This is a genomic window from Peribacillus sp. FSL K6-5616 (assembly GCF_038008245.1).
GTDB classification, from domain to species: Bacteria; Bacillota; Bacilli; order Bacillales; family DSM-1321; genus Peribacillus; species Peribacillus frigoritolerans.
In genome coordinates this window covers 2641528-2872213 of sequence record NZ_JBBOYT010000001.1, presented here as the reverse complement: position 1 = coordinate 2872213, position 230686 = coordinate 2641528, and the positions used below count along the sequence as shown (strand labels likewise).

At 39.8% G+C, this 230686-nt stretch carries 211 protein-coding genes, 1 other RNA gene, 11 pseudogenes, 1 riboswitch and 1 other annotated feature (2 of these 225 running past the window's edge); of the genes and pseudogenes, 175 read left to right on the top strand and 48 right to left on the bottom strand.

The genetic code is table 11. The annotated features are described in order from the left end of the window. The 9 genes from MHB45_RS13680 to MHB45_RS13640 form a co-directional block, all read left to right on the top strand. On the top strand, positions 1-1093 hold the 3' portion of the coding sequence (locus tag MHB45_RS13680) for a tetratricopeptide repeat protein (protein WP_072273185.1). Its footprint begins 179 nt before the window's first position; 1093 of the gene's 1272 nt are visible here — the last part of the coding sequence; the start codon falls outside the window, past its left edge; the stop codon is at positions 1091-1093. A 41-nt stretch (positions 1094-1134) separates the two neighbouring features. Beyond that, entirely contained in the window at positions 1135-1686 is a 552-nt protein-coding gene (locus MHB45_RS13675; RefSeq protein WP_034307987.1) for a ReoY family proteolytic degradation factor, read from the top strand. Between the two features lie 162 nt (positions 1687-1848). Then, positions 1849-2310 carry a YpiF family protein gene (locus MHB45_RS13670; RefSeq protein WP_048681663.1) on the top strand — a complete coding sequence of 154 codons (462 nt, stop codon included), beginning with the start codon at positions 1849-1851 and terminating at the stop codon, positions 2308-2310. A gap of 160 nt (positions 2311-2470) precedes the next feature. Next, on the top strand, positions 2471-2977 hold the full coding sequence (locus MHB45_RS13665) for a ubiquinol-cytochrome c reductase iron-sulfur subunit (protein ID WP_048681654.1): 507 nt from the start codon (positions 2471-2473) through the stop codon (positions 2975-2977). A gap of 3 nt (positions 2978-2980) precedes the next feature. Beyond that, positions 2981-3655: a menaquinol-cytochrome c reductase cytochrome b subunit gene (qcrB, locus tag MHB45_RS13660; RefSeq protein WP_034307974.1), complete on the top strand. Its 675-nt coding sequence runs from the start codon at positions 2981-2983 to the stop codon at positions 3653-3655. A 56-nt stretch (positions 3656-3711) separates the two neighbouring features. Continuing rightward, positions 3712-4479, top strand: coding sequence for a menaquinol-cytochrome c reductase cytochrome b/c subunit (locus tag MHB45_RS13655; RefSeq protein WP_048681651.1), 768 nt, complete (start codon positions 3712-3714; stop codon positions 4477-4479). Between the two features lie 177 nt (positions 4480-4656). Continuing rightward, positions 4657-5253, top strand: coding sequence for a DUF1405 domain-containing protein (locus MHB45_RS13650; protein WP_048681648.1), 597 nt, complete (start codon positions 4657-4659; stop codon positions 5251-5253). 119 nt (positions 5254-5372) lie between these two features. Next, positions 5373-6158 carry a sporulation protein YpjB gene (ypjB, locus tag MHB45_RS13645; protein WP_034307968.1) on the top strand — a complete coding sequence of 262 codons (786 nt, stop codon included), beginning with the start codon at positions 5373-5375 and terminating at the stop codon, positions 6156-6158. A gap of 85 nt (positions 6159-6243) precedes the next feature. Beyond that, positions 6244-6918: a zinc metallopeptidase gene (locus tag MHB45_RS13640; protein WP_048681645.1), complete on the top strand. Its 675-nt coding sequence runs from the start codon at positions 6244-6246 to the stop codon at positions 6916-6918. Positions 6919-7055: 137 nt separating this feature from the next. Here MHB45_RS13640 and MHB45_RS13635 read toward each other — a convergent pair whose 3' ends face one another. Continuing rightward, a complete protein-coding gene (locus MHB45_RS13635; protein WP_048681643.1) occupies positions 7056-7928 on the bottom strand; it encodes a YitT family protein in 873 nt (290 codons plus the stop codon). A gap of 132 nt (positions 7929-8060) precedes the next feature. Here MHB45_RS13635 and MHB45_RS13630 point away from each other — a divergent pair, with 132 nt between their 5' ends. From MHB45_RS13630 to MHB45_RS13530, 21 genes are all read left to right on the top strand, one after another. Beyond that, positions 8061-8456, top strand: a complete 396-nt coding sequence (locus MHB45_RS13630) for a nucleotide pyrophosphohydrolase (RefSeq protein WP_226990433.1) — start codon at positions 8061-8063, stop codon at positions 8454-8456. Then, complete coding sequence (dapB, locus tag MHB45_RS13625) at positions 8449-9249, top strand: 4-hydroxy-tetrahydrodipicolinate reductase (RefSeq protein WP_048681640.1); 801 nt, start codon at positions 8449-8451, stop codon at positions 9247-9249. The genes MHB45_RS13630 and dapB overlap by 8 nt, the downstream gene beginning before the upstream one ends. Before the next feature lie 18 nt (positions 9250-9267). Continuing rightward, the gene (locus MHB45_RS13620; RefSeq protein WP_048681639.1) at positions 9268-9693 is read left to right on the top strand and encodes a methylglyoxal synthase; all 426 of its coding nucleotides are present in this window, start codon (positions 9268-9270) and stop codon (positions 9691-9693) included. Next, a complete protein-coding gene (gene bshB1 / locus MHB45_RS13615; RefSeq protein ID WP_048681636.1) occupies positions 9677-10387 on the top strand; it encodes a bacillithiol biosynthesis deacetylase BshB1 in 711 nt (236 codons plus the stop codon). Before MHB45_RS13620 ends, bshB1 begins: the two co-directional genes overlap by 17 nt. Positions 10388-10394: 7 nt before the next feature. Then, the gene (gene bshA / locus MHB45_RS13610) at positions 10395-11534 is read left to right on the top strand and encodes an N-acetyl-alpha-D-glucosaminyl L-malate synthase BshA (protein ID WP_048681633.1); all 1140 of its coding nucleotides are present in this window, start codon (positions 10395-10397) and stop codon (positions 11532-11534) included. A 13-nt stretch (positions 11535-11547) separates the two neighbouring features. Next, the gene (locus MHB45_RS13605) at positions 11548-12732 is read left to right on the top strand and encodes a CCA tRNA nucleotidyltransferase (RefSeq protein WP_048681631.1); all 1185 of its coding nucleotides are present in this window, start codon (positions 11548-11550) and stop codon (positions 12730-12732) included. Further along, entirely contained in the window at positions 12717-13697 is a 981-nt protein-coding gene (locus MHB45_RS13600; protein ID WP_048681627.1) for a biotin--[acetyl-CoA-carboxylase] ligase, read from the top strand. The genes MHB45_RS13605 and MHB45_RS13600 overlap by 16 nt, the downstream gene beginning before the upstream one ends. Before the next feature lie 342 nt (positions 13698-14039). Continuing rightward, complete coding sequence (gene panB, locus MHB45_RS13595) at positions 14040-14876, top strand: 3-methyl-2-oxobutanoate hydroxymethyltransferase (RefSeq protein WP_053535578.1); 837 nt, start codon at positions 14040-14042, stop codon at positions 14874-14876. Further along, positions 14873-15721, top strand: coding sequence for a pantoate--beta-alanine ligase (gene panC, locus MHB45_RS13590; protein ID WP_048681622.1), 849 nt, complete (start codon positions 14873-14875; stop codon positions 15719-15721). The genes panB and panC overlap by 4 nt, the downstream gene beginning before the upstream one ends. A gap of 24 nt (positions 15722-15745) precedes the next feature. Further along, positions 15746-16129: an aspartate 1-decarboxylase gene (panD, locus tag MHB45_RS13585; protein ID WP_048681619.1), complete on the top strand. Its 384-nt coding sequence runs from the start codon at positions 15746-15748 to the stop codon at positions 16127-16129. 160 nt (positions 16130-16289) lie between these two features. Continuing rightward, complete coding sequence (gene dinG / locus MHB45_RS13580; RefSeq protein WP_048681615.1) at positions 16290-19070, top strand: ATP-dependent DNA helicase DinG; 2781 nt, start codon at positions 16290-16292, stop codon at positions 19068-19070. A gap of 150 nt (positions 19071-19220) precedes the next feature. Beyond that, a complete protein-coding gene (locus MHB45_RS13575; RefSeq protein WP_065310840.1) occupies positions 19221-19391 on the top strand; it encodes a YpmA family protein in 171 nt (56 codons plus the stop codon). An 18-nt stretch (positions 19392-19409) separates the two neighbouring features. Next, positions 19410-19886, top strand: coding sequence for a cell wall elongation regulator TseB-like domain-containing protein (locus tag MHB45_RS13570; RefSeq protein WP_048681612.1), 477 nt, complete (start codon positions 19410-19412; stop codon positions 19884-19886). A 19-nt stretch (positions 19887-19905) separates the two neighbouring features. Next, positions 19906-21090 carry a pyridoxal phosphate-dependent aminotransferase gene (locus MHB45_RS13565; RefSeq protein ID WP_048681610.1) on the top strand — a complete coding sequence of 395 codons (1185 nt, stop codon included), beginning with the start codon at positions 19906-19908 and terminating at the stop codon, positions 21088-21090. Positions 21091-21350: 260 nt separating this feature from the next. After that, complete coding sequence (locus tag MHB45_RS13560) at positions 21351-22028, top strand: GntR family transcriptional regulator (RefSeq protein WP_072273184.1); 678 nt, start codon at positions 21351-21353, stop codon at positions 22026-22028. Positions 22029-22137: 109 nt separating this feature from the next. Continuing rightward, positions 22138-23055 (top strand): 2,4-dihydroxyhept-2-ene-1,7-dioic acid aldolase, encoded by a 918-nt coding sequence (gene hpaI / locus MHB45_RS13555; protein WP_048681605.1) that lies wholly within the window; start codon positions 22138-22140, stop codon positions 23053-23055. 77 nt (positions 23056-23132) lie between these two features. Then, positions 23133-24644 carry a 5-carboxymethyl-2-hydroxymuconate semialdehyde dehydrogenase gene (gene hpaE, locus MHB45_RS13550; protein ID WP_072273183.1) on the top strand — a complete coding sequence of 504 codons (1512 nt, stop codon included), beginning with the start codon at positions 23133-23135 and terminating at the stop codon, positions 24642-24644. Between the two features lie 31 nt (positions 24645-24675). Beyond that, complete coding sequence (gene hpaD, locus MHB45_RS13545; protein WP_072273815.1) at positions 24676-25659, top strand: 3,4-dihydroxyphenylacetate 2,3-dioxygenase; 984 nt, start codon at positions 24676-24678, stop codon at positions 25657-25659. Between the two features lie 181 nt (positions 25660-25840). Then, positions 25841-26719, top strand: a complete 879-nt coding sequence (locus MHB45_RS13540) for an FAD synthetase family protein (protein WP_161798617.1) — start codon at positions 25841-25843, stop codon at positions 26717-26719. A 162-nt stretch (positions 26720-26881) separates the two neighbouring features. Further along, the gene (locus MHB45_RS13535) at positions 26882-27301 is read left to right on the top strand and encodes a DUF485 domain-containing protein (RefSeq protein ID WP_161922399.1); all 420 of its coding nucleotides are present in this window, start codon (positions 26882-26884) and stop codon (positions 27299-27301) included. Between the two features lie 3 nt (positions 27302-27304). Continuing rightward, positions 27305-28870, top strand: coding sequence for a solute symporter family protein (locus MHB45_RS13530; RefSeq protein ID WP_072273182.1), 1566 nt, complete (start codon positions 27305-27307; stop codon positions 28868-28870). Positions 28871-29043: 173 nt separating this feature from the next. On the opposite strand, the gene MHB45_RS13525 is transcribed toward MHB45_RS13530, so the two are convergent. Further along, on the bottom strand, positions 29044-29913 hold the full coding sequence (locus MHB45_RS13525; RefSeq protein WP_202186206.1) for a LysR family transcriptional regulator: 870 nt from the start codon (positions 29911-29913) through the stop codon (positions 29044-29046). Positions 29914-30076: 163 nt separating this feature from the next. On the opposite strand from MHB45_RS13525, the gene hpaB reads away from it, so the two are divergent. Further along, positions 30077-31549, top strand: a complete 1473-nt coding sequence (gene hpaB, locus MHB45_RS13520; RefSeq protein WP_048681584.1) for a 4-hydroxyphenylacetate 3-monooxygenase, oxygenase component — start codon at positions 30077-30079, stop codon at positions 31547-31549. A 186-nt stretch (positions 31550-31735) separates the two neighbouring features. Here the strand turns inward: hpaB and MHB45_RS28330 are convergent, their stop codons facing one another. The 6 genes from MHB45_RS28330 to MHB45_RS13500 form a co-directional block, all read right to left on the bottom strand. Further along, entirely contained in the window at positions 31736-31975 is a 240-nt protein-coding gene (locus tag MHB45_RS28330; protein WP_373689753.1) for a transposase, read from the bottom strand. Then, positions 31969-32232: a hypothetical protein gene (locus MHB45_RS28325; protein ID WP_432443740.1), complete on the bottom strand. Its 264-nt coding sequence runs from the start codon at positions 32230-32232 to the stop codon at positions 31969-31971. Before MHB45_RS28325 ends, MHB45_RS28330 begins: the two co-directional genes overlap by 7 nt. 68 nt (positions 32233-32300) lie before the next feature. Continuing rightward, the gene (locus MHB45_RS28320; protein ID WP_373689751.1) at positions 32301-32555 is read right to left on the bottom strand and encodes a transposase; all 255 of its coding nucleotides are present in this window, start codon (positions 32553-32555) and stop codon (positions 32301-32303) included. Between the two features lie 461 nt (positions 32556-33016). After that, on the bottom strand, positions 33017-33403 hold the full coding sequence (locus MHB45_RS13510; RefSeq protein WP_034307909.1) for a 5-carboxymethyl-2-hydroxymuconate Delta-isomerase: 387 nt from the start codon (positions 33401-33403) through the stop codon (positions 33017-33019). A 17-nt stretch (positions 33404-33420) separates the two neighbouring features. Next, complete coding sequence (locus MHB45_RS13505) at positions 33421-34209, bottom strand: fumarylacetoacetate hydrolase family protein (protein WP_072273943.1); 789 nt, start codon at positions 34207-34209, stop codon at positions 33421-33423. Next, the gene (locus MHB45_RS13500; protein WP_048688344.1) at positions 34206-34994 is read right to left on the bottom strand and encodes a fumarylacetoacetate hydrolase family protein; all 789 of its coding nucleotides are present in this window, start codon (positions 34992-34994) and stop codon (positions 34206-34208) included. Before MHB45_RS13500 ends, MHB45_RS13505 begins: the two co-directional genes overlap by 4 nt. A gap of 204 nt (positions 34995-35198) precedes the next feature. Here MHB45_RS13500 and MHB45_RS13495 point away from each other — a divergent pair, with 204 nt between their 5' ends. The 6 genes from MHB45_RS13495 (at position 35199) to MHB45_RS13470 (ending at position 42290) form a co-directional block, all read left to right on the top strand. Further along, a complete protein-coding gene (locus tag MHB45_RS13495) occupies positions 35199-36728 on the top strand; it encodes a 4-hydroxyphenylacetate 3-hydroxylase family protein (protein ID WP_048688347.1) in 1530 nt (509 codons plus the stop codon). Between the two features lie 147 nt (positions 36729-36875). Further along, positions 36876-38735, top strand: a complete 1860-nt coding sequence (locus MHB45_RS13490; protein ID WP_202315751.1) for a XylR N-terminal domain-containing protein — start codon at positions 36876-36878, stop codon at positions 38733-38735. 237 nt (positions 38736-38972) lie between these two features. Beyond that, positions 38973-40265, top strand: coding sequence for an asparagine--tRNA ligase (asnS, locus tag MHB45_RS13485; RefSeq protein WP_249594732.1), 1293 nt, complete (start codon positions 38973-38975; stop codon positions 40263-40265). 114 nt (positions 40266-40379) lie between these two features. After that, positions 40380-41075 carry a DnaD domain-containing protein gene (locus MHB45_RS13480; protein WP_048688355.1) on the top strand — a complete coding sequence of 232 codons (696 nt, stop codon included), beginning with the start codon at positions 40380-40382 and terminating at the stop codon, positions 41073-41075. Positions 41076-41097: 22 nt separating this feature from the next. Next, complete coding sequence (gene nth / locus MHB45_RS13475) at positions 41098-41754, top strand: endonuclease III (RefSeq protein WP_063593994.1); 657 nt, start codon at positions 41098-41100, stop codon at positions 41752-41754. Then, positions 41751-42290 carry a YpoC family protein gene (locus MHB45_RS13470; protein ID WP_249594731.1) on the top strand — a complete coding sequence of 180 codons (540 nt, stop codon included), beginning with the start codon at positions 41751-41753 and terminating at the stop codon, positions 42288-42290. Before nth ends, MHB45_RS13470 begins: the two co-directional genes overlap by 4 nt. Before the next feature lie 43 nt (positions 42291-42333). Here the strand turns inward: MHB45_RS13470 and MHB45_RS13465 are convergent, their stop codons facing one another. Together MHB45_RS13465 and recU are read right to left on the bottom strand one after the other, a co-directional pair. Then, entirely contained in the window at positions 42334-45093 is a 2760-nt protein-coding gene (locus MHB45_RS13465; protein WP_340907928.1) for a PBP1A family penicillin-binding protein, read from the bottom strand. 26 nt (positions 45094-45119) lie between these two features. Further along, on the bottom strand, positions 45120-45731 hold the full coding sequence (gene recU, locus MHB45_RS13460; protein ID WP_072273947.1) for a Holliday junction resolvase RecU: 612 nt from the start codon (positions 45729-45731) through the stop codon (positions 45120-45122). Between the two features lie 143 nt (positions 45732-45874). Here recU and MHB45_RS13455 point away from each other — a divergent pair, with 143 nt between their 5' ends. The 4 genes from MHB45_RS13455 to MHB45_RS13440 all read left to right on the top strand — a co-directional run bounded on the left by MHB45_RS13455 (position 45875) and on the right by MHB45_RS13440 (position 48588). After that, positions 45875-46822: a DUF2515 family protein gene (locus tag MHB45_RS13455; RefSeq protein ID WP_048688366.1), complete on the top strand. Its 948-nt coding sequence runs from the start codon at positions 45875-45877 to the stop codon at positions 46820-46822. A gap of 355 nt (positions 46823-47177) precedes the next feature. Then, positions 47178-47453, top strand: a complete 276-nt coding sequence (locus MHB45_RS13450; RefSeq protein WP_048688368.1) for a hypothetical protein — start codon at positions 47178-47180, stop codon at positions 47451-47453. A 69-nt stretch (positions 47454-47522) separates the two neighbouring features. Continuing rightward, complete coding sequence (locus tag MHB45_RS13445; protein ID WP_048688372.1) at positions 47523-47891, top strand: YppE family protein; 369 nt, start codon at positions 47523-47525, stop codon at positions 47889-47891. A 76-nt stretch (positions 47892-47967) separates the two neighbouring features. After that, positions 47968-48588, top strand: a complete 621-nt coding sequence (locus tag MHB45_RS13440; protein ID WP_072273948.1) for a YppG family protein — start codon at positions 47968-47970, stop codon at positions 48586-48588. Positions 48589-48658: 70 nt separating this feature from the next. On the opposite strand, the gene MHB45_RS13435 is transcribed toward MHB45_RS13440, so the two are convergent. Beyond that, positions 48659-49111: an Hsp20/alpha crystallin family protein gene (locus MHB45_RS13435; protein ID WP_202315744.1), complete on the bottom strand. Its 453-nt coding sequence runs from the start codon at positions 49109-49111 to the stop codon at positions 48659-48661. 141 nt (positions 49112-49252) lie between these two features. On the opposite strand from MHB45_RS13435, the gene MHB45_RS13430 reads away from it, so the two are divergent. The 11 genes from MHB45_RS13430 to MHB45_RS13380 all read left to right on the top strand — a co-directional run bounded on the left by MHB45_RS13430 (position 49253) and on the right by MHB45_RS13380 (position 62231). Then, the gene (locus MHB45_RS13430) at positions 49253-50014 is read left to right on the top strand and encodes an alpha/beta fold hydrolase (protein WP_340907927.1); all 762 of its coding nucleotides are present in this window, start codon (positions 49253-49255) and stop codon (positions 50012-50014) included. A gap of 122 nt (positions 50015-50136) precedes the next feature. Next, positions 50137-52413, top strand: a complete 2277-nt coding sequence (locus MHB45_RS13425; RefSeq protein ID WP_340907926.1) for a DEAD/DEAH box helicase — start codon at positions 50137-50139, stop codon at positions 52411-52413. 36 nt (positions 52414-52449) lie between these two features. After that, the gene (locus tag MHB45_RS13420; protein ID WP_340907925.1) at positions 52450-53706 is read left to right on the top strand and encodes a ribonuclease H-like domain-containing protein; all 1257 of its coding nucleotides are present in this window, start codon (positions 52450-52452) and stop codon (positions 53704-53706) included. Positions 53707-54236: 530 nt separating this feature from the next. Next, positions 54237-54680 carry a CotD family spore coat protein gene (locus MHB45_RS13415; protein WP_340907924.1) on the top strand — a complete coding sequence of 148 codons (444 nt, stop codon included), beginning with the start codon at positions 54237-54239 and terminating at the stop codon, positions 54678-54680. Between the two features lie 66 nt (positions 54681-54746). Then, complete coding sequence (locus MHB45_RS13410) at positions 54747-55298, top strand: DUF1273 domain-containing protein (protein ID WP_053535550.1); 552 nt, start codon at positions 54747-54749, stop codon at positions 55296-55298. A 198-nt stretch (positions 55299-55496) separates the two neighbouring features. Then, positions 55497-55808 (top strand): cell division regulator GpsB, encoded by a 312-nt coding sequence (gene gpsB / locus MHB45_RS13405; RefSeq protein ID WP_034307876.1) that lies wholly within the window; start codon positions 55497-55499, stop codon positions 55806-55808. An 80-nt stretch (positions 55809-55888) separates the two neighbouring features. Then, positions 55889-56278, top strand: an RNA gene (gene rnpB, locus MHB45_RS13400) — RNase P RNA component class B. Between the two features lie 623 nt (positions 56279-56901). Continuing rightward, positions 56902-58050: a THUMP domain-containing class I SAM-dependent RNA methyltransferase gene (locus tag MHB45_RS13395; RefSeq protein ID WP_053535549.1), complete on the top strand. Its 1149-nt coding sequence runs from the start codon at positions 56902-56904 to the stop codon at positions 58048-58050. A gap of 193 nt (positions 58051-58243) precedes the next feature. After that, positions 58244-58444 carry a cold-shock protein gene (locus tag MHB45_RS13390; protein WP_034307871.1) on the top strand — a complete coding sequence of 67 codons (201 nt, stop codon included), beginning with the start codon at positions 58244-58246 and terminating at the stop codon, positions 58442-58444. A gap of 229 nt (positions 58445-58673) precedes the next feature. After that, a complete protein-coding gene (locus MHB45_RS13385) occupies positions 58674-60587 on the top strand; it encodes an ATP-dependent DNA helicase (protein ID WP_048688392.1) in 1914 nt (637 codons plus the stop codon). Between the two features lie 132 nt (positions 60588-60719). Then, positions 60720-62231 carry a carboxypeptidase M32 gene (locus tag MHB45_RS13380; protein WP_340907923.1) on the top strand — a complete coding sequence of 504 codons (1512 nt, stop codon included), beginning with the start codon at positions 60720-60722 and terminating at the stop codon, positions 62229-62231. A 166-nt stretch (positions 62232-62397) separates the two neighbouring features. Here MHB45_RS13380 and MHB45_RS13375 read toward each other — a convergent pair. Next, positions 62398-62681 (bottom strand): annotated as a pseudogene (locus MHB45_RS13375) (IS5/IS1182 family transposase); the annotation flags it as partial. A 423-nt stretch (positions 62682-63104) separates the two neighbouring features. Next, positions 63105-63206, top strand: a riboswitch (purine riboswitch). Positions 63207-63365: 159 nt separating this feature from the next. On the opposite strand from MHB45_RS13375, the gene MHB45_RS13370 reads away from it, so the two are divergent. Then, entirely contained in the window at positions 63366-63965 is a 600-nt protein-coding gene (locus MHB45_RS13370; protein WP_340907922.1) for a xanthine phosphoribosyltransferase, read from the top strand. Beyond that, positions 63958-65271, top strand: coding sequence for a nucleobase:cation symporter-2 family protein (locus MHB45_RS13365; protein WP_034307865.1), 1314 nt, complete (start codon positions 63958-63960; stop codon positions 65269-65271). Before MHB45_RS13370 ends, MHB45_RS13365 begins: the two co-directional genes overlap by 8 nt. A 375-nt stretch (positions 65272-65646) precedes the next feature. Here the strand turns inward: MHB45_RS13365 and MHB45_RS13360 are convergent, their stop codons facing one another. Then, entirely contained in the window at positions 65647-65817 is a 171-nt protein-coding gene (locus tag MHB45_RS13360; RefSeq protein WP_161922408.1) for a hypothetical protein, read from the bottom strand. Positions 65818-66167: 350 nt separating this feature from the next. Here MHB45_RS13360 and MHB45_RS13355 point away from each other — a divergent pair, with 350 nt between their 5' ends. From MHB45_RS13355 to MHB45_RS13320, 8 genes are all read left to right on the top strand, one after another. Next, positions 66168-67256, top strand: coding sequence for a type III polyketide synthase (locus MHB45_RS13355; RefSeq protein WP_048688404.1), 1089 nt, complete (start codon positions 66168-66170; stop codon positions 67254-67256). Further along, positions 67256-67786 (top strand): isoprenylcysteine carboxyl methyltransferase family protein, encoded by a 531-nt coding sequence (locus tag MHB45_RS13350; protein ID WP_048688407.1) that lies wholly within the window; start codon positions 67256-67258, stop codon positions 67784-67786. Before MHB45_RS13355 ends, MHB45_RS13350 begins: the two co-directional genes overlap by 1 nt. Before the next feature lie 140 nt (positions 67787-67926). After that, positions 67927-68091: a hypothetical protein gene (locus MHB45_RS13345; protein WP_162489975.1), complete on the top strand. Its 165-nt coding sequence runs from the start codon at positions 67927-67929 to the stop codon at positions 68089-68091. A gap of 189 nt (positions 68092-68280) precedes the next feature. Beyond that, positions 68281-71994 (top strand): dynamin family protein, encoded by a 3714-nt coding sequence (locus tag MHB45_RS13340; RefSeq protein WP_048688410.1) that lies wholly within the window; start codon positions 68281-68283, stop codon positions 71992-71994. A gap of 15 nt (positions 71995-72009) precedes the next feature. Further along, the gene (locus MHB45_RS13335) at positions 72010-72771 is read left to right on the top strand and encodes a nucleotidyltransferase domain-containing protein (protein ID WP_072273950.1); all 762 of its coding nucleotides are present in this window, start codon (positions 72010-72012) and stop codon (positions 72769-72771) included. Between the two features lie 11 nt (positions 72772-72782). Further along, positions 72783-73610, top strand: coding sequence for a sulfurtransferase (locus MHB45_RS13330; RefSeq protein WP_072273951.1), 828 nt, complete (start codon positions 72783-72785; stop codon positions 73608-73610). An 85-nt stretch (positions 73611-73695) separates the two neighbouring features. Beyond that, positions 73696-74571, top strand: a complete 876-nt coding sequence (locus MHB45_RS13325) for a 5'-3' exonuclease (RefSeq protein ID WP_048688418.1) — start codon at positions 73696-73698, stop codon at positions 74569-74571. Between the two features lie 290 nt (positions 74572-74861). Then, positions 74862-75143, top strand: coding sequence for a DUF6123 family protein (locus MHB45_RS13320; protein ID WP_228467451.1), 282 nt, complete (start codon positions 74862-74864; stop codon positions 75141-75143). Between the two features lie 77 nt (positions 75144-75220). Here the strand turns inward: MHB45_RS13320 and MHB45_RS13315 are convergent, their stop codons facing one another. Together MHB45_RS13315 and MHB45_RS13310 are read right to left on the bottom strand one after the other, a co-directional pair. Beyond that, positions 75221-76129, bottom strand: a complete 909-nt coding sequence (locus MHB45_RS13315; RefSeq protein ID WP_048688425.1) for a DMT family transporter — start codon at positions 76127-76129, stop codon at positions 75221-75223. Then, the gene (locus MHB45_RS13310) at positions 76113-76526 is read right to left on the bottom strand and encodes a reverse transcriptase-like protein (RefSeq protein WP_048688428.1); all 414 of its coding nucleotides are present in this window, start codon (positions 76524-76526) and stop codon (positions 76113-76115) included. The genes MHB45_RS13315 and MHB45_RS13310 overlap by 17 nt, the downstream gene beginning before the upstream one ends. Before the next feature lie 210 nt (positions 76527-76736). Between MHB45_RS13310 and MHB45_RS13305 the strand changes: the two genes are divergently transcribed. The 3 genes from MHB45_RS13305 to MHB45_RS13295 all read left to right on the top strand — a co-directional run bounded on the left by MHB45_RS13305 (position 76737) and on the right by MHB45_RS13295 (position 78658). Further along, positions 76737-77408 (top strand): ribonuclease H family protein, encoded by a 672-nt coding sequence (locus tag MHB45_RS13305; RefSeq protein ID WP_048688434.1) that lies wholly within the window; start codon positions 76737-76739, stop codon positions 77406-77408. A 5-nt stretch (positions 77409-77413) separates the two neighbouring features. Then, positions 77414-77599, top strand: a complete 186-nt coding sequence (locus tag MHB45_RS13300) for a zinc-finger domain-containing protein (RefSeq protein ID WP_034307842.1) — start codon at positions 77414-77416, stop codon at positions 77597-77599. Positions 77600-77683: 84 nt separating this feature from the next. Continuing rightward, positions 77684-78658, top strand: a complete 975-nt coding sequence (locus MHB45_RS13295) for an HD-GYP domain-containing protein (RefSeq protein ID WP_048688440.1) — start codon at positions 77684-77686, stop codon at positions 78656-78658. Positions 78659-78673: 15 nt separating this feature from the next. On the opposite strand, the gene MHB45_RS13290 is transcribed toward MHB45_RS13295, so the two are convergent. Beyond that, positions 78674-79138 carry an RrF2 family transcriptional regulator gene (locus tag MHB45_RS13290; RefSeq protein WP_048688442.1) on the bottom strand — a complete coding sequence of 155 codons (465 nt, stop codon included), beginning with the start codon at positions 79136-79138 and terminating at the stop codon, positions 78674-78676. 170 nt (positions 79139-79308) lie between these two features. Here MHB45_RS13290 and hmpA point away from each other — a divergent pair, with 170 nt between their 5' ends. The 13 genes from hmpA (at position 79309) to MHB45_RS13225 (ending at position 96383) form a co-directional block, all read left to right on the top strand. Continuing rightward, the gene (hmpA, locus tag MHB45_RS13285) at positions 79309-80517 is read left to right on the top strand and encodes an NO-inducible flavohemoprotein (protein WP_072273954.1); all 1209 of its coding nucleotides are present in this window, start codon (positions 79309-79311) and stop codon (positions 80515-80517) included. 62 nt (positions 80518-80579) lie between these two features. Next, positions 80580-80794, top strand: a binding site (T-box leader). A 57-nt stretch (positions 80795-80851) separates the two neighbouring features. Continuing rightward, positions 80852-81940, top strand: coding sequence for a glutamate 5-kinase (proB, locus tag MHB45_RS13280; protein ID WP_048688451.1), 1089 nt, complete (start codon positions 80852-80854; stop codon positions 81938-81940). Between the two features lie 35 nt (positions 81941-81975). Continuing rightward, on the top strand, positions 81976-83223 hold the full coding sequence (locus tag MHB45_RS13275) for a glutamate-5-semialdehyde dehydrogenase (protein WP_072273955.1): 1248 nt from the start codon (positions 81976-81978) through the stop codon (positions 83221-83223). Positions 83224-83303: 80 nt separating this feature from the next. Beyond that, positions 83304-83738, top strand: coding sequence for a general stress protein (locus tag MHB45_RS13270; RefSeq protein WP_081088807.1), 435 nt, complete (start codon positions 83304-83306; stop codon positions 83736-83738). 658 nt (positions 83739-84396) lie between these two features. Further along, the gene (locus tag MHB45_RS13265) at positions 84397-86331 is read left to right on the top strand and encodes a sigma 54-interacting transcriptional regulator (protein WP_340907920.1); all 1935 of its coding nucleotides are present in this window, start codon (positions 84397-84399) and stop codon (positions 86329-86331) included. 186 nt (positions 86332-86517) lie between these two features. Then, the gene (locus tag MHB45_RS13260; protein WP_249594710.1) at positions 86518-87492 is read left to right on the top strand and encodes a hydroxyacid dehydrogenase; all 975 of its coding nucleotides are present in this window, start codon (positions 86518-86520) and stop codon (positions 87490-87492) included. Between the two features lie 54 nt (positions 87493-87546). Further along, positions 87547-87768 (top strand): DUF3311 domain-containing protein, encoded by a 222-nt coding sequence (locus tag MHB45_RS13255; RefSeq protein ID WP_340907919.1) that lies wholly within the window; start codon positions 87547-87549, stop codon positions 87766-87768. Then, on the top strand, positions 87768-89264 hold the full coding sequence (locus MHB45_RS13250; RefSeq protein ID WP_340907918.1) for a sodium:solute symporter family protein: 1497 nt from the start codon (positions 87768-87770) through the stop codon (positions 89262-89264). The genes MHB45_RS13255 and MHB45_RS13250 overlap by 1 nt, the downstream gene beginning before the upstream one ends. Before the next feature lie 79 nt (positions 89265-89343). Next, positions 89344-91008, top strand: coding sequence for a thiamine pyrophosphate-dependent enzyme (locus tag MHB45_RS13245; protein ID WP_340907917.1), 1665 nt, complete (start codon positions 89344-89346; stop codon positions 91006-91008). 57 nt (positions 91009-91065) lie between these two features. Continuing rightward, positions 91066-92235, top strand: coding sequence for a Glu/Leu/Phe/Val family dehydrogenase (locus MHB45_RS13240; protein WP_340907916.1), 1170 nt, complete (start codon positions 91066-91068; stop codon positions 92233-92235). A gap of 70 nt (positions 92236-92305) precedes the next feature. Then, positions 92306-93736: an amino acid permease gene (locus MHB45_RS13235; RefSeq protein ID WP_072273960.1), complete on the top strand. Its 1431-nt coding sequence runs from the start codon at positions 92306-92308 to the stop codon at positions 93734-93736. Positions 93737-93845: 109 nt separating this feature from the next. Next, on the top strand, positions 93846-95288 hold the full coding sequence (locus MHB45_RS13230; protein WP_048688480.1) for an aldehyde dehydrogenase family protein: 1443 nt from the start codon (positions 93846-93848) through the stop codon (positions 95286-95288). Between the two features lie 63 nt (positions 95289-95351). Continuing rightward, complete coding sequence (locus MHB45_RS13225; RefSeq protein WP_048688483.1) at positions 95352-96383, top strand: aromatic ring-hydroxylating oxygenase subunit alpha; 1032 nt, start codon at positions 95352-95354, stop codon at positions 96381-96383. A gap of 192 nt (positions 96384-96575) precedes the next feature. Here the strand turns inward: MHB45_RS13225 and MHB45_RS13220 are convergent. After that, a pseudogene (locus MHB45_RS13220) lies at positions 96576-96988 on the bottom strand (DUF5392 family protein). 496 nt (positions 96989-97484) lie between these two features. Between MHB45_RS13220 and MHB45_RS13215 the strand changes: the two are divergent. Together MHB45_RS13215 and MHB45_RS13210 are read left to right on the top strand one after the other, a co-directional pair. Further along, positions 97485-97865 (top strand): hypothetical protein, encoded by a 381-nt coding sequence (locus tag MHB45_RS13215; RefSeq protein ID WP_222619893.1) that lies wholly within the window; start codon positions 97485-97487, stop codon positions 97863-97865. Then, positions 97855-98325 (top strand): endolytic transglycosylase MltG, encoded by a 471-nt coding sequence (locus MHB45_RS13210; protein WP_048688488.1) that lies wholly within the window; start codon positions 97855-97857, stop codon positions 98323-98325. The genes MHB45_RS13215 and MHB45_RS13210 overlap by 11 nt, the downstream gene beginning before the upstream one ends. A 908-nt stretch (positions 98326-99233) precedes the next feature. Here MHB45_RS13210 and MHB45_RS13205 read toward each other — a convergent pair. The 3 genes from MHB45_RS13205 to MHB45_RS13195 form a co-directional block, all read right to left on the bottom strand. Then, a complete protein-coding gene (locus MHB45_RS13205; RefSeq protein ID WP_048680232.1) occupies positions 99234-99809 on the bottom strand; it encodes a hypothetical protein in 576 nt (191 codons plus the stop codon). A gap of 20 nt (positions 99810-99829) precedes the next feature. Next, positions 99830-100405, bottom strand: coding sequence for a membrane-spanning protein (locus MHB45_RS13200; RefSeq protein ID WP_252295998.1), 576 nt, complete (start codon positions 100403-100405; stop codon positions 99830-99832). A 120-nt stretch (positions 100406-100525) separates the two neighbouring features. Then, positions 100526-101638 carry a GerAB/ArcD/ProY family transporter gene (locus MHB45_RS13195; RefSeq protein ID WP_048680237.1) on the bottom strand — a complete coding sequence of 371 codons (1113 nt, stop codon included), beginning with the start codon at positions 101636-101638 and terminating at the stop codon, positions 100526-100528. A 570-nt stretch (positions 101639-102208) separates the two neighbouring features. Between MHB45_RS13195 and MHB45_RS13190 the strand changes: the two genes are divergently transcribed. The 10 genes from MHB45_RS13190 (at position 102209) to MHB45_RS13145 (ending at position 112709) form a co-directional block, all read left to right on the top strand. Beyond that, positions 102209-102562 (top strand): GNAT family N-acetyltransferase, encoded by a 354-nt coding sequence (locus MHB45_RS13190; protein WP_048680278.1) that lies wholly within the window; start codon positions 102209-102211, stop codon positions 102560-102562. Positions 102563-103191: 629 nt separating this feature from the next. Continuing rightward, positions 103192-104871, top strand: coding sequence for a spore germination protein (locus MHB45_RS13185; protein ID WP_250697522.1), 1680 nt, complete (start codon positions 103192-103194; stop codon positions 104869-104871). A gap of 26 nt (positions 104872-104897) precedes the next feature. Continuing rightward, positions 104898-106085, top strand: coding sequence for a Ger(x)C family spore germination protein (locus MHB45_RS13180; RefSeq protein WP_048680240.1), 1188 nt, complete (start codon positions 104898-104900; stop codon positions 106083-106085). Between the two features lie 6 nt (positions 106086-106091). Beyond that, the gene (locus tag MHB45_RS13175; RefSeq protein ID WP_048680243.1) at positions 106092-106325 is read left to right on the top strand and encodes a hypothetical protein; all 234 of its coding nucleotides are present in this window, start codon (positions 106092-106094) and stop codon (positions 106323-106325) included. A 13-nt stretch (positions 106326-106338) separates the two neighbouring features. After that, positions 106339-107424, top strand: a complete 1086-nt coding sequence (locus MHB45_RS13170; RefSeq protein ID WP_048680250.1) for a GerAB/ArcD/ProY family transporter — start codon at positions 106339-106341, stop codon at positions 107422-107424. Positions 107425-107652: 228 nt separating this feature from the next. After that, the gene (locus tag MHB45_RS13165) at positions 107653-108639 is read left to right on the top strand and encodes an SIS domain-containing protein (RefSeq protein ID WP_072273962.1); all 987 of its coding nucleotides are present in this window, start codon (positions 107653-107655) and stop codon (positions 108637-108639) included. 116 nt (positions 108640-108755) lie between these two features. After that, positions 108756-110042, top strand: coding sequence for an ABC transporter substrate-binding protein (locus MHB45_RS13160; RefSeq protein ID WP_048680256.1), 1287 nt, complete (start codon positions 108756-108758; stop codon positions 110040-110042). A gap of 41 nt (positions 110043-110083) precedes the next feature. Further along, positions 110084-110962 carry a carbohydrate ABC transporter permease gene (locus MHB45_RS13155; protein WP_048680259.1) on the top strand — a complete coding sequence of 293 codons (879 nt, stop codon included), beginning with the start codon at positions 110084-110086 and terminating at the stop codon, positions 110960-110962. 86 nt (positions 110963-111048) lie between these two features. Next, on the top strand, positions 111049-111855 hold the full coding sequence (locus tag MHB45_RS13150; RefSeq protein WP_226990416.1) for a carbohydrate ABC transporter permease: 807 nt from the start codon (positions 111049-111051) through the stop codon (positions 111853-111855). Between the two features lie 17 nt (positions 111856-111872). Next, positions 111873-112709: a PfkB family carbohydrate kinase gene (locus MHB45_RS13145; RefSeq protein WP_048680265.1), complete on the top strand. Its 837-nt coding sequence runs from the start codon at positions 111873-111875 to the stop codon at positions 112707-112709. Positions 112710-112745: 36 nt separating this feature from the next. On the opposite strand, the gene MHB45_RS13140 is transcribed toward MHB45_RS13145, so the two are convergent. Continuing rightward, on the bottom strand, positions 112746-113504 hold the full coding sequence (locus MHB45_RS13140) for a GntR family transcriptional regulator (protein ID WP_048680268.1): 759 nt from the start codon (positions 113502-113504) through the stop codon (positions 112746-112748). 344 nt (positions 113505-113848) lie between these two features. Between MHB45_RS13140 and MHB45_RS13135 the strand changes: the two genes are divergently transcribed. Then, a complete protein-coding gene (locus tag MHB45_RS13135; RefSeq protein WP_048680271.1) occupies positions 113849-115042 on the top strand; it encodes a M14 family zinc carboxypeptidase in 1194 nt (397 codons plus the stop codon). Positions 115043-115498: 456 nt separating this feature from the next. Next, positions 115499-116563: a M14 family zinc carboxypeptidase gene (locus MHB45_RS13130; protein ID WP_048687569.1), complete on the top strand. Its 1065-nt coding sequence runs from the start codon at positions 115499-115501 to the stop codon at positions 116561-116563. Between the two features lie 223 nt (positions 116564-116786). Here MHB45_RS13130 and speB read toward each other — a convergent pair whose 3' ends face one another. Next, positions 116787-117755 (bottom strand): agmatinase, encoded by a 969-nt coding sequence (speB, locus tag MHB45_RS13125; RefSeq protein WP_048687570.1) that lies wholly within the window; start codon positions 117753-117755, stop codon positions 116787-116789. A gap of 409 nt (positions 117756-118164) precedes the next feature. On the opposite strand from speB, the gene MHB45_RS13120 reads away from it, so the two are divergent. After that, entirely contained in the window at positions 118165-119511 is a 1347-nt protein-coding gene (locus tag MHB45_RS13120; RefSeq protein ID WP_048687571.1) for an APC family permease, read from the top strand. Positions 119512-119798: 287 nt separating this feature from the next. On the opposite strand, the pseudogene MHB45_RS13115 reads toward MHB45_RS13120, so the two are convergent. Beyond that, positions 119799-120008, bottom strand: a pseudogene (locus MHB45_RS13115) (transposase); the annotation flags it as partial. Positions 120009-120523: 515 nt separating this feature from the next. Between MHB45_RS13115 and MHB45_RS13110 the strand changes: the two are divergent. From MHB45_RS13110 to MHB45_RS13100, 3 genes are read left to right on the top strand one after another with little or no spacing between them, the layout of a single operon-like run. Next, on the top strand, positions 120524-121801 hold the full coding sequence (locus tag MHB45_RS13110; protein WP_048687572.1) for a Glu/Leu/Phe/Val family dehydrogenase: 1278 nt from the start codon (positions 120524-120526) through the stop codon (positions 121799-121801). A 34-nt stretch (positions 121802-121835) separates the two neighbouring features. After that, positions 121836-122126 carry an SAV0927 family protein gene (locus MHB45_RS13105; RefSeq protein ID WP_034307765.1) on the top strand — a complete coding sequence of 97 codons (291 nt, stop codon included), beginning with the start codon at positions 121836-121838 and terminating at the stop codon, positions 122124-122126. A 17-nt stretch (positions 122127-122143) separates the two neighbouring features. After that, positions 122144-122392 (top strand): hypothetical protein, encoded by a 249-nt coding sequence (locus tag MHB45_RS13100; RefSeq protein WP_048687574.1) that lies wholly within the window; start codon positions 122144-122146, stop codon positions 122390-122392. Positions 122393-122468: 76 nt separating this feature from the next. On the opposite strand, the gene MHB45_RS13095 is transcribed toward MHB45_RS13100, so the two are convergent. Then, positions 122469-123209 (bottom strand): IclR family transcriptional regulator, encoded by a 741-nt coding sequence (locus MHB45_RS13095; RefSeq protein ID WP_048687575.1) that lies wholly within the window; start codon positions 123207-123209, stop codon positions 122469-122471. A gap of 175 nt (positions 123210-123384) precedes the next feature. Between MHB45_RS13095 and MHB45_RS13090 the strand changes: the two genes are divergently transcribed. From MHB45_RS13090 to MHB45_RS13065, 6 genes and pseudogenes are all read left to right on the top strand, one after another. After that, complete coding sequence (locus MHB45_RS13090) at positions 123385-124263, top strand: dimethylarginine dimethylaminohydrolase family protein (RefSeq protein ID WP_340908157.1); 879 nt, start codon at positions 123385-123387, stop codon at positions 124261-124263. Then, positions 124260-125876: a M20/M25/M40 family metallo-hydrolase gene (locus tag MHB45_RS13085; protein WP_340907914.1), complete on the top strand. Its 1617-nt coding sequence runs from the start codon at positions 124260-124262 to the stop codon at positions 125874-125876. The genes MHB45_RS13090 and MHB45_RS13085 overlap by 4 nt, the downstream gene beginning before the upstream one ends. Positions 125877-126042: 166 nt before the next feature. Then, positions 126043-127386, top strand: a pseudogene (locus MHB45_RS13080) (YfcC family protein). A gap of 51 nt (positions 127387-127437) precedes the next feature. Further along, complete coding sequence (locus tag MHB45_RS13075; RefSeq protein WP_336864376.1) at positions 127438-128625, top strand: amidohydrolase; 1188 nt, start codon at positions 127438-127440, stop codon at positions 128623-128625. 189 nt (positions 128626-128814) lie between these two features. Further along, positions 128815-129576: a dimethylarginine dimethylaminohydrolase family protein gene (locus MHB45_RS13070; RefSeq protein ID WP_057277875.1), complete on the top strand. Its 762-nt coding sequence runs from the start codon at positions 128815-128817 to the stop codon at positions 129574-129576. Between the two features lie 51 nt (positions 129577-129627). Further along, entirely contained in the window at positions 129628-131043 is a 1416-nt protein-coding gene (locus tag MHB45_RS13065; protein ID WP_048687580.1) for an amino acid permease, read from the top strand. 87 nt (positions 131044-131130) lie between these two features. Here MHB45_RS13065 and MHB45_RS13060 read toward each other — a convergent pair. Further along, positions 131131-132467, bottom strand: a protein-coding gene (locus MHB45_RS13060) for an IS3 family transposase (RefSeq protein ID WP_445670623.1) whose coding sequence is annotated in 2 segments (ribosomal slippage) — positions 131131-132083 and positions 132083-132467 — 1338 coding nt in all. Because the reading frame shifts where the segments join, the coding sequence is not laid out codon by codon here. Positions 132468-132725: 258 nt separating this feature from the next. Here MHB45_RS13060 and MHB45_RS13055 point away from each other — a divergent pair. The 4 genes and pseudogenes from MHB45_RS13055 to MHB45_RS13040 all read left to right on the top strand — a co-directional run. Continuing rightward, positions 132726-133004: pseudogene (locus MHB45_RS13055) on the top strand (SRPBCC domain-containing protein); the annotation flags it as partial. Between the two features lie 155 nt (positions 133005-133159). After that, entirely contained in the window at positions 133160-133498 is a 339-nt protein-coding gene (locus MHB45_RS13050; protein WP_072273965.1) for a VOC family protein, read from the top strand. Between the two features lie 614 nt (positions 133499-134112). Then, on the top strand, positions 134113-135249 hold the full coding sequence (locus MHB45_RS13045; RefSeq protein ID WP_373689747.1) for a YibE/F family protein: 1137 nt from the start codon (positions 134113-134115) through the stop codon (positions 135247-135249). Beyond that, positions 135249-136025: a YibE/F family protein gene (locus MHB45_RS13040; RefSeq protein WP_048687582.1), complete on the top strand. Its 777-nt coding sequence runs from the start codon at positions 135249-135251 to the stop codon at positions 136023-136025. Before MHB45_RS13045 ends, MHB45_RS13040 begins: the two co-directional genes overlap by 1 nt. 315 nt (positions 136026-136340) lie before the next feature. Here MHB45_RS13040 and MHB45_RS13035 read toward each other — a convergent pair whose 3' ends face one another. Beyond that, positions 136341-138173: a sigma 54-interacting transcriptional regulator gene (locus MHB45_RS13035; RefSeq protein ID WP_048882894.1), complete on the bottom strand. Its 1833-nt coding sequence runs from the start codon at positions 138171-138173 to the stop codon at positions 136341-136343. Between the two features lie 167 nt (positions 138174-138340). Here MHB45_RS13035 and MHB45_RS13030 point away from each other — a divergent pair, with 167 nt between their 5' ends. From MHB45_RS13030 to MHB45_RS12985, 10 genes are all read left to right on the top strand, one after another. Further along, positions 138341-138571: a hypothetical protein gene (locus MHB45_RS13030; protein ID WP_048683687.1), complete on the top strand. Its 231-nt coding sequence runs from the start codon at positions 138341-138343 to the stop codon at positions 138569-138571. Between the two features lie 82 nt (positions 138572-138653). Next, complete coding sequence (locus MHB45_RS13025) at positions 138654-140066, top strand: purine-cytosine permease family protein (RefSeq protein WP_048683686.1); 1413 nt, start codon at positions 138654-138656, stop codon at positions 140064-140066. A 45-nt stretch (positions 140067-140111) separates the two neighbouring features. Beyond that, positions 140112-141101, top strand: coding sequence for a heme-dependent oxidative N-demethylase family protein (locus MHB45_RS13020; RefSeq protein WP_072273966.1), 990 nt, complete (start codon positions 140112-140114; stop codon positions 141099-141101). A gap of 12 nt (positions 141102-141113) precedes the next feature. Next, positions 141114-141632, top strand: coding sequence for a hypothetical protein (locus MHB45_RS13015; RefSeq protein ID WP_202186396.1), 519 nt, complete (start codon positions 141114-141116; stop codon positions 141630-141632). 29 nt (positions 141633-141661) lie between these two features. Further along, positions 141662-142603: a PDR/VanB family oxidoreductase gene (locus tag MHB45_RS13010; RefSeq protein WP_081088818.1), complete on the top strand. Its 942-nt coding sequence runs from the start codon at positions 141662-141664 to the stop codon at positions 142601-142603. Between the two features lie 55 nt (positions 142604-142658). Next, positions 142659-144152 (top strand): aldehyde dehydrogenase family protein, encoded by a 1494-nt coding sequence (locus tag MHB45_RS13005; protein WP_072273969.1) that lies wholly within the window; start codon positions 142659-142661, stop codon positions 144150-144152. Positions 144153-145374: 1222 nt separating this feature from the next. Continuing rightward, the gene (locus MHB45_RS13000) at positions 145375-146979 is read left to right on the top strand and encodes a sigma-54 interaction domain-containing protein (RefSeq protein WP_072273971.1); all 1605 of its coding nucleotides are present in this window, start codon (positions 145375-145377) and stop codon (positions 146977-146979) included. 133 nt (positions 146980-147112) lie between these two features. After that, positions 147113-148264, top strand: a complete 1152-nt coding sequence (locus MHB45_RS12995; RefSeq protein ID WP_202186395.1) for an iron-containing alcohol dehydrogenase — start codon at positions 147113-147115, stop codon at positions 148262-148264. Positions 148265-148278: 14 nt separating this feature from the next. After that, a complete protein-coding gene (locus MHB45_RS12990; protein ID WP_072273973.1) occupies positions 148279-149667 on the top strand; it encodes a solute carrier family 23 protein in 1389 nt (462 codons plus the stop codon). Further along, positions 149664-151103, top strand: coding sequence for an NAD-dependent succinate-semialdehyde dehydrogenase (locus MHB45_RS12985; RefSeq protein ID WP_072273974.1), 1440 nt, complete (start codon positions 149664-149666; stop codon positions 151101-151103). The genes MHB45_RS12990 and MHB45_RS12985 overlap by 4 nt, the downstream gene beginning before the upstream one ends. Positions 151104-151193: 90 nt before the next feature. Here MHB45_RS12985 and anmK read toward each other — a convergent pair whose 3' ends face one another. Continuing rightward, positions 151194-152366: an anhydro-N-acetylmuramic acid kinase AnmK gene (gene anmK / locus MHB45_RS12980; RefSeq protein WP_072273975.1), complete on the bottom strand. Its 1173-nt coding sequence runs from the start codon at positions 152364-152366 to the stop codon at positions 151194-151196. Between the two features lie 163 nt (positions 152367-152529). Next, positions 152530-154140 (bottom strand): glycoside hydrolase family 10 protein, encoded by a 1611-nt coding sequence (locus tag MHB45_RS12975; protein WP_072273976.1) that lies wholly within the window; start codon positions 154138-154140, stop codon positions 152530-152532. Positions 154141-154469: 329 nt separating this feature from the next. On the opposite strand from MHB45_RS12975, the gene murQ reads away from it, so the two are divergent. From murQ to MHB45_RS12930, 9 genes are all read left to right on the top strand, one after another. Beyond that, positions 154470-155354 carry an N-acetylmuramic acid 6-phosphate etherase gene (murQ, locus tag MHB45_RS12970; RefSeq protein ID WP_072273977.1) on the top strand — a complete coding sequence of 295 codons (885 nt, stop codon included), beginning with the start codon at positions 154470-154472 and terminating at the stop codon, positions 155352-155354. Between the two features lie 39 nt (positions 155355-155393). Beyond that, complete coding sequence (locus tag MHB45_RS12965) at positions 155394-155699, top strand: PTS sugar transporter subunit IIB (protein WP_034307721.1); 306 nt, start codon at positions 155394-155396, stop codon at positions 155697-155699. A 48-nt stretch (positions 155700-155747) separates the two neighbouring features. Further along, entirely contained in the window at positions 155748-157037 is a 1290-nt protein-coding gene (locus tag MHB45_RS12960; protein ID WP_048683650.1) for a PTS sugar transporter subunit IIC, read from the top strand. A gap of 230 nt (positions 157038-157267) precedes the next feature. Further along, the gene (locus MHB45_RS12955) at positions 157268-158614 is read left to right on the top strand and encodes a 6-phospho-beta-glucosidase (protein WP_081088812.1); all 1347 of its coding nucleotides are present in this window, start codon (positions 157268-157270) and stop codon (positions 158612-158614) included. A gap of 80 nt (positions 158615-158694) precedes the next feature. Next, positions 158695-159024 (top strand): PTS lactose/cellobiose transporter subunit IIA, encoded by a 330-nt coding sequence (locus MHB45_RS12950; protein WP_034307713.1) that lies wholly within the window; start codon positions 158695-158697, stop codon positions 159022-159024. A gap of 14 nt (positions 159025-159038) precedes the next feature. Beyond that, a complete protein-coding gene (locus tag MHB45_RS12945; protein ID WP_048683647.1) occupies positions 159039-160142 on the top strand; it encodes a DUF871 domain-containing protein in 1104 nt (367 codons plus the stop codon). A gap of 34 nt (positions 160143-160176) precedes the next feature. Next, positions 160177-161073 (top strand): N-acetylglucosamine kinase, encoded by an 897-nt coding sequence (locus MHB45_RS12940; protein ID WP_072273978.1) that lies wholly within the window; start codon positions 160177-160179, stop codon positions 161071-161073. A gap of 25 nt (positions 161074-161098) precedes the next feature. After that, positions 161099-161965 (top strand): MurR/RpiR family transcriptional regulator, encoded by an 867-nt coding sequence (locus MHB45_RS12935; protein ID WP_048683641.1) that lies wholly within the window; start codon positions 161099-161101, stop codon positions 161963-161965. Between the two features lie 112 nt (positions 161966-162077). After that, positions 162078-162806, top strand: coding sequence for a GntR family transcriptional regulator (locus tag MHB45_RS12930; RefSeq protein ID WP_048683639.1), 729 nt, complete (start codon positions 162078-162080; stop codon positions 162804-162806). 98 nt (positions 162807-162904) lie between these two features. On the opposite strand, the gene MHB45_RS12925 is transcribed toward MHB45_RS12930, so the two are convergent. From MHB45_RS12925 to MHB45_RS12915, 3 genes are all read right to left on the bottom strand, one after another. After that, a protein-coding gene (locus MHB45_RS12925; RefSeq protein WP_226990452.1) for an IS3 family transposase occupies positions 162905-164235 on the bottom strand; the annotation gives its coding sequence in 2 pieces (ribosomal slippage) (positions 162905-163863 and positions 163863-164235; 1332 coding nt in all). Between the two features lie 204 nt (positions 164236-164439). Then, positions 164440-165642 carry an MFS transporter gene (locus MHB45_RS12920; protein WP_063593921.1) on the bottom strand — a complete coding sequence of 401 codons (1203 nt, stop codon included), beginning with the start codon at positions 165640-165642 and terminating at the stop codon, positions 164440-164442. A gap of 25 nt (positions 165643-165667) precedes the next feature. Next, entirely contained in the window at positions 165668-166258 is a 591-nt protein-coding gene (locus MHB45_RS12915; RefSeq protein ID WP_422395101.1) for a TetR/AcrR family transcriptional regulator, read from the bottom strand. A 398-nt stretch (positions 166259-166656) separates the two neighbouring features. Here MHB45_RS12915 and MHB45_RS12910 point away from each other — a divergent pair, with 398 nt between their 5' ends. Continuing rightward, positions 166657-167397, top strand: coding sequence for a hypothetical protein (locus tag MHB45_RS12910; RefSeq protein ID WP_048686844.1), 741 nt, complete (start codon positions 166657-166659; stop codon positions 167395-167397). Between the two features lie 166 nt (positions 167398-167563). Here MHB45_RS12910 and MHB45_RS12905 read toward each other — a convergent pair whose 3' ends face one another. Then, positions 167564-168184, bottom strand: coding sequence for an NAD(P)-dependent oxidoreductase (locus tag MHB45_RS12905; RefSeq protein ID WP_048686837.1), 621 nt, complete (start codon positions 168182-168184; stop codon positions 167564-167566). Positions 168185-168613: 429 nt separating this feature from the next. Here MHB45_RS12905 and MHB45_RS12900 point away from each other — a divergent pair, with 429 nt between their 5' ends. Beyond that, complete coding sequence (locus MHB45_RS12900; protein WP_034311227.1) at positions 168614-169240, top strand: hypothetical protein; 627 nt, start codon at positions 168614-168616, stop codon at positions 169238-169240. Positions 169241-169432: 192 nt separating this feature from the next. After that, positions 169433-169728 (top strand): annotated as a pseudogene (locus MHB45_RS12895) (transposase); the annotation flags it as partial. 220 nt (positions 169729-169948) lie between these two features. Here the strand turns inward: MHB45_RS12895 and MHB45_RS12890 are convergent. Further along, on the bottom strand, positions 169949-170113 hold the full coding sequence (locus tag MHB45_RS12890; RefSeq protein ID WP_153246145.1) for a hypothetical protein: 165 nt from the start codon (positions 170111-170113) through the stop codon (positions 169949-169951). Positions 170114-170564: 451 nt separating this feature from the next. Here MHB45_RS12890 and MHB45_RS12885 point away from each other — a divergent pair. Beyond that, a pseudogene (locus tag MHB45_RS12885) lies at positions 170565-171419 on the top strand (MBL fold metallo-hydrolase); the annotation flags it as partial. Between the two features lie 350 nt (positions 171420-171769). Here the strand turns inward: MHB45_RS12885 and MHB45_RS12880 are convergent. From MHB45_RS12880 to MHB45_RS12870, 3 genes are all read right to left on the bottom strand, one after another. Continuing rightward, positions 171770-171937: a hypothetical protein gene (locus tag MHB45_RS12880; protein WP_153246146.1), complete on the bottom strand. Its 168-nt coding sequence runs from the start codon at positions 171935-171937 to the stop codon at positions 171770-171772. A gap of 963 nt (positions 171938-172900) precedes the next feature. Continuing rightward, positions 172901-173062 carry a hypothetical protein gene (locus MHB45_RS12875; protein WP_153246147.1) on the bottom strand — a complete coding sequence of 54 codons (162 nt, stop codon included), beginning with the start codon at positions 173060-173062 and terminating at the stop codon, positions 172901-172903. A gap of 340 nt (positions 173063-173402) precedes the next feature. Continuing rightward, complete coding sequence (locus MHB45_RS12870) at positions 173403-174221, bottom strand: histidinol-phosphatase (protein WP_176702907.1); 819 nt, start codon at positions 174219-174221, stop codon at positions 173403-173405. 244 nt (positions 174222-174465) lie between these two features. On the opposite strand from MHB45_RS12870, the gene MHB45_RS12865 reads away from it, so the two are divergent. Beyond that, positions 174466-175101, top strand: a complete 636-nt coding sequence (locus MHB45_RS12865) for an FMN-dependent NADH-azoreductase (RefSeq protein ID WP_048686842.1) — start codon at positions 174466-174468, stop codon at positions 175099-175101. A 239-nt stretch (positions 175102-175340) separates the two neighbouring features. Here the strand turns inward: MHB45_RS12865 and MHB45_RS12860 are convergent. Further along, positions 175341-175544 (bottom strand): annotated as a pseudogene (locus tag MHB45_RS12860) (IS5/IS1182 family transposase); the annotation flags it as partial. A 566-nt stretch (positions 175545-176110) separates the two neighbouring features. On the opposite strand from MHB45_RS12860, the gene MHB45_RS12855 reads away from it, so the two are divergent. The 4 genes from MHB45_RS12855 (at position 176111) to MHB45_RS12840 (ending at position 179796) form a co-directional block, all read left to right on the top strand. After that, positions 176111-176737 (top strand): fumarylacetoacetate hydrolase family protein, encoded by a 627-nt coding sequence (locus tag MHB45_RS12855; RefSeq protein ID WP_048682126.1) that lies wholly within the window; start codon positions 176111-176113, stop codon positions 176735-176737. Between the two features lie 268 nt (positions 176738-177005). Beyond that, positions 177006-177434, top strand: coding sequence for a MarR family winged helix-turn-helix transcriptional regulator (locus tag MHB45_RS12850; protein WP_048682085.1), 429 nt, complete (start codon positions 177006-177008; stop codon positions 177432-177434). 550 nt (positions 177435-177984) lie between these two features. Then, positions 177985-178929, top strand: a complete 945-nt coding sequence (locus MHB45_RS12845) for a sporulation protein (protein WP_072273981.1) — start codon at positions 177985-177987, stop codon at positions 178927-178929. Between the two features lie 639 nt (positions 178930-179568). Then, positions 179569-179796 carry a hypothetical protein gene (locus tag MHB45_RS12840; RefSeq protein ID WP_048682109.1) on the top strand — a complete coding sequence of 76 codons (228 nt, stop codon included), beginning with the start codon at positions 179569-179571 and terminating at the stop codon, positions 179794-179796. 332 nt (positions 179797-180128) lie between these two features. Here MHB45_RS12840 and fabF read toward each other — a convergent pair whose 3' ends face one another. Beyond that, positions 180129-181364 (bottom strand): beta-ketoacyl-ACP synthase II, encoded by a 1236-nt coding sequence (gene fabF, locus MHB45_RS12835; protein WP_072273982.1) that lies wholly within the window; start codon positions 181362-181364, stop codon positions 180129-180131. Positions 181365-181485: 121 nt separating this feature from the next. Here fabF and MHB45_RS12830 point away from each other — a divergent pair. Beyond that, positions 181486-182341: pseudogene (locus MHB45_RS12830) on the top strand (helix-turn-helix transcriptional regulator). Between the two features lie 282 nt (positions 182342-182623). Here the strand turns inward: MHB45_RS12830 and MHB45_RS12825 are convergent. Both MHB45_RS12825 and MHB45_RS12820 read right to left on the bottom strand, forming a co-directional pair. Next, a pseudogene (locus tag MHB45_RS12825) lies at positions 182624-183326 on the bottom strand (SDR family oxidoreductase). A 160-nt stretch (positions 183327-183486) separates the two neighbouring features. Then, on the bottom strand, positions 183487-184233 hold the full coding sequence (locus tag MHB45_RS12820) for an SDR family oxidoreductase (protein ID WP_048682121.1): 747 nt from the start codon (positions 184231-184233) through the stop codon (positions 183487-183489). Positions 184234-184414: 181 nt separating this feature from the next. Between MHB45_RS12820 and MHB45_RS12815 the strand changes: the two genes are divergently transcribed. Further along, positions 184415-184960 (top strand): TetR-like C-terminal domain-containing protein, encoded by a 546-nt coding sequence (locus tag MHB45_RS12815; protein ID WP_161922427.1) that lies wholly within the window; start codon positions 184415-184417, stop codon positions 184958-184960. 687 nt (positions 184961-185647) lie between these two features. Beyond that, positions 185648-186133 (top strand): hypothetical protein, encoded by a 486-nt coding sequence (locus MHB45_RS12810; RefSeq protein WP_226990398.1) that lies wholly within the window; start codon positions 185648-185650, stop codon positions 186131-186133. Between the two features lie 177 nt (positions 186134-186310). On the opposite strand, the gene MHB45_RS12805 is transcribed toward MHB45_RS12810, so the two are convergent. After that, complete coding sequence (locus tag MHB45_RS12805; protein ID WP_072272405.1) at positions 186311-187669, bottom strand: IS1182 family transposase; 1359 nt, start codon at positions 187667-187669, stop codon at positions 186311-186313. Between the two features lie 1143 nt (positions 187670-188812). Between MHB45_RS12805 and MHB45_RS12800 the strand changes: the two genes are divergently transcribed. Continuing rightward, a complete protein-coding gene (locus tag MHB45_RS12800; RefSeq protein WP_048679280.1) occupies positions 188813-191557 on the top strand; it encodes a DUF3289 family protein in 2745 nt (914 codons plus the stop codon). Further along, positions 191550-192071, top strand: a complete 522-nt coding sequence (locus tag MHB45_RS12795; protein WP_048679278.1) for a hypothetical protein — start codon at positions 191550-191552, stop codon at positions 192069-192071. The genes MHB45_RS12800 and MHB45_RS12795 overlap by 8 nt, the downstream gene beginning before the upstream one ends. A 379-nt stretch (positions 192072-192450) precedes the next feature. On the opposite strand, the gene MHB45_RS12790 is transcribed toward MHB45_RS12795, so the two are convergent. Next, a complete protein-coding gene (locus tag MHB45_RS12790; RefSeq protein WP_275452465.1) occupies positions 192451-192858 on the bottom strand; it encodes a winged helix-turn-helix transcriptional regulator in 408 nt (135 codons plus the stop codon). Here MHB45_RS12790 and MHB45_RS12785 point away from each other — a divergent pair. The 5 genes from MHB45_RS12785 to mntR all read left to right on the top strand — a co-directional run bounded on the left by MHB45_RS12785 (position 192779) and on the right by mntR (position 197436). Continuing rightward, on the top strand, positions 192779-193027 hold the full coding sequence (locus MHB45_RS12785; protein WP_275452464.1) for a metal ABC transporter permease: 249 nt from the start codon (positions 192779-192781) through the stop codon (positions 193025-193027). The two genes, MHB45_RS12790 and MHB45_RS12785, sit on opposite strands and share 80 nt — an antisense overlap. 29 nt (positions 193028-193056) lie before the next feature. Next, the gene (locus MHB45_RS28315; protein WP_373689745.1) at positions 193057-193257 is read left to right on the top strand and encodes a 2'-deoxycytidine 5'-triphosphate deaminase domain-containing protein; all 201 of its coding nucleotides are present in this window, start codon (positions 193057-193059) and stop codon (positions 193255-193257) included. Beyond that, the gene (gene dcd, locus MHB45_RS12780) at positions 193208-193654 is read left to right on the top strand and encodes a dCTP deaminase (RefSeq protein ID WP_309247774.1); all 447 of its coding nucleotides are present in this window, start codon (positions 193208-193210) and stop codon (positions 193652-193654) included. Before MHB45_RS28315 ends, dcd begins: the two co-directional genes overlap by 50 nt. 1076 nt (positions 193655-194730) lie before the next feature. Next, positions 194731-196905 carry a DNA topoisomerase III gene (locus MHB45_RS12775; protein ID WP_072273986.1) on the top strand — a complete coding sequence of 725 codons (2175 nt, stop codon included), beginning with the start codon at positions 194731-194733 and terminating at the stop codon, positions 196903-196905. 102 nt (positions 196906-197007) lie between these two features. Continuing rightward, the gene (gene mntR / locus MHB45_RS12770; RefSeq protein ID WP_048687667.1) at positions 197008-197436 is read left to right on the top strand and encodes a transcriptional regulator MntR; all 429 of its coding nucleotides are present in this window, start codon (positions 197008-197010) and stop codon (positions 197434-197436) included. Positions 197437-197549: 113 nt separating this feature from the next. Here mntR and MHB45_RS12765 read toward each other — a convergent pair. After that, positions 197550-198096, bottom strand: a pseudogene (locus MHB45_RS12765) (transposase); the annotation flags it as partial. A 495-nt stretch (positions 198097-198591) separates the two neighbouring features. On the opposite strand from MHB45_RS12765, the gene MHB45_RS12760 reads away from it, so the two are divergent. Together MHB45_RS12760 and MHB45_RS12755 are read left to right on the top strand one after the other, a co-directional pair. Then, entirely contained in the window at positions 198592-199287 is a 696-nt protein-coding gene (locus MHB45_RS12760) for a class I SAM-dependent methyltransferase (RefSeq protein WP_072273181.1), read from the top strand. Continuing rightward, on the top strand, positions 199287-199982 hold the full coding sequence (locus MHB45_RS12755; protein ID WP_072273180.1) for an AIM24 family protein: 696 nt from the start codon (positions 199287-199289) through the stop codon (positions 199980-199982). The genes MHB45_RS12760 and MHB45_RS12755 overlap by 1 nt, the downstream gene beginning before the upstream one ends. 108 nt (positions 199983-200090) lie before the next feature. Here the strand turns inward: MHB45_RS12755 and metA are convergent, their stop codons facing one another. After that, complete coding sequence (metA, locus tag MHB45_RS12750; RefSeq protein ID WP_034307589.1) at positions 200091-200999, bottom strand: homoserine O-acetyltransferase MetA; 909 nt, start codon at positions 200997-200999, stop codon at positions 200091-200093. Between the two features lie 169 nt (positions 201000-201168). Here metA and MHB45_RS12745 point away from each other — a divergent pair, with 169 nt between their 5' ends. The 9 genes from MHB45_RS12745 to MHB45_RS12705 all read left to right on the top strand — a co-directional run bounded on the left by MHB45_RS12745 (position 201169) and on the right by MHB45_RS12705 (position 210497). After that, positions 201169-201699: a hypothetical protein gene (locus tag MHB45_RS12745; protein ID WP_072273179.1), complete on the top strand. Its 531-nt coding sequence runs from the start codon at positions 201169-201171 to the stop codon at positions 201697-201699. Positions 201700-201780: 81 nt separating this feature from the next. Continuing rightward, positions 201781-202257 (top strand): glutathione peroxidase, encoded by a 477-nt coding sequence (locus tag MHB45_RS12740; protein ID WP_072273178.1) that lies wholly within the window; start codon positions 201781-201783, stop codon positions 202255-202257. 141 nt (positions 202258-202398) lie between these two features. Next, positions 202399-203244, top strand: a complete 846-nt coding sequence (locus MHB45_RS12735; protein ID WP_072273177.1) for a DegV family protein — start codon at positions 202399-202401, stop codon at positions 203242-203244. Between the two features lie 53 nt (positions 203245-203297). After that, positions 203298-203942 (top strand): HD domain-containing protein, encoded by a 645-nt coding sequence (locus MHB45_RS12730; RefSeq protein WP_340907906.1) that lies wholly within the window; start codon positions 203298-203300, stop codon positions 203940-203942. Beyond that, positions 203939-205816 carry an ABC-F family ATP-binding cassette domain-containing protein gene (locus MHB45_RS12725; protein ID WP_072273176.1) on the top strand — a complete coding sequence of 626 codons (1878 nt, stop codon included), beginning with the start codon at positions 203939-203941 and terminating at the stop codon, positions 205814-205816. Before MHB45_RS12730 ends, MHB45_RS12725 begins: the two co-directional genes overlap by 4 nt. Before the next feature lie 134 nt (positions 205817-205950). Then, the gene (locus MHB45_RS12720; protein ID WP_340907904.1) at positions 205951-207087 is read left to right on the top strand and encodes a conserved virulence factor C family protein; all 1137 of its coding nucleotides are present in this window, start codon (positions 205951-205953) and stop codon (positions 207085-207087) included. 282 nt (positions 207088-207369) lie between these two features. Further along, entirely contained in the window at positions 207370-209040 is a 1671-nt protein-coding gene (ilvD, locus tag MHB45_RS12715; protein ID WP_034311212.1) for a dihydroxy-acid dehydratase, read from the top strand. A gap of 172 nt (positions 209041-209212) precedes the next feature. Next, positions 209213-209641, top strand: coding sequence for a BrxA/BrxB family bacilliredoxin (locus tag MHB45_RS12710; protein ID WP_048681014.1), 429 nt, complete (start codon positions 209213-209215; stop codon positions 209639-209641). Positions 209642-209717: 76 nt separating this feature from the next. Beyond that, the gene (locus MHB45_RS12705; protein ID WP_048681009.1) at positions 209718-210497 is read left to right on the top strand and encodes a class I SAM-dependent methyltransferase; all 780 of its coding nucleotides are present in this window, start codon (positions 209718-209720) and stop codon (positions 210495-210497) included. On the opposite strand, the gene ggt is transcribed toward MHB45_RS12705, so the two are convergent. Continuing rightward, positions 210498-212186 (bottom strand): gamma-glutamyltransferase, encoded by a 1689-nt coding sequence (ggt, locus tag MHB45_RS12700; protein ID WP_226990428.1) that lies wholly within the window; start codon positions 212184-212186, stop codon positions 210498-210500. Between the two features lie 435 nt (positions 212187-212621). On the opposite strand from ggt, the gene MHB45_RS12695 reads away from it, so the two are divergent. The 3 genes from MHB45_RS12695 (at position 212622) to MHB45_RS12685 (ending at position 214939) form a co-directional block, all read left to right on the top strand. Further along, on the top strand, positions 212622-213239 hold the full coding sequence (locus MHB45_RS12695; protein ID WP_072273175.1) for a YpjP family protein: 618 nt from the start codon (positions 212622-212624) through the stop codon (positions 213237-213239). Between the two features lie 196 nt (positions 213240-213435). Then, positions 213436-214206 (top strand): TerC family protein, encoded by a 771-nt coding sequence (locus MHB45_RS12690; protein ID WP_048681001.1) that lies wholly within the window; start codon positions 213436-213438, stop codon positions 214204-214206. Positions 214207-214333: 127 nt separating this feature from the next. Continuing rightward, the gene (locus tag MHB45_RS12685) at positions 214334-214939 is read left to right on the top strand and encodes a hypothetical protein (RefSeq protein WP_338565747.1); all 606 of its coding nucleotides are present in this window, start codon (positions 214334-214336) and stop codon (positions 214937-214939) included. Positions 214940-215262: 323 nt separating this feature from the next. On the opposite strand, the gene MHB45_RS12680 is transcribed toward MHB45_RS12685, so the two are convergent. Continuing rightward, on the bottom strand, positions 215263-215505 hold the full coding sequence (locus MHB45_RS12680) for a hypothetical protein (RefSeq protein ID WP_048686776.1): 243 nt from the start codon (positions 215503-215505) through the stop codon (positions 215263-215265). A 224-nt stretch (positions 215506-215729) separates the two neighbouring features. Between MHB45_RS12680 and MHB45_RS12675 the strand changes: the two genes are divergently transcribed. From MHB45_RS12675 to MHB45_RS12625, 11 genes are all read left to right on the top strand, one after another. Then, entirely contained in the window at positions 215730-216443 is a 714-nt protein-coding gene (locus tag MHB45_RS12675) for an anthrax toxin lethal factor-related metalloendopeptidase (protein ID WP_105718819.1), read from the top strand. A 57-nt stretch (positions 216444-216500) separates the two neighbouring features. Then, entirely contained in the window at positions 216501-217295 is a 795-nt protein-coding gene (locus MHB45_RS12670; protein WP_048686772.1) for a thymidylate synthase, read from the top strand. Further along, entirely contained in the window at positions 217292-217777 is a 486-nt protein-coding gene (locus MHB45_RS12665) for a dihydrofolate reductase (protein ID WP_048686770.1), read from the top strand. Before MHB45_RS12670 ends, MHB45_RS12665 begins: the two co-directional genes overlap by 4 nt. A 149-nt stretch (positions 217778-217926) precedes the next feature. Then, positions 217927-219195, top strand: coding sequence for a threonine ammonia-lyase IlvA (ilvA, locus tag MHB45_RS12660; protein ID WP_202186864.1), 1269 nt, complete (start codon positions 217927-217929; stop codon positions 219193-219195). 194 nt (positions 219196-219389) lie between these two features. After that, positions 219390-219581, top strand: coding sequence for a twin-arginine translocase TatA/TatE family subunit (gene tatA / locus MHB45_RS12655; RefSeq protein ID WP_034307557.1), 192 nt, complete (start codon positions 219390-219392; stop codon positions 219579-219581). Positions 219582-219666: 85 nt separating this feature from the next. After that, positions 219667-220413, top strand: coding sequence for a twin-arginine translocase subunit TatC (gene tatC, locus MHB45_RS12650; protein ID WP_034307555.1), 747 nt, complete (start codon positions 219667-219669; stop codon positions 220411-220413). 135 nt (positions 220414-220548) lie between these two features. After that, the gene (locus MHB45_RS12645; RefSeq protein ID WP_306804680.1) at positions 220549-220812 is read left to right on the top strand and encodes a DUF2535 family protein; all 264 of its coding nucleotides are present in this window, start codon (positions 220549-220551) and stop codon (positions 220810-220812) included. Positions 220813-221038: 226 nt separating this feature from the next. Continuing rightward, positions 221039-221881: a DegV family protein gene (locus MHB45_RS12640; RefSeq protein WP_048686764.1), complete on the top strand. Its 843-nt coding sequence runs from the start codon at positions 221039-221041 to the stop codon at positions 221879-221881. A 153-nt stretch (positions 221882-222034) separates the two neighbouring features. Next, complete coding sequence (locus MHB45_RS12635) at positions 222035-222625, top strand: SCO family protein (RefSeq protein WP_048686762.1); 591 nt, start codon at positions 222035-222037, stop codon at positions 222623-222625. Between the two features lie 278 nt (positions 222626-222903). Next, entirely contained in the window at positions 222904-223746 is an 843-nt protein-coding gene (locus MHB45_RS12630; protein WP_065421191.1) for an SGNH/GDSL hydrolase family protein, read from the top strand. Next, a complete protein-coding gene (locus MHB45_RS12625) occupies positions 223743-224327 on the top strand; it encodes a YpmS family protein (RefSeq protein WP_048686760.1) in 585 nt (194 codons plus the stop codon). Before MHB45_RS12630 ends, MHB45_RS12625 begins: the two co-directional genes overlap by 4 nt. A gap of 54 nt (positions 224328-224381) precedes the next feature. On the opposite strand, the gene MHB45_RS12620 is transcribed toward MHB45_RS12625, so the two are convergent. After that, positions 224382-225122 carry a DUF4397 domain-containing protein gene (locus MHB45_RS12620; protein WP_048686758.1) on the bottom strand — a complete coding sequence of 247 codons (741 nt, stop codon included), beginning with the start codon at positions 225120-225122 and terminating at the stop codon, positions 224382-224384. 183 nt (positions 225123-225305) lie between these two features. Between MHB45_RS12620 and msrA the strand changes: the two genes are divergently transcribed. Together msrA and msrB are read left to right on the top strand one after the other, a co-directional pair. Next, the gene (gene msrA, locus MHB45_RS12615) at positions 225306-225848 is read left to right on the top strand and encodes a peptide-methionine (S)-S-oxide reductase MsrA (protein WP_053535379.1); all 543 of its coding nucleotides are present in this window, start codon (positions 225306-225308) and stop codon (positions 225846-225848) included. Further along, entirely contained in the window at positions 225838-226266 is a 429-nt protein-coding gene (msrB, locus tag MHB45_RS12610) for a peptide-methionine (R)-S-oxide reductase MsrB (protein WP_048686754.1), read from the top strand. The genes msrA and msrB overlap by 11 nt, the downstream gene beginning before the upstream one ends. A gap of 51 nt (positions 226267-226317) precedes the next feature. Here msrB and MHB45_RS12605 read toward each other — a convergent pair whose 3' ends face one another. Next, positions 226318-227406, bottom strand: coding sequence for a GDSL-type esterase/lipase family protein (locus MHB45_RS12605; protein WP_340907898.1), 1089 nt, complete (start codon positions 227404-227406; stop codon positions 226318-226320). Positions 227407-227700: 294 nt separating this feature from the next. On the opposite strand from MHB45_RS12605, the gene MHB45_RS12600 reads away from it, so the two are divergent. The 4 genes from MHB45_RS12600 to MHB45_RS12585 form a co-directional block, all read left to right on the top strand. Next, entirely contained in the window at positions 227701-227853 is a 153-nt protein-coding gene (locus MHB45_RS12600; protein WP_072273171.1) for a YjcZ family sporulation protein, read from the top strand. 307 nt (positions 227854-228160) lie between these two features. Then, positions 228161-229135, top strand: coding sequence for a S66 peptidase family protein (locus MHB45_RS12595; RefSeq protein WP_072273170.1), 975 nt, complete (start codon positions 228161-228163; stop codon positions 229133-229135). A gap of 220 nt (positions 229136-229355) precedes the next feature. Then, positions 229356-229685 (top strand): hypothetical protein, encoded by a 330-nt coding sequence (locus MHB45_RS12590; RefSeq protein ID WP_034307530.1) that lies wholly within the window; start codon positions 229356-229358, stop codon positions 229683-229685. A gap of 180 nt (positions 229686-229865) precedes the next feature. Further along, positions 229866-230686 carry the 5' portion of an aspartate aminotransferase family protein gene (locus MHB45_RS12585; RefSeq protein ID WP_340907897.1) on the top strand. It continues 544 nt past the right edge of the window, so the window shows 821 of its 1365 coding nt (coding positions 1-821); the start codon lies at positions 229866-229868; the stop codon falls past the right edge of the window.

Below are 230686 nucleotides of genomic sequence, written 5' to 3'. Positions count from 1 at the left end.
ACTCTATCCCGATGAAGGAGAATTGATTGTTTCGTTGGCGGAAATCCTGATTGATATGGACCAGGAAGATGAAGCGATGCTGATGCTTGAAAAAGTAAGTGCAGATGATGAAGTATATCCAAGTGCTTTGCTTTTGGAAGCGGACCTTTATCAATTACAGGGGATGGATGAGGTCAGCGAACGGAAATTACTGCAGGCTAAGGAAATGCTTCCAGATGAGATCATCATTGATTTTGCGCTAGCTGAACTGTTCTTTCATCAAGGCAGGGATCAGGAAGCCATTGCAAATTACATAAAGGTTTTGGAACAGGAACAAGAAATCGCTGGTGTTAATGTCAATCAGAGGCTTGCTGAAGCATTAAGCAGCTCGGGCAAGTTCGAGGAGGCCCTTCCGCACTTTGAGAAGGCCTTGAAGGATGGACTTGAAATCAATACTTTATTTGAATATGCATTTACAGCTTTTCAGGCAGGTCTTTATGAGACAGCCGTACGAAAGTTTATTGAACTGAAAGAATTAGATCATGAATATCATTCACTATATTTGTACCTGGCAAAGAGTTATGAACATCTTGAAGATCTCGAAAATGCCTTGAAAACGGTCAAAGAAGGAATCAAGGCTGATGAATTCAATAAGGAACTTTACTTCTTCGGTGGTAAAATAGCCTTGAAAAGCGGTCTTGACGAAGAGGCTGAAAATCTATTTAAAGAAGCACTTGCCATTGATCCGGGATATCTGGAAGCTGCACTCACCCTTTTGAAATTGTATATGCACCAAGAAAGGTATGAAGATGTATTGGAGTGTATAGGTGAAGTAAGGCGATATGGAGAGGATGATCCTCAGTTTGACTGGATAGCTGCTGTATCTTATCAACATACCGAACAATTTAAAGAGTCATTAACCAGCTATCATAAAGCATATAATTCATTCAAGAGCAATCAAGATTTCCTTGAAGATTATGGTTTCTTTTTAATTGAAGAAGGAGACAGAGCCACATCTAGAGAAGTATTTAATAAGCTGCTTGAGATGAATCCGGCGAATGATGAGTATGCAATGATTTTGGAGCGGCTAGGTGAAAACACAGAGGAAATGTAGATAAGTGAAACAAAACTAAATCAAGACAGAGGAGGGAATTCATGGTGGCTGCCCCTGTTTCTGTGAATGAGAAGAAGGATTTTATTCGGTGGTTCTTAAATCATTATCAACTGAAACGAAGAGAATGTGTGTGGATATTGAATTACTTAATGAGTCATGATCAACTGATGAAAAAGGTTCATTTTGTAGAAAATGCACAATATTGCCCACGTGGACTGATTATGTCGACACATTGTGTGGATGAGGTCCCTTTCAGGTTCTATAAGTCCAATATCATGACGACCGATGCAGAGAAATCTTTTCATGATATCCGTTTAAATCGGGATGAAGACATTTATATTCAGCTTAATTTTAAATCGTCTTACTCTTCCTATCAATATGCAGCGGTACTCGAGCACAATCCCTTCATGCCGAAATCGACGGCATCGAATGAAAAAGATCAGCTGCTAGCTGAACAATTTTTAGAAAGAAGCATGTTGTATTTTCAAAGGGACCGTCTGCTTAAGGAAATCGATGAAGCGCTTGATAAGCATGATGAACAAGCATTTAAGGATTTAACCGAACAATTGAATCAATTGAAAGTACTTGGATGAAATAAATTGACCTTTCCGTAATCAGGAAAGGTTTTTATTTTTTATAAAACATTGATAAAATCCACATTTTTGTAAAGACTATGGGTATATGGTAAAGATGTTATAAAAATAATGGTAAAATGATAAGGAGTTGATTCAAAAAATCGGGAGTGAAGAAAAAACATGAAGTGGACAGCAAAAGATCTTGACATGTATATGCAGTCAAAAGAGTATGTGGATACCGTTTTGATTCCTTTGGTTCCCCTATCTTTTAAAGGGCAAATGAAGCAAACGGGCTCAATGAATGAATTTCTTACCATTTTAAGCTTGGAAATTGAAAAGCAGATGAAAGGTAGAATTCTTTTATTGCCGACATTTCATTATTTAAGTGATGAAATGGATAAGGTTGAACGGTTAAAGCGTTGGGCCAATGAAGTGAAAGAAAATAATTTCGAGCATGTTTTCTTTCTTACATCGGACTTCGAGTGGAAAAAAGAAGAACGGGAATTAGAGAATAATTTAGTATGGATTCCTGCCATTCCCTTGGAAGGGCTTGAAATTGACCAAGCAAGGGAAATGATTAACCAGCAAGTTCTCCAAATCCTTGATATTTTCTCTTATAATTGGAAAAATGAAAAAAAGTAGGATTTTTCGCATTATTTGACACATAGTTGCCACCTTTTGGGTTTTACAAATATTGACCTTGGTAAATTATTGAGATATCATGGAAATGTCCTAGTTTTATAGTGTCGCTATTTATTGGTCCTTTGGGCTCTCAGTATAGTAATAGAGGGGGGGAAAACGCATGAGCAAGCATAATGTTTCACGACGTCAATTCCTTAATTACACACTTACTGGCGTTGGTGGATTTATGGCGGCCGGTATGTTGATGCCTATGGTTAGGTTTGCAATTGATCCTGTATTATCAGCTGATAAAGGCGGGGATTACGTTGCAACTAAGCAGAAGGTAGGTGATCTGACTACCGAACCGACCCGTGTCGACTTTAGTTTTAAACAGGTCGATGGGTGGTATGAGTCTGAAGAAACAAATACAGCTTGGGTTTACAAAACGGATGATGGTAAGATCGTTGCTTTATCTCCAATCTGTAAACATTTAGGCTGTACGGTAGGGTGGAATACGGATAAGACTAATCCGAATCAATTTTTCTGTCCTTGCCATTATGGCAGGTATACGAAAGATGGGATTAATGTGAAAGGGACACCGCCGGTTTCACCATTGGATGTCTTTGACACGAAAGAAAAAGATGGAATACTTTATTTGGGTCAACTAAAACCGCACGGGGAGGCGTAAACATTGCTAACAAAGTTATATGACTGGGTGGACGAGCGTTTAGATATTACGCCGTTATGGCGGGATATTGCTGACCATGAGGTTCCTGAACATGTTAACCCCGCACATCATTTTTCCGCATTCGTATATTGTTTTGGTGGGTTAACTTTCTTTATTACGGTCATCCAAATCTTGTCAGGCATGTTCTTGACGATGTACTATGTCCCGGACATTAAAAACGCTTGGGAATCTGTTTATTATTTGCAAAATGAAGTTGCCTTCGGTCAAATTGTCCGTGGTATGCATCACTGGGGAGCAAGTCTAGTTATCGTTATGATGTTCTTACATACTCTTCGTGTCTTCTTCCAGGGAGCTTACAAAAAACCGCGTGAATTGAACTGGATGGTCGGCGTATTGATTTTCTTCATCATGCTGGCATTAGGCTTGACTGGTTATTTATTGCCATGGGATATGAAAGCGCTATTCGCAACGAAAGTTACGTTGACAATTGTCGAATCGGTACCGTTGATGGGACCGGCACTCAAGACATTGATAGCAGGAGATCCAACCATCGTTGGAGCACAGACATTGACACGATTCTTTGCAATTCATGTATTCTTCCTGCCTGCAGCATTATTTGCATTACTAGCGGCTCATTTCCTGATGATCCGAAAACAAGGTATTTCAGGTCCACTATAAAAGAATGGTGAACCAAGAACCAAAAAAACCTTTTCATAAAGGAGGGGAATTGTTCTATGCATCGTGGGAAAGGTATGAAATTCGTAGGTGACTCGCGTATCTCCGCGAACCGTAAACCGAATATTCCGAAAGATTATTCAGAATATCCTGGGAAAACTGAAGCATTTTGGCCTAATTTCCTTTTAAAAGAATGGATGGTAGGAGCTGTATTTCTTGTAGGGTATCTTTGCCTGACAATCGCACATCCGTCACCATTGGAAAGGATAGCAGATCCTACAGATACAGCGTACATTCCGCTGCCAGACTGGTATTTCCTATTCCTTTACCAATTACTTAAGTATACTTATGCTTCAGGTCCTTATAATGCAATCGGGGCCCTGGTAATACCTGGTTTGGCTTTCGGAGCATTGCTCCTGGCACCTTTTTTAGATCGTGGTCCAGAGCGGAGCCCGGCAAAACGTCCTTTTGCTGTAGGCTTCATGCTATTGGCAATTGCCGGCGTATTCTATTTGACATGGGAGTCTGCAGCCCACCATGATTGGGAAGCTTCCAAGAAACAAGGAGCGATCGTGGAAGGTGCAGACATTGATAAAGAGAGCGATGGGTATAAACTGATGGATTCCAGTGGCTGTATTAGCTGTCACGGAGCAGAGTTAACTGGTGGAGCAGGAGCGCCAAGCTTAATTGACACAGGCTTAAGTCCAGAAGAAATCTCTAAAATCGCAGTCAAAGGCCAGGGTGCCATGCCAGCTGGCATGTTCAAGGGTACAGATGAAGAATTGGCAACATTAGCTGAATTTGTATCTGGCTTATCGACAAAGTAATATAGCCATCAACATCAATTTCTTTCATAGGCTGTAAATGAAGCTGACGACTACGGTTGTCGGCTTTTTTATTGGTAAATTGAAGCGTATATGAGAAGAAATTGAAATGAATACTTGGTTTTCTGGTTGATGGCCTGTAAAATGAATATACTTGAGAATGTAAGTGAGGGTAAAAGAATGAATGTTATTTACAGTTTGCTTGCAAGCCGGCAAATGCTCGCTTTGTTATTATTAATAAATATATTCGGTACTGCCTATGGATATTATTGGTACGGTAGTCAATTGGAAAACACTCCGGCGATTTTTTTGGCATTTGTACCGGACAGCCCGACAGCTAGCCTGTTCTTTGTATTTGTTTTATTGGGGTTCCTGTTAAGAAGGAATTTCGGACTTATGGAAGCGTTGGCAATCATGACACTATTCAAATATGGAATATGGGCGGTTGCAATGAATTTGATGACCTTCTTGACAACCGGTTCATTGCCATGGGAAGGTTATATGTTAATGGCTTCTCATTTGGGGATGGCGATACAAGGGGTATTATATGCACCATTTTATCGAATAAAACCTTGGCATTTGATAGTGGCTGCGATTTGGACCATACATAATGACATAATCGATTATGTTTTTGAAATGATGCCAATTTATCGTGATTTATTGGTATATATGAATTCGATAGGTTATTTCACTTTTTGGCTCAGTATACTATCCATTTTTGTCGGCTGGTACTTTGGATATAGAAAAAAGCGGACCACCCTATCCATCATCCATTAAAAAGTTAACTCTAAATACAGCTTTGTAAAAGCAGGGTTAACTTTTTTATGTTGAACGAGGTCTACTCATGTTTTTTCTTTCATATCGTTTTAGTAGAGATATGAGGAGGGACGAGTAGCATGTTGAAAAAATTCATATTAACCATTGCTGTTTTATTTGTCGTCTTACATTTCCCTGTCTATGCAGAATCCTCTTCAAGTTTGGAGCAATTAGATAACATTTCCGATAGAGCCTTGGAAATGACCAAGTTGAAGCGATATGGAGATTCGGAAAAGATGCTGACGTTTTTTTCTGACCGGTTTTTAAAAGAGACAGCGAAAGAGCAGATCCTTGACATGGACGAACTTCGAATTATCACTGTAGCTCATAATGAGGCGTTGATGACAATAAAGGATATGAACAAGGGAGATTCCGAAAAGGTTAATTCTGTTACAAAGTTCCGGCTTGTTGTTGATGCGGTCAAGTCTACCCATCAGCCCCTTTGGACAGAGATGGAGGATCAAATGATGAATTCCTTCCAGCAGACAAAGAATGCCGCGATCAACCAAGACACAATTACCTTCAATAGCCAATTGAACTTATTCCTATCACAATATGAAATGATATATCCAAGCTTGAAAGTCGACCTTTCTAAAGAAACGATGCAGCAACTGGACACGAGGATTCAATACATCAACCAATACCGTCCGGAGGTAATCAGTGATGGAGAAAGTCAAAAGGAACTGGATGCGTTGCAAAACGAACTAACCTCCATTTTTGATGATATGGGGGAAGATGATGCAGATCCTTCCCTTTGGTGGGTCATCATATCGACAGGCTCAATCATCATCATGACGCTTTCTTATGTAGGCTGGAGGAAGTATAAAGGTGATAGGGAAAAACCAAGGAAAGAACATAATGATTAAAAAGACAGGGGAAGAGAACACTATATTTGACACGGTTGCCTTCAATCCATAGAATTAAGAGTAATAATAGTTATAGGAGGATACCATGTATTTCATTTATTTGGCGATTATCATTTTAATCCCGATTTATGCACAAATGAAAGTGAAAAGCACATATAAAAAATATTCAAAGGTATCGGCCTCTTCCGGTATGAGCGGTGCTGAGACGGCGCGGGCCATTTTAGATCAAAATGGTCTGTTCAATGTCAGGGTCGAAGAGACACCTGGTATGCTTTCTGACCATTATGACCCAAGGGATAAAACAGTGCGTTTATCATCGGATAACTATCACGGCCATTCAGTTGCCGGTGTAGCGGTCGCAGCCCATGAAGTTGGACATGCGATTCAAGATAAAGAAGCCTATGCATTCTTGCGTTTCCGTCATGCATTAGTACCGGTAGCTAATTTTGGCTCTAACATATCTTGGATTTTGATTTTAATCGGGATGTTAGCTTCAATTCCTGGGTTACTATTGGCGGGTATCGTATTTATGGCCGCCGCTGTATTGTTCCAAGTGATAACCCTGCCGGTTGAATTCAATGCCTCTTCTAGGGCGATGGATCAACTCGTTTCCGCCGGGGTCATCCGGAATGATGAAGAACGGGAAACGAAAAAAGTATTAAGTGCCGCTGCGATGACTTATGTTGCTGCCGCTCTTGTAGCCGTACTGGAATTAGTTCGCCTTCTGCTTATGTATACAGGAATGAGGGAAGAAGATTAATGAGAAAAGGACACCATCTTGGGATGGGGTCCTTTTTTCATTTTTAAGAGTATTTGCTGCACATTGCTAATAAAATTCAGTTGGACAGGGCAACATTCATAAGGGTTGCATTCAATCGGTATGCCACAGTCAATGGATCACCTTTCAATGGGATTCTTGTTCTCATCAAGGGTGAAGCCCTCACCCAATACGTCATGAACTTCACTGACTGATACAAATGCATGAGGGTCCACAGAAGTTATGGCATTTTTTAAGCGGACTAACTCATTTTTCGCAACAACACAATAGAGGACTTCCCGGTCATTGCGTGTAAAGGACCCATAGCCCCTTAATACAGTTACGCCCCGCTCCATATCATTCATGATTTTTTCTGCAATTTCCTTGTTTTTATCACTAATGATCATTGCACCTCTAGCAGCATAGGCTCCTTCTTGCATAAAGTCGATTACTCGGGCACCTATAAAAACGGCAACGAGGGTATACATCGCTTGCCGGTAATCCAGGTAGGTAAGGATGGACAGGCCAATGACGACGGCATCAAAGATGAACATGGTCCGACCCATGCCCATCCCTAAGTAACGATGGGCAAAACGGGCAATGATATCCACTCCGCCTGTTGTACCGCCGTAACGGAAAATGATGCCCAGGCCGACACCAACCGAGACCCCGGCAAACAATGCCACAAGCATCAAATCATTACCAAGATTAATTTCAAATTCGTATCTCTCGAAAACCCATAGCCAAACGGAGAGTCCAACCGTTCCGATAATCGTATAAAAAAAAGATGTGCGCCCTAAATATTTCCACCCGATTAAAAATAAAGGAATATTCAAAATCAAATTAGAATAAGAAGGATTTATCCCGATAAGTTGATATATAATCAAGGTGAGACCGGTGAATCCGCCCTCGGCCAAGTTATTCTGCATGTTAAAATGCACGAGGCCAAATGCGAATATTCCAGCCCCAAAAAGGATGAATATGATATTTTTCAATTTTAAGCCCAAAAGCATGTCCCATACCTCCAAAGGTTTGCATAGCATTAATTTACTTATTATAACTAATTAACCAACTATGGGCAATTTTGATTCGCAAACGTATCTGTTGTCATCTGTTTCACTTTTAGCTAACATGGAGAAGGTATGATGTTTGAAAACGAAAATCAAGAATGGGTGACTCATATGGAAAAGCAAAAGACGATCCAACAAATGCAAGCGGAAGTCGACCAATACATAGGACAATTTAAAGAAGGATATTTCAGCCCTCTCGCCATGCTCGCCCGCATGTCTGAAGAACTTGGGGAATTGGCTAGGGAAGTCAATCATTACCATGGTGAAAAACCAAAGAAAGCGACAGAGGAAGAGAATACCATTGAAGCGGAATTGGGGGACATGCTTTTTGTGTTGATTTGTTTTGCCAATTCTTTAGGGATTGATCTTCAAAACTCGCATGATTTGGTCATGGAAAAATTTACAACCCGCGATAAAGATAGATGGACAAGAAAAGAAGAGGAAATGAAGGAGGAAGGTAAAGATGAGTAAAGTGAAAGTGATTGTAGCAGGTCCACGAGGCAGAATGGGAAATGAAGCGGTGAAGCTTGTACATAGGACAGAAGGGTTTGAATTGGCAGCTGTCATAGATCGCAAGCATAACGGGGAAAGCCTTTCCGCAATAGAAGGTTTTCACGGGATCGAAGCGCCGGTTTTTTCTGATATAAATGAATGCTTTTCTTCTGTAGAGGCAGACGTATTGATCGATTTGACCACACCGGAAGTGGGCATGTTCCATACCGAAACGGCACTTAATCATGGCATCCGCCCCGTAGTGGGAACGACTGGTTTTACAAAAGATGATTTAGCAAAGCTGGATTCATTGACAAAAGAAAAAGGCATTGGTTGCATCATCGCGCCAAACTTTGCAATTGGCGCCATTTTGATGATGAAGTTTTCCCAAATGGCCGCAAAGTATTTCCCGGATGTGGAAATCATAGAAATGCACCATGATCAAAAACTGGATGCACCTTCTGGAACTGCTTCCAAAACGGCAGACATGATTGCAGCGGTACGTGAAACAAAACAACAGGGGCACCCTAATGAAAAAGAAACCATCCAGGGGGCAAGAGGTGCAAATGTAGATGGCATGCATATCCACAGTGTCCGTCTACCGGGACTCGTTGCCCATCAACAGGTGCTTTTCGGAAGTGAAGGAGAGCTATTGACGGTTAGGCATGATTCCTTTAATCGAGCTTCGTTCATGTCAGGAGTCAAACTTGCTGTCGATACCGTCATGAAATTGGATGTTCTTGTATACGGCTTGGAAAATATTATTGAATAGGGATCAGGAGGATTTACGATGAAAATTGCCTTAATTGCCCATGATATGAAAAAAGAAGATATCATTCAATTTGTTACAGCCTATAAAGATGTATTTGAGCAGCATGAATTATTTGCAACAGGTACGACTGGGAAACGAATCATGGAAGAAGTATCACTGCCTGTCCATCGTTTTCATTCAGGACCTCTTGGCGGGGATCAGGAAATAGGTGCAATGATTGCACGCGGAGAAATGGACATGGTCCTATTTTTCCGCGATCCTTTGACATCACAGCCGCATGAACCTGATGTATCGGCGCTTATCCGCCTATCAGATGTATATGAAATTCCCTTGGCAACGAATATGGGCACTGCAGAAGTGCTCATACAAGGTTTGAAACATGGATATATGGACTGGCTAAAACTAAGGCAAAAACAAGGTGAGATAAATGATAAACAAAAGTAACATAGATATCCTGGCTTTCGGGGCACATGCGGATGATGTTGAAATCGGAATGGGTGGCACGATCGCTAAATATGTGCAACAAGGCAGGAAAATTGTCATTTGTGATTTGACAAAAGCTGAAATGTCGTCCAATGGAACCGTTCCATTGCGGCAAGAGGAAGCCGATAAGGCTGCTGAAATCCTTGGGGTGAAGAGGATTTCCCTTGATCTACCCGACAGGGGCCTTTACATGAAGGCGGAATACATAAATCAAATCATCAAGGTCATTCGCCAATATAAACCTGCCCTTGTATTTGCCCCATTTTTGGAAGACCGCCATCCCGATCATGGTAACTGTGCCAAATTAGTGGAGGAAGCAGTTTTTTCGGCAGGAGTAAGAAAGTATATGGAAGAAGAAGGCATGGATTCCCATCGTGTCCAAAATATGCACTATTATATGATCAATGGGTTTCACAAACCGGACTTTGTCGTGGATATCACTTCTACAATGTCGAAAAAGCTGGATAGCCTTAGGGCATATGGGAGCCAATTCGAAAAAAGTCAAGTATCTGTAGAAACACCGTTAGTTAATGGCTATATCGAGACTGTAGAGGCACGGGAGCGGATGTTTGGCAAAGAAGTGGGTGTCGCCTTTGCGGAGGGATTCATGACAAAAAAACCGTTACTTATCGATGCCGACTTGTTAGGAGAATAATAATCTTATGAAATTAAAAATTGGAATTACCTGTTACCCGACAGTTGGGGGTTCTGGTGTCGTAGCAACTGAATTAGGTAAGATGCTTGCAGAAAAAGGACATGAAATACATTTCATTTCTTCAAGCATCCCTTTTCGCTTAAATAAGATGTACTGTAATATTTTTTATCACCAGGTTGAAGTGAACTCATATTCAGTCTTTCAATATCCACCATATGACCTGGCGCTTGCGAGCAAGATGGCGGATGTCGTAAAACGGGAGAAATTAGATATCTTACACGTTCACTATGCAATTCCACATGCTGTTTGTGCGATCCTTGCAAAGCAGATGTCAGGTAATGAAGTAAAGATCGTAACTACACTGCATGGTACGGATATCACTGTTTTGGGCCAGGATCCCTCATTGACCAATTTGATTAAATTCGGCATAGAGCAATCAGATGTCGTTACAGGAGTATCTAATTCCCTTGTTCAGCAAACGCACGAATTAATCGCACCGGATAAGGAAATCAAAACCGTTTATAATTTTATTGATGAAAGAGAGTACCGTAAAACCGATTCCGATTACCTTAAGGATGAATACGGAATCAGGGAAGATGAAAAAGTGATCATACATGTTTCGAATTTCCGTTCGGTCAAGCGAGTGAAAGATGTCATCCAGGCGTTTTATTTAACTCAAAAGAAAATGCCTGCAAAGCTACTGCTCGTAGGAGACGGGCCGGAAGTGACAACCGTATTGAAATTGGCTAAAGATCTTGGAATCGATGATGCGGTCTTGTTCCTTGGTAAGCAGGATAACCTTGCGGAATTATATTCAATCAGTGATTTGATATTCCTGTTATCGGAAAAAGAGAGTTTCGGACTTGTGCTGCTCGAGGCGATGGCATGTGGAGTTCCTTGTATCGGGACGAATATCGGGGGAATACCCGAAGTCATCGTTGATGGGGAGACTGGTTATATTTGTGAACTGGGAGATGTCAAAATGGTTGCTGAAAAAGCGATTGGACTTTTAAGCGACCCGAGTTTACATAAACGCTTTTCTGAAGCTGCGCTTGAAAGGGCCAATACCGATTTTCATAGTGATACGATTATGTCAGAGTATGAAGCCATCTACATTCAAGCACTTGAAGGTAAATCCATGGAATAGGGAGGAGACGCTGATGGATCGATTATTCTTGAAATCAGTACCCATTCTGGAATTGATTGAAGAAGCAGGATATGAGGCTTATTTCGTTGGCGGCTCTGTAAGGGATTATATCCTTGGCAGGCCCATAAACGATGTGGACATCGCTTCTTCCGCCACACCCCAGGAAATCAAAAGGATTTTTCCTAATACGGCTGATATCGGAATCGACCACGGTACAGTGCTTGTCATTACGGATACGGGTACATACGAAATTACGACGTTTAGAACGGAAAGCGGGTATTCGGACTTTCGCAGGCCCGATGCCGTAGAGTTTGTCCGTTCTTTGACCGAAGATTTGCAAAGAAGAGATTTTACCATGAATGCAATAGCAATGGATAAGACCGGAAAGATCATCGATCCATTTAATGGTAAGCGCGATTTGGCACAAAAAAGGATTATCACGGTTGGTAACCCGCATGAAAGGTTTCATGAGGATGCATTGAGAATGATGCGTGCTTTAAGGTTCGTCAGTCAACTTGATTTTGAACTGGATCATGAAACCTTTGATTCCCTTAAAGAGAACGCCCGGAACATCAGTGAAATCGCTGTCGAAAGAATCCTGGTTGAATTTGAGAAACTAGCGGCCGGCTCCAATAAGATAAAGGCTTTCTCACTCTTGCTTGAAAGCGGATTATATCAATACCTGCCTCTATTCTCAAGTAAAAAAGAACATCTAATGGACTTACTGAACCTGCCGCTTCATCAACTGAATGCGGCAGAAATATGGTCTATCATCATGATTCACACAAAGGATCAAGAAATCGAAGAGGCTTTGAGGGCATGGAAGCTGCCATTGAAAACCATAAGAAACGTTCAACGTACGATAAAGCTGGTGAAGAGTAAGGAACCAGCAGCCATCGATGTATTTCAGGCAGGTCATGGCATAACGGTACAAGCTGCTAAAGTCAGAGCTGCACTGAATGGCGGGAATGTATCGGATGCTGAAGAGAATGCACACCACCGCTATAATGGACTTATTATAAAACAAATGTCGGATCTTGCCGTCACGGGGACGGATTTACTGATTTGGCATCAAGAAAAGCCAGGTCCATGGGTCAAGGAATACTTGGAAAAAATATTGAAAGCTGTCTTGAATGAAGAATTAAGAAATGATAAAGAAGAAATTAAGAGGTGGCTGGTGAAATGCAATCTGAGTTAAGAACAAAGCTGATGGAAGCCCTCTCAAAAGCGGATGGTGCGTTTATATCCGGTCAGGAAATTGCTGAATACATTGGCTGTTCACGCACAGCGGTCTGGAAGCATATAGAAGACCTGCGCAGTGAAGGGTATAATGTCGAAGCTGTTAGGAAAAAAGGCTACCGGATCATATCGGCGCCGGAAAAAGTGTCCGAGAGCGAAATACAACTTGGCTTGGAAACAAAAACGATCGGCAAAATGATCCATTATCAGGAAACTGTGGAATCCACTCAAAAAATTGCGCATCAACTAGCAAATGAAGGTGTTCAGGAGGGAACCCTCGTCGTTGCCGAGGAGCAGTTATCCGGAAAAGGAAGGCTAATGAGATCTTGGCATTCCCCAAAATTCAGCGGGATATGGATGAGTCTGATCCTAAGACCGAAAATTCCGATTCATGAGGCGCCACAACTTACATTATTGGCCGCGGTCGCTGTAGCTCAGGCCATAGAGGATACCACTGATTTGAAGCCGCAGATAAAGTGGCCGAATGATATTTTGGTGAATCGCAAGAAAGTGGTGGGCATCCTGACGGAGATGCAGGCGGAGTCAGATAGAATCCATTCTGTCATTATCGGAATTGGAATGAATATCAATCAGCAATTGGAGGATTTTCCTGAAGAACTGCAGGAAAAAGCGTCTTCCCTTCTCATAGAAAGTGGAGGGACGGTTTCAAGGTCCAAGGTCATTCAACGAGCATTATTTCGTCTTGAAAATTTGTACGAACTCTATTTGGATCAAGGGTTCATGCCTATAAAGGATTTATGGGAGAGTTATGCAATCAGTCTTGGACAGGTAATCAAAGCCAGTACCGTTAATGACACGATTGTCGGAAAGGCATTGGGCATAACGGATTCAGGCGTTTTACTTCTCGAAGACGGAAAAGGTACCGTACATTCGATATATTCTGCAGATATTGAAATTCAGTAGATTTTTGTCAAATTCGTGAAAATTAAATAGAAAATTTCAATTTTGCTTGATATAATGCAAGTGGGCAGTATCTTATTTGAACTGCACCCCCATAAATACCAAATTATTTGAAAATCTGCCTTGATCCAGAGAACTGGACTGGGACGGAGGGATGAAACTTCTGATGAAACAAAGGGATTGACTAAAAAGCTAAGTGCTGTTTATTGATCGAATTGTGGCTTTTCATGCCATTTTTCGTAGCGAAACAGATACTTTTTTAGTCAGTCCTTTTTTTGCGCATGAATGTATAGACACCAGTTTTAGCTGATGTTTTCATCTCCTCCATTAAAAGGAGGAAACGTAATGAAATTGTCCGGAGATTTTTTGAAGATGAAACAAAATCAAGAGAAGATTGTGATGCTCACGGCTTATGATTACCCGTCAGCAAAGTTAGCCGAACAATCAGGTGTAGACATGATTTTAGTCGGTGATTCTTTAGGAATGGTCGTATTAGGGTATGACTCAACGATTCCAGTTACGGTGAATGACATGATCCATCATACAAAGGCAGTAAAACGCGGGGCGCCAAATACATTTGTCGTGACGGATATGCCCTTTATGAGCTATCACCTATCTATGGATGAAACACTGAAGAATGCAGCCCGGATCATGCAGGAAGGTCATGCGGATGCCGTGAAGCTCGAGGGAGCGGATGATGTTGTTGAAAAAATATCAGCATTGACAAAGGCAGGCATCCCGGTTGTAGCCCATCTTGGATTGACTCCTCAATCCGTCGGCGTTCTGGGCGGATATAAAGTGCAAGGAAAAGATGCAGAAAGTGCAGCACAGCTCTTGGAAGATGCGAGAAAGTGTGAAGCGGCAGGGGCGATGCTAGTAGTTTTTGAATGTGTTCCATATCAAGTGGGGGAACTCGTCACACGGAACCTCGAAATTCCAACCATTGGAATTGGAGCAGGCGCAGAAACGGATGGTCAAGTCCTCGTTTACCATGATGTCATCAAGTATGGGGTAGACCGGCTAGCGAAATTCGTAAAAGTTTATGGAGATGCAAATGAACTGATTGGCCAATCGATTACAAGCTTTGTGAATGAAGTGAAATCTAAAGATTTTCCGTCGGAAGAACATACATTCACGATGAAGGAAGAGCAACTTTCTGAACTTTACGGAGGAAAAAGATGAAAACTTTTACATCAGCAGCTGATTTGCAATTGGCACTTAGAGAGGATAAAAACAATCACAAAAGCATTGGCTATGTAGCGACAATGGGGTTTTTGCATGAAGGGCATGCAACCCTCCTGGAAAAGGCCCGCAAAGAAAATGATATTGTGGTATTGAGTATTTTTGTAAATCCGATGCAGTTTGGACCGAATGAGGATTTTGAAACATATCCACGGGATTTGGAACGGGATGAAAATGTCGCTGCCAATGGCGGAGTGGATTACCTCTTCTATCCAACAGTCCATGAAATGTACGGTGAAGAACCATCTGTGAAAGTTGTTGTCCAAAGCAGGACGGATGTTTTATGCGGGAGACAAAGGCCTGGACACTTTGATGGTGTAGCGACAGTCTTAACGAAATTCTTCAATATCATCCTTCCCGATAGAGCTTACTTTGGTAAGAAGGATGCCCAGCAAGTCGCCGTGATAGATGGCCTGATCAAAGACTTCAATTTCCCTATCCAGCTTGTTGCTGTAGATACCGTACGCGAGGAAGATGGGTTAGCGAAGAGCTCGCGAAATGTGAACCTGTCAGATCAAGAACGCATGGAGGCTAAAGAGCTGTACCAAAGTTTATTGAAGGCCAAAGAGGCGGTTGAATCAGGTGAAAGAAATGCAGCTACCGTCACGGCTCTAATCAGTGAACATATTGCTGCCCAAACAAGTGGCGTGATCGACTATATTGAAGTCTATCAATACCCGGAACTTAAACCACTTGAATCACTGGCAGGAAACATCATCATTGCAATGGCTGTAAAGTTCAAGCATGCAAGACTAATTGATAATATCACCTTATATATAGAATAAATCATAAGATCAGGGGGAATTGAGATGTTTCGAACGATGATGAATGGAAAAATCCACCGTGCACGGGTAACTGAAGCTAATTTGAATTATGTAGGCAGCATTACGATTGATGAAGATATAATAGATGCGGTGGGCATTCTGCCTAATGAAAAAGTCGCCATCGTGAATAATAATAATGGTGCAAGGCTTGAAACGTATGTCATTGCGGGTGAACGGGGTAGCGGTGTCGTGTGTTTGAATGGAGCGGCAGCAAGACTGGTGCAGCCGGATGATATCGTGATAATCATTTCTTATGTGATGGTTTCTGAGGAAAAACTGGGAGATCACAAACCAAAAGTTGCGATCATGGATGAAAACAATAAAATCATTGATTTAATTTCAAACGAACCTGCAGCTACAATCATGTAAGCGGAGGGCCGGCACATGTGCATGAAACATGCATACAGGTGCCGGCCCTTTTCGTCTGTTGATGAACGGCTTGTTTCCTTTATTACGATTATTATGGTATAAAAAAGATAAGAGAATTCCATCAGGAAGTGGAGAAAGTGAAGTTTGAGGTGTACAATTCATGATGCAACGATATGTAGTGGTCGATTTGGAAACAACAGGGAATTCTCCGAAAAAAGGAGATAGAATCATTCAATTTGCTGGAGTGGTCATCGAAAATGACCAAATTGTGGATGAATACTCGACATTCATCCACCCTGGACAGGAAATTTCCTTGTTTATTGAAGAATTGACCGGAATAAGCAACGAGACGGTAAAAAATGCACCTGACTTTGAAGATGTTGCAGCAAATATTGCCCGGCTTATAGAAGGGGCTTGTTTTGTTGCCCATAATGTTTTATTTGATTTATCCTTTTTACAGGAAGAACTAGTGCGATGCGGGTTTGAGCCGTTTTATGGTTCCACCCTTGATACAGTGGAGTTAGCGAAAATATTAAAACCAACATCCGATGGATATAAGCTTCACCAGCTGGCTAAAGAAGAAAACCTAGATCATTCCAGGCCCCATCAAGCGGATAGTGATGCATATGCCACCGCTTTATTGTTGTTGGAATTGAAAAAAAAGCTGATGAATCTTCCAGTCATGACACTAAAACAGTTGTATCGGTTATCTTATTCTTTACAAAGTGAGGTTTCCGAATTAATAGATGCTTGCATTGCAAGCAAACTTGCTAAAGCAGAAGTCCATTCACCTGATCTAATTACTTATAGGGGCCTTGCCTTTAAAAAGGCCGAACATGAAGGTGATCATAAAGACACGGGGGCGAAATTCCCGCTCGACAATGAGGAAAAAATAGCCATGCTTCAAAATGCATTCCCAGCATTCGAAGCAAGAAGCGGACAACTTGATATGATGAACCTGATCCACAATTCTTTCGAAACCAGCCAGGATGCAATCATTGAAGCTGGAACAGGTATTGGAAAATCCATAGGTTATCTGCTTCCGGCTGTTTATTTTGCAAAAAAACATCAAAAACCTGTCGTCGTTTCGACGTATACGCTTCAGCTGCAGGACCAACTTCTTCAAAACGAGGTTCCTAAGCTTAAAAAAATCCTTCCTTTTACCTTTCAAGCTGTTTTACTGAAGGGGAGAAGCAATTATTTGAGCTTGGCAAAGTTCGAAAGGGCTTTGCGTGAAAAGGAAGATAATTATGAAACGGCCTTAACGAAAATGCAGATATTGGTTTGGCTTACTGAAACCGTAACAGGTGATAAAGATGAATTGAACCTTACAAGCGGCGGTCAGCTATTTTGGAATAGGCTTCAAAGTGATGGTCTTACATACGCCGGTTTAAAACAGCCCTGGCTTGAACTGGATTTTTTTGAACGGGCAAAAAAAATAGCTGCCAAGGCGGATATCATCATTACTAACCATTCATTTTTAATGACGGATCTGCTTACAGAAGACGCATTGATCCCCAAAAAAGGGTATTTGGTTCTCGATGAAGCACACCATTTGGAACAGGCTGCATCCAAACAGCTTGGGAGCAGGCTTAATTACATTTCGGTGAAGACGATTTTGAACAGACTGGGGACATCTGATCAAAAGCAATTATTATATAAATTGGACAGGATGCTCTTAAATAACGGACTGACGGATGGAAAGTCTTCACATGAATTAGATCAAAAGCTTAGTGATTTTTCGTATGAATTCGAACAGCTTTTTTATTACCTTTCCAATCAGGCGGAAAAACTTTCACGTTCTGTGAGCCCAAAACGGCTTTCATTCAAAATAAATGATGGAAGATGGGGTAAAGCGATTCTTGTCGCTGAGCGGTTGGTGGATTTATTAGGATACATCATCAAGGAGTTAGAGAAAAGATTGGCCCTTTTATTGAACAATGAGTCCCCATTAGGAAAAAATTCATTATTTCACTTGAATGATATCGAGGTGCTGCTTGGACATTTACAGGATACCAGGGACTCCTTGCATGAGTTTTTCATCAAGCCCCACGAAGAAAATATTTATTGGCTTGATTATACGAATGCAGCACCTCAGCATGGGGTGACTTTGACGGTTCAGCCGATTGCAGGCAGTAAACGGCTATGGGATTCCTATTTCGGGCGCCAGAAAAGTGTGGTCATGACATCGGCAACCCTTGTGGTGAAGGATTCTTTTAAGTATTTTAAGGAACAACTCGGATTAGAGAATGAGCCGATCCAGACAGCAAGTTTTCCATCACCCTTCCCTTATAAGGAACTCGTAAAGGTACTGGTTCCAAATGATCTGCCAGATATCAATTGTTTATCGGTGGAGGAATTCTCCGAAACCGCGGCAAACCATATTATTGCTGCCGCTCAGGCAGCGAAAGGGAGAATGATGGTATTATTCACCTCGCATGAAATGCTGCGGGCGACCTATCATTCGGTCAAAGATTGTGGTGTTCTGGATGAGTTCACCCTGTTTGCACAAGGGATTTCTGGCGGAAGCCGGATGAGGCTGCTCAGGAATTTCCAAAACTTCGAGAAAGCGGTCCTGTTTGGGACAACCAGCCTATGGGAGGGCGTCGATATCCCAGGCGAGGATTTATCTTGTTTAATCATAGTCAGGCTGCCTTTTTCGCCACCGGATGAACCTGTGACAGCTGCAAAATGCCAACTTCTCGAGAAGCAGGGGCGCAATCCATTCTCTGAGTATTCATTACCCGAAGCCCTATTAAGGTTCCGACAAGGTTTCGGCAGGCTTATACGCACTCCAGAAGATAAAGGGATTTTGGTTATACTTGATCGCCGCATCATCACTGCCAAATACGGAACTGAATTTCAAAAGGCCATTCCGAAAGTGGACTGGCACCAAGGCTCTATATCAGAAATGGCTGAAATGATAGAAGAGTGGATTTAAAGAATCTTGATTATCATTAATCCAGGAATTTTTATGAATTTATAAAGAAATATAACCTTTGAACTGGTATAATGTGATAGGTGGTAAAGCCTTCAAATCCTATTCATACCAGTGGTTGTTGACAATTTATTAAAATGGAGGGGCGTTTTCATGGAAAGTAAAATCGAAGTAATTTCAACAGTCAGGTTGCAACATTCTCCTGATCTGTATAAAATTGTGGATTCCTTGAACCGAACATTGAAAAAAGATGACTTGATGTTCGGTCTGGCATTGGATTCCCAAGATCAAGAAAAAGCGATATTTACAATTTATCGTACATAGAAAGAAGGAAAAGCAGCTTTGAAAAAATGGTTGATTATTGCTTCCATCCTAGTCCTTTGTTTTATCGGATTTGTCAGCGGGGCATATATTAAAGCGTTGCAGCCTAAAAAAGAGGCTGGTAATGAGGCTTTTAAAAAGGCAAAGGAAGAGGGCGGCCTTGTGACCATGGAAGAGTTCTACCTTTATAATGGGCAGGATTCATACTCCGTCATCATTGGTGAAGGTGAAAAGGGGACTAAGAAAATAGTCTGGCTTCCTGAAGACAAGAAGAAAGAAATAGTAGTGGAAAACTATAAAGATGGTAAATCAAAAAAAGAGATCATGAACATTGTCAAAGAAAAGCTTAATCCCCAAAAAATCATTTCGGTTAAGCTAGGCATGGAAAAGAACGTCCCGCTTTGGGAAGTAACGTATCTTGATGAGTCCGAGCGCTTTAACTATGACTATTATGATTTTAAAACTGGGGAATGGCTAAAGTATTATCGAAGCATTTAGAATGGAGGATTAATTTAAAATGAAATTAGCGAACCGTGTTCAGTCATTAACGCCATCAACAACATTGGCCATTACGGCAAAAGCAAAGGAACTTAAGGCCCAAGGTTTAGATATAATTGGTTTGGGTGCTGGTGAACCAGACTATAATACGCCCAAACATATCATAGATGCAGCACTTCTTTCCATGAATGAAGGTCAAACTAAATACACGCCATCCGCTGGTCTGCCGAAGCTAAAAGAAGCAATTGCGGCTAAATTGAAGCGTGATCAGGGCTTGGATTACAAACCGTCTGAAATTGCAGTTGGCTCAGGTGCCAAGCACTCGCTGTACACATTGTTTCAAGCGATCCTGGATGAAGAAGATGAAGTCATTGTTCCGATACCATATTGGGTGAGCTATCCTGAGCAAATCAAGCTTGCAGACGGTAAGCCGGTTTATATAGTCGGTACGGAAGAAAATCAATATAAAATCACGAAAGAACAATTAGAACAAGCAATTACCGAAAAAACGAAAGCGGTTATCATCAACTCTCCAAGCAATCCAACTGGCATGCTTTATTCCAGGGAAGAATTGGCGGCTATCGGGGAAGTTTGCCTGGCTCATGATATCTTGATCGTTTCCGACGAAATTTACGAAAAATTGGTTTATGGAAATGCTAAACATACATCCATTGCAGAGATTTCACCTGAACTGAAAAAGCAAACGATCATCATCAATGGTGTTTCTAAATCACATTCGATGACTGGCTGGAGAATAGGTTATGCAGTCGGTGATGAGTCCATCATTAAAGCAATGGCGAACCTTGCTAGCCATAGCACATCCAACCCAACCACAACCGCTCAATATGGTGCGATTGCGGCTTATGAAGGTACACAGGAGCCTGTTGAGGAAATGCGTCAAGCATTTGAAGGCCGTTTGAATAAAATCTATGATAAATTGGTTGAAATTCCAGGCGTAAGCTGCATTAAACCACAAGGGGCATTTTATTTATTCCCGAACGTTAAACGTGCAGTTGAATTAACAGGGTACAGCAATGTCGAAGATTTTACGACTGCGTTGCTTGAAGAAGCTCAAGTGGCTGTTATCCCAGGTTCAGGGTTTGGTGCACCTGATAACATCAGACTCTCTTATGCAACTTCACTGGAGCTGCTGGAAGCAGCCGTTGAAAGAATACATTCATTCGTTAATTCAAAAATGGCCTAATTTATTAAAAACCTGCAGACTGGGTCTGCAGGTTTTTTTTAGTTGGATTATATTTCGAAACGGGAAGAAGGGCGGCACAATGCATTTTAGCTCACTTCACTATTGTAAAAGAAAAGGTGGGCTGCCGGATTTCATAGTTACATTCAGTCTATTCATAGGCACAGTCATTCATATATGCAAAACGAGCATGTGAAAATATCATATATGATTTTTAATGAAAATCGATTGCAATCATATATGATTTCATATATGATGAAAATATGGAAGAGAAAAACAAAAACCCCAGCAAAAAGCAAATAGCTTATGAGCACCTTCGTAAATTAATTTTGAATGGAACATATGGTTCTGGACAGCGGATCATTATCGATCAAACGGCAAAAGAACTTAGTTTAAGTCCGATTCCTGTCAGGGAAGCGATCAGGCAACTGGAATCTGACGGCCTTATTCAATATAAGCCTTATAGTGGAGCGGTGGTTACAAGCATAAATGAGAGCGAATACATTGAAACTCTTTCTGTCTTATCTTTGCTTGAAGGATATGCAGCTGCCCTCAGTTCTTTGACCATGAATGATCATGATTTTGAAACTCTAATTAATTTAAACAAAGAAATGGAAAAAGCCCTCCATAACTTTGAATTAGAGCTGTTTGGTAAATTAAACGAATGTTTCCATGCGGAAATTTATGAAAAGTGCGGAAATTCCTTTTTATTGGAGGAAATTAAACAGGCACAACAAAGAATGAATAGAGTCAGAAAGTCCATGTTCACCATGGTGCCGCAACGCGCAGTCCAATCGATTCGCGAACATGAAAGCATCATAAAGCTCCTAAAGGAAAAAGCATCTTTTGAAGAAATTGAATCATTGGTGAGAAAGCATAAACTGAATGCGATAAGCACTTTCAAGCAGAGGGCGGAAACGAATCAAGATCAGGCACTTTGATGACCCAGGCTTTGTTTTATTATAGTCGATTGATTATTGATAAAAGCAAAGCCGATTTTTTCACTTAGATTATTCGGAATATTCAAATAATGAAAAGGTGGTAGAAAAAATGTACGAGGAAATCAAAAGTCGTTTAAGAGGATCCATCGCACCCGTTATCACTCCCTTTGATGACAAGATGGAAGTTGATGTAAAGGCCATTGAAAATCTAGTAAACTGGCATATTGAAAGCGGTTCCCATGGAATATCGGTATGCGGGACTACAGGAGAGCCGAGTTCACTAACGATTGAGGAACGGGAATTAGTGATGGAAACGGCAATTAAAGCAGCAAAAGCCCGTGTTCCAGTTGCACCAGGTACCGGATCTGCCAATCAGAAAGAAACGTTGCATTTGACAAAAAGGGCACAGGAAATGGGCGCGGATGCTGCTTTAGTCATCGTTCCTTATTACAATAAACCGAATCAACAGGCACTTTATAATCATTTTAAAACGGTAGCCGATGCTGTTGATATCCCGCTGATCGTTTATAACATTCCCGGAAGAACGGCGACGAATTTAGAAGTGAAGACATTGGCACGTCTAGCTGAAGATTGTGAAAATATTATTGGTGTAAAAGAATCTAATAAAGATTTCGAACATGTGAACCGTGTCTTGTTGAATTGCGGAAGGGATTTTCTCTTATATTCTGGCATTGAATTATTATGCTATCCAATGTTGGCTATTGGAGGGGCAGGACATATAAGTGCTACTGCTAATATCACTCCTAAAGAAGTGGCGGACATTTATAACCTTTGGGTGGAGGGTGATGTAAATAAGGCGCTTGACCTCCATTACAAATTAATGCCATTGAATGATGTTTTGTTTAAAGAAACCAATCCAGGACCATTAAAAGCTGCGATGGGGATGATGGGGAAAATCAATCCCGCATTAAGGCCGCCTATGGGACCGCCTTCGGAACCATTGGAAAAAGAACTGCGTGAAACCCTTCAATCATACGGGTTGATTGACCAAAAAATCCAGTCATAATGGCTAGTTGGGAAGATTGCACAAATCCACACGGTTATTGTCATCTTCCCGAATTAATTTTTAAAGGAGGACTTATCATGCAAACTTTTCCCGTGCAGGATGTGAAGCATTACATCAATGGTCAATTTGTCGAGGGTATCTCAGGAAAAACATTTGAAAATCTAAGCCCTTTTAATCAAGCAATCAATAATGTGGCAGAAGGCTATAAAGAGGATATTGATCAAGCGGTCGCCGCCGCAAGAGCTGCATTCGATAATGGTCCATGGAAAACGATGAAAGTGGAAGAAAGATTGAAGTACATGAATAGGATTGCTGATCTAATTGAAGAAAATGCCGAAGAAATCTCCTTTTTGGAATCACTGGATACAGGGTTGCCGATTAGCCAGACAAAAAAACAAGCGGCAAGGGGAGCGGAGAATTTCCGTTTTTATTCTGAAATGGTGAAAAGCAGGCTAATAGGAGAGTCATATCAAGTGGATGACACTTTCATCAATTATACGATTCATAAACCGATAGGAGTGGCAGGATTAATCACTCCTTGGAATGCCCCTTTCATGTTAGAAACCTGGAAGATCGCCCCGGCCCTGGCTACAGGAAATACATGTGTCCTTAAACCGGCGGAGTGGTCTCCATTGACTGCCAATAAATTAGCTCAAATCATTGATCAATCCGGTCTGCCAAAAGGCGTATTCAATATCGTTCACGGTTTTGGGGAGACAGCAGGGGCGTCCTTGGTTGCCCATCCTGAAGTCCAATTGATATCCTTTACCGGAGAAACGACAACCGGCGCTGAAATCATTAAAAATGGTGCAGATACGATGAAACGTTTTTCCATGGAACTCGGCGGTAAATCACCAGCAGTCATTTTTGAAGATGCCGATTTAGAAAAGGCCCTGGATTCAGTGGTATGGGGAATCTATTCATTCAATGGGGAGCGCTGTACAGCCAATTCAAGATTATTTGTCCATGAATCGATAATAGACCAGTTCGTGGCAGAATTGAAGGAACGTGTTCATAATATCAAAATTGGAAACCCAATGGATCCAGTCACGGAAATCGGACCGCTGATCCATCGTAACCATTTTAATAATGTCTCCCGATATCTGGATATAGCAAAAGATGAAGGGGCGGAAATTGTAAGCGGTGCCATCCCAAGTGCATTCAAGGAAGGGAATTATATTGCCCCGACGCTTCTTTTGAACTGTACAAATGATATGACGGTCGCCCAAGAAGAGATTTTTGGACCAGTCATGGCAGTCATTCCTTTCAAGACTGAAGAGGAAGTACTGAGAATGGCTAATGATGTAAAGTATGGGCTGGCTGCTTATGTATGGACCAATGATATGAAACGTGGACATAGATTTGCTCAAGCTGTCGATAGTGGGATGGTCTGGGTGAATTCCCAAAACGTTAGGGATTTGCGGATTCCATTTGGAGGATCGAAATATAGTGGGGTAGGACGTGAAGGCGGCCATTATAGCTTTGAATTCTATACGGAAACACAAGTTATCCACGTGGCAATTGGAGAACATCACATTCCAAAATTTGGCGACGTAAAACAAAATGCCGTTTCTTCTGCTGAAAAATAAACCGGGTTTCAAAAATGAAGGGGAGAATACTATGAATTTTTCTATTATTCGTGTTGCGAGAACGATACTTAATGTAACAGATTTAGATAAATCAAGAGCCTTTTATGTGGATGCTTTAGGTTTTATTGAAACGGAAAGAACGAATGACCACATATATTTACGTGGTTTAGAGGAAGCGCATCATCATTCGCTTATCTTGCAAAAGGCAGAAAAGCCAAGCGTTGAAGCAATAGGATACAAGGTTGAAAAAGAGGAAGACCTTGAAGGGTTGGAATCTTTCTTCCTGTCCAAGGGAATGAAAATGAAGTGGATGCAGGAAGGAACACAGCATGCACTAGGCAAGTCACTGCGAGTTCAGGATATTTCAGGATTGCCAGTGGAGTTTTTTTACAAAATGGATAAAGCCGAGAGATTGCTGCAACGATATGATATGCATAGGGGTTCGAGGGTCCAAAGAATCGATCATGTGAATTGTTGTGTGCCAAATGTGCAAAAAGCCTCTGACTTTTATATGAATGAATTAGGTTTTGCCTGCTCGGAAGATACAGTTGATGAGTCGGGCAAATTATGGGCAACGTGGCTACATAGAAAGCAAACGGTCCATGACCAGGCATTCATGAACGGTATCGGTCCAAGACTTCATCATGTAGGCTTCTTTCTGCCTGACCCCCTTGCACTTATCCATGCCTGTGATGTACTGGCATCTCTTGGATATGCAAAGTCGATCGAACGCGGCCCAGGGAGGCATGGCCTATCCAATGCATTCTTCCTATATTTAAGAGATCCGGACGGTCACAGGATCGAATTATACAATGGGGATTACTTAACATCTGACCCGGATACCGAACCGATTCATTGGGATTTGAATGATCCAAGACGCCAGACATTCTGGGGAGCCCAAGCTCCGGATTCATGGTTTGATGAGGCATCTTCTGTACTTGATATAATATCAGGTGAAGAAGTTCCTCTTAAAGAACCGATCCTGGCAAAAAGTAAGCCTGAATTCATCATCTAAAAAGAAGCAAAATTTAGGATGAACTATGGAAAATTCAGGCAAAATATGCATGAACTCTCATAGTCTTTTCAATAGGGTGCTAGTGTAAATGGTGAAAATTGATGGAAGACTGCTGAATTATGGGGGTTCCTTTTACTAAGTCTAAAATGGAACCTTTCAAGGCATAGGAAGGAAGATGGATTTGGATATCATTCATGTTCAGCACCCACTTTCCAGTATATATACAGCAGAAGCAGAACCGTGTGTGCTGGCTCTAGGATTTTTCGACGGAGTTCATCTAGGCCATCAAGAATTGATAAATCTAGCCAAAAGGATTGCCAAACAGCAAGATTTGAAATTGGCAGTCATGACTTTTTTTCCACATCCAAAGCAAATCATTGGTAACGATCAAACGCCTCAAACATACATTACTCCCTTAGAGCAAAAAGCAAAATTAATGCAGGATTTAGGTGTAGATACCTTGATAGTCGTGAACTTCGATTCCGCATTTGCCAATCTTTCACCTTCTGATTTTATCGAGGATTATCTATGTGGATTTAAATGCAAACATGCCGTGGCTGGATTCGATTTCCGCTATGGGCATAAAGGGGAAGGGAATATGGAAACGCTGAAAATCGAAGGTAAGCGATTTTTTGAAGTGACGGAAATGAAGAAATTTGAAATTGATCATGAAAAAGTAAGTTCTACTAAGCTTAGAGTCTTGATTGCGAAAGGTCGGTTCGCAGATATCCCGTCGTATCTTGGCTCATATTTTGAAAGTCAAGGGACAATCGATTCCGAGGATAATCAACACGTCATCGTTACATTATCGGAAGCATTCCTGACACCCCCGCCCGGCGTGTATTTAATCGAAATCAATACCGAAGGAAATGTTCATGAAGGAATAGCCCATCAAATAATGGACGGATCAGTTCAAGGGAGTTGGCACTTACATTTCAATGATTCTCTTCACTTGAAAGGAAAGAAGATTCATATCAAATGGAAAAGTGAATGTATCAAGAAGTCGAAACAGATGAAGGATAGGCGAGCCAAGACTATTGTGAAAGTGCAAGCCTTTTAAAAGATACGGTCTGGGACAGGGCAGCAGTGGGAGCTTACTGCTGCCCTATTTGTAAGTTTCATCGGTTTCACAAAAGGAGTACGGAAAGCTTAGGGAATTGGCTTCAGACCCTCTTTGGGAAGATGAGGCTGTAGGTGTTCTGGGATGGAGGGGGATGTGCCGTTGAAGAATGCGGCTGACATCGGAGGAATACTACCAGGACCGTCCTTGGAAAAAAATAAATATCAGAAGAGGTGTGAAGAGATGGTTCGGCTGGAAAAAAAACTTGAAGAATCGGAACAAACTGATCTAGTGGATTATGAAAAAATTGTTGCCTCGAAAGAGTTTCAGAATATGCTTTCCGACAAAAAGAAGTTCGTCATCCCTTTTACGATTTTCTTTATGGGATATTCCTTGCTTTTGCCCTTCTTAGTTTTTTACACAGATATCCTGGATCACCCTTTTATTGGGGACATAACATGGGCGTGGGTGTACGGTGTCTCCATTACGGTTATGTCTGTATGGGTTTGCAGCATATATGTAAGGAAATCTGAAAGAATCGATGAACAAATAAAAGAAATCATCGAGAAAGAAGGGCTTTGATTTATGAATTGGACAGTTATCATTCTCTTTGCACTAATGTCGATAGGTACGCTTTTCATCACGTATTTCGCTTCCAAAAAAACTAAAACGGCAGGCTCCTTTTATACGGCTGGGGGCGGGTTGACCGCTAGGCAAAATGGACTTGCATTGGCCGGGGATTTTATGTCGGCTTCCACGTTTTTAGGGTTGATAGGGGCATTTTCCTTAACGGGATATGATGGATTTTTCCTGATGTATGGAGCACTTGTTTCATTTCTTGTCGTATTATTCCTAGTGGCTGAGCCATTAAGGAACTTAGGGAAATACACATTGGCTGATATGGTTACTACAAGGTTTAAATATAAACAGGTCCGGGGAGTGACCGCTTTTAATACCCTGGTGATATCAGTCATGTACATGCTGGGGCAACTTGTTGCTGCAGGTGCTTTATTTAAATTGCTTTTGGACATCCCGTATAATATCTCTGTCATCATCGTAGGTATTGTAATGTTGGTATTTGTTCTATTTGGGGGGATGACGGCGACGAGCTGGGTGCAGATCATTAAAGCCATCCTGCTGATAGGCGGAGTGTTTATATTATTCATGATCGTCATGTGGAAGTTGAATTTTAGTTTCATCGGAATATTCACGGATATGAAAACAGCGACACCCATGGGTGCAGATTACCTGAAGGCAGGAATTAAGTATGCCAGTGGGTGGGATGCAGCATCCTTGTCACTGGGCCTGATTCTGGGAACGGCAGGTCTGCCTCACATTTTAATACGTTTTTTGACTGTCCCGAATGCACGAGTGGCAAGAAAGTCGGTTGTTTGGGTGATGTGGATTATGGGTGCATTTCATATCATGGTCATTTTTCTCGGATTCGGTGCCGCGAAGTTGGTCGGAACATCGAATATCATGGCCGCTAATCCAGCAGGTAACATGGCTGCACCTTTATTGGCCCAACTTGTGGGCGGGGACATCTTATTCGCATTTATTGCGGCCGTTTCCTTCGCAACGATACTCGCAGTAGTTGCGGGAATCGTTTTAACAGGTGCTACGGCATTTTCACATGATTTTTATAATGAAATATTAAAAGATGGAAAAGCGACGGAAAAACAGCAAATGACGATGGCTAGATGGGCTTCCATTGGTGTGACTGCACTTGCGATTGTTTTATCATTAGGTCTGCAGGAATTCAATGTAGCGTTTCTGGCATCTATCGCCTTTACATTGGCCGCCAGTTCGAATTTGCCAGTAATCCTTCTAACGATCTATTGGAAAAAATTCAATAAAACTGGAGCGATAGTCGGTATGATGACAGGTCTTTTTGGTACACTTTTGCTCGTGGCCCTCAGTCCAAATGTCTGGAACCCGGTCCCCGGAGCAACCATAATGACAGGTGAACCAATTTTCCCTTTGAATTCACCAGGAATCGTTTCCATTCCGCTTGGATTCATCGCCTGCTATTTAGGTGCCTTGATCGGTAATCGCAGGACCGGTCCGAAAACGGTTGCAAAAGACAATTATAATGAAATCCTGGTAAAGTCCAATACCGGTCATGATGTTAAGGGTGTTTTGCGACATTGAATGATATAAAGGCATGCCTATAAATAAAGCGCAGGTCAACGCACTTGTGAATGGATTTGAAAAAGCAGCCATCTCCTGATGGGTTGCTTTTTTCTTTTCAATGGATAAAGAAATCCGAACAAATACCAAAGAATGAGGTACAGGTGCACTAATATTCAAGGGTAACTGGGCATTCATTCAGAAAATGTTTCTAGGAATTTGACGGCGCCTTTGGAAAGATAGCGTTCTTCAAGCCAAATAAGGGCGGCTTCCGATTGTACTTCACAATCTATCAATTCGACTATTTTTATCCCCTGGGTTGAAAACGATTTGGACGTGGTACGTGGCATGATGGTAGCGCCTACTCCTTCCTTCACTAAAGATAAGATCATTGCAGCATCAGGACATTCACATACAATCGTAGGGTCAAATCCATGTCTTAAGCATTCATCCACTATAAGTTCGTAAGTGCCTTGACCGCTAATCCTATGTAGCAATAAGAGGGGATAATCCTTAATTTGTTTGAATTCGATCGAGTCTGGGATATCCCAATCTTTTGGGGTGACAAGCACAAAATCTTCCGGCGGAAGGTTAATCGATGAGAATTGCTTACCGTTAATAGGAAGCCTTACAATGGCCAACTCGATTTCCCTGTTTATTAAACCTTCTGTCAAACGGAACGTATCACCTTCCATTAATTTGAAACGTATGTCAGGGTATTTAACTCTAAAGGTTCTCATCCTTTGCGGAATGTAAGAAAAGCAAGTTTTTACTGACCCTATGGAAAGAGTGCCCTTTACCCCTTTACTGACTTCCTTCACTTCCAGTAGTGATTCTTCGAACTGGTTTAATAGAGCTTCAGCTTTTTTATAAAGGACCTTGCCAGTTTCAGTGAGTTCAAGTTTCTTTCCATTCCGATCGAAAAGTTTTTCACCGATTTCCATTTCCATTAATTTAAGTTGCTGGCTAAGAGGCGGTTGAGCCATATGTAATTTTTTTGCGGCTTTGGTTACTTGCTCTTCCTGAACGATCGTCACAAAATATTTTAACTGCCGGATGTCCATTATATACACCTCATACATATGATTAACATATACATATTGAATTTTTTAAGTATTATATATATATCATAACACATGGTATATTTTGTTATAGGAATTAATTCAATATTTGGAATTTATTTAATTGTAAGCGCTTCATCACTTTGATGCTAAGGGGGATGTAATTATGCCGGCTAAAACAGGTAAAGAATATATCGATAGGGTAGACAAAGCAAAGGCGAATGTATGGATCAATGGAGAGCAAGTAAAAGATAAGATCAGTCAACACCCAGCTTTTAAAGGGGTCATGAAAACACAGGCCGAATTATATGATTTGCAGCATGATTCCGCGAAACATGACATCATGACTTATATTTCACCAACTTCAAACGAAAGAGTAGGAACCTCATTCATGCAGCCGCGGACTAAGGAAGACCTTGAAAAAAGGCGGAAAATGATTCAAGAATGGGCAAGACATAATAATGGAATGATGGGACGTTCCCCTGACTATATCAACAGTGGGATGATGGCGTACGGTACTGCAGCTGATATGTTCGGCACTCAGGATTCGGCATTTGCAAAAAATATGAAGGATTATTATGAGCTCTGCCGGGAAAAGGATTTGTCGTTGACACATACCTTGATTCAACCTCAGGTTAATAGGGGAGTAAGTGCCGCAAAGCTTCCGGACCCTTACATCGCTGCACGGATTGCCGGCAAGAATTCAGAAGGGCTTATTATAAAGGGTGCCAGATTATTAGCTACACAAGGAGGAATAACGGATGAAATCATGGTTTTCCCTTCCACATTGCTTAAACAATCAGAAGAAGAAAACCCTTATGCATTCGCATTCTCCATCCCAAATAATACACCGGGGTTGAAATTCATCTGTCGTGAATCATTCGACTATGGCAAATCACATTTTGACCATCCACTTGGTTCACGATTTGAGGAAATGGATACGATTATCGTTTTTGATGATGTAGTCGTACCTTGGAATCGGGTATTTGCATATGGGGATGTCGGCATTTGCAACCAGGCTTATAATGAAAGCAATGCCGTTGTTCATATGACTCATCAGGTGGTATCGAAGAATATCGCCAAAACCGAGTTCATTCTGGGGATTTTGCAGCTAATGGTGGAAACCATCAATATCGGGCAATACCAGCATGTTCAGGAGAAAATCTCGGAAGTCATCATAGCGCTTGAAACGGTAAAGGCTTTCATTACAGCTTCTGAGGCAAATGCGAAAGTGGATAAGTGGGGAATGATGACACCCGATTTCACACCTTTAAACATAGCCCGTAATTATTATCCGAAGATTTACCCTAGATTCAGTGAAATAATGCAGCTTCTTGGAGCTAGTGGCTTAATGGCGATACCAAATGAAGCTGATTTCAATTCGGAGCTTCGACCGGATTTGGATAAATATCTTCAAGCCGCGAATGGTGGAGCGTATGACAGGGTTAAATTGTATCGTCTTGCATGGGATGTATGCATGAGTTCATTTGGATCCAGGCAAACGCTGTACGAAAGGTTCTTTTTTGGGGATCCGGTCCGTATGGCAAGCGCTTTATATAACGGCTATGATAAACAGGAATATGTGGACCGTGTCAAAGAGTTCCTGAACCGCACTGAAAACCTTGCAGAAATCAACTGAGCCAGGTAGCGGTGGCAAAACATGTTAATTTAAAGGCCTTCCCGATGATGCGGAAGGCCTTTAAATATGAAATATTGCAGTTTGTAGACAAAAGGGGTTCGGAATTAAAAAATTCTGAACCCCTTTTGAAATTCCCTTTGAATTTTCGCCTAAAGTTAAGAGATTGCGGCTCTACGAGCCCACATGTTAGGCCATTTTATTGGCCATCTTCTTTAAATTAATGGCAGCCAAAGTAAGCATCGCCTGCATCGACAATTTATTAAGTCCCCTTAAAGAAGTCCAACGGATACCATGCTTTTCTTTTGCATCTGCGAATACACGCTCAATCGTTTCTTTACGTTTCGCATATATAGGTTTTACATCTTGATGATGACGCAGATGATCTGCTTCTTCCACATATGTATGCCAGATATGCCGAGTCACCACTTTTTGACCGTCTTTGCTTTCTGTTCACCGAGATAAAAATGAGCATGTTGCACAGATGTGTTTGGGGATTTATGCTCGCGATAGCCCTCTTTATTTGTTGTTGAGTACTTTAATAGTTCTCCCAAAGGGCAAAGGTAACAATCAATATATTCATCGACATAGTCCTGTTTGCGGAAGTTTGTGCGAGGATGTGTATAATGTAAAGCGGGTATGATTTCTTTCTTAAATAGGTAGCTTGTAATTTCCATGGCTTTCACGATCTGGAATGATTTCTTCTTGAAGACGTCCTTGATACACTCGTGTATCTTTACGAACGATTTTCTTTTCAAAATTTCCGTTTATTCGCACTGGCTTTCACATGTGTGGAATCCACGAAAACGTGTTCAGCACTTATTAACTTTTTATTAGTAGCTGTCCTTAAAATGCGATTGAAAATCTGTTCAAACAGGTTCTTTATCTTTAAAGCGTCGCTTATAATTTTTCCCGAACGTGGAGTAGGAGGTACTTTATCATGGAAACCATAACCTAAGAACCAACGGTAAGCCATATTTGTTTCAACTTCTTCAATCATTTTACGCATGGAACGGATACCGAAGGAATATTGAATGAAAGTCAGTTTAATTAAAATAACTGGATCAATAACTTGGGCGTCCTACTGATTACATATCTTTCACCAAGTCATAAATGAAAGTGAAGTCAATGGCAGCCTCCATTCAAGTTGATCTCGCTGAATAGAATCATGTTTAGAAAGCATCCATTACCTCAGGTTCTAATACTTCTATTTTAAAACAAAAATGACTCTAGGCAAAAGTGTTCTATCTAAAAGTTAAAACAAAGTTGATTGGAACGGAAGGTACGAGACTCCTGCGGGAAAAGCGTGTCCAGGGGAGACCCCGCAGGCGAAAGCCGAGGAGGCTCCCGGACCGCCCGCGGAAAGCGAGTGCCTGGAGTGGAAAGCAACGTCCAAATTGTACAAGCCATAAAAATAGACAAACTCGATTTTCATCGAGTTTGTCTACAGTCTGAAATATGAAATATTGTTCATTTATTATATCGATTATGGATATTATTCTTTTTATATGTGCCAAAATCACTGAATTCCGTAAGTTCCATGGAGAGGGCAAGATATCTTTTTGAAAAGAGGGATGCCAAATGGGACTCCATCGTTTCGAAAAGGTGGTCACATACTTTTGTTTTATCACTGTCCTGGCGTCCAGCGCCAATTTTTAGTATGGCATGAACAAATGCATCATCCTCTGTACCATCGGCAACACGATAATGCTTCAATTCAATGGCCCGGGATCGAATCCCGCCAATTGGAAAGATGGAGGGATAGGATATCAGTACATCATTCACCTTTCTTAATAACCCGTCAATCTGGATTTCATCTTTGATATTATCCGTATATTCAATAATTATATGAGGCATATGATTAGTCCCTTCCATTATTTGTGGATTTTTAGATGAGGCCGATCCCCGTTTTCAGTAAATACATCGTCCCCGACTATTGTGCTAACGAGTTTTCCGATACCTTCAATTTCAGTGATGATTTCATCGCCTACAGCAGTATCCGCCAAGCCTTCAGGTGTGCCTGTCAATATGATATCGTTTGGACTCAATGTCATGAAGCTGCTGAAATATTCAATTAAATCAGCAATGCCGAAAATCATGTCTTTCGTGTTGCCTTGCTGAGTCAATTTTCCGTTGACGTAAGTTTTGATGGCAAGATTCGAAGGATCTGGAATATCTTCGGCATCGACGAGCCAGGGACCAATGGGGGTGCAGGTATCGCGATTTTTGACCTTTAGATTTGGCCGGTAGTAGTTCTCCAGATAATCCCGTATTGCATAATCATTTGCAATCGTATATCCACTTACATATTTAAAGGCTTCTTCCTTTTTTATGTTCTTCGCCTTTTTACCGATGACCACTGCCAGTTCACATTCATAATGCATATAAGCTGCATCAGCAGGCCGCCTTGTCTGTCCCCGGTGGCCGATGAATGTATTGGGACCTTTTAAGAACGCAAGGGGTTCGTCCGGGGATTTAAAAGCTAGTTCCTTCGCATGGTCTGCATAATTCAAACCAAGCGCGAAGACAGTTCGTGGTTCCACCGGGGGAAGCCAGACAACGTCCTGCTCATTGACAATCCGGCCATCCGCCAATTGGAGCTGGCCATGATATTCACTTGCTGGATGTATGGCACCTGCATAGGCTACACGTGCTCTCTTCATAAAATCCCCTCCAGTGATAATTTTTCCTCGGAAATGATCGTATTTTCCAAATAACCGATTTCGTCTATTTCTATCCTGACTTGATCATTGGCTTTGGCCAGCGGTGCATTCTCAGGAACACCAACTAGAAGGACGTCACCCGTACTCAAGGTCATGAAGTCCGTTACATCCTCAATAAGCCGGGGGATGGAGCGAATTAGATTTGAAGTTGAATTTTCTTGCCTTAGCTCTCCATTAATATATACACGAAGTCCTAAAGAATCGGGGTTGGAGATGGATTCCTTGGATACGACCCATGGACCGATCGGGCAAAATCCATCACGGGCTTTATGGCGGATAGCAGGACGGAAAACGCTTTCGTGAGGAATGCTAATATCATTGGCGATCGTAAAACCTTCTATATAATCCGATGCATGTTCTTTCTTGACTCTTGTGGCCGTTTTACTGATCACTACTCCAAGTGCTGCTCCGATTTCCAATTCAGGTATGCCGGTTGGAAGGGGAACTGGATTGGAATAAGAAGAAAACGTGTTTCTAGGTTTAATATAAAGGATCGGCCCTTTAGGAGGTTCATTATAAGGCGGATGGTCGATCTTCCCCTTCAATGCTTCCAATGACCCTTTATAGTTTAATAATGTTCCATATACCGTTCCTGAAATAGGGTTATCCAACTTGATTCGTGATACCTCATACTTAAAACCGTTCAATAATATATAGCGGTTCGACAGTATTTCCACTTCTTCTGAATAATCTGACTTTTGAAGTTTCACTCTTGCTTTTGCCATGGACACTCACCCCTTGATTTTATGATTAATCATATATGATATCGTATATGATTTTTTGTTTAAGTTCAACATATTTAGATTATTCAGTATAATTAGACAAAAAATGTTAGAAAAAAGATGGGTTTCAACAGAAAAATGCCTGGAACATTTAGTTAGTATAAAGCTAGGAATTCAATTGAAAGATTGTGAATGGGGGATGTTCCGATGATGAATGGCAAAGAGTATTTAGAAAGTTTACGAGATGGACGAACGGTATTCTTGAACGGTGATAAGGTAGATGATGTGACGACACACCCAGCATATCGCAATTCTGCCAGGTCAATTGCGCAGCTATATGATGCTCTACATGATCCGGATACTGCACGGATTTTAACGGCTAAGACAGATGAAGGCCATACTACCCATAAGTTCTTCAAAGCCTCAAAGAACGCAACAGAGCTACTTGAAGCAAGGGATGCCATAGCACAATGGTCAAAGTTGAGCTATGGTTTCATGGGTCGTACCCCTGATTACAAAGCTGCATTTACAGGATCATTGGGACCTTATAGCGATTTTTATAAGGGATTTGAAGATAATGCGAAAAGATGGTATGAAAAAACCACAAGGGACGTTCCCTTCTGTAACCATACAATTATAAATCCGGCAATGGACAGGAATAAACCGCTACATGAAAATAAAGAGGTATTTGTACGTACCGTGGAAGAGCGGGATGATGGAATAATCGTAAGCGGAGCCAAAATGGTTGGAACTTCTGCAGCACTTACGAATTATAATTTTGTCGCGAATTATTCTCCTGTCGATCTTGGGGAAGGAGATAGGAGCCATGCATTGATTTTCTTTGTGCCGATGAATGCGCCGGGATTAAAAATGATCAGCAGACAGTCTTTTGAAGAAACGGCTGCCAAGACAGGCACTCCTTTCGATTACCCGCTTTCTAGTCGGTTCGACGAAAATGACGCAGTCATCGTCCTTGATCATGTATTCGTGCCATGGGAGAATGTATTCGCCTATAATAATGTGGAAATTGCAAATGGATTTAGATCCAAGACTGGGTGGATGAATCGATATACATTTCATGGCTGCACACGCTATGCGGTGAAATTGGACTTTATGGCTGGGCTTCTGATGAAGGCTACGGAAATGGCAGGAACGAATCAATTCAGGGGAGTTCAAGCCAATATCGGGGAAGTGCTTGCTTACAGGAATATGTTTTGGGCAATCTCGACAGCGATGGCTACAGATCCGATGGAAGGGCCGAATGGCACTGTTCTCCCCAATAGCACATATGCAACTGCTTATAGGGTGTTCGCACCTATGGTTTGGCCGAAGGTGAAACAGATATTTGAACAGGTTGTAGCAGGTAATCTCATTCAACTCCCATCAAGCTCCAAGGATTTTTTAAACCCTGAGGTCCGTCCGTATCTCGATAAATATTATAAGGGTTCAGGTGCGGTTTCGGCAGTGGAAAGGGTAAAACTGATGAAACTTATCTGGGATTCCATCGGAACGGAATTTGGCGGCAGAAATGAGTTATATGAAATCAATTATGCGGGTAACCATGAAAATATTAGGCTTGAAACCATGAAAATGGCTGATTTAAATGGACAATCGGATAAATTCAAAGCTTTTGTGGACTTGGCAATGGACGATTATGACCTTCATGGCTGGACAAATGATAAGTGGATAAATGAAGATGAAGACATTAATGATTTGATTCAGCTCCGAATGAATTAAACTGTTTAAGAAAACGTGTAAAGAATGGTATGTATCGACTCCCACCGGTTTTTCCACCACGGCATGATATGAATGCGTTTACATTTATCTTGATAGGTAAGGTGTGGAAAAAGTATAATATTATGTAAAAGGAAAGCCGGGGGAATCATGACGAATCTTTTGAATCTTAAGAATGATGATGGCGAAATTCATTTAAATGATGAGAGGATGATCCTGACCTCCTCTTCAATTTTCGGTACCTTAAGGAAGGACCTGATCGAGAATATTGGATTTGAAAGAATGAAGTCTTTTTTAATACGATATGGCTGGAATATCGGCGTCAATGATGCAAAAAAGGCACTAAAAGGGAATTTGTCAACGGTTAAGGAGATACTGGGGCAAGGCCCCATATTACATATGCTGCAAGGTTATACAAAAGTCAATACGACGAAACTGGAATTATCGATGGATGGTCAAGAGGATGTACACTCTGTAAAGGTGGAAGGGGTTTGGGTCAATTCCTATGAGGCAGAGGAACATATCACCCAGACTGGAATCGCGGAAAAGCCAGTCTGTTATACATTGACGGGGTATGCAAGTGGATTTTATTCAACGGTCTGCGGTCATGAAGTGATTTTTAAGGAAAGCGCCTGTAAGGGAGCAGGGCATTCAGCGTGTAGATACGAAGGTAAATCGATACATTTATGGGGCATGGAGATTCAGGATGAATTGAAATATTATAAAACCAAACCGATTGTCCAAGAGCTTGCCGTCACATATGAAAAGCTGCTGGAGGAGCGCAATAGTTTGTCAAAAGTGATGGATATTCATGATTCGCTGACAGAAGAGCTAATTAACGGAAGAAGCCTTCAATCGATAGTGAGGATGGTTTATCAGAAAACAAAAATACCTTTGTTGATGGAGAATTTCAATAATAATCAAGTTTATCATGCTGGTTTTCACAAAGGGAAGGCAGAGGATGTCAGGAATAAGCTTAAACTAATGAGTGGAAATGGTCTTGTCACTATGGAGACCGGAAGAATCGTAAAAGATGGGATGGAACTGCTTTATACGCCCATTACATTACAAAATAAAACTTACGGCTATTGTGCCTTTGTGCAATCTGATCGAGCTGAAGGTAAAACGAACCGGGAAATCAATCGAATGATTCTTGAGAGGGTGTCCATGACTGGTTCCTTATTCCTCTTAAATGAGAAAAGCAGTTTTGAAGCGCTTGAAAGAGTAAAAGGTTTATTCCTTGAACAAATATTAAATGGAGAGTTTGCTTCTAAGGAAGAAATAATCAAAAAAAGCATGTATCTAGACGCTTCATTGGATCATCCTTTCACAATTGCGGTGCTGGGCTATCGTTTTTCCTCCGATCAGGGGACAGAGAATGACTATTTCATTCAGCAGAAAATCATCGAAGAGATTTATAGTTTCTTTAAAAAGCGGAATCAAGTCGTCTTAACAGCATTAAGGGATGGCCATATCGTATTGCTTATACCGTTGAGTCCAGGAAATGAATTCCCATTACGAATCAAGGAATGCATCGATCAGTTATATACTGTTTTCAGCGGATATAACTTTAAAGTGGGACTTGGTACAATAAGTGATGAATTGGAACGGGCACACGAGGTTTTTCAGGAAGCTTTAACCGCTTTGAATATGAATGAAGGAACTCGGGATATTATCAAATTTGAAGAAGTCGATCTGCTATCCATTTTAATGCATACTGGGAGTACTCCGGCGGTACTGAAAAAAGCTGAGAAAATGCTGGGTCCTTTATTGATGGAAGATGACCCCAAAATGAATGAATTATTGAAAACGCTTTATGTCTTTCTCCAATGCGGTGGAAATCTTGAATGCAGTATGAAAGAATTGAACATTTCAATGAGTGGTTTACGCTATCGGATCAAAAGACTTGAAGAGCTGCTTTCCTGCCAAATAAGAAATCCTAAAAGTGCTTTCCAATTATTTGCATCATTTGAAACACTGTTAAAGGCGAAAATGATTACCATTCGTTAATTTGTTTAGGAAATGGAAAAGTCGATCGATAACATATACCGAGATGATTTTACTGTAATAAGAGCATGGGCTTTCGTGAATGGTAAACTACCATGCAATCTACAAAACATAATAAGAATGATATAAAAGGCATGGAACCTCCGCTTCAATTGATTTATTTGCTTGTAAGCAGGGCTATGGGTATAATAAGTAGAGTAAATTCATTAGTAAGTTAAGTTATTTTTGGAGGTAAATTCCGTGAAAATTACAATAAAAGATGCTAGCAAATTCGTCGATCAAGAAGTAACCATTGGAGGCTGGCTTGCCAGCAAACGTTCCAGTGGGAAAATTGCTTTCCTTCAAATACGTGATGGCTCTGGTTTCATTCAAGGGGTGGTCGTGAAAGCTGAAGTGGGTGAAGAGATTTTCGCTCGTGCGAAATCGGTTTCGCAAGAGTCATCCTTGTATGTAACAGGTGTCATTCAAAAGGATGAACGCTCGCCGTTCGGTTTTGAATTACAGGTGAAAGATATTGAAATCATTCATGAATCATTGGATTATCCCATTACACCTAAAGCGCATGGTCCTGAATTTTTAATGGATAACCGCCATTTGTGGCTGCGTTCGAAACGGCAGCATGCAGTCATGAAAATCCGGAATGAAATAATCCGTGCTACATATGAATTCTTTAATGAAGAAGGCTTCGTTAAAGTGGATCCCCCAATTTTAACGGGAAGCGCACCAGAGGGAACGAGTGAATTGTTCGCGACTAAATACTTTGATGAGGATGCTTACCTTTCACAAAGTGGTCAACTCTATATGGAAGCGGCTGCCATGGCTCTTGGGAAGGTATTTTCCTTCGGTCCAACCTTCAGGGCAGAAAAATCCAAAACAAGACGACACTTAATCGAGTTCTGGATGATTGAACCAGAAATGGCTTTCATCGAATTTAAAGAAAACCTGGAGGTCCAGGAGAAATTCGTTTCTTCCATCATCCAATCCGTATTGAAAAACTGTCAGCTTGAGTTGAATACACTGGGCCGTGATACATCGAAGCTTGAACAAATCCAAGCTCCTTTCCCGCGCATTACATATGATGAAGCCATTAAGTTCCTTCATGAACAAGGATTTGATGATATTCAATGGGGTGATGATTTTGGAGCTCCGCATGAAACTGCGATAGCGGAAAGTTATGATAAGCCCGTTTTCATAACTCATTACCCAACCAAAATCAAACCTTTCTATATGCAGCCAGATCCTGACAGGGAAGAAGTCGTTCTTTGTGCCGATTTGATCGCTCCGGAAGGATATGGAGAAATAATTGGCGGTTCAGAACGGATTCATGATCAGGAATTGCTTGAACAGAGAATCAATGAGCATGGCTTGAGCGAAGATGCTTACAAATGGTATATGGAATTAAGAAAATATGGCTCTGTGCCGCATTCAGGCTTCGGTTTGGGATTGGAACGCACAGTAGCATGGATCAGTGGAGTCGAGCATGTACGTGAAACCATCCCGTTCCCACGTCTATTAAATCGATTATATCCTTGATTCCGTAATGAAGCGGTTATCTTGCCTATTGGCAGATAACCGTTTTTTGTTAAAATTATAAACTTATTCGATGAGCCGTATTCATGTTATACTAAACCAGAGGTGTCCAAAAACATGAATAAAGAACATTTATATGCGTGGTTTAAGGAAGGAACGATAACGATTCCATCCTTTTTGTTGACTAACTATAGTACAATGGGACTGAATGAACAAGAAATGGTCCTATTATTACAATTGCAAAGCTTCATCGATAAAGGTAATCATTTCCCTGCACCCTCCCAACTTTCTGACCGAATGACATTGCAGGAAACGGAATGTCTATTCATGATCCAGCGTTTGGTCCAAAGGGGATTTGTTGAAATGGTGGTTGAGGGGAGCCAAGAAATCGGACAGGAAAAATATTCGTTGTCTCCACTGTATGAAAAAATGATGGACTGTTTCTTGAAAACTTTGAAACAGGCAGAGTCTGCAGAAATCCAAAAAGCGGGGGAGAGCCTTTATACGATTTTTGAACAGGAGTTCGGCCGCCCTTTATCTCCCTTTGAATGTGAGACATTGGCAATGTGGATGGAGGATGACCATCAACCTGAAATCATTAAGTCAGCTCTGAGGGAGTCTGTCATTTCCGGAAAATTGAATTTCCGATACATTGATCGCATTTTATTCGAGTGGAAAAAGAATGGAATTAAAACCTTGGAACAGGCAAGGGAGCAAGGACAAAAATTTAGAGTTCATCAAAAGAGGGACCGAAAGACGGAAACTGCACAACCATTGAAAGATGTGCCTTTCTATAACTGGCTCGAGCAGTAATGTAAATTGAAGGAGAACCAATATGTTGAATAAAGCTCAAATTCGATATTGTCTGGATACGATGGGTGAAATGTTTCCCGATGCCCATTGTGAGCTGAATCACTCCAATCCATTTGAATTGGTGGTTGCTGTTGCCCTGTCAGCTCAGTGTACGGATGTATTAGTCAATAAAGTGACGAAGGATTTATTTCAGAAATATAAAACGCCTGAGGATTACATAAGCGTTCCGATTGAAGAGTTGGAAAATGACATTCGCTCAATCGGTTTGTTTCGTAACAAGGCCAAGAATATACAAAAGCTGTCGCGCATGCTGATCGAAGAATACGGTAAGGAAGTTCCGAGAGATCGTGATGAGCTTGTTAAATTACCTGGCGTTGGCAGAAAGACGGCGAATGTTGTCGTTTCCGTTGCTTTTGATGTGCCGGCGATCGCTGTGGATACCCATGTAGAGCGTGTTTCCAAGCGCCTGGGATTATGCCGTTGGAAGGATAGTGTCCTCGACGTTGAGAAAACGCTGATGGCTAAGATACCAAAGGATGAGTGGTCCGTTACACATCACCGCCTGATATTCTTTGGACGCTATCATTGCAAGGCCCAGTCACCAAGATGTGAAACCTGCCCGCTTCTCGAATTATGCCGTGAAGGAAAGAAAAGAATGAAAAGGAAAGAAGCCAATTGACGCAGTCCATATCATTAAAAGTCCCAGAAGAATTGGTCCATCATTTGTTTTTTCCTGAAAAGGAAACCATCTTGGAAAAAGAACGATATGCAGGTTGGAGTGAAACGATTCCAGTCGAGGCTTTCCCGTATGAGTTACTTTATTATAATCATGTAGAAGCGTATGCTCCTTGGACGAAAGGGGCAATGCATGTAAAGGAACTGCTGGAGAGATGGAAGGGAATTGATTCGGAATGCAGTTTGCTATTTTCGGAGCGAAAAGCGGGACAGACCTTGGGACTCATGAAGCAGGGGATCGTTTTATTTTTAACCGCAGTCTTTTGGATGCATGGGCAGCCAGTGGCATTGAATGATATCCGGTTCCAAATACAATCCTTTAACAATATTCCGGTGAACATGGATGAAAGGCTTTCTTTCATCCTTGCTAAACCCGCTTTTTTTCATTCTTATAGACAGCTCAGTGAGTTGTTCCGAGAATTTGAAAAACAATATGTAAAGTTCATGATCAAAAATAAGAACAGCCAAAAAAACGTCTAAGCCAAAAGCTTAGACGTTTTTTTAGGTCAATCTTCATATATACTTATTCGGTATCTTGGTTTGGATCTGGGTCCGGATTAGGATCGGGATCAGGGGTCTCGACTGGTTTTTCCTCTTCTACCGTTCCAGGGTCAGTGGTATCATCCCCGCCTTCGACGTCCTCACCATTATTGCCATTTCCGTCATCCGTGTTATTGCCATTTCCATTACCATTATTATCATTGTTGCCATTGCCATTATTGTCGTTATTGCCATTATTACCATTATTGCCGTTATTACCATTATTGTCGTTATTATCGTTATTGCCGTTTTCGCCATTGTTATTTTTGTCTTCGTCTTGTTTATCTTCTTCGCCTTCAGCAGGAGTTTCTTGTTCCGTATCCTCACCTTCGGCCGGATCTTCAATTTCCTCGTCCTCAGTATCCTCAGGGACTTCCGCTTCAGCAGGTATTTTGACAGATGTACTCGCAGGATCACTTTGTTGGTTATCCACGAGAGCTACCACTGAGAAAGTATATTTACTTCCAGGGGTTGGATTAGGAATCGTTAAACTAGTATCCTTCGATTTTTTCAATACGCTCTGTGCACCGCCGTCAACGGACATCTTAACCTCGAATTGGGCATTACCTTTAGGATATGACCATGATAAATTGATTTCATTGCTTTCCTGGTTGTAAGAAGCGTTAATGCCAGGAGAGTCGATTTTTTCATATTCTGTCGTCACTTGTGTAGGCTCGTGACCTTTAACATAATATTCATAAGTGATTTTACTGCTTGGTGTATATTCATTGGCTTTAACAGCTGGATTCGAACCTTTGATGACTCCAACCTTCACAACACTGTCAGGTTGATCAAAGTCTTTCGTTTCTTTTGATTGGGCCATATGTTCCATTAAATTCTTAAAGATGTATTTAGGGATTCTTTGAGATGATTCACCCAGATATTCCATTTTCTCACCAGAAGCATTATCATAACCAGCCCAAACTGCGACTGTATAATTGGTTGTATAACCTGCCATCCAGCTATCTTTTACACCCGAAGATGGGATGTTGCTCTTTGCACGCTGTTCAGGCGTGAAATTGGTTGATCCGGTTTTACCGGCTACCGGGAGGCTAGGAATATTGGCTAACCTTCCTGTTCCATAAGCTTCTTTCATGACGCTTTTCAACATGTCCGTCACGATGAAAGCTGTCGAATCTTTCATGACCGGTTTTGATTCCGTCTTGTTTTTGATGGTTGTTTTATCACGTAAAACAATCTTTTTCACACTATGCGGTTCATTATAAATACCATTGTTTCCGAATGAACTGTATGCACCGGCAAGTTCAAGCGTAGAAACATCCTTACCGCCGCCCAATGCTGCAGCTTCGGTAATTTCCTTGTCGAAAGGAATCCCAAGATCAGTGGCAAAATCACGTGCCCGGTCCAAGCCGACAGCTTGAAGCGTTTTTAAGGCAGGAATATTTAATGACCGTGCCAGTGCCTCCCGAGTCGTTACAGTGCCATAATGTCTCCCGGAAGCATTTTTAAGCGGTGTTCCGTTACTGTATGTGTATTCCTCATCCTTGATTTGGTGGTAGGTGGACCAATTTAAATATTCCACGGCAGGACCGTAATCCAGAATCGGCTTAATCGTCGAACCAGGTGATCGCTTGGCATCCGTTGCATAATTCCAGCCGCGTTTAACCGTCGTGTTCCTGCCGCCGCCCACTGCTTTAATTTCACCAGTTTCTGTATCAAGTAACGTGACTCCGGCTTGGAGATCTTTACTTGGATAATTGATGATTTCATCACTGTTCAACATGTTATAAACATATTCTTGGGCATCTTTATCAATGGTCGTCTGGATTTCCAAACCATCGGTAAATACGTTATAGTCACCCATATCTCCGACTTCCTCAATTACCAAATCGATGAATGCATCGTATGCGGTCGTATCGATTTGGCTCTTATCGATTTCTTGAAGACCTTCTGTTATATCGATGCTTTGTGCATTTTTCATTTCCGTTTCAGTGATATATCCATGTTTGTTCATTAAGTGCAGGACAATATCACGGCGTTCTTTCGCACGTTCAGGGTATTTATACGGGTCATACCTGCTCGGGCTTTGCGGTAATCCTACAAGCATGGCCGCTTCGTTCAATTTCAATTCGTTAAGATCTTTTCCATAATAAGTTTGCGATGCAGTTAAGATACCGTTGGCACGGTTTGCAAAGAAAATCTTATTCACATACATTTCGAAAATTTCTTCTTTTGTATATTTTCTTTCAAGCTGTATGGATAGCCACATTTCCTGGACTTTCCTTTTAATGGTCTTATCAGGCGTTAAATAAGAACGCTTGATGACCTGCTGGGTCAATGTACTTGCACCCTCTGAGCCGAATCCGTTTTTGACGTTGGCTATGACGGCACTGCCCAGACGTAAGAAATCAACCCCGTGATGCTCATAAAAGCGGGAATCTTCCGTTGCCAGGAAAGCTTCTTCGACAAGATCGGGTATGTCTTCATAATTTACATAATCCCGGTTTTCCTTTCCGATTTCAGCAAGTAATTTACCATTTTCATCGAGAATCTTGGATGTGACAGGATCTTTCAAAAGCTTTTCGTCAAGTTCTGGAGCGTCGCTTATAAAGTAAGCCATTGCAGCTCCTCCGGCAACCAGGCCTATTATTCCGATTGTAACAAGTATAAGGAAAATCCGCTTAAGCATATTGGTTGGCTTTTGAGGACTTTTATTCTGTCCCTTTTTTTGTGTCTGCCCCTGCTTTCGGCGTTCTTCTCTAGTATTATATTTTTCAGCCATTACAGCTAACCTGCCTTTCTAAAAAACTAAAAATTTTCTGAGATGAGCGAATCTACTACTTTAATATAGTCAATTCTCGGTTGAAAGCCAAGAGTAATCTTTCGTGAACTGCTTTCAACCTCTTGAAGAGTTATAGATTTGCGTCCGCCGTCTTTCATTCTCTTCCAATAAAAACTCAGTTGTTCGGAACTCATTAAATATATATCATCCATTGCGGAAAACCGGATGATGACAAACGCAATTCCGTCATGCTGAACGATATGCTTCATATGTTCAATTTGATGGTCATGAAAATTCTTCAGAGGGAACGAACTGCTGTTTTTCGTTTCCTTTGCCTCAAAATCAATGTACTTTCCTTTATAAACACCATTATAATCGGTGGTCGATGCTTGTTTGAAATAAGCTTCTTTAATGACTGCAGCACTTCTTTTCGGATAGTGGACATCGACAATTTGAATGGGTGTCGGTTTTTTATGGATGACGGCAATGCCGTGTGCTAAATAATACTGATTGGTTTCGTTCAAATCGTCTTCCAATGTTTTTCCCCGGTTGCTGTAACTGTTTTTTTTTAGTGGGCTTTTCTTTTCTTCCATAGCCTGCGGTACAAATCTTCGTCCGTTGGGATAATGAAATGCCACTTTTACCCCTCCTTTTTTTCACTTATCTATATTAGCAAAAAAAGAATCCAATATGTGAATAAAAAGAATTGTTTCTTAGAACGATAGGATTTATGTACAACTATATGTCACAATTCATCGCTATAGAAAGGCTGGACACATAGATGCGAATGTTAAAGACGGAAAAGCAATTGCTCCATTCCATAAAAGCCCAAACCGCTAAAGGGAATAGGGATAATATATCAAGAACGAAAGCATATGAACAATTTTTCAGAATCCATCCAGAAATACAATGGTCATTTTTAGCCGGGATGGTTTCCAGGAATGCAGGCTGGAATATGTGTGATCTTGAAGGGATTTGGTTTTCCAATTTACTTGGCCTTAAATACAGGCGTCAATTATTCCTAACGTATGAAGAAGCCAACTGGAGAATATTCCAAGATGCATATCCGCAATTACTTCTCTATCATTATTCGACGAAATATGGACGTCCATTGTTTCACTTATGTCAGTATTTTTTTATTACCAAATTCATGAAGAACGAATGGTATTCCTTTTGGAAACATGGAAATCGTGAAAAATTAGTCAATGCGCTTATCATAAATGAACAAAACATCATTGAAGAACCGGTTATTAAAAAGCAATCCTTCGTTTTTCATTCTCTGCTATTTTTCCTGCAGGACTGGATGCATTTTAGCACCGTTCTATTTCCTACTTGCAATGGAGAACTGTATGGCTCGTCCGTTTCGCATTTTAGAAATATCGATAAAAGGATTGAATTGGGGAAAAGGTTGGCTGGGCTTTTATTTTCTGAAGATTTATTTCCACTATTTTATGAATTCTCCTGCAGGACTGAACCAACGGGTGCCAGATATGATTATGAACAATATCGAAAAAAGCCTAGGTACCATGAAACCCCGATGCTGAGAGGAGTATATCCATTGATTCATCATCAAGCAGGGGAGACAGAGCAATGGGATATGAAAAAAAAGGTTAAAAAAAAATGGTTCATTGAACCCAAATGGGAAGAAGACCCGCATTTGACGGAATGGTATGATCATAAACAAAAACAGCTGCACACGGCAGCAATAATCAAAAATTGGATTTTATAATAGGAAACAGGGAAGGCGTCGATAAAGCCTTCCCTGTTTATCGTTCAGTATTTATTACTTACGTAGAGGGGCGGTTTTCTCCACTAAGTTTCGGGTTTCCCGTTCCTGCCTTTTTAGTGGGCGGCTTTTGTCGTTTTTCGTTTTTCTGCTGTCTGCTTTCATTCGACTGCATAAAATCACCTCCTGTCTGTATTCTTGTTTAAAACTTCATTCTTCATTCTGCCATTGTTGTCGAAGGGCATAATAAATTAAGTGAATTGCACTTTCTTTGCCGATTCGCTTCTAGTTTTGTCAGTCATGAAGGGCTTTCAGATAAAAAAAAGAATAGTACAGGTAAAGAATGGGAGGGATCAGCATGGTCAATAAAAGTGTCGCAACAGAAGAGATATTAAGGATGATAGCTGAGATCAGTACCAGCCTGGATCGTTTGGAAATTTCATATGGGGAAACTGTAAATACAGTGCGGTGTAAACTATGGGCGGAACAATATACATTAGTTAATGAAGCCCAGGAAGCCATTGAGAAAGCCGAGGATTATTGGGTGAATGCTGAAGGTGTGAACCACTCCTTTTCCATTGTTCCGGAAAAAACAATTATAAAACACAAGGTTTTCACTGAATTGCACGTATAATCCGCAGGAATTTCATTTTATGAAGAACTGGATTATACTAAGGGAAACAAACGTACGGAGGAATATATTGTGCAAAAAGAAAAACTGCAGCTATTAACAGAACAATTGATTAAATATACGGACCAGGCAGATGATATTTATGAGGGTGTACGCCTGGAAGGAAAGGAAAAGGATTTCTTTTCGGAAGTAAAGCCGTTTGCAGATCAGGTCATGACCGTATGCATCGAATGGGAAACCGGAATGAAGGAGTGGATGAAAGAAACCGAATTTAGGCATCTTTTCCCCGAGCAAATCGAACAAACCGCCCATAACCTTTCTGATGTGGCCGTTCAGGCATTTTTTCCTAAAACAAGTTATAAGCGATTTAAAAGCCATGTCCAGTCGATCGAATTCATCCTTAATAATGTAAAAACGGAAATCGATCGGATTTTATCATAAAAACACCTACACTTTATTCCTTCTTTTTTCATATATTATCAGAACCATGTAATGAAAAAGAGGAGGGCTCATTGACATGATGAGATCCGGTTATAACCAAATCTCCCCAAATCAAGGACAGTTTCCTCAATCAATGCCGGAAAATTGGGGAGGATACCAACAGCCAATGCCGTATCCTCCGCCAAATGATCATAATCTTGAACAACCATTTATGTATCCATATCATCACCAGGATACAGGGGGCTATGTGACGCCATATCATGATCCTTATCAGCAGGCAGCATATCACCCATTTCAACCAATCCCGCAGCAGGCGATGCCTGTGGGAGCTTATCCGGGCAACAGTGTTATGCAGCCAATGGTACAAATGCAGCCAATGGCACAAATGCAGCCAATGACACAAATGCAGCCAATCCAGTCCAATCTTCACCCGCAAGCTTTTAGTCCGTTCGCAAATCCGTTACAGCCAGCTAAAAGACCTCCGCAAAGTCAGCAGCAGGCTCATAATCCATATCCAAAGCAGCAGTTCATGCAAAAACCCCAGCCATCGGGTTTCAAATCGGTCATGAATCAATTTAAAACACAAGATGGCTCCATGGATATAACGAAGATGATGAATACAGCTGGACAAATGATGAATACAGTTTCCCAAGTATCTTCAATGGTCAAAGGAGTAGGGGGCTTCTTCAAAGCATAGATGGTGAATAAAAGAAAAAAGCAGACTTACAAGTGACCAGCCACTTTTTTAAGTCTGCTTTTATTCATGCCTAATGGATTTCAATCCGATTCCCCCTGATTTTGGGTAGGTGAAGCGTGAGGATTCCATCGCGATGTCGAGCGGTCACATTTGCTTCATCAATCGGTTTTGGAAAGGAAATGGTTCTTGAAAAAGTACCGGCTGAAACTTCCTTTTGGAACAAGCCTTGATTTTTATGCTTACTATCCACATGCTTTGCAGATATGGTTACAGCATGGGCCAGTACATCAATCGATATTTGGCTGCGTGGAATTCCGGGCAAGGTGGCAGTAAGGGTATATTCTGAATGCGTTTCGTGAATATCAACCGGAAAGCTCCGTTCTTTCGCAGAACCGAAGAAATCGTCAAGAGATTTCAGCATGCCTTTAGGGGGCCTTTCGGAAAACAGCCGATCCATTTTGTTAATGAAATGGGAAAAGGGTTCTATTCGATTCCGATTATTATTTTTTTCAGAAGAGGTCATCACGGTGCTCCTTTCTAAAAAATTCCTTTGCCTATAAGCTATGTGAGGAATGAAGAAATGTGAATGGACTGTTGGGTTTCAGATTCAGGTACATAGGGAATAACGGTACTGAATGATTAATAAAGGAAATGAGGGATTAATATGAGAGATAGCAAGCTTTCCTACATAGATACCGGGAAAGGAAAGGAAACTTTGTTGTTTATCCATGGATTTTGCGGAAGCCATGAATATTGGAGTGACATCATTGCTGGATTAAAGGAAGAATACCGGGTTATTGCCGTTGATTTACGGGGACATGGTGCAAGTGAGGAAATAGGAGAATCTTTCTCGATTGAAGATATGGCTGCTGATATTGCGTCATTATTGGAAGAACTGGAAATCGGACAGGTATATATGTTCGGTCATTCGCTTGGGGGATATATCACCTTGGCATTCGCAGAAAGGTTTCCTGGGAAATTGTCTGGTTTTTCATTGGTACATTCCACCGCTTTCCCGGATGATGAGACTGGAAAGGCGGGGCGCTTAAAATCAGTCGAGAAAATCGAAAGTGAGGGAATCCCTGCTTTCATTGACGGACTTATACCAAAGCTTTTCGCTAATTCCGATGATCCCAATATTGACCATACAAAGGAAATCGGATATAAAACAAGTGAAGTTGGTGCGATAGGGTCATTACATGCCATGAGGAACAGAATAGACAGAAATCATGTTCTCAAAGACACGAAGTTGCCTGTCCTTTTGGTTGCAGGTGAACAGGATAAGGTGATTCCCGTTGAAAAAACCTTTTCTGTAAAAGGGAGCCATATCAATGAAGTAATACTTAAGGGTAGCGGCCATATGGGAATGTTGGAAGCTCCAGGCAGACTGATCGAAGAAATCATTCGCTTTGTCGCGAAGAATTAAATGAAAAAAATGACCGGGCTGGAAACGAGATGTGACGTTTCCAGCTTTTTTTTTTGAATAGGAAATAGTTTCCCTTTTGCATAGAACGTTCATTCGGTAGAATAGGAGTATGAGGTGGTTAAATGAAACTGCGAAAAAATTTACTGGAAGTCATCAAGGATCTAAAAACAAATGAAGATTTTAAAGATAATATAGTACATTGGCAAGTCATTGAAGCAAAAGAGGCAAAACATGTTCCTTTTCCCGAAGCAATGAATGAAAAGATCAAGCATGCTCTTGAAATACGGGGGATAAATGGGTTGTATACCCATCAGGCTACTGCATTTGATACTGCTGTCAGCGGCAATAGCCTTGTAGCGGTCACACCTACAGCTTCTGGTAAAACATTATGCTATAATTTGCCGGTCCTTCAAAAAATACTGGAAGATGAAAAAACCAGGGCGCTTTATATTTTTCCGACAAAAGCACTGAGCTATGATCAAAAAAGCGAATTGAATGAAATGATCCATGAAATGGATGCTGAAATAAATAGTTATACATACGACGGGGACACACCTTCAAATATCAGGCAAAAAATCCGCCAGGCCGGACATATCGTGATCACCAATCCTGATATGCTCCATTCAGGAATCCTGCCCCATCATACGAAATGGGTCTCTTTGTTTGAAAACTTGAAGTATGTGGTCATCGATGAACTTCATATTTACCGCGGCGTTTTCGGAAGTCATACAGCCAACGTCATTAGAAGGTTAAAAAGGATTTGCAATTTTTATGGAAGCGATCCTGTATTCATCTGTACTTCCGCTACGATCAATAACCCAAAAGAGTTGGCAGAAGAGCTTACGGAAAAACAAATGGTCCTTATCGATAATAACGGAGCCCCGAGTGGGAAAAAGCATTTTGTGTTTTACAATCCCCCAATAGTCAATAAACCGCTGAACATACGCAGGAGTGCGGTTTTGGAAGTCAGGAAGCTGGCAAATGAATTTTTGAAAAATAAAATTCAAACCATCGTCTTTGCTCGAAGCAGGGTTCGTGTGGAAATTCTATTGACATATTTACAGGAGCTTGTGTCAAAGCAATTGGGGCCAAAATCTATCAGGGGCTATCGCGGAGGATATCTGCCAACACAGCGTAGGGAAATTGAACAAGGCCTCAGGGATGGTTCGATTTATGGAGTGGTATCCACAAATGCACTTGAGTTGGGTGTCGATATCGGCCAGCTTCAGGTTTGCATAATGACTGGTTACCCGGGATCCATATCGAGTGCCTGGCAACAGGCGGGACGGGCAGGAAGAAGACATGGGGAAGCATTGATCATCATGGTTGGAAGTTCCAGTGCCCTTGATCAATATATCGTACAGCATCCTGATTATTTCTTTACCAGAAATCCAGAAACGGCAAGAATCAATCCGGATAATCTTTTGATCCTGGTTGATCATGTTAAATGTGCAGCATATGAGCTGCCATTTAAAAAAGGCGATACCTTTGGGAAAACAGAGATTATGGACGTTCTTGAATTCCTGACAGAAGAAAGGGTCTTACATTTGAATGGGGACAAATGGCATTGGATGAATGATGCCTTTCCCGCAAGCAATATCAGCCTGCGTTCAGCGGCACAGGAAAATGTCGTGATCATCGACCAAACGAATGCACCGGTTAATCGGGTCATCGGGGAAATGGATACGTTCAGTGCAATGACCCTTCTCCACGATGAAGCCATTTATTTGCACCAGGGAATTCAATTTCAGGTGGAAGAACTTGATTGGGATGAAAAGAAAGCTTATGTACGGGAAGTCAATGTGGACTATTATACGGATGCTAACCTTGCTGTCCAGTTGTCTGTATTGGAAGTCGATAAACAGCGAACTTTCGCTTCCACAGCAGCTGCTTTCGGTGATGTCGCAATCCGGGCAATGCCTACGATCTTCAAGAAAATCAAATTCGAAACTCATGAAAATATTGGTTCAGGACCAATCAGTCTTCCGGAGATGGAGCTGCATACGAGTTCGGCCATGCTTTCCATGGATTCTGATATATTCAATTGGGACGAAAATCGAATAGAACAAGGAATGATTGGAGCCTCCCATGCTCTAAATTACATGATTCCGCTATATGTTATGTGCGATCCGCATGATATTCATGTGTATCCGCAGGTTAAGGCAGCGCATAATGAAAAACCGACCATATTCATCTATGATAGTTATCCGGGTGGCATAGGGTTAAGTGATAAAGTATATGAAAACTCTGAAGTCATCCTGATGGAAACAATTTCAATGATCGAGAATTGCACTTGTGAAAGCGGCTGTCCTTCCTGTATCGGAACGGAATCCGCAACGAAAACAGCCAAGAGTGATGCCAAACAATTATTAGGTCAATTTTGTAAGCAAAAACATTAATAGATTAAAGGGATCCGTGAAAAGAGGTGTAATTTCATGTCTTTAAAAAATAAACTGAACCGTATGAAAACCCATATGAACCTAGAGAAACATGCTTCTCCCATAGAAGTAATTGACCAGAAAGAGAATGAAGAAATTCCTTACTTTGAAAAGTGGCTGGAGAACGATACCGTTTCCTTTCATTTCGATGGTGACTATTGTTTCATTAGGGAAGTCCGTTACCCTATAAACCACAAACACGGCTTATATGCATTTTCCGAGCTGAAAAAGGTAGTGAAAGAGTGGAATCAAGCTTCATTGGAGCATCCACTCTCCGCCAAGGGCGTTAAAAGTGAAGATCTGTTTTTCTTCGATACGGAAACGACAGGGCTTGGAGGCGGAGCGGGCAATACCATTTTTTTACTTGGCTATGCGTATTTAGAAGGTGAAGAAGTTGTCGTGAAGCAACATATCCTTCCGCAGCCTGGAAGTGAAATCCCGCTTTATCAAAGCTTTCTGGAAAACATCAATTACGAAACCCTTGTCACATATAATGGTAAATCCTTTGATTGGCCACAGCTAAAAACAAGGCATACTTTGATAAAAGAACATGTACCAAAACTGCCGGAGTTCGGACATTTCGATTTATATCATGCTTCAAGACGCCTTTGGAGAAACAAACTAGAGCGAGTGAAATTATCTGCGGTCGAAACAGATATTCTAGGTGTACAAAGAGAGGATGATATTCCTGGATATTTGGCGCCGATGATTTATTTTGATTTTGTTGAGAGGAAGAATCCGGAAATTCTGTTTGGGATCATGAAGCATAATGAATGGGATATCTTATCACTGATCACATTGTATATTCATTTGTCCCGAAAAATCCTCCAAATCGATGGATATACGGAAGAGTCCATGGAGATTGCACGATGGCTCGATTATTTGGGGAAAAAAGAGGAGTCAGTCGAGACATATCAAAAAATATTGGAAGCGGGAAGTGAGGAAGATCGGATAATGGCTGGTCATGCCTTAGCTTTCCAGAAAAAGAAGCTAAAACAATTTAATGAAGCTTTGGAGATTTGGAAGGAAGTTGCTTTAAAAGGGAATGTGCAAATAAGGATACAGGCACAGATTGAATGTGCAAAATTATACGAACATCAATTTAAGGAAGTCGGTCATGCTCTAAAATGTTCAATAATCGCCCATCAAGAGATGGTAAGAGAAGGGATCACTCTGGGAAAAAAACAATTGGAATTGGAAAAGAGGATTCGGCGGCTCGAGAAGAAAGAAGATTCAAAGGATATTTCTATATAAATAAAGGAATGAGAATGGTCTTTTAGTGCAAAAGGATGAAAATAAAAAATATGTAAACAATTATTGTAGCCCTCAACTATTGTGTGTAAAATGGAAAGAGTTGAGGGTGAAATTCCAAGCGTTCATTTCATACCTTTACATCAAAAAATTAAGGTGAAAGCGGAGCGGAGAAATGTATAAAACGACTTTATTTCTATTTTTTGTTGTCCTTTGTTTAACGATTGTTTTATTTACTTCATTAAAAGACAGTCTCTATTCCTTTTTGTAGGAAATTTCCCTCTAGTTTTGAAGAGATTGCATTCATATAATAGTGTACTTATCGACAGCCATACATCGTTTTATACTTATTCTGTATAATTAGGTCATTTCATCAGTACACGTATCCCCTTTTTTTCATAGTCTGTAATGGTAAGACTAAACTTATCATGATGAAAGGGGACGTATTATAAATGTATTTTCGTAATTGTGGAGGAAATAAACCCCATGTTATGGGAGCATCCAACAATGTAATGGGCGCACACAGCAATGTAATGGGCGCACACAGCAATGTAATGGGCGCACACAGCAATGTAATGGGCGCACACAACAACAATGTAATGGGTGCACACAACAACAATGTAATGGGCGCATCAACAGGTAAAAAACCCAACGTAATGGGAGCGTCTGACGTAATGGGAGCCTATAGTCCAACGGCTGTGTCTCCAGCGCAATATGGTCCAACACAAACATCTCCATCTCAAGTTGCCCCAGCGCAAGTCTCTCCAACACAGCAATATGTCAATACGAATGTATCGAACACAGTGATTCCTGTCGTTCATCCATCACATACTACAAATGTCAATAAACATGTGAACACGTATAAGCATTATTTCCCGCATACTCAATCAGTTGTGAACGAGTGCTATAATCAACATTTGATCTGTGGAAGGCCGCCGCAAAACCCATGCTGTCCGCCTAGGCATTTTGGATACTAAAAAATAAGGGCTTATTAAGCCCTTGTTTTCTTACATAATCATGTTAAAAGGGAGATTGACTATGCAATGAAGGTTTTGTATATGACCGGCTACAAAGCTTTTGAATTCGGGATATTTAAAAATGACCATGAAGCCGTAAAATATATAAAGAAAGCGATGAAACAGCGTCTCCTGCCATTGGTGGAAGATGGGCTGGAATGGGTGATCATCTCAGGTCAGTTGGGTACGGAACTATGGGGTGCCGAAGTGGTTTTCGAATTACAGGAAGAATTTCATCAGCTTAAATTAGGGGTGCTTACTCCTTTCCTGAAACAGGAAGAGTCATGGAATGAAACGAATCAAGAGTTTTACCGATCCATATTGGCCCGTGCCGATTTTGTTGAATCCATTTTCAACAAACCATATGAAGGGCCCGAACAGCTTAAAATCAAAAATAGGTATATGGTCCATAAAAGCGATGCCATGCTCATCATTTTCGAAGCCGAAAAAGAAGGATCAGCCCGATATCCTTATTTCGAAGCGATGAAAAAAGCTGAAACACAGCCATACCCCATCTTTCAGATAAACTTTGATGATTTGCAATCGGCTGCTGAAGAAGCGAGCTGGTCCGAAGAATGAGAGAAAATAATTATGGATTAAAAGTTGTTTCTAAAGCATAATCATATTATTATGAAATTTAGATACAGTTTTAATGGGAATACATACCGTTCACTGAAACAGTAAGATACAAAAAGGTGTTTCGTTGACAAACCCAAGCAGATTTGAAAAAATAATAAAAAGTCGATTGTATTGGCGAAAGTATTGAGGTGAAGTCTTATGCTATCCGATAAGATAAAATTAACGGCTAAAGATATTCTTGAAAAAGATTTTAAAACAGCCATGCGCGGGTATAAACCTGAAGATGTGGATCAATTCCTGGATCTGATCATCAAAGATTATGAAGTGTTCCATCAGGAAATTGAAGATCTTAAACAAGAAAATCTTAAATTGAAAAAACAAGCCGACGAGAGTACAAAACGTCCAAATCAACCTGCTCCAAGTGCCACCCCGGGAACCACTAACTTTGACATCCTTAAACGGTTATCCAACTTGGAAAAGCACGTTTTTGGTAACAAGCTTTTTGATTGAGGTTTTGCATTGTAAAAGTAAATATTATTTTGGTATTGTGTTTTCATGAATAATGGAGTATAATCAATTATGTTATGTTAACGTTTGGGTAATTGCTGCTGCATTTATGCAGTAGAGGAAAGTCCATGCTCGCACGGACTGCGATGTCCGTAGTGTTCGTGCCTGGCGAAAAAATAAGCTTGGGCAGCAATCTTGGATTGCTGACGGCTGGGAAAATGCCTAAGTCCTTTTGGATATGGCATGAATACCTATAAAAGTGCCACAGTGACGTAGCCTTTACAGAAATGTAAAGGGTGGAACGAGGTAAACCCCACGAGCGAGAAACCCAAATTAATGGTAGGGGCGCTTTCTTCCTTGGAAATGAACGAGGAGAAGGACAGGAGCACATGCTTCTGTAGATAGATGATTACCGCCGAAGTACGAGACGCGAGTCGCTTGCAGTACTGAGGAACAAAACATGGCTTACAAAACGTTATCATATTACACCAAAAGCACAACTCTCCTTTTAAAAGGAGAGTTTTTGTTTATGGAGATTGCCCTAATATAAAAAGATTGGGCATTTCCATTTATTTTTCGTTTTCTGAAACTCCGCTGTGTTAAACTTAGAACTTGGCAAGTTTTTCATTCCATTCGAATACTGTCCAGCGGAAAGAAAATAGCTTGAATGAAGTCTTCGGAAACGTTTTTAAAAATAGTGTTGGAATGTTAAGCATTTCCTTGATTCTGGGTATCCTATTATAAAGGTTCCTTAACTCTCATCTGTTAGCCCTAAAAATGAAGGTGGATAATGGATGGGAACCATACATAATTGGTTTGGATGATTTCAATCATATAATTGCAGCGAGTATCTTAAAGTGCCCGTGATAATAGAGTAAAGCTTATATTTCACGGTAATCCATAGATGTTCCCGCTATATGATCATGATGGAAGCTAGGCCAACAATGAAGAATTCTAACGACAAGATAAAAGGCGGTGGACCTTTTAAATAAGGTTTACATGTAAAAAATCAATGCCTGCTTCTAAAATACATAGATGAAGAAATTCGTGAAAAGGTGCCATTGATTTGGATTAATGGAAAGAAGGTGCAGAATTAATGAAACAATTCGATATTATCGCAACATCAGCAATGGGATTGGAATCAATAGTTGCCAAGGAGGTTCGGGATCTTGGTTACGATTGTCAAGTCGAAAATGGTAAAATCACGTATAAAGGGGACCAATCCGCCATTGCCCGCTCTAATTTATGGCTGCGCAGTGCAGATAGGGTGAAAATTAAAGTCGCGGAATTTAAAGCATATTCATTTGATGAGTTGTTTGAAAAAACAAAGGCATTGAATTGGGAAGATTACTTATCGGCCGATGTCGAGTTCCCCGTGAGTGGAAAATCGGTTAAGTCAAAGCTATACAGTGTCCCTGATTGTCAGGCAATTGTCAAAAAGGCAATTGTTGATAGATTGAAAAGTAAATACAAGCAAGTGTCTTGGTTTGCCGAGACTGGTCCTTTGTTTAAAATTGAAGTATCTATTTTAAAAGATGTTGTGACACTTACCATAGACACTTCAGGTGCAGGTTTGCATAAAAGGGGATATCGAACCGGGCAGGGGGAGGCACCTCTTAAAGAAACATTGGCTGCTGCGTTAATCATGCTGACCAATTGGAAAGCGGATAAACCCTTCATAGACCCATTTTGTGGATCTGGAACGATTCCCATCGAGGCGGCCTTAATTGGTCAGAACATAGCACCTGGGTTTAATAGGGAATTCGTATCTGAAACTTGGTCATGGATGGACAGCAAGGTTTGGGATGAAGCACGGATTGAGGCTGAAGATTTAGCCGATTATGATCAGTACTTGGACATAACCGGTTGTGATATTGACCATCGAATGGTCGATATAGCTAAAGCTAATAGTTTTGAAGCCGGTCTTGGTGATCTGATTGAATTCAAACAAATGCAGGTGAGGGATATATCGACCAGGAAAGAGTATGGTGTCATTGTCGGGAACCCGCCTTATGGGGAACGTCTTGGTGAGAAAAAAGCGGTTGAGCAGATGTATAGGGAAATGGGCCAAGCCTTCAAGAAGCTTGATACATGGTCAGTATACATGATTACCTCCAACCCTGACTTCGAACAGCATTACGGTAAGCCTGCAACGAAAAAAAGGAAATTGTTCAACGGTTTCATCCGTGCTGACCTTTATCAATATTGGGGGAAAAGGCCGCCAAGACAGCCTCAAGGTGAATAAGTAGGTAAAATATAACGGAGGATTTTGCTAGTCAGGACGATTTATTCATAATAGGTTCCAGTCTTGCTTATCATTTCCTTTTCTGTTATTCTAATAATGAATTATTTTTGTTCAGATATAAGGAATACCTTAATATTCTTTTGAGCAAGGATAGTAATATAATGTGTGGAGAACACACTAGGAGGCAACAAAAATGGAACAAGGTAAAGTAAAATGGTTTAACGCAGAAAAAGGTTTTGGATTCATCGAACGTGAAGGTGGAGACGATGTATTCGTACATTTCTCAGCTATCCAAGGCGAAGGTTTCAAAACTCTTGAAGAAGGCCAAGACGTTACATTTGATGTAGAACAAGGTCAACGTGGACCACAAGCATCAAACGTAAACAAAGCTTAATTCAACCCTATATTATTTACAGACAGGCTCTCTTTTGGAGCCTGTCTTTTATTTTACGAATGGGGCAACCAGGCAGCATGCATAGAAAAAACATACCTAATACGTTTCATTTTCTAATGGTTGGTAAATATCTTGACTATTAATGTGAAATAAAGGATAATATACTTTTGCCTAAGATTATAATGATTCGAATTCTATACACTGATGATAGATAAAAGGGGAGACCAGGATGCTTAAAACACTGCCTTTTTCGGTAACAAAGGAAGATTCTTTTTACGATAAGCTTTCAGAATGGATCGGTGATGTTTTTTACGATATTCTTCCCGAAAAAGGATTTGAGCTGCGTGACGAACAAATCTTCATGGCATTTCAGTTAGAAAAAGCCTTTAAGGAAAAGAATGTAAGTTTTGCTGAAGCAGGGGTAGGGACCGGTAAGACATTGGTCTATTTACTATATGCGATTTGTTATGCGAGATATACGAATAAACCGGCCATTATTTCGTGTGCAGATGAAACGTTGATTGAACAGCTTGTCAAAGAGGAAGGCGACATCCAAAAAATCAAGAATGCTTTAGGTATTGAAGTGGATGTTCGGCTTGCCAAATACCACGATCAATATGTATGTCTAAAGAAGTTGGATTACGCAGTGAATCATGAAGATTCAGAAGGAATAGATCAACTATATGATGAACTTCCCAAGTTTGTCCATGATAACTCATCCATGAACGCCTATACAGCATATGGGGACCGTAAACAGTACCCATATTTAAATGATGAAGACTGGTCTAAAGTTGGCTGGGATCAACTCCAAAACTGTTTCACTTGTGATAAACGCCATCGATGCGGGCAAACCCTATCACGGGACCACTATCGAAAATCAAGTGATTTGATCATTTGTTCACATGACTTCTTCATGGAGCATGTATGGACCAAGGAAAAGCGTAAGCGTGAAGGACAGTTACCATTGCTGCCAGATCATAGCTGCGTTGTCTTTGATGAAGGTCACTTATTGGAATTTGCTGCTCAAAAGGCTTTAACCTATAAAGTTGGGGAACAAACCCTTGCCTCGGTTTTAGAATTGCTTACAGCCAATCAGGTTCGTGAAGAAACCTTATATATCATTGAGGATTTAATTGATATCAATGAAGAATTTTTTGATTTGTTGGATGAAAAAGCGATACATGTCAGCGGATCTAATCGTTATGAAATCCCAATGTCCAAAGAAATTACAAGCTTTGCCCATAAGCTTCACAAAAAGGTTGAGGAATTAGAGGAGAACCTAGTTTTTGAAGCGGAAATGTACACGATCAATGATTATGATTTAAAAGTGACGGAAGAATATTTAGAGCAGCTGGGCTACTCCCTTTCTCTATTTGTAAAGGATGAACAGGCCGTTTCCTGGTTTGAAGAAAATGAAATGACCAAAACATTGGTCATCATGCCAAGGCTCGTACAGGATATTTTGTCTGAACAGGTATTCTCTAAAAAAATCCCTTACATTTTTTCATCGGCAACATTATCGGATAATAAATCCTTCCAATACATTGCAGATAGTTTAGGGATAGAAAAGTATGACAGCTTCTCCGTTGAATCACCGTTTGATTACGATGAAGTCATGAAAATGAACATGCCTGCCTTCGAAAATGGAAATCAATTGGCTAAACTTCAATATACGATGAAGACAATTGAGGAAAATGAAGGTCGAACACTCGTGTTGTTCCAGTCAAAAGAAGAATTGCAATGGTTCAAGGAAAACTGCCCAATGTCTTCTTATCCATTTTATTTTGAAGGGGAAGCGGAAATCAGCGAGCTGGTTAAGAAGTTCCAAGAGGAAGAGCAATCTGTCCTTTTCTCCTATCATTTATGGGAAGGGCTTGATGTTCCAGGGCCTTCATTACAAAATGTTGTGATACACTCCCTGCCATTCCCGCCGCGCGATCCAGTTTTCGAGGCCAAACGCAACTCGGTTACCGACGCATTTGAAGAAGTGGACCTTCCATACATGCTCCTTCGCTTGCGCCAGGGAATAGGGCGTTTGATCAGGACGAGCAATGATTCGGGGACAGTCCAGATTTTGATTGATAAGGATCTTTCGGAGCAGGTTAAAGAGAAGATTGTATCCATTCTTCCTGTAACGCTTTAACTCCATTCTATCCAAAAAAAGAGCCAAGGTGCCCCTTGGTTCTTTTTTTATTTTAATTTGTTAATCGGAGTGGTTCTGATAGGAATGATTTTTGTATAATATGGTAAAGTGTAGTTGGAAGGAGCAGTGAATATGACAAAAAAGGGTATCGATCTGATAGAAAAAGAGTTTAAAGAATATGTAAAGAAAATCTCGGCGTATAATGAAGCACTCGCGTTAATTTTTTGGGATTTGCGTACAGGTGCACCGAAAAAGGGTGTTGAGCAGCGTTCCGAAGTTATCGGGGTGCTTTCCTCCGAGGTGTTTAATATGAGCACAAGTAAAGAAATGGAATCCTTCATTGCAGAACTTTCGATGGAGCCTCTTAGTGAAACGACTAATAAAATGGTGCAAGTGTGTAAGAAAGATTTTGAAAGGAATAAGAAAATTCCTGCTAACGAATATAAGGAATTCGTCATTTTACAATCGCGTTCTGAAAGTGCATGGGAAGAGGCAAGGGAAAAAGCTGATTTTTCTTTATTTCAACCTTATCTGGAGCAAATTGTAGCGTATACCCGCAGGTTTGTAGAATACTGGGGATATGAAGGGACGAAATATAATACCCTTTTGGATATGTATGAACCAGGCATGACTGTAGATGTACTTGACAGCGTATTCAGTGAGCTTCGGTCGAGAATCGTTCCTTTGGTAAAACAGATTGCAACAAGCGAACATAGACCTGAAACAGGGTTCCTTTATAAAGAATTTCCTAAAGAAAAACAGCATCAACTCAACTTGGAAATTCTAAAACAGCTAGGATACGATTTCAAGGCTGGCAGGCTGGATGAAACGGTTCACCCTTTCGAAATTAGAATAAATAGGGGCGATGTCCGGGTGACGACCCGATACGATGAAAATGATTTTAGGGGGGCAATCTTTGGTACCATTCATGAATGTGGACATGCCATTTATGAACAGAATATCGCCAATGAGTTAACCGGAACACTTCTTGATTCCGGGACATCCATGGGGATCCATGAATCACAATCTTTATTTTTCGAAAACTTCATTGGACGGAACCATAGCTTCTGGAAAAATAAATTCTCCTTATTAAATGAATATGCCTCCGAACAATTCAATGACGTGACGCTGGATGAATTTTACCGGGGCATTAACGAATCGAAACCATCGTTCATCCGTATTGAAGCAGATGAACTGACGTATCCTCTGCATATAATGATTCGGTATGAACTGGAAAAGGCTCTCTTTAATGGAGAACTTGAAGTGAAGGATTTACCGGGAGTCTGGAATGAAAAATACAAGGATTATTTGGGAATTGTTCCTGAAAATGATGCCATGGGCGTGTTGCAAGATGTACACTGGGCAGATGGCAGCTTTGGTTATTTCCCTTCTTATGCATTGGGCTATATGTATGCAGCCCAAATCAAGCAAGCGATGCTTAAAGATTTGCCTGATTTTGATGGACTGTTGGAAGCGGGGGATATTGCGCCAATCAGGGAATGGCTTAATGAAAAGATACATAAATATGGAAAAACAAAAAAACCTTTGGAGATTTTGAAAGAAACGACAGGGGAAGGCCTGAATGTTCAGTATTTAATAAAGTATCTTGAAGATAAATATAAAGAAGTTTATAAAATCAAATGAATCAAAGGAAGAAGGACTTGCATTAAATGTAAAGGCCTTCTCAGTTTGAAGACAAAAGGGGTTCGGAATTAAAAAATTCCGAACCCTTTTTAAATTCCCTTTAAATTTCCGCCTAAAGAGATTGGGGCTCTAGAAGCCCACTAGGTTAGGCTATTTTTGGACCTTACTATGTCCAATTGGCCATCTTTTTAAAATAATCGCAGCGAAAGTAAGCATCGCCTGCATCGTCAATTTTTGCATACCATTCTTTTGCATATGCGAATACACGATCAATCGTTTCTTTACGTTTCGCATATATAGTTTTTACATCTTAATGATGAAGCAGATGATGTGCTTCTTCCACATATGTTTGCCAGATATTCTTTTTGTACACTGTGATAAAGATGAGGATGTTGCACAGATGTGTTTTGGAGATTTGTACTCACGATAGCCGTGGAGTACATTAATAGCTCACCCAAAGGGCGGTTTAACTGATATAACTGGATCAATACTTTGGCGTCTTTACCTCTGAATAGTTGATTTAAAGTAATCATTTCCAGTTGATTTCGCTGAATAGAATCATGATAGAAAGCTTCATTCCTTCAAGTTTTATAAATTTATAAACAACCAAGACTTTAGGCGAAAGGGTTCTATCTAAAAGTTAAAACAAAGTTGATTGGAGCGGGTGTGCGAGACTCCTGCGGGAAAACTAGTCCCGGGGAGAACCCGCATGCGCGATGTTTTTTCTTTATAGGTAAATCCATTCCTATTTAGGGTTAGTGATTTCACAATTTTCTAATAATACGAATGATGACTTATTTTTTTTATTGAAAGTTCGGTTTTTATCAAAAATAACTTTTCAAATAGAGTCAGCGTTGTTATAATTCATATATTAATAAAATATTAAGTTTCACTCGTATAATAGCAGGGATATGGCCTGCAAGTTTCTACCGGATTACCGTAAATAATTCGACTATGGGTGAGTAATAGATCTTGTTGCATAATGAAGGCTTTTGCTGATTCATTTTTCATTCATGCCCAAGAAGTATTGCTTCACTCCAAAAAAGTGCTGCAATGTTTCTTGGGCTTTTTTATATGCCTGGAAACAATTGCATGGTTTATGGTCAATAAACATCCAGATTGGGAGGAACCTTCATGCAACTTTTAAAGGATAAAATTTTGTCCGAGGGTCAAGCTTTATCAGAAGATATTTTAAAAGTGGATTCATTTTTAAATCATCAAATGGATCCTATGTTAATGAAAGAAATTGGTAAAGAATTCGTAAAACGTTTCGAACAAAAGGAAATTACGAAAGTGCTGACAATTGAATCTTCTGGCATTGGACCTGGTTTGATGGCTGCGCTGGAATTGGAAGTTCCGCTCATTTTTGCCCGTAAACGTAAATCACTTACTTTAACAAATGATTTAGTAACGGCGTCCGTTCATTCCTTTACAAAAAAAGAAACCAGTACCATTACGGTTTCCAATAAATATATTGAAGCTGGAGATAAGGTTTTGATCATCGATGACTTCCTTGCTGTCGGACAGGCAGCCCGGGGTTTGGTGGAAATCTGTAAGCAGGTTGGAGCAGAAGTGGCCGGAATCGGCATCGTGATTGAAAAAGCATTCCAAAGCGGTGGTAAGGATCTTAGGGAACAAGGTTTTCAAGTGGAATCACTTGCACGGATTGCTGAGTTGAAATTCGGTGAGATAACGTTCGCTGAGGAAAAGGAAGGAGAAGCCGTCAATGTCTAATCAATCACCATTAAAAGTTGCTTCATTAGGATTACAACATGTTCTTGCCATGTATGCCGGTGCAGTCGTCATTCCATTGATAGTCGGTGGGGCGCTGGGATTGACTGCAGCGCAGTTAACTTATTTAGTTTCGATAGACATTTTGATGTGCGGGATAGCAACTTTATTGCAAGTATGGAAAAATAAATTCTTTGGAATTGGGCTTCCTGTCGTCCTGGGCTGCACATTTACAGCGGTTAGCCCGATGATTGCAATTGGTACGCAATATGGAATCAACTCCATTTATGGATCTATTTTGGCGTCGGGATTGATCGTCATTATCATTAGTAAGTTTTTCGGAAAACTGGCAAGGTTCTTCCCGCCCATTGTCACTGGATCGGTCGTTTTGATTATTGGCATTACGCTCATTCCTGTTGCCATCAACAACCTTGGTGGTGGCCAAGGAGCTGCTGATTTCGGAGACTTGAATAATGTAGCTCTTGGTTTCGGAACTTTGTTATTCATTATATTCATGTATAAATTCTCATCAGGATTCGTACGCTCCATCTCTATTTTATTGGGGCTGTTAGTAGGAACATTTGCAGCTTTCTTCCTTGGGAAAGTGGACTTTAGCTCGGTTGTCAGTGCCACTTGGCTGCATATGCCTCATTTTTTCTACTTTGGAACCCCGACATTCAACGTCACGGCAATCATTACAATGACATTGGTGGCGATCGTCAGCTTGGTGGAATCGACTGGTGTTTATTATGCTCTTGGTGAAATCACGGACAAAGAGATTTCAGAAGACGATCTGGCTCGCGGATATCGTTCTGAAGGACTTGCCATCATGATTGGCGGTTTGTTCAATGCGTTTCCGTATACAGCTTTTTCACAAAATGTGGGCTTGATTCAATTGTCAGGCATTAAAACAAGAAATGTCATATACACAACGGCTGGCATTCTTATTTTCATAGGTTTTGTTCCAAAAATCGGTGCATTCACGACAATTATCCCTTCATCCGTGCTTGGCGGTGCAATGGTGGCGATGTTCGGGATGGTAATTGCCGCTGGAATTAAGATGTTGAGCAAAGTGGATTTTGCTTCTCAAGAAAATTTATTGATCATCGCTTGTTCAGTAGGGATGGGACTAGGGGTGACCGTCGTTCCTGAGCTATTTGCGCAAATTCCGGAAAGTTTTCAAATCCTAACGGAAAACGGTATTGTTGCCGGAAGTTTGACAGCCATATTCTTGAATATCGTCTTTAACATCATCCCTACAAAAGGGAAGGTGAAGGAAGCCCGTATTGAAGGGCAAAATGTAGCCTGATTAAAAATAGATTCGGGTAATCTTGATAGATTCACCCATTTACATGCCCAAAATTCTCAGTTAAAGAGGATTTTGGGCATTTTTTTCATTTAGGGCCGAAGCATATCATTGATAATGTATTTGGAGTTTTGTCAGATAAAAGGAAACTCTCTTCACTTTTTGAATATATTGATAGTATATGTTCAGGAAAGTAGTGATAGGGATGGAGAAAAAATATTGTATTCATTGCCGTACCATACTAAGCCAGGAGTATAGGTGCAGTGTGTGTGGAAAAGAGGAGTTTCAAAACATCATTATACAAGTGCAAAATCAATCTTCAGTAAAGAAAGAAGACTGAAAGCGCCCCCTTACCAAATTATAGGTAAGGGGGTTTTATTATATCGTGAATACTTTTCGATTATTAAGATGATATGAAGGGTACCTCGCCCTTTTATCGATATTGCCCATATGGGTATGATACCAATCAATGCTTTGTCTCCTGCTAAAGAGGCGGTAATAGTTACCGGCAAGCATGCTGCCGAATTCTGCTGCAAAGGATTTAAGCATTCCCCCTTCTAACGGCATGCCAAACATGATTTTACCGTTTTACTCAGCCCATCCGTTTGTTCCCTCGATCATTAAATCCGTTATTCATTGGACATTCAAAAGCCGTATCTCAAAAGACAGCCTTTCGTACAGGAAATCCATTAGCGTCCTTTTCGGCATGAAAGGTGATATTCGTGGAAGTATTCCTCCGCTTGTATGGTTATATTCTTTCTTTTTTAGTTACCTAGTTATGTAGAAGAAAATTGAAAAAATATTATTAAATGCCTATACATATAACCATTTAGCTATAAAGCATAATTGATGTCCTGGTGGGTATATTAACCATATCATGAATAATTAGGGGTGGAATCATGCCATATTTATTATCTGCATCTCATGTAAAGCTGCCACATTTGCTTTCACAAGAAAAAATTATGGAATTTTCGAGAGAAATATTTGGGGCATCATTTAAGAATATAGAACGGTTACTAAAGGCCTTTAAGAATGGACAAGTGGAAAATCGATATTTTTCAAATGATCTCGATTGGTTTAAAGAGGATCATTCTTTTGCCGATCGGAATGATTTATATATACAGCAGGCAATCAAATTTGGGAAAGAAGCTATAGAAAAATGCTTAGCCAACACAGAATTTTTAAAAGAAGGACTGCAGGCAAACGAACTAGATGCTTTCTTCTTTATCTCAAGCACGGGGATTGCCACCCCGACCATTGATGCCAGGATAATGAATGAACTTACATTTAATCCGCATGCTAAAAGGATTCCGATTTGGGGGCTTGGCTGTGCAGGGGGAGCGAGTGGCCTATCACGTGCTTTTGAATATTGCCAAGCATACCCGACGGCGAAAGTCATTGTTTTAAGCGTGGAGTTATGCAGTCTGACATTTCAAAGGAATGATATCTCCAAAAGCAATTTAATTGGGACTTCCTTATTTTCCGACGGAGTAAGCTGTGTTTTGGTTTGCGGTGATGAAGTGCCGAGTGAACAGTTTTCAAAAAAAGTAAGGCATTTGCAATTTTTGGATTCGCAATCGACGCTTATGCCGGATTCATTGGATGTTATGGGGTGGGATGTTAAAGATCAAGGGTTATACGTTATTTTTTCGAAAGATATCCCTACAATCATCAAGGATTGGCTTAAACCGAATGTTCAAGAGTTCTTAATGGAGAATGGATTCGATCTAAACGATGTAAAAGATTTCATCGCTCATCCTGGAGGCAAGAAAGTAATTGATGCTTATCACGAAGCCCTCGGGTTCGATGAAAGCATGACGGCAGAGTCAATGAGCATATTGCGTGAATTCGGCAATATGTCCTCAGCAACTATTTTGTACGTTCTGGAGAGGTTCATGCAGCGGGGCGGGGATAAAGGTGAGGTGGGACTGGCTGCTGCATTGGGGCCTGGGTTTTCATCTGAACTTGTGTTAATGAGGTGGAAGTGATGATCTTCGCCATTTTCATTATCTTGATCGCTATACAGCGCCTTGTTGAATTATATATCGCCAAACAAAATGAAAAACAGTTGAAAGCTGGAGGAGCAATAGAATACGGTGAGTCCCATTACAAATGGATGGTTCTAATGCATCTTAGTTTTTTTATTGTTCTCATTATTGAAGTGATCGCCCTTGAAAGGGATATATCTGGACTTTGGCCGATTTGGCTGACCCTTTTTCTAATTGCGCAGTCAGGAAGGGTTTGGGTAATCCGTTCATTGGGAAAACATTGGAATACAAAAATCATAGTGGTTCCTGATGCCGATGTAGTCATTAAAGGTCCTTATAAATTTTTCAAACATCCGAACTATATCATAGTGGCAACTGAGATTTTAGTTATTTCCTTATTATTCAATGCATATTATACTGCTATCATCTTTAGTTTATTGAATGTTTGGATGATGATGGTAAGAATCCCACTGGAAGAGAAGGCATTAAAGGAACACACGGAATATTCTACGGTTTTTAAGGGAGAATAATAAAAAAATTTAATTACTTATTGAAAATGATTATCGTTCGTGATAAGATTCTAAATGAAGATGAAAATTATTCTCATTCGGATTTCAATCATTTATTTTAACTAAAAACTAAAAGCTAATCAATATAAAAGAGGATGGTGTTGGTAATGGTTTGGGTATTCATTTTATTGACAATCGCTACATATGGTTTTGTGATGAAACATGTATTGAATAATATTCAAAAAACGGCAAAGGCAGTAAAACCTTATACCGAATCACCAATGGAAAACCGAGCTGCTTTTAACCCCACCCCAACAACCAGGTAAACATCCTGGTTTTTTTTTGCATTCCAACAATATGATCAAATTGCGCGAATCCACCAATTGGTGGTTTTTTTTTTGAACATGGCCTGTAATGAATCATATAGTAAAAATAAAGCGGGACGGTATGAATAACAAACGAAATCGTTTACAATAAGAATATCAAAATGACGATAGATTAAGGGGTATGGATTCATGATTCAAGAAACATTAAAGCAACAGTCCAAATTGGGAATTTTGACTGCCATGTATGAGAAATTTCAATCGGCAGGTGATACAGGCAATGCAGATAAAATGAAACAGTTAATCATGAAAGTGAATAATGAGGAGTTCATCATTGCTTTTTGCGGGCATTTTTCAGCGGGGAAATCTAGTATGATCAACTTTCTCCTTGGTGATCAAGTATTGCCTTCAAGTCCGATTCCTACGAGTGCAAATACGGTAAAGGTACAAAAAGGGGAAGACTATGCCAAAGTCTTTTACCATCATCAGCCACCAGTCTTATTTCCTGCACCTTATGATTTTAAAGAGGTCAAGAAATTTGCCAAGGATGGAGATTCAGTATCGGCAATAACGATAAGTTCCAATGATTTTTCACTGCCGGATTCATGTGCGATCATGGATACGCCAGGAATCGATTCGACAGACGATGCACATAGAGTTTCTACGGAATCTGCCCTGCATCTAGCTGATGTCGTCTTTTATGTCATGGACTACAATCACGTCCAATCAGAAGTCAACTTCCTATTCACGAAAGAATTGTTGGAGGCTGAAAAACCGACATACTTAATTATCAATATGATCGATAAGCATGATGAGAACGAGCTTGGATTTCAAGACTTCAAGCTTTCCGTTTCTGAAGCTTTTGCGAACTGGAATGTATATCCTGATGGTATTTTTTATACATCCGTAAGAGACTTGAACAATACCGAAAATGAAATAGAAGTGGTCAAGCAATTCATATATGACATGGCGGGCAAAGGTTTAAATGATGGGAAAGATGCCATCATGCAATCGGCTAATGCCCTTGTCGAAAGACATCTTAATTGGCTGAAGGAGCAGTATGAAGAGGAACATGCCGGTGATTTTGAAGTACTATCAGAACTGCCTCATGAAGAGCGGAAACACCTGACGAATCAGGTGGACAGCCTATTGAAAGAAAAAAAATCATTGACTGGACGCATAGAGGAAATCAAGGGCCAATATGCCGATGCATTGGAAACCATTTTAAAAGGCGCATACATCATGCCTGCGGCAACACGGGACCTAGGTAAATCATTCTTGGAATCGGCTCAGCCGGACTTTAAAATGGGTCTATTATTTGCCAAGAAAAAAACGGATGCCGAACGTGAGGCACGTATTAAGGCGTTCTTGAGCGATCTACAAGAAAAGGTGAAAACCCAGCTTGAATGGCATCTTAAAGAACTGGCGGTAAAAACGCTTAATCAAGCGGAAATCCACGATTCAACACTTGAAAGTAAGGCTCAGGCACTTCAAATCGAGGTAACGGAATCTTACATAAAAAACTCTTTGAAGCCTCAAGTCGATATTACGGGTGAATACGTTTTAAACTATACGAATGATTTGGCATCAGCGATAAAAAAGAAAGCACGTGATGTATCAGAAGGATTTTTGAATGATATGGTTACCGTTATGGAAGGAATAGTGGAACAGCAGTCTATGTCCATCGATAAGGAACTTGAAGGTTTTTCTGAATTTGCGGAAGCTCTTAAAGTTACTGCTGCGATGAACGCGGAAATCGAGTACCAAACGGAACGTTTAGAGGCCATTGCCCATCAAACTGAATCATTAGTCGATGAGCGTGAAATCGATATGCTGTTAACTCAATGGAATGAAGAGGAAAAAAATATTACAGTCAAAATCATGACAACCGATAAAGTAAGTAATTCAAGGTCCGTCAACGAACAATCTGTAAGTGATCATGTTAAAGAAATCACGGAAGCTGTACCTTCCGTGACTGTTTCTTCATCTGATGCTACTGATTTACGCGGAAAAGAAAAGCTGATGGAAACTGCAGCGAGTTTAAAACAGGCGGCCGAGCTGATCCAACCTCTGAGAGGGTTTCAATCGCTTTATAAAGAATTGAAAGAGAAGGCAAATCGCTTGGAACAACAGACGTTCACGGTTGCCCTCTTCGGTGCATTCAGTGCGGGTAAATCTTCCTTTGCCAATGCTTTGATGGGAGAAAGCGTCCTTCCTGTCTCACCAAATCCGACAACTGCCGCAATCAACAAAATCATGTCTTCGGACGCTGAGCATCCACATGGAACGGCAACCGTCAAATTAAAGACCGAAGCGATGCTGTTGGAAGATGTAAGCCTGGCATTGGCAGCTTTTGATAAATCGGCAAAGACTCTGGATGAAGCACTTCAACTAGCAGGGCAAATCATTGCGAAGGCAGGGGAAGTTGATAAGGGTAAAACGCATTTATCGTTTCTTAGGGCGTTTCATCAAGGGCTTCCCGAGTACCAAAATGATTTAGGAAATGTGGTTACGGTAGACCTTGAAGGATTTAAACGGTTTGCTGCGGAAGAATCCAAGTCATGTCTTGTTGATCTGATCGAATTGCGTTATGACTGTGAAATGACAAAGCAGGGGATGGTCCTTGTTGACACACCTGGGGCCGATTCGATAAATGCACGCCATACAGGAGCAGCTTTCGAATATATTAAGAATTCGGACGCCATCCTATTTGTGACCTATTATAATCATCCATTTTCCCGCGCAGACAGGGAGTTCCTGATACAGCTTGGACGTGTGAAAGATTCTTTCGCTATGGATAAGATGTTTTTCATCGTCAATGCCGTCGACCTGGCACAAACGACTGACGAATTGGACGAAGTGATGGATTATGTCACAGATCAATTGAATGGATTCGGTATCCGTTTTCCAAAACTGTTCCCGCTTACGAGTAAGGGGGCGTTGATGGAAAAACAAACGCCTGGTTCGTTTAAGCATTCATTCCTTCCTAATAGCGGAATCATGGAATTCCAAGGCCAATTCGATTCTTTCATAGAAAACGATTTAACTGGACTTGCGATTGAATCGGCTCAAGCGGCTGTAAAAAGAACCGAAGAATTGCTACGAGATGTAATTACAGCTTCCAGACAGGATGAGAAAGCGAAACGAAAAGCCCTGGAGACCCTTTCTCATGAGTCACAGGCCATTTCGGAACTCCTTTCAGTCATTAAAGGGGATGCCGAAAAGCAACGGTTGAAAAAAGAGATAGACGAATTGACTTTCTATAGTAAACAACGGGTCTTCTTCCGGTTTAATGATTTCTTCAAAGAATCGTTCAATCCAGCTGTTTTAAAAGATGATGGAGGCGATCTGAAAATTGTCCTCAAGCAATCGATGAAGAACTTATTGGATGCCTTAGGCTTTGACCTTGCCCAGGAAATGCGGGCTACGGCTTTAAGGACGGAAATGTTCGTAAATAAATTACTGAATGAGAAACAGGGCAGTTTGCTTCAGCAAATGCAAAAAATAAGAAGAACCCTTTCATTACAGCCATATGAACCCAATGAGAGGGAATCCCTTGAATTCACTGGAGCTTTTGCCCAATTGGATACAGGGGAATTCAAAAAGGAATTGGCATTATTCAAGAATCCAAAATCTTTCTTTGAAAAGAATGAAAAAGCGAAAATGAGCGAAGGTCTTCAGAAGCGTTTGGATGAACCTGCCCTTATATATGCAAAAGAACAGGGTGAGCGGATTTACGAAATGTATAATGAAGTCCTCGATCAAGAGTTACTCGCGATTCAAAAAGAGTTTAAGACGGAAGTATCGGATATCTTTGCAGGGTTACGTGCAGCATTGGAGGAAACGGTTGATTTACCGTATTATGAAAATGCTGTAGCGGAATTGGCTAAAATGCATTCGAAATAGAAACGAGGTTCATTCATGAAAGAAAACCTTATTTCACGCTTGAGATACCTGGAAAAGAATGAGGATATAACCATATTGATGGCTGCTGTTACTGGCAGCCATTCTTTTGGTTTATCATCGGTCCAATCGGATTACGATGTTCGGTTTATATATGTTCATAATGATAAGCGATCATACTTGAGCTTGAGGCAGGCAGTTGAAGTCATTCAAGTGAAAGAAGGCCTATTTGACATGGAAGGCTGGGATCTCTTTAAATCATCCCGACTTACCTTAAAGAGTAACCCTGCTCTATTTGAATTGTTTCAGTCACCTATCAGGTTGATAACCCATCCGGATTATTATAGGAAGATGACTGGTTTGATAGCGGATTGCTATTCCAAAAAGGCACTGGGGCACCATTACTATCGGATGATGAGCGACAATCTTCAACAATTGACAAAAAAAAGGGGTTCCGAAAGAAAAGAGCTAAAAATATGGGTACAAGTATACCGTTCGTATTTAACCCTTGAATATATCATCCAACGGGGTTCGCTGCCACCATTATCGGTATGGGAATTACTTGATACGGTTTCAACGGATCAAGGAATGAAAAACAGGATGACCCGGATATTTAAAGCAAAACAAATGGAAGAATGTATAAGCAACAATGAAAGTGAAAATAATCTTTCGCTAATAGAAGGGAAATCACTTTCCATAAAGAATGAGATAACTAGGCTACATCAAGGGAAGAACATGGAAATGGAACTTAATGAATTAATTTGGGGCATTTTGGAATAGGGGGATATGAGATGAGTTTTATAATCGAAAAAGAAGAGCTGTTGCCGTTGTTGAATTCTAGAGATATCAGAATTTGTGACTGCCGCTTTCAATTAGGCTCTCCTGACGCAGGGTATAATGATTACAAAAAAGACCATATTTCAGGCGCTGTTTATTTCGATCTTGAAAAGGAATTATCGGGTCAGGTTCAAGAACATGGCGGAAGACATCCTCTTCCTGACCTGGAAACCATTAAAGATAAACTGGAATCAAATGGAATCACCAACGATACTGTACTTATCGCTTATGATGGCGGGGAAGGTTCTTTTGCTTCCAGGTTTGTCTGGTTGCTAAGCTACCTTGGGCATCAGAAAGTCTTTGTCCTGAACGGGGGATATCGCGCCTGGAGGGATGCGGGCTATCCGATTGACTCGATTCAAATGAATTATATGCCAACCGAATATCGTATCGATTTAAATGAGCACGTTTTTGCATCTTTTCGAAAAGTGAAGGATTACACTTTGAATAGACCTGACGATATCGTATTAATGGATTCACGGGAATCTAAGCGCTACGAGGGAATCGAGGAGCCAATTGATAAAAAAGCCGGCCATATACCTGGTGCAGTAAATAAGGTGTGGACGAACGTTCTGGAAAATGGCTATTTTAAAAAGAAGGAAGATCTTCAGTCGAATTTCACAAGCATCGGTAAAGATAAGGAAATCATTGTGTACTGCGGTTCAGGTGTAACGGCCTCACCCAATTATATCGCCCTGAAAGAAGCGGGCTTTAAAGATGTGAAGATTTATATTGGCAGTTTCAGTGACTGGATCTCGTATGATGATAATCCAATTGAATAATATTTTTTCCAATTAAACGATCCTTAAAAAAAGGGACAGTTATGTTAAAATGGAAGTACATCATGATAGAGGTGATAATGTGTTAATGAAAGAAAATGAGCAGCATCCATCCTTTATGCTTGTCGATGGAATGGCGCTTTTATTTAGAGCTTTTTATGCAACGGCCGTTACTGGTCAATTCATGGTTAACTCCAAAGGCATCCCGACCAATGCCGTTCAAGGTTTTTTGAAGCATATGCTGACGGCGGTGAATCACTTTTCACCCAGTCATGTAGCGGTATGCTGGGATATGGGCAGCAAGACTTTCAGAAATGAATTATTTGATGGATACAAGGCGAATCGATCAGAAGCTCCAGTCGAAATGATCCCTCAATTCGACTTAGCGAAAAAAGCGGTTGAAGCATTCGATATCCCTAACATAGGACTCTCTGGTTATGAGGCGGATGACTGTATCGGAACAATTGCCAAAGCATCTGCACAGCATAGCCGAGTGGGTATATTGACTGGCGATCAAGATATGCTTCAGTTAATAGATGAAAACATTTCCGTACTATTGTTAAAAAAAGGGTATGGTAACTATGAGGTGCATAATCCCGATAGCTTTTTTGAGTGGAAAGGGATTACACCAAGGCAAATGATCGATTTAAAAGCTTTAATGGGTGATACAGCTGATAACTATCCCGGGGTTAAAGGAATTGGGGAGAAGACAGCATTGAAATTATTGATACAGTATCAAAGTATCGAAGGCATTCTTGAAAATGTTGCTTCATTGACGAATGGGCAACGGGCTAAAATTGAATCCGCTGTCGATATGCTTCATTTATCCAGAAAGCTAGCAGAAATAAAATGTGATGTACCAATTTCATGTCCTTTGGACGATGCGGTCTATCAGTATGATCGCGAAAAGGTCAAAAATCTGGCTAGGGATCATGAATTCAGGACTTTACTGCGAATGATCTAATCAAAAAAGGGGAGCTCCCCTTTTGAAATTCCCTTTAAATTTTCGCCTGAATTTAAGAGATTGGGGCTCTACTAGCCCGCGTGTTGAAGGGAGACCCTGCAGGCGCTTGCGCCGAGGGCGGACCGCCCGCGAAAAACGAGTGTCCTACGTTCCAATCAACGTTCAAATTGTACAGTCTGGGACCTCCGTAATGGGAGGTCCTTTATTTTGTACGATGATTTTTTTGTCGAAAAATGGATAGTCAAATTCTTTTATATACGGTAAGATGAAAATAAGGCATGAAGTATGGAGTGGATGCAGAAGTGGCGAAATCAACTGAAGAGTATGTTAGTTTTTTAGAGGGTAAGGGATTCACTTTTGGTAATGACGCGATTGGTTTTATTTATTTTGGTAAGCGCTACACGGATGCAAGTGATATTTTAGTCAATGCAGCAATAGAGTTGACATTGAAGGTACAAAAGAATTTTGATGGCAGCTTTTATATCTCCTTTTTGGAAAACTTAAAACAAAATGGCATTGAAACGCGTAGTGCAGCGGTATCGTTTGCAAAAGAACAGGGGCTACTTAAATAAATCGGACTTCGTAACTGGAGTCCGATTTATTTTATTGGACTTCGTAACTGGAAGTCCGATTTATTTTATTGGGCTTTTCAAGAAAACCCCTGTGTCACCGGTTTCTTTTTCTTAGCAGGCAGTTCTGCAAAAATCATTCCCAAGAATATGAATGCGCAGCCGATGATGGAAGCGGAAGTCAATTTTTCCCCTATCAATATGTATGAGGATAACGCTGCAAAAACCGGTTCCATTGAAAAGATCAGCGCCACTCTTGTAGGTGTCGTATAGGCTTGGAAGAAGGTTTGTGCGAAAAAGGCGAACGCCGTGGCAAGGGCTGCCGTAACCAATAAAGCAGTCCAAACATCCTTCTGTAACATGACCTCTGAGCTGAAGATGACGGAATGATTCTCTTTGAAAATGAAAGCTGAAACAAATGATAATAAAGATACGGTGGAAACCTGAACCAACGTCAGCGGTAAAGCGGGAAGGGTCTTGGCATATTTAGCGGTAGTGATGATTTGCATGGCAAAACTGATTGCACATAAAAATACCAGTAAATCACCGATATTCAAATTGGAGCGGTCAGCGAAAGTCATTAAATAAAGTCCGATGGTTGCGGCTGCGACACCTATTATTGTATTGCGGGAAAGCCTATGCTTTAATAGCAGCAGGGAAAAAACAGGTACCATGACAACACTTAATCCTGTTATAAAGCCAGTCTTTGCAGGCGTTGTATAATTCAATCCGATCGTTTGAAGCCCATAACCGAGAAAAAGCCATACACCAATATGAAACCCAGCTTTAAAAAGGCCCTTGCTCCCGTTTTTCCCCTTTTTGTGTAGAGTCAATAAATAAGGGATGAGCAAGAATACGAACGCCATGAAAAAACGGACGCCATTAAACGTGAAGGGGTCAAGAAAAGACAGCGCATTTTGGACCATGACAAAAGTGACGCCCCAGATGAATACAACGAATAATAACGAAAAATCAGCTGTCTTGTTCATGAATTTCCTCAGCCTTATTCAATCGAATGGCCCGTCTCGCCAACTCATCCGCGGACTTATTTTCGATATTTGGAATCCATTTCATGAAAAATAAATCAAGCTCGTCGGAAAGCTTTAAAGCCCGTTCCAGCAGAAGGGCATACTTATTTTTTGCAAATCTTTTTTCAATGGCCTGGTTGATGGCTTGGGAGTCCGTACGAAAAGAAACGACTTGATACTTATTGGCCACACAAATCTCCAATGCTTTGATTAAGGCATGGTACTCCGCTTCATGGTTTTCCATATTCCCAAGAGGAAAGGAATGCCTCTCGACCACACCGTTATTATTTATGAAAACACCTGCACCGCTAGGCCCTGGGCTGCCCGCACTGGCACCATCAATATACACTTCGATCAAGATATGCTCCTCCTCGAGTTAAATGTTAAAATGTTACGTTTCATTTAAAATTAAGATTGAAACATGAGAATTTCAGGCTGATATGGGAACTATAATTAAAAAGAGTGATTAAAATGCTTACAATATATTATAAAGGGTATGACGAAAAAAAGGTATGAAATTTGTAAGCTGTTCTGCATGAATCGTGAATGGATAAGGAGCTGGAAATCTTTGAAGGTAATTATGCAATGGACATATCAAGCTTCAAAAAAACCATCTGCCGATTTCGTTTCGGATTGGCTCGATGCCGGGACTGCACTGGTCATTACGGAAGATCTTGAAAAGGCAGGAAGGCTGAAAGAAGTGGAATTCAAGGATGAATTCGATACAACATGGACCAAGAAGGAGTTAAAGAAACTCCTGACGGAAATTGAGGAAGAACCGCAGGATGTGACGGTTTTCTTTGATGGAGGTTTTCAAAAAGATGAAAAGGTGGCAGGAATTGGTGTTGCCATTTATTATCGTCAAGGAAAAAAGTTCTGGCGGTTACGCACCAATGTGAAATTGGAGCAATTCGAATCCAATAATGAAGCTGAATATGCGGCTTTTCATGAAGCGGTCAGGCAGATGGACGAACTTGGAATCCACCATCAAAGCTGTGTCTTTAAAGGGGATTCTCTCGTCGTCTTAAATCAACTTTCCGGTGAATGGCCCTGTATGGAAGAAAACTTAAATAAATGGCTGGACCGCATTGAAGCGAAACTGGATAAATTAAAGATCAATCCTGTCTGCAAGCCGATTTCTCGAAAGGAAAACCAGGAAGCCGATCGCCTGGCCACACTTGCACTGCAAGGAAAAGCCATTTTCAGTAAAATAGAAATTGCTGGGTCAAAGGAGCCATAACAACAATGAACAGGAAAAAAATATATGAAGAAGTGGAAGATGTTCTCGCTTCATTTTGCCAAGATTGTTTTTTAAGAAAGCATTTTCGAAAAGAGAAGGGGCGTACGTATGCCCATCAGTTCTGTATTTCAGAATGCACGGTTGGTGAAAAATTAAAACAGCTTGGCAATGAACTTAGTGACCGAACTTAAGTGCCCAAAAATTGCTTTCATAAAGACACAAGGCAATGAAGGATATGGTATTATAGGTGAAAAATAGAGAAAAGTGTGAGAGCAATGAAAAATAGAAGAGGGAAACTATATAATGCGAAAACGCCTCTTACCATACCCAGAATTGATTTCATAAGGGAAGAATTGAAAAAAGATGCAACTTCTTTAACGGTAGATCATGCACGACCTAACGTAAATATTCAGGAAAGAATCAACGAAGCTTCGCTTCAATTGAAAAACATCTTTCAAGATATACGAAATGAAGGAAAAATACAGCTTGATAAGATTGTATTGATTAAAGCAAAAGTTGCACCTGTCATTGCAGAAGCTGCAAAGAATCCTGATGTTTATTACCTTTTCGAAGAGCTGCAAGCAAATAACGAGTACACCTATAAGCATAATATCGGTGTCGGGATCATTGCCACTTATCTAGGGATGAAGCTTGGATTATCGAAAGAAAACCTTTCAGCACTGACACTGGCAGCCACACTGCATGACGTGGGTAAAACAAGGATTCCGGATAGTATATTGGAAAAGCCGGGTAAACTGACTGCGGCAGAATATGAAGAAATGAAACGCCATGCCATTTATGGTTATGAATTACTTAAAAGTATCCCAGGAATCCCACCATCGATTGCATTAACAGCCCTTCAGCACCATGAACGGGAAGATGGGAAAGGCTATCCACATGGTCTGATGGGGAATGATATCCATCATCATGCGAAAATCGTCGCAATAGCCGATGTATTCCATGCGATGTCTTCAAATCGTGTATATCATCGGGCCATGCCGTTTTATAAGGTGATTGAGCAAATGAACAGCGATAAGTTCGGTAAATTCAATCCTGAGATCCTAATGGAGTTTGTAAACCGATTAATGTCCACTTTAGTCGGAAAAGAAGTCACCCTTACCAATGGACGAAACGGGACGATCATCATGATCGATCCATACGATCCCCTTAAAGCTTTGTTGAAAACCGGTACAGAGATCATAGATTTACGAATGGAAAAAGAATGGCAAATCGAACGAATCATCGGTTAATGAAAAAGAGCCCGATTATAAAAAATCGGGCTTTTCGTCATTCTGCTTTACCGAATCAAAATAGGTTTTGAGCATTACTTTATTTTCGCTGAAGTCTGCAATCGTATATTGATCAAGGACCTTTAAAAAAGCATCCAAGGCATTGTTAAGGACAAATTTCAATGAACAAACGGGAGAAATCACACAGTTATCGTGATCTTTAAAACATTCCACTAAATAAAAATCTTCTTCGGTTCTCCGCACAAGTTCCCCTACATTTATTTCGGCGGGTGATTTTGCAAGCCGGAAACCGCCATTTCTTCCACGTATCGTCTCAATATAGCCTAATTTACCTAGATTATGAACAATTTTCATCAAATGATTTTTAGACAGTTGATATACTTCAGAAATCTCTTTGATATTTGATAATTTGCTTTGGTCGTGGGTAGCCAGGTAAATCAACACTCTAAGTGAGTAATCGGAATAACTCGTCAACCTCATGTTTATCGCCTCACATTCTATCCCCATTTGACTATATCATAAATGTGAACATTTTATAAACATGAAAACTTATTATCTGAAAAGATGTATAAAAAATATTGCTTTTAATGCATTTAAGTTCTAATATAAACCTGTATTCAAAATACTTGTTTATGAAAAGGGGTTTACCTATGCTATCCCAGAAAACCATCGATATTATCAAATCAACCGTACCTGTATTAGAAGTGCATGGTACAACTATCACAACTGTATTCTATAAAAATCTTTTCGAAGCACATCCTGAATTATTAAATGTTTTCAATCATGCCAATCAAAAAAAGGGGCGCCAGCAAACTGCACTTGCCAACACGGTATTGGCTGCAGCTAAATATATAGATCAACTAGAAACGATTTTACCTGCCGTGAAGCAAATAGCACAAAAACATAGAAGCCTTGCAGTCAAAGCCGAACATTATCCGATTGTTGGAGAACACCTATTAGGTGCAATCAAAGAAGTGTTACAAGATTCGGCTACAGAAGAAATCCTTCAAGCTTGGGGAGAGGCGTATGGAGTCATTGCGAATGTTTTCATTAGCATCGAAAAGGAAATGTACGACGAAGCTTCCAATCAGGTCGGCGGATGGTCTGATTTCAAACGATTCACAGTGGTGGAAAAAGTACGGGAAAGTGAAGTAATCACATCCTTTTATCTAAAGCCATCAGATGGAGATAAGGTTCCGGCATTTCTTCCAGGACAATATATTACCGTTCGGATTGAAATACCGGGTGAACGCTATTTATTCAACCGTCAGTATAGTTTATCTGATGTTCCGGGAAAAGATTATTTCCGTATTTCCGTTAAAAAAGAAAAGCCGGGAACCTCTCCTGATGGTAGGGTCTCTAACTACTTGCATGAATCCATTCAGATGGGTGACAGTATTGACGTAACGGCTCCTGCAGGTGATTTCACCATCGACTTGGATAAACGAACACCAGCAGTATTCTTGAGCGGAGGCGTTGGCATAACGCCTTTCATGAGCATGGTCCATGCGGTAGCTGAACAAACACCTGAGCGTGATGTACAATTCATTCATGCAACAGATAATGGCCATTTACAGCCGTTCAGAATGGAACTGACAGAACTAGGACACAAGCTTACAAACTATCAATTATCCTTTGTCTTTAAAAATCCGAGTGAGGATGATAAGAACCTCCCGAATTTTGAAAAGGAAGGGTATATTGATAAGGAATTATTGAGCAGTATTGTTAAACCTGAGGCTGATTATTATGTGTGCGGCCCTGTGCCTTTCATGAAGGCCATCATCACTTACCTGAAAGAGCTTGGGGTAGATACGGATAAAATTCACTATGAGTTCTTCGGCCCAGCAATCGCTTTATAAGGATCATTCATCGCAGGAATGTTATTGACATCAAGAAGATAATTTTGCATACTATATTAAAACAATGAACGTTGAGAGAAGATTAGTATGCGAGAATCACTGTGACAGAGAGCGGCGTCGATTGCTGGAAGACCCGCGACAGGAAAGCGCAGAACCTGCTTCTTGAGTCCTATGCAAAACATAGGCGCAAATCCTGGCGTTATCAGGCAAAGTGGAATGCATGAACTTGCATTCAATGAAGGTGGTACCACGGAGAGCAGCCCTTTTCGTCCTTATTTCGAGGATGAAAAGGGCTTTTTTTCATGTCTTAGATATTTATTGGAGGAAGTAATCGATGGAAAAGAAACGCATCGTTGTAAAGATAGGAAGTAGTTCTTTGACCAATACACAAGGTGAAATCGACCAAAACAAATTTTCCGATCATATCCAGGCAGTGGCAGCGTTAAGGAAAGCGGGGCATGAAGTTGTCCTTGTTTCATCTGGTGCTGTAGCGACAGGTTTTCGCAAGCTCGGCTATCCTACGCGACCTGTCACTCTCAAAGGAAAACAAGCTGCTGCAGCGGTGGGGCAAAGCCTATTGATTCAATCATATATGGAACAATTAGGGAACTTTGGAATCATTCCGGCGCAGATTTTATTAACAAGGAAAGATTTCTCGAAAAAGGATAGATATAAAAATGCCTATGCGACATTGATGGAATTGCTTGAACGCGGCATCCTTCCGATCATAAATGAAAATGATACAGTATCGGTCGAGGAGTTGACTTTTGGTGATAATGATATGCTATCCGCCTTGGTAAGCGGATTAGTCCACGCGTCCAACTTGATCATATTAACGGATATTAATGGGCTCTATGATTCCAATCCACAGACAAATCCAGGGGCTAAACGATTTGATAAGCTATCCGAAATAACGGATGATTTATTGCAAATGGCAGAAGGTGCAGGTTCCAATGTCGGAACCGGTGGGATGAAATCGAAGCTGATTGCAGCGCAAACGGCATTGTCTCTAGGGGTGAAAGTATTCATCGGTTCTGGTTTGGGGAGTGATAAACTTCTAACAATCCTTGAAGGCAATGGTGATGGCACGTATATTGGGAATGATCTCTTGACGACGGTAACGAAAAACAAACAATGGATATCCCTTCATTCAAAAGTATCCGGGAAAATTTTCGTTGATGAAGGTGCCGAAAGGGCCTTAGTTTCAAATGGCAGCAGTCTGCTGCCAGCTGGAATTTATGAAATTAAAGGAGTCTTCAATAAGGGCGATGTTGTCGAAGTCTTTGGTGCAAATGGGTTATTAGGGCGGGGTGAGGTCCTTTATTCCGACGAAGAATTAAAACAGGCGATGGGAAAGAGGACATCCGAGCTTATAATCACTTCCATAGAAGTTATTCATCGCGATAAATGGGTGAAAGCATAAAAAATCAATTTCAAGAAAAAAGGGGGCATTTGGAAATGAGTGAAGTGACGGCGAAAGGAAAGGCAGCCAAAAAAGCCAGTTATCAGCTAATCGGATTGAGTACGGAAAAGAAGAATGAGGCTCTTGGGAAAATTGCGAAACAACTTATTATCGATAAAGATTTTTTGATAAAGGAAAACCAAAAGGATCTGGAAGATGGCAGGAAAAAAGGTCTCAGCGAGTCTATATTAGATCGAATTATGTTGAATGGTAACCGTATTGATGACATGGCAGCGGCCATTGAGCTTCTAATCGATTTAAATGATCCGATTGGGGAACAATTGGAGACGATTGAAAAAGAGAATGGTTTATTGATTAAAAAGCAACGGGTGCCGATCGGGGTAATCGGAATGATTTATGAAGCAAGGCCTAACGTGACCATCGATGCTGCTACATTATCCTTGAAAACGGGAAATGCTGTCATCTTAAGAGGCAGCTCGTCAGCCAAACACTCCAATATGGCACTAGTCTCTTCCATTCATAAAGCATTGGAGAATACGGAAATCCCTGTAGAAGCTGTTCAGTTGATCGAGGATACAAGTCGTGAAACCGCTAAGGAACTTTTTCATCTTAATGAGTATTTAGATGTTTTGATTCCCCGCGGCGGAAAGAATTTAATTGAAACGGTCATTAAGGAGTCCACTGTTCCCGTCCTTGAAACAGGTGCAGGCAATTGCCATATCTTCATCGATCAGACCGCAGATATTACGATGGTCGAGAAAATTGTCTTAAACGGTAAAACTCAGCGCCCATCCGTATGCAATGCTATTGAGGGGCTTCTGATCCATGAAAAATGGTTTGAAGAAAATGGAGTGCGTATTCTGGAACTCCTGGACGAAAAGGGTATTGAATTATATGGAGATGAAGCGGTTTGCAGCTCCTTTCCGAGAGCGAAAACGGCTACGGAGGAAGATTGGTCAACTGAGTACCTGGCTTTAAAACTCAGCGTGAAAACTGTAAAAGGTGTATCCGATGCCATTGATCACATAAACCGATACGGTTCCAAGCATTCTGAAGCAATCTTAACGGGGGTTGAACAAAATGCTTCTGCATTTTTGAATAAAGTGGATGCCGCAGCCGTTTATCACAATGCTTCAACCCGTTTTACCGACGGCTTTGAATTCGGTTATGGCGCAGAAATCGGCATTTCCACACAAAAGCTGCATGCGCGCGGACCAATGGGTTTACCTGCCTTAACATCAAGCAAGTACTTCATTTATGGCCAGGGGCAAATCCGGGAATAGGATTCATTTCTTTCATGGAAGGTTATTAAAACTCAATTAAGGGTATTGTATAATACATTACTTTTAAAGGAGCAGATACCATGGACAAGAGGTTTATAGCAATATATGAAAATGAAAATGAAGCGATTTCAGCAGTCGAAAACTTAAAGGAACAAGGATATACATCCGATCAAATATCAGTATTGGCAAAAAACATCGATAAATTACCAAATGAAGCCGAGGAAGTCAGCCCGGCAAAAACTGATGGATTAGTAGCTGGGGCAGCAGCCGGCGGAGCTGTCGGATTGACAGGCCTGCTTATTGGAATGAGTGCATTGGCCGTACCAGGAATAGGTCCGATATTGGCAGCAGGACCGATTTTCGCCACTTTTGGGGGAGCGGCAGCCGGGGCAGCATCGGGAGCAGGCGGATTGAGAAAGCCATTATTGGACATTGGACTGGAGGAAGCCGAAGTCGATCAATATATGGAGGATATTAAAGCAGGGAAAATCCTTGTCATAGCCGACCCTTTTTAAGTTTGCAAGTAAAACCACCTTGAATGAACAGACTTATGATGTTTGAGAACTAAACTCCATAAAAACTCAAAATTAAACAGCTCTTATTTATTGAAAAACCCCGTTCAGGATTCTTGAACGGGGTTAATCTGTTTGTAGGCTAATTTTATTGTCACTAACGATAAAATCAAAAGGAATTCCACATTGGTATGAAGAATAAAGGAATATAGTCCTATTAGCGAGAAAGGGAGGGGGATTATGGTGAAAAAGCAGAAGCCGATGCCACTTTAAGAAATTATAGATATTTTATTCATGATGATTTTCCCTTTGAGAATCATTATACTGATTATAATGTTAAAAAGCGTTACCAGTGATGAAAAGCAAGTTTAATTGAGAAGAATTGAATGACCATTCTTTTTGTGATATTTAATACCAATCGAAATCCTTGTAATGAAAAAACCCACGATAACAGGGTTTTTTATTTTTAAAAGTGAAAGATGGAATATCTTGATAAAACGGGGAATTAATCTCATGCGTACTTAAGGCATTAACTTTTCATATTCTGGCTTTGAAAAACTCTAAGGCATTCTTAGCTAACTCGAACTATCAAGACCTTGTATGACCAGGGCTTTGAGCTTTATCCAATAAAGCAAAATGATTTAGGTTGGAGGTGGGTGTTTTGATAAAAATAAAACTCGTTGTTCCCCGAAAAGGGTATATTACGGATGCTTTTGAAAGATTTGAGGAGTTCAACAAGTTGGAAGAATCGGAAAACAATGATAACGGTTCAGTGAAGTTTGTTTTAGAGGAAGTAGTTGAGGATGCCGATAAGATAGGGAAGTTAAAGCTTGATGCCGATGTAATCATCTCAAGGGGATTAATCACGAAACTATTAAAAGAATGCAATGAATTCATTCCTATTGTTGATATACCTGTGCAGGGCATTGACCTCATTCGTTCCCTGTATGATTGCAAGGCACGTTTCGGCAGTAAAAAAGTGGCCGTTATAGGAGCTTTGAATATGATTTATGGAGTGGAAAACCTTTCGGATATCGTTGATTTGCCAATTCAGTCTTATATATTAAATGATATCGAGTCCTCAGTCAGTTTAGTGGATTTAGCCGCCAGAGATGGCTGTGAGGTTGTGTTAAGTGGGTTAAGTACTTGTAAATATGCTGAAGAGATAGGGTTGGGGGCCATCCTGGTTGATACTGGAAAGGAATCATTTAGGCAGGCGTTGATTGAGGCGAAAAGGGTAGCTCTTGTCAGCAGAAGGGAACAGGAGAAGACCAAACGTTACCAAACGATTCTTAATTATGCCTATGAAGGGGTTATTGCAATAGATTTAAAAGGACAAATATCCGTATTCAATACGGCCGCCCAGGAGATATTAGCCATTTCCAAGGGGAGCTTAATTGGAAATTCCGTATACGATATAATTAGGCCCGGAAAATTTCGTAATATGCTTTTAAGCGACGATGAATACGAAAAAGATACCGTTGCTTACCAATCCATTCAATTATCGGTAAAAAAAGTCGGGATATTTTTAAAGGGTAAAAAAGTGGGGGATATGGTCGCCTTTCAAGATGTTACACGCATTCAGGAGATGGAAGGGAAGTTCTTTAGAAAGCTTCATTCACGCGGACATGTGGCAAAGTACACATTTGATGATATATTGTACCGGAGCTCGGAAATCAAGAGGAGGATTGAAACAGCTCAACGTTATAGTGAAGTGGATTCAAACATTCTTATAATTGGAGAAACTGGTACGGGCAAGGAAATATTCGCCCAAAGCATACATAATCATAGCAACCGGAAAAACAACCCATTTGTTGCCATTAATTGCGCAGCGCTTCCCGAAAATTTATTGGAAAGTGAGCTTTTCGGATATGCAGAAGGAGCTTTCACGGGAGCCATGAAAGGCGGAAAGCGAGGATTTTTTGAACTGGCTCATAGAGGTACGATTTTTTTGGATGAAATAGGGGAAATCTCCCCAAAAATGCAAAGCCGGCTGCTGCGTGTCCTGCAGGAGCGTGAAATCATGCGCATTGGTGATGATAAAGTAATCCCGGTTGATGTGAGAATAGTGTCGGCAACGAACAAAGACCTCATGCAAATGGTAAAGAGTAATGACTTTCGGGAGGATCTTTATTATCGCTTGAGCGTGCTGGACCTTGTATTGCCTCCACTTCGGGAACGCAGAGAAGATATTCCGTTATTGGTGAATGCTTTTATTCGGAAAGGTCATTCGGATCAGAAACAAATCAAGATGACGGAAACTGCCATGAAAAAGCTGAGTGAAGGGAATTGGGAAGGGAATATTCGCCAATTGCAAAATTTTTGTGAGCGATTATGCGCTCTTTATAAGAACAAGATAATTGATGTGTATGATATTGAAATGTATTTTCCAAATAAAAGTAATAAGAAAATTCTGCTTTCGGAACAAAACGAAGAGATGGAGATATCACCTGGGATACATTTATCCGAGCGTGAAAGAATTGTTCAAACGTTAATAAAGGTGAATTTTAACAAAGGAAAAGCTGCTTTTGAGTTAGGGATGAGTCGAACGACTTTATGGAGAAAGATGAAAAATTTGAATATTGAAACAAATTGAAACGTAATGAAACAAATTAATTCATTTAGAAACAATTTGTTAACTTTATTTATGTCTTGGTTTGAGAACGAATTGGCTTCTTTCTTGAATAAACGGATCTTTTTTATGTTGGCACAAAAATTGTATATATACATTGGTGTAGGAAAGATTTTTCCTTCAAGGTTAACATGAAAGGTTGGTGGCAATGTGAGTCATTTAGTGTATATTCCTCAAGATATTGAGGAAGAGGGGAAACGTTTTTTAGTAGAAAAAGGCTATAAGATTAAAGTAGGATCTGATCTGTCGCAAAAAATTCTTATTGAAGAAATCAAAGGCTGTGATGCAGTACTGACGAGATCGACGGCTGTGATAAATAAAGAAGTTATTACAGCAGCTGAAAATCTTAAAGTAATTGCCAAGTATGGAGTGGGCTTGGACAATATTGATATCGAAGCTGCTACAGAGCGTGGCATCTATGTAACAAATACCCCAGAGGCAAATGCGAATTCTGTAGCTGAACATGTAATGGCATTAATTTTATCATTGTCCAAAAACTTAAGCTTAGCTGACAAAGAGCTGCGCAGCGGGAATTTTGCTATCCGTAGTCAACTTTTTGGAATAGACTTGGAAGGCAAGACTTTGGGGATTATTGGCCTGGGGAGAATCGGCAGAATACTGGCCAAAAAAGCTTCCAAAGGCTTTGATATGAAAGTAATTGGCTACGACCCCTATGTTACAGCCAGCACGAATTCGGAGTTGGAGATAGCAACAGATTTAGAATGGGTATTCAGGAACTCTGATGTAATTAGTCTGCATCTGCCGTTAACTAAAACAACAAAAGGTATAATAGGATGCCGTGAGTTTTCCTGGATGAAATCTTCCGCCTATTTTGTAAACGCTTCCAGAGGCGGTGTGGTGAAGGAAGCTGATTTAGTAAATGCTTTGCAAGCTGGCGAGATTGCCGGTGCCGGAATAGATGTATTTGAAGTTGAACCTCCTGATAAATGGAACCCCCTTTTTAACTTGGATAATGTGATTGTCAGTCCTCATAATGCGGCATTGACGAAGGAAGGTTCGATACGCATGTCTGTACATGCAGCCATGCAAGTGGAACAAGTCCTTTCTGGCGTGAAACCGAATTGGGCTGTAAATGAGCCCTTAACCAAAGGGCTGTCCATGTAATCATACAGAGAAAAATATCTGTTTTTTCAGAAAATTAGGTTGGGTGGTTCAAGTTTGGCATTTGTTGATAAGGATGGTGAACAAATGAAGAAAATAATCTATGTGATAAGTGCAATACCGGCACTTGGTTCGCTAGTGGTTATCAATCGAATTGAACCTTATGTTTTAGGGATGCCATTTGTTCTTTTTTGGGCTATATTATGGGTCTGTCTTACATCAGTTTTTTTGATAATCGCCAATAAACTTGATCCTGCAACCGAGGAGGAAGAAGGCTGATGAATGAAGCACTGCTCGTTATCCTTTTCTTTCTGGTTTTGTGTATTTGGTTAGGGCTTCAAGCTCGAAAGGGTAAAAATATGAGTTTGGAACAATGGGCCATTGGCGGAAGAGGCTTCGGCAGCTTTTTGCTCTTCTTCTTGATAGCAGGAGAAATGTTTACGACATATACGTTTTTGGGGGCAAGCGGCGGAGCTTATCGATCTGGTATGCCTCCTGCCTTATACGCTTTCAATTGCTTCTATTTTGTAATCGCCTATTGGCTGTTGCCGCCTATTTGGAGGTATGCAAAAAAAAATAATGTCATTTCTCAATCTGATTTTTATGACAAAAAGTACAACAGTCCTGCTCTGGGTGTTCTTGTGGCGGTAATTAGCGTCATTTCAATTATTCCATATCTGATCATGCAGTTGAAAGGATTGGGAATAATCGTATCGGAAGCCTCCTATGGGTCCATATCCCCGAATGTGGCTATAGTTGTTGGGGTAATTGCAATCACAATTTATGTAACGGCTTCAGGGATGCATGGTGTGGCGTGGACCGCGGTCATTAAAGATATCATGATTCTGACTGTTGTCGTCTTTATGGGGATTTATTTCCCACTTCATTATTACGGTGGTATACAGCCGATGTTTGAAGCAATCGATACTGCAAAACAAGGATTTTTGATTTTCCCGGAACAAGGTTTGAGTATCTCTTGGTTTATATCAGCTACGATCATGACAGCGCTGGCATTCTATATGTTCCCTCATATGTTAGCGGGAGTGTTCTCTGCAAAAAGTCCGAAATCACTTCGTTGGAATGCTGGGGTTATGCCAATTTATCAAGTAATCATCATTTTTTCGTTATTTATTGGTTTTTCTGCGATTCTCCAAGTCCCGAATTTACAGGGAGCAGAAGCAGATTTAGCTTTATTTAAAATGGCGAAGATGTCATTTGATCCCTGGTTTGTCGGAGTTATTGGAGCATCAGGGGCAATGGCCGCCCTTATTCCCAGTTCACTCGTGCTGACGGCTACGGCTACGATACTTTCAAAAAATGTATATAAGGTATGGAAGCCGAATACATCGGATGACCAGCTACAAAGATTGAGCAGGATGTTAGTACCTGTCATTTCTATAGTGACTCTATATTTTACGTTCAATGGCGGGGAGTCGATTTTTACGTTGTATCTTATGGCATATAGCTTCATGGCACAGTTGTTTCCAGCACTATTTTTCAGTCTATGGAAAAAGAATCCTGTCACGGTTCAAGGAGCATTTGCCGGCATGATCGTTGGAATTCTAATTGTTGTATATTCGACCACATCAGGTACGACACTTGCTACATTATTTCCTTCTCTGCCGCAAGCAATACAAGATCTTGATGTAGGGTTAGCTGTATTATTCATCAACATCGCAGTAACTTTAGGTGTGAGTGCAGTTACAAGAAAAACTTCAATTGGGATGAAAGAAAATAATAAACAGGCTTCAGGTTTGGAAAAGCTTGTTAAATGACAGTGGGAATCAGTCCAATATTCATATAATCGCAGATTACTAGAATAAAAACACGTTTTCGAAAGCGGGAGGCTTGATTATGAAAGTCAGTGGAGGAAGAGCAGTCGTAGAAGTAATGGCTAAAGAAGGGGTAAAAAAAGCTTTTTGTGTACCAGGTGAAAGTTATCTTAGTGTAATGGATGCACTATATCAACATCCTGAAATAGAACTTATCTCCGCCAGGCATGAAGGAGGTGCCTCTTTTATGGCGGAAGGGTATGCCAAGGCTTCAGGAGAGGTGGGAGTCTGTATGGCAACGCGAGGAGTGGGTGCTACAAACTTAGCTATCGGCATTCATACTGCTGCTCAAGATTCAACCCCTTTGGTTGCGCTTATTGGCCAAGTCGAACGCCCTTTTAAAGAAAAGGAAGCATTCCAGGAAGTGAATTTGACGGGTTTTTTCAGTCATTTATGTAAATGGACGGTAGAGATCGATCGTGTGGAAAGAATCCCGGAGTTATTGCAACGGGCTTTCCATATTGCGAGATCGGGGCGTCCGGGCCCTGTATTAGTGGCTTTGCCGCATGACATGTTGGAAGACGAGGCAGAGTTGAACATAACCCCTTCATATCGCTCGCTTCCTCCTCAACCACATATAGAAGATGTGAAGCAAGCGATGGATACAATACGAAACGCGGAGCGCCCCGTATTGATTGCTGGGGGAGGTGTGATTCATGCAAAGGCCAACAGGTTGCTTGTACAGTTTGTGGAGGCAGAGAAACTTCCTGTCGTTACAGCTTTCCGTCGGTTTGACGCGTTTCCGAACTCACATCCTTGCTATGCAGGGTGGCTTGGATTTGGGACACCTCAATATTTACTTGATGCAATCCGGGATGCAGATGTAGTTTTGGCATTAGGGACACGATTCTCTCAAGTAGGAACACAAGATTACACCTTGCTTTCCAAAAATTCAAAGCTGATCCATGTGGATATTTGTCCCGATATTTTTGGTAAAGTGTATGCTCCTTCTCTTGCGATTGAAGCGGATGCCAGGAGCTTTTTGGAACAAGCACTGCAGGCGTCAGAATCAGGATCTTTTATTTCAGGCGGAGACCATTTGAAAGAATTGCACGATAAATATTTAGAATTTTCTGAACCGAAGGCCGATTACACAGAAGATTTCGTGGATATGGACGGATTGATGCATGATTTGGCTGTCTGCCTGCCGAAGGATACCATCATTACAAATGATGCAGGCAACTTTTTTGGATGGCTATCAAAATATTATCGTTTTGAACAAGAAAACACATACGTCGGGCCAACGTCGGGTGCGATGGGATATGGACTGCCTGCTGCTATTGGGGCAAAACTGGCGCAGCCTCACAAACATGTTGTTTCTATTTCGGGAGATGGCGGATTCATGATGACTCTCCAAGAGATTGAAACCGCTGTAAGGTATAAAATCCCGACCATATCAATTGTTGTGAACAACAATATTTACGGAACAATTCGAGCACATCAAGAAAAGCATTTTCCAAACCGGGTCGTTGGAACTGACTTATCTAATCCTGATTTTGCTGGATTAGCCCGCTTATTTGGGGCGCATGGTGAAAAGGTTGAAAAAAATAGTGATTTTGCGCCAGCGCTGCAAAGGGCGATTACTTCAGGGCTGCCGGCTGTAATAGAAGTTGCAGTCAATCCAAAGATTCTATCTGTAGGCCAGGACAAGAAGGAAGTACACGAAAAGCTAGTGTCTAACAATTAACATTGGAAGTTAGCAGGATCCAATAAAAACTAAGGCTTGTAAGGGAGGGTATCATAGTTGTTAAAACCATATTTAGTTGTTGAATGGAATGATACGGAAACCGATGCTAAAGGCTGGCTGGTCGTCCATAACTTTGTCAAAGGATACACAGGCGGCGGTACAAGAATGCACCCAACGGTTACAAGAGAAGAGGTCGAAAGGCTGGCCGAGGCTATGGCCTATAAGTATGTAGCCTGTGAGTCTGAGACGACTGGCGGTTGTAAAGCGGGCATTGCCTATGATTATAAAGCGCAAGATGCATATGCAGTGTTAAGAAGATTTCTGATTGCGATGATGCCTTATGTAGATATAGGGGTATCTTTAGGCAGTGATTTAGGCACCAAATATGAAGATGTGCTCAAAATATTTAATGAATTTGGTATCGATATCCCCCTAACGAAATCAATGAAGCAGAATCCGAATGTTCTGCAAGGGATAAAAGACTTCGATGAACTGTTGACGACAAAAATAGACGGGTTGTTTTTAAACGATGTCGTAACAGGCTATGGTGTGGCTTTCTCCGCAGATGAGGCATGGAAATTTAAAAACGGAAAAGGTGGTGCAAGAGTTGTCATTCAAGGATTCGGCTGTGTAGGGGCAAGCTGCGCATTGAAAATGTCCCAGTTAGGTTATAAAGTTGTGGGAATTTCCGATGCAGCCCTTTTGGTTACATGTGAAGAAGGATTGGATGTCCAAACGCTTATTGATCATAAGAATATGTACGGGGAAATGGATAAAGCCTTTTTTGAACCGCATTATGATGTAAGGCCAAACACGGAATGGCTCGACATAGATTGCGATATTTTAATTCCGTCCGCATTGGAGGATGTCATCCACATATCCAATGCCAAAAGCGTAAAAGCGAGCTTGATTGTGGAGGCGGCGAACATTCCCCTTTCATCTGAGGGAGACGAAATCATAAGACAGAGAGGAATAGATGTTGTCAATGATTTCGTTGCCAACCTGGGGGCGATAAGATTTTATGATGCGGTTATTTTCGGACTGGTTAAACCAAATCCACAAGCTGTCGTCGATGATATAGAAAAACTATGCAGGAAAAATACGTATCATTTGTTTACTCAAGCAAAAAAACAAAAAAAATATCAAAGAGAAGTAGCTTATGAAATATTTAAACCGACAATCAGCGACCTTCCAGAATATGCAGTGCCTTCCGAAGCGTTATCGTGAAACTCTCGTTAACCTGTGTTAATCATGAAAGTGTTCAGGCAGTTTATCAATCAGGAACGGGGGGGAATTCATGCAAACAGAACATGAAAATCAGCCAAAAGAATTACAGCGTTCAATGAAGAGTAGACATTTATTCATGCTCTCCTTAGGTGGGGTAATTGGAACGGGTCTTTTCCTGGGATCAGGATATGCAATCGGTGAAGCTGGACCCTTAGGAGCGATTGTTGCCTATTTGGTCGGTGGTTTATTAATGTACTTGGCGATGATTTGTCTAGGTGAATTATCGGTAGTGATGCCGGTATCCGGTTCCTTTCAGGTCCATGCAACGAAATTTATTGGTCCCGCCACTGGATTTGTCATTGGCTGGATTTACTGGCTAAGCTGGGCTCTTTACGTAGGCCTGGAATTTGTAGCGGCCGGTTTGCTAATGACCAGATGGTTTCCCGATATACCAGTATGGATATGGTGTGTGATATTTACGGTCCTTTTATTCACTATAAATGCATTGACTACGCGAAGTTTTGCAGAGACAGAGTATTGGTTCTCCGGGATTAAAGTGCTTGCCGTCATTCTCTTCATAATTATCGGTGCAGCAGCGATGTTTGGATTGATTCATATGGAGGATGCACAACCTGCCCCGTTCCTTTCCAATTTTATAGGAGATGGACTATTCCCTACAGGGTTCACGGGTGTGTTTATATCGATGATGACAGTCGTATATGCTTTCCAGGGATCGGAAATCATGGGTGTTGCAGCAGGAGAGACGGAAAACCCGCAAAAAAGCATTCCGAGAGCGATTCGAAACATCGTAATACGTGTGCTGCTTTTCTATGTACTGGCAATCTTTGTTCTATCGGCCATCGTTCCTTGGAAAGAAGTTGGGGTACTGGAAAGTCCATTTGTTACCGTGTTTGAAATGGTAGGCATTCCTTATGCAGCAGACATTATGAATTTCGTAATTTTGACGGCGGTCCTCTCTGTAGGAAACACGGGTCTGTTTGCTTGTACAAGGATCCTTTTCTCCCTTTCTCAAAACGGTATGGCACATTCTGCATTTGGAAAGCTCAATCGGCGCGGTGTACCTATGAACGCCTTACTAGTCACCATGGTCTTTGCCTTGCTGTCGCTGCTTACTAGTGTAGTAGCGGAAGAAACGTTATTCGTTGTGCTGCTTTCCATAAGCGGGGTTGGAGGGGTGCTTACTTGGATGGCGATTGCGTTCGCACAGTACAGATTCCGTAAGCAGTATATCAGAACAGGCGGAAAGGTTGAAAATCTAAAGTTTAGAGTACCTTTTTTCCCGTTTGCCCCAATTCTCTGCATCATTATGTGTCTAGGTATTTTCGTGTTCACCGCTTATGATCCGACACAGCGAACTTCGTTGTATTGGGGATTAGGTTTCGTCATTGCTTGCTATATTTTTTACTATTTTAGATATGCGCGAAGGAACGTCGAGGTGCCAGCCTTAACAAATGAACAGACCAATGATTTTATTCAATAGTGATTATTATATCCAAGATATAAGAAAACGGGTCGTTTATTTAGAAGTGCAGTTAAAAGCAAAACCTATAATTTAGAGAAGTAGAATAATAGAATACGGAGGAAATAGAATGCGTTACTTAAATTATATTAATGGAAAATGGAAAGAACCCACTACAGGAGAGTATAGAGAAAATCTTAGTCCCCATGATGGTGAAAATTTAGGAGAATTTCCATCAAGTGCTGCGGCTGATTTACATGATGCAGTGGCAGCCGCAAAAAATTCATTTCCTGACTGGAAAAAGTTATCGTTTCAGCAACGGGCTTCATACTTGCAGAAAGCAGCTGATATTTTGAAAAAGAATATTCAGGAAGTAGGTCAAGATTTGATAAAGGAAGAAGGAAAAACATTCTTGGAAGGGATGGGGGAAGCCAATCGGGCTGCCAGCATACTTGAATATTATGCTGCTGAAGCCCGGCAGCCAATCGGGGAAGTAATTCCTTCAGCCAATGCCAATACATTTTTATACACTATCCGCATCCCGCTAGGTCCGGTGGGGTTGATTACACCATGGAACTTTCCTATCGCCATCCCTGTATGGAAATTGGCGCCTGCCCTGATTTACGGGAATACAGTCGTGATTAAACCGGCTGATCTTACACCTAAGTCTGTCTATCATGTGATAAAAGCCTTTGATGAGGCGGGTCTTCCGCCTGGTGTCATCAATTGTGTATTCGGAAGGGGTTCCGTCATTGGTGCTGCATTAGTGGAACATCCTGATGTGAAGGCTATATCTTTTACGGGCTCGAATCAAATAGGTCAGCAAATTCAAAAACAAGCCATTGAGCATGGAAAGAAAGTGCAAGCGGAAATGGGAGGGAAAAACCCGCTTGTCGTCCTCGCCGATGCTGATCTTGAAAAAGCAGTGGAAATAGCTATAGGCGGAGCTTTTAAATCCACAGGGCAAAAATGCACAGCCACTAGCCGGGTGATTGTGGAAGAAGGAATTTATGAAGTATTCCGGGATCTTCTGGTGGCTCGTACGAAAGAATTAAAGGTGGGCAACCCGCTCAACGAAGAAACATATATCGGTCCGGCTGTATCTAAATCACAACGCGATGGCGTGTTTGAAATGATTGATGTTGGCAAATCAGAAGCTACACTTTTGTGCGGAGGAGAAATCCCGGCAGAAGTGGAATTGGCGAATGGTTTTTATGTCAAGCCGGCAATCTTTGAAAATGTTCCTCAACATGCCCGCATTGCGCGTGAAGAAATCTTTGGACCGGTCATTGCCCTTTTTAAGGCCGGAAATTATGAGGAAGCAGTTAAGATGGCGAATGATACAGAGTATGGGTTGAGCGCAGCCATTTGTACAAACAATTTAACATTGGCTCAACGGTTTATTGAAGATGTTGAAGTGGGTCTTGTTCATGTCAATTCGGAAACAGCAGGAACCGAACCGCAAATGCCATTTGGCGGATGTAAAAATTCAAGTGCGGGCAGCCGTGAACAAGGGAAGAGTGCCGTTGAATTCTATACAGAGGTCAAGACAGTCTATATGGATCGGGTATAAGTCAAATTGAACTAAGCGTGTTTAAACTTTTAAATTAGATCAAAAACAGGAGGGGGATTCAATATGTCCACGAAGGAAAATGTTCAGTTCAGCCCTACACTGCCTTATTCACGGTATGTCGATCCAGAGGTATTCAATGAAGAAAGTAAAAAAATCTTCAGAAAGAGTTGGATATTGGCGGGGCATGCAAGCCAAGTGGAAAAGGTAGGCGATTTCATGACATTAGATATCGCCGGAGAGCCTATTATCGTTTCACATGGTACCGATGGTGAACTGCGTGCTTTCTACAATATTTGCCCTCATCGCGGAATGAAAGTAGAAAACGCCGATAAAGGAAATAAGAAAATTTTACAATGCGGATACCATGGATGGACGTTCAAATTAGACGGAAGTGTTAATAGAGCCCCTAATTTTAAAACGAATGAACTGGGAATACACAGCTGTATGAAATCCATTCGCTTAGAAGTTCAGAATGCCATGATTTTTGTCAATCTTGACAAAAATGCACCCTCTATGGCAGAAGCATATCAGGAATTTTTAGAGGAAATGAAAGAGTATCCATTCTTTGATTCACTGAAGTTAGTTAGGGAAACCCGCCGTGAAGTAAAAGCTAATTGGAAAGCCGTTGTTGACAATTACCTTGAATGTGATCATTGTTCCATTGCTCATCCTGGTTTTGCTAAATCCTTTGATTTAGCAAACTTTTGTACAACGACACACGACAAATTCACCTATCAATATATGACAGCAAGCAAGAATGGCGAAGGGGAACAAGCGCGTTTTTATTGGGTTTGGCCGAATATGATGATTAACGTTTATCCAGGAGACGGAAACGTTAATACCATTCAAGTAATTCCCGTTGATGCTGTGACGTCGTTAGGTATTTATCGGGATTATTCCTTAGATGAAAAAACAAACATAGAAAAAGAAGAATATTTTAAATTTGTTGATCAAGTACGGCAGGAAGATTTTGATCTAGTGGAAAAACTGCAAAAAGGATTAAGTTCCGAGGCATTTACAAATGGAATCTTTTCTCCAACAGAACATGCTGCTGTCTATTTTCATGAACTTATTGAAAATAAGCTCCAGAACTAACCACTGAGCTCGCTATTGGAATGCACTAAAAAAGGAACTTTCAGGGAGAATTTGTAAATCGAAAAACCTAAGCAACCAACCAGTGTGATTCGGCAGTTTACCGGAGCATACTGGTTGAGTTGTTTTTTTTGCTGCCTTTTTTGCCTTATTTGAACACCGATAAAGTTATGAAATTTGCGAATTTCCTTTTATTTATTCGGGGTGGGAGGATTTGTTCTTCCATTGTTGTTCTTCAGCAAGAAACTCAAAAAAAACATTCATGGCAGTAAGCGGATGCTCATTTACTCGTTTAAAGTAGTTTTTTTTCTGGCATCTGTTAAATAGTTGCTTTTTTTGATTCTCTCCAACATATATTTCTGACTCATTTTCACTATTTCTCTTTGATTGTGTTTGTTTTCTTTTAATAAGGCAAATCCTACAGCTCCCACCAATGCATAGATTCCAAGTGCGATTTTCGAGATGGGTAAAGAGTCGTTCTTAAATAAAAGAAAAAAAAGATTAATGATGGAAAAGCCTATCATCACCGTTGAAAAAAAACCGTATTTCATATTTTTCTTCAACAAGGGGGACAACTTTAATTGAAGTTGTTCGATTTCGTCTTGCATGAAACCCGGTATATTATTTATTTTGATATTCATTGTTTCCTCCTTATTATCTTGCACCAATAAATAAATGCACTGTAAAATCGTACCTATTAATGAAATAGGAAAAGGAACCTATATATATCTTATCGTTTGGAAACATGTTTGTCATTTAATATACCCTTGGAATCTTTTAAAGGGAAAGTACAAGCAGTGATGTGAATAAGAATGCCATTTATACCTTTGAATAACCTAGTTAGACAGTGTTCTTGCAGTATGTTGCCTTAATATACTAACATTGGTGTAAATGTTGAATGGATTATGGTAAAATGGTCCTCAAATGGAAGCTTTATTTTTCGTTTTTTCATTATTAATAGTCATGGATGACCTTCCCGCGCCTTTTTTTGTCATAAATACGTGACTATTGTGGTATTTAGTACTTTTAAATCGAGTTTTGGAACAAATCAATATATAATTAGAAAGCGAGATAGTAGATTCAAAGATTAAGGAGGGACATAGAATGATGGAATGGGCTCTGATCATTTTGTTCGCTGCAGCAGTATTACTGTTCATTTTATCGTTTATTAAAAAGGATTCTGTAAAAGTGGACAGTCAATTGGAACAGATTGCCAGCACTTTTGGGGATGAAATGAATGTATTACAGGAAAAAATCAGGAACATCGAGATAGATGCTGAAATTACGGTGCAAGAGGCAGGCATTCTGGCAATGTCTTCCGAAAAGCGAAACATGTTGCGTGAAGTACTCGACCTACATAAGCGAGGCTATTCATTTGAAAGCATCGCACTTAAGACAAAACAGCCGGAAGAAGAAATAGAACGGATGCTTACTCCTTACATGAAAACGACGAATGAAAGGAGAAATGTGGCCAATGACATCTAAATCAATGCGCAGCTTTGCCGGAGGCCTTGTTGTTGCCGCAGGCTTATGCGGTGCAGTGTACTTCTTTGGTCCAGGTGAAGCGACCGGCACGTCTGAGAAACTATCAGAAGATGAAATGAAAGAGTCTCTGGCTTCAGAAGGGTATGTCATACATTCCGAAAAAGAATGGGAAGATCAGATTGCTGAAGCACAGTCGGTTAAAGATAAGGCGGAGGCGGAAAAAGAAACGGTAAAAGAACCAACGGAAAAAGTCATATACCGTACTGTTCTTACTGTGTCTAAAGGCTCGACAAGCATCGATGTGGGTAAAACCCTACAAAAAGCTAAAGTCATCAAAAATGCCAATGAATTTTCCGACGCGGTTGAAAAGAAAGGCAAGGCCAACGGATTACGACCTGGAACATATGTGGTGGATAGTGCGATGACGACGGAAAAAATAATTTCCATCATCTTTAAATGAACATAAAAATGACCATCGGTAAGATGGTCGTTTCAGTATGTAGACAAACTTGATGAAAAATCGAGTTTGTCTACATTTTTTTTTGCTTGTACAAATTTGGACGTTGATTGGAACGTAGGGCACTCGCTTTCCGCAGGAGTCCCGCACACCCGCTCCAATCAACAATGTTTTTGGATGGAACTCCTTTTGTCTATAAAAGGGATATGGTCATCCCTAACCCCCTGGCAGACAGTCGGCGGAAAGGGAGCGGGTTTCTGAGATCAACTGGAATGTTGTTTTAATAAAAAAGACCTTATACCGATAATGGAATATGTTGGTCTTAGTTAGTTCACAACATAGGGGTAAATGGTCTTATCCGAATCCCTTTCACGATTTTTCTGAGGGAATGGATACCATCATTTCAAAACAAACTTGGTTATACTCCATGACTTTTTATTCAATTAAATAGAAAGAAACTTCATTAGATTGAAGAAATTTTCGACACTCCTGCCGAATAACTGGCTAGCCGAGACCCCGGAGACATTTGCGTCGAAGAGTCTTGACAGACAGTCGGCGGAAAGGGAGCGGGTTTCTGAAATCAACTGGAATGTTTTTTTAAAAAAGACTTTAGACCGCTAATGGAATATGTTGGTCTCAGTTAGTTTACAGCATAGGGGTGAATGGTCTTATTCGAATCCCTTTCACGATTTTTCTGAGGGAATGGATACCATCATTTCAAAATAAACTTGGTTATACACCATGACTTTTTATTCATTTAAATAGAAAGAAACCTCATTAGATTGAAGAAATTTGCGACACTCCTGCCGAATAACTGGCTAGCCGAGACCCCGGAGACGTTTGCGTCGAGGAGGCTTGGCAGACAGTCGGCGGAAAGGGAGCGGGTTTCTGAGATCAACTGGAATGTTGTTTTATATTTTTTTTAACTTAATCTTTGTCCGCACTCCAGCCCACACTGCAATGATAAGTCCTCCAATCGTATCCGCGATTAAATCGATCATTGTATCTTTATTTCCCCCGCCTTGTAGTGTCATTCCGAATAATTGATCAGAACTAAATTCGTAGATCTCCCATATGACACCACCAAGTGCCGAGAAAGAAAGGGTAAACAAAAAGACGAACCAAGGGGATATCTCTTTGCCTGCATTTCTGTATACCAATCGTTCATATAAAGCAATTCCCGTAAAAGCAAGAAGGGAACCGCTTAACAAATGCAAAAATGTGTCCCACCAACCCAATCCATACCAACCTAAAATAGATCCTAAAAATTGTGAACCGAATAAGAAGATCAAATAGGAAATGACAATTGGCAAATTGAATTGAAGCTTGGTAAATAGGGCCAGTGAAAGGGGAATTGCCCCACATACCACACCGCCTATCGAAACCAGTGATTTGAAAGTTTCATCGGCTGTATAGTAATAAATGGATAAAGCTCCCATGAAAAGTACATACACTAAACTTAATGAAATAACTAGCTTACGATTCATATGATTACCTCAACAAATCATCATAATTTTAATTTTTGTACACTAGAATAAATGGAAATGAGCAGGCCGCCGGTTAGTCCGAAAATTATATCGTACATGGTATCTTTGTTACCGCCTCGCTGCATGGTATGAGTAAAAGTGAGATCTCCTGCGAACTCATATATTTCCCAAAGAACGGTGGCAGTGACTGAAAGTGAGAGAACAAAAAGGAAAATGACCCACCTTGAAACATCTTTTCTCGCTTTTTGAGGGATGTATAGTTTATAAAGGGCAATCCCCATAAAACCCACGAAGATGCCTTTGTAGAAGTGAAGTCCAGAGTCCCACCATTTAAAATCAACATAAAAATTTGCGATGGATCCTAAAAATGTCGTACAGAAAACAAAAACATAATAGCCGATTATGATAGGAATGTTAAAGGGATTATTTTTTACAAACAGTAATGAAATGGGCAAGGCACTTACCAATATTCCCCCAAGAGCTACCATCCATCGGGAAGAATCATCTTTTTTGAGGTAAAAGATGAGTAAACCAGTCATGAATGCTATAAATACCAAACTAAAAATAATGATTATTTTATGTTTCAATATACTCACCTCATTCGTAAATATTCATTACGATCATCCAATCGAGCCAGATTGAACGGCAAAATTGTATTTTTAGGGTATTTTTATGTTGTTCTTTTTTAAATTCTCCATCTTACATTTGTATGATCATTATTGTCTTCCAGGGGGCTTTTTAATGATGTTTCTAAATTTGGCCGTTATAAACAATAATAAAGGCATGACCAGACCAAAAGCCGCTGCATGGAATAACCATATATTTTTATTGTATTCCCCGGATGAAGAGACCGTCGGAAATACAATCAATGAATAAAAAACCATTATCATCCCTAAAGCTGTAGTAAATGGCCGATAATCTTTTATATTGAAAATGTTTGAAAATACGACAACCGAAACATAAAAATACATAACCGTCCTCGTATAGGTTGTAAAAATCCAAATAGTGGCAATTACTGCCTCGATCCGCATTAGGAAATTCCCTACATTTATTTTTTTGGCCATCGTATAGCTTGGAGCGATATTTCTTGCGGTGTTATCGGGTCCAAGAACCAAGATATCCATCATGATAACCAGAATTAATATGATTCCTCCGATCAAAGTGCCAATATAAAAAGCTTTTCCCCCTTTTTTTCTTTCACTGACTTTTGAAGGGAAAATCATTAAAAACATAACAGGAGACAGCGTGAACACGCTGACATAAAAAAGTATCGCCCGTATTAATGGTTTAGCGCCTCCTTCAAATACTGGCTGAATGTTTTGAATGTTTCCTTGAGGAATGATGGAAACCAAAAAAATAGTCAGTAATAGTAATACGGGTATGAAGAATATTTCCAACGTGCGTGTAAAAGTTTCAAAACCAAGGCGGACTGTAAAGATCACTACTGCAGCTAACAATATATTTAAAGCTACAAGAGGAGTATCCGGCATCCAAAAAGTTTTAATGAAATTCCCCACATAATAAGTGGTCTCGGCAGCAGTTGAAAAAGACCAGAAGAAAAATGTGAGATTGATCATCTTTCCGACTAACGTACCGAAAACCTTTTCATTTATTTGATCTAAAGCGAGATCAGGATATAAATTTCCAACCTTGATGTAAAACCATACAAAAATTAATGCGATTCCTGTTCCAAATAATGCAGCAAGCCACGCATCCTGCTTTGCAAAACCAGCTAAAGGAGAAGGAGTATGTAAAATAACCGTTCCTACCGAATACAAAAGGATTAAAATCATCAATTGATGTGATGAAATTTTGAAACTACCAGGCATTAATATTCACCTATTTGTTTGTTCCTTCCTTCTTAATACTCCTTATTTTTGGCTATTCTTGTTCAAGTTATTCACAAGGACATCAATTGCCTATCTTCAACAATCCAATCCCGTTACATTAATCGGTCGCGATTTTCCTGCCTTTTTACTGATGTAGATTTACTATACAATCATCGAATTACTGTCCCTGTCCAAGAGTAAGTAATTTAATTCCTTAGTCCCGAACTTTAATGGTTTAGGAACCGTATATTGTTTTAACTGTGGCCTAATTTCTCAGTAATTCCTCATAGTATTTGATAAGGCCCTTCTCTACTTTCCAGGACGATATTAATTGTACTGAACTTGTACATACCCTTTGGTATGGCACAATACTTGCATATGATTTATTGGTATATCTAATATTTGGAGAAAGGAAGAGGATGGGAAACTGTTGGACACTCAATTATTGAAAAACACTTAAGTTCTAGGTTATCGAGCATATTTGATAGACTTAAATGTCAGAAAATTAATCCGGATTCATAAAGGGGAAGACGGAGCAGCTAAACTTAAAAATGTTAGGAGAATATTAGCATGAAAATACCAGTGGAAAATATAGTGGAGTTAACTGTAGAACATCAATTTTTACAGGCTTATCCTATATTGAGTCAGTTACGTACTGATTTGACATTAAAGGAATATCTAGATTTATTAAATGAAATGCGTAAGGAGGGAAAACAGTTATTTGCTTTATATCATGATACAAGCATCGTAGCATTAGCAGGTATTAGCTGGCGTGAAGATTCATATAATGAACGTTATGTTTATGTGCAAGATTTGGTTACTGATGTAAATCATCGTCCTAGTGGCCTTGGATATAATCTGCTCAGTTATATACATAATTGGGCAAAAGAACAAGGAGCTGAATATATTACATTGGAAGCTTGAAATCGGCGCCTTGTCACCCATAAATGTACAATTTCTAGGATGGGGAGGGTACCTATTGGTTGTCGCTTTTTTCGTACATATATACCGGAAATGAAATGTTACGACTTCAAGAATGTTGGGAAAATGGGGACAAAACAATTATGAAGTTGAGTTTGGAAAAACCAGGTATTAATAAACTTGGAATGAAAACAAGTTAAAGGAAAAAAAGTTCTTTGCTCCCTAATCAAAAATTAGTTGAAAGCTTTTAAAAACTCTGTGGAGGTCTGCAGAGTTTTTTTGCTTTAAACCATCCTTTTTTCTTTCAATTTAGTCCAATAATGGATTATGCGAATATTGGCAATCTATGCATTTACTCATAGGATCCTTTTATACATAATTTCCAATGAATTTGATTTAGATTGTGCAACCTGCTGAATCGACTCCAAAAGGCAAATTGTTTCCGAGTTTGAAAAGATGGCAGGCAGTGGTTGATAACAATCGTGGATTTAAGGAAAAAAGTAGAATTTTGATAAAAGATTATCATGTATATCATGTTTTTTGCATGGCAATTTATTTTACTTACATGGATATAATTGCAGCCAAGGTGAAAACATAATTTTAACAAGCTTTTGGTTATGAGGGGGTTAGCATTGAAATCTCGAGTTCCTATCCCATTGAGGAAGTTAATTGAAGATAAACAATCGGTGAAAAATAAACAACAACAAGAAGACCTAAATCAAAGCGGAAATCCAAACTCCAGCAAAACTAAAAATCAGGACCAAAATCCAGTTCAATCCAAAAACAGAAGTAAGGACTCAAAGAATCATCAAACAAAACTTATATCCGCTGATCTTCAATATAATATAGACCATATTAAGAAAACGTTAGGAAATAGTTCAGACATCGTTATAAGGGATTTCCAAGCAGGTAAAAATGGGGAAATTAAACTAGGCATCATTTACACAGATGGATTAACGGATTCTGCTTCCATCCAGGATTTAATCCTCGACACTTTGATGGTTGAAATTCGAAACTCTGACTTGGAAGTAGCGGTCCCTGATTGTTTTGAAATAATAAAATCACATACTCTTCCTGTAGGGGGAATAGTGGAAATAACTGATTTTCAAAAGCTTTTTAACCATGTTTTATCGGGAGACACGATGTTATTGATGAACGGCTCCCCAAAAGGATTGGCACTCGGCTCAAGAGGTTGGGTCGATCGCGGAGTTCAAGAACCTTCCTCCCAAACAGTAGTAAGAGGGCCAAAGGATGGGTTTACTGAAACACTGCGAACAAATACAGCTTTAATTAGACGGAGAATAAAAGATCCTAACTTATGGCTTGAAACAAAGCAGATTGGAGAAAAAACGCAAACAGACGTTGCGATTATGTATTTAAAAGGTGTTGCCAATGATAAAACGGTTTCAGAATTGCAAAGCCGGTTAAATCGAATCAATATAGATGCGATTCTTGAGAGTGGATACATTGAAGAGCTTATTCAGGATGAAGTATACACTCCATTTCCAACGGTTTATAATACGGAACGTCCTGATGCTGTAGCCGCTGCCATTTTAGAAGGAAGGATTGCAATAATGGTTGACGGAACGCCGTTTGTCCTTATCATTCCAGCCCTGATGGTGCATTTTTTCCAGTCCAGTGAAGACTATTATCAACGGGCAGACATTGCCACATTAATTCGAGTATTACGGTATTTATCCTTTTTCCTAGCTTTGTTAACACCGTCACTTTATGTAGCTGTTTCGACTTTTCATCAAGAAATGCTTCCTACTCCATTACTCATAAGTCTAGCTTCACAACGAGAAGGAGTTCCTTTTCCTGCTTTTGTGGAGGCGATGCTGATGGAGGTAGTGTTTGAAATTTTGCGTGAGGCAGGTGTGAGGATGCCAAGGGCAATCGGTTCATCCATTTCCATCGTTGGTGCATTAGTTATTGGACAGGCTGCTGTCGAAGCAGGGTTCGTTTCAGCAACAATGGTTATCATCGTGTCCTTGACAGCCATCTGCAGCTTTGTGTTTCCAGCCAATAGTATGGCCAGCGCTTTTCGGATGCTTCGATTCTTGTTTATGATCCTTGCCGCTACATTTGGATTATACGGGATCATTTTGGGGCTGATCGTGATGGTCCTGCATTTAAATAGCTTACGATCTTTTGGTTTACCATATTTAGCTCCAAATGCACCATTCATTTTACAAGATCAAAAAGACAACATCATTCGTATGCCACATTGGTCATTATTAAAGCGGCCTCGATTGACCAGTAAAAATGATACCGACAGAGGAGATGTCAGTTCTCCGAAACCACCTAGATAAAATGATGAGATGATGAGGGTTTTACGATGAAAAAAATGCTAAAGGTATTTTTAACGTTACCTATGATTTGTTTATCCGGCTGTTGGAGCAGCATTGAGTTGAATGAACTTGCCATCGTTACTGCCATGGGAATTGATAAAACGGAAGATGGATATCTTGTATCCGTCCAAGTTCTGAATTCGAGCGAGCTGGCAGGTGATGCCAGGTCCGGTCGCACGGAAGTTGTAACCTTCAGGAAAAGCGGTGCAACCATTGCTGAAGCAATAAGAAGCCTATCAACTGATATACCAAGAAGGTTATATGTCGCACACCTTCGTGAAATTGTCTTTGGTGAGGAAATGGCCAGGGCAGGAATTGCAAAGCCTCTGGATGTCCTTTCCCGGCAAAAGGAGTTGCGTTCCGATTTCTATATGACCGTTGCGAAGGGAGCAACTGCTTATGATACGCTTAATGTCCAAACGGCCCTTGAAAAAATACCGGCAAATAAAGTTTTTGATGCGTTGGAAAATTCAGAGAGAAGATGGGCGCCGACAAGGACGGTCACTTTGGATGAGCTGGTCAGCAGTATCGTCAGCAAAGGCAGACAGGCCATGCTAACGGGGATTCTAGTTTATGGTGATCCCGAATCAGGAAGCAATGTTACGAATGCACAAAATATCTCCCCGAAATCCGGTTTGCGATTGGATTATCTTGGAGTATTCAAGAAGGATAAACTTGTAGGCTGGTTAAACAGGAACGACAGTAAAGGTGTTAGTTACATTACAGATCATGTTAAGTCCACTGCGGTAAATATACCATGTGAAGGTGATCAAATTACGGTCAACACAACTAGTTCAAAAACGAAAATCAAAGGGAAAGTGGAAAATGGAAATCCAAAAATTGATATAAATGTTACCTCAGAAGGGAGTATAGGTGAGGTAGAATGCACAATCGATTTAACTAAACCCGAAAAAATCGAAGAATTGAATAAAAGATACGAAAAAGATGTTAAAGCTAAAATAGAAGGATCTATAAAGACGCTACAAGAGAAATATCAAAGTGACATCTTCGGTTTTGGTGAAGAAATTCATAGAACCGATCCTAAAGCATGGAAACGTTTACAGGAAAATTGGGAAGAGGAATTCGCAAATTTGGACGTGAATGTATCCGTTGAAGCAAAGATTCGCAATTTGGGGACGATATCAGAATCCTTTCAAAAAGAAATTGAGGAGTAAAGACCAATGTGGGCAATTATTGGAACACTTTGTACTGGAGCTATTATTTCATTTTTTGAAATACCCCCCCTAATTAAAAAGAAATGCTGGAAGGAAATTGTCATTTTCATTTTATTGCTTTTAGTTGGCATGACATTAAGTATTTTAATAATCAAGGATATTACCATTCCGACCCCTATCGACTGGATAACGAAAATATATAGTCCACTCGCTCATTTCATGGATCGCATTTTATCCTAGGGAGGTATCGAATATGCTTGAAAAAGGAAAAATCAGCTCTGGTGAATTTCTTATAATGGTCATCATATTCACCATTGGAGGAGCGATACTTACTTTACCTTCCGTACTTGTTTCATTAGCGAAACAGGATGGCTGGATTGCCTATATTATAGCTACTCTCATCGGGTTATGTTTCGTTCTCTTATTTACCCGGCTCGCCTTACTTTACCCATCCATGAATTATATAGAAGTTAATGAAAAAATATTTGGGATATGGATCGGGAAGATCTCGGCACTGCTATTCCTATTATATTTATATTACCTTTCTTCAGCGCTACTTAGTGAGATTGGGAATTTTTTTTCAACACAGGTTCTGGTTGAGACACCTATGGAAATGATTATGATTTTGTTTATAGTAACAAGCTTATTTGGTGCAAGGCTAGGATTGGAAGTCATCTGTAGAACGGCATTAATCTTTTTTCCTTGGCTTGTACTGCTGCTTTTCATATTATTCGTATTTCTTATCCCGGACATCAATTTCGAAAATTTGCAACCTGTATTTGAAGGAGGCATGAAACCGATAATGAGGGGGTCATATCACTCTTTAGCCCTGCCTTATGTTCAGCTTGTTTTCTTTTTAATGATCACTCCATATGTACATGAAAAGGCTGAAATGAAGAAAAACTTTTATTTAGGGACTATATTAGGTGGCGGCGTTCTATTCTTAGTGGTCATTTTCTGTATCCTTGTATTGGGGGCTGATAATACAGCAAGGTTAACCTACCCTTCTTATAAACTGGGAATGAGGATAAGCATTGGTAATTTTTTTGAAAGGGTAGAGGTCATTGTGGCCTTCATATGGGTTTTTACAGAGTATTTTAAGTTGACCATATGCTTTTATGGACTCGCTTTAGGAATAGCTCAATTGCTAGGAATAAAAAATTACAAAATTCTTCTATTCCCATTAGCATTTCTAATTCTCACTTTTACCATCTTTTCGCATCCCGATATCGTGCATTATCAAAACTTTATGGCTACAGCTTGGACACCATTATCCTTAACGATATGTTTTATTCTGCCATTGTTATTATTAATGGTTGGGAAAATCAGAAAAAAGTAAGAATAAGAAGGGTTTCCAGCACTTTTGCTGTTCATGTTCATGTGGACATTACTTACATCTGTAAACAAATAAATTTTGATGGGAAAAGATCCGGCATGAAGCAAATTCATGTAAAAGAAGTTAAAAAAATATTCTGACAAATTCATTGACTAAAGAAACTTGATGATTTAATATAACAATATATAACATTACATAATGTTGTATATCAAATATTAAAGGAGTGGGGAAATGAGTAAATCGGTTATGAATGTAAAAAGTAATGTAAAAACAGTATTGGATCAATTAATGGGTAGGAAAATTAACAATATTTATTTGGTAGCATGCGGGGGATCTTCTGCCATTATGTATTCAGCTAAGTATATACTGGATCGTGAATCTCAAAATATAACCTCCGATCTGTATAGTTCAAATGAGTTTATACATCGCAATCCGCAACAACTAGGGAAGGAATCTTTAGTCATTTTATGCTCTATGTCCGGAACAACTCCTGAAACAGCCGAAGCGGCTAAGTTTGCAAAAAGTAAAGGTGCGTTTACAGTGGCATTAACGAACGAACCAGCATCACCATTGGCCCAAAATGCGGACCTTTATATTAAATATGAATGGGGGAACGGTGTAAACGCCTTCGATACAAACCTCAGTGTTTTATATCAATTAGTTTTTGGTGTACTTCATATGGCGGAAAACAATGAAAAGTTTGGAAAACTGGTATCAAGTTTGGAGAACTTACAGCCAGTGTATGAAAAAGCCCTGGAGCAAGAAGCTTCCAATGCAAGGGTATTCGCACAATCTCATGCAAAAGAACCTGTTATCTATACAATGGCAAGTGGTTCAAACTATGGGACAGCCTATTCTTTCAGCATTTGTATCTTAATGGAAATGCAATGGATACACTCACATGCCATTCATGCTGGTGAGTACTTCCATGGACCATTCGAAATTATTGACGAAAATGTACCGTTTATCATTCTTTTGGGATTGGATGAAACAAGACCATTGGAAGAAAGAGCATTATCTTTTTCTCAGCGTTTCGGCAAAAAGCTAACGGTGTTAGATGCAAAACAGTATGATCTTGATGGTATTGATGAAGAAGTAAAAGGATATATTGCACCGCTTATCTTAAATCGTATATTACGTCAATATGCAGAAGAATTAGCGGAAGCGCGTAATCATCCCTTAAGCAAAAGGCGTTATATGTGGAAAGTAGAATACTGATAGCTATAGAAAACTTAATATTCTGTATATTTTATTTGCGAATTATACTATAATGTTTTATAACATTATAGTGTAATTTCCTGATAATAAAAGCATTTATTAAAAGGAGGGTATTCATGAGAAAAACAAAACTTTTATTCGCATCATTTTTAAGTTTATCTTTAATGCTTGGGGGATGTTCTGGTGAAAGAACATCTTCAGAATCAAATGACGGAAAAACAACCTTAACATTTTTTCATAGGTGGCCAAAGGAACCGGAAAAAACCTACTTTAATGAAGTTGTAAAAGAATTTGAAAAACAAAACCCCGATATCCATATTAAAACCGAAGCAGTCCTAAACGATTCGTATAAAGACAAAATTAAAGTAATGACAGGTACAAATAATCCACCTGATGTTTATTTCTCTTGGAGTGATGAATTTGCCAGTCAGTTTGTGCGAGGCAATAAAGCTTTGGATTTAACTTCTTATTATAAAAACGATCCGACATGGTCTTCTCAACTCGTTCCATCCCAAGTCAAACCATATACATTTAATAATAAGGTGTATGGTGTCCCCGTAACAATGGATGGGAAAATGTTTTTCTATAACAAGGATGTCTTCGAAAAATTGAACATACACCCACCTAAAACCTGGAATGAATTTATCGATGTATTAAAAGTGTTAAAAAAGAATAACTACACAGCTCTTCAATTCGGCAGTCAAGATACTTGGACAATTTCCCATTATGTGGGCACATTGAATCAACGTCTGGTTAGTCCGGAAGTGCTGGCAATGGATTATAATCGAAAAACTGGAAAATTCAAGGGTGACGACTACATAAAAGCGCTTGAGAAATTCCAGGAGTTGTTACCTTATTTTAATGAGAATACTAATTCAATAGATCATGAATATGCAAGACAGCAATTTTCAAATGGTAAAGCACCTATGTTTTATGCAGAAACGGCAGAGATCAAGTTATTTGGACCCACTAAGTTTGAACTTGGAATGTTTAACTTTCCTGAGGTAGAAGGCGGAAAGGGTAATCAAACAAATCTAACGGGATCGCCTGAAGGCTTTATGGTTTCTTCCAAGACAAAGCATCCCAAAGAAGCGATGGAATTTTTAAAGTTTCTAACCTCTAAACATATGGGAGAAAAACTAGTCACTGATGTGGGCAAGTATAGTGCAGTTAAAGGTACGGTGAATGAAAATAATTCTTCCCCAGAACAGCTGGAAGCGGTCCAAAGCATATTAAACACAAAAGAAATGGCCCCATGGTTTGATATGAGCATTGATGCGCGTATTGCAGATGCCTATTTAACAGGAACACAAATGATGTTAAATGGAGATAAAACACCTAAGCAGATTATGCGAGATGTTCAAAAAGCTGCTGATACCGTTAGATTTGAAGCGGGGAAATAAGGAAAATCATTTTTCCGTTTTATTAAGGGAGTGATATTTTAATGATAAAACCCGATAAATTTGTACCTTATCTATATCTTCTTCCAGCCTTAGTTTTTTTATTGCTTGTTTATATTCCCATTTTCCAGAATATTGGCGATAGTATGTATAATTGGAGTACATTCTCACCAGATAAAGCATTTGTTGGGATGGATAACTACTTTATTTTATTTAAAGATCCCGTATTTTATGAAGCTTTAAAAAATAATATTCTTTATGCTGTCATTTCGATTGTTTTCCAGGTTTTTGGAGGGTTAATTGTTGCAGCTGTTTTAGAAGATAAATTAATCCGTAAATTTTCACCTATATTTCGAACAGTCTATTTTTTACCAGTCGTCGTTTCAATGACAGTCATCGCCTTACTGTTTTCATTTTTTTACAACCCGGAAGTAGGATTGTTAAATCAGTTTCTCAAAATGATTGGATTGAATAATTTAGCACTGCCCTGGTTGGGTGATAGTGAAACGGCAATCTATGCAGTCATTGCTGTCTCACAGTGGCAATCAATAGGTTATATAGCCATGCTATATATCGTATCCATTCAAAAAATTTCACCTGAACTATATGAAGCAGCTGAAATGGATGGAGCGAATAAAATAAAAACGTTTTTTCACATTACGGTTCCAGCAACGAAGGAAATGACATTCGTCGCCGTAATATTAACATTGACAGGTGCCTTTACAGTGTTTAATGAGCCATATATCTTAACTGGAGGGGGACCGGGAACTTCTTCGGAAGTCCTGAGTACCTATTTATATAAAACGGCTTTTTCAAAAGATATGATGGGATATGCTTCTGCCATAGCAACGGTTATCTTAATTATTACCTTACTTATTTCTCTTGTTCAAATGAAAATATTTAAAACGGGAAAGGAGGACTAATAATGGAGATGCCTAAATCAACGATCGGAGTACCGGAATTAGTTGTGGAAAATCTAGAGTATGCAAGGAAAAGAAAAACCTATAATATGAGAATAGCCCTTGTTTATGCAGGTTTGATCGCCTACTTCCTTGTTGTTGCATATCCCTTATTATGGATGGTCATCAGTTCTTTCAAAAGCACAGAGGAAATTTTTAACCATAGTTGGTCACTTCCTCATACATGGTTGTTTGAAAATTATGTTACAGCTTGGAATAGTGGGATTTCTTCCTACTTTTTAAATAGTGTCATGGTTACTGGCATGACTTGTATGCTAACGGTTTTAGTAAGTGCATTAGGTGCATACGGATTATCTCGCTTCGATTTTCGTGGAAAGGCTTTCATTTTGGTCATATGCTTAGGCGGTTTGATGCTATCTCCCCAAGTAAGCCTGATCCCTTTGTATAATATCATTCAGAAGCTTGGGATATATAACACCCATTGGGCGTTAATCTTACCTTATGTAGCTTACAGAATTCCGCTAACCATCTTGTTGATTCGTGCTTACTTCCTGTCCATTCCGAAAGAACTGGAAGAGGCTGCCCGGCTGGATGGGTGCACAAACCTTGGAATCCTTTTTAGGATTTTCATTCCCATGAGTAAACCTATTTTATTAACGACGGTAATTTTAACAGCTTACTATACATGGAATGAATTCATGTTCGCCATCATCTTTATAGACGATGATAGTTTACGTACGATACCTGCCGGTTTAATGCAATTCCGAGATGCATTGCAAACCGATTGGGGAGTGTTGCTTTCTGGATTAACGATTTCAGCGGCACCTATCGTCATTTTATTTTTATTCATGCAGAAGTATTTTATCCGTGGAATTGCTAGTGGAAGTGTAAAATGATAACAGGGGGAACAGGCATGAAGCTAATTGGAATTGGGGATAACGTAGTAGATTTTTATAAAGACCAAGGAAAGATATATCCCGGCGGCAATTCATTAAATGTGGCAGTAATGTGCAATCGTTTAAATGATGAGCAATCTTCATATATTGGCATTGTAGGAAATGATGGGGCGGCAGACCATGTGTTGGAGGTATTGCAAAAGGAAAAGATGGAGATTAGTAGAGTAAGACAAGCAGTAGGAGAGAATGGTATGGCAGTCGTCGCGTTGGATAAGGACGGGGACCGAATTTTCATTGGTTCCAATAGAGGGGGAATTCAATCCAGATTGGGGATTGTACTGAATGACGAGGATTTGGATTATATTCGGGAACACGACCTGCTTCATACAAGTGTTTATAGCCATATAGAGCATAACCTCCCATCATTAAGCCAACTCATGGACCTTTCTTTTGATTTTTCGACAAATCAAGAGGAACCCTATTTACAAAAAGTTTGTCCGTATGTGACATATGCATTTTTTTCAGGAAGTAATTTAAACGCTGCAGAGTGCCATGCACTGATTCAAAAGGTGCATTCGTTCGGCTCAAAAGTGGTATGTGTTACTCGGGGGGAAAAGGGAGCACTCTTATCAATTGAAAATCAATTATATGAACAAGCTATTATCCAAACCAAAGTTGTAGATACATTGGGGGCGGGAGATTCATTTATTGCTGGTTTTCTCTCATCGTATGTCCAAGGGCAAGATGTAAATATAGCTTTACAAAAAGGAGCTTTAGCTGCCTCCCAAACCTGTCAGGATTATGGAGCTTTTGGGTATGGTAAAGAATATATTCCTGACCATATGCTGGTTTAACGATTTATAGATGGAAAAAGGTAACGAGATCCCGGATTAGGAGGGGGATTCGTTACCTTTTTCTTGCGACATGGAACTATCAATCGTAAAGGTCACGCGATTGGCAGGATAATATAAGAAGGAGGAATGGATGGGCTGCTTCTTTGCGTCATATGCCACTTTCTCCACTTTGAAAAGGGGATCTCCCACTTCGCACTCTAAAAATTTTGCTTCATCTGCATTTGCCAATACCATATTTAAAAGTTTCGTGTTATGAACAGGAGTTATATTATATTTATGCTTTATGGTGTCATACATGGAAACGGAGTTATGGACATGTTCATTTAAATTAGGCAGAACCTTTAAGGAATAATGAGAAATTTCCAAGGTGAGAGGTTGATTATCATAGTATAAGATCCGTTGTAATTCAAGAACATCACTTTCAGGAGTAATCTCCAAGGATTTAGAAATATTAGCCGGTGCGGGTATGATTCCAAATGAAAGGATTTTAGTTTGAGGTATCTTCCCTAATTCTGACATATATTCAGCATGACCGTTAACAGCAAATAGTTCCCTTTTTACCTTAGGATATTGGACAAATGTTCCCTTTCCTTGTTGGCGTATTAGAAGACCCTCTTCCACCAAGTCCAAAACCGCTTTTCTAACAGTAATCCGACTTACCCCATATATGTCACATAATTCTGTTTCGGTTGGTAATCTTTCGCCAGGAGAGTATATCCCTTTGTTTATATCTTCGATAATCGATTGTTTCAATTGCATGTATAATGGAGTAGAACTATGAGTGTTGAGTTTCATATTTTCCCCTTTCTCTTATTTTTTTCTTTTATTATAACGTAATGTGATGTTATAGTACAAATCATCAATTCGACTAAATGCATAGCCAATATATATATATGGTTAAAGATATCGGCAATCAACGATCCGAGATAACAATGTCGGAATCGTTGTTGTGGGAAAATATGCATTTTTGCACAGCTAACATAAAAAGAGTATATATTAGTGCAGCTCCCAACTTTTAGCTAAAGCTGGTGGCAGCATCATAAAATAGCCATAATACGACATCAAATTCCAACATATTTCTACTTCTCCATTTTGTATAATGAGATAGAAAATTATTTTAAGGGAGTGATTGTTGTCATATGAAAAACAGGAAAGTTATTTCAACTCTGGGAGTTGCCGTTTTATCGGCGAGTATTGCGGCACCAGCATTTGCAGCTAATGAAACATCCCCGGGAACACCCATTCAACAAACTTATTCGGTTTCAGGTTTTACAGATCATGCTGAACTAGGGAAAAAGCTAGAACAAATTGCGAGTGATAGCCAAGGTAAAGTAAAAGTGGATGTAGCTGGTTATTCCAATAGACATAGAGAAATCTATAAAGCAACCGTGGGAACTGGCGACAAAGTCGTTTTCATTCAAAGTGAGATCCATGGAAATGAGAAAACTGGTACGGATGCCATCTTGAATATCTTGAAGTTTTTGGGGACCAACTCACCTGAAGCGGAAAAAATCCGTAAAGAAATTACCCTTGTCGCTTTGCCTAAAATGAATCCCGATGCCGCTGAATTGAACCGTCGGGGAAATGATATGACCTGGGCAGAGGTCGTCGACCAGTTTCCGCAGTTAGCAGGAGCGAATCCATCTTGGAACTATTATACATACAAAAATGAATCATTCGATTATGAGTCCAAACCTGGTTTCGATGTCAATCGTGACTTTAATCCTGATTTAAATTATATTCCCCAAGCTAAAGACTTCCCTGGAAAATCATCCACCCCTGGTTGGTTCATAACACCTGAATCACAAACAACACGTGATGTTTACAAGTCTCTACTGAAGCAATACGGAAAGGTGGAGATTTTTGTGGACTTGCATCACCAAGCTCCCTATTATGAAGTTGATGGAACGGATGATTTAGTCTCCTACTCGATTTCCGCTCAATTTGTTCCTGATCCAAGCTCGCCTTCAGGACAAGATTATGCCAAATATGCAAAAAACTATAATTATGATTTTTCCAGACAATTGAATGTGGCGGTATATAATGCCATGAAAGAACAAGGTAATTCTCCATATGGGAATATATCCTTATATCCGCAAAACCAAAACCTTCCTGGAACGGCTTTAGGAGCCTTTGCTTTAAACGGAAGTGGGACAGTACTCTTTGAAGTTAGAGGTCAAACACAGTCTTTTGGCCAAAAGAAAAAAGGCATGCTTATTAAAGCAGTTGAAAGAGGGTTATATGGAATAATTGATGGAGTTACTGATGGCTCTGTATATAAAATCAATCCGGAACAATACGAGTCAATTCCACTGACGGAGGGCAGGCAATAATAAAAATTGAGGAAATGATAGCTCTATCAACTTCCAGCCTATATTGAAGTAACCAGACGGAACTCTAGGCAAAAGTGTTCTATCTAAAAGGTAAGACAAAGTTGATTGGAGCGGGTGTTCGAGACTCCTGCTTAGAAAAGCGCGTCTAGGGGAGTCCCGCAGGTGAAAGCCGAGAAGGCTCCCCGACCGCCCGCGGAAAGCGAGTGCCCTACGTTCCAATCAACGTCCAAATTGTACAAGCCATAAAAATAGACAAACTCGATTTTCTTCATCGGGAACAAAAATGTTTTTTGAATATCGCCTTTGTAGAAGTAATTCTTTTCAAGTTATTCTTGTGCAAGAGAAAACTATTTGGAAACATAGTCATTTTTCACTATTAACATAAAGTAGTAAAAATGTCAGAATATTATTAATGGTCATTTTTCTGATTATTATATTTAATAAGGAGGGTTTTTATTGAATGTTAAAAAGAAAGTTCTAGCAGTTTCATTAACTAGTTTAATGACGTTAAGTGCAGTAACAGCTGTTGCGTTACCAGTCGGAGCGGTTGGAAATGGCCCCAGTGCTGGAAATGGACAAGTGACAACTTCAAATCTTCATACATATGAAAGCCTGGTGAGCTATCTTGAAACGCAGGATGCTAAACAAGAAAGGCTGGCACTGGAAGTAATCGGGGAAACGGTAAAAGGAAGGGACATTTACCTAGCGAAGTACATGTCAAATCCTAAGAATCCAACTATACTATTTTTAACGCAACAGCATGGAAATGAACAACTGACTACTGAGGGTGCTCTCGAATTCATTAAACATCTAGGCACGAATAAGACTAAAGGTTTATTGGAAAATGTTAATATACTGATCATTCCCATGTTAAATGCAGATGGAGCCATGGGAGATGTTAATTTCCCTCTTGATGACTACTTAGCAAAAGGTGATCGGCATTTAACACGGGCAAATGCAAATGGGATCGACTTAAACCGTGAGCATGATAAAAAAACTGATTCCATGCAAGTAGAAGTAAAGGCTTTACACGAAAAAGTATTTGCGAAATACGATATAGATTACATGATAGATTTACATCATCAAGGGACGCTAAGCGAAACAGATGGTGAACTTGTTTCAGGTTCGATTCTTTATCCTACAAACGCGAACGTAAAGCCTGAAGTGTTAGAAGCGTCAAAAAAACTGGGTGCTGTCGTATATAACTCCATTGAACCAACTGGTTGGGGGCATATTGGTAGGTATGATGGCGGTTCTGGAGAAAATATAGGCCGTAATGGTGCAGCCGTCCGTTATGACATTGCCACACTGCTCTTTGAGATGCGAGGTATGTCGGACCACAATGTCGAGTCTGTAGCGCTTGGACAAAAAAGTAATGGCTATCTAATTAAGCAAACAGTAACCACTTTGGATGCAGCTGTAAGAGCTCTTGCCGATGATTCAATTGAAACTGTCGATGCAAGCTTTTGGGACACCCTGCCAACACAATACAATCGGCCTGGGGCAGAATCAGACGAATAAAAGGATGGCACATCCCATTTTCAAAGGGATGTGTTTTTTATTTTTTCCACACCGATAGAAGCTCGAAGTTGTTTTATGGAATGATTTATAGTCGAAGTAGCAGGACAAGGGTAAAGATTACATAGAAAAAAAGGCATCTGCTTTCACTGATAGCAGATGCCTTTTTGAACGATTACAGTTTGGACCTGAAATGTCCCCTTCATTAATTGTTAGTGTGGTACTCCTATAAACTTTTTGCGGCTGGATTCTCCTTTTCTTGTTCTTCTTTTAGTTGTAAGGCTACTAGACTGGCAAAGTCATGAATGATGGTGGCTGCCAATAGTGATGTAATTTGTGTTGGATCATACGGCGGGAGGACTTCCACCAGGTCGAACCCAATAAAGTTGAATCCTTGCAGAGAGCGTATCATCTCAAGGGTTTCAAAGCTATTTAGACCGCCGACCTCCAATGTGCCAGTTCCAGGGGCGCAGGATGGATCGACAAAATCAATATCAAATGTCAAGAAACATGGTGTATCCCCAATGGTTTTCTTGACTTCCTTCACGACATCTTCGATTCCTCTCTTCTTCAGCTCGGGCGTAGTTATCACATTGTACCCTAGTTCTGTACTGGAATCTAAATCTCCTGGATGATTGAGCGTACCTCTGATGCCAATCTGGAAAACTTTATCCGTTTGGAGCAAACCTTCCTCATATGCACGGATAAACGGGGAACCATGCCAGTATTTTTCTTCGTAATAAGTATCCCAGGTATCTGTATGTGAATCAAAATGAAGAAGTGCAACAGGACCGTGGATTTTTGCGGCTGCTCTTAGATTAGCCAATGTTACTGAATGATCTCCTCCGATGCCTATTGGAATGATGCCGTTTTTCATCAAGTCTGACATAGCCTTTTCAATTAACTCATAGCTTCGATGTATATTATGGGGAATCACCGAAACATCCCCGATATCAATTGCATTACATTCGTCAAACGGAAATACCTTGTGAATGGGATGATAAGGAAACAACGTCATGGATGCTTGGCGGACTGCCTGTGGAGCAAACCGTGCTCCTACCCTGAATGAAGCAGCTGTATCAAAAGGCATACCTACCACTGCCAATTTGGCATTTTCTCTTGAAGAAGGTAAGCGCATAAATGATCCGGTGGTACAAAACTCTGGTTTAACATCAGGTGATAAAGGATATTTCATTTTTCTATTCCTCCATTTTCTTATAACTATAGTAGTTTTGAAACTCATTAAATGAATTCCTATAGATGATTAATCATGCAATTATCATGCCAAGTCACTGTGATCGATTTAATGAGGGTTTTTACAAGATAACATGGGCTTTGTGTATGCAAAGGCGAATAAGTTATGGGAAATTGAATCGTCAATGAAGAGATGCTGGAAGACTTCATATCTGTGAATCAATCAATTGCGGGTAAGAATACAGGAATTAAGGCGTTTTTCGTTTGTCGAAATAAACCGAAATCATGTGGCACAGAAATTGCATAAAGGTATACAGGTAAAACTTTTAAAAAAGAGGGAGGCATGGGGATTATTCTAGTTAAGAAATTGAACTCACTAGTTTGAAAGCGGTTTCAAGGAGGAATGATAGGTGGAAAATGAGGTTACATTGAAAAGATCACTGAAATTATGGCAAATCGTTATGATGGGGTTAGCATATATGACCCCCATGGTTGTATTTGATACATTCGGCATTGTATCTGGGATTACGGGCGGCCATGTGCCGACTGCTTATATCGTTGCATTGGTGGGGATGCTTTTTACAGCTGCCAGCTATGGAAAACTTGTAAAGGTTTTTCCTGCTGCAGGTTCTGCCTACACTTATACGCAAAAGGCGATAAACCCGCATTTAGGATTCCTGGTAGGATGGTCCTCGTTGTTAGACTATTTGTTTTTACCTATGGTCAATGCATTGTTGACCAAAATTTATCTGACAGCATTATTTCCAGGAGTTCCTACATGGATTTGGGTAGTATTATTCGTAGCAATCGTCACCATTCTCAATCTCAGGAGCGTCAATGTACTTGCTAACTTTAATGCGCTTTTTGTTTTAATTCAGATTGCCATCATGGCAGTGTTCATCATTCTTGTTGTCAAAGGTTTGAATGATGGGGAAGGTACAGGAGAAGTGTTTACATTAATGCCTTTCGTAAATGAAGGGATGGACTTCTCGGCCATAATAACCGGGGCTACGATCCTTTGTTTTTCCTTTTTGGGATTCGATGCGGTAACGACCCTATCTGAGGAAACGCCGGATCCGAAAAAAACGATTCCAAAAGCGATATTTTTAACTGCGCTATGGGGTGGAATCATCTTCATTACCGCATCTTTTTTTATTCAGCTCTTTTTTCCGGATATATCCCGTTTTAAGGAACCGGATGCTGCATTACCGGAAATCGCCCTTTATGTAGGCGGGAAGCTATTTCAATCCATTTTTCTTTGTACGACTTTCGTCAATACGCTAGCCTCGGGACTAGCATCGCATGCCAGCGTTTCCCGTCTTTTGTATGTTATGGGCCGTGATAAAGTGTTTCCGGAAAAATGGTTTGGATTCATTCATCCTAAGTGGAAGACACCAGCGATTAATGTACTCATAGTTGGAGTCATTTCAATGTCGGCTTTATTCTTTGATTTAGTGACAGCAACGTCACTGATCAACTTTGGTGCACTAATGGCGTTTACTTTTGTAAATCTTTCAGTGATCAGCCATTTTATCATTCGGGAAAAGGAGCACCGAACGGTAAAGGGGTGTATTAAATACTTAATTATGCCTTTAATTGGAGCTATAGCAATTGGCATTCTATGGATCAACCTTGAGGCAAGTTCCCTGATAATGGGGACAAGTTGGTTCATTATTGGTTTTTGTTATCTATTATATATCACAAAGGCATTCAGGAAGGCACCGCCCCAATACCAAGTTGAAGAAATTCAGCTATAAGACTTTGCAAGGAAAAACGCATCCGATAAGGATGCTTCAGTTTATAGACTTCAAAAGGTTTAGGAATGGTTTCATTCCTAAACCTTTTTGATTTGGATAAAGAATAGATGACCGCGACCATTTCTGGCCCTTGCCTGTCCAGTTGGATATCTTCTTTATATTCATGTAAGAGTCGCCTGCACCGACAATATTTTACGTCCGCTTGTTGTCCAAAGCATGCCATGGCTTTTCTTTTGCATCAGCGAATATTTCCATAAGTAGTAGAGAAGTGAGGTCCTTTATCTGACATAACCTAAGAACCAGCATAGGCCACGTTCGTATTTACCTCTTCAATAGTTATGCATCAATCGAATAAATAGAGTAGATTGAATGAATGTCAGTTTAACCAAAATGACTGGGTCAATACTTGGGAGTACTAACTCTGAATACATATCTTTCACCAAGTCATAAATGAAAGAGATATCAATGGCGGCCTCAATTATACGAACCAAATGTTCGATTGCTCCAAATGACAACATTTAAAGTCGATTTCGCTTAATAGAATCATGTTTAGAAAGTATCCTTTTGACTTCAAGTTTTAATATTTCTTTTTTTAAAACAAATAAGACTGTAGGCAAAAGGGTTCTATTTAAAAGATAAACAAAGTTGATTGGAACGGAAGGTGCGAGCCTCCTGCGGGAAAAGCGTGTCGAGGGAAACCCCGCAGGAGCAAAGGCGCCGAGGGCGGGCCGCCCGCGGAAAGCAAGTGCCTGGAGGCTACGTTAGAATTTATTATTATCGGGGTTTGACTACAGCTGGACGCATTCTAATAAGGATGCGTTTTTATATGTTTTTAATCATCCCTTTTTACATATGCAAATCTGAATTGCTTATGAATTAATACATATGTCCTGATGATTGTATGTGTGATATGGATGAGGGCAAATGGCGGTATGGTGCTATTCATACAATATCCTCAAAGCTGGCATGAAAGTTGCTTAATAAGTAATAAGAATAAAAGAGAGGTGCTAAAATGACAGAGAAAATTAAGGTTATTGAAAAACGTCAATTGGATAATCCATTGCAAGAATTCCAGGATATCTTAAAAGAAGCGATTCATGTTTTGGACTATCCAGAGCAGGTTTTTGATTTTCTGAAAGCGCCAATGCGTTTTCTGGAAGTCTGTATTCCTATTCAAATGGATAATGGCGAGACAAGGATGTTTCAAGGGTATCGTGCTCAACATAATGATGCAGCCGGCCCAACGAAAGGGGGAATCCGGTTTCACCCGGATGTCACTCCTGAAGAAGTTAAGGCATTGGCCGGATGGATGAGCTTGAAATGCGGAATAACCGATCTTCCATACGGAGGGGCAAAAGGCGGCATTGTGTGTGATCCCAGACAGATGAGTTCATCTGAGCTTGAACGATTAAGCAGAGGGTATGTCAGGGCAGTAAGTCAAATAGTGGGCCCTACAAAAGATATCCCGGCACCAGATATGTATACGAATTCACAAATCATGGCCTGGATGCTGGATGAATATGATCACATCAGGGAATTCGATTCACCTGGCTTCATTACAGGAAAGCCTCTGAGATTAGGAGGATCGAAGGGCAGGGAAAAAGCCACTTCCAAGGGCGTATTATATACACTTCAAATGATTTGTGATTTAAAGGGGATTCCCATTGAAGGCATGCGGGTAATCATCCAGGGATTCGGGAATGTTGGCAGTCATTTAGCATTGTATTTACATGAAATGGGGGCTAAGGTTGTCGGAATAGCGGATGAACTTGGAGGTTTATATGATCCGAATGGATTGGACATTCCTTACCTTTTGGATAACAGGGACTCTTTTGGGGTCGTTTCGAACTTATACAAAGATTCATTATCCAATCAAGAATTATTGGAAAAAGAGTGTGATGTGCTGATCCCCGCAGCCATTAGCGGAGTGGTGAATAAGGATAATGCAAAACGACTAAAATGTGAAATCCTGATTGAAGCAGCAAATGGGCCGACGACAAAGGAAGCGATCAAGATTCTCGATGATAAAGGTATAGTGCTAGTCCCGGATATTTTGGCGAATTCAGGTGGGGTGATAGTCTCGTATTTTGAATGGTGCCAGAACAACCAAGGTTATTACTGGACGGAAGAGCTTGTAGATGAACGATTGAAGGAAAAGATAACGGCCAGCTTTTTGAATGTCTACCATACTTCACAAAAATATTCCGTGAACATGAAAGTGGCTGCTTATATTGAAGGGATTCGCAAAATAGCGGAAGCATCCCAGCTTCGGGGGTGGATCAGGTTCTGAACGAATTATGGTTTACAAGAAAGGAGGCTATCCGTTGAATTTTGATATTCTTTCCGAAAATAAAGAAAACCAGGCTATTCATCATTATTGCTTATTGTCACAAGATTATAGATATGATGTAACCATTGTATATTCGGCCCAGTTTTTCGGTAAAGCAATGGTGACTTCCATGCAAAGCGGAAGAATGATCCTGCTTTGTGCCAATGATATTAATTTGGATCAGTACTGGGCTCCGACTCTCGGCATTGAACAAGAAGATATATCGGAGTTCCAAAACTTTCTTAGGTTAGTTTTACAAACCCCATTTCATTTTGAAGAATACTGAAGGAAGGAATGATGTAAATGTACGTTGATGTGATTCTTAGCCCTTGTGATGGCAGGGTTGAAAAAATTTCAATATCCAAAAATTCCAGATTTTACGAATGGGAACAATTATTTCAGATTAAGAAGGCAGATGGAAGTGTGGAAATCATTGATATTGGTGTCAGCGGGAAAATTGAAACTTTGGAGGTATTGGAGGGCGAACCTGTGGTGGCCGGCGAGGTCCTCGCCTATTTTAAAGAAGATTTATTTGTGACCGGCAGCGATTAATATAAAGCGAAAAGAAGATGAAATGATTCATCTTCTTTTTCGGCTTATTCGATAATCCTTCACTGATCTCTTATTTTCATGGTCCCCTATACCCCAATTTTGCAGAAACCCGAGTGCCAGTTTCCATCACATTCTTAATGAGGAAATCCAGTCTATCATCTGTCAGATTAAAGCTGACAAAGCCAATGCTCACCGCACCGTGAACTTCCCCAAAATGGTTCAATATCGGCACGGCAACAGAACATGTACCCTCTGTTCTTTCACTGTGACTGATTCCATGTCCCTTCTTTTTAGTCTCTTGCAATATATCCCAAAAAGCTGCTCTTTCTTGAGTTGGCAGAAGAGCATCTACGATTTTTTTCGTTTGATTATATGGCATATAGGCGAGCATCGCTTTATTGGCAGCCCCGATATGCATAGGTACACGTGAGCCAAGCTGGTCATAAACCCGGATTTGGCTTTTTTCACTGTCGATTCTTTCGATAACGAGTGATTCCATCCCGATTGGTTGGCTTAGATAGACGCTTTCCTCCACTTTGTTCATCAGCCTTTCGAGTTCAGGCCTTATTTGACTGATGTAATCCATTTTGTCATACATGCGTAAACCATATTCGAGCCAAATATTCCCCAAACCATATTGTTTGGATTGTCCGTCCTGTTGAATTAATCCATGCAAGGACATTGCCTTTAACAAACGATGCATGGAGCTGACAGGAAGATCACATTCTTGGGAAAGTTCCGTAATTGACAGCCAGTTTTCCGAAGAATTGGATACCAGCACCTTTATAACGTTCATGGCGCGGTCAATTGATTGCATATACAAACCACCTATCTTTCCATACAAGTTAAATAAAAAGTTAATTTATTTGAAAATTTAAAACATATTGACATTATACCAAAACTAAATTTATAATAAAAGAAAAATTCCTATTAGCGGAAACGTTTTCCACTATGCGGAAAAGGAGGGGGAGGCAGTGACATTTTGTTCGTCCATGTACAAACCATTGGAACGTGTCATTGTAAAACATCCGAAAGAAGCTTTTATTAGTCAAGAGCATTTAAGCCAAACATGGGAGAACTTCAACTTTTTGGAAGAGCCAGATTTCAACGAAGCGCTAACGGAGTATGGTGACTTTATATCCATTTTGGAGAAATATGTCCCAAACATCGATTATTTGCCAGCATCTTCGGTAGTTGGCATTGACTCCTTATATGCGCATGACCCAGTCAAATTCACTAGCCAAGGAGCCATTATTTTAAAGTCGGGGAAAGAATCGAGGCAGCCTGAAGCGACTGTATACAAGGAATACTGTAAGGAAAAGAACATCCCGATCATTGGGTATTTAACGGGTGATGCGGTCGCGGATGGCGGTGATATCGTTTGGCTTGATCATAAGACCTTGGTTGTCGGGCATGGTTATCGTACAAACGCTGAAGCCATTCGGCAATTAAAGGAAATGACCGCACATCTTGTGGATGAATTCATCGTAGTTCAGCTTCCGCATGATCAAGGAGAGGCAGAGTGTCTCCATCTCATGTCTTTCATCAGCATGGTCGACCATGATTTAGCGGTAGTCCATTCCCGCCTTATGCCTGTCTTTTTCAGAAAACTGCTTATTGAACGAGGCATTCAGCTTATCGAAGTGCCGATTGATGAGTACTTGAACTTGGGTTGTAATGTGCTTGCCATTGCTCCGCGGGTTTGCGTGATACCTTCTGGTAACGCTTACACGAAGCAAAAGCTTATTGATGCGGGAGCGACAGTTTATGAGTACAAAGGAACTGAAATCAGTTTCAAGGGCACTGGAGGTCCTACCTGTTTAACCTGCCCGGTGGTGCGTACAAATATTGATGAAGGGGGATTGAAATGAGTCAATTACTATGGGGTACTCCTGAAACGCTCCGTGCTTTGTTGTGTGAACTTGTTAGCTGGGAAAGTCGTACTCTTACACCAGGGGAGCGAACGTTCCCTTATAAGGTGCAAGAGAAATTAAGGGAGCTTGATTATTTTAAAAGGAACCCGGCACACTTATCGCTTCACGAGGCAGATTTAGGAAGGAATTTTGTCAATGCCTTTTATAAACATCCCGATAGCAGGGAGACCGTAGTATTAATTAGTCATTTTGATACGGTTCATACTGAAGAATACGGTGACCTTGAGACTCTTGCATTTCAACCAGAGGAGCTCACGAAAAAACTTCATGATAGGAAAGATGATCTGCCGGAAGAAGCGCGCATTGATCTGGAATCAGGAAAGTACTTGTTTGGTAGAGGAACGATGGATATGAAAATGGGGCTTGCCCTTCATATGGCTATCATCGAAAAGGCAAGCATCGAACAATGGCCGATCAATCTCCTGCTGTTAACGGTACCAGATGAGGAAGTGAATTCTGCGGGAATGAGGGCTGCAGTTAAAGAACTTGTGGCTTTACGTGATAAATATGACCTTTCCTATAAAATGTTTTTTAATAGTGAACCGTCCTTTTCACAGAAACCGGGTGATAATAATCATTATATTTATTCCGGAACTTTGGGGAAAATCATGCCCGCTGCCCTTTTTTATGGGAAAGAAACTCATGTAGGCGAGCCATTAAAGGGCATAACCGCTAACTATATAGCCTCATTTCTCACGCAGCTCATGGAGTGGAACACTCTTTTTCTGGAAAGTGACCTTGGTGAGGAAACACCTTTACCAGTATCGCTTCAGCAAAAAGATCTAAAACTACAATATTCAACACAGACACCTTATCGGGCAGCCGCGCTTTATAATGTGTTCATCATGAAAAGAACAGCTGCAGAAATAATGGATTTATTCGAGCAGGTTGCGAACGAAGCAGCGATGAAATGCAATGAATCTTATAAAGAACTTTGTCTGCGTGAACAAATTGAAGGTGTAGGCGAAGTACAAGTATTGCGCTACGAAAAGTTACTTTCATATGCCGAGGGCAAATTTGGCGAGAGTTTTGTTGAGCAAATAAAGAGTGAAGTTAAAGGAAACAAGGATTTGGATGAACGAGAAAAATCAGTGCGGATCGCTGAAAAATTGATGATACAATGTCAGGAGCTTTCACCCGCCATTGTATTGCTGTTCGCACCGCCATATTATCCAGCCGTCAATTCGTCCGATGATCCGCTTATCATCGAATCTGTGAAATTAATGAAGGAAACGGCCAGAAAGTTTGATGAAGAAGTCAGACAAATTCATTATTTTAATGGCCTTTGCGATTTAAGCTATGTTCAATATACTGATGACTCTGACGGCTGGACGGCTTTTGAAAAAAATACACCAGTCTGGGGCGATACTTACAGCATTCCTTTTGCCGATATGCAAAAACTTCAGGCACCCGTACTTAATGTGGGGCCATTCGGCAAGGATGCCCATCAGCGTACTGAGCGCCTTCACATCGATAGCGCCTTTGTCCATACGCCTGTTTTGCTTGAGAAGTTAATAATGAGTATGTTTAAGTGTTTGGTTGAGAAGTGATGGTCCGACAGGGAAACTGGATTAATAGTATTAAACTTTAACTGGGGGTTTTAATATGAATGACCTGCCTAATGGTCCAATCACTTCCGAGCCGCTTAATCAGAATAATAAGCCACATAACCAACTAACGGAGTTACCGGAAAAAGGGATAAATCCTTTTGTATTAATGTTTATCGTAATTGTGATAGTGACGGTTCTAACCTATATCTTACCCGCAGGCCAATATGAAAGAATTGAAAAGGACGGCCGAAGTGTAGTCGATCCCACTTCTTTTGAATTCGTAGAATCAACACCTGTGGGATTATTGGAAATGTTCAGCAGCATTCACGCAGGGATGATTGAAGGAGCGTCAATTATCTTGTTCGTCTTTTTGTTTGGAGGAGCTCTGGGAATCATGCAGGCAACAGGGGCACTGGATTCTTTCATTAAGTTTGTGGCTGTCCGATTCGGAACAAAAGAAAAATTGCTTATACCGTTGATGGTATTAATCTTCGCATCATTAGGGACACTGATCGGCTCTGCTGAAGATGCTTTAGTTTATATCGCCATCATTGTTCCGATGACGATCGCATTAGGCTTTGATGCACTTACTGGTTTTGCGATCGTCATCCTTGGAACATTGGCGACTGGATTCATTTCGGGCATTACGAACCCATTTAATGTTGGAGTTGCCCAAAGCATTGCAGAATTGCCCATGTATTCGGGAATGGGATTGCGGATCGCTCTTCTTGCAGTGTTTTATGTCGTTACAGTATTGTACATCTATTTCCATGCAATGAAGGTAAAAAGAAACCCTGAACTGGGGGAGTATGGGAAATTCAGGCGTGAAGAACATGGACAACTTGATAAAAACTTTAGGATGAGCAAAAGACATAGCGCTGCTTTAATTATTTAATTGGTGAATTTCATCCTATTAGTCTATGGAGTTATTAAATTAGGTTGGTATATAAGTGAAATTGGCGGCTTGTTTTTATTAAGCGGGATCATAATGGGCCTAATCGGAGGCTTGACTCCATCCAAGATGGCTAATGGTTTTATTTCAGGAGCGGGCGATATGGTTTCCGGGGCATTGATAATAGGTGTTGCTCAGACAATCTTGGTCATCATTACAAGTGGCGGCTTGCTTGATACCATTTTATATTATGCTGCAGGATTGGTTGAGCAGCTTCCTCCCGCCATAAATGCAATCGGAATGTTCATTGTTCAATTATTCCTTAACTTCATTGTTCCATCAGGAAGCGGACAAGCTGCATTGACGATGCCGATCATGGCTCCATTAGCGGATTTAATGGGTGTGACAAGACAAACGGCAGTTTTAGCTTTCCAATTAGGGGATGGGATTTCGAATATGATATTTCCGACTTCTGGAGTGCTATTGGCTGGACTGGCAGTGGCAGGCATATCATTCACGAAATGGGTAAAATGGGTATTTCCCTTTCTTTTGATTCAGGTTGCCGTAGCGATTATCTTTTTGATTATTGCTCAAAGCATACAGTATGGCCCTTTTTAAAGATCTGAAAAATCTGAATATTGGCTCTAAGTGATCAGGGAGGCATTTATGATGAAGACAATACAGGAGACAGTTGTGGATGAAGTGATTTCATGGAGACGTCATTTTCATGAAAATCCGGAGCTCTCGTATCAGGAGCACCAGACTTCCGAATTCATCTATAGGAAATTAAAAACCTTTACAGGATTAGAAGTGACAAGACCTACGGAAACGAGTGTATTAGCGGTTCTCAAAGGCGCAAAAAAATCACCCCGAAAATCGAATACGATTTCCTTTCGTGCAGATATTGATGCACTCCCGATTGAAGAGGAAGCAGATATTGAATATAAATCAAAAAATCCAGGGGTTATGCATGCATGCGGACATGATGCACATGCTGCGATGTTATTAGGTGCTGCAAAAGTCCTCTCCGGGAAAAAAGACGAGATTAATGGAGAAATCAGGTTTATTTTCCAACACGCCGAAGAGGTTCTGCCAGGAGGAGCTCAGGAATTGGTGAAAAAAGGGGTCATGGAAGGAGTGGATTATGCATTTGCATTGCATGTTACTCCATATGAACGAACAGGAACCATATGTTTAAGGGAAGGGGTATTCTGTGCAGCAGCCGATGATTTTGAAATTAAAATCATTGGGCAGGGGGGTCATGCGTCGACTCCGGAATTAACGGTAGATCCGCTTATCATTGGTGCAGAAATAACGACGAATATTCAACATATCGTTTCCAGAAAAATTTCAGCTCTTAGGACACCTGTCATTTCAGTCACCCAGTTCCATTCCGGAAGTGCGCTCAATGTCATACCTGAATATGCAGAAATCGGCGGTACCATTCGATCCTTGGACTCTGATAGCCGAGTGAAAGCAAGGGAGTATCTAGAGCAAATCGTTAAGGGTATTTCAGAAACGCATGGGGCAAAATGTGAAGTCACTTGGTATTTAGGGTATCCAGCGGTGGTGAATGATAAAGCTGCCGTTGATATTTCAAGAACGGTCATGGAAGGTATTTTTGAGGAAAATAATATCATCCAGGTTGATGATCCCATGTTTGGGACAGAAGATTTTTCGGCTTTTTCCGAAATCGTTCCCTCTTCCATGCAATTTCTAGGCGTCCATGATAATGAGTTTGGAAAAGCTTATCCTTTGCACCATCCTAAATTTAAAGTCGATGAGAAGGCTTTAGGGTATGGAGTAAGATATTTTGTAGGAATAGCGGATAACTTATGCGGTCATCAAAATAATTGAGAAAGCATGGGCTAAGAAGGGACACCCCTTATAGTTAAGAAAGGCTTTCGGTTGTCTCTTCTCTCTACCATGCCTATATATCTATAATTTCCGCTTCTGGAATAAACGAAACTTCATTTAAAGTACGGCAGGAGCATAAAGGTATTCCACATTATAAAAAGATAAACTACCTATTTAGGAGGAATATATATGTTTAATCACGCGATTGTAAGAAAGATTGGAAAAAGTTTTGTAAATGGCTTAACAACATCGGATTTAGGAAACCCGAATTATGAAAAAGCGCTTGTACAACACGAGGCCTATGTAGAAGCATTAAAACAATGCGGTGTGAAAGTGACCGTTCTCGAATCGGATGAGAGGTACCCTGATTCCACGTTTGTGGAAGATACCGCGGTGTTGACGTCAAAATGTGCCCTTGTAACCAATCCTGGAGCAGAAAGCCGGAATGGTGAGATTAATGAAATGAAAGAAGTTTTAAAGGACTTTTATGACACAATCGAATATATTCAATCTCCAGGTATGTTAGATGGCGGGGATGTAATGCAAGTAGAGGATCACTTCTATGTTGGCCTTTCAACCAGAACGAATGAAGCAGGTGCTCTGCAGTTCAAAGATATCATGGGTAAGTATGGTTATGGCACGACCATCATTCCCCTTAAGAAATTCTTTCATTTAAAAACGGGTGTCAATTATCTGGGAGACAATAATTTATTAGTGGCAGGGGAATTCATTAATCACGAGGCTTTTTCCAGCTTTAATCAAATCATCGTAAAAGAGGAAGAAGAATATTCCGGTAACTGCGTCAGAATGAACGACTGCGTTATTGTCCCGAAAGGGTTTGAGGGTACAAAGAAAAAAATTGAAGAATTGGGATACACAGTGATTGAAGTGGAAATGACTGAATTTCAAAAACAAGATGGCGGCCTTAGTTGTCTCTCATTGAGGTTCTAAGATGGTTTGGGAGAAGGCATAGGCTAATAGATAAGATAAGGACGTGATTATATGGGGTATGGACTGGAGAATAATGATCAGCTGCAACGCTCAATGAAAAGACGCCATTTATTTATGCTTTCACTTGGCGGCGTAATTGGTACAGGCCTTTTTTTAAATGCTGGCTATACAATTAACCAAGCGGGGGCAGGAGGAGCCCTGATCGGTTATCTAGCAGGCGGTCTTATTTTGTATATGGTCATGGTCTGCCTTGGCGAGCTAGCCGTTCATATGCCGGTTACAGGATCATTCCAAAAATATGCTGCCGAATATATTGGGCCTTCCGCTGGTTTCTCTCTAGGATGGATGTATTTCGTAGGCTCAGCCGCAACTGCAGGAGTTGAATTTACGGCAGCAGGAATATTGATGAAACAGTGGTTCCCCGATAGTCCTACCTGGATTTGGTGTGCGGTGTTCATAGTGCTTTTATTTACATTGAATGCATTGACGACAAGAGGTTTTGCAGAGGCGGAATATTGGTTTGCTGGAATAAAAATCGTTGCAGTGATTTTGTTTATCTTGATTGGAATCGCTGGTATCTTTGGTTTTGTCTCTTTATCTGATCGTCCAACCCCATTCTTCGAGAATTTGGCACCTTCTGGTCTATTTCCAGCTGGCGGCATTACAATTATCTTTGTGACAATGATGAATGTAATATTTTCTTATCAAGGCTCAGAACTTATAGGAATAGCGGCAGGTGAAAGTGAAAAACCTGAAGAAAACATTCCTAAAGCCATTCGAAACGTACTATTTAGAATCATTGTTTTTTACATTTCATCCATTATCATCCTTTCCGCCATATTCCCTTCTTCGGAATTAGGTTTATTGGAAAGTCCTTTTGTAACTTTGATGAAGATAGCGGGGATTCCTTATGCAGCAGGTATCATGAATTTCATTATATTAACAGCCATTCTTTCAGTGGGGAATTCATGTCTTTATGCATCTACAAGGTTGCTTTGGTCGATGGCCCATGATGGGATGGCACCAAAAGTGTTTGGTCTATTGTCCAAAAGGAAAGTGCCCTTGAATGCCCTTCTTTTTACGATATGCTTTTCGCTTCTCTCGTTATTGACTAGCTTCATTGCGGCGGATACTGTGTTCGTTATACTAATGTCCATAGCCGGTATCTCCGTCACGATTTCATGGATGGGAATTGCTTTATCGCAATATATGTTTAGAAAGAAATTTATTAAAGCGGGTGGCAAAACGGAAGACTTACAATACATAGTACCGTTTTACCCATTCGTCCCGTTGTTTTGTTTAGGCTTTTGTTCGCTGATTCTAGTATTCCTTGCCTTTGACCCTACTCAAAGAGTTGGACTATTTTATGGAATAGGATTTTTGGTAGCCTGTATATTATTCTATAAATTTAAATTGGCTAAGAAAGCAGAGTCGAACACGAACTTAGAAAATGAAAAAATATTGTAATAGAGTCCCTATATTGATTGCCCGTTCGTATAAAAGGTTAGCCAGTTATTAAACTGTACCCTATGTAAAGGACATTTCAAAAAAAGGTTATGCCACTTGGAGAAGGTGATTTCTGTATTGAACAGGAGTCATCTTCTTTAAGTTCCATTGATATCTGAAATTGTTATAGTACGTCATATAACTTCTTATTTCCTTTTTAAGTTCTTCTATAGTATTACAAGGTTTAATATAGGCTTCATCTTTGAAATGACCAAAGAAGGACTCTAGGGGAGCGTTATCCCAACAATTCCCTCTTCTTGACATGGATTGCCCAAGTCCTAGTTTTTTTACGTGTTTCTGAAAAGTGGGACTAGTATAGTGTACTCCTTGATCAGAGTGAATAAAGGCCCCTTCGGCAAACTTTACTCGTTTATTCTTCGTTAACTTTACTAATGTATCTGTAGCTAAATCTAATGTCATTCGGCTAGACACATTATAGGCAAGTATTTCATTCGTTGAACTATCTTTAATCGTGGATAAATAAGCCTTTTGTCTATTGTCATAATATAAATATGTAATATCAGTAAGTAATACTTTTCCTGGGATTTCTTGTTTAAACTCTCGGTTTAATAAGTTCGGCAGAATGGTGTGTTCTTGAGTGGCTTTCAACATCTTCTGATAAGGGTTGGTTCTTCTAATAGGACAAACAATCTTGTATTTCCTCATAATCCTTCGGATTCGCTTCAAGTTATATGTAATTCGAAACTGTCCTTCTAACGTCATCTTAATCTGGCGTGCACCTTTTTTGCGGCGTTTAAAATGAAAAGCATTTAAAATATTTTCTTTAAGTATCAAGTCTTTTTCTTCTCTTCGCTCTCTTCTTTCCTGAGCTTGTGAAGAAAAGTAGTTATAAAAACCAGAGCGAGAAACTCCCGCAATTTCGCATAAGAAACTCACCATATTTTTAAGTAGATACTTTTCTATTACTGAACGTATTAAAAGAAACCTCTGTTCAGCAGAGAATTTTACTCGTTTTTCTTCATCCCCCTTTCCATCATGTCTAACTTTTTTAGTAACTCATTCTCAGCTCTCAATAATTGATTTTGTGCTTCTAATCTAGCATTCTTTTCTTCTAGAGAAAGCTCCTTCTGAGTTGGTCTCCCTGAATTATCACTACGCGTATCCCTAAGTCCCAATACTCCTGATTTTTTATAAGCAGTACGCCATCTTGAGGCTACCCTTTGTACTCTGACAATACCTATGACTTCAATATTAAAACCATTCTCCTCGAAAATCTGCCTTGGCAACTTACCATTTTCATTTTCAGCTATAAAAATCCTCTTAAATTCGTCTGTATATGTAACACCCTTTGAACTTATAGATTTAACATATGGATTATTAGATAGTATTTCTATTTCTTTCTCAGTAAAGAGTTTTTTTGGCATTTAATTGTTCTCCGATTCTCCCATTTTTTTCATTATACATAAAAGTACCCTACAGAGCAGACCTTTTTTTAGTGTCTACTCTATAGGGTACAGTTTATATTACTGGTTGACCTTTTTTTAATCTTTTAACTGCGGTCACTTGATGATTATTTACTGAATCGGGAGGGGAATACTGACATTTTGACGAAATAGAAGGAATATCATATTACGAAAATAGGAAGGAGGAATGGAAATGTCTGATTTTATGGACAAGAATCTTGGGGGAAAGCTGTTTATCAAGAAATAATCGTACCCGAGAAGATTGTCTTAACGGACATGTTTGCAGATGAAGGAGGCAACGCAGCCGACGGTATGCCAGTTACACTGGTAACTTTGACGTTTGTTGAACACGAGGGTAAGACAAAACTCATCATGCGTTCTCGATTCGCTTCAGCCGAGGGGCTTCAGCAAGTAATGGGAATGGGTATAGTCCAAGGATGTGCCTCACAATTTTATCGCCTCGACGACCTTCTGGAAAATCTTCAGGAGCCGTGTTAAAAAGTTATAGGTGCTATTTAACAACTCCGTGTCATATGAACTGAACATATGCGATTCTTACTTAAGCAGGATCGCTTTTTTATTATGCAGCTAAGGACAATGAAGCATGTGGAGAGAAGGAAAAGAAAACTATACTATTAAAAATGGGGGAAGTAATGAAAATCAATCACATAAATTTAACTGTTAATGATGTTACAGCTTCACGTGAGTTTTTAGAAACATACTTTGGATTGACATGTGCAGGAAGTAGGGGAGATGGGTTCGCTGCAATGAAAGATGATGATGGTTCCATATTGACTCTGATAAAAGGAAGCAATGTACAATACCCCAAGACTTTTCATGTTGGATTCATACAAGAAAATGAAGAACAAGTTAACAGGATCAATCAGCGGTTGAAGGAGGATGGATTCAAGGTAAAACCTCCACAACATTTACACGGATATACTTTCTACGTAGAAGCACCCGGAGGATTTAACGTTGAAGTACTGTGTTAAAAGTATATGGAGATGAAATGCCGTTTTCTAAAGATGAATTAGGTGGAGAAATGAAAAAGATGGTAGTAAAAGTGCTAAAAATGCTGGATTTACACAAAATATTACTGCAATGGAAATGCAAGAATTTGTTCAAAATCAATTGATGGAAAAAATGAAAATACCTACATTTATTGCAAACTAGGGAAATTCCAAAGTTGGAGCGATGGAAGTAGTCATGCTCCAGAAATCCACCAAGCATCTCTGAGATACTAGATTTTAAAAAGATCTTCAATGTATTCTTGAATCATTCGCGATTTTACTAAACGATAATTATACGAATTTTAGGGCAATACTACTTAGGAAATTGTAGTATTGCCCTTAGTTTTTCACAACTGATGGTATTGACAATGAAGTGAGAAAATCAGGAATGAAGGGACTTGACAAGTATTTTATGAAATTTGGTTCTTCCCATCCTACCGGGGAGACGTTAAGGTGGTAAATCGGACTTTGTTTTCGCAAACCAAATTCATTCATGATAAGATAAATAAAATCAAATACTAGTAAGGCGGGGTGGAGCCAATCAATTCTGGCTCCTCCCTGCTTTTTTTGCCCACCCGATATTTGGAGGTTTTATTTTGAATGTTATCGTAAATAAATTTAAAAAAATGGGATACAAGCAGGTTTCTTTGTACGCCGTCATAGCACTTTGTTTTGTCTTGTCTGTTATCTTTGTTCATCACAATTATTCATTCTATGAACGACCAATAGCCAAAGTCATCAAAACAAATCTGGAAAATACAACTGAATTGAATGATATGTATCAAAATGAAGATCGACTATTTACCCAGAGTATAATAGCCGAAATACAAAATGGAGAAAAAAAAGGAAAGCTAATTCATTTAAAAAATGAATATTCCTCATCCGGAGCTTTTGATCAAGAATATCGAGTTGGAAATGATTTATTTGTTTCGATTGATACGAAGACTAAAGAAAATTCAGAGTTAACTGGAACAATAAAAGACGTAAAACGTGATAAATTTGTGTTGATTGTAGCATGGGTTTTTATCTTTACATTACTTATCGTTGGAAAAAAACAAGGCCTGCTTTCAATTATTAGTTTGGCAGTCAATGCCATATTATTGTCATATGCATTAGATTTTTATTTGAATACATCAAACATTGGTTTGGTTTTGATATGCAGTATAAGTATCATACTATTTACGGTCTTTTCCCTTTTACTCGTTAATGGTTTTAATGAAAAAACCTATGCAGCGGTGATTGCGACACTGTTAGGGACTTTTTTATCGCTGTTCATTGCTTATCTTGTTATGTGGTTAACTTCCGAAAAGGGCCTTCGATATGAAGAGATGCAATTTATCACTCGTCCTTATAAAATGGTGTTTTTGGCAGGGTTATTTATCGGTTCTTTAGGAGCTGTAATGGATATAGCCATTACCATGTCTTCTTCGATTTTCGGGTTGTATGAAAAGAATAACCACATATCAGTAAAAGCACTTAAAACTTCAGGATTAGAGATTGGAAAAGACATAATGGGGACCATGACAAATATTTTGTTTTTTGCCTATATAAGTGGTTCCATTCCTATGATTATTTTGTATTTGAAAAATAATTCTGCATTGGGATTTACCCTTTCCATGAACCTAACATTGGAATTGGCCCGTGCTCTTGCAGGTGGTATCGGAATTGTGTTAACTATCCCGATCGGTCTATATGTCTCTATTTTTTTCATTAATCGAAAGAGGGAAAGATAATGAATGTATTAGTGTTGCTAGCGTTTATACTATTTATATTAATGATCTTGATTGGCGGAAAAAAAGGGGCACGTTCATTTTTTGCTTTGTTCCTAAACTTTGGTGTGTTACTTTTCACCATCATTTTTATGACTAATCCATATATTGATCCGTATATCGTAACATTGATTGCATGTACGGTGATTAGTTATATTAATTTATTTTTCATTAACGAAGTGAACAGTACAACAAAAACAGCATTCATTTCTACTATTATCACGATTGTTATTGTACTCTTTTTTATTGTCATTGTGACGGAAAATGCGATGATACAAGGTTTCGGTGAAGAAGAAATAGAAGAGCTTAGCATCTTTTCCCTTTATATTGGGGTGGATTTTGTTAAAATTGGTGCTTCAGTAATTATTATGAGTACTATTGGCGCGATTATCGATACAGCCATGGCCATTGCATCTCCCATGCGAGAAATGTATCATCACCATCCATCCATTAGCAAGAAGGAATTATACACATTTGGATTGAGTATTGGGCGGGATATTTTAGGGACATCTACGAATACACTATTTTTTGCTTTCTTTGGAGGCTATTTGGCATTGCTTATATGGTTTAAAGATTTATCCTATTCTGTTGGAGAAATAGTAAATTCAAAAATATTCAGTGCTGAAATGATCACAATATTTTGTGCTGGAACAGGAGTAGCCCTGATAATTCCTATTACAGCCTTGATTACTGCTTATTTTTTGGTGAAAAAAGGAGAAAATAAAGAGAAAGTTATATAGGTTTCATGGCAAAAAAGCTTATGGGCACTCATTTGTATAATCGGGATAAATCTTTGTTTTTTTTGCAAATGATTATCCATATTCTGCTCCTACGCTTAACCGTTTCATTTTTGAGGGCGGTTGGTGGAGGAACAAGATGCCATATTGCCTATATAAGCTTACTGCCATTTTAATTCCTTCATAACGTTCATGATGTATATATGGTTTGATAATAACGAAAAAGCTGACTGCAGAAGCCCGTTCAAAATGGCTCTGTTATCAGCTTTTCTTTTTTTACCCAGGGCTCCAATTCGATAATAGGACTGCATGCCGAAATCAAACATGTATGTTTAGTTGTTTACGGAGACGTTGCATTTCTGAATTGAAATAGGCTTTGCTGTAATCACATCCGACAATAGCTACAATATTGCCGTCATCATCGATGATTGGCGCAAAGCTTGTTTTCCACTCACCGTACCTGTCTTCGTATATGGGAGTAACACCCGCTTTACCATTAAACGCCTGGTAAGCGACATTGACCATTTCCGGGGGACCCATATATTCTTCCCCCGGTTCAATTACAAAGCCTTTGTCTGCAACGAGGTGAATCAGACGTCCATCCTCCGTCATGATAAATATAAAGACCCATTCAATTACGCCTTCCTTTTCTTGAATCATGGTAAGTTTTTGTTTTAATTTCTGGGAATAGGAAGGTTGCCGGTTCATATTTTTTTGTAGACTGATAACCTCTTCAGCTGGAATGATAGCTGCGGTCACAACGGCAATGGATCGAAGCCGCTGGTTTATTTGTTCTTCTAAAATGGCCCGTTTATCCACTGGTGAAAAGCTTGCCTCTTCCATTTTATTTCGTAATTTTTTATATTTCCTGCTCATCGTCGGCTGGCTGACTTCCAATACCTTTGCCGCCAGTTTCAATGATTTATATTGTTCCATCGCCATGTTGATGAGTTGTTCTTCCACAAGGTCAACTGCTTCCTGCAAAGGCATTAGGAAATCGATGACGGGTAGTGAAGGGGGTTTGGGCTCTTTAAATGGAAGCACCTCTTTAACCAAAGCAACATCCACTTCCGGTATTCCGCTAGTAATCACGAGTCTTTCAACTGTATTTTCAAGTTCTCGCACGTTACCGGGCCATTGATAGATGCAAAGCAAGTCGATTGCATCCGGGGTGAACGCTACCTTTCGATTGTACAGTGTATTGTACTTTTGTAAAAAAAACTGAACCAGGTGGGGAATCTCATCCACACGATTTCTTAGCGGCGGAAGATGGATAGGCACGACATGAAGACGATAATATAAGTCTTCTCGGAATTCACCTTTTTTCACCATTTTTTCGAGCGATTTATTTGTTGCGGCAATCACTTGAATGTCAACAGGGTGTGAGGTCGAACTTCCAATTGGTGTGACGACTCGTTCCTGAAGGACACGAAGCAGTTTTACCTGTACGTTCAGCGGTAACTCGCCTACTTCATCCAAAAATAAGATACCTTTATGGGCCAGTGTGAATTTTCCCTTGGCGCCTTCTTTCCGTGCGCTGGTAAAAGCCCCTTCTACATAGCCAAACAGTTCGCTTTCAATCAGGTTTTCCGGAATGGCACCGCAATTGACAGGTATAAATGGTCCGTCGCTTCTATTACCCATATTATGTATGGCCCTGGCTGCTATTTCCTTCCCTACACCGGATTCCCCCAATAAAAGGACGGTTGCGCTGACATCACAAACCATTTGCATTTTATGCAGGACATCGAGCATCGGTTTACTGCGGATCACAAATGGAAAAGTTGGCTTTTTCGATTCCAATAATGGTCCCGATTGCCCCCTTGATGTATCTGGATATGAGTCTTTAATTTCTTTGTAAGCCCAGACCCATGCCCCGGATTCAATCGGGTATGCCGTCATCAGCAGCTCATGCCCCTGCCATGAGGACTGCATGAAAGATCTTTTCTCATTTTTGCCCATAATCTCTTCCGCCAAGCTTGTAGAAAATAAATCTTGTTCAACATCCTTGATGGAACCACCGACAATAGCGGATTTGATTGTATGGAATAAGGTATTCCCTGTTCCGGTCGATTTCATGATGGTGCCATTTTTATCTGTCACAATAAGCTGGTCGTAAATAGACAAGAGTGCAGAGGTGAAGTGATCCATTTATGTCTACCTGCCTTTCATTTAACTTACTAGTTTCATATTACAGAAATTTCACAATTGTTCAATAGTTTCAGAAATGAATATTCTTCCTATTGAAAACCCTGTTAGCATAGTGCTTTCTGATTGGCATGGTTATTGCAATAAGTAAAGAGAAGGGACTAGAAAGCATGATTGCAAAGGAGGGAGAAGCGATTTTGAATAAAGAGAATCAGTTCCAACAGAATATCAATTCTGAAGATCCCTTTATTAAAAATCTATATTCAGATTTGAATGAGCGGATCAATGCGTATGAGCAGGAAGATGCCGTGAAAATCGAAAAAATGAAATGGAGTGATGCGTCAGGTTCTATTTTTTTCATGATTTTAATCATCGCCTACCTAATCTATACACTCGTCTGAAATGTTGTTTAGATCACCAAGAACAATGACAGCCTTATTCCAAGCCATACAATCATTATTTTAATAGTTGGGAGAGAAGCGTGTGAGCAAAGAGAATTCCTCCATTTCAAAGGATGTGGCCTTTGGGTTCTTACCGGCAAGTAAAAACGACCGGATTTTTAACCTACGGGATTTAATTTTAGTTCAAGTTGTTATTGGCCTCTCATCTTTTGGGCTGTTAACTGGTGGATATACAGGTACAATGCTTGACGCGAAGCAGTCACTTGCAGCGATTTTATTCGGTAACGCCTTCCCTATGCTGTTGATTGTTCCTATTACCCTTTATTTTGCACGTTATGGCATAGACACTTTTGTAGGGTTTCGAAGTTCACTAGGGTATTTAGGATCCAATATCTTTTTCTTTGTTTTTCTTATTTTAACTCTCGGCTACATTTCCATTGCGCTCTTTATGTCCGGCCAGGCGTTGGCAGAGGCTGCTAATTGGATAGGGATGCCAGCCATTTTTTCAAGCCAAGCAATGGGGGCGCCGTTTTTCTCGATTTTACTCTTTATCTGTGCATTTCTTGTAACCGTGAGGGGACCGGTAGCCATTCAAAAATATACCGCAGTGGCCGTTCCGGTTTTTATGGTTCTCATGTTTGGCCTTCTCGCAATTGTCTTGTTTGGACAGGGATTCACGAAAGTTGCTCATATACTTCCTTCTGAACCCTTTGAAACGACTTCTCGTTCATTCGCGACAGCCCTGGAATTAAATATCGGTCTCGGCTTTTCATGGCTTCCGTATCTTGGCCAATACAGCCGTTTATCCAAAACAGAAGGAGGCGCATTTAAAGCGGGATTCTACAGCTATGGAATCATCGTCTGTATCGCTGCTTTAGTTGGGGCACTTGCTGCATTAGTCGCTGGTTCACTTAATCCTTCTGACTGGATGTTTTCCATCGCAGGAAGTTGGGGCGGCTTCATTGGCTTGATTTTACTTTCGGTAGGGAATGTCGGTGCAGCCATTTTCCTTATGTACTCACAAGCTGTCAGCTTTAAGACGGTATTTCCGAAAAAGTCATGGATGATTGCGATGGGAACGACCGTACCGGCTATATTCTTACTTCTAAGCTCAACGTTCTACGATGCATTTGGTTCATTCATTGCTGTCATTTCCTTCATTATGGCTGTACTTGGCGGCATTGTCGTGGCAGATTACTTTTTTGTAAAGCGCCAACGCATTTCAATAAGGGATTTGTATGACACACAAGGCTCTTATACCTATTGGAAAGGCATTAACCCGTCTGCCGTTCTCACGGTGGTCATTGGAACGATCGTTTACTGGGCACTCTATAATCCATTGACTTTTGAAGCAAGTGATTTTTTCCTTTATACGGCTGCCGGAATTCCAACATACTTTGTCGCTTTAGTCACTTATTATGTTTCATCTAAATACATTTTCCGTTTTGAAGTTGACATGGAGCGTCCATCTGTTGAATTAAAGGAAGCTAAATGAAAAAATGCACTTTAAAGAATCTAGGGAACGAGAGGAGATTGTTCAATGTTTACACAAAGTTTAGATTTCAAAACAACTGATTTAGATACATTCCCATTTCCATTCACTTCAGGTAACTATCGCTATTCAAACGATTTGAAAAGACTCTCAAACATTAACTGTATTGAAGTTACACCAGAATACAAACTCCAAGTGGAAACGAAGCGTCGTCTCCTTCAAGAACAGCCGCATATTAGGTTTCAATCTTTTCCACACACAATGGAAATGCAATGGGAAGTATTGGAAATGCTGATCGACATGGCAGCTGATCGCTATCCGGAGCATTTCGAGGTCAGTAAAGATGAGGACAAATGGACTTTCAAGAACCACATTTTCGGGGAAATCGATTCATTCGTGTATGGCGATGCAAGCACGCTTCCATATGAGCCGCTTGATTATATTGGCCGCCATTTCCATAATGATTTTGTTTTAATGGTTCATCGCGATAGTAATTTCTATTTGGAAGTGGGGCAAGTTTCATACGCCGCACTCTTCTCAGCTAACTGGAATAAAGGCATGTCCTTTGATGAAATCCATGCACCTGTTCCATTTGTATCGCGGAAGGGCGATGAACTGGCAGAGCGCGTTCGCAAGTTTTTGTTATCCATCGAGCCAGGTAAGCCATGGACACGCATCAACTGGAACCTGATGGCTGACCGATGGGATGTCAACTATGAAACGATGGATGTCTGGGGACCGCAACGTTCTGAAATAACACCGGAAAATGCAGGTAAACTTGTTCGTTTGCGTGTTGAAGAACAAAAATTTTATCGCATGCCACGAAGCAACGCCATTCTATTCGTATTGAATACTCAATTCCTGCCACTAGAGGATTTGACATTGCGCCAGGAGTGGTTTGATCTGACATATAGCGTACTGCAGGATATTCCCGGACCAATGGCTGAATACAAAGGAATTGCCCCATTCCTTCCACAATCGGTCGAATATTTGAGGAGTATCGATGAAAAGAAAAAAGCGAAGATAAACAATAAGTAGGAGGATAGGGCCTTGTACAATAGTCCAGTATTGTTTGATAAATCCATTACGATCGTAAATAAATTTACCCCTCGGAATGAACGAAGAAAGTTTGTTGTCATTTCTGATCAAGCCGGATATGATCAGGCGAAAAGTTTCACTTCTGAAATCGAAGGTACAGTGCCTGTTGAATGTCTATCCATTAACGGAATGGAAGATAAAGAGGAGATTAAGAGACTCATCCTGTCACAAAAGATGGGCACCCAATTTTATATTGCGGCTTCATGGAACAATGCCGTGATGATCTTCTCGCTCGGAGTGGAGGCTGGCCTATCTGAAGCTGAGATCCAGACGTTGATTATCGGGCCTAAACGACGTTACGTATATTGCATGAAATGTTTCGAAGTGTCGGAAGTCGAAGAAGAAGCAGAAATTGCAGAATGTGACCATTGCAAAGCCAGTCTTGAAATAGGTCCTTTTTATTCAATCGTACGGGAAGGTTATATTGGTTACCCATACATCCCGATCGGAAAAGAAGAAGTAGGGAGCTGATCATCATGCGGGTAGTAGGAAATATTCAAATGAAAGTAAACAAGATCATTCAAGAAACTCCATTCGTGAAACAGTTCGAGTTGATTCCAGTTGATGGAAAGCCGTTGCCTGCATTTACAGGCGGTTCGCATTTGACCACTTACATGCCGGCTGGAGATAAGATTTTCGAGAGAGAGTACTCCCTTATCAGCAACCCAAGGGACCGCAATAAATATACAATATCCATTCGGCGTGATGAGGCATCACGCGGAGGTTCGGCTTTCTGGCATGATCAAGTAAAGGTAGATTCCAGGTTGGAAGTCAGTTTTCCTAAAAATAACTTCCCTCTCAGCTTTCGAGCTAAGCATCATGCTTTTTATGCAGCTGGAATCGGCATAACCCCATTTCTGGCAATGATGGAAGACATGGCCGCCGAAGGGCAAACCTTCGAACTCCATTATGCAGCACGCACTCCGGAGTTATGTGCTTTTTATGATCTGCTGAAAGCCAAATACCCTGATCAATGCACCTTTTATTTTTCGCAGGCAGAAGACAAACGCAGAATGAAGCCCGAGACGATGATGGATCATCGCATTGGCACGCACGTCTATTTTTGCGGACCAATCGAGATGGTGCAAGAGTATCGAAAAGCTGCCAGTTCCTATGGTTATCCGGAACATGCGATCCACTTCGAATTATTTGCGACAAAAAATGATGGGGCGAGAGATCCTTTCATCGTCGACCTTACGGACAGCGATCGGTCCATCCGCGTTCATGAGGGTGAAACACTGCTTGATGCGCTTTTAAGGGAAGGAATCGATGCACCTTATTCTTGTAAAGTAGGCGGGTGCGGAAGTTGTGAGGTGGATGTTGCAGAAGGTGAAGTGGATCACCGGGATTATTTCCTTAGCGAAGAAAACCGTCAAACACGAAAGTCAATCCTGACATGCTGCTCACGTGCGAAGGAAGACAGACTGGTCTTAAAACTGTAACGATTGAATTCCGTTCAGATCAATAAAAAAATAATGAAAACCGGAGGAATGAAACATGACAATATTAGAAACGGCAGTATTAGAGCTTAAAAATTACATCGACGGTAAGTGGCAGGCCTCATCTTCAAATGAAGTAATCACGGTAATCAATCCTGCAACACAGGAAATCATTGCAAAAGCTCCGCGTGCCACCAAAGAAGATACAGAAAGGGCAATCTCAGTAGCGAAGGCAGCCTTTGAAAGTGGAATCTGGTCAGGCCTAACAGCACAGGAGCGTGCTTCCTACCTATATAAAATTGCTGATAAAATTGATGAACGTGCCGAAGAGTTAACGATTCTTGAAACAATGGACAACGGGAAACTTAAAGCAGAGGCAGGTTTCGATATTGCTGATGCCGCCGCGTGTTTCCGTTACTACGCTGGTTTGGTCCTTCATCCAGAAGGGGAAACGTATCAAGTTCCCGCTCCCGTGCAAGCGATGGTTGTTCGTGAGCCAGTAGGTGTAGCCGGTTTGATTGTACCTTGGAATTTCCCGCTTCTAATGAGTGTCTGGAAAATCGCACCGGCGCTTGCGGCAGGGAACACCATTGTATATAAACCGGCTGAAGTGACACCTGTAACAGCAATGAAATTATTCGAAATCCTGGAGGAAGCAGGCATCCCGAAAGGTGTGGCTAATATGGTGATGGGCCGCGGCACCGTTGTCGGTCAAACCATTGCGGAAAGCAACGATGTTGACATTGTTTCATTTACAGGAAGTACGGATGTTGGCCGCTCTATCATGAAGGCGGCAGCGGGCAACTTAAAGAAAATTTCCCTTGAGCTTGGCGGTAAATCACCTAACATCGTTTTTGCAGATGCAGATTTAGAGACGGCCGTCGATTACGGATTATTTGGCATCTTCTTCGGTGCCGGCCAAGTTTGTTCATCAGGCAGCCGAATTCTAGTTGAAGAAAGCATTTATGATGAATATGTAAAACGCTATGTTGAACGCGCAAATAAAATTAAAGTTGGACCTGGACTTGCAGAAGACAGCAACATGGGGGCCATTGTCAGCGAAGCGCAAATGAATAGCATTTTGAACTATATTGAAATCGGCAAACAGGAAGGTGCGACACTTGCGGCAGGCGGTTACCGTCTTGTTGATGACGGTCTTGACAAAGGGTACTTCATTGCACCGACTGTCTTCACCGATGTAACACCTGACATGCGCATCGTACAAGAAGAGATCTTCGGTCCAGTCGTTGTCATTCAAAAGTTCAAAGATGAAGAAGAAGCTATTAAACTGGCAAATGATACAGACTACGGCCTTGCAGGCGGCGTCTTCACAAACGATGGTGCAAAAGGATTGCGTGTGATCAAGAAGGTACGGGCAGGCATCACATGGGTAAATGATTATCATCCAACATATGTCGAGGCGCCATGGGGCGGTTACAAACAGAGCGGGATTGGACGAAGTTTAGGAAAATACGGCTTGGATGAATACCAGGAAATTAAACAAATCAACATTAATCTCGATGTAAAACCCGTCGGCTGGTTTCCAAATTAAGCATCTCATTAGAAAGGAAGCAAATTACTATCTTTAATCAAATCAAAAAACCTAATCCAAATAAGTATTAAGTGTCAGTTTGGCGACAAAATGGGGTTAGGAGTTCGATTAGAGAGAATGTTTTTTTACTGTAATCCTAATTGGATTGAAGAGATTTGCGACACTCCTGCCAAATTACTGGCTAGCCATGACCCTATAGGCGCTTGCTTTGATGAGGCTTGGCAGACAAGTCGGCGGAAAGGGAGCGAATTTCCTGAAAGGGTTATGTGTAATGATTTCCACTCCAGGCACTCGCTTTCCGCGGGCGGTCCGCCCTCGGCTGTTCGCCTGCGGGGTCTCCCTTGGCCACGCTTTTCCCGCAGGAGTCTCGTACCTTACGTTCCAATCAACCGGAACTACTTTTTAAGAAATATTGTAGCGAAACTGGCTCTTCTCCTCCAATTCGTTTACAGTCTGGCGGTTTCATCAATTTTTTGGAAAAAGGAATTTCGAATTGCACTCGCCCCGAACCAAGATTTTAAAATTAAACTTGAGTATCTTTCATGTTTTTTACTAGTTTATACGGATGAAACCCTCACTAGATTGAAGAGATTTGCGACACTCCTGCCGAAATACTGTCTGCCAAGACCCCACAGGCGCTTGCGCTGAGGAGGCTTGGCAGGCAGTCGGCGGAAAGGGAGCGGATCTCTGAAATCAACTGCAACTTTTTCAATGCAAACTGAGTTTTCATCGAGTTTATCTACAGTCTGAAACCTAATCCAAATACGGATTAGGTTTTTTCAAACTGTGGAGAAACTTATTAAAAACTTAACAAATTGTTTTTAAGCTTAAAGTATCTGAAATTAAACAATCTTAAGGTATGAGCCATTTCGCAGGCATTTTCATTATGCAACAAAAGGACAAGTTTTCCTGTGATGAGTGAAAATGGATTTGAGCATAAAAAACTCCATTGATATGATAAAAGTAACATACCAATGCTATTTATCGGTTTAATCAGAAATAGGGCAATGAGATTGAATCGTTTTTACCGGTACAGCATTTATTCTTGGTGTCGTTGATTGTCTACATAGTATCATTAAAAAGGAAAAAACATTACATAATGCTTTAATAAGGTCATTGCCATCTTTAATTGAATAGACTAGGAAGCCGACAGGACTTTAGTCTTCAATCAAGGAGGAAGCGTTCTATCAAATAGTAAAGACCAGTCAGGGAGTGGATATTGATGACTAAGTTTTATTCGGATATGACAGTGGAGGAAGCAATATCATGTTTCCCGATAGGAAGCACTGAAGTGGAAGTTTTGGATGATTCAGAGGATTTCATCGGATTTTTGACTATAGAGGCGTTATCTGCGGCAGTGCAGCAGAGTGATTTGACGAAGCCCATTTCTCATTTCATTACGGTTAATGCACCGCTGCAAAATTTACGGAATTATTCAATACCATATGATCAATTTCAAGCATTCTTTGAGAGTGATTTATGCAGGGTTGTTTTTAATGCTCTATATGATGGAGTGTATATCACGGATGGTGATGGAACGACATTATTTATCAATCAAGCTTATCAACGTATTACTGGAATAAGAGAAGAGGAAATCATCGGAAAACCGATGAGTTATTTAATTGAGCAAGGTATGATATCCGTTTCGGCTTCATTGGATTCCATTCGAACGAAGAATCAAGTTACTTTGACACAAAGAATTCGAAATGGAAGGAAGATTATCGTATCGGCCACACCTATTCTATCGCCACAGAATGAAGTCATATTTGTCATAAATAGTGTCAGGGATATTACTGAATTAATCCGGATGAAGTATACGATTGACAGCCAAAAGTTATCTTTCCAACCTATTTCCCAATTATTGCCTGGCTCGGAACAGGTGAATTTACAGGAAATAATCATTGGTCCTTCTACAACTCCTTTATTCAAACTTGCTGATAAAGTAGCAAAAACGGATGCGAAGATCTTGTTGCAGGGGGAAACGGGAGTAGGGAAGAGTTTAATCGCCAAGTACATACATGCCAAAAGCTCCAGGAAGGAAAAGATTTTCCTTGAATTAAATTGCGGAGCCATTCCAGCGAACTTGGTGGAATCTGAACTTTTTGGATATGAACCAGGGGCATTTACTGGATCCCTTAAGAATGGAAAAATGGGGATTTTTGAGAAAGTGAATGGTGGCACGTTATTTTTGGACGAAATTGGGGATTTACCTTTAGAGTTACAGGTGAAACTTTTGAAAGTGGTAGAAGAAAACAAGTTTATGAGAGTGGGTTCTACCGAAATGAAAGAAGTGGATGTCAGGTTAATTACAGCCACCCATCGCGATCTTCCCTCCCTGGTGCAAGAAGGATCCTTCCGCGAAGATCTTTATTACCGGCTTAATATCGTTTCCTTTGAAGTCCCTCCTTTACGCCAAAGAAAGGAAGAAACGATCCCGCTTTTAGAAATGTATTTGAAAAAATTCAATGAAAAATATAATGAGAAGAAAAAGATGACACCGGAATGCTATGAATGGCTGACGAACTATTCGTGGCCTGGCAATATACGTGAGCTTGCGAGTCTTGCAGAGCGGCTGGTCGTCACGACATATGATGATACGATTGATTTGTCTAATTTACCATCTTTCATCCAGCCGGTCTTATCAAAAAAAACGACAACACATTCTTTGAAGGAAGCCGTTTCCGAGCTGGAGCGTTCCCTGATATTGAATGCGATGAAGAAGTATGGGACTACAAGGGCCGCTGCCATCTCTTTGGATATCAGTCAAAGCGCTTTGGTGCAAAAAATGAAAAAATTTCACATGCGATTAGAAAACGAATCGAATTAGTTTATTTGATTTGTTTTCCACTCATCATTGATCCTGTTACCCATGAAAAAAAGGTTATCTCCCTTATGAATTAAGCGTTTTCAAACTTTGGCATGATTCCTGCAATAGTAAATACATGAAAGGGGAGATAACCATGAATATTTCTATTTTTTCTATGGCTAACAAATTGGTGACAGGAGCAGATTCTTTACAGCAGCTGACTGATGAGGTTACGCGATTAGGGATGAAGAATCCGTTGATCGTTACAGATAAAGTTTTAGTGGGTGCCGGGGTTGTACAAAGGGTTGAGGATTTACTTTCATCAGCATACGGTATTTTCTCGGATGTGAATCCGGAACCGGAAATTGAAATCGTTGAGCATTGTGTACGGACAATCAAGGACGGAAAACATGATGGACTGATTGCGGTAGGCGGTGGAAGTGCGATGGATATTGCGAAAGCCTCTTCCGTCATGGCTACGAATTCTGGCTGCATCGAGACCTATTTCGGTACGAACTTGATTGAAGTCCCAGGTCTACCTTTAATAGCCATACCGACGACGGCAGGAACCGGGTCAGAAGTGACGAATATTTCAATTTTATCGGACAAGAAAGAACAGGTTAAGAAGGGAATTGTAAGTCCGTATCTTTTACCGGATGTAGCGATTGTATCGCCCGTCATGACGCTGACTTGCCCGCCAAGTGTGACTGCTGCGAGTGGAGTGGATGCACTTGTTCATGCGGTCGAGGCTTATATTTCCAAATTTGCTTCGCCCGTTACGGATGCTTTGGCAATTGGGGCCATGAAGTTAATCGCAAAAAATTTACCTAAGGCTTATGCTGCGCCAGATAATCTGGAAGCACGGGAAGCGATGATCACTGGAAGCCTAATGGCAGGGTTAGCTTTTGGCAATGCGGGTGTTGGAGCTGTTCATGCCTTGGCTTATCCGCTTGGAGGCCGCTTCCATTTATCACATGGAGTCAGCAATTCATTATTACTGCCATTTGTCATGAAGTGGAATAAAATTGCATGTTTGGAAAGGTTTCGCGACATTGCTGAAGCACTTGGAGAGAAAGTCAATCATTTAAATGATGATGAGGCAGCGGATAAAGCTATAGAAGCGATGACCAGAATATGTCGCTATGTTGATATACCACAGTCACTAAGTGAATTTGATATTCCTGAATCGGCTTTAAGTGAAATGGCTTCCGAGGCCATCAAACAAGTCCGTTTACTTCGCAATAATCCCCGTGCTTTAAACGTTCGGGATATCGAAAAAATATATCGTTCAGCCTATGGCTTTTAAGTGGAGGAAACAATATGAAATGGAAAAAACGCCGCTACGGAGAAGAGACATCGTATATACCTGCGGGACCTTTTAAGATTAGACTGCCATTTGTCCATTATCGTTTTGAGTGGCCTGACTACGTTCAAGGATTATTGATGTGTGCAGTTGACCTTGGAGCGATTACGCTGCTTGCAGACCATCTCGGTATGCCTTTTGATGTGGCTCTAGCCGTCGTTATCTTGAATGGATTATTATACTTGGCACATCATTTACTCGGGGACCCGGTTATACCAGGTTGGATTACACCTGCGGTTCCATTGCTTGTATTGTTCGTCGGGCAATTTCCGGAGGGGCCTGATCGGGTCTATGCACTCGTTGCGTTTCAATTAACATTAGGTATTTTATCGATATTGCTAGGAATGACCGGACTTGCCAGTAAGGTCGTGCGACTAGTGCCGAATGCAATCAAATCAGGCATTATTTTAGGGGCGGGTATTGGTGCTGTCGTTTCCATTTTTGAAGTGGGTGGAAAGTTTGATTTATTTCCTTATACAATTAGCATTTGTATCGGCTTTGCTTTTTATCTGCTGTTTTCGAAAAGTTTTGGAAAATTGAAAATGCGTAATAAAGTTTGGGTATTCATAGGGAATTTAGGGATATTGCCGGCAATTTTGCTCGCGGTCTTTGTAGCACCAATTTTTGGAGAAGCAAAATGGCCTGATATCCAATGGGGATTCAGCAGTCCGGATTTTGCTACGCTTTGGTCAGACTATACTGTTTTCGGTTTAGGTTTTCCTGCCTTGACCTTCTTTTTAAGTGCGATTCCAGCTGTATTTGCTACTTATTTAGTCGTATTCGGTGATGTGCTCAAAACAAAAGCGCTGCTTTCTGAATCCGATGAGGTCAGGGAAGATGAAAAAGTGGACTATAATCCAAACAGAGCCCATTTAATTTTTGGCGGCCGAAATGTGATCATGAGTTTTATCGGACCTGATATAACAATGTGCGGTCCGTTGTGGGCAGCCATGCAGGTCGTGGTTGTGGAACGGTTCAAGAATGGCAAGAAAGCCATGAATTCTTTCTTCGGCGGTGCCGGCTCGTTCCGTTGGGGTACGAATACAGGGTTGTTCTTATTGCCGGTAGTCAGCCTGGTGGAACCCATTCTCGGTGTCGCCTTGGCCTTGACGCTTTTGGTTCAAGGATATGTTAGCGTACGCGTAGGCGTGATGCAGGCGAAGAGCCAACGCGACCTCGGAATTGCAGGTATCGTTGCTGCCATCCTTGTCATAAAAGGTGCTGGCATGGCGTTTGCTGCAGGAATTCTATTATGTGCCCTATTATATGGCAAGGACTTTTTCAAAGGAGAGAATGATAAGACTTTTACAGATCATGGAGAAGAAGAGGAGAGTAAAGCATCATGAAAAAAGTAGTGGAAAAATGGCCAATTTATATAAACGGCGAATCTATTCATACAGAAAGTCATTTTGTAGTGGAAAACCCAGCAACATTGGAGCCTGTGGGCTATGTTCCGGACGCTAACGAAAAAGAGGCAAAGGCTGCTGTGGATGCAGCTCAAGCTGCTTTTCTGACTTGGTCGAAAACGAGTGCATACCATAGGGCGGAATTACTTGAGAAGTGGTATACAATCATTGAGAACAGGCTGGATGAAATCGCAACGATCATGACCCTGGAACAAGGAAAGCCATTGGCAGAGGCAAAAGGTGAAATGAAGTATGCCTCAAGTTTCGTGAAATGGTACGCTGAAGAAGCAAAGCGCAACTATGGGGAAATCATACCAGCCTCCGTTGCATCAAAGCGTATTTTAGTGCAAAAGCAGGCAGTCGGTGTCATTGCTGCCATTACCCCGTGGAATTTTCCTGCTGCCATGATCACGAGAAAAGTGGCGCCTGCTCTTGCTGCGGGATGTACCGTGGTCATCAAACCCGCGGAACAAACGCCTTTGACCGCTTTGCTATTGGTTGAAAGTGCTCATGAAGCGGGCATTCCGGCTGGTGTAATAAATATTGTAACTACACAAAAACCGGGAGATGTATCAGACGTGTGGATGAATGATTCACGTGTTAAGAAGATCACATTTACCGGCTCCACTCCAGTAGGGAAACATCTAATGAAAAAGGCGGCAGAAACAGTGAAAAAAGTCTCGCTTGAACTCGGTGGATTGGCTCCGTTCATCATTGCTGAGGATGCGAATATCGAAGAAGCAGTAAATGGTTTGATTCAATCGAAATTCAGGAATGCTGGACAAACATGTATTTGTGCGAACAGGATATTCGTCCATGAGACAATTGAACAGCCGTTTTTACAAGCTTTCGAAGAAGCCGTTTTAACTTTGAAGGTTGGAAATGGAATGGAAGGAGCCGATCTTGGTCCATTGATAGATGGAGCTGCAGTTAAAAAGGTTCGGCTTCAATTGGAGGATGCTGCAAGTAAGGGCGCCACAATCCATAACACTTCAAAAGTCGATGAAAAACAAGGCCATTTCATAGCACCAGCCATACTTTCCAATGTAACCGATGATATGCTGTGCATGCAGGAAGAAACGTTTGGGCCAATTGCGCCAGTCAGTACATTCAAAACCGATCAAGAAGCGATAGATCGAGCCAATAACACGAATTTTGGCTTGGCAGCCTATGTGTATACCGAGTCACTTAATAAGGCGGTTGCCTACTCGGATGCTCTTGAATATGGGATTGTCGGTATTAATGACAGTGCCCCATCCACTGCCCAAGCGCCATTTGGAGGCATGAAGGAAAGCGGTATAGGCAGGGAAGGGGGACACTACGGCATGGATGAATATTTAGAAGTGAAGTATGTCTCCATGCAGCTTGGCCAGTAACAAAACAGAAGGGGCCGCCATGATTCTTAAGGCAAAAAAAGAGTGGAAGGCACATCAATTATCGATGTGCCTTCCACTCTTTTTCAATGGTTAAAATGCATTTTTACGTCCCTTCAGATAGGAAGGAGGAAAGGTCATGTTTCCAAGGATGACATCGGAGTCAGCACCGGTAGCCTTGGGAACGTTACTTGTATGACCATGGAAAGTCTCATTTGCAAGTAATGCAAAAGCCACCGCTTCTTTCGCTTCAGAAGAGTATCCCAACTCTTCTTGAGTCAAAACTCGAATAGAATTTCCAAGCAGTGATTGAATCATGTTTAATAACGTTTTGTTATAGCTGCCACCGCCGCCAATGATCACTTCTTCAATACTGGTTTTTGGAAAGATGAAATTTCGATAGTTTTCCACAATGGACTTTGCTGTAAACATCGTTACTGTTGCCAAAATATCTTGGTTCGGAACCGATTCAAACCTCTTTAATAGTTTTACTACATATTGCTTTCCAAACAATTCCCTACCCGTTGATTTAGGCGGAGGGCTCATAATATAAGGATGACTGATACAATAAGATAAAAGTCCGTCATTAATTTGCCCTTGTTTAGCTATGTTTCCACCTTCGTCATAGCTTATATTGAACAATTGGCGGCATACTTCATCAATGATCATATTCCCAGGACCTGTATCAAAAGCGTACATGTCATCCAGAGATGCTTGCTTGGGTAAGACCGTTACATTTCCAATGCCACCTATGTTTTGAAGTAATCGTCCCTTTGCTTCACTTCTATAAAGAATGTATTCGGTAAAAGGAACAAGTGGAGCTCCTTGTCCACCAGCAGCCATATCCATCGTCCGGAAATTAGAGATGACAAGTGTGTTTGTATCGTGAGCAATTACTGCAGCTTCCCCAATTTGCAAAGTGGAGGGTATATAATTTTGTTCTTGTAAAGGCTGGTGGTAAATGGTTTGGCCATGGGATCCAATAAGATCCAGTTTATTAATGGGAAATCCAGCTTTATGACAAACTTCCTTTACGGCTTTGGCAAATAATTTCCCTAATTTAAAATTCAAACTGCATATTAACTGCACATTGGATGTATCTGCAGATAAAGACTGCATAATTTCTTTTTCAATTTCTTTTGGAAACGGGCATGTCATGAACTCAATCATTTCCATTTCAGTCTCGAGTCCACTATTATTCACCCGAATAAGTGCGGCATCAATTCCATCCAGTGATGTTCCGGACATTAATCCAACTATGTACATCGTCATTCCACCTACTTCAATTCTTTTATCATCCTGATATAGCATAATATGCAACAGTTTATGCTATTAAGATAAAACCTTTTCCAATATATTGTTTATGGATGCTTTACTTCCATTGTTCACTGAGAAGCGCCTCTTAAACTATAATTCTATTTCTTGAAGGTCATTTTACTTTTATATCAATCTGTTTAGTTTGTTTGCTTTCATTGTGGGTGCGGTCCAATGCTGTCACAACATATGTGTAAGTCTTTCCTTTTTCTACACTGCCGTCATTAAACAATTGACTTGTATTTTCTTTATGCACTGTGGCAAGTAAGTTCGTTGAATCTTCAATGTTTCCTTTTTTCTTCCCATCAAAACGATAAATGGCATAATAGGTTGCATCTGATTGCTTATGATCTTGAATTTCGAATTGTATCCCATCTCCTGATTGTGTGGCCTTGCTCACCTTTGGGGCCTTTGGTGCATGATCATCAATCCAAGGCATGGCTGGAACCAATGCGGGATGCTTATAAATATCCTCGCTTAAGCGATCCGCTATCCCAAGGGGGTTTTTCCGTAAATCCTTGGCACTGAAATGCATGCTTCCATCAAATTCCTTATATGTTCGATTCAGTTTTAACTGGTTTGGCATTTCTTCAGGGTTGAACCAGTTTTGCACACCATTTGACTCTGTATTAATTTTATAGTCTCCCTGTCCAATATAGAGTTGAACATTTTTACCTGCGACTTCTTTTGTCCACCAATCCAGAAGTTTGGCATAGTCAGCTACTGGCAATCCTATATTCCAATATAATTGAGGGGCAATATAATCAATGTATCCATTATTGATCCATGTTCGGGTATCTGCATATAAATCATCATAATTCGTTTGTCCCGCGGCAGTGTCAGATCCTGTGGGATCAACTGCTTTGTTGCGCCAAACACCAAATGGACTTATACCAAACTTCACATATGATTTTTCTGCCTTGATTTCTTCATTTATATTTTTAACAAGATTATTTACATTATCCCTGCGCCAATCTTCAACATTTGTAAATCTATCTGCTCCATATTTTTGATAGGAAATATCATCTGGGAAAGGTACTCCTGCAATCTTGTAAGGATAGAAATAATCGTCCATATGGACTGCATCGATATCATAATTCTTAACAACTTCCAATATTCCATCGATCACAAACCGTTGTACGCCAGGGATGCCTGGGTCAAAGTACAATTGCTGTCCATATGGTATGACCCAATCCGGATGCTTTCTAGCAGGATGAGATTCTGGAAGATTATCAATATCCGCTATTTCAGCTGTTTTACCTAAAGGCATCGTAATGCGGTACGGATTAAACCACGCATGGAACTCCATATTACGCTCATGTGCCGCTTCTACCATGAATGCAAGAGGGTCATACCCAGGATCTTTTCCTTGGACCCCTGTTAAATATTTTGACCAAAGACCGTATTCAGAAGGATAAAAAGCATCCGCAGTGGGTTTGATTTGCATAACGACAGCATTCATCCCCATCGCTTTTTGTTCATCCAAATATTTTATGAATTCTTCTTTCTGTGCTGATATGGATAAACCAGGTTTGGACGGCCAGTCAATATTTAACACACTTGCAATCCAAGTTGCCCGCAGTTCCTGTTTTACATAAGTAGTTGCTTGCGGGATTGTCCCTGATTCTGCATTTGCATTCAAATCAGCTGGAAGGAGAAGTGATCCTCCCACCAAAGCGGCTAGTGCCAATGAACCGAATTTTTTCTTTGTAATTCTTTCATACATCAATAGTACAACCTCATTTCATTACTAATATTTATATTTAATTATTTGTAAGCGTTAACAAATAATGAATATATGTATTTATCACCTATGAAAACTGAGATAAAATCCAACAATAAAAAAAATCGTAGGTTTGGTTCACGAAATGGCCACTCGGCTCACTTTTAATTTTTAGCAGAAAGATAACAATCATTAGTTACCTTACTTTTATTTTAAAATTAATTTTTAAAAATGTATACACAATATTGAAATTAATTTTTAATAGTGATATAGTCTCTTTAGCTAATAAAGTTTCACCACTTTCACCACTGAAATAAAAAAGGATGATATGTATGCTAGAGCATTTAACGACAGAGAGTCGCAATGAAAAGACCATGAGTTTAGATGAAATGGGAACTCTTGAATTTTTAGAAGTGATGAACGAAGAAGACATTAAAGTTGCCCATTGTGTAAAAAAAGAACTTCCGCAAATTTCTAAAGCTGTGGAGATGATCGTTGAAGCCATGAATAAAAACGGCAGATTAATTTACATGGGTGCGGGAACAAGCGGGCGCATCGGTTTATTGGATGCAGTAGAATGTCCCCCAACATTCAATACCGATCCGAGTGAAGTAGTGGGTCTCATAGCTGGTGGGGAAAAGGCTTTCATTAAGGCGGTTGAAGGTGCTGAAGACAGTTTTGAATTAGGTCCAGAAGATTTGAAAAAAATCGAATTGACAAACAGGGACGTCGTAGTGGGCATTGCAGCTAGTGGACGCACTCCATATGTTATTGCTGGATTGGAATATGCCAATCAAGTTGGTGCAGGAACTGTGTCGATAAGCTGTAACAAAGGTTCCGAAATAGGTAAGATTGCAAAAGTTGCGATTGAAGTTGTAAATGGGCCTGAAGTCCTGACGGGTTCTACACGTTTAAAAGCTGGAACATCGCAAAAGTTAGTATGCAATATGCTTTCCACCGCCTCAATGGTTGGAGTTGGAAAAGTTTATGGGAATTTAATGGTAGATTTACAGTTAACTAATGAAAAGCTGGTTGAACGTGCAAAACGTATTATCATGGATGCTACTGACTGTAGCTATGAAATTGCAGATGAATTTTTAGAAAAGGCACATGCCCAGCCTAAAATTGCAATTGTCATGATATTAACGAATGTATCATATGAAGAAGCCTCAAATCGTTTAGTGAAAGCACAAGGATTCATAAGAAAAACGATTTAACGCTTTTTATAAAAAAATAAAAAATTGGAGGAACAAACAATGAAGGTATTATTCGTATGTTCAGGTGGAATGTCCAGTGCAATCGTTGTAAGCGCTTTAAAAAAGGAAGGGGAAAAACAGGGTATAAACATAGAAGTATTGGCGGTCGGCACTCAAGAATTCGATGCAGAAGTACGAAATGGCTGGGATGTTGCAATGGTAGCTCCGCAAGTCAAACATCGTTTCGATGGCTTTAAGGCTTCTGCAGATGAAGCGGGCGTCCCATGTGAAGCCATTCCAGCCCAAGCCTACAGCCCTCTTGGCGGACCTAAACTATTAAAACTGGTAACGGAACTAGCAAAATAATAACTAATTACAATTTCTTATCACTAAACGTAAAAGGGGAAAACACGAATGGACAAGTTTGTAGCTTTTTTAGAAAATAATCTTTCAACACCTATGGCTAAACTGTCTGAGCAAAAGCATTTACGCGCAATTCGGGATGGTGTGGTTTCCGCGTTACCATTCATCATCTTTGGCAGTTTATTCTTGATCATTGCATTTCCGCCCGTTGCAGCAGATACTGCATTAGGTGAATGGTCTGCAAAACATATAGCTGAAATTTTAATTCCATATCGATTAACGATGTTTATCATGACGCTATATATTACTTTTGGTATAGGCTACAGCTTATCTCAAAGCTATAAACTTGATCCGTTATCTGGAGGTTTACTATCATTGGCAGCCTTCCTGTTCACAATTGGTGTAGAGATGATGGATGATGTGGGGTTTGTTTTGCCAATGACAAATCTCGGAGGCCATGGCCTTTTTGTAGGAATGCTTGTATCCATTTTTGCTGTCGAAATTCTACGTTTTTGTAAAACAAAAAATATCACGATTAAAATGCCGGATTCTGTTCCAACTTCAGTAGCCCGTTCATTTGAAGCATTAATACCAGTTTCAATTGTCCTGCTTGTCATGACTTTAATTACAGTCGTTTTTGCTGTTGATTTACATTCACTTGTTGATAAAGCGGTTGCACCACTCATCAGTGCTGGCGATACATTGCCAGGTGTATTAATTCCAGTATTTTTGATTACATTCTTCTGGTCATTTGGTATTCATGGCGTATCAGTGGTAGGTGCCGTAGCCCGTCCGGTATGGGAAGTATACTTGGGGAATAACTCGGCAGCAGTTGCAGCTGGAAAGGCAATTCCCCACATAGCTCCTGAAACATTCTTCCAATGGTTTATTTGGATTGGTGGATCTGGTGCAACATTGGGATTAGTAATAGCCATGCTCTTAACCGCGAAGTCCAGCTATAGTAAAGCAATGGGGAAAGCAACAATTGTGCCGAGCCTTTTTAACATCAATGAACCTGTTATCTTTGGGATGCCGATTGTACTGAACCCGGTACTGATTATTCCATTCATCATTACACCGCTGATTGGAGCAACACTTGCATATATAGCAACGTCCATCGGCCTTGTGAACCCGACATATGTAATGGTTCCCTGGACATTGCCCGCTCCAATAGGTGCCTACCTTTCAACGGGCGGTGATTGGAGAGCCATTGTTCTCGTGATGGTGAATTTAACCATTTCGGTCCTTATATATCTGCCATTCTTTAAGATGTACGATAAAAAGCTTTTAGCACAGGAAAACATGGTAGAAACAACGGATAATAAAAATATCGCTTTATAAGGAATGCCTAAAAGGGAGTTTGGGACTAATGCTCCAAACTCCTTTTATAAATTGAGAGGGGGAAAGGACATGAATTCAACATCCAGGATTCACTTTTTTAGTTACAAAAGTGCCTTTCTATTTTTTGGCTTCATTCTTGTCTTTATTAGCGGTAAGTGCACTGGTTTGTTATGCAATAATCTATAAATGAATGAAGGATCCAGATTAGCTTACGATGAGGTGTTGGGGAAATGGAAATGAAAAAAGGGCTGAAGATTGCCACAATCGGTGGAGGCTCCAGTTATACGCCAGAATTAATAGAAGGATTTATAAAACGATATGATGAGTTGCCTATTAGGGAACTGTGGTTAGTGGATATTGAGGCAGGAAAAGAAAAACTGGAGATTGTAGGAACCTTGGCAAAACGGATGGTTGAAAAAGCAGGACTTCCAATGGAAGTACATCTAACGTTAGACCGCCGTCAAGCCTTGCAAGATGCTGATTTTGTCACAACTCAAATGAGAGTGGGTTTACTTGATGCACGAATCAAGGACGAGAGGATCCCGTTGGAATTAGGATTAATTGGTCAAGAAACAAATGGAGCAGGAGGATTGTCCAAGGCATTACGAACGATACCCATACTTCTGGAAATTGCAGAAGAAATGGAGGAGCTCTGCCCTGATGCATGGTTAATTAACTTCACAAATCCAGCGGGGATGGTAACGGAAGCCCTGCTCCGCTACAGTAAGCATAAAAAAGTCATTGGAGTATGCAATGTTCCATTTAATATGCATATGTCTATTTCTAGCATGCTTGGTGTCGATATGAAGAGAGTGCATATAGATTTCGCCGGGTTAAACCACATGGTATTCGGGATGCATGTGTTCGTTGATAATCAAGAGGTAACAGATAAAGTGCTTGAAATGCTTGGCAATCCTGAAATTCAGCTGACGATGAAGAATATAGCCCCATTGGCATGGAACAGAAGGTTTTTGAAATCTTTAGGAGTGGTGCCTTGCCCGTACCATCGGTATTATTACAAAACAAAAACGATTTTAGAAGAAGAGTTGGAAGCATTCAAATCAGGGAAAACCCGAGCTGAAATTGTGAAAAAATTAGAAGAAGGTTTATTTGACCTATACAAGGATGAAACCCTTGACATCAAGCCTCCACAACTAGAGCAGCGCGGTGGAGCTTACTATAGTGATGCAGCATGTAACGTCATTTCTTCTATTTATAATGATAAAAAAGACATTCAAGTGCTAAATGTACAAAACAAAGGATCGCTTACTGATATTGATTATGATTCAGCAGTCGAAGTAAGCTGTATCGTCACCAAGAATGGACCAATTCCTATGGCTATGGGTAAATTACCCGTACAAGTGCATGGCTTGATTCAACAAATCAAATCATTTGAGAGAATTGGTGCTGAGGCAGCCGTTACAGGTTCTTATGATAAAGCGTTATTGGCTTTAACCATCAACCCACTCATCCCAAGTGATGACCTGGCGGAAATGGTTTTACAAAAACTTTTAAAAGCGCATGAAGAATACTTACCGCGATTCTTCAGTGAAAGTGCTGTTCCGAACATCAAGTGAATGGTGTTTTAAGCAGTGAATCTGGATTACGGTAATCCAATGAACCTTCATAATCTAACATAAAATGGGAGTGTAATGATATGTCAACTGAACTGAACAATAACGAAATGGAAATTTTTGAAATAATATCACATAGTGGAAATGCAAGAGGATTAGCATTCGAAGCACTGAAAGAAGCGGAAGAATTTAATTTTGAAAAGGCAGAGGAACTAATTAAACAAGGCCAGGAAGAATTGAACATGGCCCATAAGACACAAACCAAGCTCATTCAAGCAGAATTGAATGGAGTTCCAAGTGAGAAAACTTTATTGATGATTCATGCTCAAGATCACTTGATGACTGCAATGAGCGAACAAAAACTAATAGAACACATGATTCGCATAGTAAAAAAGCTAGCCCCACAACAGTAAAGAGGTGATTAAAAATGGGTAAACTCGGTATATCTATCTATCCAGAGCATTCAACCGTTGAAAAAGACATGGAATACATTGCACTTGCACACAAATATGGCTTCAAAAAGATCTTTACTTGCTTGCTTTCTGTCGAAGGAGACAAAGAGAAGATTTTAAAAGAATTTAAAGAAACGATTCATTATGCCAATCAATTGAATATGGAAGTGATGGTCGATATTGCTCCCCGAGTATTCGGTTCACTGGGCATTTCTTATGATGACTTATTATTTTTTGCAGAATTAGGTGCGTATGGAATCAGGCTGGACATGGGTTTTACAGGCAACGAAGAGTCGATCATGACACATAATCCATATGATCTAAAAATTGAAATAAACATGAGTAATGCAACGAAGTATCTAGAAAATATCATGGATTACAAACCAAATAAAGAAAATTTAGTTGGATCGCACAACTTCTATCCCCATCGCTATGCAGGATTGAGCTATCCGCATTTCATTAAATGCTGTGAGTCATTCAAAAAGCATAATATCCGCACGGCAGCTTTCATCAGCTCACATGCAGCAACGTACGGACCTTGGCCTATAATGGAAGGATTATGTACATTGGAAATGCACCGGGAATTACCGATTACAACACAAGCGAAACATTTGTATGCAACAGGATTGATTGATGATGTAATCATAGCAAATGCTTACGCATCTGAAGATGAATTGAAACAGCTTAGCTCGGTAAACAGCGGTCTGTTAACATTTAATGTGAACCTACACGAAACCATAACAGCTTTGGAGAAAAAAATAGTATTGGAAGAATTCCATTTTTACCGTGGAGATGTTTCCGATTATCTGATTCGCTCGACTCAATCACGCGTGAAATATAAGAGCGAAGAATTTAAACCAACATATACGCCTGATATTAGACGCGGTGATATTTTAATTGAAAACGAGCTCTATGGACAATATAAAGGGGAATTGCAGATTGCATTGAAGGAAATGAAGAATTCGGGGAAAACGAATGTAGTTGGCCGAATAGCAGAAGAGGAAATTTTTCTCCTCGATTATTTGGAACCATGGGGGAAATTCCAATTCAATATTAATGGATCAGGGAAGGAACGGTGATATTCCTTCCTTTTTTACTGAATAGGAGAATGACATGAATTATATTATCGGTGTTGACGGCGGAGGGACCAAAACTGAAGCAGTGGCTTATGATATGGATGGTAATAAAATTAGTGAAGGCAGAGCGGGGTTTGGAAACCTGCTTATTAATGAAAAACAAGCCACCGCTAACATTATACAGGCAATTGAACAAAGCATGACTCCTATTGATGATGGCAGCTGCCTATACATTTGTTTAGGATTAGCCGGGTATGGAGGAGTTGAAAATCCGCAGGGCATAAAAAGTGCATTAAGCAAGGCATTTAAGGCCCCGTTCACCATTGTAAATGATGCAATTATCGCTCATGCTGCTTTGCTAAAAGGAAATGATGGCATTTTGACCATATCCGGAACGGGATCTGTAAGTATCGGCATCCATGAAGGAATCGAGAAATCGGCTGGTGGATGGGGACACATTCTTGGGGATGAAGGAAGTGGCTATTGGATCGCCATGCAGGCTTTTATAAGAATGACGAAAGAAGAGGATGAGGGGTATGAATATAGCCATTTAACCGAGTCGATACTGAAAAAACTTGGCTATCTTAGTGTAATGGAACTGAAGAAATTCATTTATTCTGCCACGAAATCCGAGATTGCGGCGTTTGTTCCCCAAATAGTCCAACATGCGGAGAAGGGTGATGGCTTCTCGCAAAATATTCTGAATCAGGCCGGGTACCACCTTGCAAAACAAACGCTTGAGGTTATCAAGAAGTTAAAGTTGTGTGAGAATGTTACAATTGCATTAAAAGGTAGCATATTGACAAATATACCATTGGTGCAAAACTCATTCATCAATCATATTAAACTTGAAAACCCAAATGTAAAATTCGTTTTAGAAGACGTATCAGCTACCTTGGGTTGTTACTACATAGCAATGAAGCATTTAAAGTAAGTAAAGATCAAGGAGAGTAAATCATATGCACGGCGAAAATATTATATTGAGAATTGAAAGTTTATTGAACCAATTGCCCAAATCAGAAAAGAAAATTGCACAATATATTTTAGAAAATCCAAAAGATATAGTAAGAATGACGATACATGAATTGGCTGACCATGCCAATGCCAGCAGTTCGGCAGTTACGAGGTTCTGTCATTCCATAAAAGTTAATAGTTTTTCAGAACTGAAGGTATCCCTATCATCCCTGATTTCCCAGCCGGAGAAAAAAGGTTTCCATGACATTGAGCCTAATGAAACAATAGCATCGATTAAAAATAAAATAGTATCCAACTCCGTCCAGGCCATACAAGAAACGGCACATTATTTGGATGAGGCCGTTCTTGACAATATCATTGAAACCATGAGGAGTGCAGATGTGATTTATGTCTATGGTTTAGGGGCATCATGGCTCGTTGCTGAAGATATTACACAGAAATGGTTACGGTTAGGAAAGATTGTAAGTGCCAATCAAGACCCGCATATTACGGCCACTGCACTTGCGGCATCATCAAAGAATACCGTTTTTTTCTGTATATCCAATAGTGGCGAAACTGAAGAAATTCTGGAACTCGTTGATATTGCTAAAGCATATGGTATTAAAACAATTGGTTTATCGCGATTGGGGAACAATGGACTAACTAAAAAAGTTGATATGTCACTAAATCATGTACGTGCACCGGAGGCTAAATTCCGAAGTGCTGCAACAAGTTCGCTTTTTGCTCAATTTCTAACGGTCAGCATTATTTTCTATGCGTATGTTTCTAAATACTATAATGAAAATAAAAATGAAATTGAACGTTCAAGGGAATCGGTATTGAAATTCACAAAAAGGAATTTGGATACCTAAATGACGCCCTATAAAACGGATAAAATCAACGAACTTAAATTTTAGCTTGAGATGTTCCGATCAGGATGCCTTGTAAAAATATACATCACGATGAAAGGTAGATGTAAGCTGAATGATCCAAAAGAATTCTCCGAGTCCCATTTATCATCAACTTGAAGAGGAGATTAAAGGAGCGATTCAAAGTCTTGAATTGGTGCCAGGAGAGATGATTCCTTCAGAAAAAGAATACACTGAAAAATATGGCATAAGCAGGATGACGGTGAGACAGGCCATTTCTAACCTCGTGAATGGCGGTTATTTATACAGGCAGCGCGGAAAAGGAACATTCGTTGCCGAACAAAAATCGGAGCCGCCCTTGCAAGGTCTGACTAACTTTACAGAGGATATGATTTCAAGAGGACTTAAACCAAGTACGCGAGTTATCAGTTTTACGGAGGTCAAGGCAGATCATGAACTTGCTGCAAAGCTTGAGGTTGAAGCAGGTACCGCTATTTTCGAACTGGAACGTGTAAGGCTTGCTGATCGGTTGCCGATGGCATATGAAAAGCTATACATCCCTAAAGATCATGCCCTGGACCTTACGGAAGAAATAGCTGTAAGTGCCATTCATGATTATGTTGAAAAAAAGTTCGGCTTAAAAATCAAGCATGGCAGACAGGTAATTGAAGCCGCCATCGCTCAAAAAAAAGAGGCGGAAATGCTCGGGGTAGCTGAAGGTTCCCCTGTATTGTTGATAGATCGAAGAAGTACCCTTGAAACCAATCAACCAGTTGCGGTTGTCAGATCTGTCTACCGGGCTGATCGGTATACATTCAAAATCAATTTGGAGCGGTTATCGTGAGCAAAATGGGAGTAATAATCCCGTTCTCAAAAGATAACTAAAAACCCCCCTTGCCCAAATTGAAATGTACCCTTTGTAAAGGACAGTTTAAAAAAAGCCTAGGCAGCTTGAAAAAGATGATTTCTGTATTGAACAGGAGTCATCTTTTTTAAATTCCATTGGTATCTGTAGTGATTGTAATACGTCATATATTGCTTAATTTCTTTTTTTAATTCATCTAAAGTTGAACATGCTTTAATAGAGGCTTCATCTTTAAAATGGCCAAAAAAAGATTCTTGAGGTGCATTATCCCAGCAGTTCCCGCGCCTTGACATCGACTGGCCTAATCCCAGTTTTTTTACTAATTTCTGAAAGTCCGGATGGGTATAATGAGTTCCCTGATCAGAGTGGATAAAGGCATTCTTTGCTTTGTGAAATCTTCGATTTTTCTTTAACTTGAGGAGGGTTTCCGTAGCCAGGTCCATGGTAATGCGATCTGATACATGGTAAGCCACAATTTCATTGGTCGAAGCATCCTTAATCGTTGATAGATAAGCTTTCTTTCCTTGGCCATAGAACAAATATGTGATATCTGTCAGTAGTATTTTACCTGGAACTTCCTGTTTGAATTCCCTCTTCAAAAGATTCGGCACCACACGGTGCTCGTGAGTGGCTTTCATCATTCGTCTGTACGGATTTGCCTTCCGAATAGGGCATATAATGCTGTACTTCTTCATGATTCGCCGGATACGCTTCAAATTATAGACAACATTAAATTGACCCGCCAAAGTCATTTTGATCTGACGAGCCCCTTTCTTACGATTTTTGAAATGGAATGCTTTTATGATGATTTCTTTCACTACCTCATCCTTTTCATCTTTTCGAATTCTTTTTTCCTGTGATTTCACTGAGAAGTAATTATAATAACCACTTCTTGAAACACCGACTATTTTACAAAGGTATTTCACCATATGTTTTAGTTGATATTTTTCAATCACGGAGCGAATTAGGATATATTTTTGGAAAGGAGGAAGAACTACTTCTTCATCCCCCTTTCTGCAAAACGAATCTTTTTTAACAGTTCGTTTTCTGCCTTTAGTAAGTTGATTTGTGCTTCTAAGCGAGCATTTTTCTCCTCTAGGGTAAGTTTTCTTTCCTTTTGGCGCCCTGAATTTCCTGCTCTAGTGTCACATAAACCAATAATCCCGTTCTTCTCGTAAACTGCTTGCCATCTCTTACTCGCTGATTTAATTCTTTCCGTCCCCAAAACCTCTACATCAAACCCAAATTCTTCAAATATTTGCCTTACGAACTTGCCTTTCTGTTTTTCCGCTATAAATATATGCTTAAATTCATCAGTATAAGTAATTCCTTTTGAACTTACAGATTTAACATAATTATTAGATGATAGTAGTTTGATTTCTTTCTCTGTAAAAAGCTTTTTACTCATAACCTTCTCCAGTCCCATGTTGTGTTTTCTCGTTGTGTTTCTTAATTATACAAAAAAGTACCCTATAGGAGACTTTTTTAGGTGTCTACTCTATAGGGTACATTTCAAATGGACAAGGGGGGTTTTTTAGTAGAATATCATTTTTCAAGTTTGAGAATTTGCCAGATAGAAAGGAAAGATACGATCAACAATCCGGGACTTTCATTATTTCGCTAAGCTTTCTGTCAATCGGTTTTCTTTCCAAATGACAGTAATGCCAAGGCCAATGACGATAATGACAGCAGCGAAAAGATAAGGGTAGTGGATGTTTACGTCAAAAAGCAATCCTCCCATGGATGGCCCGGCGATATTCCCTAAGCTCGTATAGGTGGAGTTCATTCCAGCAACGAATCCTTGTTCTTTCCCGGCAGCTTTTGATAAAAATGTCGTCAATGCCGGACGAAGCAGGTCAAATGCAAGGAATATGAAGCAAGTTACCACTAGTACTGCCAAAAAGCTGGAAATCATAGTGGATGCTACCGCAAAAATGGCCCCGACGATTAAACATAATTGGATAAGCTTCTTTTCGCCGAGTATATCTACCAGCTTTCCAAACATGAATACTTGCACAACAACTCCGAAAATAGAGCTTATTGTAATGATGATGGCAATATCCTTCGGCGTGAAGCCGAATTTATGATCAGAAAATAGGCTAAAAACCGTTTCATAGGCTGACAAACCAAAAGCGAGTACAAATACAATGATGAACGCAATAAAGTAAAGCGGATTCAGAGATTTTTTTAAATCGCCGATAAAGTTCGTTTGCTTTGTATTAGCAGAAACTTTTGCAAGCTGTTCCTTTGTCATCGGTTCTTTTAAAATGAACATTGATGAAAGGCAAGCTATAAAAGCAATGCCCGCCGCAAGGAAGAAGGGCAAGCGTATACCATATTCTGCAACAAAGCCACCGATTCCTGGTCCTATTATAAAGCCCAAGCTAATGGCGGCTGAAATATAGCCCATTGCTTTAGGCCTTTCTTGAACGGATGTAATGTCCGCAACATATGCAGTAACACCTGGCATGATAAAGGCGGCACTGATTCCGCCAAGGATCCTTGATAAATAAAACACCGACACGTTTGTCCCTACACCGAAGATTAGTTCCGAAACACCAAAAAGGAATAAGCCGATGATGATGATTTTCTTTCTGCCGTAACGGTCAACCCAACGACCTGCGAATGGAGACATAACAAGCTGTGAAACCGCAAATACGGCAACCAGATAGCCCATTGTGCTTCCGGATAAATGCATGATATTCATAAATGACGGCATAACGGGGATGATGAGTCCTATTCCCAGAAAAGCAATGAATATATTGCTTAGAAGGATAATTAATACCGCCTTTTGATCTTTAATTGGTTTATTCATGTTTTAACACCACTTTCATTGTGAATCATTTTTGTGAAATACCCCTCCAAAACACTTTCCAGGAGGCAGTTAATTTATCCTTCAGCCTTTTCTCATCATTGCCGTATACAAGCTCAAGCAAAATGGAATCCACGACTCCCAAGAATGAATAGGTCGGCGTTATGGCTTCATCTTCGACGATTAATTTGGCATCGATCCAATCATGGAATTTACATTCCAGGATCGCCTGCACCTTTTCCTCGATATCTATCACTTCCTGCCCGATTTCTTTTTCAAGATGCGCTGGCGGAAAAAAGGACATACGCAGCCAAAACTTTATATGCTCATTTTTTTGGAAAAGGTCGATGACCAATTGAAGGAATCCGTATAAGTCTTTTTCAGGATTTTTTGAATCAACTTTACTGAAATATTGGAGTTTCGACGATAGCTCCGTCTCTTTCGCATCACGTAAAACTTGCAGGAAAAGATCATCCTTTCCTTTAAAATGAGCGTAAATGGATTGCTTTTTCATGCCGACTTCTTCAGCTATTTGAGAAAGCGAAGCTCCTTCATAACCATGAATCGTGAAATATTTTAGAGCGGCGTCCTTAATTTCATTACTTTTCAATAATATCACCTCATAATTTAACGAACGTTCGTCAGTTATAATAGCAAATTACATAAATATATGCAAGCGAATATGTTAATAAAAAAGTATTATGCCCGAGATCATTGATAATTATGGCGCTATGTTTAAAAAGGACATAGATATGCACTCTAGGCTATTCACAAAATTCCTGCATATAATTCTATATGGATAATAAAGAGGCAGGTGGGATGAAGTTGGATATGTATGACATCAGAAATGCGATTCATTACTATTACACAAAAATACAAGAAACGAATCATCCTTATTATTGGTACTCTTTGGCTGAGACCCAAAGTAGGGCCGGATTAACAAATGAAGCACTGCAAACGATAGAAAACGCCTTGTCGTTTCAGAATCCTTATCCTTCCAAAACAGAACTGGTAGACATGCAATTGAACCTCCAAACCGTTCTTTCAAGACAAATGAACTCCAGCAGAACAGTCATAGTGACCTCAAGACAGGGAGATATTGATGGGGACGGGACAAAGGACAATGTTTTTCTTACCGCAAATAAAACCCCTGATAGCCCCTTTTGGAGGAATATAACTTTGGTTATCCAAAATGGGAGGACTAATCAATATGAACAAGTTCCCATGAAAAATGACGCAGGATATAATCCGACCCTTTTTCTTGGTGATTTTACAGGTAATGAGGGGGATGACATATTAGTGGTCATTGATACAGGAGGAAGCGGGGGTTCCATTTATGCGTATGTTTTTTCCTACCTTAACGGTCAACTCATGACCATTTTTAATTCAGATTCATTCAATGAATCCTTTCAATACGATGTTCATTATGAAAACCAATACAAAGTAAAGGTGAACAGTCATTACCTAAAAGAAAGGTACATTCTTGACCTGACTTATAAGGATCAGGAATATTTATCTGAAATTTATAACAAGGATGGTATATTGAAGGCGCCGATTGAAGGATGGGTCAATCCTTTATCTGGTTTATATCCGGTTGATTTCAATAGGGATGGCATATATGAGCTCGAAGCGTATCAAAGGATTGCAGGGAGGTACAATGCCGACTCACTGGGATTTGTACAGAACGTATTGAAATGGAACGGGAAAGCATTTGCTCCTGACCGGCAGAATGTGGCTATTTTCGGAGAGGAAATATAGCACAATGGAATAGATGGTCCATGAACAAGGTACAGGCAAAATCTTCGCCCAAAAGAAACCGGGAAATATTCCTGGCAATGGTTCACCTGACTGTGTTCATTGACGAAGAAAATTGACCGGCTTTCTATACGATTTAATCCAAGGGGATTCTTGCATATTGGAATTTTTAGTAGGCGATACCTACACGTGCTTTTAAAAAATCGTTACTTTTTATTTGGCTAAATGCAAATTCTGCTGTATCCGGAACGGATATTTCAATACTATCCTCCGGCAAAAAGTCGCCTTCTATACGATATATACCAACTCTCTTTCCATCCGGCAAATACGTAGGACAGACAATTGTCCATTGAAGTGTTGATTGTTTAAGCAAATCGAAAACTTCATGATGTTCTTTCGCTGCACGGGTAGACTTCTGCTTTGATTCACTTGTCTGATAACGCAGAGAATTTGGGGTTGTTCTACTTTGGAGGATACCTGCCGTTCCAATGGTTATAATTCGTTGTATACCTTCGTTTTTCATAGCTTCGATAATTAGTGGCATACTTGCTGATAAAGTCGTTGTCCCATCAGTATTAAGTGCACTAATAACTACATCAATTCCATGCATGGCACGTACGATATCATCTTTATTTAAAACATTACCTTGAATGATGGTTAAATTGTCATTGTTTATAGCGATCTTCTCTGGAGTGCGAACTAAAACGGTAACATGATGATTGTCTTGCAGACCATGAATAACTAATTGACCCCCAACTCGTCCAGTTGCACCCAAAATTAAAATATTCATGGAAACGACCTCCTTTTTTTCTAATATAATTATTCCACTAACATTGTATCGTCATTTTCAACTAATGGGGAGTTTTGTGCATTAAATCATTATAATCCAGTGTTTGCTGGCGGTACCCCATGCCCAAGAGCATTTTCCCACAATCTTTTTGTGGGTATATTTTTTCCTCAACATTGAATTCATCCAAAAGCTTATTGTGGATAGCTTAATGAAAGATTACCTATTTACTGCTTCAGATAAATTAAATAAATTTTTTATAAAATTATTCATATTTAGATAAAATTACTAATTTTTGTTTTATAAAGCCTTTCTAATATGAAATCCTGTTATGTCCAAGCTCACTTATTCCTTTTCCATATACTAATAAAAAAAGGAGGTGAGAAAGTGAGTAAAAGTAAGAATAGCTCTTCACGCAAGGATGAAGAGAAAGTGAGTAATAATGAGCATAGCTCTTTACGTAAAGATAAAGCGAAAATAGAATCGGCGCACCAAGAGTGTATTGATCGTGCTTATCGTATTCCTATATTTTTAAGTACGACGACTCATTTAAATGACAACCAACAACGGTTTCTAAACCGTCTAATTTTAGAGATTGAGAATGCTTTACTTTTTCCGCGTACATTACCATTAAGCGAAAGTTATCCTGAATCCATTTTAACTGATATTCGTCGGTTAGTTTCATCAAGCTATGGAATGTTGGCAGTAAACCTTCGTCGTTTTAAAATTCAAACAGTTGATGTCAATGCAGGACCCCTTCCACCTTCCACTCCATTCTGGACAGGATCAGTTTATTCACAAGTAGAACCTTCAATGGCTTTTCAATTTGGTCTACCCTTATTATTAGTAAGGGAAGAAGATACTGACGCAAATAATGGAATTTGGGCAGGAGGAATTGCCCCACTCAACCTATTTATAGTTTGGCATTCTGAAACTCAAACTGTAGATCAATTCTTTAACACTCCTGAATGGAGATCAGCCTTTGCAAATTGGAGTGCACAAGTAAGAAATGCTTTTTATATACAGACAGAGCCTCAGTTCAAGTACAGATGTGAATGAAACCCTGGTACTTTAGCAATAAGTCGAAAATATACAATGTTTAGTTCACCTTTATATATTTTCGACTTATTCACACAAAAACAAATATTTCCTTTTTTGTTATCACGAACAAAAAGATTTACTTCATAAAAACACACAATTGTGTAGCCGCCTCGAAGCATCTACAGGTGTCCTCATGAGCCCTGAGGGGGTGGCGAGTTCCTCCACGTTTAGTAGGAAAAGCGAGGGAAAATGATAAAACCACCTTCGGTTCCACGGGTCTAACCATTCAACCGAAAGGCTTATACATAAGGGATTTAGGGTATTTCGACTTACAGCTTACAGAAAATGAATGATGAAGGTGCTTACTAAATCTCACGTTTGAAGTTGAATTCTCGTATATATCGTAAGAATGATGAACCAGAGTTTTTTTAAAATGGGACTGTGAAGAAAGGTACTCTCTTTATTCAGTTAGAACGGAAGAGCTTATGAATCAATTTCAACATGGATGGTTTTTATGTCATGCGGTATTTTTAGCGTTACCATTGCAAATTAAAGAGAACATCCTTGTATATTATCTCTTGCGCGCTTACCTTGATGGCGATGTGGCGGTATCCCCGTTGATAAGGAAACAAAACGGGCCGCTCAATAGCTTCATGAGGGGCCCATTTAACGTGAAAAAATATAAAAACGTCTTAAAACAAGTCAATAGCGGCCACAATTTTGCCCCTAATATCCCTGTCCTTCTTTCGATTTTAGAAAAGCATCAACGGATTCGTCCAATAATTTTTCCCGATTAGGATCTTCATTGACATCTGTATCCACTTCCATCACGTCGTTTAATCGACTAACCTGACTTTTTGGCTGAGCTGGATTATTTTTTTCTTTTGGCATATAAACTCCTTCTTGAACAGTTATTTTTTATTTAGTATGAACGATTCATCCAATATTCACTAAGATTATTTCCGTTTCTTTCCCAAATTGAGTCCGGTTGTCTTAATGGAAGGTTGAAACAACATACACGATATTATTTCGGTTATCATTGACTGAATATTATAAATATTATAATATTTATTTTGCGCATTTGTTTTTTGAAACAAGGTTTTATATTAGAAACAACTGGGTTTTCCTTGTGTACAGTCAAATAATCTGACAGGAGGTTTTTGTTATGAAGAAAAGATTAAGGAATACTTCGTTTGGTTTTTTATTGGTAGTGACCATAATTCTATCATTATCATTATTTCTTCCTTCATTTGGCCAAACAGCGGTCCAGTAAACCGATTTTAAAGTAACCCTATTAGGTACAGGTTCTCCACTTTTAAGTACATCCCGCTCCGGTCCAGCTACTCTTGTAGAAGTTGGTAATGAAAAATTCCTCTTTGATGCTGGACGCGGAACCGCTTTACAATTATATAAAGCGAATATGTTACCAGGAAGTGTTGATAAGTTATTCCTTACGCATTTGCATTCGGATCATACAATCGGCATACCGGACGTATGGCTTACAGGTTCCTTACCAACAGGAGGGAAAAGAGAGCAAGCATTTAAGATTTGGGGACCTAAGGGAACCGAGAAAATGATGGTACATATGAATAAAGCATATAAAGCCGATTTGGATGCAAGGGATGACTCTGGAAATGGGAACGTTGAAGGAGAGGAGGGTATTGTCTATAACAAAAAGGGAATTGAAGTAATAGCCTTCAAGGTTGACCATAAATCAATAGAACCGGCTTTCGGTTATCGGGTTAATTACAAAGGACATTCAGTAGTTATCTCAGGCGACACCCGCTATAATGAAAATCTTATAAAATTTGCCAAAGGTGCTGATGTGGTGATTCATGAGGTTGCAGCGGCAAAACCTGATATTCAATCAGAATCAATCGCCAATATACTTGATCTTCACACTACACCGGAGGAAGCAGGTAAAGTCTTTAGCCAAATACAACCAAAACTTGCTGTGTACTCACATATAGTATTATTGGGAGGATTAACAGAAGAAAAAGCTGATTTGCTCGAAAGAACAAAAAAAACATATGAAGGAACTGTGTTAGTAGGGGAGGATTTACTATCCATTGAAATAGGGGAGAGGTACAAGTACAACAGCCGGTTAACGAGGCGAACTCGGGAAGCTAAAACAGACCAGCTTCAGCGAGCAAATGAGTTATGCCTATTAATTAATCTTAGAGAGTTTGAAACATGAGCCGCCTTACCAAAGCCAAATAAATGCATATTTTTTCTAAAGGGAATCCAAAAAGAAGGATTCCTTTTTTAGTTAGGTAAAGAAGGAAAAACAGAGCTAGGCCGTCCGTCGGAAGAAATCAGTGAAAAAGACGAGGAATTTTATATAGTTCTTATACATATAGAGGAAAAAACGGCGGACAGAAATCAAGATTTTTTTAAGTCAAATATTAAGGAAAACAGAACGAAAAAAATCCCCGACATGTATATCGTGAATGGCTCCAGGAAGTCTATGATAATGCTTATTTTTTCACTCTCTCTTCACCTTGATTTTATTCATTTTGATCCAGAACGTTTCATTACGTATGAAATTTAGAACCAAGACTGTTGAACTTCTTGAAGTTGTTGTTGAGCTTCTTCAAGCTGTTGCTGTGCTTGTTGGAATAGTTGTGGATTATCATTAACCTGGGCAGATTGTATAGCCTGTTTGGCTTGTTGCGCCGCAATTATAGCTTGCTGATATTGTTGTTTTTGTGTCATTTTAAAAGTCTCCTTCATTATTTTTATACTAAAGGCTAAACCTTTAACCTTTTTATATTTTGTATTTAAATTTTGATATTATTCATGAATAGGTTGATTCATTTCTCCTTATGTAAGTTAGAAGGCATGTACGGAAAAAATTTGATTTTTTGAAGTCAATAAAGGGATATTCCATAAAATACAAGATGAAAGCTGAGCGGTACAAACATACGGTTTTTCCCTACTTCAAATGAACTCCGTTAAAAATCACCATAATACCCAATTGGTTATACAAACTTATCGGAAGCATGGTTTAGACGCTCATCGTTTTCACCTTCATCATTTTAGTAACCTGTCACATTGAAAAAATCTCCCGAAGTCTTTGAGAATACTAAGTCTATCCAACAATTCATCTGATTAACCATGCTTTCTTTCGGGGCGTTTCATGATTTCATCGGATTGGCTTAGCATACGAAGCTTTCGAACATATTCAGATATCCAGTTGATAAATGAGAAATATCCATTTTTGACTATATCAACTATTACTTAATGTATCCTTACATCACCTTTGGATTGAGGTAAAGTCGCGATATCCTTGTTTCATTTAAGATTGGATAGTTGCCGATTAGATTAATAGTGGCGTAAGGGTAGAACCTTGAATCGATATGAAGGTAAATATCACCGAACGATTGAAGAATAGTACCAACCTTTAAAAAAGCTGGTTTCATGATTGAAGATATGAGGTAAGGATTTCAAGATCAGAGGAAATTAAAAGTGAAAGTGAATATAAACGAAGTGTTGAATTAATTTAGAGGTTTCATGACAAATAAGATTTTTACATTTACACCAGCTTTAACTCAGAAAAGGGCGCTTGAATTTAATAAAAGGAAAGCACATATTATGCGTGACTAATACGTGCTCTTCTTTTTAGGAATTTATAATGTTTTAGGTCTTGAAATAAGGTTATTCAAAAGGAAGTATAAATTAAAGATACCCATTTAATACTGTGCCAAAAAGATCGAATTCAGGATCTTTTGACTGGTTTTTTGGTTGGGCTTCGGATCGCCCTATTGAAGAGTTGATACCACCTTCAACTGACTCTACAAGGGTTTCGTCATTCTCTTTATGAAATGGGTTATCAATCATCCCAAAATCAACTCCTTTTTATAATATAAACGAATGGTTAGTTATTAATTCCCTAAATACTTTTATTTTATGCAAGAAAATATGGCGATGACTGGAATTCATTGAAATGAACGGAGAAAAATGTGTAAGCAATCGTGATGATTTTTATGACAGGATGCATAATGATTATTTTATGCCCATAAAAAAAAATGGTACCGATTCATTGATCAGTTGAGGGGTTTAACAGGATTCAGTTTTAATTTTTGGACTTCGGCCTACTTAGTAGCAAAAGGATTGAAAAAGTTCATTCCACATGTGGTTACAGGAAGCTCTAATGATCGGACCTGTTCTGATTGAAAGGTCAAAGTGGAGTGAGAATCCTTTCCTTTTTAACAAAGTAAGCCCACTCGGAAAAGCCGATCTCCTTTAGTCTTTTTTTAACTAGTTCAAATTCATCGCCAATACGTTCCGGTGTATGCGAATCCGATCCAAAGGTTACCTTTACATCATAGAAAAGAGCTCGTTCTAAAATGTCATCTGCTGGATACCACCCACCACAATCTTTCGTTTTACCAGAGGTATTAATCTCAATGGCGATATCTTCTGAACTAATGATTTTTAGCGTTTTTTCAATAATGTCTGTCTCAATGGAAGAAAAGGCTGGATAAAAACCTTTCATTGCATCAATATGGCCTAAGATTTGGAACACTCTGCTTTTAGCCGATTTCTGTATTAATTCATAATATTCATCCTTTACTTTTGACTGTTCTTTAGAGGTTAAGCCATTCCAACGCCCTCTTTTAAAAATGCTAATATCCTGAACATAATGAACAGATCCAATTATGTAGTCAAAAGGGTGTAAAAGATATTGATCGCGGTAGACTTCAATGTGATCAGGGAAGAAATCACTTTCCATTCCTAATAACACGTGAATTTTGTCGGCATATTTCTCTTTTAAGCGAAGTACTTCCTCAATATAAGGAACAAGTTCACTTTTTGCCATTGCAATAGTTGGGTAAAGATGGTCGTCCTCACTATAAAAATATGGAGAATGATCAGAAATCCCAATATAATGCAAGTCGTATTCGATGGCTTGCTTTACATAATCCTCAATTGTGCCGATAGCATGTCCACAGCGTTCATGGTGAGTGTGGAGATCAAATTTTATTGAATTCGTCATTTTCTTAGTCCTCCTAAAGTGAACCAGATTGTCTTATTTTATCATATCCAAAATTCACATCCTTTCTCACAAATTGAAAGAAGATTTATACCTTACTACCCTCGAAAACGAATTTCTATCTTACGGATTTAATTTTATACCCATCAATTAAAGATATTTTAGTTCGAGTAATTGGTATAAGTGTTGAATTTCCTAGGCAAAATAAAATGTTCAAATATGTAAAAGGAAAGGAAGGATATATAGAATGACAAAGGTATTGTATATCACGGCCCATCCTCATGATGACAAGCAATCTTACAGTATGGCCGTTGGAAAAGCATTTCTTGACACTTATAAAGAAGTAAATCCTAGCCATGAAATTGTGAATATTGACCTTTATAAAGAAAATATTCCTGAAATTGATGTGGATGTTTTCAGTGGTTGGGGGAAACTTCAATCTGGAAAGGGTTTTGAAGAACTCTCGTCGGAAGAGAAAGCAAAAGTTAGTCGACTTTCAGAGTTATGTGAGCAATTTATAGCGGCCGATAAATATATATTTGTAACGCCTTTATGGAATTTCTCGTTTCCGCCAGTAATGAAGGCATATATTGATTCCGTTGCTGTTGCAGGTAAATCATTTAAATACACCGAACAAGGCCCAGTTGGTCTTTTAACTGATAAGAAAGCCTTGCATATTCAAGCTCGTGGTGGTATTTATTCAGAAGGACCGGCAGCTGAACTGGAAATGGGTCACCGATATCTAAATATCATTATGCAATTCTTCGGAGTGCCTTCCTTTGAAGGTTTATTCGTTGAAGGACATGCAGCAATGCCTGATAAAGCACAAGAAATTAAAGAAAATGCTATAGCACGTTCAAAAGATCTAGCTTCTACTTTTTAAATCAAGGAGCCAACAATTTTTGTTGGCTCAGTTTGTCGACAAAAGGGGTTCGGAATTAAAAAATTCTGAACCCCTTTTGAAATTCCCTCTGAATTTCTCCTAAAGTTAAAGAGATTGGGGCTCTACGAACCCACTATGTTAGGCCATTTTTTTGGTCCTCGCCATGTCCAATTGGCCTTCTTCTTTAAATTAATGGCAGCGAAAGTAAGCCATATTTGTTTCAACTATGGTTTCCATTATTGAATGAAAGTCAGTTTAACTAAAATAACTGGATCAATACTTGGGCGTCCTACCTCTGAATACATATCTTTCACCAAGTCATAAATGAAAGTGAAGTCAATGGCAGCCTCCATTTTACGAACCAAATGGTTCGGTGGCACCAATTGATCTAAAGTAATCATTTCAAGTTGATCTCGCTGAATAGAATCATGTTTAGAAAGCATCCTCATCACCTCAAGTTTTAATACTTCTATTTTAAAACAAACATGACTCCAGGCAAAAGTGTTCTATCTAAAAGGTAAGACAAAGTTGATTGGAACGGAAGGTACGAGACTCCTGCGGGAAAAGCGCGTCTAGGGGAGACCCCGCAGGCGAAAGCCGAGGAGGCTCCCCGACCGCCCGCGGAAAGCGAGTGCCTGGAGTGGAAATCAACGTCCAAATTGTACAAGCCATAAAAATAGACAAACTCGATTTTCATCGAGTTTGTCTACAGTTTGAGCCAACAATTTTTGTTGGCTCTTTTTTTGTCAAAATAAAAAATAATTATGTGGATGTATTCTTCTTCACCAATCATAGGGCATTAAGACTTCGTATTTTATCCGCATGTTAAAATCTGGACCGCCCTAACGTCATTCGAACATGAAATTATATTAATCATTGTATAAAAAGTCAGAAAAATATAAAATGTACTTAAATCGGAGGGCTTCTTCTTATGCCATGAGTAAGGTTTTCAAATTGTTCCACTATCATTTAAATATTTATTTCTTAAAAGAAAAGAGTGGTTTTTATGATGAAAGACATTAAAAATATCTATTGTGTAGGTCGAAACTATGCCTTGCATGCAAAAGAATTGAATAATGAAATACCAACTTCCCCTTTTTTATTTTCAAAACCAACTCATTCGCTCGTGGAAGCAAACGGTCAGTCAATTACGTTGCCGAGTAATCAGGGTTCCGTTCACTTTGAAACTGAACTTGTCATACATATCGCAAAACAGTTCGAGTCAGGAATGAAAGTAGATGAAATAGTAGATTCCATGGCCATTGGTTTGGACCTGACACTTAGAGATGTTCAATCACAGTTAAAACAAAAACAGCATCCTTGGCTTTTGGCTAAAGGATTCAAAAATTCGGCAGTTGTTAGTGATTTTATTCCGTTTCCAGGTGTTGAAGCATGTGAACAATTAGATTTTTCCCTTTTAAAAAATGGAGAGCGTGTACAAGTCGGGAATATTAAAGACTTACTTTTTGATTTGCAAACCATTATAGAATTTACAGCAGAGCATTTTGGGCTTGGAAAAGGAGATATAATTTTTACCGGTACTCCAAGTGGCGTCGGTCCTCTTTCAGATCAAGACCAGCTTTCACTTAACTGGGGTGGAAATGAAATAGGGTCCTGTTCAGTTACAATGCGTTAAAGAAAAAAGCAGTCATTTTGACTGCTTTTTTTATGGATTAACTCAATTTTAGACAAAAAGAAGAAACTCGTCTAAAATGAGAAGAACCAAATAACTTACATGGAAACGGCCAATATGGCACGCACTTTTTCAAATAAGTTTTACCATAAAAATTCTGGCTTTGGTAAAATTATTTTTCATGAAGTATTTTAGAACAATTTATATGCCTTATGATAATCAATTAAAGTGCCAAATTTTATTATAAAGGATAGAACAGGGTGGAATGTGCATGAAAAACAACCAAGAAAAGAAGTATTTAGATAATTGGCTCTCGATTACAAATATTCAAATGAGCATTATGAATGAGCTGGAAAGTGCTTTGCAAAAAAATCATAACCTTTCATTAAAAGAGTTTTACGTTCTTTACTTTTTATCCAAAACAAGCGAAAAACAATTGAGGCTACAACAATTACAAGAGATGGTAGGATTAAGTCAAAGTGCTATATCCAGGCTGGTAGTCAGGCTTGAAGCAAAAAGCTGCGGCGTATTACAAAGGCAAATATGCGAAGATGATCGAAGAGGTATTTACACACGTTTAACTACATTAGGTGAAGAAAAACTACAAATATCATTAAATACAGTTCATGAAATTCTGCACTCTGCTTTTTCAAAAGGAAACCTTCAAGAGGAATTACAATCCTTAATCGAGAAATTATAATATGGTTCTTCCCTTATAACGTGAAGTCGGTTATTTCTATATATTTTAGATAGGAATATACCTTTAGCCCAGTAAGGTAATAATGAACGGATCTGTTGAGAAAGAGAGAAGTTTTTCTCCGAAGTTGAATGTAAGCGCATGCATTTGATTGGGGTGAAATAGGTTTGTTTTACCAGAGAGGATAAATTTGATTTATGCCTTATAATAAAAATGCCAGGGCGAAGAATTGTTAGCTCCTGGCATTCTTTTTTTTGAGCGAAAATTGAACTCTCCCTCAATCGTTATCTGTATTGTTGCTGGTTTTCCCCCTAAATTAACAATAATTAATGTTAATAATCCATCAACAGCATCATAAAAGATGACGAACTCCATTATCAAAGGAAAATCACTAACTGCGGCAAATTATTTGAAACTATTTTCATTTTTTGACGTAATACTATCAGGGATAATTTAGAAATCTCATAAAAACAAATGTATTTCTTGTGCTTTCTAATTACGCCCCATTTTACATATAAATTCTAATAGAGGTTTGACGAAGGGAAGAGGACGTATGTTTAAAAAAATCTTAGCAAGCTTAGGAAAAGGAGCTGCAACTGTAGATTTACAATGTGACAATCATAATTATCAAGCGGGAGAAAGCATTCAAGGGCAGCTAGTCATTCAAGGCGGTGAGGTGAAACAGAAAATCAATCAATTGACTGTCCGGTTGATGATGAATGTGGTATTAAAACAAGGAAGCGTTACTAAGGAAGTTGCACATATACCATTAGTTAATCGAGATTGTATTCAGCCCAAAGAACGTAAGGTCATTCCTTTTCATTACGTACTACCTACGAATATACCTATTTCAAGGGGAACTGTTTCATACTATCTGGATACACATCTTGATATTGAGGGCGGGGTCGACCGCAAAGATGTAGACCGGCTAGTCATCCAATCCCAGGAATCTATCACATCCATTTTTAATGCGATGGCTCAATTAGGATTTCGCGAGACAGCAGACTCAGGTAAACTCGATCAATATGGACAGGAATTTGCTTTCTTTCCCACACAACAATTCATGGGACAAGTAAATGAAGTGGAAATGCGGTTTGCCAATGAAGAATCAGGCATCCGGGTCTGGATGGAAGTTGACTGTAAAAGCGGCTACAAGGAAATTGAAGCAAAACGTGAGTTTCATTTAAATCAAAAAGTTCTTGAGCAAGAAGACAATCTTCATAAGCTACTTGGAAAGTATATATCGGAAGCTATTGAACAGCCTTATGCTTTTACACAGCCGTTTTCTTATTACGCAAACCATCCTCATGGTCGCTCTTCCCAAATGGGAAACACTATACCTGGAATGGTTGGTGGATTAGCAGTGGGTGTTTTAGGGACTATGTTATTCACTGAGATGCTGGAAGGTTTTGATATTGAGGAAATGTTTGAAGAAGCAACAGAGGAATTTGAAGGCGGATTTGATTCATTTTTTGATAATGGGGATGGGGAATCCTAAAAATAATTAGAGAATAAAAAAAGTGCCACTAATCAGTGCGTGGGTAAGAATTGGTAGACAAGCGTTACTTACTTTGATCAGTAAGAAAAGCTTGTTTTATTGTTGTTTTTATATGAAGCCAGGAAGAGGACATTTAACAGTGCACCTGCTTCCTTTTGAATATGCTCTGATTTCCCCTTAATCCTCCTATATTTAGAAAAGTTTTATCATCAGTCTGAAATCTCCATTCTTTTTTCCCAGAACAGTTCACTAAAAACGAAATATCTCTATCTGTTGTTAATTGGATTAGGTGAAGTTGATCATGAAACTAATCATATTTTGTGAATCAAGAAAAGAAAAAACATGTAGGTAAACTAATTCCTCTTAAATTAATGATTGATTTTTAAAATATAAAGTCAATCAAAACAAAAGGTTTTTCTGGTTATATCCTTTTGGGGAAATTATTATTATCTGAAAAATGAAGTAGGGAAGGAGAGAGAATATGAATGCTCCACTATGATAACCACAAATTTAATGGAATTGACATGCTTTCATCTTCTGAAAGTAGCACCTTGTTTTTTGATTTGGCGTGAAAAAAATGAATAAACAATGCTATAAGGCTAATTCTATATACAAGATGTTTAAAAAGGAGATTACATCGTGAAGCCATATGAAATAAAAAATATGATTATTGATGACGAGTTTAATGGTGAAGAATCGGTTACAGCTGACTTTACTCACAATGATAAAGATTATAGCATTACTTTAAAAAAAGAAGATCTTGAAATAATTAATGCATGGGTTTTTGAGGATGGCTCATCTCTTCCAGCAAATTTATCAGGTACTATGATTGAATCAATAAGGGAAGATATAAAAAAAAGAATCTAGTCATTGGCACTAGATCTTTTTTTGTCATTTTCTTAATCGAAGAAAAATTTAGCCTTGTTTATGATAAAGAATTATTGCTTGTGGTGCAATACCAATAAGAGTTGAAAAAGGCTTATATAACTAATATGTTGTACTTCAGAAAACTTGTGGACAATGAATCTTAACTGTTTTGTTTACTAAATTAGTTAGTATAGCTAAAAGGTATTTCAAAAAATATGGCTTTATGAATAAGAAAAAAGCCTTAATCAAAGAAAACAAGACTTTTTCGAAGTTGATTTTCCAATAAGACTCAATACAATCACTAATTGAAAAGAATACGAGTGAAAGTTAATTCACTCGTATTTTTTTAAAACGATAGCTGCATTATGACCTCCAAAACCAAATGAATTGGATAGCCCAGTACTTATTTCCACTTTACGAGCAACACCTGATACATAATCTAAATCACATAATGAATCCGGCTTTTCTAAGTTGATGGTTGGAGGAATAATTCCTTCCTTTAAACTTTTTGCCAAAGCGATTGCTTCCACGCCTCCAGCTGCTCCTAACATGTGACCTAGCATAGATTTATTAGCTGTTATTGGGATTTGATAAGCTTTTGATTCAAATAGCTTTTTAATCGCTAGTGTCTCAGATCGATCTCCCACTTCTGTACTTGTTGCATGTGCGCTAATAACATCAATCTCTTCTGGAGAAATATTTGCGTTTTTCAAAGCCATTTTCATTGCAAGGTAGGCTCCTTTGCCTTCTGGGTGTGTAGCTACCATATGATAGGCATCAGAACTTGCACCATACCCAATGACTTCAGCATAAATCTTTGCATCTCTGCGTAAGGCGTGAGATAAAGATTCCAAGATTAAAATTCCTGCTCCTTCTGACATGACAAATCCATCTCGATTTACATCAAAAGGACGGCTAGCTTTAGCTGGATTATCATTTCTCGTTGATAATGCTGTAGCATTACCAAAACTAGCTAGTGATAAATCTGTAATAGCTGCCTCTGCTCCTCCAGCAAAAACGGCATCAGCTTCTCCAAAGCGAATAAGCCTGAATGCTTCACCAATAGCGGTATTTCCGATTGCACAAGCAGAAACAGGTGACATAGTAGGTCCCATTGCGTTCCATTTGATACTAATTTGGGCTGCGGCAGCATTAGAAATCATGGCTGGTACCAGGGTTGGACTGACTCTTCTTGGACCTTTCTCTCGAAGAGTATCCACATTTTCAATCAATGTTTCTATTCCTCCTATCCCCGAACCAACATATACGCCAAGTCTTTCTAGATTGATATCATCAATATCTATTTTAGAATCAGTCCAAGCTTGTTCAGCAGCAGCCAAAGCAAATTGAGAAAAGCGATCTAGACGTCGGGCTTCATTTTTTCCTAAAGTATCATCTGCATTAAAATCATGAATAATTCCTGCAATTTTTGCTTTATGGTTGCTCACATCAAATGTATCAATAGAGGAAATGCCTGACTTACCTTCAGTCAGATTTCTCCAAAATTTTTCTACGTTGTTTCCAATAGGAGAGACTACTCCCATTCCGGTAATAACGACTCTTTCCATTTTTCATCACCCCAAATGAATAGTATACTTGTATTATACTTCGGGGTTATCCTATTACAAGTGAGCGTTTATCCTGGTATAATAACTACCCGGTTAAATTGTTATGATGGAGGATTTAGAAATGAATGATAAAACCAGACTTGAAGCTTTGTCTACATTTTTGAAAACGAAGCGATCCCAAATTAAGCCTGAATCTATAGGTATACCTGCTGGTACACGGAGAAGAACACCTGGCTTGCGAAGAGAAGAAGTTGCACATTTGGCGGGGGTTAGTACTACTTGGTATACGTGGCTAGAGCAAGGTCGGGATATAAAGGTCTCTACAAGCGTATTGGATTGCATATCTACAGCTCTGCAATTAAATAATGATGAACGAGAGTATCTATATGATTTAGCTTTAGAAGTGAAATCATCCATTATTCATCGAAAGAAGGATCAACCAAAACTTAGTCCTTCTTTGAAAAGAATTTTAGCGGAGTTAACGTATTGCCCTACTATCATTACAGATCGACATTGTCATATTGTAGGCTGGAACAATGCTGCCGCTCACGTATTTCTAGATTTTGAACAACTCCCTGATGACCAACGAAATTTAATCCATCTATTATTTACAAGAAAAGAATTAAAATCATTAGCTGTGAATTGGGAGCATTTTGTTAAAGGATTTCTTTCCATTTTCCGTGCCTATTATGGTCACTACTTAGGTGATGAGTGGTATAACCTATTTATTAAAGAAATGAGTGATTCTCACCCGGCATTTCAATCTTTATGGCAAGAAAGTCAAGTGAGTAAAGCTCCAGAAATGATGATTGAATTTAGACATGCCAAAGCCGGAAAGATGCTGTTTAATTTAACTTCTCTCCAAGTCCAGGGGGACATGGACTTAAGATGCAGTATCTATACACCAGTAGAGGGAACAGCTACGGAAGATAAATTAAAAACGATTAATGAAAAAAATCTCCATTGAAAGTTCATAAACCAGCATATCTACAGTCTTTGAAATAATACTCGCAAAATACTTCAACTAAGGTGCTTTACTTCAATAAGGCAGGTTGCTGAGGCAGCCTTTTTCATATGGCACGAACGGGACAGTTTAGTTTAGGTATATTTCTTCACCAAGTTATAGAAAAATCCGGTTATCCTAGTTAGGCAAAGGAAAACCGGGTTTTTTCTTTAATTGGTTCTAAAGCAGTAACAATTGCAAAAGATGGATTCATCGAACCAGCTTTAACCCCAAATAATTTGCTCATGAAGTGTTGCTACCAATCGATTCGTTTTCCATCTCTGAAGAAACCCCCGTTAGGTCCTTCAGCTCCAGTAGTAGCTAACCAAAGGATAGATTCAGCAGCTTGCTCAGGAGTTCTTGGAGCAGATGGTCCTCCCATATCTGTACTTACCCATCCCGGGTCGACCGCATTTATTTTTATATCAGATTTGATTTCTACAGCTATCAATTGTGTCAATCCATTCAGGGCAAATTTTGACATTTTATAAGCGCCTACTCCTGGATATGACATTTCGCTCATTGTCCCATATTCTGAGGAAACATTGATGATTCTCCCATATCCTTGTTTTTCCATGAGGGGAATAAAGGAACGGATCATATGGTAAACTCCAAAGAAATTGGTTGCCATTGAATTCTCTAAAATTGATGGATCCATATTCAATAATTGTTTATTCTCATCCAGATACACGCCAGCATTATTAATCAATACGTCTAATCTTCCATACTTCTCATTTATTACTACTTCAGCTTGACGGATGCTTTCTTGATTATTGACATCTATCGACACAAACGAAACGTCCAGATTTGACTCCCTAAGTTGTTGTATCGCTTTATGACCCATCTCCGGATCCCGACAGAATAACCTTAAAACCTATCAAAGCTAATTGTTTGACCAATTCATATCCAATTCCTCTATTTCCGCCAGTGACAAGTGCAACTTTGATATCCTTTGACATGTTAATTCCTCCCTTTTTCGGATAATAATTTTGAGCAGAGGAGATTTCTCCAGTTAAAACTGTATAACATTCCGAGAAGAAATTGAAAGGCTGTCAAGATCTTCTCGACAGCCTAAATTTCAGAAAATGAATAGCTCTTAGTTTTATCTTCTTTTTATTATTACCAAGGTTGACTTGTTGGTCCAATTGTAAACTCATTAATGTTCGTATCTTCTGGCTGATCAATAGCGAATGCCACAATATTGGCAACTCGATCAGGTGCAATACCATATTGTTCGTACAGCGCAGTCATACCTTCTGAAATATTCTTATCAGTAATCGTATCCAGCAATTCCGTGTTGATTGCTGCTGGATAAATAGTTGCTGTGCGAATGTTAGTACCTTCTTGGGCAGATTCCATACGCAAAACTTCCATTAAATCACGAACAGCCCACTTTGTTGCTCCATAAACAGCACCGCCTGGGTAAGCTTTAAGCCCAGCTACGGATGACGTAGTGATGATATGTCCAGACTTTTGCGAAGTAAATGTTGGCAATACTGCTGCGATACCATTCAATACACCTTTAATATTAACATCAACCATGCTGTTCCACTCGTCAGTTTTTAATTCGGAAAGTGGTGAATTAGGCATTAGTCCAGCGTTCAAGAAGATTACATCGACACCGCCAAAAGTATCTTTAGCTAGTTGAACAAGCTGCTGACTATCATCTGGGTTAACAACATCTGTGACGCGATAAGCCACTTGACCACCGTTCGATCTAATTTCTTCAGCTAATTTTGCTAAACGCTCTTCACGTCTTGCGCCAAGTACAACTTTTGCACCTTTTTCAGCTAACAGCTTAGCTGTTGCTTCCCCAATACCTGAACTTGCGCCTGTAATTACAACCACTTTGTTTTCAATTGTCATTTCGTTTCATCCTTTCATGTAAAATAAAACTACAATTGATGTTTTCTCGACATCTGTCTATAATTTAAAATATAAATTTACACAAAACAAGGCATATAAATCGTTAATTTAATCAGTTTTGTTGTTTAAACAACAAATCAATAAAAATTGTTGACTATCTCAAGGGAAGTATGGTGTTAATATGGCAAAAGTGGATAGAAGAATTGTAAGAACTCAAGAGGCAATTAAGAAAGCTTTTCTTGAATTGATGTCAGAAAAAAATTTCGATAGCATGACCATTCAGGATATTTCTGACAGGGCAAATATTAACCGTGCAACTGTTTATCTTCATTACTTGGATAAATTTGATCTGTTGGATAAAATTATAGAAGAACATATCAATAACATGGTTTACCTTTGTGAGTCGGAAGCTGAAATGGATTGGATTGAATCGACTGTACACTGCATGGAATATCTTGAACGTAATTATTTATTTTTTTCGACGATGTTGGCAAGTGAGGGAGCTCCGTACTTTCGCAGCCGGTTTGTTCAGCATAATATCGAAGAGTTCAAAAAAGACGTGGATATTACAGAAGGCAAAAATTTTGGTCAAAGCGAAGATGTAGTTGTCGAATTTGTTGCAAATGCTTATGTAGGTGTAGTGGAATGGTGGCTAAACAATGGCATGCCTTATCCACCAGAGGAAATGGCAGAAAAAGTGGGGGATTTATTAGAGAGGATTTTATAGATTTATCGTATAAAAAATCTCTCTTATTTATTAAGGAATGAGGAGAATTATGTCTTTTCACTCTTCAAAAAATGTTGTATGTTAAGGGTTGCACTTAAACTACCATGAAAATAAGTTTCTTTAAAAATGAAAAATGACAATACTTAAGACGACCCTACTCAATCGTTTAAAAAAAGAGGAGAGCGTTAATTAATTAGACTATGGATTAGTGTTGACTGGATTAAGGTCAGTATCAGTATAGACACTTCCTAACCATTTTCATTATTTGTGGTGAATCGCCGATTTTTGCGATTCATGGATAGCTAACGGGTGAGTTAGCTAAAGATCGGAGTTGTCTTTAAGGCAGCTTTTTCATTGGGATTATTGGAAACGGTATTAGCGCCTCTGCTAAAGATGACCTGCTTGGAATCCTTGTCGGGTATTTTTTTGTATGCTTCGGAGATCGTTTAGGTATAAGCTTTGGTATATTGGTTGAAGTATGATGGAAAAGTTATAGAGATGAGGAGAATATTTGAAAAAAGCATCACCTGTTTTATTTTCTATTTTATTATTGAGGGTATTGGGTTGTGAGCATTAAACACGGAGAACAGGAAAGCCAATTCTGATGATAAAATAGTCAAAGAAGATGAAGGAAAAATAGTCAAAGAAGATGAAGAAGTCAAATCTCTTTATACGATGGACAGTTATATGAAGTCAGTCGAAGAAAACCTTGAAGCAAAATCGGAAACATTAATCAGTAATATAAAGGAATTACATAAATACACCATTTACTCTAAAGTGGAATTATTGGATTTTGTAGCATTTGTAGATGATCCTTCCGAGTTTAACTTATCCATTACTATGTTCTCAATGGATAGACAGGCTAATGAAGTCTTTAACGAGGGGAAGGATTCTACTATCTTTGCAGGTAGTCTGGGTATGATTGAAAATGTAAGATACACCCACCTTTTAGGTAATCAAACAGAAGACTTTTGGGATTTCTACGAAAAAAATGAAGAAGAAATTAACCTTGCAGAAAAACAAGCGTTTGCTAATTGGGTCGCAGATTGCTGGAAAAAAGCAGGTAGACAAGCAATCTTATTGCCAGCCTACTTTTCTCTTCACGATGATTATGAATCCTTTGATTTAAAGAAAAATCAGTGGGTTACAGATGATGAGAAATGGTCTTATTGACACATTAAGGGAGGGGCCTTTATCCACATTGTTCCTCATATGAGTAAAGACCTTCAATTGAAGGTCTTAGTTTGTAGACAAAAGGGGTTCGGAATTAAAAAATTCTGAACCCCTTTTGAAATTCCCTTTGAATTTTCGCCTAAAGTTTAGAGATTGGGGCTCTACGAGCCCACTATGTTAGGCCATTTTTGGACCTTGCCATGTCCAATTGGCCATCTTCTTTAAATTAATGGCAGCGAAAGTAAGCATCGCCTGCATCGACAATTTTTTAAGTCCCCTTAAAGTAGTCCAACGCATACCATGCTTTTCTTTTGCATCTGCGAATACACGCTCAATCGTTTCTTTACGTTTTGCATATATAGGTTTTACATCTTGATGATGACGCAGATGATCTGCTTCTTCCACATGTGTTTGCCAGATATGCCGTGTCACCACTTTTTGACAGTCTTTGCTTTCTGTACACCGAGATAAAAATGAGCATGTTGTACAAATTTGTTTTGGCGATTTGTACTCGCGATAGCCCTCTTTATTTGTTGTTGAGTACTTTAAAGTTTCGCCCGAAGGGCAAAGGTAACAATCAAAATGTTCATCGTATACATAGTCCTGTTTGCGGAAAAATCCTTCTTTGGTGCGAGGACGTGTATAAGGTAAAGCCGGTATGATTTCTTTGTTAAATAGGTAGCTTGTAATCGCTGGTGTTTTATAAGCTGCATCTGCGGCAACGGCTTCCGGTTTTCCAACTTTCTCAATCACTTGTTCAACTAGTGGCTCTAAGATCTGACTGTCATGTGTATTTCCAGGTGTTACAATCGTTCCCAATACAAAACCGTTGCGGTCTGCGGCCGCGTGGAATGAATAGGCAAACTGTTTTGTTCGTTCATCTTTCACATAGTAGCCACTCTCAGAATCCGTTGTACTTTCTTTAATCTCTTTGGTCTCTTCTTTATCAAATTTATCTGGTGGAAAAGGCTTTTTTCCATGGTTTTCACGATCTTGATTGATTTCTTCTTGAAGACGTCCTTGATACGCTCGTGTTTCTTTACGAACGATTTTCTTTTCAAATTTCCGTTTATTCGCACTGGCTTTCACATGTGTGGAATCCACGAAAACGTGTTCAGCACTTATTAACTTTTTATTAGCAGCTGTCATTAAAATGCGATAGAAAATCTGTTCAAACAGATCTGTATCTTTGAAGCGTCGCTCATAATTTTTCCCGAACGTAGAGAAATGAGGTACTTTATCATGGAAACCATAGCCTAAGAACCAACGGTAAGCCATATTGGTTTCAACTTCTTCAATCGTTTTACGCATGGAACGAATACCGAAGGTATATTGAATGAAAGTCAGTTTAACTAAAATAACTGGATCAATACTTGGGCGTCCTACCTCTGAATACATATCTTTCACCAAGTCATAAATGAAAGTGAAGTCAATGGCAGCCTCCATTTTACGAACCAAATGGTTCGGTGGCACCAATTGATCTAAAGTAATCATTTCAAGTTGATCTCGCTGAATAGAATCATGTTTAGAAAGCATCCTCATCACCTCAAGTTTTAATACTTCTATTTTAAAACAAACATGACTCCAGGCAAAAGTGTTCTATCTAAAAGGTAAGACAAAGTTGATTGGAACGGAAGGTACGAGACTCCTGCGGGAAAAGCGCGTCTAGGGGAGACCCCGCAGGCGAAAGCCGAGGAGGCTCCCCGACCGCCCGCGGAAAGCGAGTGCCTGGAGTGGAAATCAACGTCCAAATTGTACAAGCCATAAAAATAGACAAACTCGATTTTCATCGAGTTTGTCTACAGTCTGAGACCTTCAATTGAAGGTCTTTTTTGTTCGTTCATCGGTTACATAGTAAACCTGCAATGGCTAAAGAAATGAACCCTAAAATTGTACAGAGTGTGGTATCTAAAATATAGTCACGTTTTTTATAAAAAAATGAGATATTTTGAATAAAGTTGTGATGTTTGCAAAAAAGTTACGATGCTTTACCCCTTTGTGGATATCTAAAGGGTTTTTCTTATAGGAAAAGGAAAGTACATCTGAATTAAAAGGTGGATTTAAAGAAAAATGGCTATATATTGGTTTAATCTCTAAAAATAAGACCATTAATTCATAAGTCTGATAAAAATATATAGGAAATTTTTACCTTATAATCCATATTTTTAATCTGTAAACTAATACTTAGTTGAAAAAATTATTTTTTAGGGAGGAAAGGAGCAAAAATGAGTTTATCCCTCAAGGAATTATAAGAGCTGTTACTGTTTATTTTATGCTCTTCAATGCTTTTTGCATTTTCGGCACAGTCCAAGGAACAAAAAGCATCATCCTCTGACACGTTTCATATAAACGGTTGAGGAGCTAAACGGGAATCAGCCATTGGTTTACAGTCCGAAAATCTATTGGTTCAAAGATTTATTTATGTTCGGTAAATTTAAAAAGGCAATGCACTAGGTGTCTTTCTGATTTGGTAAATTTCAGAATATTCAGCATTATCGTTGTTTGGAGTAAATTCCTATTTTACTTTTATAGGTACTAACTAGTTGCTATTAGAAAATAACAATTGTAAAGGAGTTCATTTAATGACATTAACTCAAGAATTTTGACAATATTTCTTTGGATGGGAACCATGATATCGTAATAGGTTAAATTAATATTTTTATAGAGGTGATTATCACGTTGATAAATAATGTAAAAAGTATATTGAGTTTTTTATTGATCTTTGCAATGATTTTCGGCGGAATTGGGCAAGCGGTGGTTGCCAAAGGCAATGACTCTAGTGAGCAAAATGTAAAACAGTGGTTAAGTGAATATGAATTCTATGAGGACACCAGAATTGCAAAAATCTATGATCAGATTGCAATAAATGAATTAAAGCGTTTCGCGACAGTCATAAAAGAAACTAATGCTAAGTTTGATTCTAAACTGATAGCGGAATTTGATGAAATCGGAGACTTTAAACAAAAAGATATTAATGAACTTGATGTACTTCAACAATTGATTAACCAATATGAACAAGCTGTTCAAGAGGAGTATATACATGAGTCGGTTCTTAAAAGTGATCGGCTCTTGGAAATCAAACATAAGTTAACCATATGTTTATGGGGGTATGTAACGAAAAACGATTTTAATGAACCAACTGAAGTATTACTTGCAGATATACTCTTTAATTTTTATTTATCGGATAAAATTGTCAATAAAAATGCTATCGGCATCTTAAAGGATATCTCCGATCAAGCAGATCACAAAGGAAATAAACTAAAAGCTCATTTGAATAACGCTGGGAAGATGTCTGAAAAAGGTAATGAGTTTCTAGAAAAAGATCTAGCTGTCCCTGCATCAAAATCCTATCAAAATGCTTATAAACAAGTGTTATTCGGACTTGAAAAAGCAGGCTATTCATTTAACACAGAATTCTTTGAAACTACCTCTGAAACGGATGGCGATACTATAACAGATGGAATAGAATTCCTGGAGGGAATGAATCCATTTAAAAAGGATACAGATGGTGATGGATTGCAGGACAATATTGAATATGAGGTTAAATCATTTATTTCCCCGACAAAAATTGATACAGATCGTAATGGCATAAGTGATGCAGATGAAGATATCGATGAAGACGGCCTGAGTAATAAAGACGAGCAAGCTAATCAAACAAATTTGATTAAGGGAGATTCGGACCAAGATGATTTAACTGACGGATTTGAAGTACATCAGTTCGATTCATTACCTAATAAGTATGATACAGATAACGATGGGTTAAGTGATGGAGATGAATATGCTTTAAAGACAAATCCGAATGCTGCAGACGGCGACAATGACGGAAGCGAGGATTCACAAGAACTCTATAAACAATCGATTAGTAAATCATTGATTCAGCCTGATAAATCAGAAATTAAAAGCGTAGAAGTTGAGTTTAGTGCAAAGGATAATATTAATAAAACGACTAGAATTAGCAGCACAAACAACATAAATATTAAAACAACTAATTTACACGGTATTATTGGTTCCCCTGTAAGCATCAATACGCAATCAGAATTTGAGAAAGCAAGCATTCAGTTTACTTATGATGAAGCGAAGCTCGGAGACACGTTGGAAGATGATCTAGCCATCATTTGGTACAATGAAGACGAGGAAATGTTTGAAAGCATTAACACTGTGTTAGATACAAGTAAAAATACAATAAGTGTGGAAACTACTCACTTTGGTGAATATCTGGTTGTTGATAAGGCAAAATGGTTGGAGCTATGGAAACGGGAAATAGACTACTCAAGGACGCATGATGTAAATAAAGATCTGCTTAACAATCTTGCAATGAAGACAGTAGGTGATGTAGGAAGAGGTGCCGAAAATGGTATATCAGGTGATGTAGAAATTGATAAAACAGATTCGGACGGGGATGGCTTATACGACAGCTATGAAATTGAAGGAATGAAAACACCGTACGGTATAATTAACTCAGATCCTAATAAGAAGGATAGTGACGGAGATGGATTAACCGATGGGCAAGAAATGGGGCAATTAAAATCATTCACGGTAGAAATTTTTGGAGTTGAAATTCATTTTGAAGGTTTCTTTCCAACCAGTTTCCCTGACCGAAAAGATAGTGACGGAGATGGAAAGTTTGATAATGAGGATTTGAGACCGTTGTACTCTGATTTTACCGATACAGAAATTTATCAATCAGATAGACCAGAAGGCTATGATGAAAATGGAAATGTAGCGAATGATATGAAAACAAATGATTATACAGAAGATGAAATAAAAGACATTAGCTGGATGTTCAGGTTCCAATTACTTGAATCTTATTTCCCAAGTATTCTCTTTTATGAGTTCGAGGATATGACAACAAGCTTGTTTTCCATGGGAGATATGGAAGATGTTATTTTAGATATGATTAATCATTTTAAAGAGGGAACTGGTAAAGAGTACAAAAACCAGACTTTAACTAAAGAAGCGAGTGAGCATGAAACAACGAAAGCCTATGTTGAATTTGTCAAAAATGCCTTAGTTGATGAGCTAAAGAAAAATGGAGGTAATTTGGCAGCACTTAAGTTGGATAAAAGTACAAAGAATTCAAATGAATTTTATAATTTGATACAGAGAAATGCTAGTTATCCGACGTTTAGCACTTGGAGTGACCGAGTAGGTGGTCTTACAATTACAGTAAATGATACTTGGGGGAATACGGTATCCGTAAAAGATTTTTCTGTTGAGAATAATCATTTTAAAGGAGTCATGCGTGTTCGTTTATATGATCATTTTGGGTTGGATCGGCCAGATGTTGAGAAGGAGTATGTCAACTTAGCAGGATTCCGTTCCTGGTTTGTCTTACAGCATTATGATGAATATAATGGCAAATATAAGCCCTTTGTTACTGTAATGGAAATGGATGTACCATTTGAGGGGAAATTGAGTGATTAAAGTTAATTTAAAAATTATAGTTTTAATGATTTGTATATTCTTAATTCCATTAAACTTAATTGGATGTAAAAAGAATGAGGAATCAAGTGGGGAAACAAAGATTTTCGAAATTGAAAATACAGAAGAGATCTTTGGTAAAAAGGATGAAGAAGATGTGACTGTTAAAAAGCATTATATGATTCTAAATCCACCAAAAGATTTAATTGAATTGAAAGAAATAGTTGAAAAATACAGTAAGGAACATTCGGTTGAAGAAGAAATGAAAGTAATGGAAGGAAAAAACAGGATTTTTGATATATCCTTTTATAGGGAAAGTGAAGATTTGCCAAGAGACTGGCAGCTTGATGAAAGTTACATGAATACAGATCGGCTAGAACATCATAAGAATGATCTAATTGCATATATCATTTGGTCAGATGCTGAAACACAAAAAGAATACAATGTTTATGATAAAAATAAGGAAGGAAAGGTTATCAAGAGTAAGCATTTTATTGAGGATCAGCTTGTTGAGTGATACTCTATCCATACCCTGGAAAGTAATAAAATGGAAATTACCTTTCTTAATGAACTAATGGTTGGCTTTATCTGAAGATCGGAGCTGTCTTTAAGGCAGCTCTTATCTTATGCAACTAAAGGAAGAAGGATTTAATACAGTTTCATACTTAGATAATGTATTTTAAAAAAAGAGGCGGAATGGAAGGGCTTATTTATGCACTCAGAATTACAATATTAACGGGTCCGGATAGCTTAGCCGGAATAGTACGCATAATTCCTCAAAACAGTATGGTTATTTATAGATTTACAAAAATACATTATGAATTAAAAACAAAGGTGCCTCTACTGAGTGCACCTTTGTTTTTAATTTCTCTGGTATTGGGGTAACGTTGTCTTAATTAATCAACTTGCTCTCCAAACTTCCTCCCGAATTCTTCCATCAAATCAATAATAGGAATGAATTCCTCTCCTTTTGTGGTCAATGAATATTCAACTCGAGGAGTAACCTCTCGATATATCTTGCGATTAATTAAGCCATCTGTTTCTAGTTCTCGAAGTTGCTTTGTATGAGAACATTGGGGAATATCGCCTAAAAAAGCTTTAATTTCACTATAACGACGCTCTTTAGACTTTATAAACCAAAGAATAAGATATTTCCAACGGCCGGTTGGTTTAGCTATTTCAGTTATTATACCAACGATCGGAGTTCTTTTAGTTTCAGCTCTTTTGGTCTTGCCAGCTGCATTTGCGATAAGGTTCATGAAAGGATTTATAGTGGTAATTGTGACTGCTGTTCTTATTGCCATGTTTAGTATCTTTTTGGGATCGGTCTCTTCCTATACATTAGGAACTCCACCAGGCGCTACCATTACTTTATTATTGGTCATCATCTTATTTATTGGTTTTCTGAGTCACAAATTAGTAATAAGTGTCAATAGAAAAATTAAGAGACGAATACGTCAGGAAAGCTTATAACTATCAGTCGCTAGATTATATTAGAGAATATGGATTCGGGAGGTACAACTATTGTGATTCTATCCAATAAAACAATCTTAAAGAAGATAAAGGAGCAAGAGCTTATCATTGAACCACTGAAACAATCCCAACTACAATCAGCTTCTATTGATTTACGGATAGGAAATCATTTTTTGACGATTGAAATATTCCACACCTCTTTTTTCACTGGACAAACCAGCTGCTTATAAAGAAATTTACAAAGATCATATTATTATTCCGCCTCAAGCTTTTGTAATAGGAACAACCATAGAAGTTATTAAGTTACCTAATAATATGTCTGCTTTCGTTGAAGGCAGAAGCTCTATTGGAAGGTTAGGTCTGTTTATTCAAAATGCTGGATGGGTTGATCCAGGGTTTGAGGGACATATTACATTGGAACTTTACAATGCAAATCGTGTGCCAATTGAGTTAAAGGCAGGGAGACGAATATGCCAGTTAGTTTTAGCTGCTTTGGATCAAGAAACTACTCCTTACATAGGAAAATACTATGGTCAAAATAAAGCAACTGAGACCCAAGTCTCTCTTGAAGAGGAGTCTGAGGATGTAAGTCTGAAAACAAAATGGAAATTTAAAGAATTTGATTAATTTATAGGATTACCCAGTCTTAGGTTTTTTAATTTGTCTGCTATATTGAAACTTTCATTAGTTCATACATTCAAAGAAAAGAGGGAAAATAATGAGTGTTAAGCAACTTAAGGAAGAAGCGCCTAAAAAGGTGAATTGTAAAGATGCTAAAGATGAAGAATCTTCTCTTTTCTATAGTGCTAATTAATTACCTTAAGTTTACATATCTATAAAAACAGAAGAGATATTATATCAAGGCTATTGGTTTATTTGCTGTTGCTCATTCTATGGAACGGATTAATGAAACAAAAAAGTTAAGTTACGTGAGTTAACAATTATAAACGTTGTTTCAATGTTAGAGTTTAATTTCAACTGGGGTAAACCTTTTACAGGGTTTACTCTTCTATTAGTGAGCTGATTACCCTTAAGTAACCCCCATAAGGGACAAGTGTTCTTATTGCCTTCAGGCGGGCCTATAGTTCATTCATGGTATTCCATATCAAACCAACCCTTTCCTAAATCAGTTAATTTTTAAATGAGGTAATTAAATCAGCCGCTAATAGATTAGAGCCACTTACTCCTTTCAAATATTTTAAACTCCCTCACTTACCAATTAATGTTTTGAATATTGGTTAAACACTTAGAAATTTCAGTCTTGTTCAATTGATTACATGAGAAATTATAGTTCTCTGAAATAATAATAATAAGTTGAGTTTCAATCCAACTAAGGTTATCGTTGTTTCTCATTAAATATCTGCTTAATGAAGATCCAATTCCTTTAGCTTTGGTATTAATAATATCAAAAAATTCAATTTCTACATCTAAATAGTGAAAAGTATTGAATCACACATATAATATTGTACTATTTGTATATACTTACTCCGATTCACCCAAATGCGAAGTTTTCATCTATTGAACTTCCAATATTAGGTGGTTTTTTATCTCCCTGAAAACCTTACTCTACACCAAAGTAAAGCAATCATTTCATGCTTTCTACTATCAGTCCGGTAAAAACGAAGTCATATCTAGCCGATTGTGATAATTAAGGTATAATGATAGGGGAAAGATATTTTGTAACGGATTAGGTGAAGATGATCATGAAGCTAATCATTGCGGAGAAACCAGATCAAGGTTCAACGCTAGCGGCTCAATTTAAAACGAAAAAACAGCAAGGCTATATAGAAATCATGCCGAATGAACTTTTCCCCGATGGAGCTTATGTAACTTGGGCCGTCGGACATTTATGTCAACTTGTTTCGCCGGAAACCTATCATTCAAAATGGAAAAAATGGTCGATGGAAACGTTGCCGATGATTCCTGAGAAATTTCAATATGAAGTGACCCGACAAAAGGCAAAGCAATTCAATGTTGTGAAGACTTTGCTTAGGAAACCGGAAGTCGATGAAATCATTCATGCAGGTGATGCCGGGCGTGAAGGAGAGTTGATTGTACGCAACATCGTTAATTTATGCAATGTCAATAAACCGATGAAACGTTTATGGATTTCCTCTTTGACCCCGAAAGCGATTTATGAGGGATTTCAAAATTTGAAGAGCGAAGAAAAAACCAGGCCGCTTTATTATGAAGCGTATACGAGAGCTTGCGCGGACTGGGTTGTGGGAATGAATGCGTCGAGAGCGTATAGTATTTTGTTGAAACAAAGGGGCGTTTCGGATGTGTTTTCAGCTGGAAGGGTTCAGACACCGACTCTTGCTTTGATAGTAAAGCGGGAAATGGAAATTGAGCAATTCAAGTCTGAACCGTTCTGGGAGGTGTTCGCAGATTTCAAGATGGACGGTAAGAAATATCAGGGGAAATGGCAGCTGAACAATGACCCGAGAATCAAGACAAAAGAAATGGCTGATAAAATTGCCGCCTTTTGTAAGGGTAAGGAAGCTGAAATAGCGGAAATGGATACTGAAAGGAAAGAATTTCAGCCGCCTTTGTTATTTAATCTATCGTCATTGCAAGCGACAGTGAACAAGATTTATAAATATTCACCGAAACAGACGCTTGATATCGTGCAAAGTTTATATCAAAAAGGGATCGTTTCTTATCCACGTTCAGATTCCAATTATGTGACGGAGGGGGAAGCCGAAACATTTCCCGATATTTTGCAAAAACTAAGCGGATTTTCAGAATATGAATCCCTGTTTCCTTTGCCACAACCGAACATCATGAATAATAAACGGTTTGTAAATGAAAAGAAGGTGACTGATCACTATGCCATTATTCCAACGGAGCAGGTAACCGACCCAAAGCGGCTTTCCGCTGAAGAACGGAATATATATGACTTGGTTGTTCGCAGGTTGATTGCGGCCCATTATGAGAAGGCCATTTTCGATTACACTACCATTAAAACGCTCGTCGATAAGCGGGCCGAATTCATTTCTAAAGGCAAGCAGCAGATTCAAGAGGGATGGCGCAAAGTTATTTTTCAAAATAATGACCAGGATGATGATATCATTTTGCCGTCCGTTTCAAAAGGGGATTCTGGAAAGGTCGCCAATATAAAGGTGAAAGAAGGAAAAACCCAGCCCCCTAAGCGTTATACAGAGGGTCAGCTGATCACTTTGATGAAAACTGCCGGAAAGCATCTGGATAATGAAGAGTTGGAAAAAGTACTGATGAAAACCGAGGGTCTCGGAACCGAAGCAACTCGGGCTGGAATCATTACCATGCTCAAAGACCGTAAATACATCAATGTGAAAAAAAACCAGGTGTTTGCGACAGATAAAGGGAAAGTGCTGATTACTGCAATCGGGGAGAAAATCCTGGCTTCACCCGAGATGACAGCCAAATGGGAACAGCGATTAAGGGAAATTGGTGAAGGGAAGGCTTCAGCTGGAGGCTTTATGGAAGCTGTTAAAAAGATGTCAGCAAAAATTATCAGTGATGCCGTGGAATCATCGGAAAGCTGGGATTTTCAAGGGCTGGATACCGAGTCGATTCAACGGAGCGGCCCTAAAAAGAGAAGTTCCGCATCTGTAGGCAGCTGTAAACTATGCGGTTCTAAGATTGTCGATAAAGGGGAATTCTATGGATGTGTAAGTTATCAAAAAACAAAGTGTAACTTCACAATATCCAAAAAAATCCTTGATAAGAAAATTAGTCAAGCAAATATAAAAAAGCTGTTGGCAAGCGGTGAAACGGATTTGATAAGCGGTTTTAAGAAAGGGGAAAAGACCTTTGATGCCATTTTATCTTGGTCCGACTCTGAAAAGAAGATCAGTTTTACATTCCCGACAGAACAAAACGTCAAGCAAACTTGAGGAAAGACTTCATTAAAGGCGCCCTGAGACTTATAACTTCTTGTTTCGGGGTCGTATATATAGTAAAATTTTTAGATATGCGTTTGAATGGGAGGATTCCGAATGCCTACACCGAGCATGGAGGATTACATAGAACAAATTTATTTACTTATTGAAGAAAAAGGATATGCAAGAGTTTCCGATATTGCTGAAAATCTTTCCGTCCACCCATCTTCTGTTACAAAAATGGTTCAAAAACTTGATCAGGAAAAATACTTGATATATGAAAAGTACCGGGGTCTCGTCTTAACTGCAAATGGGAAAAAAGTTGGTAAAAGGCTCGTTTACCGCCATGAACTTTTAGAACAGATGCTAAGGTTGATTGGGGTCAAGGAAGAAAATATTTATCAGGATGTAGAGGGGATTGAACACCACCTTAGTTGGAATGCCATCGATAGGATTGGAGACCTGGTTGAATTCTTTGAAGAATCTCCTGACCGTGTCGAAGATTTACGAAAGATACAAAAAAGAAATGAAGAAAATTCAAAATAAGCTGCCGCTGGCAGTTTTTAGTTTGTAGACAAAAGGGGTTAGGAATTAAAAAATTCCTAACCCCTTTTTGAAATTCCTTTTGAATTTTCCCCTAATATTCAGAGATTGGGGCTCTAAGAGCCCACTATGTTAGGCCATTTTTGGACCTTGCCCTGTCCAATTGAATTGGCCATCTTCTTTAAATTAATGGCAGCGAAAGGTAAGCATCGCCTGCATCGACAATTTTTCAAGTCCCCTTAAAGGAGTACGGCGCATACCATGCTTTTCTTTTGCATCTGCGATACACGCTCAATCTTTTCTTTACGCTTCGCATATATAGGTTTTACAACTTGATGATGTCGCAGATGATCTGCTTCTTCCACATATGTATGCCAGATATGCCGTGTCACCACTTTTTGACAGTCTTTGCTTTCTGTACACCGAGATAAAAATGAGCATGTTGCACAGATGTGTTTTGGGGATTTATACTCGCGATAGCCCTCTTTATTTGTTGTTGACTACTTTAATAGCTCTCCCGAAGGGCAAAGGTAACAATCAAAGCATTCATCGTATACATAGTCCTGTTTGCGGAAGAATCCTTCTTTTGTGCTAGGACGTGTATAAGGTAAAGCCCGTATGATTTTCTTTGTTAAATAGGTAGCTTGTAATCGCTGGTGTTTCTTTAAGAACGATTTTCTTTTCAAATTTCTTTTATCCGCACTGGCTTTCACATGTGTGGAATCCACGAAAACGTGTTCAGTAGTCATAAATGAAAGGCTGAATAGAATCATGTTTAGATAGAATCCTCATCACTTCAAGTTTTAATACTTCTATTTTAAAACAAAAACGACTCTAGGCAAAAGTGTTCTATCTAAAAGTTAAAACAAAGTTGATTGGAACGGAAGGTACGAGACTCCTGCGGGAAAAGCGTGTCCAGGGGAGACCCCGCAGGCGAAAGCCGAGGAGGCTCCCGGACCGCCCGCGGAAAGCGAGTGCCTGGAGTGGAAATCAACGTCCAATAAGTTGTACAGGGGAGTGACGTTTTAAAAGAGGATTTTTTGATTATGAACAGAATAGCTATAAAGAGGCCCCGGTATTTTAATTCGGGAAAACGAAGTGTTTTTGTGTTTTTCAGTAACTTATTGATTAGGGGTTAAATGGGAGGGTGAATTTCTTATGAATATACATACATGGCATAAAGAGTCGGAAAAGGAATGGGATGTTTTTGCACCTATGTGGGCGAAGAATTCGCAAGAAATGTGGGAAACGGGGAGTCGGAAAAACATCATTCCCTTCTTTTCTGAATATGTACCTTCGGGAGTGAGGGTGGCTGACATAGGCTGTGGAGATGGAGTTGGTTCCTTGAAATTGGCCGAAGCGGGATTTAAAGTAACTGGAGTTGATTTATCCAATGTGATGATTGAATTTGCAAAGGGGAAAACCGCTCATCAACCAGGACTTTCTTTCCTGCAAGGGGATTTTTATAACCTTCCCTTCGAAGATGAAGAAATGGATGCGGCAATGGTCATTAATTCTTTGGAATATACGGGTGAACCTTTAACGGTGATGAAGGAAATTCAACGGGTAATTAAGCCTGGAGGTTATGTCTGTTTTGGAATACTTGGTCCAACAGCTGAGCCACGAAAAAAATTCAGCTTCCACCGGTTATTAGGAGATAAAGTCATCATGAATACCATGCAGCCGTGGGAATTTGAAAAAATGGCTTTAGAAACGGGATGGAAGGCAGTGGCTGATACCGGCGTAGCAAAGAGAGGGGTGGACTATACAAAGCTCGGACATTTTTCAAAGGAATTAAAGCAAGCTGTATCGTTCATGTGGCTTTTCCTCCTTCAAAAAGAGGTAGGGCAGTGATGGAGAAGTATCAAATCGATCAATTCGTTGAAAAGACGAAACAGCAGGATAAAGGGCAAGGTTTATTTGAACTTGAAACGGAACGAATTCTGGAGATTAATTTGGAAAAGCGGATTTGGGTAAAAATGGGAACGATGGTTTCTTATCGCGGCAACATTAAATTCGAGCGGGAAGGTATTTTGGAGCATGGTCTTGGTAAACTCTTTAAAAAAGCCTTAACCGGTGAGGGTGCATCCTTGATGAAAGCGACCGGAAGCGGCAAGCTATACGTTGCGGATCAAGGGAAGAAGATTTCCATTTTACAGTTAAATGGTGAATCGATCTGTGTTAACGGAAATGATTTACTCGCATTTGAGCCGGGGATTTCATGGGATATAAAAATGATGCGGCGCATTGCCGGGTTATTGGCAGGCGGATTGTTCAACGTAAGGCTCGAGGGGAGAGGCATGGTCGCATTCACTTCCCATTATGATCCTCTTACTTTAATGGTGGAACCTGGGAATCCGGTTTATACGGACCCGAATGCCACAGTAGCTTGGTCAGGGGAATTGCAGCCTGAATTCGTAACGGATGTTTCATTGAAGTCGTTCTTTGGAAGGGGAAGCGGCGAATCCGTTCAAATGAAATTCGAAGGACAAGGATTTGTGGTCGTCCAACCTTTTGAAGAGGTATATTTCGGTAATAAGGAATCATGAAACAAACAACCTGAGTCAGCTACTCAGGTTGTTTCCCATGATGATCGGATGTGTCTGCCATAAAAAAGCGATTCATTTCAAAGTGAAAGCTTCTTTTTTCTTACCCTTTCAATCCCACTCATAAGGGGTTGATTGGTAGACATAATAATTCAGCCAATTCGAGAACATCAGGCTGCAATGGCTCTTCCAGCGGTGAAGAGGTATCCTGGTCGGATCGTTATCAGGAAAGTAATTTTCAGGGAGTTGAGTATTGATCCCGCGTTCCCTATCGCGCTTGTATTCTTCACCAAGGGTATCGGCATCATACTCGAAATGGCCGGTAACCATAATTCTTTTTCCATCAACTGAAGCAGCCATCAATACACCAGCTTGATCGGACTGTGCGAGAACCTTCAATTCAGGATGGTTAACTAATTTTTGATAGTCAATATCCGTATAGCGTGAATGAGGGGCCATAAAATAATCATCGAATCCGCGGACTAGATTTTCATTCGGTTCAAGGACCTCATGAGTGTATACCCCGAAGCATTTCTCTGGAAGTTCGTATTTGCCTATTCCATAATGATGGTACAGGGCAGCTTGTGCCCCCCAACAGATATGTAGGGTGGATGTGACATTTTCACTTGACCAGTTCATGATGCTCTGGAGTTCTTCCCAATAATTAACGTCTGAAAATTCCAGCTTTTCCACTGGAGCGCCTGTAATGATCAAGCCGTCATATTTCTTCGTGCGAATATCATTGAATGATTTGTAAAATTGATCTAAATGAAATTTACTTGTGTTCTTTGATTCATGTGTGCTTAAGCGCAGGAATGATATATTTACTTGTATGGGAGTATTGCCAAGAAAGCGCAGTAACTGGGCCTCCGTTTTTTCTTTCTCTGGCATTAGGTTTAAAATTAATATATTCAATGGACGGATTTCCTGATTGGTAGCTCTTTCCTCATCCATTACGAAGATATTTTCCTGTTCTAAAATTTCCCTTGCTGGCAGTTGTTCCGGAATTCTGATTGGCATGATTAGCCTCCTTCTCCAAAAATCATAATATTTTAATTATATAGAAAATTATTGAATAGAAAAGCGCTATTTTAATAATTTCTTGTAAATCCCGAAGGAAATGGCCTGGGAATGGTAAAATGGGAAGATCGGAAAACATTAACTATGAAGTTGGAGAGGTGTTTGGAGATTGTTTGATCCTACAGCATTTGAAAACATGAAAGTGGTATTGGAAGGAGCGGTTTACGATCGTGACTTCATTGGGGATATATTGGTCATAAACCGTGATGATATAGTGAATCTCTCAACCATGTCCAGATCATATAAGATCGAGATGGAATTGAAAAACCCAATCGCGCCCATTTCGATTAGCGGTGCCATTGAGCTACACGCTTCCCTACATAACCTAAGTTCGGAGTTACTCGATGCAGCTATTGATGATACGCATTCAGGCTGCACGGTCAATATATTCATTTCTTTTCCTAAAAAGCTTGATGAAGTGAATGCTGAACAATTGTTGAATGATCTGGAAAAAATTTGGGGAGATCAGAGAATCATTTCAGTGACGACCAGCGAAACGGTCAGTAAAAAAAAGCAAACCATTACTTCTTCTATATATAAAATTTCATTTGGAAGGCTTGTAAGAGAAGAACAAATGGATGATTTGGAAGACATGGTAGAGTATTTGATTCAATCCATACAAGCAGTGAAGATTCCGTGATGATAGGAAAAGGATTAAAGTTGGTAAACCTACCTTTAAATACGGTAAAATGAATCATCATACTAAAGGGAGAGATCATACATGTCCATTTACGAATTTGAAGTCAATAAAATCAATGGCGAAACCATCTCGCTTGAGGAATATAAAGGGAAAGTGATGATTATAGTGAATACCGCAAGCAAATGCGGTTTTTCGCCACAGTATGATGATTTGCAAAGTCTGTATGTGCAATATAATGAGGATGGGGTAGTCGTGCTTGGTTTTCCGTGTAATCAGTTTTTGAATCAGGAGCCTGGTGACGATCTGGAAATCGATTCATACTGCAAATTGAATCATGGTGTAACATTCCCGATGTTCGCAAAAGTGAATGTCAAAGGAAAGGAAGCCCACCCCTTATTCAGCTATCTGACTGAAAATGCTCCTGGAGTGATGGGGTCCAAATCGATAAAATGGAATTTTACAAAGTTCTTGATTGATCGTAATGGAAATATCGTCAGCCGGTTTGCACCTAAAACAAAACCTCTGGAAATGGAAGAAGATATAAAAAAATTAATATGAAGTATGAAATCGAGTCCAACGGAAAGTTTCAGTTGGGCTCTTTTTTTGAGGGAAGATATTTATTGCATGCATCCGTTTTTAAAAGGGGACAGATGGTTGGGATATTGAATATAATAGAAGACACAAATGAGGGGGGAAACCATGGAACGAATTGCATGGGTAACAGATAGTACGGGAACTTTAGATGAAGAATTATCATTGAATGAACATGTGTACGTCGTTCCGATGGTCGTCATCATCGATGGGAAGGAATATGAAGATGGCGTCGACCTATTACCTGAGGAATTATACCGGCGGATGAGTGAGGAAAAAATCACAGCCACCACGTCACAGCCCTCGGTCGGCCGATTCCAGGAATTATATAAGGTTCTTGAAAAACGCTATGATCGAATCATAGCCGTACATCTTTCCAGTGAATTGAGCGGGACGGTTTCTGCGAGCAGGCAAGCTGCACAAATGGTTACGATCCCTGTTGACGTTTTTGATACTTTACTTATTTCCTTTCCAATGCTATTAATCTTGAAGCGGCTCATGCGTTATATTGAGAATGGCGATTCCATCAATGAAGCATTCGTCAAAACGAGAATGTATGCGGATAACCATGAGACCTATGTAATGATAGGCTCTTTAGATCAGCTGCATCGCAGCGGCAGGTTAACAAACGCACAGTATATTCTAGGAAGCCTATTGAGCTTTAAACCCATCATTTCAATCGAAAATGGTGTGCTCCATACTAAATCTAAACCTCGGAACCTTAAAAAAGCGGAAAAACAGATCTTCACTGATTTTCACAGATCAGTCGAAGCGGGAAAAGTAAAAGAATGCACCATATTATATGGTGGAGTGTCGGAGCAGGCACAAAAATGGAAAAAGAGGATTTCCGAAGAATTCCCTCATGTGTTGACCCATGTATCCCCACTGGGGAGCGCCATCGGGGTGCATACCGGTGAACAGACGATTGGGCTCAGTTGGTTCAATGAAGATTAAAGCACACCATTATTGAGAACCATGGTAAAATAGAAAGGACATGGAGTGGTGAAATGAAACAAACGATGATTGAGTTAACGGAGAAGTATGTATATGACCAATTGAATTCTGATGCCAGCGGCCATGATTGGTTCCATATCGATCGTGTTCGTAAGCTGGCTTTACATATTGCAGAAGAAGAACGAGAAGGAAATGAGTTCATCATTGAAATGGCGGCTCTGCTTCATGATATCCCTGATGATAAACTAAACCAGGAAGCCGATGGGGGCTGGAAAAAGCTTGATGCTTGGTTTGATGAAATAAAGTTGGATATTGATAGTGTTGATGCCATTAAACAGATCATCCATACAATTTCATTTAGTGCAGGGCAGTTGAGGCTACCTTCGATAGAGGCTGAAATTGTTCAGGATGCGGACCGCTTGGATGCTATTGGTGCCATAGGCATAGCCAGGACATTTGCATTTGGCGGAAAGAAGGGACAGCTTATGTATGATCCTTCATTGCCCATTAGGGAAAACATGACCAAGAAGGAATACAGGAATGGCAAAAGCTCTTCCATTCATCACTTTCATGAAAAATTATTGCGCTTGCAAGATATGCTTAATACTTGTACAGCCAAGAAGATTGCTAGTGAAAGGCATGAATATATGGTAGGATTTTTAGAGGAATTTAATAAGGAATGGGATGTACGATTATGAAAGTTTTTAGCATGGAACATGTAATGAAAACCCAAGGGGAAAAGCTGCTTTTTAAAGATGTCTCTTTTTCCATTACCGAAGGGGAAAAAATCGGGATCGTTGGGATAAACGGTACCGGTAAATCGACATTATTGAATATCATCGCAGGGCTGGAAGACAGTGATTTAGGAACGAAGGATCATCCCAATGATTATACGATTTCCTATCTGTCCCAAGATCCGCATTTTGATGAGAAATTGACGATCATGGAATATATGTATGAAAGTTCAACACCTGTATTTTCGTTGATTAAAGAGTATGAAAAGACGCTCATTCAACTTCAAGTAGACCCGCAGAATAGCGCAATACAGGACCGTTTGTTAAAACAGCAGCAGGATATGGACACGCTAGGCGCCTGGGATACAAGTGCCAATGCCAGAACGATACTGACCAAGCTTGGTCTTCCTGATCATTCAAGGAGACTGGGGGAACTGTCAGGCGGCCAAAAAAAACGTGCGGCCCTTGCAAAAACCTTGATTGAGACCCCTGATTTATTGATTTTGGATGAGCCTACGAACCATCTCGATTTTGAAAGCATCACTTGGCTTGAAGAATATTTAGGTAAATATCAAAAATCCGTTTTATTTGTAACCCATGATCGATATTTCCTTGATCGTGTTTCCAATAAGATTTGGGAAATTGCCCAGACCCAGCTTTTCGAATACAAAGGAAACTATGCGGATTATTTAGAATCAAAGGCCATTCGTGAAGAGAATGAATCGGCTGAAAGAACGAAAAAGGAAAGTCTATTCAAAAAAGAACTGGCCTGGATCCGTAAAGGTGCAAAGGCCCGGACAACGAAACAAAAGGCCAGGATCCAACGCTTCGAAACATTGGAATCAGGTGTAAAGGATAAGCAGAAAACCGAGAACCTGGAAATGGAATTAAGCGGTGCCCGTCTTGGGAAAAAAGTACTTGAGATGCAGGATGTATCTAAATCCTTCGGTGATCGAACCATCATCAACCATTTTTCCTTCCTCTTCAAACCAGGTGATCGAATTGGGATCGTCGGTAATAATGGCAGCGGAAAGTCAACCTTGTTGAATATCCTGGCAGGTAGGGAATCCATAGATGAAGGAAACCTGGAAAAAGGGCAAACCGTGAAAATAGGATACTATACGCAAGAAAGCGTCGATATGGATGAGAATTTGCGCATGATAGAGTATATTCGGGAAACGGCGGATTCAATTGCCCTTAAAGATGGTAGTTTCATATCGGCTGCGCAGATGCTTGAAAGGTTCTTATTTCCAATGGGATCGCATGGGACGCCAATTCGTAAGCTGTCCGGTGGGGAGAAAAGGCGATTATATCTCCTTAACATATTGATGTCGGCACCTAATGTCCTGCTTTTGGATGAACCGACGAATGATTTGGACACGCAAACCTTGACCGTTCTTGAGGATTATTTAGAAACATTTTCAGGGGTAGTCATTACTGTATCACATGATAGGTATTTCTTGGATAAAACGTGCCACCAGCTTCTTGTTTTCAAGAATAAAGGTGACATTGACTTCTATTACGGCTCATATTCAGAGTTCTTGGAAGACAAGACGGAAGAGGCTGTGCCAGTAAAAGCACCAGAGCCACAGATGAACCGGACCGAAAAGAAAAAGAAAAAACTAACCTATACGGAAAGTAAGGAATGGGAAGAAATAGAAGGGAACATGGAGCGGGCCGAGCAGCGCTTGAAAGACATTACATCAGAAATGTCAGCAGCGGGAAGCGATTTTGAAAAAGTCCGCCTGCTTCTTGAAGAAGAAAAGGAACTAACGGATAAATTAGACCATTTGATGGAAAGATGGGCGTATTTAGCGGAAAAATTGGAAGAAGAATGAGCGTGGTGACTGGTCCAAGGAAGTAAGTAAACTTGGATCAGTCTTTTTTTTGCCAATCTCAATTGCATGAGAATCTGTTGCCGATGTGATAATATCTAGTACATGGAAACGTCTTGTAAAAGGAGAGAAATGCATTGAAAATTAAGTCGATAGAACCTACACCAAGTCCGAATACAATGAAAATCAATTTAACAGAAGAGCTATTAGCTGGTAAAAGCAATAATTATAAGAAAGATCAAGCTGACCAGGCACCCAAGCTGATAAGGGATTTATTTACGATCGAGGGAGTGAAAGGGGTATATCATGTTGCGGACTTCTTAGCCGTTGAGCGAAACGCGAAATATGATTGGAAAGATATCTTGGTCCAAATCCGTCAGGTTTTTGGTGAAAAAACCGAGGAACAAAATCAACAAGCGGCATTAAATGAACATTACGGTGAAGTAACTGTTGCCATTCAACAATTCAAGGGCATTCCGATGCAAATTAAAGCAAGTGATAGTCAACACGAAAAACGTTTTGCCTTACCGGAATATTTCATAAAGGGCATTGCCGCTGCCCAAAAAGAAGATGATAATGTAGTCCTGCTTCGAAAATGGAAGGATTATGGCGTAAGATATGGTGATATGGAAGATATCGTGAAGGAAGTATCGGATGAACTGATCGCAGCTTATCCGGAAGATCGAATTAATCGGCTAGTTGCAGCCGCAAAAGAAATGGTCGATACGAAGGAAGCAATTTTGAAACGTCCAAAAATTAAACTGACTGCAGAAATGCTGAATGATGAAAGCTGGGAAAAGCGTTATCAGGCTTTAGAACAAATGGAAGATCCTACGGTTGATGATATTCCAGTATTGGATATGGCACTCTCCGACAGTAAAGTCTCCATTCGAAGGCTCGCGGTAGTATACTTGGGTATGATTGAAGATAGAAAAGTGCTTCCGAGCTTGTATAAAGCCTTGAAAGATAAAAGCGCGGCCGTAAGACGTACGGCTGGTGATTGTTTATCAGATCTTGGCTTTGAAGAAGCGATGGGAGAAATGTCTCAATCACTTTCGGATAAAAATAAATTGGTTAGATGGCGGGCCGCGATGTTTTTATACGAAGTGGGAAATGAAACGACCCTCCCTTATCTTAAACAATCGGAACAGGATCCTGAATTCGAAGTGGCACTGCAGGTCAAGATGGCCATAGACCGTATAGAAAATGGCGAAGAAGCAAAAGGTTCGGTTTGGAAGCAAATGACAGAATCAAGACAAGCGAATGACAAGTGATTTGAAATGACCCAGGAAAAAGGCATGCGGCTGATATAATCCGCATGCCTTTTTATTTTTTTAGGATCATTTCCAATCGTTTGAAAGGGGTTCACCTGAGATCGAATCTATAAATTGGAACTCTATTATTTTAGTAAAATGATTTTTGTAGATATTTAGTGAAGAATGGTTGCATTTGTCTATAAATATGTTAGAATTTTTAGAGTATACTAAAAATTATATTATTCTGAATCATTAAACATTTAGCGGAAATTGGGGGTACAACAAATGTCTACATCAAATATGAGAAGTGACATGATTACAAAAGGGGTCGATCGAGCTCCACATAGAAGTCTGTTGCGGGCAGCAGGGGTTAAAGAAGAAGATTTCGGTAAACCGTTCATCGCGGTTTGTAATTCATACATCGATATCGTTCCAGGTCATGTACACCTTCAGGAATTCGGAAAAATAGTGAAGGAAGCGATTCGCGAAGCGGGCGGTGTTCCTTTCGAATTTAATACGATCGGGGTAGACGATGGAATTGCAATGGGTCATATTGGTATGCGCTATTCCTTGCCAAGCCGTGAAATCATCGCAGATTCCGTGGAAACTGTTGTATCGGCACATTGGTTTGACGGTATGGTGTGCATTCCAAACTGTGACAAGATAACGCCTGGAATGATGATGGGAGCACTTCGTGTCAATATTCCTACGATATTCGTAAGCGGCGGACCCATGAAAGCAGGTAAAGATAAAAATGGTAAATCTCTTTCATTAACATCCGTTTTTGAAGGGGTGGGTGCTTATCAAGCAGGTAATATCAATGAAGAGGATTTGCAGGAGATCGAGCAAGTTGCATGCCCTACTTGCGGTTCTTGTTCAGGAATGTTCACAGCAAACTCCATGAACTGCCTGGCTGAAGGATTGGGACTTGCGCTACCGGGAAATGGAACGATTTTGGCGGTAGCCGAAGAACGTAAGGAATTCGTTAAGAAATCCGCTAAACAGTTGATGGAGATAATCAAACAGGATATCAAGCCTCGTGATATCGTGACGATTGATGCAATTGATAACGCATTTGCCTTGGATATGGCGATGGGCGGTTCGACGAACACCGTGCTTCATACGCTTGCATTGGCACATGAAGCAGGTTTTGAATATCCGATGGAACGCATAAATGAAATAGCTAACCGCGTACCGCATCTAGCGAAAATTGCACCGGCATCCGATTACCATATTGAAGATGTACATAATGCCGGTGGTGTAAGTGCCGTCATTAATGAGTTACTCAAAAAACCAGGTGCGTTTAATGGAGATTGCCTTTCTGTCTCAGGTAAGACGCTCCGCGAAAATGTTGCCGGTTGTGAAATATTGGACAAGGATGTAATCCATCCATTGGATAATCCGCATTCTGAGCGTGGCGGGCTTGCGGTATTGTTCGGTAACCTTGCTCCTCAAGGCTCCATCGTAAAAGTGGGCGCCGTTGACGCATCAGTTGGTGGCTATCACAGGGGTCCGGCCATTTGTTTCGATTCCCAGGAAGATGCACTTTCCGGAATCATTACCGGAAAGGTTAAAGAAGGGGATGTAGTGGTCATTCGTTACGAAGGGCCTAAAGGTGGGCCGGGAATGCCGGAAATGTTGGCACCCACTTCCCAAATCGTCGGGAGGGGACTTGGAGCGAAAGTCGGTTTGATCACTGATGGCCGCTTTTCAGGAGCATCCCGAGGCATCAGCATTGGTCATATATCCCCCGAAGCAGCTGAGGGAGGCCCGATCGCCTTTGTTGAAGATGGAGATATCATCGAATTGGATTTGAATAATCGTAAAATCCAATTGGAAATTTCCGATGAAGAATTCGAAAAACGCAAAGCCAACTGGAAAGGCTTCGAGTCAAAGGTTAGGACTGGCTATTTAGCACGGTATTCCAAACTTGTGACGAATGCCAGTTCAGGCGGAGTGATGAAAGTTTAAGTTTAAAGGGAAGACTAAAACATGGTGGCAGAAGGAAACTGGATTCTGTCACCATGTTTCTTTGTGAAGAAAAATGAAATTTTACAAAGCTTTAAGCGTCATTTTTGCATATGCACTGAAGAATATAGTATCATTATACTAATTGAAGAATTGTAACCAAGGAGGTTTTTTTATGTCGATGGCATATGATGAATATATGAAACAAATGGTGAAACCAATGCGTGCGGAACTGGTGCAGGCAGGTTTTAATGAGCTGGAATCCGCTGAAGCGGTTGAAAACTTTATGGAATCGGTGGAAGGTACGACACTTGTGGTCGTGAATTCAGTTTGCGGCTGTGCTGCCGGGTTAGCCCGTCCAGCTGCTACTCAAGCCGTACTCCAAGCGGACAATAAGCCAGATCATTTGGTAACTGTATTTGCAGGCCAAGATAAGGAAGCGACAGCTAAAATGCGCGAATACTTCGATGGAATAGAACCTTCTTCACCATCCATGGCTCTTTTAAAGGGCAAAGAGGTCGTACATTTCATTCCTCGCCATGATATAGAAGGACAGCCAATGGAAGCCATCATGGAAAATTTATTGGCAGCGTTCAGTAAGTAAATAAGTGATGAAGCGGAATGTCCTGGAAACAGGGCATTCTTTTCAAATTTCAAGAGAGTATGAAGGGGTAGGATTCATGTTTGTCACAACAGTAGGAAGAGCCGATAAAGAAACGATGATATTAGCCAAAAGGTTAGCTGAAGAATTGCAAATCCCCTTTATAGCAAGAAGAAAACGATCGGTGAGAGATATCCAAGCGGAACATAATGAAGATGATTGCCTTGTTTTTGGTAAAAAGCGGATGGAGTTATTTCGATACCAGGAAAAAGAACCATTCTTTTTTCATCCGAACCTGGCGATGATCCGTATAAAAAGAATAATGCGCGGAGAGAGTGATCCATTTCTCATTGCCGGAGATATAAATGAAGGGAACGCTGTGCTTGATTGCACCTTGGGATTGGGCTCTGATGCAATTGTCGCAAGTTTCGCAGTGGGTGAACATGGACAGGTTGTCGGATTGGAAGGAAATCAATATTTGGCCTTGCTCGTGGACCGTGGAATGAAAACATGGGAGGATGCAGAAGAAAAAATGATTTCTGCGATGAGAAGAATAGAGGTCAGGCAGGGTGACCATTACGAAATATTGAAAACATTGCCGGATAATCATTTTGATGTCGTATATTTCGATCCCATGTTTGAAGAAACGATTCAGGAATCGAATGGTATCAGGGGACTGACTCATTTTGCGGATGGTAAGGATCTATCGGTTGAAATAATGAAAGAAGCCATGCGGGTTGCGCGCAAGAGAGTCGTGTTGAAAGACCATTACCGCAGCTCCCGCTTTGAGGAATATGGATTTGAGGTAATAAAAAGAAAAACATCCAAATTCCATTTTGGCTTCATTTCCATCCAGTGATCACGATTTATAATCTGTTTCTTCCAGACCCATGGCACAGCCTTCCCGGCTTGAATCGGCAGCACCATAGTTCGAGCCATCAGGGTTGATTTGAATCGCTTGTACATTCCCTATTGAGTGGGGAACTTCATTAAAGGCGAAGCCCATTGCTTCCAAGTGGCCTTTGCTAGTCATATCCATTCCAGGCTCCCATTCAATATGAGGTCCCATCGGAGTGAAAATTCTAGGTTCTTCGATGGCTGCTTTCAAATCCATTTTTAAATCGAGTACATTAATGATCGTTTGGACGACTGAACTGATGATGGTTGGTCCTCCTGGTGACCCTAACGTCAAGATTGGCTCGCCTTCTTTAAAGATGATGGTCGGACTTTTACAGCTGACTGGGCGTTTATTGGGCTGCACTTCATTCATGCCGCCTGGAATGGAATCAAAATCAGTCAGTTCGTTATTCAGCATGAAACCATAGTCGGAAACCATGATGCCTGATCCGAATGGATGTTCCACTGTAGAAGTGCATGCTGCGATATTACCCCATCTGTCACGGACAGTGAAGTGCGTCGTTTCACTGATCTCTTCTTCATTAGGCTGAGGAATGACTTCCCTTTGCTTCACGGAATCATAAATCCAAGGGTTTCCGAAGTCAATGGCATTATTTCTCGACTTGAAATTAATGAATGAGCGGCGTTTAGCTATATACTCATCATTCATGAGACCCGCCAATGGCAATTCGGCAAATTCGGGATCAGCGAGAAATGCTTTTTTATCTGTAAATGCCAGACGCATCGCTTCTGCGATTAAATAATATTTTTCCCAAGAACGGGCGTCATATTGTTCGATTTGGAAGCTTTCCAAAATTTTCAGGATTTGGATGACCGTGAATCCGCCGGCACTTGGCGCATATGATGAAGCAATTAAATAATCCTTATAAGTCCCATACATTGGTACATCGATAGTAGCTTTATAGTCCTTTAGATCAGAAAGCTCCATGAACCCTCCAAGTTCTTGTATGCAGGAAATGATGCCCTCCCCGATTTCACCTTCATAAAAAGCGGAAATTCCTTCACGTTGTAATATCCGATAGGTATTCGCCAATTTTTCTTTAATCAGCAAATCGCCATCCTGATAGGGTTTTCCGTTTGGTATGAAGAACTTACGCGCTTCATCGCCCAATCGATATTCAAAGTTTTTAAGAGCATCGCATAGAACCCAATTGACTGGAACTCCTTTTTCTGCAAATTCAATGGAAGGCTCGATAAGTTCAGCCAATGGCTTGCTGCCATTTTCGGCGAGTGCTTCATCCATAGCTTTCAGTATTCCAGGAATGCCAACCGCTGTTGCTTTGATAGATCTCTCTTTAAAAGGGATGACTTCCCCTTTTTCATCAAGAAACATGTCTCGATGTGCGGCTTTAGGTGCCCTTACATGGCCGTCGTATATTTTCGTTTTCTTATCTTTTGCATTATATACCATAAGAAAACCACTTCCGCCGATACCAGTCATCATTGGTTCAACAACATTTAGGGCAAATTGGATGGCGACGGCCGCATCGACAGCATTTCCACCTTCACGTAATATTTTTTCCCCTATGGAAGTTGCTACAGGGTGAGCTGTAACGACCATTCCGGCGCTCCCTTTCGCAGTTTCCCTTTTGTAATCCTTATCTTTTATCTTTTCATTGTTGTTTTCCAAAATGATTCCTCCATTATTCAGTCCTTTTATCTGCCAAAAAGGTAAACTTATGTTTGAGTGAAAAGAAAACCTTGTCATTGTAGAAAAATGACAAGGAGATTTTTCGTAGGTATTCATTTATTCTTAATCAGCAAATGATAAATATACGAAAAATGCTAATGTTACAAGACATAAAGCCACCATGGCAGTCGAAGCCATATAAGACCCCTCCTTAAAAAGACTTGAATCTAATTAATTTCTCCAAAAATCGTCAAAATCCTTCATTTAAATGTAAATTTATTGATATTTATTAAAAAGTTCGAGTTCATAAACGTTATATAGGTATTTATCCTTTTTTTTTATTTTTAAAACATGGGTAACTATATATTCGTAATTACCAAAAAATAAAAGTATACTAAATATAAAGACAATACAAAAAAGAAGGGGGAGTGTGAGTTGAAAGCAGCGGTATGGTTCAGGAAAAGTCTCGTCATTTTAGTATCCGTTTTGACGTTTGGTCTTGTTACTCCTTCAGATCTGGCGTGGTTAGCGGAAGCCGATTCGTTAAAGGATACTAAAAAAGGCTTAGTGGAGGAAGAGGGATTAGCTTATCTTCCTTCGCAGGATTCGACTGAACTTGAAGAGGTATTCAACCGGGAGGAGTTTTTATCGGACATCCTGAATAAGGCAGAGGAAAACGCATTTATGAAATTTGGCGATAAGATCAATCCAAAAATTGGCGATGAGTTCAAAATGGTCATATTACCAAAAATGGAAGAAGCCATTACAGAAATGGCTGCACAATTTCCAGATGAAAAATTACAGCAATTGACCATCACTGAGCAGCCGAGTGCCGGCAGGGCCGAGAAAATATTCCATATTTATGATTCAAACAGCGGCAAGGATATCATCAGATTCCATGTCAGGCAGGAAAATCCACCACTGGAGGGACATTGGTTCGATTTTCACTATCATACCTATCATGATTCATTTGCCACCCATTATAATATAGGGAAAATATATTGGGATAAAAATACGCCTCCAGAGTGGACGAGTAAACAAAAGCTCTCATAGTGGTTGGGTTCGTTGATTTTATTTAAGTGGAAGAGTATGATTAAATGAAACGATAATAAGCATCGAATGATACGTTGTCCTGCAACGTATTTATTTTGTGTTTAAACTTAAAGTAAAGTTTTTTTCATAACTGGGAACAATGTTATTTTAAAAGGTTTTCTAATTTTGCTGTTATAGGAACAGAGGAGTCTTTATCATGTCAGAGTTGTTAAATAACATCGTGCAAACGTATGCTCAATTTTTTGACTGGCATATGTGGGTGGAGGTTTTATCCGACCCTGTGAGCTGGGGGTTGATCGGGACGCTCGTCTTAATGGAAGGATTGCTATCAGCGGATAACGCACTGGTATTAGCTGTAATGGTGAGGCACCTTCCGGAAAAACAACGGAAAAAAGCATTATTTTACGGTTTGTTAGGTGCTTATGCTTTTAGATTTATAGCGATTGGAATCGGTGTTTTCCTCATAAAGCTTTGGTGGGTGAAGGTGATTGGAGCCGCCTACCTTGGTTGGCTCTCGTTTAAATACTTTAGGGATAAAAGAAAAAAACAAGCTGGGATCGACGAAGATATCCAGGGAATGAGTAAAAACAGCATACTGATCCGTATGTTTGGTACTTTTTGGGGAACGGTTGCGGCAGTGGAATTGATGGATATAGCGTTTTCAGTCGATAGTGTCTTGGCCGCTTTCGGGGTGAGTGAAAAAGTCTGGGTCCTTTTGACAGGCGGAATGATTGGTGTCTTGATGATGCGGGGAGTGGCCGGAGTATTTCTAAAATTGATAGATAAGGTTCCGGAATTGGAAACTGCCGCTTATGTCCTTATCGGATTCATTGCTATAAAAATGTTAATGGCAGTTGCTGGGATCGAAATCCCGCCTGCGATCTTTTTTGCCTTTATTTTACTGATTTTCGGCACTACAATCGTGTATCATTTGAAGAAAGGGAAAAAGGTCAAGGAACATGGCTGAGTACCATTTAAAAAGCTGTCATCAAAATATAGTAGAAAATTGTCTTTTCAAGACAGATGTTACTTATAAAGAGTTAAGATTATCATCCTTTAATAAATGAATACATTGGAACTACGGGGGAGGAAAATTGAATATAGAAGTTGGATATTTCCTGAAGAGATATTATGACTCAAATCCTGATGCTGGAGATTTTTTTCCGTTTGCAATAGAAGGCACTACACCATATGTTTTCTTAATGGCTGGCTTTTATCTACCAGAATGTGATGAAAATTTCCTGCCATTGTGGATGAGGAATATGAAAGCATTTCCACTTTATTTTTGTGCTGAGGTTTCTTCTTATTGGAAAGATGAGTTTGAACATAATTGCAAGGAATTCAATATCAGTTATAGATACTTAACTAACCGATACGTTGTTACTGAAATCCAGAATGAAAAGCAGTTTAAGGAGATTTTCCCTTTCTATATTACTCTTGGTAGTGGGAATGATTTAGTTTTATGGTCCACAAACAAAAATGTATTTAGTGTAGAACAAAGAGAATGGAAAGGAAATTGGGAAGGGAAAATTGCGGGAACAGTAGTGGTTAAAGTAGAAGTCGATGCAAGTATTTTTTGGATTGGCTATGATGGAGATAACATTGCGGTTATCTCAGGTCAATCGAATTTCGCAACATATAAAAAAATAATCAAGACTTTTCCCGATTTTGTAGTTCCAAAGCTATGTAAGTACGAGTAATTTTAAAAATTAAAATGATTATGAGACCCCTGATAAGAAAAGGTCTCATTTATTTGACTAAAAAATAACAATATTATTTAACATAACCAAAATTTAAAACAAAGTTGATTGAAGCGGAAGGTGCGAGACTCCTGCGGGAAAAGCGAGTCGAGGGTAGACCCCACAGGCGCAAAAGCGCCGAGGAGGCTACCGGACCGCCCGCGGAAAGCGAGTGCCTGGAGCGGAAATCAACGTCTAAATTGTGCACATATAAAAAAACTGTAGGCAAACTTGATTTTTCATCGAGGTTGCCTACCCCTCTAAAGCTGACATCAAATATGATGTCAGCTTTTTTTATGGAAAATATCAAGTATTTGGAGAAGGGCGGTAAATGTAGTGAAAAAAAGCAAAGGCAATAAAAAGTTAAGCCATAGAGAAGACAGTAGCGGATGCAGCAGTATGCCAAAGAAAATGGAGAACAGAAAAAGGTCGAGAATGATAAACACTTTTAAACTGTAAATATCAAGGACTTCTTCAGCAAGTTCATGTTGCTCATTCAAGATGGCTTTTTTATTATTGGTTTCCATGCGATCACCTTAAACCTTTTACGATTATATATTGTTGATATATGAAAACCGCGGATCAATGGTTCTTCTCAGGATGAATACGCAACCAAAATTACCAAAAAAACATAGAACTTTTACATTCAGGCAATATGTTATACTAATATAATAGTATGAAAGATTTAGAGATTTTAAATAACATATATTTCCTTAACGATATATGAAGAATGAAGAAAGGGGAGAAGAGTGTGAAAAGGAAGAAATGGTGGTTATCCATATTTGCATTGTTTGTCTTTTTACTCTCAATGCTCTCCTATTCATTAGCGAAAGATGATGGGGTAAAATGGCGGAATTTACCCAAAGATAATCTTTTAAGACAGGCTGAACTTTTTAAGGGAAATAAAGAATTGCAAAGAATATTTTTATTTCCAGAAGAGGAGTACGATGAAGGGGAAGCACTGAAAATTGCTGGAACCATTAATAAACTGCCTCATTCACTTTTGGTGAAAACAGCGGAAAGTGGTGTGAGGATCAAACTATTCGATGGCGATATAACAGAAAATCAATCCGCGGCCAAATTAAAGGGGAAAACTCCGCGTGGTTATTTGAATAAAGAAACAACTTGGGATGATGTGCCTGGTATGGGCGGATCACATACGGTATTGGTTAAAATCGGGGCGAGTGACAAAGGCAACGGGCATGGATCGGTTAATTTGGAACTGCATGAGCTGGGGCACTCCATTGATAATATAGTGTTTAATGGGATCCGTGAAGACATGGATTATTTGAAGATTTGGGGTAAGGAAGTGGATGGGCTGTTTCCTGGGATTACGTATTTTTCCAACTACCCTGAGGAATACTTTGCAGAAACGTTTGCCATGTTTTATGTGAACAATGAACAAAATCAATTGCTTAGACAAAAAGCACCCGAGACTTATAATTTTATTAAACAATTAGATTAAACATTAGGCAATAATACGTTAAAATAAGGAGAATGAAAGTAGAAAAGGTGGTTTATCATGAAGCAATATTTAGATTTATGTAAGCATGTACTCGAAAATGGAACGCAAAAAGGTGATCGTACGGGTACAGGAACGATCAGTACCTTTGGATATCAAATGAGATTCAATTTAAAAGATGGATTCCCTGTACTTACAACCAAAAAGGTTAGTTTAAAAGCGATTATCCATGAACTATTATGGTTTTTGAAGGGTGATACAAACGTTGGGTACCTTCAGGAAAACAGTGTGCGCATCTGGAATGAATGGGCGGATGAAAAGGGGGAATTAGGCCCGATTTATGGTCATCAATGGCGTTCCTGGGGAACGGCCGATGGAAGGCAAATCGATCAAATCAGTGAATTGATCGAACAAATCAAGACCAACCCAAATTCAAGAAGATTGATAGTCAGTGCTTGGAATGTTGGGGAACTGGATGAAATGGCCTTGCCGCCTTGCCATGCTTTCTTTCAATTCTATGTTGCTGATGGCAAGCTTTCATGTCAGCTATACCAACGTTCAGCGGACGTCTTCTTAGGTGTTCCTTTTAATATAGCTTCGTATGCGCTTTTAACGATGATGATCGCCCAGGTGTGTGATTTGGAAGTTGGCGAATTTGTACATACTTTCGGGGATGTCCACATCTACTCTAACCACCTTGAACAAGTGGAACTGCAGTTGACTCGTGACCCGAAACCATTGCCAATCATGAAAATCAATCCAGATGTGAAAAATATCTTTGATTTTAGCTTCGAGGACTTCGTTTTGGAAAATTACGAAGCCCATCCCCATATAAAAGGTGAGGTTAGCATATGATATCGTTGATAGTGGCTATGGATCAAAATCGTGTGATAGGTAAAAACAATAAACTGCCATGGCATTTACCAGCAGATCTGCAGTACTTTAAAAAAGTGACGATGGGCCATCCAATCGTCATGGGGCGAAAAACATTTGAATCGATCGGCAGGGTCCTGCCTGGCCGCGAAAATGTCATCGTCACCCGCAATCAGGAATTTAAAGCGGAAGGCTGCGTAGTATTACATGATATTGCACAAATCAAAATGTTCGCAGATAACCATGAAGAGGAAGTCTTCGTAATTGGCGGAGCCGAAATCTTCAAGGAAATCCTACCTTTTACCGACCGCCTGTATATTACGGAAATTCATGAAACTTTCGAAGGGGATACTTTCTTTCCCGAGATTGATGAAAATGAATGGGATGAAATCTCCTCAAAACCAGGCAGCATTGATGAAAAAAATCGATTTGCACATGATTTTATTATTCTACAAAAAAAATAAAGTGCTAATCCGATTATGGGAAATGACCATAATCGGATTTTTTTGGTATGGAACAAACAAAAGAAAGAATTTTTAGAAAAATCAATTACATTAATAACAGTAAAGTGCTATAATGATTGAATTCATCAGAAAGGAAATGAGGGATTGTTATGAATCAGACTGCATCTAAGAATAGGGGGATTCAATTGGAAGATATTCTAATTGCCTATAGAGAACTGAAAGAAATCGTTTTACATACTCCTTTACAAAAAAATCAGAGGCTCTCTGAAAAATATGATTGTAATGTTTATTTAAAACGCGAGGACTTACAACACGTACGTTCCTTTAAATTAAGAGGGGCTTACTATAAAATGAAAAGCCTGACCGAGGAAGAGACGAAGAACGGAGTCGTTTGTGCCAGTGCAGGAAACCATGCACAGGGTGTTGCTTTTTCCTGCAGCCAATTGGGCATTCACGGGAAAATTTATATGCCTGCTACAACTCCAAGGCAAAAAGTCGATCAAGTTCAGCTATTCGGCAGGGATAATGTGGAGATCATCCTAATCGGGGATACATTCGACGATGCATTTGCCATGGCGATGGAATGCTGTGAAAAAGAAGAGCGTTCCTTTATCCATCCATTTGACGATGAAAAGGTAATCGCCGGGCAAGGTACAACGGCTGTAGAAATCCTGAACGATTGTGAAGATGGAATCGACTATGTATTTGCCGCTATGGGCGGCGGCGGGTTAATGGCCGGAGTATCGAGTTATTTCAAATCGGTTTCCCCAAATACGAAATGCATTGGAGTTGAGCCGCAAGGTGCTGCTTCGATGGAATACTCCTTCAAGGAAGGGAAAGTTTCTGAACTCGAAAAAATAGATACATTCGTTGACGGAGCAGCCGTCAAGTGTGTGGGACAGTTGACATATCAGATTTGTAAGGAAAACCTGGAAGATATCGTTGTCGTACCTTCAGGCCAAATCTGTACGACGATTCTCGATTTGTATAATCAGCATGCGATTGTCGCTGAACCTGCAGGTGCTATATCTGTAGCCGCGTTGGATTCATATAAAGAACAAATCAAAGGAAAAACGGTTGTTTGCATGGTTAGCGGAGGGAATAACGACATTGGGCGCATGCAGGAAATTAAAGAGAAATCCTTATTATATGAAGGGCTGCTTTATTATTTTATCGTGAATTTTCCACAACGTGCTGGCGCTTTAAGGGAATTCCTTGATGAGGTGTTGGGACCGAATGATGATATAAGCCGTTTTGAATATACGAAGAAAAATAATAAAGAAAGCGGGCCGGCCCTGGTTGGTATTGAGCTAAAAGATAAAAATGATTATGAAGGGCTCATTCAAAGGATGAACAAGAAAGGATTCTCTTTCGTAGAGGTCAATAAAGACAGTAATTTATTTCACTTGTTGATTTAAACATGGACAAAATGTTAAATTAGGATAGAATAATACCTATGTTTTTACATTTTATTCTGCCGGCCCAGTCGTATATGGGCATATTGTCGATAATTGTTACCATTCTATGACGAATTGCCAGTTCCCTTTCAATTGGTTGGAAATGGTATTATAATCGGAGTAGGTCTAATTACAACACCAAAGGGGATGTATCCATGTCGAACATTGGAGTACCTGGTCTAATTCTCATCTTAATTTTGGCATTAATTATCTTTGGTCCGAAGAAACTTCCAGAAATTGGCCGTGCATTTGGACAAACGCTTCGTGAGTTTAAAAAATCCACAAGTGATTTAACAAAAGGTGATTATGAAGAAGATAAGAAGCTACAACAAAAAAATCATGAATGATTGAATGCTGGGCGTAAGATGGAATCGTCTTGCGCCTTTACGCTGTAACAAAGATACGGATTTTCAGATGAAGGCGTGATCAACTTTGGAAGATAAGGAATTAAATATCATCGATCATCTCGATGAATTGAGAAAACGGCTCATCATTACAGCTGTTGCTTTTGTCATCTTTTTTATCGCCAGCTTTATTTATGTTGAGGAGATTTATAATTGGTTCGTGAAAGATCTCGATTTTGACCTGATGGTATTGGGACCGAGTGATATTATCTGGATTTACTTCATGCTTGCAGGTGTCGTAGCCATTGCGGCAACGATACCGGTAATTGCCCTGCAAATCTGGTTATTCGTTAAACCCGCTTTGATGCCAAATGAAGTGAGGGCGACCCTTGCCTATATTCCAGCACTCTTCCTGCTTTTTATCGGAGGGCTTGCTTTCGGTTATTTTGTCATCTTCCCGACCATTCTTCAATTTTTGATTGAATTGGGTGATGGGATGTTCATAACCAGTTTTACAGCTGATAAGTACTTTTCATTCGTATTTAATATGACGATACCTTTTGCTGTTTTATTCGAGCTTCCTGTCGTTACCATGTTTTTGACCTCCCTTGGCATAATAAATCCTTATGTGCTTCAAAAATTAAGGAAGTATGCATACTTTGTACTGGTTGTCATAGCGATATCGATTACGCCGCCTGACTTTATGTCAGACTTTATGGTGATGGTTCCATTGCTGTTATTATACGAAATCAGCATTTCTTTATCTAAAGTCGTCTATAAACGAAGGGTGAGACGTGAAAGCTTGCGGGAAGACACCTACGAGGAAGGTTTATAAGAAGAAGCCCATAATGGCATTTTGCCCTTATGGGTCTTTTTTTTATGATTATCAATCTGATTTCTCTGTTTTTTTACACATTTGAATATTTATACTTTTGGATTTATTGTGTATAATATAAGCAATCGGTGAAAAATGAGGATTGATATTTTGATGTTCAAATGCTTGGAATTCAAAGATTGTTTTGGACATAAGGTCACCATTTCAGAAATACCTGTCTTACTGCCTAGTGATCCGAATTTTTTTATGTTGACCGTGCGTTTGGAAGTATTTGTTAAGAAGGTTTTTGCCAATAAAGATCATAAAGAAAATTACTCATTTAAGCATTATTTAGCATCCGTACTCAAATGGCCCGTTTATAACAAGCTTTTTTTTGGAAGTTTACTCAATAATGCTTAATGCGGATTGTTCCATAGCTAACATCTCCGTTAAAAGAGATGACACGAATGCCAAGAAGTTACGAATAAATCGGCATGTGTTCAGGTTGGCTCATGGAACGGTCTTTTTTTGTGTAATCATTTCAAAAGATAGGTATCACTTCAGTCGAAAAATGAAACCTTTGGTTTGAATGCTTACCTTGAATAGGTATAATACAATAGATATGTTAATTTAGGGATGTGTAATGATGAATAAAGTAAAGATAGTAACAGACTCGACAGTAGATATGACACCAGAGGAACTGGAATTTTATGATATTACAATGGTCCCTTTATCGATCTTTATAGATGGGGAGACTTTTTTGGATAAGGTTGAAATCGAACAAGAAGAATTCCTGAAAAGGATGAACCAGTCAAAAGAATTGCCAAAAAGCTCACAACCGGCCGTAGGTACCTTTGTGGAGGTATATGATGAACTTGGAAAAGACGGCAGCGAGATTATTTCCATACATATGACAGGTGGCATGAGCGGTACAGTTCGCTCAGCGGAAAGCGCAGCTAGCATGTCTGAAACGAAGGTTACCGTTCTTGACTCGAAATTCATTTCAAAAGCGATGTCATTTCAGGTGATCGAGGCAGCGAAGATGGCGAAGGAAGGGAAATCCGTAGCAGAGATAATTGAACGATTGGAACATATTAAAAAACAGTCAAGTTTAATCATTGTCATAGAAACACTTGATAACCTTGTTAAGGGTGGAAGGATTGGCAAAGTTTCTGCTTTTATCGGTTCATTGCTGCACATAAAGCCGATTGCAATTCTTGACGATGGTGTACTGAACCCTGTATCCAAAGCCAGGAGCCAGTCACAGGTCGTGAAGTTCATCATCAAGAAGTTCAAAGAAGATACTCAAGGCAAAAAGATTAGAGGCATCGGTTTTGTACATGCGAATGGCCTTGAAATAGCGGATAAGGTCCGCCAGGCCATTGCAGACTTAACAGGATATCAAGACATAAAGATAGAAGCAACGACTGCCGTTGTCAGTACCCATACAGGTGAAGGCGCCATGGCGATCATGTATTATTGGGACTGATAATGATATACCATATGAAAAAGCGTTTGGCGGCGGTTTTGTCACTTTTACAAATGTCTTTAATTCGTAGAAATAGTTGCTGTCCTCATTCCGGATGGTCTGTTAGAATAAATGAAGTAACAGAATATTTTATACATAAAGGACGGGGTAGGGATGAGAAAGCTGCAATTGCTTATGGCAGCTATGGGAGCATCAATTTTATTGCTGTTGACAGCATGCGGTTCCAATGGTGTACCTGATGCCAAAAATTGGGACCTTGAAGATTTCAGCTATATCGATCAGGAGGGGAAGCCTTTCTCAAAAAGCGATCTTAAAGGAAAGGTTTGGGTAGCGGATTTTATATTCACGAGCTGTGAGACGGTCTGTCTCCCCATGACTTCGAATATGACGAAGCTGCAGCAGCAATTGAAGGATGAAGGGATTAAGGATGTAGAGTTCGTTTCATTTTCCGTGGATCCGGAAATTGACAAACCTGATGTTTTAAAAAAGTTTGGTGACCAATTTAATGTGGATTACGGCAACTGGCACTTTCTGACCGGTTATGGACAGGAAGAAATCGAGCAGTTTGCATTGGATAACTTTAAAACGATCGTCAAAAAACCAGAAGCGGAAGATCAGGTGATTCATGGGACCAGTTTTTTTCTGATTGATCAAGAAGGAAAGATCATCATGGATTATACAGGTCTGCAGGATATTCCGTTTGATGAAATCATTAAGCATATTAAAATTTTACAGAATTATTGAACAGGTTAAATGACCTGTTCTTTCTGTTTTCATCCATCTTTATTATCGAGCTTTATCGATGGTGAAAATGAGCAATAAGATTTAGAAGAAACAGCGGTAGTGAAGAATGATTTTACATGCTAAGTAACATGCTAATTTTTATAGGACTAGCTTTAATTCACAGCATTTTTCATATTGTATAGTAAGGAATGCTCAATTCTGGAAGTACAATGAAGGTATATTGTTTGCAATCTTTCGTTTTCTGCATGATATAATATATGGGTAGGAAGGTGAGGGTCATGAGGAACAAAATCACCTGTCTTTTCATATGCCTAGTTTGGATTTCAGGCTGCAGTCAAAATGAAACAGCCTCAAATCAGCCATCTGTTCAGCAGAAAAGCATAGTTGAGCTGAGTAAAAAGGAAACCATTCCTGCCAGCTTTTTTCCGGACCCTGTGAAAATCGTGTCAATTGGCGACTCCTTGACTCAAGGTGTCGGTGATAGTAAAGATAATGGCGGGTATCTGCCTTATTTACAAAATAAGCTGGAAAAAGAACCATCGATTACTTCCGTTGAGATGATTAATCATGGCATACGTGGAAATAGGACCGACCAACTATTGAAAAGACTGGATAAGACTAGGATTAAAGAAGACATAAAGCAAGCTGACTCGATTGTCGTCACAATCGGTGGAAATGATATCATGAAGGTCTTTAAACAGAATTTCTCCGACCTGGAACTGAATCAGTTTGATTCGGCAAAAATAGGGTATGAAAAAAGATTAAGGCAGATACTTGATAAGGTTCGTTCTGAAAATGATTCTGCGCAAATATATCTTGTAGGCGTCTATAATCCATTTTCCAAATGGTTCGGAGATTTTTATGAACTTGATATGATCATGAATGATTGGAATGAAAGTGGAAAAGAGATCATTGAAGAATATGATTCAGCCTATTTTATTGAAATAGCAGACATTTTCGAGAATTCCGAAGAAGATTTGCTTTATGCCGAGGATTATTTTCACCCAAATGACCGCGGATATGAATTAATCGCGACAAGAATCTATAATGATATGGATATAACCACTATCGGAAAGGACACATTGGAAGCGAGTGCCAAAGGAGATGATGACCAAGAATGACAAATGTCAAATGGAAGACTTTGTTTATTTCCCTATTAGCCTTAAACATCCTGGTCATCCTGTTTGTAACGATTTTAGTTAATCTGCCGACTAAAGATAAAGAGCTGATACCCAAAGTAAGCCACGAAGAAGATATCCAATTTCAAATTCACACGAATCGGGAAGATTTGACAAGGTTAATCAACCAGTATCTGGATAAAGAGGGCTTGACGGGATCCATTCACTATGAAGTGTATTTAACGGATGAGGTGGAGCTATACGGAACAATGCCATTTTTCAACCGTGAAGTGGAAATGAAATTGACTTTTGAACCAATTGCCCAAAAGAATGGGGATTTGATTCTTAAGCAAAAATCAATTGCAGTCGGTAAAATGAACCTTCCTGTTTCATATGTAATGAATTTAATTAATGAGCGATATAATATGCCTGAATGGGTTAGCATAAGTCCCAATGACGAAAGTATTTATGTGTCATTACAGGATATGGAACTGAAAAGCGATATAAGGGTGAAGGCGAATGAATTCGATCTGGAAAATGATGACATTTCATTTTTATTGACCATCCCATCATCATTACAGTGATCGTGAATAAATGGATAAAAAACCAGGATCGATGCATCCTGGTTTTTTATCCATTTATGGGGAGAGCGTTAGGGTTTCTAGTGAGGATGATTCCCGATTCGATCCGATTATATAAATGGTTGAGGAAGTATTTTCTTGAAATGCCTTGTTTGGCAAAGGGAGTGCGATTTCTTTTGTTCCAGCTTTCCTCACTTCGAAGTCAACTATCATGGGATGAATAGTGAGATATTCGCTTGCTTTCCTGAAATGGATTTGATCAAAGACGACATCTCCGCCTTTGACCGCAATGTCCACCGAGAGTAAATCATGTGAAAGCTGGATGAATCGGACCTTTGCTTCATTTGGAGGAACAGATGGGTTATCCTCGAAAGGTAACATTTTCAACGTTTCGTTAGCCACGGTAGGTGCTAGGGCAATGGTATAGGAAGCTCCGATTTCAAGAGCCACTTTACAGCTTAATAGAGGTGAGGTGTTTTGCCCGCTGCGGTATATATCCAATTTGTACTTGCCAGGGGGCAGTGGTAAATAACCATTGCTCTCTTTATATGAGAAATTTTTGAGGATACGCATTTCATTTACATGAACATCAAATGGGTGAGCTGTTGGGACAGCATGTAAGAAGCGGACTTGTGCAGGCAGTAGGACAGTTATTTGTCCATTTCTGTATGTTGAATTTTCGAGACTTTTCAAATGTTTATGGTAATAATAATCATGCAATTGCGGATCGCTGTTTTTATAAGACGATAGTAAATCATATGTTTCCGATTTTTGTGGATATGATTGTTTATCGCTCATTTCCTACACCTCTCATTTTTCCATCATGTTTTTAACATATGTAATCATGCTTGGGCGTGTGTCTCCTTTCTAAAAAGAAAGGTAACATTTTAGTGAAATGCTCTCGGCATATTATTTTACAGGGGTATATAAAAACGTTAAAATGCATTCAATGGATGGTTTGTAAAAAAGGAGGATTTTCATTTGACAAAGCAATTAGAGAAAGCAACATTCGCAGGTGGATGTTTCTGGTGCATGGTGAAACCGTTCGATGAACAGCCTGGCATCGAATCCGTGATCTCCGGCTATACAGGCGGGACTACGGAAAATCCCACATACAAAGAGGTTTGTTCTGAAACCACGGGACATTATGAAGCTGTTCAGATCACCTTTGATCCAAACGTATATCCATATGAGAAGATAATTGAGTTATTTTGGCAGCAAATTGATCCGACAGATCCTGGCGGGCAATTTTATGACCGGGGAAGTTCTTATCAAACGGCCATTTTTTATCATGACGAAAACCAACGTGAAATTGCAGAAGCATCCAAAGCTAAGCTGCAGGCGAGCGGGAAATTTTCCGGACCGATCGTAACCCCGATTATACCGGCCAAAACGTTTTATCCAGCCGAGACATACCACCAGCATTACTATAAAAAGCAACCTGAACATTATGAAAGATATTCGATTGGCTCAGGACGCAAAGCATTTATACAACATCACTGGGGGGAAAAAAATGAAAAGTAAAGAAGAATTAAAAAAGAAACTCACTCCGATTCAATATGAAGTCACGCAAAATAATGGAACGGAACCAGCCTTTAATAATGAATATTGGAATTTGAAGGAGGAAGGATTATATGTGGATATCGTTTCAGGTGATCCTCTTTTCACTTCAAAGGAAAAGTTCGATTCAGGCTGCGGTTGGCCAAGCTTCACTAAACCGCTTAAAGAAGAGGAAGTGGTGGAAAACCTCGATACGAGTTATGGTATGAGAAGGATCGAGGTCCGCTCAAAAACTGCCGATTCTCATCTGGGACATGTTTTCAATGACGGACCGGGACCGTCAGGATTACGCTATTGCATCAATTCTGCATCATTAAGGTTCATCCCGCTCCAAGATCTTGAAAAAGAGGGTTACGGGGAGTATAAAAAGCTTTTTGATTGATTGGAAAACCCCCTATCAGATTATGATAGGGGGTTATTTATTGAGTAATATTCAATCTGTGATGATTGACGCGATCCGGACATATGGAATGTCGGTCAGGTCCATTGCTTTAGTCCTGCCAGTCACCTCAAAACGGACAGTATGTGAACCGGGGCGAAGCCCATTAGTGACAAATAAATATCTTTCACGGGCAAATGGCCACCATGTATTCAAAGTCGTGATTTCATTTCCGTCGATCCATACATTCACTTCCCCGCCATCAGGACTTCTAAGCAGTTTCACACCAAGCATACTCCCTTTGAAGGTATATTGAATCACACTGCCCTTTTCACTACTAGTGAAATAGCCGCCCATTGGCCGGAAACCGCTCATTTTTTCATAGTGGTCAATTTCCGATAATTCAAAACCGGAACGGGCATGCAGCTTAGTTGGAAGACCAGCTACAGCCTTCTCTTGTTTGATGTTATCCAGGAACCGTTCATAAATGGCATCGGCATATAATTTATACCCCAGCCCATTTGGATGTACCAAATCTTTGGTCAGCTGTTTTTCCGTATATCCTGAATTTTTGAATATTGGTCGCATATCCACATTTGTAGCACCATAATGTTTGGATAAAAGTCCGATGGCTGACGCAAATTCCTCATATTTCAAGGAACTCTCTGTTATTGTGAATAACTCAGCATTAGGGTGGAGCCGTTTTGCCTTTCTCATTAACGCTTCATATGTCATGGTAAAATCATCGACATTCATATATTTACGGTCATTTTCACCAAAAACGAAGAAAATCAGATCTTTATGATCATGCTTCCTTCTTTGGGAAAGCTTGAATAGGCCCTCAAAAGCAGTTGATCCGCTTTGGACCACGTAGTCACCGTGTAAAGGAATATCATTGGCATCATTCATCTTATTTTCTAGCTGTTTGAACCATGTTAGATTAGGTTTTTCAGCTCCCGATCCTCTTCCGATACTGTCACCAATGACGAGATACTGAATGGGCTGGCCTGATTGGAATTTTTGATAAACATTTATCGAATCATCCGATCCATATGTTTTAGGAACTTTTTGAAGGATATAGCTGATTAGAAGGATCATGGCGATTGCAGCGAAAGGGATGAAGGATTTTGCGTTCGTTTTCAATTATGTTCCCCCGTATTGCCTTTTATGTATCCATGTAGGTATGAGATAGCTTAAAGAGGCTAAGAATTGTTTTTTCCTTATTATATCCCAATTTTAAAGTAACACAATAAATTTGTGACAATTTTCATGGTTACTCGTGGGATTTAAGCCATTGAATGAATAACGTTTAAGATGGTGTTGATTGAAGTTTTTTCTTAAATCCAGAAAAATAGGCAAATGCACAGACCAAGGCGGGCGTATCGACATATGGTAAGGTGTAAAGAGAAAACAGAATTCTAAAAGGAGTGAAACTTAATGTACGGATATGGTGGAAATGTTGCAGGACCAGGGTACGGATATGGTGGCGGTGGATACGGCGGCGGTAGCTGCGGATTTGGATCAGGCTTCGCTTTAATCGTTGTCTTGTTCATTCTATTGATTATCATCGGTGCTTCATTCTGCTGCTAATTCAATAACCCAAAGACCAGTTGATAAAGCTGGTCTTTTCTTTATGTAAGGAAATTGGTGGTTTGACGGTGGACCTTTCTGATTCCATGGTTGTTGACTGAATCGTCATGGATAAATCCAGGTGATCATGGGACAGGCGATACACAGCCATTCCTTTTTTAAATCCTGATTTCTGCGCATCGGGAATGACGTAAGAATTCAAAGAAACTAGCTCGGTGAATGACATACGATAAGGGACTTAGTTTTCTTTGTAAACCATTTCTGCTAAAATAACGACAGAATGTAATTAATTTAGGGGGATAAAGATATGAAACCTTCCCGTTTACAAGCAGGGGATGAAATTCGCGTAATTGCTCCTTCAAGAAGCTTGGCGATTGTTAAAGGGGAACAACGCAGATTGGCAGAAGAAAGATTGACTGAGCTTGGTTTTAAAGTGACATATGGTAAAACGGTTTTGTTCCATGATGACTTTTTCTCGAATTCGATCGAAGACCGGATCGAAGATTTGCATGATGCGTTCAGGGATCCGAATGTTAAGGGAATTTTTACAGCCATCGGGGGGTATAACGCTAACCAATTGTTACGGTATATCGACTATGATTTGATTAAGGAAAATCCAAAAGTGTTGATGGGGTATAGTGATATAACCGCAATTTTATTGGCCATTTATAATAAAACAGGCTTAACTACATATTCAGGTCCTCATTTCTCGACGTTCGGGATGAAGGCTGGTCTGGAATATACGATGGAATATTTTAAAAAGGCCGTAATTGAAAGTGAAGGCTTTTATCTTGAACCAAGTGAAACGTGGAGTGATGATTCTTGGCATTTGGAACAGGATGACCGAACCTTCCACCCGAATGCTGGATACATGGTCATTCAGGAAGGTGAAGTTGCCGGGACAATCATTGGGGGAAATCTTTGTACACTCAATCTATTACAAGGTACAGAGTACATGCCATCTTTAAAGGACAGTATCCTTTTCATAGAAGATGACGAAGAAAGCCATCCATTCAGTTTTGACCGGGATTTACAATCCTTGCTCCATCAGCCAGGTGCAAGTGGGATTAAAGGAATCGTCATCGGCCGTTTCCAAAAGGATTCAGGAATGACTGAATATGCTTTGCAGGAAATCATCGCCGCCAAAAAGGAGATAAATGGCATACCCGTGATCGCTAATGCCAACTTTGGTCATGTTCATCCTTTTGTAACTGTACCGGTTGGTTCAAAAGCAGTAATGAAGGTGAAGAACGGAAAAGCGACGATCCAGATACATCCATGAACAGTTTGAAGACGCCGTTCAAAAAATGGACGGTGTTTTAATCTGTTGGGGTTTGTATGAATATGGTTTGCATTATGGTGTATATTAGGAGTCTTTCCTCTTGTCAGCCCTGGAAATTGTCCTATTTTACAAGCATTATTAGGGAATATGAGTCTAATAGTTCAAATTCTTTATTTTTCTGATATAATACTAAGAGATTTAAAATAGAAAAGGTGATTATGTGTTATTAACAATTCCAGCATCCATTCGTTTAGAAGGGGCTTTGGCCGAGTATAATAAAAAAGGCCGTGTGAGCCATACATGTTCCGTTTGTAACGAAGACACTTCTAACGGGGATGCAAGTAACTTGAACTACTATAAGTTAGGAACTAAAAAAGTTTGTCATTCCTGCATGAAAAATGTTTTGCGTCATCCGTCTTTAAAAGAGTATGAATATGTACATACTTCAAATATCGATAAAACGGCTTTTTATAAAAATGTGTTGGCTGTTTTAAAGGATGAAAGTTTTTTGGAATCCATTCGTGAAGAAAAACTAAATAGCGTATTGTAAGAAAAAAGTGTATCTCTCGCGGATACACTTTTTTTGTCGCCATTTTTGGACAATCATCCATGAAACCAAGAAATTATCCGTATACATGCTTAGGCCAATTTCCTTAGCAAGATTGCCTTCATCTGGACATACACTTTACTATATGGCATTTGTTTTTAAAGAGAAGGAGTGTGTGGGCTTATGAAGCAGTCTTCATTGATCAAACCGGTCCTGGGAGGAGCCTACCCGACTATCAGTCATGGTCAGGGAGTGTTTTTATACGATAAAAATGGAAAGGATTACCTCGATGCTTCTTCCGGTGCAGTTACAGCCAATATTGGCCATGGAGTCCAGGAAATCATTGAGGCGATGGTAAAACAGGCTAAACAGGTTTCATTTGTGTATCGTTCCCAATTTACCAGCGATGCTGCAGAGAAACTCGCCGGGAAAATTGCAGAATTGACCAAAGGGGAACTGACATACAGCTTTTTTGTAAACAGCGGTTCCGAGGCGACTGAAACGGCATTGAAAATTGCCATTCAGCATTGGCAGGAAAAAGGGAAGCCAAAGAAACAGAAAATCATATCGAGATGGATGAGCTACCATGGCATCACGATGGGAGCTCTTTCAATGTCTGGACATCCGATTCGCCGGGAACGCTTTACTCCTTTGCTTGAATCATATCCTTCTGTATCTCCTCCATATTGTTACCGATGTCCACTTCAACTTGACCAACATACTTGCGGAATGGCCTGTGCTTCGGAATTGGAAGCTTCAATCCGGCGCATTGGCAGTGAAAATATAGCGGCGTTCATTGCAGAACCTGTTATCGGCGCAGCCGGAGGGGCCATTGTTCCTCCTGACGGTTATTTTCAAAAACTCAAGAAAATCTGCGAAGAGAATGATATTTTATTCATTGCGGATGAAGTAATGACCGGATTTGGACGTACCGGTAAGATGCTTGCTTCCGAATATTGGGATGTGGAACCTGATATCGTGACATTAGGTAAAGGTATGAGTGG

Coding starts and splice junctions, on each gene's coding strand:
- MHB45_RS28315 (WP_373689745.1), top strand. CDS start 193,057: ATGGATTCGGGAGGTACAACTATTGTGATTCTATCCAATAAAACAATC.
- MHB45_RS12595 (WP_072273170.1), top strand. CDS start 228,161: ATGAAACCTTCCCGTTTACAAGCAGGGGATGAAATTCGCGTAATTGCT.
- MHB45_RS12950 (WP_034307713.1), top strand. CDS start 158,695: ATGTCAACTGAACTGAACAATAACGAAATGGAAATTTTTGAAATAATA.
- MHB45_RS13425 (WP_340907926.1), top strand. CDS start 50,137: ATGAAACTGCGAAAAAATTTACTGGAAGTCATCAAGGATCTAAAAACA.
- MHB45_RS12640 (WP_048686764.1), top strand. CDS start 221,039: ATGAATAAAGTAAAGATAGTAACAGACTCGACAGTAGATATGACACCA.
- MHB45_RS12735 (WP_072273177.1), top strand. CDS start 202,399: ATGGAACGAATTGCATGGGTAACAGATAGTACGGGAACTTTAGATGAA.
- MHB45_RS12855 (WP_048682126.1), top strand. CDS start 176,111: ATGAAAGACATTAAAAATATCTATTGTGTAGGTCGAAACTATGCCTTG.
- MHB45_RS12670 (WP_048686772.1), top strand. CDS start 216,501: ATGAAGCAATATTTAGATTTATGTAAGCATGTACTCGAAAATGGAACG.
- MHB45_RS13315 (WP_048688425.1), bottom strand. CDS start 76,129: ATGAACAAGACAGCTGATTTTTCGTTATTATTCGTTGTATTCATCTGG.
- MHB45_RS13395 (WP_053535549.1), top strand. CDS start 56,902: ATGAAACAATTCGATATTATCGCAACATCAGCAATGGGATTGGAATCA.
- MHB45_RS13365 (WP_034307865.1), top strand. CDS start 63,958: ATGTCTAATCAATCACCATTAAAAGTTGCTTCATTAGGATTACAACAT.
- MHB45_RS13355 (WP_048688404.1), top strand. CDS start 66,168: ATGCCATATTTATTATCTGCATCTCATGTAAAGCTGCCACATTTGCTT.
- MHB45_RS12710 (WP_048681014.1), top strand. CDS start 209,213: ATGTCGATGGCATATGATGAATATATGAAACAAATGGTGAAACCAATG.
- MHB45_RS13620 (WP_048681639.1), top strand. CDS start 9,268: ATGAAAATTGCCTTAATTGCCCATGATATGAAAAAAGAAGATATCATT.
- MHB45_RS12920 (WP_063593921.1), bottom strand. CDS start 165,642: ATGAATAAACCAATTAAAGATCAAAAGGCGGTATTAATTATCCTTCTA.
- MHB45_RS13630 (WP_226990433.1), top strand. CDS start 8,061: ATGTTTGAAAACGAAAATCAAGAATGGGTGACTCATATGGAAAAGCAA.
- MHB45_RS12760 (WP_072273181.1), top strand. CDS start 198,592: ATGAATATACATACATGGCATAAAGAGTCGGAAAAGGAATGGGATGTT.
- MHB45_RS13085 (WP_340907914.1), top strand. CDS start 124,260: ATGAGTCAATTACTATGGGGTACTCCTGAAACGCTCCGTGCTTTGTTG.
- MHB45_RS12880 (WP_153246146.1), bottom strand. CDS start 171,937: ATGACACAAAAACAACAATATCAGCAAGCTATAATTGCGGCGCAACAA.
- MHB45_RS13640 (WP_048681645.1), top strand. CDS start 6,244: ATGTATTTCATTTATTTGGCGATTATCATTTTAATCCCGATTTATGCA.
- MHB45_RS13530 (WP_072273182.1), top strand. CDS start 27,305: ATGAATTGGACAGTTATCATTCTCTTTGCACTAATGTCGATAGGTACG.
- MHB45_RS12870 (WP_176702907.1), bottom strand. CDS start 174,221: ATGACGAATTCAATAAAATTTGATCTCCACACTCACCATGAACGCTGT.
- bshB1 (WP_048681636.1), top strand. CDS start 9,677: ATGATAAACAAAAGTAACATAGATATCCTGGCTTTCGGGGCACATGCG.
- MHB45_RS13655 (WP_048681651.1), top strand. CDS start 3,712: ATGCATCGTGGGAAAGGTATGAAATTCGTAGGTGACTCGCGTATCTCC.
- MHB45_RS12945 (WP_048683647.1), top strand. CDS start 159,039: ATGGGTAAACTCGGTATATCTATCTATCCAGAGCATTCAACCGTTGAA.
- MHB45_RS12960 (WP_048683650.1), top strand. CDS start 155,748: ATGGACAAGTTTGTAGCTTTTTTAGAAAATAATCTTTCAACACCTATG.
- MHB45_RS13005 (WP_072273969.1), top strand. CDS start 142,659: ATGACAATATTAGAAACGGCAGTATTAGAGCTTAAAAATTACATCGAC.
- MHB45_RS13145 (WP_048680265.1), top strand. CDS start 111,873: ATGAAGCTAATTGGAATTGGGGATAACGTAGTAGATTTTTATAAAGAC.
- ilvA (WP_202186864.1), top strand. CDS start 217,927: ATGAATCAGACTGCATCTAAGAATAGGGGGATTCAATTGGAAGATATT.
- hpaD (WP_072273815.1), top strand. CDS start 24,676: ATGAATTTTTCTATTATTCGTGTTGCGAGAACGATACTTAATGTAACA.
- MHB45_RS13150 (WP_226990416.1), top strand. CDS start 111,049: ATGAGAATAGCCCTTGTTTATGCAGGTTTGATCGCCTACTTCCTTGTT.
- MHB45_RS12775 (WP_072273986.1), top strand. CDS start 194,731: ATGAAGCTAATCATTGCGGAGAAACCAGATCAAGGTTCAACGCTAGCG.
- MHB45_RS12630 (WP_065421191.1), top strand. CDS start 222,904: ATGAGGAACAAAATCACCTGTCTTTTCATATGCCTAGTTTGGATTTCA.
- MHB45_RS13350 (WP_048688407.1), top strand. CDS start 67,256: ATGATCTTCGCCATTTTCATTATCTTGATCGCTATACAGCGCCTTGTT.
- MHB45_RS12955 (WP_081088812.1), top strand. CDS start 157,268: ATGGAAATGAAAAAAGGGCTGAAGATTGCCACAATCGGTGGAGGCTCC.
- metA (WP_034307589.1), bottom strand. CDS start 200,999: ATGCCAATCAGAATTCCGGAACAACTGCCAGCAAGGGAAATTTTAGAA.
- MHB45_RS13455 (WP_048688366.1), top strand. CDS start 45,875: ATGCGAATGTTAAAGACGGAAAAGCAATTGCTCCATTCCATAAAAGCC.
- MHB45_RS12985 (WP_072273974.1), top strand. CDS start 149,664: ATGAAAAAAGTAGTGGAAAAATGGCCAATTTATATAAACGGCGAATCT.
- MHB45_RS12995 (WP_202186395.1), top strand. CDS start 147,113: ATGAATATTTCTATTTTTTCTATGGCTAACAAATTGGTGACAGGAGCA.
- hpaE (WP_072273183.1), top strand. CDS start 23,133: ATGCAAACTTTTCCCGTGCAGGATGTGAAGCATTACATCAATGGTCAA.
- hpaB (WP_048681584.1), top strand. CDS start 30,077: ATGCCGGCTAAAACAGGTAAAGAATATATCGATAGGGTAGACAAAGCA.
- MHB45_RS12820 (WP_048682121.1), bottom strand. CDS start 184,233: ATGACAATTGAAAACAAAGTGGTTGTAATTACAGGCGCAAGTTCAGGT.
- MHB45_RS13450 (WP_048688368.1), top strand. CDS start 47,178: ATGGTCAATAAAAGTGTCGCAACAGAAGAGATATTAAGGATGATAGCT.
- MHB45_RS13110 (WP_048687572.1), top strand. CDS start 120,524: ATGACAGAGAAAATTAAGGTTATTGAAAAACGTCAATTGGATAATCCA.
- MHB45_RS13360 (WP_161922408.1), bottom strand. CDS start 65,817: ATGCTTAAATCCTTTGCAGCAGAATTCGGCAGCATGCTTGCCGGTAAC.
- proB (WP_048688451.1), top strand. CDS start 80,852: ATGGAAAAGAAACGCATCGTTGTAAAGATAGGAAGTAGTTCTTTGACC.
- MHB45_RS13330 (WP_072273951.1), top strand. CDS start 72,783: ATGAGTTTTATAATCGAAAAAGAAGAGCTGTTGCCGTTGTTGAATTCT.
- gpsB (WP_034307876.1), top strand. CDS start 55,497: ATGCTATCCGATAAGATAAAATTAACGGCTAAAGATATTCTTGAAAAA.
- MHB45_RS13650 (WP_048681648.1), top strand. CDS start 4,657: ATGAATGTTATTTACAGTTTGCTTGCAAGCCGGCAAATGCTCGCTTTG.
- MHB45_RS13325 (WP_048688418.1), top strand. CDS start 73,696: ATGAAAGAAAATGAGCAGCATCCATCCTTTATGCTTGTCGATGGAATG.
- MHB45_RS13380 (WP_340907923.1), top strand. CDS start 60,720: ATGACAAAAAAGGGTATCGATCTGATAGAAAAAGAGTTTAAAGAATAT.
- MHB45_RS13575 (WP_065310840.1), top strand. CDS start 19,221: ATGGAAAGTAAAATCGAAGTAATTTCAACAGTCAGGTTGCAACATTCT.
- MHB45_RS12930 (WP_048683639.1), top strand. CDS start 162,078: ATGATCCAAAAGAATTCTCCGAGTCCCATTTATCATCAACTTGAAGAG.
- MHB45_RS12890 (WP_153246145.1), bottom strand. CDS start 170,113: ATGCCAAAAGAAAAAAATAATCCAGCTCAGCCAAAAAGTCAGGTTAGT.
- MHB45_RS13065 (WP_048687580.1), top strand. CDS start 129,628: ATGGGGTATGGACTGGAGAATAATGATCAGCTGCAACGCTCAATGAAA.
- MHB45_RS13195 (WP_048680237.1), bottom strand. CDS start 101,638: ATGCCTGGTAGTTTCAAAATTTCATCACATCAATTGATGATTTTAATC.
- nth (WP_063593994.1), top strand. CDS start 41,098: ATGTTGAATAAAGCTCAAATTCGATATTGTCTGGATACGATGGGTGAA.
- MHB45_RS13135 (WP_048680271.1), top strand. CDS start 113,849: ATGAAAAACAGGAAAGTTATTTCAACTCTGGGAGTTGCCGTTTTATCG.
- MHB45_RS12810 (WP_226990398.1), top strand. CDS start 185,648: ATGAAGTCAGTCGAAGAAAACCTTGAAGCAAAATCGGAAACATTAATC.
- MHB45_RS13100 (WP_048687574.1), top strand. CDS start 122,144: ATGTACGTTGATGTGATTCTTAGCCCTTGTGATGGCAGGGTTGAAAAA.
- MHB45_RS12705 (WP_048681009.1), top strand. CDS start 209,718: ATGTTTGTCACAACAGTAGGAAGAGCCGATAAAGAAACGATGATATTA.
- MHB45_RS13270 (WP_081088807.1), top strand. CDS start 83,304: ATGGACAAGAGGTTTATAGCAATATATGAAAATGAAAATGAAGCGATT.
- MHB45_RS12620 (WP_048686758.1), bottom strand. CDS start 225,122: ATGAGCGATAAACAATCATATCCACAAAAATCGGAAACATATGATTTA.
- MHB45_RS13030 (WP_048683687.1), top strand. CDS start 138,341: ATGATTGCAAAGGAGGGAGAAGCGATTTTGAATAAAGAGAATCAGTTC.
- MHB45_RS12805 (WP_072272405.1), bottom strand. CDS start 187,669: ATGCTTTCTAAACATGATTCTATTCAGCGAGATCAACTTGAAATGATT.
- MHB45_RS13230 (WP_048688480.1), top strand. CDS start 93,846: ATGCGTTACTTAAATTATATTAATGGAAAATGGAAAGAACCCACTACA.
- MHB45_RS13295 (WP_048688440.1), top strand. CDS start 77,684: ATGAAAAATAGAAGAGGGAAACTATATAATGCGAAAACGCCTCTTACC.
- MHB45_RS13600 (WP_048681627.1), top strand. CDS start 12,717: ATGCAATCTGAGTTAAGAACAAAGCTGATGGAAGCCCTCTCAAAAGCG.
- MHB45_RS13430 (WP_340907927.1), top strand. CDS start 49,253: ATGAGAGATAGCAAGCTTTCCTACATAGATACCGGGAAAGGAAAGGAA.
- msrB (WP_048686754.1), top strand. CDS start 225,838: ATGAAAAGTAAAGAAGAATTAAAAAAGAAACTCACTCCGATTCAATAT.
- MHB45_RS13635 (WP_048681643.1), bottom strand. CDS start 7,928: ATGCTTTTGGGCTTAAAATTGAAAAATATCATATTCATCCTTTTTGGG.
- MHB45_RS13420 (WP_340907925.1), top strand. CDS start 52,450: ATGTCTTTAAAAAATAAACTGAACCGTATGAAAACCCATATGAACCTA.
- MHB45_RS13490 (WP_202315751.1), top strand. CDS start 36,876: ATGACGAATCTTTTGAATCTTAAGAATGATGATGGCGAAATTCATTTA.
- MHB45_RS13250 (WP_340907918.1), top strand. CDS start 87,768: ATGAATGAAGCACTGCTCGTTATCCTTTTCTTTCTGGTTTTGTGTATT.
- MHB45_RS13500 (WP_048688344.1), bottom strand. CDS start 34,994: ATGGCAAAAGCAAGAGTGAAACTTCAAAAGTCAGATTATTCAGAAGAA.
- panB (WP_053535578.1), top strand. CDS start 14,040: ATGAAATTGTCCGGAGATTTTTTGAAGATGAAACAAAATCAAGAGAAG.
- MHB45_RS12940 (WP_072273978.1), top strand. CDS start 160,177: ATGAATTATATTATCGGTGTTGACGGCGGAGGGACCAAAACTGAAGCA.
- MHB45_RS13225 (WP_048688483.1), top strand. CDS start 95,352: ATGTCCACGAAGGAAAATGTTCAGTTCAGCCCTACACTGCCTTATTCA.
- MHB45_RS12730 (WP_340907906.1), top strand. CDS start 203,298: ATGAAACAAACGATGATTGAGTTAACGGAGAAGTATGTATATGACCAA.
- murQ (WP_072273977.1), top strand. CDS start 154,470: ATGCTAGAGCATTTAACGACAGAGAGTCGCAATGAAAAGACCATGAGT.
- anmK (WP_072273975.1), bottom strand. CDS start 152,366: ATGTACATAGTTGGATTAATGTCCGGAACATCACTGGATGGAATTGAT.
- MHB45_RS13155 (WP_048680259.1), top strand. CDS start 110,084: ATGATAAAACCCGATAAATTTGTACCTTATCTATATCTTCTTCCAGCC.
- mntR (WP_048687667.1), top strand. CDS start 197,008: ATGCCTACACCGAGCATGGAGGATTACATAGAACAAATTTATTTACTT.
- MHB45_RS13290 (WP_048688442.1), bottom strand. CDS start 79,138: ATGAGGTTGACGAGTTATTCCGATTACTCACTTAGAGTGTTGATTTAC.
- MHB45_RS13215 (WP_222619893.1), top strand. CDS start 97,485: ATGATGGAATGGGCTCTGATCATTTTGTTCGCTGCAGCAGTATTACTG.
- MHB45_RS13510 (WP_034307909.1), bottom strand. CDS start 33,403: ATGCCTCATATAATTATTGAATATACGGATAATATCAAAGATGAAATC.
- MHB45_RS12635 (WP_048686762.1), top strand. CDS start 222,035: ATGAGAAAGCTGCAATTGCTTATGGCAGCTATGGGAGCATCAATTTTA.
- MHB45_RS13390 (WP_034307871.1), top strand. CDS start 58,244: ATGGAACAAGGTAAAGTAAAATGGTTTAACGCAGAAAAAGGTTTTGGA.
- MHB45_RS13465 (WP_340907928.1), bottom strand. CDS start 45,093: ATGGCTGAAAAATATAATACTAGAGAAGAACGCCGAAAGCAGGGGCAG.
- speB (WP_048687570.1), bottom strand. CDS start 117,755: ATGAAATATCCTTTATCACCTGATGTTAAACCAGAGTTTTGTACCACC.
- MHB45_RS12645 (WP_306804680.1), top strand. CDS start 220,549: ATGAGGATTGATATTTTGATGTTCAAATGCTTGGAATTCAAAGATTGT.
- MHB45_RS13205 (WP_048680232.1), bottom strand. CDS start 99,809: ATGAATCGTAAGCTAGTTATTTCATTAAGTTTAGTGTATGTACTTTTC.
- bshA (WP_048681633.1), top strand. CDS start 10,395: ATGAAATTAAAAATTGGAATTACCTGTTACCCGACAGTTGGGGGTTCT.
- MHB45_RS13000 (WP_072273971.1), top strand. CDS start 145,375: ATGACTAAGTTTTATTCGGATATGACAGTGGAGGAAGCAATATCATGT.
- MHB45_RS12815 (WP_161922427.1), top strand. CDS start 184,415: ATGGCAAAAGTGGATAGAAGAATTGTAAGAACTCAAGAGGCAATTAAG.
- MHB45_RS12725 (WP_072273176.1), top strand. CDS start 203,939: ATGAAAGTTTTTAGCATGGAACATGTAATGAAAACCCAAGGGGAAAAG.
- MHB45_RS12690 (WP_048681001.1), top strand. CDS start 213,436: ATGTCAGAGTTGTTAAATAACATCGTGCAAACGTATGCTCAATTTTTT.
- MHB45_RS13035 (WP_048882894.1), bottom strand. CDS start 138,173: ATGGATCACTTCACCTCTGCACTCTTGTCTATTTACGACCAGCTTATT.
- MHB45_RS13170 (WP_048680250.1), top strand. CDS start 106,339: ATGCTTGAAAAAGGAAAAATCAGCTCTGGTGAATTTCTTATAATGGTC.
- MHB45_RS12990 (WP_072273973.1), top strand. CDS start 148,279: ATGAAATGGAAAAAACGCCGCTACGGAGAAGAGACATCGTATATACCT.
- MHB45_RS12935 (WP_048683641.1), top strand. CDS start 161,099: ATGCACGGCGAAAATATTATATTGAGAATTGAAAGTTTATTGAACCAA.
- MHB45_RS13235 (WP_072273960.1), top strand. CDS start 92,306: ATGCAAACAGAACATGAAAATCAGCCAAAAGAATTACAGCGTTCAATG.
- MHB45_RS12975 (WP_072273976.1), bottom strand. CDS start 154,140: ATGTATGAAAGAATTACAAAGAAAAAATTCGGTTCATTGGCACTAGCC.
- MHB45_RS13165 (WP_072273962.1), top strand. CDS start 107,653: ATGAGTAAATCGGTTATGAATGTAAAAAGTAATGTAAAAACAGTATTG.
- panD (WP_048681619.1), top strand. CDS start 15,746: ATGTTTCGAACGATGATGAATGGAAAAATCCACCGTGCACGGGTAACT.
- MHB45_RS12850 (WP_048682085.1), top strand. CDS start 177,006: ATGAAAAACAACCAAGAAAAGAAGTATTTAGATAATTGGCTCTCGATT.
- dinG (WP_048681615.1), top strand. CDS start 16,290: ATGATGCAACGATATGTAGTGGTCGATTTGGAAACAACAGGGAATTCT.
- MHB45_RS12910 (WP_048686844.1), top strand. CDS start 166,657: ATGCAATTGAACCTCCAAACCGTTCTTTCAAGACAAATGAACTCCAGC.
- MHB45_RS13560 (WP_072273184.1), top strand. CDS start 21,351: ATGGAAGAGAAAAACAAAAACCCCAGCAAAAAGCAAATAGCTTATGAG.
- MHB45_RS13415 (WP_340907924.1), top strand. CDS start 54,237: ATGGGCGCACACAGCAATGTAATGGGCGCACACAGCAATGTAATGGGC.
- MHB45_RS13075 (WP_336864376.1), top strand. CDS start 127,438: ATGAAGACAATACAGGAGACAGTTGTGGATGAAGTGATTTCATGGAGA.
- MHB45_RS12755 (WP_072273180.1), top strand. CDS start 199,287: ATGGAGAAGTATCAAATCGATCAATTCGTTGAAAAGACGAAACAGCAG.
- MHB45_RS12790 (WP_275452465.1), bottom strand. CDS start 192,858: ATGGCAATAAGAACAGCAGTCACAATTACCACTATAAATCCTTTCATG.
- hmpA (WP_072273954.1), top strand. CDS start 79,309: ATGCTATCCCAGAAAACCATCGATATTATCAAATCAACCGTACCTGTA.
- MHB45_RS12600 (WP_072273171.1), top strand. CDS start 227,701: ATGTACGGATATGGTGGAAATGTTGCAGGACCAGGGTACGGATATGGT.
- ilvD (WP_034311212.1), top strand. CDS start 207,370: ATGAGAAGTGACATGATTACAAAAGGGGTCGATCGAGCTCCACATAGA.
- fabF (WP_072273982.1), bottom strand. CDS start 181,364: ATGGAAAGAGTCGTTATTACCGGAATGGGAGTAGTCTCTCCTATTGGA.
- ypjB (WP_034307968.1), top strand. CDS start 5,373: ATGTTGAAAAAATTCATATTAACCATTGCTGTTTTATTTGTCGTCTTA.
- MHB45_RS13505 (WP_072273943.1), bottom strand. CDS start 34,209: ATGAAGAGAGCACGTGTAGCCTATGCAGGTGCCATACATCCAGCAAGT.
- MHB45_RS13140 (WP_048680268.1), bottom strand. CDS start 113,504: ATGAAACTCAACACTCATAGTTCTACTCCATTATACATGCAATTGAAA.
- MHB45_RS13040 (WP_048687582.1), top strand. CDS start 135,249: ATGAATGTATTAGTGTTGCTAGCGTTTATACTATTTATATTAATGATC.
- MHB45_RS13410 (WP_053535550.1), top strand. CDS start 54,747: ATGAAGGTTTTGTATATGACCGGCTACAAAGCTTTTGAATTCGGGATA.
- MHB45_RS12740 (WP_072273178.1), top strand. CDS start 201,781: ATGTCCATTTACGAATTTGAAGTCAATAAAATCAATGGCGAAACCATC.
- MHB45_RS13435 (WP_202315744.1), bottom strand. CDS start 49,111: ATGACCTCTTCTGAAAAAAATAATAATCGGAATCGAATAGAACCCTTT.
- MHB45_RS13665 (WP_048681654.1), top strand. CDS start 2,471: ATGAGCAAGCATAATGTTTCACGACGTCAATTCCTTAATTACACACTT.
- MHB45_RS13605 (WP_048681631.1), top strand. CDS start 11,548: ATGGATCGATTATTCTTGAAATCAGTACCCATTCTGGAATTGATTGAA.
- MHB45_RS13020 (WP_072273966.1), top strand. CDS start 140,112: ATGTTTACACAAAGTTTAGATTTCAAAACAACTGATTTAGATACATTC.
- MHB45_RS13090 (WP_340908157.1), top strand. CDS start 123,385: ATGTACAAACCATTGGAACGTGTCATTGTAAAACATCCGAAAGAAGCT.
- MHB45_RS13565 (WP_048681610.1), top strand. CDS start 19,906: ATGAAATTAGCGAACCGTGTTCAGTCATTAACGCCATCAACAACATTG.
- MHB45_RS12865 (WP_048686842.1), top strand. CDS start 174,466: ATGACAAAGGTATTGTATATCACGGCCCATCCTCATGATGACAAGCAA.
- MHB45_RS13210 (WP_048688488.1), top strand. CDS start 97,855: ATGACATCTAAATCAATGCGCAGCTTTGCCGGAGGCCTTGTTGTTGCC.
- MHB45_RS13675 (WP_034307987.1), top strand. CDS start 1,135: ATGGTGGCTGCCCCTGTTTCTGTGAATGAGAAGAAGGATTTTATTCGG.
- MHB45_RS13175 (WP_048680243.1), top strand. CDS start 106,092: ATGTGGGCAATTATTGGAACACTTTGTACTGGAGCTATTATTTCATTT.
- MHB45_RS13440 (WP_072273948.1), top strand. CDS start 47,968: ATGATGAGATCCGGTTATAACCAAATCTCCCCAAATCAAGGACAGTTT.
- MHB45_RS13245 (WP_340907917.1), top strand. CDS start 89,344: ATGAAAGTCAGTGGAGGAAGAGCAGTCGTAGAAGTAATGGCTAAAGAA.
- MHB45_RS28320 (WP_373689751.1), bottom strand. CDS start 32,555: ATGCGTAAAATGATTGAAGAAGTTGAAACAAATATGGCTTACCGTTGG.
- MHB45_RS13190 (WP_048680278.1), top strand. CDS start 102,209: ATGAAAATACCAGTGGAAAATATAGTGGAGTTAACTGTAGAACATCAA.
- MHB45_RS12625 (WP_048686760.1), top strand. CDS start 223,743: ATGACAAATGTCAAATGGAAGACTTTGTTTATTTCCCTATTAGCCTTA.
- MHB45_RS13095 (WP_048687575.1), bottom strand. CDS start 123,209: ATGCAATCAATTGACCGCGCCATGAACGTTATAAAGGTGCTGGTATCC.
- MHB45_RS12680 (WP_048686776.1), bottom strand. CDS start 215,505: ATGGAAACCAATAATAAAAAAGCCATCTTGAATGAGCAACATGAACTT.
- MHB45_RS12845 (WP_072273981.1), top strand. CDS start 177,985: ATGTTTAAAAAAATCTTAGCAAGCTTAGGAAAAGGAGCTGCAACTGTA.
- MHB45_RS13300 (WP_034307842.1), top strand. CDS start 77,414: ATGAACAGGAAAAAAATATATGAAGAAGTGGAAGATGTTCTCGCTTCA.
- hpaI (WP_048681605.1), top strand. CDS start 22,138: ATGTACGAGGAAATCAAAAGTCGTTTAAGAGGATCCATCGCACCCGTT.
- MHB45_RS13525 (WP_202186206.1), bottom strand. CDS start 29,913: ATGGACATCCGGCAGTTAAAATATTTTGTGACGATCGTTCAGGAAGAG.
- panC (WP_048681622.1), top strand. CDS start 14,873: ATGAAAACTTTTACATCAGCAGCTGATTTGCAATTGGCACTTAGAGAG.
- MHB45_RS13275 (WP_072273955.1), top strand. CDS start 81,976: ATGAGTGAAGTGACGGCGAAAGGAAAGGCAGCCAAAAAAGCCAGTTAT.
- MHB45_RS13070 (WP_057277875.1), top strand. CDS start 128,815: ATGTTTAATCACGCGATTGTAAGAAAGATTGGAAAAAGTTTTGTAAAT.
- MHB45_RS13160 (WP_048680256.1), top strand. CDS start 108,756: ATGAGAAAAACAAAACTTTTATTCGCATCATTTTTAAGTTTATCTTTA.
- MHB45_RS13495 (WP_048688347.1), top strand. CDS start 35,199: ATGATGAATGGCAAAGAGTATTTAGAAAGTTTACGAGATGGACGAACG.
- MHB45_RS12905 (WP_048686837.1), bottom strand. CDS start 168,184: ATGAATATTTTAATTTTGGGTGCAACTGGACGAGTTGGGGGTCAATTA.
- MHB45_RS13050 (WP_072273965.1), top strand. CDS start 133,160: ATGAAAATCAATCACATAAATTTAACTGTTAATGATGTTACAGCTTCA.
- MHB45_RS13385 (WP_048688392.1), top strand. CDS start 58,674: ATGCTTAAAACACTGCCTTTTTCGGTAACAAAGGAAGATTCTTTTTAC.
- MHB45_RS13010 (WP_081088818.1), top strand. CDS start 141,662: ATGAAAGTAAACAAGATCATTCAAGAAACTCCATTCGTGAAACAGTTC.
- MHB45_RS13340 (WP_048688410.1), top strand. CDS start 68,281: ATGATTCAAGAAACATTAAAGCAACAGTCCAAATTGGGAATTTTGACT.
- MHB45_RS13335 (WP_072273950.1), top strand. CDS start 72,010: ATGAAAGAAAACCTTATTTCACGCTTGAGATACCTGGAAAAGAATGAG.
- MHB45_RS13480 (WP_048688355.1), top strand. CDS start 40,380: ATGAATAAAGAACATTTATATGCGTGGTTTAAGGAAGGAACGATAACG.
- MHB45_RS13180 (WP_048680240.1), top strand. CDS start 104,898: ATGAAAAAAATGCTAAAGGTATTTTTAACGTTACCTATGATTTGTTTA.
- dapB (WP_048681640.1), top strand. CDS start 8,449: ATGAGTAAAGTGAAAGTGATTGTAGCAGGTCCACGAGGCAGAATGGGA.
- MHB45_RS12965 (WP_034307721.1), top strand. CDS start 155,394: ATGAAGGTATTATTCGTATGTTCAGGTGGAATGTCCAGTGCAATCGTT.
- tatA (WP_034307557.1), top strand. CDS start 219,390: ATGTCGAACATTGGAGTACCTGGTCTAATTCTCATCTTAATTTTGGCA.
- MHB45_RS13370 (WP_340907922.1), top strand. CDS start 63,366: ATGCAACTTTTAAAGGATAAAATTTTGTCCGAGGGTCAAGCTTTATCA.
- MHB45_RS12875 (WP_153246147.1), bottom strand. CDS start 173,062: ATGATTGATAACCCATTTCATAAAGAGAATGACGAAACCCTTGTAGAG.
- MHB45_RS12665 (WP_048686770.1), top strand. CDS start 217,292: ATGATATCGTTGATAGTGGCTATGGATCAAAATCGTGTGATAGGTAAA.
- MHB45_RS13670 (WP_048681663.1), top strand. CDS start 1,849: ATGAAGTGGACAGCAAAAGATCTTGACATGTATATGCAGTCAAAAGAG.